The organism is Streptomyces sp. 2323.1 (assembly GCF_900221035.1).
GTDB classification, from domain to species: Bacteria; Actinomycetota; Actinomycetes; order Streptomycetales; family Streptomycetaceae; genus Streptomyces; species Streptomyces sioyaensis.
Genome location: NZ_LT907981.1, coordinates 2,118,663 through 2,349,348, shown reverse-complemented (window position 1 = coordinate 2,349,348; position 230,686 = coordinate 2,118,663). Strand labels below are relative to the sequence as shown.

Here is a 230,686-nt window from a genome sequence, read left to right as displayed (position 1 = left end):
CTGCGGATCTCGTTGAGGGTGTTGAGCTGCCGGCCGATCTCCAGGACGGTCGCCCGGACACCGGCCATCGTGGCGTCCTGGCCCTGGATGTCGCCGGTGGCCTGGTTGAACGACAGCTTGGCGCGGTCGGTCGCCTCGCGCGGCGCGACGACGTTCGCATCGTCCTTGGTGTTGCCGCTGCCGGCCAGCGGACCGGCCGACTTGTCCCGCTCCACCTGGAGGGCGTCGGCGAGCTCGGTCGCCTGCCGGGTCATCTCGGTGAGCATCTGCATCTTGTCGAGCTGGTCGATGTTCTCCAGCGACGTGGCGATGCGCATGCCGCCCAGCGTGGTCGCGGCGACCACGGGCAGCGCGAGCAGGGAGACCAGGCGGGTGCTGATGCGCCAGTTGCGCAGCGCTATTCGCGAACCGGGCCCGCTGGCCCCCTTCGGCTCCTTGGGCTTGCCGCCGTCCGCGGCGTCATTGCCCGGCGCCTGGCCGCCCCCGTCGGTGGGCACGGTGCCCCCGGCGGAAGCATGGTTCTGGGCGCGCTGGGGCGAGGAGCCGCGGTCGGTTCCGCCGCGGAGCTCCGGGTCCGCCGCAGCGCTGCCATCCCTCTTGAAACGTCCCTGCACTAGCGTCGCAACCTCTGGACCAGGCGTCCCACCTCGGCGGGACGGAGTCGAGTCGTATGGGGGACCGCTGAGTCCCCCATGGCGGTCGTGAGTGACCGGCGGGCTGCCCTCTCTGGCCGAGAGAGCGGCACCACCGCGCGGCGCTACGTTGCGCCCTGCGCGCCGGCTGAAACGTGCGGCGGTCCGTGGAATTCCAGCACAGTGCAGGATCTCCAACAAGAGCGGAGTCATGCACTGTGACTTGGGTGACGCAATGTACGGACCGCGTCACGACTTGTAGAAGTTTTCACCGTCGATAACGGACTTTTATCCGCGAGTCGACCGCCCGCATCCGCTGTCCCAGGTGCGGTGATCGGGCGCGGAACGTGCGGTTCAATCCGCCATTGTCCGATTCGCCCAAGGTTGTTGATCATGGGAATTGCGGCATTTGTCGTACAGGTCGTGAGCAAACTCACAGGAAGATCGTTGAGTTCCCGCGCACGTCGTCGGGAATAGCGTGCATAGCCTGACGCTTTACACAGTTGCCCAGAGCGACAAGGCAGCTGTGGTAAGACCCTTTCCGATCTCTTGATGACGCGAGGCATGCAGCAGTGAAGACGACGATGTTCCGCAACATAGCCAACCCGCGGCGCACCACCCTGGCCCACCTCGAAGACGCCGAGGAGCTCGGCACCGAGGCCGCGGAGCACTCCGTCGATCTGCCGGCCCAGACGGCCAACCCCCGCCGGACCGTCCTGATGGTCGCCCCCACGCAGGACGTGTCGGCGTAAATCGGTGACGGAGCGGCAGCGGCCCCGCGATAGCCTGGAGTGTCAACTCCGGCCAGTGATCAATGAGGGGCAGCGGCAACCCGTGCGCATCGCCAGATTCTCCATCGACGGCAACGTCGGATTCGGCGTCGTCGAAGGCGACGAACTCGACGTCATCAAGGGACATCCCTTCGCCGAATTCGAGCGCTCGGGCCAAAAGGTCCCCCTCGACAAGGTCCGGCTGCTGCCGCCCGTCCTGCCCAACAAGGTCGTGGGCATCGGCCGCAACTACGCCGACCACGCCGCCGAGCTGGGCAACGCCGTCCCGGACGTGCCGGTCACCTTCTTCAAGCCGTCCACCTCGGTGATCGGCCCCGGCGACCCCATCGGGTACCCCTCCTTCTCCCAGGAGGTGCACCACGAGGCGGAGCTCGCCGTCGTCATCGGCCGGATGTGCCGTGAGGTGCCCCGCGAGCGCGCCAAGGACGTCATCCTGGGCTACACCTGCGCCAACGACGTCACCGCGCGCGATGTCCAGCAGCGCGAGAAGCAGTGGGCCAGGGCCAAGGGCTTCGACAGCTCCTGCCCGCTCGGCCCCTGGGTCGAGACCGGCCTGGAGCCCGCGGACATCGCCGCCGGCCTCGCCGTCCAGTGCACCGTCAACGGCGAACAGCGCCAGCTCGGCCGCACCAGCGACATGGTCCGCCCGATCGAGGACCTCATCGTCCACATCACCGAGGCGATGACCCTGCTCCCCGGCGACGTCATCCTCACGGGCACCCCGGCCGGGGTCGGCCCCCTCAACGTCGGCGACGAGGTCGCCGTCACCATCGAAGGCATCGGCACTCTCACCAACAAGGTGATCAAGCGTGGCTAACGCGACCCCCGTCCGCGTCCGTTTCTGTCCCTCCCCGACCGGTAACCCCCATGTCGGCCTGATCCGTACCGCCCTGTTCAACTGGGCCTACGCACGGCACCACAAGGGCACCCTGGTCTTCCGGATCGAGGACACCGACGCGGCCCGCGACTCCGAGGAGTCCTACCAGCAGCTGCTGGACTCCTTCCACTGGCTCGGCTTCGACTGGGACGAGGGCCCCGAGGTCGGCGGCCCGCACGCGCCCTACCGCCAGTCGCAGCGTATGGACCTCTACCGGGACGTCGCCGACAAGCTGCTCGCCGCCGGCCACGCCTACCACTGCTACTGCACCACCGAAGAGCTGGACACCCGCCGCGACGCCGCCCGCAAGGCCGGCCGGCCCTCCGGCTACGACGGCACGTGCCGCACGCTGACCGCCGAGCAGAAGGCCGCCTACGAGGCCGAGGGACGCACCGCGATCGTCCGCTTCCGGATGCCCGACGGGCCGATCACCTTCACCGACCTGGTGCGCGGCGAGCTGACCTTCACCCCGGAGAACGTCCCGGACTACGGCATCGTCCGCGCCAACGGCGCCCCGCTGTACACCCTGGTCAACCCCGTCGACGATGCCCTGATGGGGATCACCCACGTGCTGCGCGGCGAGGACCTGCTCTCCTCCACCCCCCGCCAGATCGCCCTCTACCAGGCGCTGATCGAGCTGGGCGTGGCCAAGGAGATCCCGGCCTTCGGCCACCTCCCGTACGTCATGGGCGAGGGCAACAAGAAGCTCTCCAAGCGCGACCCGCAGGCCAACCTCAACCTCTACCGCGAGCGCGGCTTCCTCCCCGAGGGCCTGCTCAACTACCTTGCCCTGCTCGGCTGGTCCTTCTCCGCCGACCAGGACATCTTCTCGGTGTCCCAGCTGATCGAGGCGTTCGACATCGCGGACGTCAACGCCAACCCGGCCCGCTTCGACCTGAAGAAGGCCGAGGCGATCAACGCCGACCACATCCGGCAGCTGGACGTGGCGGACTTCATCACGGCCTGTGAGCCCTGGCTGAAGGCCCCGCACGCCAACTGGGCCCCCGAGGACTTCGACGAGGCCGCCTGGCGGGCCATCGCCCCGCACGCCCAGACCCGCCTCACCGTCCTCTCCGAGATCACCGCCAATGTCGACTTCCTCTTCCTCAAGGAGCCGGTCGAGGACGAGGCGTCCTGGACGAAGGCGATGAAGGGCGACCCCGTCGCGCTGCTCACCACGGCCCGCGCCAAGCTCGACGCCGCCGACTGGACCTCTGGTCCCGACCTCCTCAAGGAGGCCGTCCTGGCCGCCGGCGAGGAGCACGGCCTCAAGCTCGGCAAGGCGCAGGCTCCCGTCCGGGTGGCGGTCACCGGCCGCACGGTCGGTCTGCCCCTCTTCGAGTCCCTGGAGATCCTCGGCAAGGAGCGCACCCTCCAGCGGATCGACGCGGCACTGGCCAAGCTGGCCGGCTGACCCCGTACCGCCCTCAGGGCCCGGAAGCCACCACGGCTTCCGGGCCCGCGGCATGTCCGGGGCCGGGACGGCGGCCCGGCGGTGCGGGCACAATGGCCGCACCGGCATCAGGAGGGCTGACCATGACCGCGCGCACCGAGGGCCCGCGCGCCCCGGCACCGGACCGCACCCCGCCCGGAGGCGAGGCCGACACCCCCTTGCGCGCCGTCCTCTGGGACCTCGACGACACCCTCTTCGACTACACCGGGTCGGACCGGGCCGGTGTGCTGCGGCATCTGCGGACCGAAGGGCTCCTGGACACCTACGGCGGCGAGGAGGCGGCACTCGCGCGCTGGCGCCACGCCATGGAGACCGAGTTCGCCCGCTTCCTCGCCGGTGAGCTCGGGTTTCTGGATCACCGCAGGGCCCGCGCCCGGACGTTTCTGGGCCTGCCGCTGTCCGACGCCGAGGCGGATGCCTGGTTCGGCCGCTACGTCGCCCACTACGAAGCGTGCTGGGCACTCTTCCCGGACGCGCCGCCCGTACTGGAGGCGCTGGCCCCGCTGGTACGGCAGGCGGTGCTGTCCAACTCCACCACCGCCAACCAGGAACGCAAGCTGGCCGCCCTGGGCATCCGGGGGCGCTTCGAGGCGGTGCTCTGCGCCGATGAACTGGGGCACGCCAAGCCCGCCGCCGAGGCGTTCGGCCGTGCCTGTAAGGCGCTCGGCCTAACGCCCGCCGAGGTCGTCTACGTCGGCGACAAGCTCGACATCGACGCGCTCGGCGCCCGGGACGCGGGCCTGGCCGCCGTATGGCTGGACCGTACGGACACCGGGGAGGAGCCGCCGACGGGGGTGCGGCGGATCGCGGGTCTGGCGGAGCTCCCCGAGCTGTTGCGCGGAGTTATCGGTTTTGGTGCGCCGTCCACGATCAGGTAATGTTCTTCCTGCGCCGCCCGAGAGGGCCGAAAGGCCGGGCCGGGAGGCGCAGATCAAATCAAGCCCCCCACGGGGGGTTGCGCTTTGATGGCCTATGGTGTAATTGGCAGCACGACTGATTCTGGTTCAGTTAGTCTAGGTTCGAGTCCTGGTAGGCCAGCTCGCAGAGCTCATCTGCAAAGCCCCCGTTGTGTAGCGGCCTAGCACGCCGCCCTCTCAAGGCGGTAGCGCCGGTTCGAATCCGGTCGGGGGTACAGATCCTTCCCAGGGGGACAGTCCGGGTCGCACCCACTGTCACTCATGCAGGATCGCTAGGGCCCCCGTTGTGTAGCGGCCTAGCACGCCGCCCTCTCAAGGCGGTAGCGCCGGTTCGAATCCGGTCGGGGGTACTGGTCTAAACCACCATGGGCTATGGTGTAATTGGCAGCACGAGTGATTCTGGTTCATTTAGTCTAGGTTCGAGTCCTGGTAGCCCAGCGCAGCGTGTCCTCGTGACAGCTCAACTGCAGGAAAACTTGCCCCCGTTGTGTAGCGGCCTAGCACGCCGCCCTCTCAAGGCGGTAGCGCCGGTTCGAATCCGGTCGGGGGTACCACAGGGAAGAGCCCCTCGCTTCAGGCGAGGGGCTCTTCCGCGTCAACTCCCGCTTCTGTAGCGCTTGTTGGACGCCTCGGCCTCCTCCGGCCGGCGCAGGCTCAGCAGTACCGGCTCCTAGAGCACGGTCAGCGCCACCGCCGCTGCCACCTGTTCCGCCGGGGTGGCGCCTCCTCGACCAGATCCAGGTAGACGACGGCGAGTTGGGCCGCCTGTTGGGCACAGGGCAGCAGAGGGGCGGTGTCGCAGGCGTAGCCGAAGTGGTGCAGTGCGGCGAGGGCCGCGACGAGCATGCCGAAGGCCCGGGAGCTGTCCGCGAGCGCCGAGTTGAGGTGCCAGGCGCACCGCCGGAGCAGCTCGGTGGCGGTGCGCCGGGCGACGGCCGTCGAGGGGGAACTCTCGTCGGGCTCCGGGCCGTGGGGGAGTGCCTCCATGGCGACGCCCAGGCGGGAGCGCCGTTCGCGCAGGTGGTACTTGATCGTGGCGGTGGGTACACCGCTGTGTTCACTCAGTTCCGACAGTCGCACACCCCTTGCACCCTCCATTGGGGAGTGTCACTATCTAATAAGGGGTAGCGACGCTATCCAATGTGACCGAGGAGGCTGCCATGAGCGGTGAGCCGGTGCAGGGGCGGATGACGGCGGACGGTGCCGGGGAGGTGGTGGTCTTCCTCATCGGGATGCGGGTCAACAACTGGCGTGCGGTGCGCAGTTGGCTGCCGGTGTTCCGGGCGATGCCGCGCATGATCAGGGAGCTGGCCCGGGACCCGGAGAGCGGGATGCTGGGCTACCGCCTGCTGCCGGGGCTCCCGAGGGGCATCGCCGTCCTGCAGTACTGGGAGTCGAAGGAGAAGCTGCTGGCCTACGCCACGGACCAGGACGGCGAGCACCGGCCGGCGTGGGCGGCGTTCAACCGGCGGGCGCGTGAGGGCAAGGACAAGGTCGGCTTCTGGCACGAGACCTTCGTCGTCCCGGCGGGCGCGTACGAGAGCATCTACATCAACATGCCGGAATTCGGGTTGGGTGCGGCCCAGGGGACGGTGCCGGTGGGCCGTCGCGGGGAGCGGGCCGCGGACCGGCTGGCGGCCTGAGCGGCCGGGCGGCGCCCGTCCCGCCGGTCGCGGGACGGGGCGCCGGGAGCCGGCTCAGCCGCTGCGGCGCAGGCCCTCGGAGAGCCGGGCCGCCGCGTCGATGACCGCCTGGGCGTGCATCCGCCCGGGATGGCGGGTCAGCCGCTCGATCGGGCCGGAGACCGAGACGGCGGCCACCACGCGGTTGGAGGGGCCGCGTACGGGGGCGGAGACCGAGGCCACGCCCGGCTCCCGCTCGCCGATCGACTGGGCCCAGCCGCGGCGCCGCACGCCGGACAGGGCGGTGGCCGTGAAGCGCGCGCCCTGCAGGCCGCGGTGCAGCCGCTCGGGCTCCTCCCAGGCCATCAGGATCTGGGCGGCCGAGCCCGCCTTCATGGGGAGCGTGGAGCCGACCGGGACGGTGTCCCGCAGTCCGGACAGCCGTTCCGCCGCCGCCACACAGATCCGCATGTCGCCCTGCCGGCGATAGAGCTGCGCGCTCTCGCCGGTCACATCGCGCAGATGCGTGAGCACCGGTCCCGCCGTGGCCAGCAGGCGGTCCTCGCCGGCCGCCGCGGCCAGCTCGGAGAGCCGTGGGCCCAGGATGAACCGGCCCTGCATGTCCCTCGCCACCATCCGGTGGTGTTCCAGAGCCACGGCCAGACGGTGGGCCGTGGGCCGTGCAAGCCCTGTCGCCGCGACCAGCCCGGCGAGGGTGGCCGGACCGGACTCCAGGGCACTCAAAACCAGAGCTGCCTTGTCGAGAACGCCGACGCCGCTAGAGTTGTCCATGCAACGATACTCGCGTCTCACACTGTGAAACGCAAGTTCAATTTTCCGGGGAAGTCGTCAATCTGTAGGTGTGGCCCTCTACCAGGGCCCGGCGTACAGCCCGGCAAGGGGATTTCTGCCGGCATCGCGCACGGACGAGCAAGGCCGGCAATGCGGCCGGCCGGAGGGAAAGCGATGGGACGGACACTCGCGGAGAAGGTCTGGGACGATCATGTCGTCCGGCGCGCGGAAGGCGAGCCCGACCTTCTCTTCATCGATCTGCACCTGCTGCACGAGGTCACCAGCCCGCAGGCCTTCGACGGCCTGCGTAAGGCCGGTCGCCAGGTGCGCCGGACGGATCTGACCATCGCCACCGAGGATCACAACACCCCGACCCTCGACATCGACAAGCCGATCGCCGACCCGGTCTCGCGTACCCAGCTGGAGACACTGCGCAAGAACTGTGCGGAGTTCGGGGTGCGGCTGCATCCGCTGGGCGATGTCGAGCAGGGCGTTGTCCACGTCGTGGGACCGCAGTTGGGACTGACCCAGCCCGGCACCACCGTGGTCTGCGGTGACAGCCACACCTCCACCCACGGCGCCTTCGGCGCGCTGGCGTTCGGCATCGGCACCAGCCAGGTCGAGCACGTCCTGGCCACCCAGACGCTGCCGCTGGCCCCGTTCAAGACCATGGCGATCACCGTGGACGGTGAGCTGCCCGAGGGCGTCACCGCCAAGGACCTGATCCTGGCGATCATCGCGCGGATCGGCACCGGCGGCGGCCAGGGCTACGTCCTGGAATACCGCGGCCCGGCCATCGAGAAACTGTCGATGGAAGCCCGGATGACCATCTGCAACATGTCCATCGAGGCGGGCGCGCGGGCCGGCATGATCGCCCCCGACCAGACCACCTTCGACTACCTGCAGGGCCGCGACCACGCCCCGCAGGGCGAGGAGTGGGACGCCGCGGTCGCCTACTGGAAGACGCTGCGCACCGACGAGGACGCGGTCTTCGACGCCGAGGTGCACATCGACGCCTCCGCGCTGGCGCCGTTCGTCACCTGGGGCACCAACCCCGGCCAGGGCGCACCGCTTTCGTCCAGCGTCCCCGACCCGGCTTCGTACGAGGACGCCTCGGAGCGCTACGCCGCCGAAAAGGCCCTGGAATACATGGGGTTGACGGCAGGCCAGCCGCTGCGCGACATCACGGTGGACACCGTCTTCGTAGGTTCGTGCACCAACGGCCGCATCGAGGACCTGCGCTCCGCGGCCGCGATCCTGGAGGGCCGCCAGGTCGCCGACGGCGTACGGATGCTGATCGTGCCCGGCTCGGTCCGGGTCTCCCTGGAGGCCGTCGCCGAGGGTCTGGACAAGGTCTTCACCGCGGCCGGCGCCGAATGGCGGCACGCGGGTTGCTCGATGTGTCTGGGCATGAACCCCGACCAGCTGGCGCCCGGCGAGCGCTCCGCGTCCACCTCCAACCGCAACTTCGAGGGCCGCCAGGGCAAGGGTGGCCGTACCCACCTGGTCTCGCCGCAGGTCGCCGCCGCAACAGCGGTTCTCGGCCATCTGGCCTCACCGGCCGATCTCTCTGACGTCGCCGTCGCCACGCCCGCGGGAGTCTGAACCATGGAAGCCTTCACCACCCACACCGGCCGGGCCGTCCCGCTGCGCCGCAGCAATGTCGACACCGACCAGATCATCCCTGCTCACTGGCTCAAGAAGGTCACCCGCGACGGTTTCGAGGACGGGCTGTTCGAGGCCTGGCGCAAGGACCCGGAGTTCGTCCTGAACCAGGAGCGGTACCAGGGCGCCACCGTGCTGGTGGCCGGCCCCGACTTCGGTACCGGCTCCTCACGTGAGCACGCCGTCTGGGCGCTGCAGAACTACGGTTTCAAGGCCGTCATCTCCTCGCGGTTCGCCGACATCTTCCGCGGCAACTCCCTCAAGAACGGGTTGCTGACGGTGGTCCTGCCGCAGGAGACCGTCGACCGCCTCCAGCAGCTGCTGGAGGCCGATCCCACCGCCGAGGTGACGGTCGACCTGGTCGGCAGGCAGGTCCGCGCCGAGGGCATCAGCGCCGACTTCGAGCTGGACGAGAATGCGCGTTGGCGCCTCCTGGAGGGGCTGGACGACATCAGCCTCACTCTTCGGGAGGAGTCGTCCATCGTGGAGTACGAGGCGAACAGGCCGCCGTTCAAGCCGCGTACCCTCGAGGTCTGACCTCGGGTTTTTGGCTCAAAGCGTTATTGCGTACGATGCGCCCCCTGTGCAGTTGGCAGGGGGCGCATCGCTGCGTTGGGGCGCCTGTTGAGGCCCCGTGAAGCGACAACTCGCCGCAGATGGCACAATTAGCGCATGGAACGCGACGAGCAACTCAAGCTCTACGGAGTCGTCGCCGACCGACTCAAGGACGCACACGCAAGAGTGCGGACACTGCAAGTCCCGGAGGGCGTACGGATGGCGCTGACCCGGAAGCTGCTCGTCATCACGGCCGCGGCTAAACACGATCTTGCGGACGCGGCAAGGCGTCTGGAGTGGTTCATGGAAGACCTCGACGAAGGTCGTTACCCCGAAGATGTGCACGCCGATGGAAGTCCGTAAAGGTCGACTTCGTTGCGGCACAAGGGTGATTAGCCCGTTTCGTGTTTGATTTGCGGTATATATCTGCCTAACGTGCGAAAAAGCTTGGAACTTTCCTTCCAGCAATGTCTCCGAAGGGGAAGACGTGAACAAGGCGCAGCTCGTAGAAGCCATTGCCGACAAGCTCGGCGGCCGCCAGAACGCCGCGGAAGCGGTCGACGCGGTACTGGATGCAGTCGTCCGTGCGGTGGTCTCCGGTGACCGCGTATCGGTCACCGGATTCGGTTCGTTCGAGAAGGTCGACCGCCCCGCCCGCTACGCCCGCAACCCGCAGACGGGTGAGCGCGTGCGGGTCAAGAAGACCTCGGTGCCGCGTTTCCGGGCCGGCCAGGGCTTCAAGGACCTGGTGAGCGGCTCGAAGAAGCTCCCCAAGGGCGGCGAGGTCTCCGTCAAGAAGGCTCCCAAGGGCAGCCTGACCGGCGGCGCGGCCATCAAGAAGGCCGCGGCGAAGAAGGCCACCGCCAAGAAGGCCGCCGCCAAGAAGACCACGGCCAAGAAGACCACCGCGAAGAAGACCACGGCGGCGAAGAAGGCCACCGCGAAGAAGACGACGGCCAAGAAGACGACGGCCAAGAAGGCCGCCGCCAAGAAGACCACGGCCAAGAAGACCACCGCGAAGAAGGCGACGGCGAAGAAGACCGCCCCCGCCAAGAAGGCAACGGCGAAGAAGGCCCCGGCGAAGAAGGCCACGGCGCGCAAGACCACCGCCAAGAAGACCACTGCCCGCAAGCGGTAATGCAGCATCGGCGAGACGCATGCGTCGGGCCGGTCTCCCTTCGGGGAGCCCGGCCCGCGGTGTATTCCAGGGCCTGTCCGGTGGATCATGGCCGGGGCCTGCCGACCCTGATCCACCGGACAGGCCCTAGGCTCTCTCCCATGCAGGCCACCGCGTACACCTACGACTCCGAGACCCGCTCCGGCAGCGTGCTGCTGGACGACGGCACCCCGTTGCCCTTCGATGCGGCGGCCTTCGACGCCGGCGGCCTGTTGCTGCTGCGCCCCGGTCAGCGGGTCCGTATCGACGTCACCGGCGACGGCGACGACCGGCGCATCGTGCTGATCACGCTCCAGACGCTCTGACCTGCGGCGGCCGCAGCGGTTCGGGCTCCTCGGGCGCGCCGTGCCCCCTCGCCGCCCCACCGGCGAGATGCGGCGCCTGGAGGGCGGTGTGCGGGCCCACGCCCAGCGCCAGCGCGGCCAGCAGATCCTCGGGGGTGTCCACGTCCCGGCGTACCGAGGGCGCCCCGGGTGCGGTGATCTCGCGCGCCCCCGATGCCAGGTGACGGGCCCGCGACGCACCCCCGAATGCCGGTTCCAATTCCGCGCCGGAAGTCGCGGTCAGAAGTGTGGTGCCGATATCCGCCGCATCCGCGAGAAATGCGCGGGGAAATAGCGAAGCGGAATGGAGCACCAGTTCCAGTTCGGCGGGGCGCAGCGCCGGGAGATCGGCGTTCAGGGCGGCGACCGACGCGCCCGGGCGACGCGCCCGGACCGCGCCCGCACCATGGGACAGCGCCGCGTTGAGCCCCCGGCCCGGTGTGTCGGGAACGATCCGCGCCCCCAGCGCCGCCAGCCGCTCACCGGCCAGCCGGTCGTCCGTGACAACCGCCACATCCCGGACGTTCGCGCAGGCCAGAGCCGCTGTGACGGTGTCGAGGGCGAAGGCGAGGGCCAGCCGGGGGCGGAACTCCTCACCGGCGGCCCCGGAGAGCCTGCTTTTGGCTCGCACCAGCGGTTTCAGCGGCACCACCAGGCTCCAGGCCGTCTCTGCTTCGCCCTCTGCTCCGTCTCTTCGCATCGGCGCCATTCTCACCTGCTGCCGCCGCTCGGCGGGAGCGTCGGGGTTACGGTGTTCTCGACATAGCGGGTACCTGGGGCGACACTTGTGCGGCTGCCGGCCCGCAGCAGCTTCGCAGGTCCCCACAAGGAGGGTGTCCCAGTGTCCCGCCGCAGAATCGGCTTCTGGTACCGCTTGGCCGCGGTCATCTGCAAACCGCCGCTCTTGGTTCTGTTCAAGCGGGACTGGCGGGGAATGGAGCACATTCCGGCCGACGGTGGATTTATCACCGCGGTCAACCACAACTCGTATCTCGACCCGCTCTCCTATGCGCACTATCAGTACAACACCGGGCGGGTCCCGCGATTCCTGGCCAAGGCGGGCCTCTTCAAGAGCGGCTTTGTCGGCCTGATGATGCGCGGCACCGGGCAGATCCCCGTCTACCGGGAAACCACCGACGCCGCCACCGCGTTCCGCGCCGCCGTCAGCGCCATCGAGAAGGGCGAATGCGTCGCCTTCTACCCCGAGGGCACCCTCACCCGCGACCCGGAGCTGTGGCCCATGCAGGGCAAGACCGGTGCCGCGCGGGTGGCCTTGCTGACGAAGGCGCCGGTCATCCCCGTCGCGCAGTGGGGCGCCCATGAGGCGATGCCGCCGTACGCCAAGGAGAAGAAGCTGCGCCTCCTCCCGCGCAAGACGCTGCTGGTGCAGGCGGGGCCGCCGGTCGACCTGAGCGCGTTCTACGACCAGGAGCCGACCGCCGAGGTGCTGCGGGCCGTCACCGAGGTCATCATGGCCGCGATCACCGAGCAGCTGGCCGTCCTCCGCGGTGCGCCCGTGCCGGCCGAACCGTACGACTGGCGCAAGGCGATCGCCCGGGAACGCCGCGCCGCCCGGGAAGCCGCCAAGGCGGGCCGCGGCGCCGCAGCACCCGCCGCCCCCGCCGAACCGGCCGCCGCCCCCGAGCCCGCCGTCGGATCGCAGCAGGCCCGAAGCACCCAGCAGGCACAGGAGGATGAAAGCAAGTGACGCGCTGCGCCGTCTACGGCACGGGGTCCTGGGGTACCGCCTTCGCGATGGTGCTCGCCGACGCAGGCTGCGAGGTGACCCTGTGGGGGCGCCGCCCGGCCCTCGTCGACGCCATCAACAACGGCCGTACCAACCCCGACTACCTGCCGGGGGTCGAGCTTCCCGCGTCCGTACGGGCCACCACCGACCCGGCGGAAGCCGCGCGCGGCGCGGAGTTCGCCGTACTGGCCGTCCCCGCCCAGACGCTGCGCAGCAATCTGGCCGAGTGGGCGCCCCTGCTGCCCGACGGGGTGGTTCTGGTGTCCCTGATGAAGGGCGTCGAACTCGGCACGGCCAAGCGCATGAGCGAGGTCATCGAGGAGGTCGCGAAGGTTCCGGCGGAGCAGGTCGCGGTGCTGACCGGCCCCAACCTCGCCAAGGAGGTCGCCGCCCGGCAGCCCGCCACCGCCGTCGTGGCCTGCGCCGACGAGGCGGTCGCCCGGCGCTTCCAGACCGCCTGCCACACCGCGTACTTCCGCCCGTACACCAACACCGATGTGGTGGGCTGCGAACTGGGCGGCGCGGTCAAGAACGTCATCGCGCTGGCCGTCGGCATCGCCACCGGCATGGGCCTGGGCGACAACGCCAAGGCGTCCCTGATCACCCGCGGTCTGGCCGAGACCACCCGGCTCGGCCTGGCCATGGGCGCCGACGCGCGCACCTTCGCCGGCCTGGCCGGCATGGGCGACCTCGTCGCCACCTGCTCCTCACCGCTGTCGCGCAACAACACCTTCGGCACCAACCTCGGCCGGGGGATGACGCTGGAGGAGACCATCGCGGTCACCAAACAGACCGCCGAGGGCGTCAAATCCTGCGAATCCGTGCTGGATCTGGCCCGCCGGCACGGCGTCGAGATGCCGCTCACCGAGACGGTCGTCGAGATCGTCCACGAGGGCAAGCAGCCGATGGCCGCCCTGAAGGACCTGATGGCGCGCAGCGCCAAGTCCGAGCGGCACTGACAAGCGCGAAGTCCGAGTGACACCGGCAGCGGAACCGATTCATCCGGTTCTGCGCGGTCCGTCGGGGGCCCGTGATCCGCGGCAGGGCGGCGCGTGGTCCCCGACGGCCGCAGCAGCACTGACTCCGCGCCGGTCAGCAGGTACCCTCAACGCGATATGAGCAGCCAGACCTCCTCCCACAAGCCCCGCGTCGCCGTCGTGTTCGGCGGACGCAGCTCCGAGCACGCGATCTCCGTACTCACCGCCGGAGCGGTGCTGCGCGCCATCGACCGCGACAAATACGACGTGCTGCCGATCGGCATCACCACCGACGGCCGCTGGGCGCTGACCGCCGACGACCCCGAGCGGATGGCCATTGCGGACCGGCGGCTGCCCAGCGTGGCCGAGCTCGCCGAGTCCCCCGAGGGCGGCGTGGTGCTCCCCGTCGACCCGACCAACCGCGAGGTCGTCTACACCGAGCCGGGCGCGGTGCCCAAGGCGCTGGGCGAGGTCGACGTCGTCTTCCCCGTGCTGCACGGCCCCTACGGCGAGGACGGCACCCTGCAGGGCCTGCTGGAGCTCTCCGGCGTCCCCTACGTCGGCTCGGGCGTGCTCGCCTCCGCCGTGGGCCAGGACAAGGACTACATGAAGCGGGTGTTCACCTCCTTCGGGCTGCCGGTCGGCCCGTACGAGGTCATCCGCCCCCGTGAGTGGGAGCAGGCCGCTCCGAATGGAGAAAAGGGGACCGCGGCCCGCAAGAAGATCGTGGACTTCGCCGCGGAACACGGCTGGCCGCTCTTCGTGAAGCCCGCCCGGGCCGGTTCGTCCATCGGCATCACCAAGGTCGACGACCTCGGCGGCCTGGACGAGGCGATCGAGGAGGCCCGCCGGCACGACCCCAAGATCCTCGTGGAGGCGCTGCTGCGCGGCCGGGAGATCGAGTGCGGGGTGCTGGAGTTCGCCGACGGCCCCCGGGCCAGCGTGCCGGCCGAGATCCCGCCGGTCAGCGCGCACGACTTCTACGACTTCGAGGCCAAGTACATCGACTCGGCCGACGGCATCGTGCCGGCGCCGCTGAGCGCCGAGGAGACCGCCAAGGTCCAGGAGCTGGCCGTCGCGGCCTTCGAGGCGGCGTCCTGCGAGGGCCTGGTGCGCGCGGACTTCTTCCTGCAGGACAACGGCGAGTTCGTGATCAACGAGATCAACACCCTGCCCGGCTTCACGCCCATCTCCATGTACCCGCGGATGTGGCAGGAGAGCGGTGTGAGCTACCCCGAGCTGATCGACCGGCTCCTGCAGGCCGCACTCCAGCGGTCCACGGGACTGCGCTGAGCCCCGGCCGGCCTCCGGGCCGGCCGCCCCGGCCCTAGACCCCGGTGGGAACGGTCTTCTTCACGGCGCCCGCGAGGTCGGTGAGCACATCGACCTCGGGGGCGTACTTCCCCGGGACGGTCACCTCGACGTACGCCTTCCGCAGCACCGTCGTGAAGCGGTAGCCGTCGTCCTGCTTCTCGAAGAGCCATTGGACCCCGTTGACTTCCGCCGCGTCGGCGTTGGGGTTGTAATGTTCACTCCCGTACGTCAGGACATCGGGCTTCGGCACTCCACAGCGGAGTTTCACGGCAGGATCGCCCCACATGGCAGTGAAGTCCGAGACCGGTTCGGCGGTACCCCGTTCCAGCCGGTCCACGGTCCGCGGCAACTCCTTGTGGAGCGCTCGGCAATACCGTGCCGCCTCTCCTTTCGGGGAGGGGACGGCCACGTCATCGGGCGAGGAACAGCTCACTGCGGCGATCAGCACCGCGAGCGGGGGAAGGGCCAGGTACCGGCGGCGCGCAGAGATCACCCGGCAGAGGATACGGGGGAGCTAGAGATGGACGACCGGGCAGGTAAGGGTGCGCGTGATGCCTTCCACTTGCTGGACCTTCGCGACCACCATGCGACCCAGCTCATCGACGGTGTCGGCCTGAGCGCGCACGATGACGTCATAGGGCCCGGTCACGTCCTCGGCCTGCAGCACACCGTGGATCGTGGAGATCACCTCAGCTACCGCCGAGGCCTTGCCGACCTCGGTCTGGATCAGGATGTAGGCCTGTACCACGGAACCTCCAGGGCGGCTACGAGGATCATGTGGGAAGAAGGGACGCCACGGTACCGCGTCACCGCGGGGAGCGGGGAGACCCGCGCGGTGAACACGGCGAGTACGGCACAGTCGTCAGCCACGTACGGACCGTCCGTACACATGGGAAGGGCAACAGCATGAAGGGCACCGTGGGCGAGCTGGGGGAATTCGGGCTGATCAGGGAGCTCACCTCCCGGCTCACCTCCACTCCGGCGGTACGGATCGGGCCGGGTGACGACGCCGCGGTGGTCACCGCACCGGACCGGAGGGTGGTCGCCAGCACCGACATCCTCCTGGAGGGCCGGCACTTCCGCCGCGACTGGTCCACCGCCTACGACGTCGGCCGCAAGGCCGCCGCCCAGAACCTCGCCGACATCGCGGCGATGGGCGCGGTGCCCACCGCGATCCTGCTGGGTCTGGTCGTCCCCGCGGAACTCCCCGCGACCTGGGCCACCGAGCTGATGGACGGGCTGCGCGACGAGTGCCAGGTGGCCGGTGCCGCGGTCGTCGGCGGGGACGTCGTACGCGGCGACACCATCACCGTCGCCATCACCGCACTCGGCGATCTGCGCAACCAGGAGCCGGTCACCCGCGCCGGTGCGCAGCCCGGCGATGTCGTCGCGGTGACCGGCTGGCTGGGCTGGTCCGCCGCCGGGCATGCGGTCCTCACCCGCGGTTTCCGCTCGCCGCGCGCCTTCGTGGAGGCCCACCGCCGGCCCGAGCCGCCGTACCACGCGGGCCCCGCGGCCGCCGGACTCGGCGCCACCGCCATGACGGACGTCAGCGACGGGCTGGTCGCCGACCTCGGGCACATCGCCGAGGCCAGCAAGGTCCGGATCGACCTGCGCTCCGCCGGCATCGACATCCCCTCGCAGATGTCCGACATCGGCACGGCCGTCGGCGTGGACCCGATGCAGTGGGTGCTCAACGGCGGTGAAGATCACGCGATCGTGGCCACTTTCCCGCCCGATGTGAAGCTGCCCGCCCGGTGGAAGGTCATCGGCGAGGTGCTCCACCCCTCCGCGCTGCCCCAGGTGACCGTGGACGGCGCCCCCTGGGTGAAGGCCGGCTGGGACCACTTCGGCGACAACGGGGACGCCGACGCGCACCTGTGAGGACGCATACGGCCGCCGGACGGGCGGCCGCGGGACGGCCGGAGGCCGCCGAGTAGATTCGGCGGTATGCACATCCCTCCACGCGTCCTGACCGTCGCCGGGTCCGACTCCGGTGGCGGCGCGGGCATCCAGGCCGACCTGAAGACGATGCTGGCGCTCGGCACCCACGGCATGAGCGTGCTCACCGCCGTCACCGCCCAGAACTCCCTGGGCGTACAGGGCGCGTGGGACCTGCCCGCCGAGGCCGTACGGGCCCAGTTCCGCAGCGTCGTCGACGACATCGGCGTCCAGGCGGTCAAGACCGGAATGCTCTCCTCGGCCGAACTCGTCGCCACCGTCGCCGAACTGCTCGCCGGCCTGCGGGCCCCGGTCGTCGTCGACCCCGTGGGGGTCTCCAAGCACGGCGACCCGCTGCTCGCCGCCGACGCCCTGGAAGCGGTCCGCACCGCGCTGCTGCCGGCGGCCACCGTCGCCACCCCCAACCTGGACGAGGTCGCCCAGCTGACCGGCGTACGCGTCGAGGACGAGGCCGATATGCGCCGGGCGGCCGCCGCGATCCTGGACTTCGGCCCGCGCTGGGCGCTCATCAAGGGCGGCCATCTCCCGGCCGGCGCCGGCGACGGCGCCGTCGATCTGCTCACCGACGGCTCGGAGGAGCACTGGCTGCGCGCCCCCCGCCACGACAACCGGCACACCCACGGCACCGGCTGCACCCTGGCCGCCGCGCTCGCCGCGCAGCTCGCCAAGGGGGACACCGTCCCGCAGGCCGCCGCGGCGGCGAAGGACTACGTCACCGGCGCGATCGCGGCCGGCTTCCGGCTGGGCGCGGGCATCGGCCCCGTCCACCACGGCTGGCGGCTCGGCGACGGGCACTGACGGCACGGACACCGCGGTGCCCCTGGGAGCGGCAGCCGCGGCGTCCGGCCCCGGGAACGGCAAAAGCCGGCCCACCACGGAGGTGGACCGGCTTCACAAGCAACCGGCTGGGCTGCGCTACGGCTAAGACGTCAGCGCGAGACCTTGCCGGCCTTGATGCACGAGGTGCAGGCGTTCAGCTTCTTCGGCGTGCGCCCGATCACTGCACGCACCGTCTGGATGTTGGGGTTCCAACGACGGTTGGTGCGGCGATGCGAGTGCGAGACACTCTTGCCGAAGCCCGGCCCCTTGCCGCAGACGTCGCAGTTGGCAGCCACGGGTCACTCCAAAGACTTCAGATGCACTTACGGTGAAATCCCGACGAGCCGAGTGCATTGCCCGACCGGCACCGTCAGGAGAGGAATGGCCCGATTCTCATCGGGCAACCGGAGCAGCATACAACGGCCGCTCCCGTAGAACGAAACTACCACGCACCCCCGGCCCCCCGCCCCGGCCGCACTGTCGGAGCGCGGCTACTGTGCGAGGCATCCCGCGACCCAGGAGGACGATGTGCCGCACCCGCTCGACGCCGCCGCGGTCCGCTCATGGTGCGGGCTGGCACTGGAGGCGCTCGGCCGGGAACGCGAGCGGATCGACGCGATCAACGTCTACCCGGTGGCCGACGGCGACACCGGCACCAACCTCTATCTGACGCTCGAATCGGCCGCCCGCGCGGTCGAGGCCGCCTTCGACGGGCACGGCTCCGCCGGCACCGCCCCCCGCCTCACCGACGCCATCGGCGCCATGGCCCACGGCGCCCTCATCGGGGCGCGCGGCAACTCCGGCACCATCCTGGCGCAGCTGCTGCGCGGGATGACGGAGGTACTGGCCGCGGCCGACGGCTCCGGCGACGCCCTGGGGCGGGCGCTGCGCCGGGCCGCCGCCTCGGCGTACGAGGCAGTCGCCCACCCTGTGGAGGGCACCGTCCTGACCGTGGCGACCGCTGCCGCCGACGCCGCCGCCAAGTGCGCCGCCGACCCGGCAGCCGGGCCCGCCGAGGTCGCCCGCGCCGCCCACGAGGGCGCATCCGCTGCCCTACAGGCGACCCCCGGCCAGCTGGCGGTGCTCGGCCGGGCCGGTGTCGTGGACGCCGGCGGCTGCGGACTCGTGGCGGTGCTGGGGGCGCTCGCCGATGCGCTCTGCGGGGAGGTGACGGCGACACCGGTCGCCGTACGGGCCGACGCCCCGCTCCCGCAGGCGGCCGGCTGCGAGCTCGCGGGCCGGGCGGCGGACGGCTGCGGCGACCCGGACGGGCCCGCCTTCGAGGTGATCTATCTGCTGGAGGCCGGTGACGCGGCCGTGGCGCGGCTGCGCGACCGGCTCGACGGGCTCGGCGACTCCCTGGTGGTGGTCGGCGGGGACGGGCTGTGGAACGTCCATGTCCACGTCGACGACGCCGGGGCCGCCGTGGAGGCCGGGATCGAGGCGGGCCGCCCGTACCGGATCCAGATCACGCACTTCGGCGGGGCCGCCCGCAGCAGGGAGCCGGCGATGACCGCGCGGGCCGTGGTGGCGGTGGTGCCGGGCGCCGGGCTCGCCGGGCTGTGTGCGCAGGCCGGGGCGACCCCCGTCGCGGTACGTCCCGGGGAGCCGCCCGCCAGTGGCGAACTGGTGCAGGCGATCCGGCAGGCCCGCGCCCGTGAGGTGATGCTGCTGCCGAACGACCCCGACCTGCGCCACACCGCGGCGGCCGCCGCCGAACAGGCCCGCACCGAAGGCGTCCGGGTCGCCCTCATCCCCACCCGCTCCGCGGTCCAGGGCATCGCGGCGCTGGCCGTGCACGAGCCGGGCCGCAGCTTCGACGAGGACGTGGTTGCGATGACCGCGGCCGCGGGTGCCACCCGCTACGCGGAGCTGGCGGTCGCCGAGCGGCAGTCGTGGACGATGGCCGGCGTCTGCCAGGCCGGGGACATCCTCGGCCTGATCGACGGCGATGTGGCGGTGATCGGCTCCGATCTCGTGCCGACGGCGATGACCGTGCTCGACCGGATGCTGTCGGCGGGCGGGGAGATGGTGACCCTGGTCCTCGGCGCCGGTGTGCCCGACGCCGTCGCCGAGCGGCTGGAGCGGCATGTCCGCGCGCGCCATCTCGCTGTGGACACGGTGGTCTACCACGGCGGCCAGCATGCGGTGCCGCTGCTCATCGGTGTGGAGTGAGGGCGCCGGGGCGCTCGGCGCACCGCGATTGTCACAGGCGTGGTGTGCAATGGAGACGTGGCAGCGCTTGATGAACCCCTGAAGAAAATCCTCGGTGGCACCACCGCGAAGGTGCTGGCCGAGCATCTCGGCCTGCAGACCGTCGGCGATCTGTTGCACCACTATCCGCGGCGCTATGCCGAGCGCGGCGAACTGACCCGCCTCGCCGATCTTCCGCTGGACGAACATGTCACGGTCGTCGCGCAGATCGCGGATTCCCGGGTGCTGAAATTCAACGGCGGCCGGGGACAGCGCCTCGAAGTGACGCTCACCGACGGCAGCGGCCGGCTCCGGCTGGTCTTCTTCGGCAAGGGCATTCACAAGCCCCACAAGGACCTTCTCCCGGGACGCCGCGCGATGTTCGCCGGCAAGGTGTCGGTCTTCAACCACAAACTCCAGCTGGCCCACCCCGAATACGAGCTCCTCGACGGCGACGCCGACAGCGGGGCCGAGGCGGTCGACGCCTTCGCCCGGCAGCTCCTGCCGATCTACCCCGCCTGCCAGCAGATGGCGTCCTGGAAGATCGCCAAGGCGGTCGACGCGGTGCTGCCCAGCGCACAGGACGCCGTCGACCCGCTGCCCGGGGCGCTGCGCGAGGGCCGGGCGCTGGTCCCGCTCACCGAGGCGCTGCTCAAGATCCACCGCCCGGAGAGCAAGGCCGACATCGCCGCCGCACGCGACCGGCTGAAGTGGGACGAGGCCTTCGTCCTGCAGGTCGCGCTCGCCCGGCGCCGGCTCGCCGAGACCCAACTCCCCGCCGTGGCCCGGCGGGTGACCGAAGGCGGCATCCTCGACGCGTTCGACGCCAAGCTGCCCTTCACGCTCACGGACGGCCAGCAGAAGGTCAGCCGGGAGATCTTCGACGACCTGGCGGCCGAACACCCCATGCACCGCCTCCTCCAGGGCGAGGTGGGCTCCGGCAAGGCACAGCCCCTGGACGCCCTGGTGCTGACCCCGCGCGGCTTTTGCCCCATGGGGGAGATGGCCGTCGGCACGGAGGTGGTGGTGCCGAGCGGGGAGCTCGCCGTGGTGGACGGCGTCTTCCCGCAGGGCGAGCGGGAGGTCTGGCGGCTGGTGCTGTCGGACGGCAGCGCCGTCGAGTGCGACGACGAGCATCTGTGGATCGTCGGCTCCCGCGAGACGGGCGAGCGGGTGCTGACCACGCGCGAGCTGCGGGGCGATCTGCTCGGCCCCGACGGCCGGCCCAAGTGGTCGATCGCGGCGGCCACCCCGGTGGATCTCGACGGAGGCGGTCACCGGCCGCTCGATCCGTATCTGTTCGGGCAGCGGCTGGCCGAGGGCGGCGGCCCGGCGGACCGCCTGCCGGAGGCCTATCGCCACGCTCCGCTCAAGGACCGGCTGGCAGTGGTGCAGGGGCTGATGGACACCGGGGGCGGGCCCGCCGGAGCCGCCGCGGTCTACCGCGCGGCCCCCGGCCCGCTCGCCGGCGACCTGGCGTGGCTGGTGCGCTCCCTGGGCGGCTCCGCCCGGCCCGTCCCCGTACGCGACGGTGCGTGCGACGTCTTCGTGACGCTGCCCGCCGAATACCCGCCGTTCCGCGCGCGCAGCGGCGGGAACGGGGCCCACACCGAGGGCGAGCCCGGCGTCCGGCGCGCCGTCGAGGCCATCGAGCACCTCGGCCGCAAGCCCGTCCAGTGCATCAGCGTGGCGCATCCCTCCCACGCCTATGTGACCGACCACTTCACCGTCACCCACAACACCATGGTCGCGCTGCGCGCCATGCTCGGCGTCGTCGACAGCGGTGGCCAGGCCGCGATGCTGGCGCCGACCGAGGTCCTGGCCCAGCAGCACCACCGCTCGATCACCGAGATGATGGGGGAGCTGGCAGACAACTGGGGCCTGCGCGAAGCGCAGTCGGCCGGGGGCGGTGGTGGGCGACGGGAGGGCGGGATGCTCGGCGGTGCGGAGCGGGGCACCAAGGTCGTGCTGCTGACCGGCTCCATGGGGGCCGCCGCCCGCCGTCAGGCGCTGCTCGATCTGGTCACCGGCGAGGCCGGGATCGTGGTGGGCACCCATGCCCTGATCGAGGACAAGGTGCAGTTCCACGACCTGGGCCTGGTCGTCGTCGACGAACAGCACCGCTTCGGCGTCGAGCAGCGCGACGCACTGCGCGGCAAGGGCAACTCCCAGCAGGAAAAGCAGACCCCGCACCTCCTGGTGATGACGGCGACCCCCATTCCGCGCACGGTCGCCATGACCGTCTTCGGCGATCTGGAGACCTCCGTCCTGGACCAGCTCCCCGCCGGACGCTCGCCGATCGCCAGCCATGTGGTGCCCGCCAAGGACAAGCCGCACTTCCTCGCGCGCGCCTGGGAGCGGGTCCGTGAGGAGGTGGCGGCCGGGCATCAGGGCTACGTGGTGTGCCCGCGGATCGGCGACGAGGAGGAGGCGCCCGGGGCGAAGAAGAAGGGCGCCAAGGCCGCGGCGGCCAAGGAGAGTTCACCCGAGGACGCGGCGGAGAAACGGCCGCCGCTCGCCGTGCTCGACATCGCCGAACAGCTCAAAACGGGTCCGCTGGCCGGCCTGCGGGTCGCGGTCCTGCACGGCCGGATGGCGCCGGACGACAAGGACGACGTGATGCGCTCCTTCGCCGCCGGCGAGCTGGACGTACTCGTCGCGACGACGGTCATCGAGGTCGGCGTGAACGTCCCCAACGCCACCGCCATGGTGATCATGGACGCGGACCGCTTCGGCGTCTCCCAGCTGCACCAGCTGCGCGGCCGGGTCGGCCGTGGCACGGCCCCCGGGCTGTGTCTGCTGGTCAGCGAGATGCCTGAGGCCAGCCCCGCGCGCGCCCGGCTCGCCGCCGTGGCGGGCACCCTCGACGGCTTCGAACTCTCCCGTATCGACCTCGAACAGCGGCGGGAGGGCGATGTCCTGGGCCAGGCGCAGTCCGGTGTCCGCTCCTCGCTGCGGATGCTCGCGGTCATCGACGACGAGGACGTGATCGCGGCCGCCCGCGAGGAGGCCACCGCCCTGGTCACCGCCGATCCCGAACTGACCGGGTACCCGGAACTGCGGATCGCCCTCTCGGCCCTGCTGGACGAGGAGCGGGAGCAGTATCTGGACAAGGGATGAGCAGGGCCGCGGCCGGGAGGCGCGCGGGCCCGGAGCCCCCGGCGCCACGTGAGATCGATCACCGCCCGCCGGCCTCCGGGCCCCCGGCCGGGCGTCCGCGGCCGGCTGACGCCATATCGTGGAGGGACGGAGCCTGCCCGGCTCCTCCCTGACCCGCGCAACGTAAGGACGGGCCCATGACCCGCGTGATCGCCGGTACGGCCGGCGGCCGCCGCTTGGCCGTACCCCCGGGAAACGGCACCCGACCGACCTCCGACCGGGCGCGCGAGGGCATGTTCTCCACCTGGGAGTCGCTCGACGGCCCGCTGGCCGGCGCCCGGGTGCTCGATCTGTACGGCGGCTCCGGCGCGGTCGGCCTGGAGGCGCTCTCCCGCGGGGCCGCGCACGTCCTGCTGGTGGAGGCCGATGCCCGCGCGGTGCGCACTATCCGCGACAACGTCCGTACGGTCGGCCTCCCGGGCGTCGAGGTCCGTGCCGGCAAGGCCGAGCAGACCGCCGGAGCACCGCCTCCGGGCGAGCCGTACGACGTCATCTTCCTGGACCCGCCCTACGTGGTCACCGACGCCGAACTCTGCGAGATCCTGCTCACACTCCGTGGTCAGGGCTGGTTTGCGGAGCAGGCACTCGTCACCGTGGAGCGCAGCACCAGAGGCGGCACGTTCCCATGGCCGGACGGATTTGAAGCGATCAAGGCCCGTCGCTACGGCGAGGGGACGCTTTGGTACGGTCGCGCCGCTTCGACGTCCGCCGAATCGACGTCAGCAAGCGTGTCATGACCGGATCGGAGAGCGAGGAACCCGAGTTGCGCCGCGCCGTCTGTCCGGGGTCGTTCGACCCCATCACCAACGGGCACCTGGACATCATCGCCCGTGCCTCCAAGCTGTACGACGTCGTCCATGTCGCCGTGATGATCAACCAGTCCAAGCAGGGGCTGTTCACGGTCGACGAACGGATCGACCTGATCCGCCGGGCCACCGCCGAGTACGGCAACGTGGAGGTCGAGTCCTTCCACGGCCTGCTGGTCGACTTCTGCAAGCAGCGCGACATCCCCGCGATCGTCAAGGGGCTGCGGGCCGTCAGCGACTTCGACTACGAGCTGCAGATGGCCCAGATGAACAACGGCCTGTCGGGAGTGGAGACCCTCTTCGTTCCCACCAACCCGACCTACAGCTTCCTCTCCTCCAGCCTCGTCAAGGAGGTTGCCGCCTGGGGCGGCGATGTCTCCCACCTGGTCCCGGCGTTCGTCCTGGAGGCGCTCACCGAGCGCCTGCGGAACAAGGGCTGAGACCGCACCGGGCGCACCGGCCCGCGATGCCCGCCTGATGGGCCGTCAGGTGGTGTCGGGCCGAGGGCGCGTGGCCGTACAGTCGTCCCGTTCCGTCGTTCCAACCCCTCAGAGAGTGGCGAGTCCAAGGTGGACGTGCAGAAGAAGCTCGACGACATCGTCGCGACCGTCGGCGGTGCCCGGTCCATGCCCATGTCGGCCTCGTGCGTGGTCAACCGCGCCGAGCTGCTCGCCATGCTGGAGGAGGTGCGCGCCGCACTGCCCGGCTCGCTCGCGCAGGCGCAGGAGCTGCTCGGCGGGCGGGAGCAGATGGTCGAGCAGGCGCGGGCCGAGGCGGAGCGGATCATCGAGACCGCACACGCCCAGCGCGGCTCGCTGATCTCCGACACCGAGGTTGCCCGGCAGTCCCAGGACGAGGCGGACCGGATCCTCGCGGAGGCCCGCCGGGAGGCGGAGGAGATCCGCGCCGAGGCCGACGACTACGTCGACAGCAAGCTCGCCAACTTCGAGGTCGTGCTGACCAAGACCATCGGCTCCGTCGACCGCGGCCGCGAGAAGCTGCTCGGCCGGGGTCCGGGGCTCGACGAGCAGGGCTACGAGGACACCGAGGCCCCCGAGCGCAGCGCCGACCCGGAGACCCTCCGGCAGCGCGCCGACGCATATGTGGACGCCAAGTTCGGGGCGTTCCAGGCCGTGCTGACCAAGACGCTGGAAGCGGTCGGCCGGGGCCGGGACAAGCTCCAGGGTGCCCAGGCGATCGACGAGCTGGGCGCCCACCTGGCGGCGCAGGGCGATCCGCAGTCCGGGCACCAGGCCGACGCCGAGTACCTCGCCGGCCTGGCGGGCATCGGCGCCGACCAGGACCCGCAGCCGCCCCAGGCGCCCCCGATGCCGCAGGCGCCGCCGCAGCCCGCGATGCCCCAGGCACAGCCCGTGATGCCCCAGGAGCACCAGCAGCCCCTTCAGCCCCAGCTTCAGCAGCAGGGCTACTACACCGACCCGGCCGCCTACCCGCAGCAGGACGTCTACGGCTACCAGCAGCCCCCGCAGGATCCGTACGCCGTGCACCAGGACCCCTACGGCTACGACTGGCAGCAGCAGGCCCAGCAGCAGGGCTACGACCCGAACGCCTACCTCCAGCAGCAGGTGCCCCAGCAGCCCCAGCACGCCCCGCACGGTCATGCGGCGCAGCCCGGTGCACTGGACGAGACCAGCCTCTTCGACACCAGCATGATCGACTTGGACCAGCTCCGGCAGTACGAGGAGGGGCGCCAGTAGGCGCGCGGCCCGCGGCCCGTGCTGCGGCCGGAAGCGGATTGGGCCTATCGGGGCCCGTCCAGTATCCTGGCTCTTCGGTCGCGCGTATGCCCGCGGTCTCTGCTGCCCGGAATTCCCTCCCTGGGATTCGGGTGGCACGTAATCCCCGTAGAAAGCAGGAAGCCATCAACGCCCGCCTCGACCACCGTTCCCCTCTCGTGTTCGATACGCGCGAGCTGGGCCGGCGTCCCGGTGCGCTGAAGAGGGTCTCCCGCTCCGTCGAGGCCCCCCGGGACCTCGGCAATGAGGTCATCGGTGTGCCCGAGGGCGCATCGATCGAGCTCGACCTCCGCCTGGAGTCGGTCATGGACGGGGTGCTTGTCACAGGCACCGGCCGTGCAACCGTCAAGGGGGAGTGCGTAAGGTGTCTGGAGCCGCTGGAGCGAGAGCTCGATGCGGACTTCCAGGAGATGTTCGCCTACCCCGACGCCGACGCCAGGGTCCATGAGGACGCCGGCGACGACGCCGAGGACGAGGAGGACACCCTCTTCCTCGAGGACGACCTGTTCGACCTCGAACCCGTGCTGCGCGATGCGGTGGTGCTTGCACTGCCGATGCAGCCGGTGTGCCAGGACGACTGCCCGGGCCTGTGCTCCGACTGCGGAGTGCGGCTCGCGGACGACCCGGACCACCACCACGACGCCGTCGACATCCGTTGGGCGGCACTGCAGGGACTCGCCGGGACCGTCAAGGACGGCGAGAAGGACAACATGGGCGGCGCCGAAGCGGGCGTCGACGAGAAGCAGGAGAAGTAGCCGTGGCTGTTCCGAAGCGGAAGATGTCGCGCAGCAACACGCGCCACCGCCGGTCGCAGTGGAAGGCTGCGGTCCCCACCCTGGTGGCGTGCGAGCGCTGCCATGAGCCGAAGCAGCAGCACATCGCGTGCCCGAGCTGCGGCACCTACAACAAGCGCCAGGTCCTCGAGGTCTGAGCGGCTGGTGACAGGCTCCGTGTCTAGCCCCAAGAAGGCGGAAGACGCCACTTCGACTCCCCGCACACGCGGAGAGGAAACGACTCCGGCGGACACGGCCTCGTCCCACACGATTCTGGAAGGGCGGCTCGGGTACAAGCTCGAGACCGCCCTTCTGGTGCGTGCACTGACGCACCGCTCGTTCGCATACGAGAACGGCGGTCTGCCCACCAACGAGCGGCTGGAATTCCTCGGGGATTCCGTGCTCGGCCTGGTGGTCACGGACACGCTGTACCGCATCCACCCCGATCTCCCGGAAGGCCAGCTGGCCAAGCTCCGGGCCGCGGTGGTCAACTCGCGTGCGCTTGCCGAGGTGGGCCGCGGCCTCGACCTCGGCGCCTTCATCCGCCTCGGACGGGGCGAAGAGGGCACGGGCGGCCGGGACAAGGCCTCCATCCTCGCCGACACCCTTGAAGCGGTGATCGGCGCGGTCTATCTCGACCAGGGTCTCGACGCGGCGGGTGAGCTGGTGCACCGGCTCTTCGACCCGCTGATCGAGAAGTCCTCCAGCCTGGGCGCGGGCCTGGACTGGAAGACCAGCCTCCAGGAACTCACCGCGACCGAAGGTCTCGGCGTTCCGGAGTACCTGGTCACCGAGACCGGCCCCGACCACGAGAAGACCTTTACTGCTGCCGCCCGCGTCGGTGGTGTCTCGTACGGCACCGGCACCGGCCGCAGCAAGAAGGAAGCCGAGCAGCAGGCGGCGGAGTCCGCGTGGCGTGCGATCCGCGCCGCGGCGGACGAGGCGGCCAAGGCGGCGGCGTCCGGCGACGAGGCGTCGCCGGCCCCCGGTGCGAGCAGCGACTCCACCGGAACGGCTGCCGCCGCGCAGCCCGACTCGGCTCCGGCCGCCGGCGACAGCCCGTCGTCGGCACACTGAAACCCCGCTTCTGACCCCTTCCGGGCGGCCCCGCGCCGCTCCGGGCGGGGTCAGAAGTCTTTGTCGCCGCGATTGTTCCCAAGGAGCCCTCCGTGCCCGAGCTGCCCGAGGTCGAGGTCGTACGCCGCGGACTGGAGCGCTGGGTCAGCGGCCGCACGATCGACGCCGTCGAGGTGCACCATCCGCGCTCGATCCGCCGGCACACCGCCGGTGCGGCCGACTTCGCGGCCCGGCTGAAGGGGCTGCGGATCGGTGCGGCCCGCCGGCGCGGCAAGTACCTCTGGCTCCCGGTGACCGGCGGTGGCCCGGCCTCCCAGACCGCCGCCGAGGGCATCAGCCCGATCGTCACCCCGTCCGTCACCCACGGGCTGGCGATCCTCGCCCACCTCGGGATGAGCGGTCAGCTGCTGGTCCAGCCGGAAGGCGCCCCCGACGAGAAGCATCTGCGGATCCGTCTGCGCTTCGACGACGCGCTCGGCACCGAACTCCGCTTCGTCGACCAGCGCACCTTCGGCGGCCTCTCGCTGCACGACACCGTCCCCGGCGCCGCCGACCACCTTCCCGACGTGATCGCCCACATCGCCCGGGACCCGCTGGACCCGGCCTTCGACGACGCCGCCTTCCACGACGCGCTGCGCCGCCGCCGGACCACCATCAAGCGGGCGCTGCTCGACCAGACGCTGATCAGCGGCGTCGGCAACATCTACGCCGACGAGGCGCTGTGGCGCAGCAGGCTCCACTACGAGCGGCCGACCGCCACCTTCACCCGTCCGCGCAGCGCCGAGCTCCTCGGCCATGTCCGGGACGTGATGAACGCCGCGCTCGCCGTCGGCGGCACCAGCTTCGACAGCCTCTACGTCAACGTCAACGGTGAATCCGGCTACTTCGAGCGCTCGCTGGACGCCTACGGCCGGGAGGACGAGCCCTGCCGCCGCTGCGGCACGCCCATCCGCCGCCGTCCCTGGATGAACCGCTCCAGCTACTTCTGCCCCCGCTGCCAGCGGCCGCCCCGCGGCTGAGCGCAGCGCTCGCGCGGCCGGCGGGTCATTCCGCGAGGTGCCGGGCGTCGTAGCGTTCCCGGGCCTGGAGCACCTGCGGCATCCGGTCCTCCACCAGGTCGATCAGCAGCCGTAGTTGACGGGCGATCTGGTCCCCCAGGGGGGTCAGCGCGTAGTCCACCCGGGGCGGATTGGACTGCTGGGCCTCGCGGTGCACCAGTCCGTCCCGCTCCAGTGCGTGCAGGGACTGGGCCAGCATCTTCTCGCTGACCCCGTCGACCCGGCGCCGCAGTTCGTTGAAGCGGAAGGTCCCGTCGAGCAGCGCGCCCAGCGTCAGGCTGCCCCATCGGTCGGTGACGTGCTTGAGCGCATCACGGGACGGGCAGTCGCGCGCGAACACGTCATAGGCCAGGTCGTCCGTACAGCCGGGGGCGGCCTCCCCGGCCGTTCCGGCACTGCTCTCGATCGCCATACCGACACCTTACTCCTGCACAGCGCTAACTCTTGGGTTGCGCTTTCTAAAAGTTAGTGCTTCTCTTTCTCTCGTCGCCGCCCAGCGCTCCCGGGCAACGACCGCCCATGGATGCCGTGATCTTGAAGGAGAACCATCGTGACCACCCCTGCCCTGCCCGCACCCGTCGTCTCCGTCGCGTACCACTCCGGCTTCGGCCACACCGCCGTACTGGCCGAGGCCGTCGCTGCCGCGGCCACCGCGGCGGGCGCCGGCGTCCACCTGATCAAGGTCGACGAGATCACCGAAGCGCAGTGGGAGCAGCTCGACGCCTCCGACGCGATCATCTTCGGCTCGCCGACCTACATGGGGACGGCCTCGGGCGCCTTCCACACCTTCGCCGAGGCGACCTCCGCGCGCTGGGCGACCCGCGCCTGGCAGGACAAGCTCGCGGCGGGCTTCACCAACTCCGCCTCCAAGAGCGGCGACAAGCTGCACACCCTGCAGTTCTTCACCGTGCTCGCCGCCCAGCACGGGATGAGCTGGGTCGGCCTCAACCTGATGCCCGGCTGGAACTCCTCCACCGGCTCCGAGAACGACCTCAACCGCCTGGGCTTCTTCCTGGGAGCCGGCGCCCAGTCGCCCAACGACCAGGGGGCCGAGGGGGTCCACAAGGCCGACATCGCCACCGCCGAGCACCTCGGACGCCGCATCGCCGAGCAGGCACGGATCTACGCGGCGGGCCGGGCCGCCCTCGCCGCCTGACCCCCGGCACCGAACCGGCGCCCGCCGGGAGACGCAGACGCCCGCACCGCCCCGTGATCCGTCACGGGGCGGTGCGGGCGTCTCGCACGACAGTCCGCCGTCCGGCTGCTCCTAGAACCCGAAGTCCTGCGTCCACCACGGGCCGCCCGGCCCGAAGTGGGCGCCGACGCCCAGGGTCTTGTACTCGCAGTTGAGGATGTTGGCCCGATGGCCGGGGCTGCTCATCCAGGAGTCCATGACGGACTGGGCGTTGGCCTGGCCGCGGGCGATGTTCTCGCCGCCCAGACCGGAGATGTCCGCGGCGCGGGCACGGTCCCAGGGGGTGTCGCCGTCCGGGTCGGTGTGGCCGAAGAAGCCGCGCCCGGCCATGTCGTCACTGAACTGCTGCGCCAGATGGGCCAGTTCCCCGTCCGCCGTCACGGGCGAGCAGCCGGCCCGGCCGCGCTCCTGATTGACCAGCGACAGCACCTGCGCCTCGGCGGACGACCGGGCATCGGGCGTCTTCGACGGGGCCGCGGAGCGTTCGGGCGTGGCGGCGGACGGCCGGCCGGCGGGCCGGGAGGGCCGGGGTGAAGCGGTCTTCCCGGTCGGGGAGGTGGACGGCTGGTGCGGCGCGGGGGACGTCGAAGGGGTGGTGGGGGAGGAGGGGCGGCCGGTGGTGGGGGCCGTGGGGCGGGAGCTGCCGCGGCTCGCCTCGTTCGTGGCCCGGTCGCTCGGGCTCGGGGAACCGCCGCCCAGCGGCACGGTCGCCTCGGGCAGCGCGTCGGCCCGGACCCGGTCGCCCGGATCGCCGCCGGTGCCCCCGTCGAACTGGCCGTGGCCGGGGATCAGTCCGGACGCGGCAGCCACGGCTCCCATCGCCACCGCGGCGGAGGCGCCGAGCAGTCCGGCGCGGACGGGCGCCGTGCCGCGGCCGCGCGCCGCGCGATGTCCACCGCGGCGTCGCGCGGCGGCCGGTGTACCGGTCCGCACAGCCGTCGGTGCGTCACCATGCGCCGCACCGCGGGCTTCAGGGACCGGGGGAGCAGAGCGTCGATGGCGGCCCATCCGCATTCTTCCTTCCCCGGTGCACGCACCGGCTCCACTGGAGCGGCTACTGCCGCACAGCCTTCCTTGCGTCAAGCTGACTCGCCCAAAAGGGTGATCCTCGTTGTCGGGGGACTGTACGCGATGCCGTACGGGACGGAAGTGACCGCTGAGCAATTGGCCGGTTAACGTGCACACATGAACGAAGCTGTCCGTGTGACCGCGTGGGTACGTGGTCAGGTCCAGGGTGTCGGATTCCGCTGGTTCACCCGGGCCAACGCCCTTCGCATCGGGGAACTTGCCGGGTTTGCCGTCAATCTCGGCGACGGCCGCGTCCAGGTGGTCGCCGAGGGACCGAAGGATCACTGCGATGCGTTGCTGGAGTGGCTCCGCACCGGAGACACGCCCGGGCGGGTCGACGGAGTCACTGAGATATGGGACACGCCCCGCGGGGGTTATGACGGCTTCGAGATCCGCTGACCGGGCCCGCCGAAACCGGCTGTACGACCGTCAGAGGCGATCTCCGGGATGCGTCTTTGTCAGCTGCTTACGGGAGATAAGGCCTGGTGGTTGCCAACTCGGCCGACCCGTGCAAGGCTGCCGCTGTACGGATGATCTCTACGCCCCCGCGGGACCTTTCTGGGGAGTCGGCGCAGCGCCCTCGCGGCCGCGCACTCTCAGGTGCCCGAGGATACGGGGCGTGATCGTGTTGACCGTCAAACCGTTTGGTGAGACTCTGGAATCCCCGCGCACCTTAGCTGTTTGGCATTGAGTACACCAGGAATGACAAGCACCGCGGGTGCGAATCCCTCACGACCCAACCGCTTCGGTCGGTCACTCATTGTGGAGGACCATCCATCATGGCAAAGGCGCTTCTCGGTTACGTCGGCGGCTCCGACCCCCGAGTCCTCTCCGAGATGCGACGGCTTCAGCAGCGCGTCCAAGACCTTGAATCCGAACTGATTCGGATGCAGGCCGAAAACGACATGCTGTCCGCTGCCGCACGTCGCGACGACTCGATGCTCGACATCGACGTACCCCAGGCGGAGCCCGCGCTCACCTGACCCCGCCCCCAGGGCCGGCAGGGCTGCTCGCCAGCCGCTTGAGGCACCGCTCTCTTCAAGATCTGCAAGGGACGCTTCGGCGTCCCTTCGTCGTTTCCCGATACTTCGTTCGACGGCCATTTCGTGCGGACCTGCGGTCCATTCGGCCGTGCCCGCCCCTTCCTTACCGCATGATGTGCCCTGCGCTTTCCGCAATGAAACCGAAAATGAACGGCGCGGTATACGGGGGGGCGTACAGGGCCGGTGACCGGCGCCGGAATGTTGCGGTCGCCCGTTCGGGAGCGGCCGGTAGAGTCCCACGGCGTGCACCTCAAGAGTCTGACCCTGCGAGGCTTCAAGTCCTTCGCCTCCGCCACGACGCTCCGGTTCGAACCGGGCATCACCTGCGTCGTGGGCCCCAACGGATCCGGCAAGTCCAATGTCGTGGACGCGCTGTCCTGGGTGATGGGTGAGCAGGGCGCCAAGTCGTTGCGCGGCGGGAAGATGGAGGACGTCATCTTCGCCGGGACGACCGGACGGCCGCCGCTCGGCCGTGCCGAGGTCGCGCTCACCATCGACAACTCCGACGGTGCACTGCCGATCGAGTACGCCGAAGTCACCCTCACCCGGATCATGTTCCGCAACGGCGGCAGCGAGTACCAGATCAATGGGGACACCTGCCGGCTGCTCGATATCCAGGAATTGCTCTCCGATTCCGGAATCGGCCGGGAGATGCATGTCATCGTCGGGCAGGGGCAGCTGGACTCCGTTCTGCACGCCGATCCGATGGGGCGCCGAGCATTCATCGAGGAGGCGGCCGGCGTCCTGAAGCACCGTAAGCGCAAGGAGAAGGCGCTGCGGAAGCTGGAGGCGATGAAGGCCAACCTCGCCCGGGTCCAGGATCTGACCGACGAGCTGCGGCGCCAGCTCAAGCCGCTGGGGCGGCAGGCCGCGGTCGCCCGGCGCGCCGCCGTCATCCAGGCGGACCTGCGCGACGCCCGGCTGCGGCTGCTCGCCGACGATCTCGTCACCCTGCGCCGGGCGCTGCGCGCCGAGATCGCGGACGAGGCGGCGCTCAAGGAACGCAAAGAGGCCGCCGAGGCCCGGCTGCGCGCCGCCCAGCAGCAGGAGGCGGCGCTGGAGGAAGAGGTACGGACGCTCACCCCGCGGCTGCAGCGCGCGCAGCAGACCTGGCATGAGCTGTCCCAGCTCGCGGAGCGGGTGCGCGGCACGATCTCGCTGGCCGAGGCGCGGGTCAAGAGCGCCTCGGCGGCCCCGCCGGACGAGCGGCAGGGGCGCGATCCGGAGGACATGGAGCGCGAGGCGGCCCGGATCCGCGAGCAGGAGGCGGAGTTGACGGCCGCGCTGGAGGCGGCGAGCCGGGCCCTGGAGGACACCGTCGAACACCGTGCCGGGCTGGAGCGGCAGTTGGCGGACGAGGAGCGGCGGCTGCGGGACGTGGCCCGGGCCATCGCCGACCGCCGGGAGGGCCTGGCCCGGCTGAGCGGACAGGTCACCGCCGCCCGCGGCCGGGCCGCCTCCGCACAGGCGGAGATCGGCCGGCTCGTCGAGGCCAGGGACGCCGCCCGGGACCGGGCGAGCGCTGCCCAGGAGGAGTACGAGCAGCTCAAGGCCGAGGTCGACGGGCTGGACGCGGACGACGACGCGCTCGGGGAGCGGCATGCGGCGGCCCGCCGGGAGCTGACGGAGGCGGAGGCCGCGCTGACCGCCGCGCGTGAGGCGCTGACCGCGGCCGAGCGCAGCCGGGCCGCGACCGCCGCCCGGCATGACGCGCTGGCGCTGGGGCTGCGCCGCAAGGACGGCAGCGGCGCGCTGCTGGCCGCCGCGGACCGCCTGAGCGGTCTGCTCGGGCCGGCGGCGGAGCTGCTGACCGTCACCCCCGGCTTCGAGATCCCGGTGGCCGCCGCCCTCGGCGCCGCCGCGGACGCCCTCGCCGTCACCGGCCCGGACACCGCGGCCGAGGCCATCCGGCTGCTCCGCGCCCAGGACGCGGGGCGGGCGGCGATGGTGGTCGGGGGAAGCGGGAGCGGGACGGGGCGGGTGCCCGGGCCGGCGCGGGCCGTGGAGGCGCGGGAGGCCGTGGACGTCGCCGCGACCGCGGAGGCCGTGGAGACCGAGGGGGCTGCGGGGGCCACCGGGGCTCCTGGTGGGGCCGTCCCGGCCGGGCCGGCCGGGGCACCGGAGTCCCGTGGGCAGGCCGTGCACCGGGTCCCCGGTCCCCGCTCGGCGCCCGTACCGGCCGACGAACTGGTGACGGGTCCCGCGCAGTTGTCGGCCGCCGTGGCCCGCCTGCTGCGGGACGTCGTGGTGGTCGGGACGCTGGAGGACGCCGAGGAGCTGGTGGCCGCGCGGCCGGAGCTGACGGCCGTGACCGGCGAGGGCGATCTGCTCGGGGCGCATTTCGCGCAGGGCGGCTCCGCCGGCGCGCCGAGCCTGCTGGAGGTACAGGCGTCCGTCGACGAGGCGGCGGCCGAGCTGGAGGAGCTGGCCGGGCGCTGCGAGGAGCTGGCACAGGCGCAGCGGGCCGCGGCGGAGCGCCGTACGGAGTGTGCCGCGCTGGTCGAGGAGCTGGCCGAGCGGCGGCGGGCGGCGGACCGGGAGAAGTCGAAGATCGCCGGGGACCTGGGCCGGCTCGGCGGGCAGGCCCGGGCGGCCGCGGGGGAGGCCGAGCGGTCCGGTGCGGCCGCCGCCCGGGCCGAGGAGGCGCTGGCCCGGGCCACCGAGGAGGCCGAGGAGCTGGCCGAGCGGCTCGCGGTGGCCCAGGAGGACCCGGGCGCCGGGGACGAGGAGCCCGATACGTCCGTACGGGACCGGCTGGCCGCGGACGGCGCCAATGCGCGGCAGACCGAGATGGAGGCCCGGCTCCAGGCGCGGACGCACGAGGAGCGGGTCAAGGCGCTCGCCGGGCGGGCGGATTCCCTGGACCGCGGGGCGCGGGCCGAGCGTGAGGCACAGGCGCGGGCCGAGCGGCGGCGGGCCCGGCTGCGGCACGAGGCGGAGGTGGCAGGTGCGGTCGCCTCCGGTGCCCGGCAGCTGCTGGCGCATGTGGAGGTGTCGGCCGTACGGGCCGAGGAGGAGCGTGCCGCCGCCGAGCGGGCCAAGGCCGAGCGGGAAGCGGCGCTGGTGGCCGCGCGCAACCAGGGCCGCGAGCTGAAGTCCGAGCTGGACAAGCTGACCGACTCGATGCACCGCGGGGAGGTGCTCGGCGCGGAGAAGCGGCTGCGGATCGAGCAGCTGGAGACCAGGGCGCTGGAGGAGCTGGGGGTGGAGCCGACCGGGCTGATGTCCGAGTACGGCCCTGAGCAGCTCGTTCCTCCGTCGCCTCCTGCCGATGGCGAGGTGCTCCCGGACGACCCGGAGCACCCGCGCAACCAGCCGGTCCCCTATGTACGGGCCGAGCAGGAGAAGCGGCTCAAGGCGGCCGAGCGGGCGTATCAGCAGCTCGGGAAGGTGAACCCGCTGGCGCTGGAGGAATTCGCGGCGCTGGAGGAGCGGCACCAGTTCCTGAGCGAGCAGCTCGAAGACCTGAAGAAGACCCGGGCCGACCTGATGCAGGTGATCAAGGAGGTCGACGAGCGGGTGGAGCAGGTCTTCACCGAGGCGTACCACGACACCGCCCGCGAGTTCGAGGGCGTCTTCTCGCGGCTCTTCCCGGGTGGCGAGGGGCGGCTGGTGCTGACCGATCCGGGCGACATGCTCGCGACGGGGGTGGACGTGGAGGCGCGTCCGCCGGGCAAGAAGGTCAAGCGGCTCTCGCTGCTCTCGGGCGGGGAGCGGTCGCTGACCGCGGTGGCGCTGCTGGTGTCGATCTTCAAGGCGCGGCCCAGCCCGTTCTACGTGATGGACGAGGTGGAGGCCGCGCTCGACGACACCAATCTGCAGCGGCTGATCCGGATCATGGAGGAGCTCCAGGAGAGCTCGCAGCTGATTGTGATCACGCATCAGAAGCGGACAATGGAGGTCGCCGACGCCCTCTACGGGGTGTCCATGCAGGGCGATGGAGTCTCCAAGGTCATCAGCCAGCGACTGCGGTGATCGCGCGGAGTGTCCGACGACCCATCAGTTCATAACTTGAATGAATGACCACCTGGACGGTGGCGAAACAAATTCATCACGGCCTATTGACTTCGAAACTTGAAGGCATAGTCTCTGCAACGTTGCTTTTACCTTCAAGTGGTGGGTTGCCCCAACCATCAACGCCACTGAAGGGCCAGCCCCCGACGCCCGGCAGCGCAGCCGGGCAACTGGAGTTCACGTTGACCAGCACCGCGCAGCCGACGGTCCCGGAAGGCCGTAAGGCCCACCCCGAGCATCTCGGCCATGTCATCTTCATAACCGCGGCTGCCGCGATGGGCGGCTTCCTCTTCGGCTATGACAGCTCCGTCATCAACGGTGCCGTCGAAGCGATCCGCAGCCGCTACGACGTAGGGTCCGCCGTCCTCGCCCAGGTCATCGCCGTTGCGCTGATCGGCTGCGCCATCGGTGCCGCCACCGCCGGCCGGGTCGCGGACCGCATCGGCCGCATCCGGGTGATGCAGATCGCCGCCGTGCTGTTCACCGTCAGCGCCGTCGGGTCCGCTCTGCCGTTCGCCCTGTGGGACCTCGCCTTCTGGCGGATCATCGGCGGCTTCGCGATCGGTATGGCCTCGGTCATCGGCCCGGCCTACATCGCCGAGGTCTCGCCGTCCGCCTACCGCGGCCGTCTCGGCTCGTTCCAGCAGGCCGCGATCGTCGTCGGCATCGCCGTCTCCCAGCTCGTCAACTGGGGCATCCTCAACCTCGCCGACGGCCAGCAGCGCGGCAAGATCGCCGGCCTGGAGGCCTGGCAGTGGATGCTCGGCGTGATGGTCGTCCCGGCCGTGCTCTACGGTCTGCTGTCCTTCGTGATCCCCGAGTCGCCGCGCTACCTGATCTCCATCGGCAAGGTCCCCCGCGCCAAGGAGGTGCTCGCCGAGGTCGAGGGCCACACGGTGAACCTCGACACCCGGGTCACCGAGATCCAGGACGCGATGCGCCGTGAGCACAAGTCCTCGTTCAAGGACCTGCTCGGCAGCAAGATGGGCTTCCTGCCGATCGTCTGGGTCGGTATCGGTCTGTCGGTCTTCCAGCAGCTGGTCGGCATCAACGTCGCGTTCTACTACTCCTCGGCGCTGTGGCAGTCCGTCGGCATCGACCCGAGTGCCTCGTTCTTCTACAGCTTCACCACGTCGATCATCAACATCATCGGCACCGTGATCGCGATGATCTTCGTCGACAAGATCGGCCGCCGTCCGCTGGCGCTGATCGGCTCGGCGGGTATGGCCGTCGCGCTCGGCCTGGAGGCCTGGGCGTTCTCCGCCAAGGCGGGTGCCACCCTGCCGGCCACCGAAGGCACCGTGGCCCTGATCGCCGCCCACGCCTTCGTGCTCTTCTTCGCGCTCTCCTGGGGCGTGGTGGTCTGGGTCTTCCTCGGCGAGATGTTCCCGAACAAGATCCGTGCCGCCGCGCTGGGCGTCGCCGCCTCCGCGCAGTGGATCGCCAACTGGGCCATCACGGCCAGCTTCCCGAGCCTGTCGGACTGGAACCTCTCGGGTACGTACGTCATCTACATGATCTTCGCTCTGCTCTCGATCCCCTTCGTGCTGCGGTACGTCAAGGAGACCAAGGGCAAGGCGTTGGAGGAGATGGGCTAACCCCCCGCCAGCTCTTCTCCTCAGTACTGGGTACTGCCTCGGGTCATCAGGGACCCCGGGCAGTACCCGTTTTTTGTGGCCTCTTCCGTATACGGCCCGGCGGCGTGGGCTGCCTCCATGGGGCGGGCCGTACGGCGTCCCCTCCCGTACGGCGGACACGGCAGCCCGCCCGTCCGCGGCCGGTGCCGGGGCGGGGCTGCGCCGGCTCCTCAGTCCTGGCCGCCGGCCTTGAGACGGGGCAGCACCCGCTCGGCGAACAGATGCAGCGAGCGCCAGCCCTCGTCGACCGGCATCCCGCCGCACAGCGGATGCAGGATCAGCGAGCCCTCGCCCCCTGCCTGCCGGGCGAGGCGCAGGCACTCCTCGGGGGTGACGATGCGGTAGACGCCCTCCTGGCGCAGCGCGGTGACGTCCCGGGCGGACGAACGCACCGCGGAGCGGATGCCGGCGGACTGCCAGGAGGCGTACGTCCGGGCCTCGTGCAGCAGATGACCGCCGTACTCGGCCCAGGTGCGGTCGGGGTCCTCGGAGACATGGAACAGCGAGGTCCGCTCGGGCGGCTGCCACACCCAGCCTTCGGTGCCGAAGGCCGCCCGCCGCTCGTGGTAGTAGGCCTCCAGGTCGGGGAGGCGGGCGCTGGGGAAGAACGGGAGCCCCAGGCGGGCGGCGCGCCGGGCCGCGGCCCGTGAGCTGCCGCCGATCAGCAGCAGCGGGTGCGGCCGGGTGTACGGGCGCGGGGTGACCTGGACCGTACGGCCCCGGTAGGTGAACGGTTCGCCGGTCCAGGCGGACAGCAGGGCCGTCAGCACCTCGTCCTGGAGGGCGCCGCGGCGCTGCCAGTCCTTGCCGTGGGCCGCGTACTCCTCGGGCCGGTAGCCGAGGCCGGCGACGGTGGTCAGTCGGCCGCCGCTGAGCAGGTCGAGCGTGGCGAGGTCCTCGGCCAGCCGGAGCGGGTCGTGCAGCGGCGTGATCAGGGCGGAGACGGTGACGCCGATGCGGCGGGTGGCGCCGAAGACGGCGCCCGCAAAGGTGAGCGGGGAGGGGATCCAGCCGTTGGTCGTGGCGTGGTGCTCCTCGGTCTGGACCATGGTGAAGCCGCGGTCGTCGGCGAACGCGGCCATCTCGACGGCTGCCCGGTAGCGGGCGGACAGCGTGGCGGGCGTGGGCGCGGGGTCGACGAGGTTGCAGCGCAGGACCGTGACGGGCAGGGCGGACATGGCAGAACGTCCCCTTCGCCGGTGGTGGGCGAAGGGGACGTTAGCTGACGACGCGTCAGGTCGCTAGACGGGGGATCCGGCCGACCGGGGACGGGCGGCCTCAGCCCACCTCGACCGGCTTGCGGTCCGACGCCGACGGCGCGCCCGCGGCCGCCGGGACGGTCTCCCTGGGCGCCGGCAGTACGGCGAAGACCACCGCGGCGATCGCGATCGTGGCCGCCCAGCCCAGGCCGTTCTCGCCGATCCAGGTGGTGGCCAGCGGGCCGGTGAACCACTGGACCTTGGTGAAGGCCAGCCCCGCGACGAGGGCCACGGCCCAGGCGGTCATGGCCTGCCAGCAGAAGCCGCCGGTGTACCAGTAGCGGCTGGTGCGGCCGGTGTTCATCAGGCTGTCGGCGTCGTAGCGCACCGCCAGCTTGCGCCGCCGGGCCATGTCGATGCCGTAGACGCCGATCCAGGCGGAGAAGGAGACCGCCAGCAGCGTCAGGAAGGCGATGAACTGGCCGATGAAGTCCTTGGCCACCAGCATCATGAACAGGCCGCCGACCAGGCTGATGACGGCATTGATGCTGACCGCGAGGGCGCGCGGCAGCTTGACGCCCATGGTCTGGGCGGTGAAGCCCGCGGAGTACATCGACAGGCTGTTGATCAGCACCATGCCGACCAGCGCCGTGATCAGGTACGGCACCGCGAGCCAGGACGGCAGGATGTTGCCGAGGAACGACATCGGGTCGGTGTTCTGACCGGCCAGCTTCGGGTTGGAGACGGCCATCACGCCGCCCATCAGCACCATCGGCAGCAGCACCAGCGCGGCTCCGGAGACCGTGGTTCCGACGATCTTCTTGCCGGACGCGGAGTGCGGGAGGTAGCGCGCGAAGTCGGGGCCAGTGGGCACCCAGCTGATCCCGCCGGCCGCGATGGTGCCGACGCCCGCGATCACCATCGCGGTCGTGCCGGCCTTCTTGGCGAAGACGGCGTCCCAGTCCATCGTGGCGATCAGATAGACCAGCACCATGATGCTGAACAGGCCGAACAGATACGTCGAGTACTTGTTGCAGACGTTCAGCGCCTTGCGGCCCATGCCGCTCACCAGGTAGGTGACGGCCACGAAGGCGAGCAGGGTGACGACGACCAGGACGTTGTTGCTCTCGATGCCGAAGAGCAGATGCAGCACCGTCAGTACCGCGTAGGCACCGGTGACCGCGTTGATCGTCTCCCAGCCGAAGCGCGCGACCCAAAGGATCGCGCCGGGGAAGTAGTTGCCGCGCACGCCGAAGGCGGCACGGGAGAGCATCGCGCCGGGCGCGCCGCCCCACTTACCGGAGACCGACAGCACGCCCACCATGCCGAAGGCGACGGCGGCAGCGATCGCGGCCACCAGCAGGACCTGCCAGAAGTTCAGCCCGTTGGTGACCACGAGCGCGGCGCCCATGGTGAGCAACAGCACACTGATATTGGCAGCGACCCAGGTGGGGAAGAGCTCGCGGACGCGGCCCTTCCGTTCGTTGTCGGGAACGGGTTCGATGCCTCGGGTCTCGACGGCGCCGTCGATGTCGGGCGTGGAAGCAGACGTGGTGCCCATGGTGCAGGTATCTCCGAGCGGGAATCTGGAGGCACCCCCGGGGGAGGAGGTGCAGGCAGCGGCTGTGGTGCCTGGCCGGCATTTGGCTGCCAGGACTCTACGCGCGTTGCGCGGCCGCCGACCATCGTACTTTGATCCAACTTCCGCCTCTTTGCGCCGTTGGACCCCACGACGACACCGAGTGTCACCCAGCTTCGTCGAAGGGTCCAGTCGGGCCGTCCCGACCAGGCGGAACGAGGGGGTGGCGAAGTTGCCCCGTCCGCCCCGGGGGCCACCGGCCGCCACGGACCACTCCGGAGCACCGGCCCGCAGGGAGACCCGCGTCTCGTTCCCCTCGGAATCCCCGCATCCGGATGCTCCGCGCGGCGTCCGGCGGCCCGGCTCCACGGGACAAATCCGGCCACACCGCACCCGCGGAGGAGGTCCGGGACGGGGCCCGTGCGGATTCGGCGCGTGCGGTCCCCGGGGCCGGGGCGTGGCTGATACTGGAGGGGTTATGGAAATCGTCATCCTTGCTGTAGCCATCGCCGTGGTCGTGCTCGGCGCGATCAGCGGGCTCGTCGTCAGCGGCCGCAAGAAGAAGCAGCTGCCGCCGTCCCCGCCGGCTGCCCCCAAGCCCTCCGTCACCGCGCCCCCCGCCGAACCACATGTCGGCGAGGAGGCCGAGACCCCCCGCGACGAAGAGCGTCGCACCATTGAAGAAGTCACGCTGCCCACCGCCGAGGCCCCCGTGGCCGAGGCACCGGCCGCCGAGCCCGAGGCGCCCGTCGCGCCCGCGGTCGAGGTCCCCGAGCCCACCGCGGGCCGGCTGGTCCGGCTGCGCGCCCGGCTCTCCCGCTCCCAGAACACCCTGGGCAAGGGCCTGCTGACCCTGCTCTCCCGCGAACACCTCGACGAGGAGACCTGGGAGGAGATCGAGGACACCCTGCTGACCGCCGACGTCGGCGTCGCCCCCACCCAGGAGCTGGTCGAGCGGCTGCGTGAGCGGGTCAAGGTCCTCGGCACCCGCACCCCCGAGGACCTGCGGGCCCTGCTGCGCGAGGAGCTCCTCACCCTCATCGGCACGGACGCCGACCGCTCCGTGCACACCGCCAACGGCATCGGCAACGGCGGCGACGAGATCCCCGGCGTCGTCCTGGTCGTCGGCGTCAACGGCACCGGCAAGACCACCACCACCGGCAAGCTCGCCCGGGTCCTGGTCGCCGACGGCAAGTCCGTGGTCCTCGGCGCCGCCGACACCTTCCGCGCCGCCGCCGCCGACCAGCTGCAGACGTGGGGCGAGCGGGTCGGTGCCCGTACGGTCCGCGGACCCGAGGGCGGCGACCCCGCCTCGATCGCCTTCGACGCGGTGAAGGAAGGCATCGCCGAATCCGCCGACGTCGTCCTCATCGACACCGCGGGCCGGCTGCACACCAAGACCGGCCTGATGGACGAGCTCGGCAAGGTCAAGCGGGTCGTCGAGAAGCACGGCCCGGTCGGCGAGGTGCTGCTCGTCCTGGACGCCACCACCGGCCAGAACGGCCTCGTCCAGGCCCGGGTGTTCGCCGAGGTCGTGGACATCACCGGTGTGGTGCTCACCAAGCTCGACGGCACCGCCAAGGGCGGCATCATCGTCGCCGTCCAGCGCGAACTGGGCGTGCCGGTGAAGCTGGTCGGCCTGGGCGAGGGGGCGGACGACCTGGCGCCGTTCGAGCCCGAGGCCTTCGTGGACGCCCTGATCGACTGACGCCGTCGCAAGGAGGCCACGCCCCGGCAGCCCCCGGCCCCCGGTACCCGCACACGGCGGGCGCCGGGGGCCGGAGCCGTTCCGCCCGGAGCGCGCCCGGGCAGGCGTCCTCGCCGACGGGTGTCCGGGCCGGGAGGGGCGGGTGGATCGCGCTCCGGCCGGAGCTCAGGCCGCCGACCGGTGGCAGACGTACGCCAGGATGCCCACCATCAGCCGCGCCTGCGGCGGCCGGTCCGCGGTGTCCAGGGTCGGCGGGCGCAGCCAGCGCATCGGGCCGTGGCCGCCGAGGTCGGAGGGCGGTGCGGTGAGGTGGTCGCCCGGGCCCAGGGGGCGCAGATCGAGCGCGGCGTCGTCCCAGCCCATCCGGTAGAGCAGATCGGGGAGTTGCCCGGCCGCACCGGGGGCGACGAAGAACTGCGCGCGGCCAGTCGGCGTCAGCGCGACCGGGCCCAGCGGCAGGCCCATCCGCTCCAGCCGCGCCAGGGCGTTACGGCCCGCGGCCTCCGGCACGTCGAGGATGTCGAACGAGCGGCCCACCGGCAGCAGGATCGCGGCGCCCGGCGTCTCCGCCCAGGCCACGCCGGCCTTCTCCCAGGTGGCCCCGGCCGCCAGCTCCTCACCGAAGGCCAGCGGATGGGCGCCGGGGGAGGGGCAGTCGGCGGCGCCGCACGAGCAGTCCGTACGGCCGCTGCCCGCGCGCACCGCCCGGGCGCCGGGGGCGACGTCCCAGCCCCACAGCCCGGTGTACTCCGCCACCGCCGAGATCTCGGTCGAGCGGGCGCGGCGCCGGGAGCCGGAACGAATCTCTCGGATGCCGCCGATCGTGAAGCCCATACCCCCTCCAACGGGTGGTGCGTGCCAGTGGTTACGAGTCGGTGGGTTGACGTCGTGGCGCCGTTCACGCTCCGTTGACTGTCCGCGGTACCGGTGGTGCGACGTGGCGTGCCGGGTGGTGCGGAGCGGAGTGTGAGCCCTTGCGTGCTCCGTTCCGCCCGGCCGCGTTCGACCTGTGTCAAGTCAATCGCGAGAGCAGGGCGGGGAGTTCATTCGAAGGGGTGGCGAATGGTGGCGTTTCCCCGATCGCCCTCGCGGCGAGCGTGATCGTAGGATTACTTTCGGTGCACGAGCCCCGCGAGGCACTCTTCGCACGGGTATGCCGATGGCAACGCACGGGTCGAGCCCAGGCCAAAAGGTGTGCCCGGAAACCGTGATCGGGTAGAGGTACCCCCGGCACGCCTCGCAACGGGCGGCAGTCTGCGGGTGGTTCGCCGCAGACATCGGGTAAAGGCACCAAGGCAGCTATTCGGGATGGGGGCTCCAGTGGGCGGCAACGGCGGCACGGGCGGCACCGACGCCGTCAAACAACCCAACGCACAGCTGGGTTCGTGGTTCATGCGCAGCGGCTGGTCCAAGGGCGAGCTGGCGCGACAGGTCAACCGCCGGGCGCGTCAGATGGGCGCCCACCACATCAGCACCGACACCTCACGGGTGCGCCGCTGGCTCGACGGCGAACAGCCGCGCGAACCCATTCCGCGGATCCTGTCCGAGCTGTTCTCCGAACGCTTCGGCTGCGTGGTCGGCATCGAGGAGCTCGGGCTGCGCTCCGCGCACCAGTCCCCGTCCGTCTCCGGGGTGGACCTGCCCTGGGCGGGCGCCCAAACGGTCGGCCTCATCAGCGAGTTCTCCCGCAGCGACCTGATGCTGGCGCGCCGCGGCTTCCTCGGCACCTCGCTCTCCCTCGCCGCCGGACCCAGCCTCATCGAGCCGATGCAGCGCTGGCTGGTCCCGGTGCCCGCGAGCCAGGGCGGCGCGGAGGAGCCCGACCGTCACCGCAGGCCCGCACGGCTGTCCAAGCCGGAGCTGGATCTGCTGGAGTCGACGACCGTGATGTTCCGCCAGTGGGACGCGCAGTGCGGCGGCGGGCTGCGGCGCAAGGCCGTGGTCGGTCAGCTGCACGAGGTCACCGACCTCCTCCAGGAGCCGCAGCCGGAGCCGGTGGCCAAGCGGCTGTTCAAGGTTGCCGCCGAGCTCGCCGAGCTCGCCGGCTGGATGAGTTACGACATCGGCCTGCAGCCCACCGCGCAGAAGTACTTCGTGCTGGCGCTGCACGCCTCCAAGGAAGCCGGCGACCGCCCCCTGGGCTCGTACATCCTCTCCAGCATGAGCCGGCAGATGATCCACCTCGGCCGGCCCGATGATGCGCTGGAGCTGATCCACCTCGCCCAGTACGGCAGCCGGGAAACGGCCACCCCGCGCGCCCAGGCGATGTTGTATGCGATGGAGGCCCGCGCCTACGCCGGAATGGGCCAGCCCAGCAAGGTCAAGCGGGCCGTCCGGATGGCCGAGGACACCTTTTCGGACGTCACGCCCGGCGAGCCCGAGCCGGACTGGATCCGCTTCTTCTCCGAGGCCGAGCTGAACGCGGAGAACGCCCACTCCTACCGTGACCTCGCCTATGTCGCCGGCCGCAGCCCCACCTACGCCTCGCTCGCCGAGCCCGTGATGGCGCGCGCGGTGGAGCTGTTCGGCAAGGACCCCGAGCACCAGCGTTCGTATGCGCTCAACCTCATCGGGATGGCCACCGTGCACCTGCTGCAGAAGGAGCCGGAGGCCTGTGCGGAGATGGCGCAGCAGGCGATCCCGTTCGCCCGGCAGGTCCGCTCGGAGCGGGTGAACACCCGGCTCCGCAAGACCGTGGACACCGCGGCGCGGGAATTCGGCGAGGTCGCCGAGGTGATCCGGCTCAGCGACGAGCTCGCCCGCCAGCTGCCGGAATCCGCAGAGGCCGTCTGACGGCGCGCCTCCCCACAAACACCGGCCGCGGCCGCCGCCCCGTACAGCCCGACTCGGCTCCCCCATGCCAGGTCACGCGGGCGGCAGCCGCGGCCGGGCTCGCTTTTTGCGCCTAAGCCGGCGCCGCTTTCGCGGAGGTGGCGGGGCGCCGTGGGGGTTGCTCAATTGAGGGTTGCGGTGGGTTGAACGGGTGAATGTGGGGCTGATCTTGGAGTTCACGGGGGCGTAACACGAAAGCGTTCTTCGTCACGGGGGTGAAACACCCGCAAGGTTTGGCCGAAACCGTGCTGCGACAACCTCATCGCGAAGTCGGCCCACCAGAAACACGCCCGCACGGGCCGCATCGACGACGAGGAGACGCCGATGCCCCCAGGCATCCTGACGCTTGCAGCAGACAAGGTGACACTCAGCCCGGCCAACACCGGATTCATGCTGATCTGCTCCGCACTGGTGATGATCATGACCCCGGGTCTCGCCTTCTTCTACGGAGGTATGGTCCGGGTCAAGAGCGTGCTCAACATGCTGATGATGAGCTTCATCAGCCTGGGCATCGTCACGATCCTGTGGGTCCTCTACGGCTTCGGGCTCGCCTTCGGCACCGACAGCGGGGGCTTCATCGGCTGGGACGGCCACTTCGCCGGCCTCAGCGGCATCGGCCTGACCCAGCTGTGGGGCGCCAGCACCATCCCGATCTATGTCTTCGCCGTCTTCCAGCTGATGTTCGCGGTCATCACCCCCGCGCTGATCAGCGGTGCGCTCGCCGACCGGGTGAAGTTCACCGCCTGGGCGCTGTTCATCGCGCTGTGGGTCACCGTCGTCTACTTCCCGGTCGCCCACTGGGTGTGGGCCGAGGGCGGCTGGCTCTTCGACCTGGGCGTCATCGACTTCGCGGGCGGCACGGCCGTGCACATCAACGCCGGTGCCGCGGCGCTCGGCGTGATCCTCGTCGTCGGCAAGCGCATCGGCTTCAAGAAGGACCCGATGCGGCCGCACAGCCTGCCGCTGGTCATGCTCGGCGCCGGACTGCTGTGGTTCGGCTGGTTCGGCTTCAACGCCGGCTCCTGGCTCGGCAACGACGACGGCATCGGCGCGGTCGCCTTCGTCAACACCCAGGTCGCCACCGCCGCCGCGATGCTCGGCTGGCTGGCCTACGAAAAGCTCCGGCACGGCTCGTTCACCACGCTCGGCGCGGCCTCCGGCGCGGTCGCCGGACTCGTCGCGATCACCCCGGCCTGCGGCGCGGTCAGCCCGCTGGGCGCCATCGCGGTCGGTGTGATCGCCGGTGTGCTGTGTGCCATGGCGGTCAATCTGAAGTACAAGCTCGGCTACGACGACTCGCTGGACGTCATCGGCGTCCACCTCGTCGGCGGTGTCGTCGGCTCGCTGCTGATCGGTTTCTTCGCCACCGGCGGGGTGCAGAGCAAGGCCAAGGGCCTGTTCTACGGCGGCGGCTTCGAACAGCTCGGCAAGCAGGCCGTCGGCGTGGTCTGTGTACTGCTGTACTCGCTGGTCGTCTCGTACGTCCTTGCCAAGGTCATCGACCTGGTGATGGGCTTCCGGGTCGCAGAGGACGAGGAGGTCGCCGGCATCGACCAGGCCTCGCACGCGGAGACCGCGTACGACTTCACCGGCGCGGGCGGTGGCACGGTCGGCCGACTCGGCGAGGCCCTGACAAAGAAGGTGAACGCGTGAAGCTCATCACGGCAGTAATCAAGCCGCACCGGCTGGACGAGGTGAAGGACGCCCTGCAGGCCTTCGGTGTGCACGGACTGACGATCACCGAGGCCAGCGGATACGGCAGGCAGCGCGGGCACACCGAGGTGTACCGCGGCGCCGAGTACACCGTCGACCTGGTACCGAAGATCCGCGTCGAGGTGCTCGTCGAGGACGCCGACGCCGAGGAACTGGTCGACGTCATCGTCAAGGCGGCCCGCACCGGCAAGATCGGCGACGGAAAGGTGTGGAGCATCCCCGTCGACGACGCGGTACGGGTGCGGACCGGCGAGCGGGGGCCGGACGCGCTGTGACGGCGCCGCGGCCTCGGCCCTCCGGAAGGCAGCGGATGCCTCCCGGAGGACCGGGGCCGCGGGCAGCAGTGGCCGCCCGCACCGCAGCGGCAGAGACTGAGTGAGCGTGCGGGGGGGCAGCCGGCCGGTACGGAAACGGCCGCACGGGGGTAGCGGGGACGACGGGGACGACACGAGCGAGGAGCGCGCGTTGACGGAGAGCGTCGAGGAAACGGCGGGACCGGCCGGAACACCTGGGCCGGGCAGCGGGCCCGCGCCCGCCCCGGAAGGCGGCTACCCCGCGGCCCGGCTGCGGCTCCTCCAGGACGACACGGCCGCCGGACCCGACCGCCGCGCCGCCCTCGCCCGGCTGACCGACGACTGGCTGGCCGGCCTGCTGACCCGGCACGCCACCGCCGCCGGCCTCTCCGGCACCGCCCTGGTCGCCGTCGGCGGCTACGGCCGCGGCGAACTCTCCCCGCGCAGCGACCTCGATCTGCTCCTGCTGCACGACGGCCGCGCCGACCCCGGCGCCCTGGCCGCGCTCGCCGACCACCTCTGGTACCCCGTCTGGGACCTCGGCCTCGACCTCGACCACTCCGTACGCACCCCCGCCGAGGCCCGCAAAGCGGCCCGCGAGGACCTGAAGGTGCAGCTGGGCCTGCTCGACGCCCGCCACCTGGCCGGCGATCCGGAACTGACCGCCGCGCTGCGCAGCACCGCGTACGCCGACTGGCGCGAGAGCGCCCCCAAGCGGCTGCCGGAACTCCACGACCTGTGCCAGGAGCGCGCCGAGCGGCAAGGGGAACTGCAATTCCTCCTCGAACCCGACCTCAAGGAGGCCAGGGGCGGGCTGCGGGACGCCACCGCGCTCCGGGCGGTCGCCGCCTCCTGGCTCGCCGACGCCCCGCGCGGCGGCCTGGAAGCCGCCCGCACCCGGCTGCTCGACACCCGTGACGCTCTCCATCTGACCACCGGCCGCGCCACCGACCGGCTCTCCCTCCAGGAGCACCCCCAGGTCGCCGAGGCCCTGGGCATGCTGGACGCGGACGCCCTGCTGCGGCAGACCTACGAATCCGCCCGCACCATCTCCTACGCGGCCGATGTCACCTGGCGCGAGGTCGGCCGGGTGCTGCGCGCCCGCTCCGTCAAGCCCGTCCTGCGCGGGCTGCTGCCCGGCCGCGGCGCGGGCAAGGGGGAGCGCTCACCGCTCGCCGAGGGCGTCGTCGAGCTCGACGGGGAGGCGGTGCTGGCCCGCACCGCACGGCCCGAGCGCGACCCGGTGCTGGTGCTGCGGGCCGCGGCCGCCGCCGCCCAGGCCGGACTGCCGCTGGCCACCCACTCGATCCGCCGCTGCGCCGAGGCGGCCGCCACCCGCCCGCTGCCCGTGCCGTGGCCCGCAGAGGCCCGCGAAGAGCTGGTCACCCTCCTGGGCGCCGGCACCTACACCGTGCCCGTATGGGAGGCCCTGGAGGCCGAGGGCCTCGTCACCCGGCTGCTGCCCGACTGGGAGCGCGTCCGCTGCCGCCCCCAGCGCAACCCCGTCCACACCTGGACCGTGGACCGCCATCTGATCGAGACCGCCGTCCGCGCGTCCGCGCTGACCCGCCGGGTGCACCGCCCCGACCTGCTGCTGGTCGCCGCCCTGCTGCACGACATCGGCAAGGGCTGGCCCGGCGACCACTCGGTGGCCGGCGAGACCATCGCCCGCGATGTGGCGGCCCGGCTCGGCTTCGGCGCCCGCGACACCGCAGTGATCGCCACCCTCGTACGCCACCACCTGCTGCTCATCGAGACCGCCACCCGGCGCGATCTGGACGACCCGGCGACCGTCGGCGCGGTCGCCGAGGCGGTCCGCTCCGCCGGCACCCTGGAGCTGCTGCACGCCCTCACCGAGGCCGACGCCCTGGCCACCGGGCCCGCCGCCTGGAGCGCCTGGCGCGGCGGACTCGTCGCCGACCTGGTCAAACGGGTCGCCGCGCGGCTCGCCGGGGAGCCCGAGGAGGAGGTGCGCCCGGCGGACGAGCCGACCGCGGAGCAGCAGCGGCTGGCCGCCGAGGCCCGGCGCACGAAGGGCCCCGTCCTGGCGCTGCACGCCCGCGCCGAGACCCCCACCGGGCCCGAGGACAGCTCCGGGGCCGACGAGAGCGCCCGGCGGCCGGTCGGCGTGGAGCTGCTCATCGCCGTCCCGGAGCAGTCGGGAGTGCTGCCCGCGGCGGCCGGCGTGCTGGCCCTGCACCGGCTCACCGTCCGCGCCGCCGACCTGCTCGTCCTCGACCCCGGGGGCGCGAGCCCGGTCCTGCTGCTCAGCTGGCGGGTGGCCGCCGAGTACGGCTCGCTGCCGGACGCCGACCGGCTGCGCGTCGACCTGGTCCGCGCCCTGGACGGCTCCCTCGACATCCCCGCCCGCCTCGCCGAGCGCGAACGCGCCTACGCCCGCCGGGCCCGTGCCGTGCTCGCCCCGCCGCCCCGGGTCAGCGCCGTCACCGGCAGTTCCCGTACCGCGACCGTCATCGAGGTCCGCGCCCAGGACGCCCACGGTCTGCTGCACCGCATCGGCCGCGCCTTGGAGACGGCCGGTGTCGCGGTCCGCAGCGCCCACATCAGCACCCTGGGGGCGAACGCGGTGGATGCGTTCTATGTCACCGATCCGGACGGGGAGCCGCTCGCCGATGCGGCGGCCCATGAGCTGGCGGCGGCCGTGGAGAGCGCCCTCGGGTAGCCGTACGGCCACGTCCCGCGGCACGGACCGGGAAACAGGGCAGGAACGCTTCCCTTGCGCAGCCCGATACCCTAGAAGCCGACTGCACCCCGCCCCCGACCCCGAGGATCGACGACCGCCGTGTTCGATACGCTTTCCGACCGCTTGGCGAGTACTTTCAAAAACCTCCGGGGCAAGGGCCGCCTGAGCGAGGCGGACATCGACGCCACGGCGCGCGAGATCCGTATCGCGCTGCTCGAAGCGGATGTCGCCCTCCCCGTCGTCCGGGCCTTCATCAAGCAGGTCAAGGAGCGGGCCACCGGTTCCGAGGTCTCCCAGGCGCTGAACCCCGCCCAGCAGGTCATCAAGATCGTCAACGAGGAGCTCGTCGGCATCCTCGGTGGCGAGACCCGGCGGCTGCGGTTCGCCAAGAACCCGCCGACCGTGATCATGCTGGCGGGTCTGCAGGGTGCCGGTAAGACCACGCTCGCCGGAAAGCTCGGCCGCTGGCTCAAGGGACAGGGCCACGCCCCGCTGCTGGTCGCCTGTGACCTCCAGCGCCCCAACGCCGTCAACCAGCTCCATGTCGTCTCGGAGCGTGCCGAGGTCGCCTTCTACGGCCCCCAGCCGGGCAACGGCGTCGGCGACCCGGTCCAGGTGGCGAAGGACTCCATCGAGTACGCGCGGACCAAGCAGCACGACGTCGTCATCGTCGACACCGCCGGCCGCCTGGGCATCGACCAGGAGCTGATGCAGCAGGCCGCGGACATCCGGGACGCGGTCAGCCCCGACGAGATCCTCTTCATCGTCGACGCGATGATCGGTCAGGACGCGGTCAACACCGCCGAGGCCTTCCGCGACGGCGTCGGCTTCGACGGCGTGGTGCTCTCCAAGCTCGACGGTGACGCCCGTGGTGGTGCGGCGCTGTCCATCGCCCACGTCACCGGCAAGCAGATCATGTTCGCCTCCAACGGCGAGAAGCTGGACGACTTCGACGCGTTCCACCCGGACCGCATGGCGTCCCGCATCCTCGGCATGGGCGACATGCTCAGCCTGATCGAAAAGGCCGAGCAGACCTTCAGCCAGGCCGAGGCCGAGAAGATGGCGGCCAAGCTGGCGAAGGGCCCCAAGGAGTTCACCCTCGACGACTTCCTGGCCCAGATGGAGCAGGTCCGCAAGATGGGCTCCATCTCCAAGCTGCTCGGCATGCTGCCCGGCATGGGGCAGATGAAGGACCAGATCGACAACCTCGACGAGCGCGAGGTCGACCGCACCGCCGCCATCATCAAGTCGATGACCCCGGCCGAGCGCCACGAGCCGACGCTCATCAACGGGTCGCGCCGGGCTCGTATCGCCAAGGGTTCCGGTGTCGACGTCAGCCAGGTCAAGAGCCTCGTCGAGCGGTTCTTCGAGGCCCGCAAGATGATGTCGAAGATGGCCCAGGGCGGCGGCATGCCCGGGATGCCCGGCATGCCGGGGATGCCTGGCATGGGGGGTGGCGCCCGCAAGAAGAAGCAGGTCAAGCAGGCCAAGGGCAAGCGCAAGAGCGGCAACCCGATGAAGCGCAAGGCCGAGGAGCAGGCCGCGGCCGCGCGCCGTGAGGCCGCCCAGTCCGGCAACCCGCTGGGCCTGCCGCAGGGCGGCCAGGACCCGCAGAACTTCGAACTCCCCGACGAGTTCAAGAAGTTCATGGGCTGATCCGCTCAGCTCCGCTTTCGCGAGCCCCCGGCCGGCAGTGTGCGGCCGGGGGCTCGCGCGGTGCCGGGGCGGGGAAACCTCCGCAGCGGCCGCACGCTCATCGCGGGGGACCGGCCGGCTGCGCGGGACCGGCCGCCGGGCGCTCGCCGGCGGACGGCGCCGTCCCGTCCCGGCCGGTGAGGAACCGCAGCGGATTGCGCCGCGTCAGCCCGTCGATCGTCTCCTCGTCCACCCCGGCCGCCCGCAGCCGCGGCAGGAACGACCGGAACAGATGGCCGTAGCCCATGCCGCCCTCGCTGAGCAGGTAGCCGTGCCGGGAGACATCGCAGCTGAGCAGCACCCGGTCGGCGAACCCTGATTCCAGCAGCGCCAGCAGCAGCCGCAGCCGCACCCGGTCGCTCTGATAGCTCTCCTTGCCGACGGTGTCGAACGCGATGTACGCACCGGACGCCGCCAGTTCCCGGTGTACGGCCGGATCGTCGAGCAGGTCCTGATGGCCGATGCTGACGCGGTGCGGCGGCAACCCGGCCGCCGTCAGCAGCTCCAGCTGCGCGAGGCCGCCGCGGCCGAACTGCGCATGGGTGGCCACCGACAGCCCGGTCGCCGTGGCGGCCAGCGCCGCCGCCCGCAGCGTCCGCGCCTCCGGCTCGCTGGGCAGCGCACCGTGGCTGCCGACCTCACCGATCACCCCCGGACGGATCCCGGAGCCACCGCAGCCGCGCTCGATCTCCCCGACCAGCGTCCGGGCCAGCCGCTCGGCGCTGGTGCGGCTCAGCTCCTCGGGGTGGAACGGCTCGTAGTACCAGCCGGTCGCCGCGACGACCGCGACCGAGGCATCCGCGGCGATCCGGGCCATCCCGGCCACATCGCGCCCCATGCCCCGGCAGGTGAGCTCGATGACCAGCGAGAGCCCGAACTCGCGGCGCAGCGACGCCAGTTCCTCGGTGATCGCGGCCCGGTGCCCCGGTGTCAGGGTCGCCGCACGGTCGGCGCCCCGGGTCAGGTCCAGCGCCAGATGCTCATGGGCGAGCACCGGCCCGCGCACCGAGGAGACGGGCAGCGGGCCCGCGACGGTCTGCAGCAGCTCGTTCATCTATGCCTTCCCGGCCACCTGGGCGGCCGCTCCCCGGCCGAACCCGCCGCCGTCCGCCTCGCCAGCACGCCGGAACCCGCCCGTCAGCAGCCCCTGGCCCGCCCGGCAGCCCTACCGAGTCCGCGCGATCAGATATCGGAACACGTTCGGCATCCACACCGTCCCGTCCGACCGCTGATACGGATGCAGCGCCTCCGCGAGCTCCTTCTCCACCTGACGCTCCTCCGTCACCTCCAGCGCCGCATCGAACAGCCCCGTCGACAGCAGCCCGCGCACCGCGCTCGCCGGATCCGCGTATCCGAACGGGCAGGCCACCCGGCCCGAACCGTCGGGCCGCAGCCCTGCCCGGTCCGCCAGCTCCTCCAGATCGTCCCGGCCGCTGGGCCACCCCACAGTGCAGTCGCCCCGCGGGTCGGCCAGCCGCTGCGCGACCCCCAGTACCCCGGCCGTGGCGCAGCGCTCCACCGGGCCCCAGCCGCCCAGCACCACGGCGCTGCCGCGCTCCGCCAGCCCGGCCGCCGCGGTGAGCGAGGCCGTCAGCCCCTCGACCGTGCTCACACAGCCCACCGGGTGGAACGCCGTGACCACGTTGAAGGCGGCATCCCCGGGCGCCGCGGCCTCCAGGCCCCCACTGACCAGCCGGGTGTGCTCCGGCCCGCCCTCCGGCGTGAGCCGCTCACGCGCCAGCTCCAGCCGGGACTCGTCCGCATCCACCCCGCTGACCTGCGCGCCGCGCGCCGCCGCCAGCAGCAGCGCCAGCCCGGTACCGCAGCCGAGCCCCAGCAGGCGGGTGCCGGGGCCGATGCCCAGGCGGTCGTACGCGGCTTCGTACAGCGGTATCAGCATCCGCTCCTGGATCTCGGCCCAGTCACGGGTGCGCCGTGACCGGTCCGGAACGGGCGGGTCGTCGCAGCGTATGGATCCGGAGTGCGGAAGCTGGTGCCGCACGAGCGTGGGTGACATCGATAGCGCCCCTATTCGCCGAGAACCCGAAGCTGTTCCGTACCGATCGCCCCCGTGTTCGTGCGTGGTGCGCCCCCGCGATCCAGACAACTGCGCATTCGTCCGGACGTCCAGGGGATGCGCCGGGGTTGTCTCCCGCGCGCCCCTCGATGCGCCGGGCCCGCTCCCTGGAGCGCCGTTCCAGCGTGCCCCGCCTCGCCCCGCTCCGCCACGGCAACGAGCCGCCGCCGAGCCCCCGGGGCGCCGTCCGGTCACCCCCATCCGCCGGCCCCGTGAGGGAATACGGGCCGGTGTCGGCGGGCACAGGTACTCCCCGTACCATCGCCGCGGTGATCCTCACGCCGTATACGACCGGCTACGCCATGCGGCGTACGCGGTAATACGTACCGGCTTGCGGGCCGCTGGGCGCCTTCTGCGCAGATCGGCGCACCCGCCCTCGGCACGACTCATGACCGGAAACTGACTGGTACGTGCAAATTATTTGAGATGCCCCGGAATCGGAACACTCGACGGCCCCGGCTCGTTGTCACGACGTGAGCACGACACCGCCTGTCCTCGCCGCCGAACTGGCACTCGCCTGGGCCGATATTCAACGGCACCACCCCGAGCTGCCGGACCTGGCCGCGCCCGAGTCCCTGATCGGAGAGTCCTCGTCCGCCTGCGGAGCCGAACTCTCCTTCGAACGGCTGCTCCATGAGGCAGTCCACGGCATCGCCGCCGCCCGCGGCGTCCGTGACACCTCCCGCGCAGGCCGCTACCACAACCGCCGGTTCCTGGCGATCGCCGAGGAACTGGGCCTGGATCATGTCGACGAGCCGCATCCCAGCAGCGGCTTCTCGCTGGTCACGCTCAACCCCGAAGCCAGAAGGCGCTACCGCCCCACCATCGAACGGCTCACCAGAGCGCTCAAGGCGCACACCGCCGCCACCGCCACCGATACCACCCGCAGCTTCCGGGGCCCCGCCGCCCGGCACGGCTCCTCCGGGGGCGGCGTCCGGGTCAAGGCCGTCTGCGACTGCGGGCGCAATGTCCGGGTCGTCCCGTCCGTGCTCGCGCAGGCGCCGATCGTCTGTGGCGGCTGCGGGAAGCCCTTCCGCATCCCCGAGGTCGCCGCGGTCGGCTGACCCGAGTGCGTGTGGCACAATGGCTGGCTGTACTCGACAGTCGCACAGGACCCCTCTCTCCTCCGGCTGACGCGTCCATCGGGGCACCCCGAGTACCGCAACCCCACGTGGCATCCCGTTGTGCCCCACCACGTCAAGACCAGGAGACACCACTCCCGTGGCAGTCAAGATCAAGCTGAAGCGTCTGGGCAAGATCCGCGCGCCTCACTACCGCATCGTCATCGCCGACTCCCGTACCCGCCGTGACGGCCGGGCCATCGAGGAGATCGGCCTGTACCACCCGGTGCAGAACCCCTCGCGCATCGAGGTCGACTCCGAGCGTGTCCAGTACTGGCTGGGTGTCGGCGCGCAGCCGACCGAGCCCGTCATGGCCATCCTCAAGGTCACCGGCGACTGGCAGAAGTTCAAGGGCCTGCCCGCCCCGGCGCCGATGAAGGTTGCCGAGCCGAAGGCCGACAAGCGCGCCCTCTTCGAGGCCGCCGCCAAGGCTTCCGGCGACGAGCCGAAGGGTGAGGCCATCACCCCGAAGGCGAAGAAGGCTGACAAGAAGGCGGACGAGGCTGCGGCCGAGTCCACCTCCGAGTCGACCGAGGCCTGAGCATGCTCGAGGAAGCCCTCGAGCACCTCGTCAAGGGCATCGTCGACAACCCCGAAGACGTGCAGGTAGCTTCGCGCACCCTGCGCCGCGGGCGCGTGCTCGAGGTCCGGGTCCACCCCGACGACCTCGGCAAGGTGATCGGCCGCAACGGCCGTACCGCCCGCGCGCTGCGGACCGTCGTGGGCGCCATCGGCGGACGGGGCATCCGCGTCGACCTCGTCGACGTGGACCAGGTCCGCTGACAAGTTGAACACCGGCTCGGGCCGGGGAGGGCTGCCGGCCCGCCCCGGCCCGTAGTCGTCTACGGACACGGAACAGTGCCGTAGGCACTGGCAAGGGAGAAACAGCGTGCAGTTGGTAGTGGCACGGATCGGCCGCGCCCACGGCATCAAGGGCGAGGTCACGGTAGAGGTGCGGACAGACGAGCCCGAACTGCGGCTCGGCCCGGGCGCCGTCCTCGCCACCGAACCGTCCTCCGTCGGACCGCTGACCATCACGGCCGGCCGGGTGCACAGCGGCCGGCTGCTGCTGCGCTTCGAGGGCGTCGCGGACCGTACGGCCGCCGAGGCGCTGCGCAACACCCTGCTGATCGCGGAGGTCGACCCCGAGGACGTCCCCGAGGACCCCGAGGAGTTCTACGACCACCAGCTGATCGACCTCGATGTCGTCACCCGTGACGGCACCGCCGTCGGCCGGATCTCCGAGGTCTCCCATCTGCCGTACCAGGACCTGCTGATCGTCCGGCGGCCCGACGGCAGCGAGGTCATGATCCCGTTCGTCGCCGAGATCGTCCCGGAGATCGACCTCGACGAGCAGCGCGCGGTCATCGACCCGCCGCCCGGCCTCCTCGACGACAGCCAGGCCGAGATCGCCTCCAGCCGCGAGGACAGCTGATGCGGCTCGACATCGTCACGATCTTCCCCGAGTACCTGGAGCCGCTGAACGTCTCCCTCGTGGGCAAGGCCCGCGCGCGCGGACAGCTCGATGTGCGCATCCACGACCTGCGGGACTGTGCGCACGACAAGCACAACACCGTCGACGACACCCCCTACGGCGGCGGTCCGGGCATGGTCATGAAGCCCGAGCCGTGGGGCGAGGCGCTCGACGGAATCCTGGCGTCCGGTGAGGGCGAACCGGTGATCGTCGTCCCCACCCCGAGCGGCGCCCCCTTCACCCAGCAGCTCGCCGTCGAACTCTCCGCCAAGCCCTGGCTGGTGTTCACCCCGGCCCGCTACGAAGGCATCGACCGCCGGGTCATCGAGGAGTACGGCGACCGCGTCGACGTGCGCGAGGTCTCCATCGGCGACTACGTCCTGGCCGGCGGCGAGGCACCGGTCCTGGTCATGGTCGAGGCGGTGGCCCGGCTGCTGCCCGGCGTCCTCGGCAACGCCGCCTCCCACCAGGACGACTCCTTCGCCCCCGGCGCGATGGCCGACCTCCTGGAGGGTCCCGTCTACACCAAGCCCCCCGAGTGGCGCGGCCGCGGCATCCCCGAGGTGCTGCTCAGCGGCCACCACGGCAAGATCGCCCGCTGGCGTCGGGACGAGGCGTTCCGCCGCACCGACCGCAACCGCCCCGATCTGATCGAGCGCGCCGACCCCGCCGCGTTCGACAAACACGACCGCGCGATACTCGCCGCTCTCGGCTGGTCGGTGGGCGCCGACGGCCGATTTGGGCGGACGACCGAGGCCGTGGAAGAATAGGCCGCTGCCGTGTGCGTACGGCGCGCGCCCCTGCCACAGGGGGAACGACGCCCGCCCGACGGAACGGCATCCGACACATCATTTCCGACATCCCGTTGATGACCTGTGGCATCAACGAAGAAAGCAGTAGGTCATGCACCTTCTCGACTCCGTCGACGCCTCGTCGCTGCGCAGCGACGTCCCGGCCTTCCGTCCGGGCGACACCGTCAACGTCCACGTCCGCGTCATCGAGGGCAACCGCTCCCGTGTGCAGCAGTTCAAGGGCGTTGTCATCCGCCGTCAGGGCGCCGGCGTGCGCGAGACCTTCACGGTCCGCAAGGTCAGCTTCTCCGTCGGCGTCGAGCGCACCTTCCCGGTGCACACCCCGATCGTCGAGAAGATCGAGGTCGTGACCCGCGGTGACGTCCGTCGCGCCAAGCTGTACTTCCTGCGGGAGCTCCGCGGCAAGGCCGCGAAGATCAAGGAGAAGCGCGACAACTGAGCCGGGCCGCCCTGGGGCGCGATTTTTTGCGCCGCGGCAACGCAAACCGACGCTCACGTACGGCGTCCGGATCCGGCCGGATAGGCTCAGGACCCGATGGACACCGACGCACAGCTCACGGAGCGCGACCCCTCTCCCACCCCCGACCAGGGGCCGGAGCAGGGGTCGCGCTCCGCGCGTTTTCCCGGCTGGGCGGCCGGTCTGCGCCACCGGCCGGTCACCCTGCTCGCGCTCTGTCTGGCCTTTGTGCTGCTGCTCAGTGCGTTCATCGCCCAGCCCTTTCTGATCCCGTCCTCCTCCATGGAGAACACCCTGCAGATCGGGGACCGGGTGCTGGTCAACAAGCTGGCGTACCGCTTCGGCAGCGCGCCCGCGCGCGGCGACGTGGTGGTGTTCGACGGCACGGGATCGTTCGTTCACAGGGAGCAGGGGGAGAATCCCGTCACGGGACTCCTGCGCGGCGCCGGTGCGGCGCTGGGACTGGCCCGGCCCGACGAGACCGACTACGTCAAGCGCGTGATCGGCATCGGGGGTGACCACGTGACCTGCTGTGACAAACGGGGGCGGATCGAAGTGAACGGTGAGCCCGTGAACGAGGCGTATCTCCACCCCGGGGACGCGCCGTCCTCGGTGGATTTCGACATCGTGGTGCCGGAGGGCAGGCTGTGGGTCATGGGCGACCACCGCGCCAGATCCAGTGACTCCCGCGACCACCTCGGCGAGCCCGGCGGCGGAACGGTTCCGGTCGACAAGGTCATCGGCCGCGCGGACCTGATCACCTGGCCGGTGAGCCGCTGGCGCACCCTCGGCGCCCCACGCGCCTTCGACCGGATACCCGCCGCGGCAGGCCCACGTGGGTAGCCGCGGACGCCCCCGCCACGGGAGCAAGGACACCGGCCGGCGGGGCCGCGCTGCCGTTCAGCCGCAGCCGGACGCCGGCAGTGCGTACGGCGACTCCGGTGGCCCCGGCGATCCTCAGGAACCCGCCACGAGCCCCGGACCGCGGGCCGGACGGGTCGCGAGCCGCGGTCGGGCGGGACGGCCCGCGACCGGCGGGCGGGCCGAGCGCCGGCGCCAGGCCCGGCGCATCAAGCGCCGCAGACAGCGCTCGTACCTCAAGGAAATCCCCATCCTCATCGGCGTGGCACTGGCCATCGCCCTCGTCCTGAAGACCTTCCTCGTCCAGGCCTTCGTCATCCCGTCCGGCTCCATGGAGCAGACGATCAAGATCGGCGACCGGGTGCTGGTCGACAAGCTCACGCCCTGGTTCGGGTCGAAGCCCGAGCGCGGCGACGTCGTCGTCTTCAAGGACCCCGGAGGCTGGCTCAAGGGCGAGCAGACCAAGCCCACCGACGACGGGGGAGCCTTCAAGCCGGTCAAGGACGCCATGACCTTCATCGGCCTGCTGCCGTCGGCAAATGAACAGGACCTGATCAAGCGGGTCGTGGCGGTCGGCGGCGACACCGTCAAATGCTGCGACAAGCAGGGCAAGGTCACCGTCAACGGCACCCCGCTGACCGAACCGTACGTCCATCCGGGGAACCCGCCCTCCACGCTGAAGTTCTCGGTGACCGTCCCCACCGGCCGGATCTTCGTCATGGGCGACCACCGGTCGAACTCCGCGGATTCGCGCTTTCACCTGGACGAGCCGTACCGTGGCACGGTCTCTGAGGACAAGGTGGTGGGCCGTGCCCAGGTGATCGCCTGGCCGTTCAAGCACTGGCGGCGCCTCGAAGAGCCGGACACCTTTACGACCGTGCACGACGCGCCGGGCGCCAAGGCGTCCGCAGCGGGTGTGCCGCATAGGGTGTCACCCGAGAGTTTGACCGTACTCCCGACCCCTGCGGAACTCCCGCTCGTTATGGGAGTGGTGGGCCTGCGCCGGTTGACGCGCGGGCGAGTGCGTGGAGTGAGGAGCAGATGTGGGGGACTTGGCGGTCGGCGCGCGGTCCGGAACCGAAGAGCCCGAAGAGCCGGCACGGCGCGGTGAGACCCCGCAGCCGGCGGCGAGTTCCGTGCATCAGACACAGTCACCATCAGGAGCGCAGGCCCAGTCGCCGCGTTCAGCCGGGGCGGACGAGTCGGATACGTCGGCGAGTGGCGAGGTGAGCGGCAGCATGAAGAAGGCCAAGAAGCCGCGTGCCTTCTGGAAAGAGCTGCCGATTCTCATCGGTATCGCCCTCCTCCTCGCCCTGCTGATCAAGACCTTCCTGGTGCAGGCGTTCTCGATCCCGTCCGACTCGATGCAGGACACCCTGCAGCGCGGGGACCGGGTCCTGGTCGACAAGCTCACGCCGTGGTTCGGCTCCAAGCCGGAGCGCGGCGAGGTCGTCGTCTTCCACGACCCGGGCGGCTGGCTGAACGAGACGCCGACCCCCGAGCCCAACGCCGTCCAGAACGTCCTCAGCTTCATCGGTCTGATGCCCTCGTCCGAGGAGAAGGACCTGATCAAGCGGGTCATCGCGGTCGGTGGCGACACCGTCGAGTGCCACGGCACCGGCCCGGTCAAGGTGAACGGCAAGGCCCTCAAGGAAGACTCCTACATCTTCCCCGGCGCCACCCCCTGCGGCGACCGTGCATTCGGCCCGATCCGTATCCCCAAGGGCCGGATCTGGGTCATGGGAGACCACCGCGACGACTCCCTCGATTCCCGCTACCACCAGACCCTCAAGGGCAACGGCACGGTTTCGGAGGACAAGGTCGTCGGCCGGGCGTTCACCATCGCCTGGCCCATCAACCGCTGGGCGACCCTGCCCGTACCGGACACCTTCGACCAGCCCGGGATCAACAAGGCAATGGGGGCCGCACCGGCCGCCCTGGGCCTGGTCGGCGCGGTACCGATCGTGATCTGGCGTCGCCGGAGGCTGACCGGAACGCGTAACCCCAGGTAAGGTGCCGTCCCGGATCTTCGACGCGGGCCGGGTCCGCGGGGTGGGAGCGCTGGGATGAGCAGCACGACGGAACACAAGACCGACGGCCGCGGCCGGACCTTGGGCAGCGTGCTGTCCGGTCTGGCCGTGGCCGTCGGCTGTGCGGCGTTCCTGGGGGGCTTCGTATGGGCGGCGCTGACGTACCGCCCCTATACGGTGCCGACCGATTCGATGTCACCGACCATCACCGCCGGGTCGCGGGTCCTGGCCCAGAAGGTGGCGGGCTCCGAGATACGCCGCGGTGACGTCGTCATCTTCAAGGACTCCGTGTGGGGCGACCTGCCGATGGTCAAGCGGGTCGTCGGTGTCGGCGGCGACAAGGTCGCCTGCTGCACCAAGCAGGGCCGGCTGACCGTCAACGGAACCCCCATCGAGGAACCGTATCTGCAGGGCAGCGGCCCCGCCTCGCCCGTCGGCTTCAAGGCCAAGGTCCCCGCCGGTCAGCTCTTCCTGCTCGGCGATCACCGGAGCGACTCCATGGACTCGCGCGTCCACCTCACCGACAGCGACCACGGCTCCGTCCCGCGCAGCGCCGTCAATGCCCGGGTCGACGCCCGCGCCTGGCCGCTCGGCAGCATCGGGATGATGCAGCGCCCGGCCGCCTTCTCCGCTCTCCCCGGCGGCACCTCGCAGCCCGGACCGGTACAGCCCATCACCGTCACCGTGCTCGTCGGCGCGGTCCTGATCCTCGGCGGTGCCGCCTACGGGCCCATCGCCCGGCGCAAGGCGCGTAGGCGTGCCTGAGAAGCGGGACGGCGGGGAGCCGGCCGGCGGCCGTGCGGCGGCGGCCGGCGACCGGTCCGGCGCGGGCCGTGGCGCCGTCGAGCCGCCGGCCGACGGCCGGGCAGCGGCCGGCCGGCGAACGGAGGCCGGGGCGGAGGCCGCGCCCGACGAGTCGGCGGAGGTCACGGTGCGCCAGGTCTCCCGCGTCGTGCTGCTCGACCCCGACGACCGGATCCTGCTGCTGCACGGCTTCGAACCGGCCCGCCCGACCGAGACCTGGTGGTTCACCCCCGGCGGCGGCCTGGAGGGCACGGAGAGCCACGAGGAGGCGGCCCGCCGTGAGCTCGCCGAGGAGACCGGCATCACCGACGCCGTCCTGGGCCCCGTCCTGTGGAAGCGCCGCTGCGCATTCCCGTTCGACGGGCGCCGCTGGGAGCAGGACGAGTGGTACTACCTGGGCCGGACCGACCGGACCGCCACCGACCTCGGCGGGCACACCGAGCTGGAGCGACGCAGTGTCTCGGGGCTGAGGTGGTGGACGTCGGAGGAACTGTCGGCATCGCATGAGACGGTGTACCCGACCAGACTCGCCGAGCTGCTGCGCATGCTGCTCGTCGATGGGCCCCCGAATGCGCCGGTGCTCCTGGAGACCGAGAGGGTCTGACGCACAATAGGGGGACGCACGGCTGAAGGGGATCTGCCATGAGCGCCGAGGACCTCGAGAAGTACGAGACCGAGATGGAGCTGAAGCTCTACCGGGAGTACCGCGACGTCGTCGGGCTGTTCAAATATGTGATCGAGACCGAACGACGTTTCTACCTCACCAACGACTACGAGATGCAGGTGCACTCGGTCCAGGGAGAGGTCTTTTTCGAGGTGTCGATGGCCGACGCCTGGGTCTGGGACATGTACCGCCCCGCTCGCTTCGTCAAGCAGGTGCGGGTACTCACGTTCAAGGACGTGAACATCGAGGAGCTCAACAAGAGCGATCTGGATCTTCCGGGGAGCTGAGTCAGGCCGACGGCGGGAGGGGTGGGGCCCGGCCGTCCTCCTGGCCGTCCTCGGGCGTCGTCGGGTCAGCGCTCACTCGGACGGGTGAGGAGGTTGTCCACAGGCGGCTCGTTGTCCACCAAGATCCAATAGCTCTGCGCGGGGGCGTCACAGTCGGTGCCGGAGGTGGTACCGCATGAACGCCATGCACGCCGGCCGCAGGGCCGGGAAGGACACACAGCTCGGCCACCGGGCGCGGGAGCGGCAGCGGGGGAGGGCTCGGGACGGGCGGCGGGGCCGTTCGGGGCCGGCCGCGGCCGCGGCGGCGGTGCGCGGGGCGGGCGGCGTAGCGTCCGTTGGCGGGATGCCTGGCCGACGCGGGAAGGGCGGAGGGGCGCCTGCTGGACGGGAAGCGTCCGCGGGTGTGCGGGTGGCCGATGGTCCGGGCGCCGATCCGGCCGTCGGCTCGCACAGTGGCCCGGGGCCGGGGCCGGGGCCGGGGCCGGCGGCCACGCCGGTCGGCGAGCCGGGTCGCGTAGCCACATCGGCCGACGACCCCGGTCTGGCAGCCACACCGGCCGACGACCCGAGGGCCGCGGTCGCACCGCCCGGCGCCCATGGCCCAGCGGTCGTACCGACGACTGCCCCGCCACCTCACACCGGCCCCGCGACGGCCGCCTCGACCGGCACCCGGCGACGCGCCCTGGGCCGCTACGGCGAAGACCTGGCCGCCCGGCGGCTCACCGAGGCCGGGATGCGGATCCTGGACCGCAACTGGCGCTGCCGCGACGGAGAGATCGACATCGTCGCGGCCGACGGAGACGCCCTGGTGGTCTGCGAAGTCAAAACCCGCCGCGCCGGCTGGTACGAGCACCCCATGGCGGCCGTGCGCCCCGAGAAGACCGCCCGGCTGCGACTGCTGGCGGAACGCTGGCTGGAGCGGCACGGCGGCCCACCGCCCGGAGGCGTACGGATCGACGTCATCGGCATCCTGCTGCCGGCCCGCGGCGCCCCCGTCGTCCAGCACGCCCGGGGGGTGGCCTGATGGGGTTCGCCCGGACCTGCTCCGTCGCCCTGGTGGGCGTCGAAGGAGTCGTCGTCGAGGTCCAGGCCGACCTGGAACCGGGCGTCGCCGCCTTCACCCTCGTCGGCCTGCCCGACAAGAGCCTCATCGAATCCAGGGAACGCGTCCGCGCCGCCGTCGTGAACTCCGGCGCCGAATGGCCGCAGAAAAAGCTCACCGTCGGCCTCAGCCCGGCCTCCGTACCCAAAGGCGGCAGCGGCTTCGACCTCGCCGTGGCCTGCGCCGTCCTCGGCGCCGCCGAGCGCCTGGACCCCCGCGAACTCACCGACCTCATGATGATCGGCGAACTGGGCCTGGACGGCCGCGTCCGCCCCGTACGCGGAGTCCTGCCCGCCGTCCTGGCCGCCGCCGACGCCGGATACCGCCAGGTCGTCGTCCCCGAGCAGACCGCCGCCGAAGCCTCACTCGTCCCCGGCATGTCGGTCCTCGGCGTCCGCAGCCTGCGCCAGCTCATCGGTGTCCTCGCCGACGAACCGGTGCCCCACGAAGAACCCAGGGACGAAGGCCGCCCCGACCCGCTGCTCGCCGGGCTCGCCGTGTCCGGCACCTGCGCCGGAGCGGGCCTGCCCTCCGGTGACCACACCCCAGACCTTGCGGACGTCGCAGGCCAGCACGGCGCCCGCCGCGCCCTGGAAGCGGCCGCCGCCGGACGCCACCACATCTTCTTCAAAGGCCCGCCCGGCGCCGGCAAAACCATGCTCGCCGAACGCCTCCCGGGACTGCTGCCGCCGCTGTCCCCCAAGGAATCCCTGGAGGTCACCGCCGTCCACTCGGTGGCCGGCACCCTCCCACCGGGACAGCCGCTCGTCCACCGGCCGCCCTACTGCGCACCGCACCACTCCGCGACCATGGCCTCCCTCGTCGGCGGTGGTACCGGCCTGCCCCGCCCCGGAGCCGTCTCCCTCGCCCACCACGGCGTGCTGTTCATGGACGAGGCCGCGGAATGCAGCCCACGCGTCCTGGACGCGCTCCGCCAGCCCCTGGAATCCGGGCACATCGTCGTCGCCCGCGCCGGGGGCATGATGCGCATGCCCGCCCGCATCCTCCTCGCCCTCGCCGCCAACCCCTGCCCCTGCGGACGACACGGCACCGCCGGCGGCGGCTGCGAGTGCCGGCCCTCATCCATCCGGCGCTACCGCTCACGACTCTCCGGCCCCCTGATGGACCGGGTCGACCTGCGAATCGTGGTGGAACCGGTCGCCCGCTCCGAACTGCTCGCGCTGGGCCGCGGCGCCGAATCCACCGCAGCGGTGGCCGAGCGCGTACACGCCGCCCGGGAACGCGCCGCCGCCCGCCTGGCCGACACCCCCTGGCACACCAACAGCGAGGTCCCCGGCCATGAACTGCGCACCCGCTGGCAGGTCCGCCCCGGCGCCCTGGCCCAAGCAGAACGCGACCTCGAATGCGGCCTGCTCACGGCCCGCGGCCTCGACCGGGTCCTGCGCGTCGCCTGGACAGCCGCCGACCTCGCCGGCCGCGACCGCCCCACCAGCGAAGACGTCAACTGGGCCCTGGAACTCCGCACCGGCGTACGCCGCGGCGCGCTGACCGCAGCGGGCGTCAGCGGGAGCGAGACCGCCACCACCCGGCCCCGCACACGCAGGAACAAGCGATGAACGGAATCGACCCATGGGGCTTCGCCACGGACCGGCCGGACACCGCCGACAGGCCGGACACCGCCACGGACGACCGGCCACCCGCGCCCGGACCGGTCGTGGAACCGGGCCACGCCCCGCACACCACGGCCGCATCCCACACCGCCGGGCGCGCGACCGTCCGCCCGTGCTCCGCGCCCGGCGGCACAGCCCGCGAACCGCAGCGCACGGCTCGCGCGGCCCTCACCCGCATCCTCGAACCGGGCGATGAAACCGCCGGCCGCTGGGTGCGCGAGATGGGCCCGGTGGCGCTGTGGCGCGCGCTGTCCGACGAGGACGCGACCCCACCCCGGGGCGCAAGCCCGGCCAAGACCGAGGGCCTGCGCCTACGGGCCGCACGGGCCCGCCCCGCCGCGGACCTCGCCGCCGTCAGCGCGCTCGGCGGCCGGTTCATCTGCCCCGGCGACGACGAATGGCCAGGCCAGCTCGACGATCTCGGCGACGCCCGCCCCCTCGGCCTGTGGGTGCGCGGGACGGCCAACCTCAGACTGTGGGCGCTGCGCTCGGTCGCCGTCGTCGGCGCCCGGGCCTGCACCGACTACGGCGCCCACCTCGCCACCACGCTCAGCGCAGGGCTCGCCGACCGAGGCTGGACCGTCGTCTCCGGAGCGGCCTACGGCGTCGACGGCGCCGCTCACCGTGGCGCGCTGGCCGCAGACGGCGCGACCATCGCCGTCATGGCCTCCGGTGTCGATTACGCCTACCCGCGCGGCCACACCGAACTGCTCGGCCGGATCGCCGAACAGGGCCTGGTGGTCGCCGAGTTACCACCCGGCGACCACCCCACCCGCAGCCGGTGTGTTAACTGCACCATCGTCTCTGATCATGGAGCGAGATGATCTACGCCTGGAAGGAAGAGTGTGTTGCAAGACCTGCATCGTCAGTTAATCGAGGGCCGGGCCGACGTGCCTCGTGTCGGCTCGGTCGTTGAACGGGAGTCCATACCGCTGTATGCCGTCCTGGACGGTGACGGAGCCGTCGTTGCTCCCGTCGTTCCGTACCTTCGAGGTCTCACCCTGGACGACAACCGGCCGTTGACCGTTAAGAGCTACGCGTACGATCTCCAGCGCTGGTTCCGGCTGCTGTGGTTCCTCGGCATTCCCTGGGACCGGGCGACGGAAGCGGAAGCGTCAGCGCTGGTGGGATGGCTCCGGGTGGCTCCGAACCCGCAGCGTCGCCGGTGGAGGGCGAACGCTCCACAGCCCGGCTCGGTGAACCCTCGCACGGGCAAGCTCTACCTCAAGGCCGGCTACGCGCCGCGGACGATCAACCACTGCCTGACCGTGGTTTGCAGCTTCTACGCCTACCACCGGCACTACAACCGGGGCCCGTTGGTCAACCCGGTTCCCGAGTCGGTGGCCCAGCGCCGGGCTCTTGCGCACCGGGCCCCGGACGGAGAGATCCCCCCATTCCGACGAGCCCGGCTGCGGCAGCGTGTCCGGAAGACCGACCCCCGGTCGATTCCCGACGCGATGTGGGACGAGCTCTTCGAGGCCATGACCTGCGACAGGGATCGAGCGGCCGTCCTGCTCTACGTGTCCAGCGGGTCCCGGGCCAGCGAGCTGCTCGGTGTCACCCCTGGTGACATCGACTGGGCCAAGCAGCTGTTCTATGTCGTGACCAAGGGCACGGACGACCGCGAGGCCGTCCCCGCGAGTCCCCAGGCGCTGACTATCCTGGCCGCCTACCTCGACCGGATCGGGCTCCCGCCGGCCCATGAACCGGTCCTCCGCACCCTGCGGGGCCCGGACCGGCCGCTGACCTACTCGGCGATGCGGCGGGTGTTCCAGCGGGTCAACGAGAAGCTCGGCACGAACTGGGCCCTGCACGACCTGCGGCACACCGCCGCGAACCGCATGGCGAACGACCCCAACCTCACCCTGGCCCAAGTCCGTGCGATCCTGCGCCATTCGGATCTGGCGACCACCGGCCGCTACTTGAACGCCCGCGTCGAGGACCTCTTCGACGCTCTCCAAGCCCACTACAACCGGCCGCGCGTCCAGCGGACCTTCGCTGCCGGTTACGCCGCAGACGACATCAAGGCGGTGTTCGGTGGCTAACCGCACGACAGTTGAGACTTACACGGTCCGCCACCGGCACCAGAAATACGACGAGACGCCCAAGCCGAAGCAAACCACGAGGTTCTCCAGTGCCTCGGTGAAAGCGGCTCCGGCACCCCGGCCGGAGAAGCCCCCGGCGCCGTTCGGGGACCTGTCACGGGCCGGGATCACCGAACTGTGCGATCTGGCCAGGGTGATCTGGCCGGGCAAGACCCGGTCCGGATCGGAGAAGCGCCGAGCTGGCGTCCTGCTGCTGTTCCGCCACCTGGCGAAACAGCCCGGCGACACCTGGCAGGAACGCTGGGATGCCAGCGGCTTCAACGATGAGAACGCGCCCCCGGTCAGTGTCCTGGGCCGTCAGGGGGTCGGCTACGACCGAAGCAATCTGAGCTCCGCGCTGAGGATGGCGTTCGCCGCGCGGATCATCCAGCCCTCCCTCTCAGGATTCCGGGCGAACAAGTTCATCGACTACCCAGAGCCGTTCCGCGAGGTCCAGAAGGAACCCCGGCTGGACGAGTTCTTCGAAACGGTCGACGCGCAACAGCACCTCACTGCACCGCACCGGTTCCGGGCGAAGTTCGATTTGGCCTGCGCCCTGACCACGCAGGGAATCGCCCTGGAGCATCTGACCCCCTCGGCACTCCTGCACTACTCACTGGAAAACAGGCGCCTAGGCCTCACCTACGGCAAGAGCAACGATCACACCCGGTTCGCGGCGCTGGCGGCTTGGGAGATCCTGCACAAGATGGGGCACTTTCCTGCCGGGACGGCCCCGACCCTGCGGACATTCATCTACGACGGCCAGCGGACCGTTGAGGAACTCGTCGACCAGTACGGCATCAAGAATGCCGGGATCCGGCAGCTCTTAATCGACTACCTGGTCCGACGTCGATCGGACACGGACTACGTCACTCTCCAAGGGCTCGCCCGCCACCTGGCCAGTCACTTCTGGTCTGTCATCGAGGAACTCAACCCCGACCAGAAGGACCTGAATCTCAACAACGATCTCTACGACCAGTGGCGGGCCGAGATCCAGCACTGGCGCCGCAAAGGCGAGACCGACCGGACGAAGATCCGCAAGGATCCCTCGGCCATCCTGCTGGCCGTCCGAGCCCTCTACGTCGACCTGCACAGCTGGGCCGTGGCCGAGCCCGAACGGTGGGCCCAGTGGGTGGCTCCCTGCCCGATCCTGCCACGGGACCTCAAGGGGTTCGGCAAACGGCGCCGCGAAGTCAACCGTCGCATGGCCGACCGCACGCGTGTCCGCCAGCCCTTGCTACCTGTCCTCGTCCGCCACGTTGAGGACCGCTACGAGCACCTGGCCGGCTTGCTGGAAGCCGCCCGCCCGGTCCCGCTCGGCGAGCCCTTCGAGCACCAGGGACGCCATTACAACCGCACCAACTCCCGCGAGGACCGCCGCCGGGCGAAGATCCTGGCCGAGCCGTCCGTCCGGGTCATCGACAACGCCACCGGCGAGATGATCAACGTGATCATGGCGGAAGAGTCGGCGTTCTGGGAGTGGGTGGCCGTCGAGGTCCTGCGACACAGCGGGATCCGCGTCGAAGAACTCGTCGAGCTCACCCACCTCAGCATCCGCCAATACGAGCGGCCCAACGGCGAGGTCATCGCCCTCCTGGTGGTCGCTCCGTCGAAGAGCGAGCGCGAGCGAGTCATCCCGATGTCCGCCGAGCTGTTCCACGCCGTTGCGCAGATCATCCGCAGGCAGACCCGCAACGGGCAGGCGATCCCGCTCCTGAGCCGCTACGACACGCATGAAAGGACCTGGTCGGAGCCCATGCCGTTCCTCTTTCAGCGACAGCGCGGCACCGTCCGTCAGGTGATCGCCCCATCCACCGTCCTCAACATGATCGGCCGCAGCTGCGAAGAGATCGCCGAGACCAACCCCGCCTTCGCCGGCACCAAGTTCACCCCGCACGACTTCCGCCGGCTCTTCGCCACCGACGTCGTCAACGGCGGATTGCCCATCCACATCGGCGCGGCCCTGCTCGGACACCTGAATCTCCAGACCACACAGGGCTACGTCGCGGTCTTCGCCGAGGACATCGTCCAGCACTACCAGGAGTTCCTGAACCACCGCCGAACCCTCCGGCCCGAGGGCGAGTACGTCGACGTCACCGCCGACGAATGGGCGGAGTTCGAGGAGCATTTCGACAAGCGCAAGGTCGAGCTCGGCAACTGCGCTCGCCCCTACGGATCACCCTGCCAGCACGAGCACGCCTGCATCCGATGCCCAATGCTGCAGGTCAACCCCAAGATGCTGCCCAGGCTTACGGAGATCGAGAAGGACCTGATTCTCCGCCGCAAGCGAGCCGAGGAAGAGCAGTGGCTCGGCGAGATCGAAGGCATCGACATGACCTTGACCTTCGTCCGCACCAAGCAAGCCGATGCCGCTCGACTTGCACAACGGGCACCCGTCTCGCTCGGCATCCCGACCACCCGGCCGCGGCCTGAGTGACGGACACGAACGTCTCCGGCCGGCGGCCCGGGAGGGGAGCGATCTTCACCCGCCCCCTGCCAAGGACCATCTCCGAGGAGCAGCGAGAGTCCAGATTTGACTTAGTGCAGAGAAGGTTCATCCAGCGCAATCGCGTCATCGCCGCGCTCACCCGAGGAACCGTAGTAGTGGAGGCCGAGCTGCGCAGCGGCTCACTGGTCACCGCCCGGCGGGCGCGGTCCCTCGGACGCTTCACGATGGGTATGCCGGGCCCGGTCACCAGCAGCCTGTCGGCCGGCGTGCATCAACTCCTGCGCGACGAGGCCACGGTGGTCACCGACGCCGATGAGGTCATCGAGCTCGTCGGCAGCATCGGTGACCTCGCCCCCGGCCGGCGGGGGCCCACCCTCACCCGTGACCTGCTCGACCCCGTCGCCACCCGCGTACTGGAGGCGCTGCCCGCACAGGGCAGCACGGACGCCGGCCGCCTGGCCGAGGAGGCCGGCACACCCCGTGAGGTGACCCAGGGCAAGCTCTTCGAGCTGCTGTCCCTCGGATTCGTTCAAAGGTGCGGTGGCCACTGGGAGTTGGCGCGACGCGCCGAGGCGGCCGACGGTTCCCGGCGAGGCGGTGCTTGACCTGGGGCGAACGGGTGAAAGGGTGAGGGGAATGACCGCAGAATCCAGGTTTGCCACGCTTCGGTGCACACGACCGCCCTTTGGGGAGCGGGCGAGGCGGCGCCGGGGGCGCACGTCGCGCCGCGCGCCGCATCACCGCCTCCGTCCGCACGGCCCTCCACAGGGCCGCGACCGGCCCCTTGTCCGGGTGTCGCCACGCCGTACGAGGTAACCCCGGGGTGCGGGCAGCGGAACGTATCTGCGCACCCCCGAACCTGCCGTCATCGCACACCGCAACGCTGCGGTCACGCTACGCTCACAGGCAAATTCAACCCTCATGCATCCATCCACCCGCGTCTCGGCAGAACGGCTCAAGGCGACGAATGCCCCAGCACACCTCCGGGTCTGACCGTGCGGCGGTACCACCCGCCGCACGCGGCAGCGTGCGCCCCGCCCCGCCCACCTCGCTCGATGAGTTGTGGCGCTCCTACAAGGCGTCAGGCGACGGGCGGCTGCGGGAACAGCTGATCCTGCACTACTCGCCGCTGGTCAAATACGTCGCCGGCCGTGTCAGCGTCGGCCTGCCCCCCAACGTCGAACAGGCCGACTTCGTCTCCTCCGGAGTCTTCGGACTGATCGACGCCATCGAGAAGTTCGAACCCGAACGCTCCATCAAATTCGAGACCTACGCCATCACCCGCATCCGCGGCGCAATGATCGACGAGCTGCGCGCACTCGACTGGATCCCGCGCTCCGTACGGCAGAAGGCCCGTGCCGTCGAACGCGCCTACGCCACCCTCGAAGCGCAACTGCGCCGCACCCCCTCCGAGGCGGAGGTCGCCGAGGAGATGGACATCGGGCTGGAGGAACTCCACAACGTCTTCAGCCAGCTGTCGCTGGCGAACGTGGTCGCCCTGGAGGAGCTGCTGCATGTCGGCGGCGAGGGGGGCGAACGGCTGAGCCTGATGGACACCCTCGAGGACACGGCCGCCGAGAACCCCGTCGAGATCGCCGAGGACCGCGAGCTGCGGCGACTGCTCGCGCGTGCCATCAACACCCTCCCCGAGCGCGAGAAGACCGTGGTCACGCTCTACTACTACGAAGGCCTCACGCTCGCCGAAATCGGCAATGTCCTCGGCGTCACCGAAAGCAGGGTCAGCCAGATCCACACCAAGTCCGTCCTCCAACTGCGGGCGAAGCTCGCCGACGTCGGACGCTGACCACGTCGCCCGAGCCGGGTCTTCCCACGCCGTGTCGCCATACGGAGTGCCGCGGCGAGCGCGCCATCCGTAGAGTGGTGACGTGCCAAGGATTCGAGCGGCCTCCGTGGCCGAGCACCGGACGATGCAGCGCCGCGCCCTTCTGGACGCTGCCCGCACCCTGCTGTCCGAAGGCGGAACGGAAGCACTGACCTTCCCCGCCCTCGCCGAGCGCACGGGCCTCGCGCGCTCCTCCGTGTACGAGTACTTCCGCTCGCGCGCCGCCGTCGTCGAGGAGCTGTGCGCCGTCGACTTCCCTGTATGGGCCGCCGAGGTCGAAGCGGCGATGGAACGGGCCGACACGCCCGAGGGGAAGATCGAGGCGTATGTGCGCCGACAACTCGCCCTGGTCGGCGACCGGCGCCACCGCGCCGTCGTCGCCATTTCGGCCGGCGAGCTGGATGCCGGTGCCCGCGAGAAGATCCGTGCGGCGCACGGCGGCCTCATCGCCATGATCGTCGAAGCGCTCGCCGCCCTCGGCCACGAGCAGCCCCGACTCGCGGCCATGCTCCTCCAGGGAGTCGTCGATGCCGCGGTCCGCCGTATCGAACTCGGTGCCGCGGAGGACCCGGACGAGATCACGGAGGCGGCGGTGTCGATGGCCCTCCGCGGGGTCCGCGGCTGACCTGGGGGCCTCCCCCTCCCCCCGCCCCCTCCCCACCCCCCTCCACCACCCCCACTCGTGAGCCCGGCAGCTCACAGCCCGCAACGCGATGCGACCGGTCTGTTGCCTCGCCCGTCTGTGACACGGCTGGGTCCGTGGCCCACCGGTCCGTGACCTGGGTGATCTATGGCCCCTCCGGTCGTGTGGCTTCACGGGCCTGCGGCTTCTCGGCTCGGTCGCCTGGATCTGTGGTCCACCGGTCGTGTGGCCTCACGGGCCTGTGGCCCAACGGCTCGGTCGCCTGGATCCGTGGCCCACCGGTCGTGCGCCTCACCCGCCTGTGACCCCACCCCTCGTTCGCCTGGCCGGCTGCGACTCCGCCGCCCGGTGACAACCGGCGCCCGCGCCCTCCATCCGCCGCCCCAGCTACCGCAACCCGCGCACGCCCCTTCCCTCACTCGCCTCTACCCGCCGCTGCTCGCCCCTGCTCGCCGACCGAGTCGAGGGGGAGCCGCCCCAGCGCCCACAGCGCGGCCGCCGCGAGCCCGACGGTACCCAGGAGGGCGGCCGCGGTCGGTGTCGAGTTTTGAGCGTGAGCTGCTGGCTCGGGTGGCTCCGGATGACCGGGGGCCGTGTGGCCGTCCGTCGGTACGGGGATGCCGAAGACCGGCAGCAGTCGTGAGGGGCCGCTGCGGAGCATGCTCCGGGGCAGCAGAGACAACGGGTCCAGGTAGGTCTTGCCGCGCCGTAAGCCCCAGTGGAGGCAGGGGGCCCGGCAGTGGAACGGACCGCGTTGTAGTACGGCGACCTTCTGGCCTGCTGTGACGTGCTGACCCTTCCGGGCGGTGGGGCGTACCGGCTCGTAGGTGGTGCGTAGGGGAGGGCGGCCCGAGCGGGACACCTCAAGGGTCAGGACACCGCGGCCGGCCACCGTTCCCGCGTACGTCACCCGACCCGGGGCCGCGGCCCGTACCTCCGCGCCGGCGGATGAGGCCAGGTCGACGCCGCGGTGGCCGGCCGCCCAGGGTGAGGGAGGAGGATCCCAGCCGCGCAGCACGGTGGGCCGTATCCCCGCCGGTCCTGCCACAGGCCAGGACCGTTCCCCAGCAGACGGATCGGTGCTGGGCTCGGCGCGCGCGGGATTCCCAAGGTGTCCCGCAGCCTCAGCCCGCGCCGGCTCCCCGGGATGTCCCACCCGCTCGTCACGTTCTCCCGCCCCAGGGTGCCCCATGCCGCCGGCCCTCCTGCGCCCCTGGCCCCTTCCGCGCCCGCAGGACCCTCCGCCGACCGGACACCGGTCCGCCCCGCCGCTGCTTGCGCCCCGTGCTCCACCGCCGCGCCCATGGGCGGGACGGCGGCAGCGTTCGCGAGGCCCGACCCCAGAAAAGCGAGCACCGCGGCCGTGGCCGGGGCCAGCAGCACCTCCACGGCGCGGGCCGGGAAGAAGCAGCTCGGGCCGGATGTGCCCGGCTCCCCGGGCGGGGCCGGAGGCCGTAAGGGCGGCGCGGGCTGCCGGAAGCGGGGGCCGACAAGGGGGACCGTGAGTGATCGCGGGCGGCTGAAAACCTCCGGCCGCCGCCCGGCGGCGAGCGGTCGCCGAGAGCCGGAGCCCAGGGCGAAGACGCCGCAGGCGGGAAGGCCTCTGGTCGAGTCGGAGGGCGGTGGGGTGTTCCGTCGGGTGTGTCGTCGCATGGTTCGACGGTGGCGCAGGACGTCGGGGCGTGGGGATCTTGGTCGGGAGCTGTGGACGGCGGGCCGGCTGTGGACAACGGCGTCACCCACTTGGGGTGCGAAAAGGTGCGTGTCGCCCAGTGCATCGCCCGTCCCGTACACTTCTGGTGGCGATCCGGGTCACCGGGTCGACTTCGCACGCCCCGCCGTCAGTGCACCAGTCCCGTTCGGGCAGCACGACGGCCGCGCTCCTCGGTCCTTGGACGGCTCCGCAAGGTGTCATCCCCGGCAGGCGCGTCGGGGCGTCAGGCACCGCGGCCGACCGGCCGCAGTGGAACCGAGAACAACAAGGAGTACGGCCATGGCCGTCGTCACGATGCGGGAGCTGCTGGAGAGCGGCGTCCACTTCGGGCACCAGACCCGCCGCTGGAACCCGAAGATGAAGCGCTTCATCTTCACCGAGCGCAACGGCATCTACATCATCGACCTGCTCCAGTCGCTGTCGTACATCGACCGCGCCTACGAGTTCGTCAAGGAGACCGTCGCCCACGGCGGCTCGGTCATGTTCGTCGGCACGAAGAAGCAGGCCCAGGAGGCCATTGCCGAGCAGGCGACCCGCGTGGGCATGCCCTACGTGAACCAGCGCTGGCTCGGCGGCATGCTGACCAACTTCTCGACCGTCTACAAGCGCCTGCAGCGCCTGAAGGAGCTCGAGCAGATCGACTTCGAGGATGTGGCCGCCTCCGGCCTCACCAAGAAGGAGCTCCTCGTCCTCTCCCGCGAGAAGGCCAAGCTGGAGAAGACCCTCGGCGGTATCCGCGAGATGCAGAAGGTGCCCAGCGCCGTCTGGATCGTGGACACCAAGAAGGAGCACATCGCCGTCGGTGAGGCGCGCAAGCTCAACATCCCGGTCGTCGCGATCCTCGACACCAACTGCGACCCGGACGAGGTCGACTACAAGATCCCGGGCAACGACGACGCGATCCGCTCCGTCACCCTGCTCACCCGCGTGATCGCCGACGCCGTCGCCGAGGGCCTCATCGCCCGCTCCGGTGCCGCCACCGGCGACCAGAAGCCCGGCGAGAAGGCTGCTGCCGCCGAGCCGCTGGCCGAGTGGGAGCGCGACCTGCTCGAGGGCGAGAAGAAGGCTGACGACGAGGCCCCCAAGGCCGAGGAGAAGCCCGCCGAGGCCCCCGCCGCCGAGGCCGAGAAGCCGGCCGACGCCGAGAAGCCGGCCGAGCAGGCCTGACCCGCAGCATCCGGTTGACGACGGCGGGGGAGGGCGCCACAAGCGCCGCCCCCGCCGTCCACCCGTAGATCTTTCGACTTCGAGATTTCGAGAAGAGATTCACAGACCATGGCGAACTACACCGCCGCTGACGTCAAGAAGCTCCGCGAGCTCACCGGCGCCGGCATGATGGACTGCAAGAAGGCCCTGGACGAGGCCGAGGGTAACGTCGACAAGGCCGTCGAGGCGCTGCGTATCAAGGGCCAGAAGGGCGTCGCCAAGCGCGAGGGCCGGTCCGCCGAGAACGGCGCGGTGGTCTCCGTGATCGCCGGCGACAACACCTCCGGTGTCATCGTCGAGCTGAAGTGCGAGACGGACTTCGTCGCCAAGGGTGAGAAGTTCCAGGCCGTCGCCAACGAGATCGCCGCGCACGTCGCGAAGACCTCTCCGGCCGACCTCGCGGCCCTGCTCGCCTCCGAGATCGAGGCCGGCAAGACCGTCCAGGCGTTCGTCGACGAGGCCAACGCCACTCTGGGCGAGAAGATCGTCCTGGACCGCTTCGCGCAGTTCTCCGACGGCTACGTGGCGGCGTACATGCACCGCACCATGCCCGACCTGCCCCCGCAGATCGGTGTCCTCGTCGAGCTCGACAAGGAGAACGCCGAGGTCGCCAAGGGCATTGCGCAGCACATCGCCGCGTTCGCCCCGAAGTACCTCGCCAAGGACGACGTGCCGGCCGAGGTCGTCGAGGCCGAGCGGCGTGTCGCGGAGGAGACCACCCGCGCCGAGGGCAAGCCCGAGGCTGCTCTTCCGAAGATCGTCGAGGGTCGCATCAACGGCTTCTTCAAGGACGCGACGCTGCTCGGTCAGCCGTACGCGCTCGACAACAAGAAGTCCGTCGAGAAGGTCCTCCAGGAGGCCGGTGTCACCCTGAAGCGCTTCTCGCGCATCAAGGTCGGCATCTGAGCCTGTCGCGAAGGCAGCGAATGACCTGCGACCCCGCTAGGGTCGTACGCAGTCGGCCGCTCAACGGCCGGCCGCAGATGTGACGAGGAGGCCATTGCCGCACAGGGATCTGGACCAGACCCACGGCAATGGCCTTCTTCGTATGTGCACGAGGAGAGCTCAATGATTCACGGTGCCGACGGCGCGCACACAGACCATGCCGGTCACGGCGGCAGGCGACGCTTCCTGCTGAAGCTGTCGGGCGAAGCGTTCGCCGGCGGCGGCGGCCTGGGCGTCGACCCCGACGTCGTGCACGCGATGGCCCGCGAGATCGCCGCCGTGGTGCGCGACGGTTACGAGATCGCCGTCGTGATCGGCGGCGGCAACTTCTTCCGCGGCGCGGAACTCCAGCAGCGCGGTATGGACCGGGCACGCTCCGACTACATGGGCATGCTCGGCACGGTCATGAACTGTCTGGCGCTCCAGGACTTCCTGGAGAAGGAGGGCATCGACTCCCGCGTCCAGACGGCCATCACCATGGGCCAGGTCGCCGAGCCGTACATCCCGCTGCGCGCGGTGCGCCACCTGGAGAAGGGCCGGGTCGTCATCTTCGGCGCGGGCATGGGCATGCCGTACTTCTCCACCGACACCACCGCCGCCCAGCGTGCCCTGGAGATCGACGCCGAGGCCATGCTGATGGGCAAGAACGGGGTGGACGGGGTCTACGACTCCGACCCCAAGAAGAACCCGGACGCGGTCAAGTTCGACGCGCTCGAATACGGCGAGGTCATCACCCGCGACCTGAAGATCGCCGACGCCACCGCCATCACCCTGTGCCGGGACAACAAGCTCCCGATCCTCGTGTTCGAACTGCTCGCCGAGGGCAACATCGCGCGCGCGGTGAAGGGTGAGAAGATCGGCACGCTCGTCAGCGATCAGGGCACTCGGGCCTGACGGCCCCAACTGCCGTGGTTCCGTACGGGCATCGGCCTGTACGGGCGGCAACTCCCGGCCGGGGGCAGACCCCGGTACGGGGATGGACAACTGCCTGCCGGTCGGACACCGTGCAGGAGAAGACGTGCGGCAGGGGCGAGGCTCTGCTTCTTACCGAAAAGACCAGGAGCAAGTGGTGATCGAAGAGATCCTCCTCGAGGCCGAGGAGAAGATGGAGAAGGCCGTCGTGGTCGCCAAGGAGGACTTCGCCGCGATTCGCACCGGGCGTGCGCACCCGGCGATGTTCAACAAGATCGTGGCGGACTACTACGGCGCCATGACGCCGATCAACCAGCTGGCGTCGTTCTCGGTGCCCGAGCCGCGGATGGCCGTGGTGACCCCGTTCGACAAGAGCGCGCTGCGCAACATCGAGCAGGCCATCCGCGACTCCGACCTCGGCGTCAACCCGAGCAACGACGGCAACATCATCCGGGTGACCTTCCCGGAGCTGACCGAGGAGCGCCGCAAGGAGTTCATCAAGGTCGCCAAGAACAAGGGCGAGGACGCGAAGATCTCGATCCGCAGCGTCCGCCGCAAGGCCAAGGAGACCCTCGACAAGCTCGTCAAGGACAAGGAGTCCGGCGAGGACGAGGTGCGCCGCGCCGAGAAGGAGCTCGACGACACCACCGCGAAGTACGTCGCGCAGGTGGACGAGCTCCTCAAGCACAAGGAATCCGAGCTCCTCGAGGTCTGATGAACGAGTCTTCCTGGGGGGCCCCGCCCGGCGCCGGTCAATGGGGGCCGACCGACCACGGACCGGCCTCCTCGCTTCGAGGGGTGGCGCCCCCCGTCCCGGCGGGTCCCGTGTACGACCGGGGCGACGCGGCGCAGACTCGGCCCATGCCCCTCGTGCCCGGGCCAGGCGGACACCAGGACGACGACCGGGAACATCGGGATATCCGGGAAAACCGGGATCACCTGGACGACCGGGGGGCTGCTCGCCTGAGCGGCCCCCTGTTCCGCGACGAAAAGCCGCAGGAGCCCATGCCCACCTCTCGTTCCGGGTCCGACAGCTCGCCGGACTCAGAGAAGCCGAAGAAGAAGAGCGCGGGCCGCAACCTCCGTGCCGCGATAGGGGTCGGCATCGGCCTCGGCGTGATCATCGTTGCGTCGCTCTTCGTCTACAAGCCCATCTTCATCGGCGTGATAGCGATCGCTGTCGTCGTGGGCCTGTGGGAGCTGACCTCGCGGCTGGCCGAGCGCAAGGACATCAAGGTGCCGCTGGTGCCGCTCGCGGTCGGTGGCACCGCCATGGTGGTCGCCGGATACGTCCGCGGCGCCGAGGGTGCCTGGGTGGCGATGGCGCTCACCGCGCTCGCCGTCCTCGTCTGGCGGATGACCGAGGCGCCCGAGAACTATCTGCGGGACGTCACCGCCGGTGTCTTCGCGGCGTTCTACGTGCCGTTCCTCGCGACGTTCGTGGCGCTGATGCTCGCGGCCGAGGCCGACGGGGCGCTGCGGGTACTGACCTTCCTGCTGCTGACGGTCGTCAGCGACACCGGGGCGTACGCGGTCGGCTGGCGCTTCGGCAAGCACAAGCTCGCACCGCGCATCAGCCCCGGCAAGACCCGCGAGGGACTCGTCGGCGCGGTGCTCTTCGCGATGGTGGCCGGCGCGCTGTGCATGGAATTCCTCATCGCGCACGGCGCCTGGTGGCAGGGCCTGCTGCTCGGCCTCGCCGTCGCGGCCAGCGCCACCCTCGGTGACCTCGGCGAATCCATGATCAAGCGGGATCTCGGCATCAAGGACATGGGCACTCTGCTGCCCGGCCACGGCGGCATCATGGACCGTCTGGACTCCCTGCTGCCGACCGCGCCGGTCGTGTGGCTGCTGTTTGTGATCTTTGTGGGGGCCGGCTGACGGCACGGAATCCCGTAGCGGGGAGCGAGGCGGGCTCTACGTCTCTGCTCCCCGCTTTTCTTTGTGCAGCATGGACTGTTGTGGAGCACGGGCTTCGTGATGTTCGTGAGGGGCCTCTCGCGCCAAGCGGGGGCCCCTCTTCGTATGTCTGCAGCGGCGGGCGGGCATGTGGCAGGGCTCGGTCACCCGGATCGACGGCCCGGCGGGAAGGGGTGCGGGGGTGGCCGGCCGCCGGCCCTGGCTCAGGGAAAAAGGGATGCCGGACTCGGGGGACCGCGGCATAAAGTGGACATCACCCTCCGAAGCCGTTCCGGCGGCCTTCGGAACACTCCGTGACACGGACAAGGAGGTGGCGTGATCAAGAAACGCTGTGCCGCTGCCGGTGCTGCCTGACAGGGGACGGCGCCGACGTCAGTGAGGCCGGACCGACACCTACCGGCGGCACGTGGGGAGGCCCGCGTGACAGTGACCGGGACAAACCGACAAACCCGGTCGTGGTCCGGATTCAGGGATGCGAGTACGCCCTGATGAAGCTGGAGCCGGAAGTAATCGCCCGCCCGAGAAGCGAGCGGTGAACCGCGTCCCTCGCCGGCCGAGCCTGAGACCCCTGAACAGGGGGAGAGCCAACGGAACCCTGCGCCTCCGAGTTGAAGATCCCTTCGACTCGCCGAGGAGCAGCACCATCAGCAGAACCACCGAGAACACCGGCTTCACCTGTAGCAACTGCGGCGAAGAGGTCGCGCCCCTGGTCAACGGGAGCTACCGCAACCACTGCCCGCGGTGCCTGCACTCACGTCATGTGGACGTCAGGCCCGGAGACCGTGCCAGCGACTGCCGGGCGCTGATGCGCCCGGTGGCCGTCGATCACCACTCCACCAAGGGCTACATGATCGTCCACCGCTGCACCGGTTGCGGCGTCCGCCGTCGCAACCGCATGGCCGACGATCCCCACCAGGGCGACGACCTCGACCAGGTCCTCACCGTGCTGCGTACGGGGCTCAGCCGGCACGAAGCAGGCCGGCGCGCCCGGCCCTGGAGGCTCATCTGACGCCTCGCGGCCCCCGCTTTGGCGGGGGCCGCCCGCCTGCCGAACCCGACGGCCCAACCGCCGCCCCGGAGAACTGAATCCCCGCGGATGACGGGCGGCCGGAGGCCCCCCACCAGCAACTTTTCCCCGCTGGGCCGTGCGTTGCGCTGTGGCCGGTGCAGGTCGTCGGCGCGTACGCTGGCGCATGTGACGCGCCTGATCGTGGCAGCAGGAGGAGGCGGCGACGCCGTTGCCGCAGCGATGCTGGACGCCGCTCTCTACGGTGACGAACCTCCGGCAGTAGTTCTCACCTACGCGTGGGACCGCCTCCTGGTCGATCCCGTTCCCGGCCCCAGAGGACCGGCCAACTTCACCGGCCTCCGTCCCCTCACCCGCAGCGTCCGGACCGTCCCCGCCGACGCGACCCCGATCGCCCCCGCGGGGTCGACACTTCCCCGACTGGCGGCGGAGCTCCCGCAGACCTTCGCGCTCACCGACCCGCACCACGGCGCCGAGGGAATCATCCGCCAACTCGAAGAGCTCGTACAGCACTTGGAGCCGGACACGGTCGACCTCCTGGACGTGGGCGGCGACATTCTCGCCCGGGGCGACGAGCCCACCCTTCGCAGCCCCCTCGCCGACGCCCTCACGCTCGCGGCATGCTGCGAACTCAACTACCCCGTGCGACTCCTGGTCGCCGGCCCCGGCCTCGACGGCGAACTCCCCGCCGACGCCCTCCGCGACCGCCTCGGCCCCGCTGCCCTGACGCTCACCGCCGAGCACATGCACCCGGTCAGCTCGGTCCTGGAGTGGCACCCCTCCGAGGCCACGGCGATGCTGGCCGCCACGGCCCGAGGCGCCCGCGGCCTGTGCGAAGTGCGGGAGGCCGGCCCACCGGTCCCGCTCACCGACGACGGCGCCGTCGTGTACGAGGCCGACCTCGACGAAGCCCTCCACCGCAACCAGCTCGCCCGAGCCATCCTCGCCACGGAGAACCTGCACGAGGTCGAGCAGTACAGCCGGGAGATCTGCGGCTTCTCCGAGATCGACTACGAGCGCAACGAGGCTCGGCCGGGAAGCCAACCCGCCCAGAAGCTCGACCCGGAGGCCGTACTCCGACAGCTCGACGACTTCGAGGCCGACGCCGGGGGCCGCGGAGTAACGCACACGACGTTCCGCCGGCTCACCGAAGCGTTCGGGCTCGGCGCCAACCAGCGCCAGGACCTCAGGGAACTGCTGCTCAGCAGGCGCCCGGGGCAGTACGAGGCGCCGCTGTGGTCCATCGCGTCCGGAGCTTGAGTCACAGGTTTCTCTGCGAGTTCACGGCTCGCTGGGCACCCCGCTTCGGACCTTGCCAGGCAATGGTGAGCCGGAGACCCCTCGCTCGCAGTGTGTGGAGGTCGTCAGCCGGCAGCCTTGGTGATGATGCGATCCATCTCCTCGCGACCGAAGGCCCGCAGAGTCGTGGAACGGACGTTGCCCACCCCGCCGAGCTGCAGGAGTGTCGCGGTGACGGTTTCGTCGTCGGGCGCCTCGACGACGGCCACGAGGTCATAGGGGCCGACAGTCCAGTAGATGTTCAGGAGCTTGGCCCCGAGCTTCTGTGCCGCTGCGCCGAAGGAGTCAGCGCGCTTCGCGGTCTCCTTGTAGTTTCGGATCCCTTGTTCGGTCCAGTTCAGCAACGCGACGTACGTGGGCATGTTCTTCCACCTTCACGAGGAAACACAGCGTGAGGTCAATCCTGGGCATCAGGGCGGAAGCCTGCATGAGGTGCCCGGCCGAACGAGTAATGCGAGTGACCGCAGGCGGCTGATCGCGGTGGCTGGAACCAGCTGACCGAGATCCAGGCTGTTCAGGGCGTGGTCGCGGGTCGAGTCCCCGACGGGCTGTGGGTGAAGGGGTGGGGCGGCGGAGCCGCCACTGGGACCTCCCTGGGCCGTACGAGGCCGGTCAAGGGCGACAGGCGGCGGCCGAGGGTGACGGCCCCCACCCCGCTCTCACCTGGGCGGTGCCGGATGATCTGCCACACTGGACCCACCATGCCTGCACCCGGAGAACTCACGTTTGTCGCGCCCCGTGGCGCCAAGAAGCCCCCTCGGCACCTTGCTGATCTCAGTCCTGATGAGCGGCGCGAAGCGGTCGCCGCGATCGGGGAGAAGCCGTTTCGTGCCAAGCAGTTGTCGCAGCACTATTTTGCCCGTTATGCGCATGATCCGGCGCAGTGGACCGACATCCCGGCGGCGGCCCGGGAGAAGTTGGCGGGTGAGCTGCTGCCGGAGCTGATGAAGGTCGTGCGGCACATCTCGTGCGACGACGACACCACGCGCAAGACGCTGTGGAAGCTGCATGACGGGACGCTCGTCGAGTCGGTGCTGATGCGGTATCCCGACCGGGTCACCATGTGCATCTCCTCGCAGGCCGGCTGCGGAATGAACTGTCCGTTCTGTGCGACGGGGCAGGCGGGGCTGGACCGCAATCTGTCGACCGCCGAGATCGTGCACCAGATCGTCGACGGGATGCGTGCGCTGCGCGACGGCGAGGTGCCGGGCGGCGCGGCGCGGCTGTCCAACATCGTCTTCATGGGGATGGGGGAGCCGCTCGCCAACTACAAGCGGGTGGTCGGCGCGATCCGGCGGCTGACGGATCCCGAGCCGGACGGGCTGGGGCTGTCGCAGCGGGGGATCACCGTGTCCACGGTCGGGCTGGTGCCGGCGATGCTGCGGTTCGCCGACGAGGGCTTCAAGTGCCGGCTGGCCGTGTCGCTGCACGCCCCCGACGACGAGCTGCGGGACACGCTCGTCCCCGTCAACACGCGCTGGAAGGTGCGTGAGGTGCTGGACGCGGCGTGGGAGTACGCGGAGAAGTCCGGGCGGCGGATTTCGATCGAGTACGCGCTGATCCGGGACATCAACGATCAGGCGTGGCGCGGTGACCTGCTGGGACGGCTGCTGAAGGGCAAGCGCGTCCATGTGAACCTCATTCCGCTGAACCCGACCCCCGGGTCGAAGTGGACCGCCTCGCGTCCCGAGGACGAGCTGGCGTTCGTGCGGGCCATCGAGGCGCACGGGGTGCCGGTGACCGTCCGTGACACCCGCGGTCAGGAGATCGACGGCGCGTGCGGGCAGCTCGCCGCCTCGGAACGCTGACCGTTCGCTGGTACTGTGTGATCGAACAAATGCACATTCCGACAGGGGAGCGCCACAGCGCTGAGAGTGCGGAAGCGCCGTAGTCCTACGGTGCCCGCAGACCCTTGAACCTCGCCCGGGTCATGCCGGGTAGGAAGTTCGGTCGTCACTCATGCTGTTGTGCCCTGCCCGAAGTCCGCTCCGTACGTCCTCGCACGTCACGAACCGCGGACATCGGGCAGGGCAGCGTCTCGTCCTGGCCAGCCAGGAGGACATTCAGTGAGCACCACCAGCAGGATCACCGCGGCAGCGCTTGCCGCTGCCATGGGCATGACCGCGTTGGCCGCCTGCGGCACGTCGGGGGGCGACAGCGCGGACGCCAAGACCGTCACGCTGGTCAGCCATGACTCGTTCAACGTGTCCAAGTCCGTGCTGACCGCGTTCGAGAAGCAGAGCGGCTACAAGGTCCGGGTCCTCAAGGGCGGGGACGCCGGCAAGGCCGTCAACCAGGCGATCCTGTCCAAGGACAATCCGCAGGGCGATGTGTTCTTCGGCATCGACAACACCCTGCTCTCGCGCGGTCTGGACGAGGGCCTCTTCAGCCCGTACGAGGCCAAGGGGCTCGGGCACGTCCCGGCCGGGCTGCAGCTGGACAAGGCGCGGCACCGCGTCACCCCGCTCGACTACGGCGACATCTGCGTCAACTACGACCGCGGCTACTTCGCCCGGCACAAGATCGCGCCGCCGAAGACCTTCGACGATCTGATCAAGCCCCGGTACAAGGGGCTGCTCGTCACGGAGAACTCGGCGACCTCCTCGCCGGGGCTCGCCTTCCAGCTCGCCACCGTCGCCGCCTACGGCAATGGGGGCACCTCCCGGACGAAGTCTGGGGGAGGCTGGCAGGACTACTGGAAGAAGCTCAAGGCCAATGGCGTCGAGGTCGTCGACGGCTGGGAGCAGGCCTACAACCAGCGCTTCTCGGGGTCCGCGGCGAGCAAGGGCAAGGGCGACAAGCCGCTGGTGGTCTCCTACGCCTCCAGCCCGCCGGCCGAGGTGCTCGGCAAGAAGCCCGCGCCCAAGGAGGCGCCGACCGGCGTCGCGACCGGCACCTGCTTCCGGCAGATCGAATTCGGCGGTCTGCTGAAGGGCGCGAAGAACGAAAAGGGCGGCAAGGCGCTGCTGGACTTCCTGCTGAGCCGGCAGTTCCAGGAGGACGAGCCGCTGCAGATGTTCGTCAACCCGGCCCGTGCGGACGCCAAGGTGCCGGAGGTGTTCACCAAGTACGGCGCCACGATCGGCAAGCCGGCGACGCTGGCTCCTCAGACGATCACCAAGAACCGCGAACAGTGGATCAAGCAGTGGTCCTCGCTCGTTCTGAAGTAGGGCGCACCCGCGGCCGCGGGCCCGCGAAGGGGACGGCGGTGCGGCTCGGTCTGATGGCCGTGCCGCTCGCCTTCTTCGCGCTGTTCTTCGCCTATCCCGTCGTGGCGATCGTCGGGCGGGGGCTGAAGGACGGCGGACAGTGGCAGTTCGGCCGGTTCGGTGCCGTGCTGAGCGAGCCGGACATCGTGCAGGTGCTGTGGTTCACCGTCTGGCAGGCGGCCGCCTCGACCGTGCTGACCCTGCTGATCGCGCTCCCCGGCGCCTATGTCTTCGCCCGCTTCGACTTCCCCGGCAAGCAGCTGCTGCGGGCGGTGGTGGCGGTGCCGTTCGTGCTGCCGACCGTCGTCGTCGGCACGGCCTTCCTGGCGCTCGTCGGGCGGGGCGGGCTGCTGGACGAGCTGTGGGGGGTGCGCCTGGACACCTCGGTGTGGGCGATCCTGCTGGCGCACGTCTTCTTCAACTACGCCGTGGTCGTGCGCACCGTCGGCGGCCTGTGGGGGCAGCTCGATCCGCGGCAGGAAGAGGCGGCGCGGGTGCTGGGAGCCGGGCGGTTCGCGGCTTGGCGGCGGGTGACGCTGCCCGCGCTGGGGCCGGCCGTCGCGGCCGCCGCGCTGATGGTCTTCCTGTTCACCTTCACCTCCTTCGGCGTGGTGCAGATTCTGGGCGGGCCCACCTTCTCCACGCTGGAGGTGGAGATCTACCGGCAGACCGCGGACTTCCTGGATCTGCCGACGGCCGCGGTGCTCACCCTCGTCCAGTTCGCCGCGGTGCTGGGCGTGCTGGCGCTGCACGCCTGGACCGTGCGCCGCCGGGAGTCCGCGCTGCGGCTGGTGGACGCGTCGCAGACCGCCCACCGGCCGCGCGGTGGTGGCCAGTGGGCGCTGCTGTGGGGCACGCTCGCCGTCATCACCGTGCTGCTGCTGGTGCCGCTGGTGGTGCTGGTGGAGCGGTCGTTCGCCGGGCCGGACGGCTACGGCACGGTCTTCTACACCTCGCTGCGGTCCGCCGCGGCCGCCGACAGCACGTTTGTCGTCGCGCCCCTGGACGCCCTGTGGAATTCGCTCGCCTACGGGGCCGCGGCCACGGTGATCGCTCTGGTGGTGGGCGGGCTGGCGGCCGCTGTACTGACCCTGCCGCGGCTGCGCCGGGGCCCGTCCGGCCGGACGCCCGCGATCAGCCGGTTCGTCCGCGGCTTCGACGCCCTGCTGATGCTGCCGCTCGGGGTCTCCGCGGTGACCGTCGGCTTCGGATTTCTGATCAGCCTCGACAAGCCGCCGCTCGACCTGCGTGCCTCGTGGTGGCTGGTCCCGCTCGCCCAGGCGCTGGTGGGGGTGCCGTTCGTGGTCCGGACGATGCTGCCGGTGCTGCGGGCTGTCGATGCACGTTTGCGGGAGGCCGCCGCCGTGCTCGGCGCCTCGCCCTGGCGGGTGTGGCGCGAGGTCGACCTGCCGCTGGTGCGGCGGGCGCTGCTGATCGCCGCGGGCTTCGCCTTCGCGGTGTCGCTCGGTGAGTTCGGGGCGACCGTCTTCATCGCGCGGCCGGACCGGCCGACGCTGCCGGTCGCCGTGGCCCGTCTGCTGGGGCGGGCGGGGGAGACCAACTACGGGCAGGCGATGGCGTTGTCGACCATCTTGATGGTGGTGTGTGCCGGCGCCCTGCTGGTACTGGAGCGCCTGCGCCCCGTCGACCACTCCGGGGAGTTCTAGATGACGGCAGCGGACACCACCACACGGGCGCCGGAGCTGCTACGGCTGGGCGGGGTGACCGTCCGCTTCACCGCGGCCGGGCGCCCTGCGCTCGACGCGGTGGACCTGGACGTCGCCGCGCAGGAGATCGTCTGCGTCCTGGGGCCGAGCGGCAGCGGCAAGTCCACCCTGCTCAGAGTGGTCGCAGGTCTCCAGCACGCCGACGCCGGGCAGGTGTTGCTGGAGGGGCGGGAGCAGCGGGGGGTGCCCGCGCACCGGCGCGGGGTCGGCCTGATGTTCCAGGACCACCAGCTCTTCCCGCAGCGCGATGTCGAGGGCAATGTCGCCTTCGGACTGCGGATGCGGGGGTCCTCGCGCGCCGACCGGGAGCGTACGGTCACCGAACTCCTGGACCTCGTGGGGCTGCCGGGCGCCCAGCGGCGCGCCGTGGCCTCGCTGTCCGGTGGTGAACAGCAGCGGGTCGCCCTGGCCCGCGCGCTGGCCCCACGCCCCCGTCTGCTGATGCTGGACGAGCCCCTCGGCCAGCTCGACCGCGGGCTGCGCGAACGGCTGGTCGTCGAACTCCGCCGTCTTTTCCGGGAGTTGGGAACGACCGTGCTCGCCGTCACGCACGACCAGGGCGAGGCCTTCGCGCTCGCCGACCGGGTCGTGGTGATGCAGGACGGCCGGATCGCCCAGAGCGGCACCCCGCTGGAGGTCTGGCAGCGGCCCGCCTCGGAATTCGTCGCCCGCTTCCTCGGCTTCGACAACGTGGTCGAGGCGACGGTGCAGGGCGAGGCGGCCGCCACCCCCTGGGGCAAGGTGCCGGTCCCGGACGGCACCGCGGACGGGCCCTGCCGCCTGCTCGTCCGCCCGGCCGGGGTGCGGCTGACGGCGGCCCCGGACGGCGTGCCCGCCACGGTCGCGGCCCGGACGTTCCGTGGCACCCATGTCGCGCTGCTGCTGCAACCCGCCGTCGGACCGCAGATCGAGGCGGCCTGCACGCTGCGGGACGCGCCCGAGGTGGGCGAGCGGGTGGGCCTCGCGTTCGCCGCAGCGGACGTGGTGGTGCTGGACGGCGGGGCGCCGGCGGGCTGACCGTACGGAGGGCGCCGGGGACCGGGCCGCGGTGTCCTCCGACGTCCGACGGGGCCCTCGGCAGCCGGTCGCCCTCAGCGCGCCGCCGCCTCCGCGGGCAGCTCGCCGGCCGGTGCCGGGTCGTCGTGCGCCCCCGGCTCGGGCTCGCCGAACCACGCGACCGCGACGGCCCCGGCCACCGCCACCACGAAGCCCAGGACGGCGACCCAGGCGAAGCCCGGTCGGGAGGAGTCGCCCAGCCACAGCACCCCGAGAATGCCGGGGATCACCGTCTCGCCCACCACCAGCGCCGCCGTGGCGCCGTTCACCGAGCCGAGCTGGAGGGCGACGGTGTGCAGATACATCCCGCCGATTCCGGCGACGCCGATCGCGTACAGCGCGGGGTCGCCGAGCAGGGACGGCAGATCGAAGGGGGCCATCCCGTTCAGCACCCGTACCCCGATGCCGAGCGCGCCGAAGCCCAGGCCGGAGAAGAGCCCCGCGAGGATCGCGGCCCGCGCGCCGAGCAGCCGCACGACCACGGTGCCGCCGCCGATGAGCACGACGGAGGCGGCGAGCAGCCACCAGTGGGCGGCGAGCGGGGTGTGGCCGCTGCCCTCCGGCCCGGCGGCCGTGGCCAGCAGCACCAGCGCCGAACAGACCACGGCGATGGAGGTCCACTCGGCGCGGCTGAGCCGCAGGCCCAGGAGCTTGACGCTCAGTACGGCAGTGATCACGAGGTTGGCGCTGATCACGGTCTGCGAAAGGAACAGCGGCAGCAGCCGGGCCGCCAGCGCGCCGAGCCCGAACCCTATGAAGTCCAGCACCGTGCCCAGCATGAATTCCCAGGTCACGGCCGCCTTTGCGGTGGACGCCAGGCTGGGGCCGCCGTGCTGGGTGACACCGGACGCGGAGGCCTTGGCCGCCTCCCGGCGGGCGGATTTGCGCGAGCCCAGCGCCTGCAGAACCGATCCCGTGCCGTAACCGGCCGACGCCGCCACGGCCGTCAGCAGACCGATGATCACCAAGAACTCCGTTCGCCCGCTGTCTGTACTGCCTGTGCAGTGCACTGCCTCTGCACTGCACTGCTGTTCACTGCCGGACTGGCAGACGTGCATTCGGGGGCCGGAGTTGCCTCGGGCGGGCAAACGCACCCGTACGGCCGTCCGGTGGGGACCGGTGCGGACGCGGAGAGCCCCCGCGGGGGAGCCCCCGCGGCCGGATCAGGCCGGTGCCGCGGCGCGGAGGCGGGCCAGGGTGTCCGGGACCTCGTCCACCGAGTCGACCAGCGCGATCCGGGCCGCCATGGGGTGCTCCGAGGCGAGCGCCTGGAGCAGCGGCCAGGCGGGGAGCTGCTCGGTCCAGTGGGCGCGGTTCACCAGCACCATGGGGGTCGGCTCGCCCCGCGACCCGTAGTAGTTCGGGGTCGCGTTGTCGAAGATCTCCTGTACGGTCCCGGCCGCGCCCGGCAGGAACACCACACCGGCCCGGGAGCGCGCCAGCAGTCCGTCCTCGCGCACCGCGTTGACGAAGTACTTCGCTATCCGGGAGGCGAAGGCGTTCGGCGGCTCGTGGCCGTAGAACCAGGTGGGGATGCCGACCGAGGCGCCGCCGTCCGGCCAGCTGCGCCGTATCTCGAAGGCGGCCCGTGCCCAGTCGGTGACCGAGGGGGCGAAGTGCGGTGCCTTGGCGAGGATTTCCAGCGCCGAGTCGAGCATGCCGTCCTCGAAGGGCGCGGCGTACGCCCCGAGGTTCGCCGCCTCCATCGCGCCCGGTCCGCCGCCGGTCGCCACGGTCAGGCCGGTGCGGGCGAGCCGGCGGCCGAGCCGGGCCGCGCCCGCGTAGGCCGCGGAGCCGCGCTCCAGGGCGTGGCCGCCCATGATGCCCACCACCTGGGCACCGGCGAGGTCTTCGTCCAGGGCGTCGGAGACGGCGTCGTCATGGATGCTGCGCAGCATCGAGGCGAAGATGTCGCCGTCCGCCTTGGTCTCCTGGAACCAGGCGTAGGTGCGGGCGTCCGGGGTGGCGTCGTAGCCGGCGTCGACCAGCTGCGCGAAGAGCTCGTCCGGCCCGTAGAGCCCGCCCCGGTAGGGATCGAACGGCAGGTCCGGTACGGGCGGGAAGACCAGGGCGCCCCCGGCACGTATCTTGGCCGCGGCGTCCTCCTCCATGGCGCAGCCGAGGAACACGGAATCCGAGGCGTCCGTGCTGAGCAGCGCGAACGTACGGTCCGTCAGATCGACCGACTGGACGCGGTGACCGGCGAGGCTGCCGGCGGCGACGACCCGGTCGAACTCCTCCAGGGACTCGATCTCGTGGTCGTGGTTGTCGTCGTGGGCGGGGGGACGGCGGGCGGCGGAGGCATGTGAATTCGACTGCACGTGCGTCATGTTAGGACCGCGGTGACGCGCCCAGGGGGCCAGGTGGCGGTGCGGGCCGCGGTGTGCGGCGGGCCCCGGCTCCTGGCGCCACGAGTCATCCGTGGCCCCGGCGGGCCGGGACCCTCAGTGCACCAGCGGAAGGGTGGCCATCTCCGCCACCGTCCACGTCAGGGGCGCCAGGACGAGGACCAGGGCCAGGCCGCGCAGCGCCGCGGCGCGGTGGAGGACGGACGCGGAGGCGCCCAGCCGGCGGAGGGCGGCCGTGGTGTGGGCGCGGGCGGTGCGGGATTCCAGTGCGGCGGTGAGCGCGCTGGCGGTCACACAGGCGAGGACCACCGCCGCGCCGACGGCGGTGAGCGGTCCGAACGGCCGGGCGGGCGAGGCCTCGTAGACCTTCACGGCGGCGTACGCGGCGGAGCCGACCGCGCACAGCACACCCAGCGGGCGGCCGAGGCGGTGCGACTCCTCCTGGAGCACCCGCCCGGACAGCAGGCGCAGCGCGCCCGGCCGCCCGGCGCAGAGCAGCCGGCCGCACAGATGCACCAGCCCGGGACCGGCCAGGACCAGGCCGAAGGCGGACAGTGCCCAGCCGGCCAGCACGCCGGGCGGGCTGCCGATCAGCCGGCCGGGCAGCGGCAGCAGCCCGCCGGGGGCGTGCGGGCCGGGGCTGGTGTACGCCTCGATCGCCAGGCCGGCCGCGGCCAGGGCGATGCCCCAGGGGAGACCCGAGGGCGGGGCGGTCCGGGAGCGGGCCGCGGTCTCGCGGGAGCCGTTCTCGTTGCGGGGCCGCAGGGCGACGGCGGTGGCGACCGCGGCGGTCACCGGCACGGTCGCCAGCAGCAGGAGCGCGCCGGCCAGCGGCACCGGATGGCCGGCGCCGAGCAGGGCGGAGTCGATGCCGAGCGAGCCGGAGCCGCCCGGGCCGCCCAGATCGCCGCGCAGCCGCAGGAAGGCCAGCAGCGCGAGGAGAACGCCCAGCAGACAGGTCAGTGCGGTGGAGGCCGTCGCGAGCAGGGTCAGGCGCAGCGGGCCCAGGCCGGCCGCGGCCATCCCGCGCTGCAGACGGGCGGCGGGGTCCGTACGGGCGGTGGACACCGCGAACTGGGCGGTGGCCGCCAGCGGCGCCGCGCACCACAGCAGGCGTACCAGGGACTCGTCGGCCGCGGACGGGTGCCCGGCGGCGTGGCCGACGGTGGAGAGCAGCAGGAACCCGGTGCCGGCCGCGGCGGCGGCGACGGACAGGCGGCGCAGCAGGACGAGGGGGTGCGAGCCGCGGGCTAGACGGAGAGCGAGCACGCTGCCCTGCTTTCCTCATCGGAGGAGCCGCTGGTGGCGGAGGCGGCGCTCGCCGGGCGGCCGTCGAGGAGCGCCAGGGTCCGGTCGGCGAGCGTGGCGACGTCCGGATCATGGGTCGCCAGGACCACGGTGATCTGGTGCGAGCGGGCCGCGGTGGTCAGGGTGCGCAGCACCTGGGTGCCGTCGGCGCGGTGCAGCGGGGCGGTCGGTTCGTCGGCGAACAGCACCTGGGGCGTGGTCGCGAGCGCGCGGGCGATGGCGACGCGCTGGCGCTGGGACTGGTCGAGCTTGGCGGGGCGGCGGCCGGCGCACATGCCGACGTCGAGGCGGTCGAGCCATTCGAGGGCGGTGTGCTTGGCCGAGCGGGTGCCGGTGCCGCGGAGCAGCAGGGGCAGGGCGGCGTTCTCCCAGGCGGTGAGCTCGTGGACGAGGTGCGGCTCGGTGTCGATCCAGCCGAACCGGTCCAGGCGCAGCCGCTCACGGCTGGGGGAGGACAGGGTGTGCACGGGAGAGCTGTTGAACCAGACCTCGCCCTCGGTCGGCACGAGCTGGCCGGAGAGACATTTCAGGAGGGTGGTCTTGCCACTGCCGCGCGGGCCGGTGACGGCGAGGATCTCGCCTTCGCGGACGCCGACGGAGACTCCGGCGAGGGCGGAGGTGCCGCCGTGCGTGTGGTGCAGGCCGCGGGCCCAGAGAACGTCGTTGTCAGGCGGGGCCACCATCTGCGCACCTCTTGTTGTAGGCGTCGAATCGTTCCCCCGACCGGGTGAACGACCATGGAGGGTATCGGTCTCTAGCACGGTAAGTACTGGTGACCCCCGGTATTCGTCGCTTGGCAGCACAACGGCCCAGATTCACTCGTATGGCTTGAAGTGAGCGAATCTGGGCCGCTGGATGTTCAGTTGTCCCGGCGCGCGGCGGCTGGTGCCGCGGGGGTCAGAGCTTGGTCCACGCCTCGGTGAGGACCGTGCGCAGAATCTGCTCGATCTCGTCGAACACCGGCTGGTCGGCGATGAGCGGCGGCGCGAGCTGGATGACCGGGTCGCCACGGTCGTCGGCGCGGCAGTAGAGACCGTTGTCGTACAGCGCCTTGGAGAGGAAGCCGTACAGGACGCGCTCGGTCTCCTCGTCGTTGAAGGACTCCTTGGTGGCCTTGTCCTTGACGAGCTCGATGCCGTAGAAGAAGCCGTTGCCGCGGACGTCGCCGACGATCGGCAGGTCGTGCAGCTTCTGCAGGGTGTTGAGGAAGTTGGCCTCGTTGTCGAGGACGTGCTGGTTGAGGCCCTCGCGCTCGAAGATGTCGAGGTTGGCGACGCCGACGGCCGCGGAGACCGGGTGGCCACCGAAGGTGTAGCCGTGCAGGAAGGTGTTGTCGCCCTTGTAGAACGGCTCGGCCAGACGGTCGGAGATGATGCAGGCGCCGATCGGGGAGTAGCCCGAGGTCATGCCCTTGGCGCAGGTGATCATGTCCGGGACGTAGCCGAACTTGTCGCAGGCGAACGTGGTGCCCAGGCGGCCGAAGGCGCAGATGACCTCGTCGGAGACGAGCAGCACGTCGTACTGGTCGCAGATCTCGCGGACCCGCTGGAAGTAGCCGGGCGGCGGCGGGAAGCAGCCGCCGGCGTTCTGCACCGGCTCCAGGAAGACCGCGGCGACGGTCTCGGGGCCCTCGAAGAGGATCTGCTGCTCGATCTGGTCGGCGGCCCAGCGGCCGAAGGCCTCGGGGTCGTCGCCGTGGATCGGGGCGCGGTAGATGTTGGTGTTCGGGACCTTGTGCGCGCCGGGGACCAGCGGCTCGAAGGGGGCCTTCAGGCCGGGCAGGCCGGTGATGGACAGGGCGCCCTGCGGGGTGCCGTGGTAGGCGACCGCGCGGGATATCACCTTGTGCTTCATCGGCTTGCCGACGAGCTTGAAGTACTGCTTGGCCAGCTTCCAGGCGGTCTCGACGGCCTCGCCGCCGCCGGTGGTGAAGAAGACCTTGTTGAGGTCGCCGGGGGCCTCGTTGGCCAGGCGCTCGGCGAGCTCCACGGCCTTGGGGTGGGCGTAGGACCACACGGGGAAGAAGGCCAGCTCCTGCGCCTGCTTGTAGGCGGTCTCGGCGAGCTCGACCCGGCCGTGGCCGGCGTTGACCACGAAGAGGCCGGCGAGGCCGTCGATGTAGCGCTTGCCCTTGTCGTCGTAGATGTTGGTGCCCTCACCGCGCACGATCGTGGGCACGGGGGCATTCTCGTACGACGACATGCGGGTGAAGTGCATCCACAGGTGGTCGTATGCCGTCTTGGAGAGGTCGCCGCTCATCGTTATCTCGTTCCCCAGGTGTAGGTCTGCTTCCGGAGCTTGAGGTACACGAAGCTCTCGGTGGATCGGACGCCGGGAAGCGTGCGGATCCGCTTGTTGATCATTTCCAGCAGGTGGTCGTCGTCCTCGCAGACGATCTCGATGAGGAGATCGAAGGAGCCTGCCGTCATGACGACGTACTCGACCTCTTCCATGGTCGTCAGGGCGTCGGCCACGGGGTCGAGGTCACCTTCGACGTTGATGCCGACCATTGCCTGCCGGCGGAAACCGACCGTGAGGGGGTCGGTGACCGCGACGATCTGCATCACGCCTTGGTCGAGCAGTTTCTGTACGCGCTGGCGTACCGCCGCTTCGGACAGGCCCACGGCCTTGCCGATCGCGGCATACGGACGGCGCCCGTCCTCCTGGAGCTGCTCGATGATCGCCAGGGAGACGGAGTCGATCGACGGGGTGCTGCCGTTTCTGTCACGAGTGGCCACGTCGTTCACTGTGCACGAGCCTCGTCTGTCTTGCAACCCCAAATCGATGAAATTAGTCGTCTCGCGATCGAAATTTCACTGATTCCGTTGTTACTGAGTGGCGGGTGTGTTGAAAACGTGGGTCCCATGGCTAGGGTGGAGCCACATCACCGGACAACTGACTGAAGGGGGCGCACAGTGACCACCGCACTGCGTCGTCTGCGCAACTACATCGACGGGGAGTTCCGGGACGCCGCCGACGGGCGGACCACGGAGGTGGTCAACCCCGCGACGGGCGAGCCCTACGCCACCGCCCCGCTCTCGGGCGCCGCCGACGTGGACGCGGCGATGGCTGCCGCCGAGGCCGCCTTCCCCGCGTGGCGCGACCTGATCCCCGCCGAGCGCCAGAAGGTGCTGCTCAAGGTCGCCGACCGCTTCGAGGAGCGGGCCGAGGAGCTGATCGCCGCCGAGTCCGAGAACTGCGGCAAGCCGATCGCGCTCGTACGCTCCGAGGAAATCCCGCCGATGGTGGACCAGATCCGCTTCTTCGCGGGTGCCGCCCGGATGCTGGAGGGCCGCTCGGCCGGCGAGTACATGGAAGGCTTCACCTCCATCATCCGCCGTGAGCCGGTCGGCGTCTGCGCCCAGGTCGCGCCGTGGAACTACCCGATGATGATGGCCGTGTGGAAGTTCGCCCCCGCGCTGGCGGCGGGCAACACCGTCGTCATCAAGCCGTCCGACACCACCCCCGCCTCGACGGTGCTGATCGCCGACATCATCGGCAGCGTGCTGGACGAACTGGGCCACTCCCGTGGCGTGTTCAACGTCATCTGCGGTGACCGCGAGACCGGCCGGCTGATGGTCGAGCACAAGGTCCCGGCGATGGCCTCGATCACCGGCTCGGTGCGTGCCGGTATGCAGGTCGCCGAGTCCGCTTCGAAGGACCTCAAGCGGGTCCATCTGGAGCTGGGCGGCAAGGCGCCGGTCGTCGTCTTCGAGGACACCGACATCGCCAAGGCCGTCGGGGACATCTCCGTCGCCGGATACTTCAACGCCGGCCAGGACTGTACGGCCGCGACCCGGGTGCTGGTCCACGAGTCCATCCACGACGAGTTCGTCGCCGCGCTGGCCAAGGCCGCCTCGGAGACCAAGACCGGCGCGGTCGACGACGAGGACGTGCTCTACGGCCCGCTGAACAACGCCAACCAGCTCAAGCAGGTCAAGGGCTTCATCGAGCGGCTGCCCGCGCACGCCAAGATCGAGGCGGGCGGCGAACAGGTCGGCGAGAAGGGCTACTTCTTCGCCCCGACCGTCGTCTCGGGCCTCAAGCAGGACGACGAGATCGTCCAGCACGAGGTCTTCGGCCCGGTCATCACCGTCCAGTCCTTCTCCGACGAGAAGCAGGCGGTGCAGTGGGCCAACGGCGTCGAGTACGCGCTGGCGTCCTCGGTGTGGACCAAGGACCACGCCCGCGCCATGCGGATGTCGCGGAGCCTCGACTTCGGCTGTGTGTGGATCAACACCCACATCCCGCTGGTCGCCGAGATGCCGCACGGCGGATTCAAGAAGTCCGGCTACGGCAAGGACCTGTCGTCCTACGGCTTCGACGACTACACCCGCATCAAGCACGTGATGACCTCGCTGGACGGCTGAACCGGCAGGATCCACAGGGGAATTGACCCCGTCGGGCGGCACACAACGCCCGACACACCGTCGCGGGCGGAGGCCCGGCAATGGACGCTCTGTCTCTTGCCGCCTCCGCCCGCGGCGCGTGAGAGTGCTCGCCATGGCTGATCTTTCGCGGCGTGCGCTGCTCCGGGGTGCGGGAGCGACAGGGGTGACCGGGGCGCTGGCCGCCATGACCGGATGCGGGGTGCCGCCCGCGTACGTCTGGGCGGCGGACCGCACCGGCCCGGACCGGTCGGCGCGCGACCCCCGGCTGGTCTTCGCGAACTGGCCGCTCTACATCGACGTCGACGACCACGACAAGCAGCGCCGGCCCACCCTGGCGGCATTCGAGCGGCGCAGCGGGATCTCCGTCACGTACACCGAGGAGATCAACGACAACGACGAGTTCTTCGGCAAGATCGGCCCGGCGCTGATGAACCATCAGAGCACCGGCCGCGATCTGATCGTCATGAGCGACTGGATGTGCGCCCGCCTCGTCCGGCTGGGGTGGGTGCAGGAGATGGACCGGGCCGCTCAGCCGCACGTCGCCCGGTACCTCGATCCGCAGCTGCGCACCCCGCACTTCGACCCGGGCCGCAGGCACTCGGTGCCCTGGCAGTCCGGGATCACCGGTATCGCCTACAACCGCCGCAAGCTCGGCCGGGAGATCAGGCACACCTCGGATCTGTGGAAGGACGACCTGCGCGGCCGGGTCACCCTGCTCTCCGGGCTCGACGAATCGTTCGCGATGCTGATGCAGGGCGACGGCGTCGACATCACCCGCTGGACGGCCGGCGACTTCCACCGGATGACCGACCGGATCCGCCGGCTGGTGAGCCGCGGCCACATCCGGCGCTTCACCGGCAACGACTACATCAAGGACCTCGACTCCGGGGACGTGCTCGCCGCCCAGGCCTACTCGGGCGATGTGATCCAACTGCAGGCCGACAACCCGGACATCGAGTTCGTGGTGCCGCAGGAGGGCGCCGAACTCTGGGCGGAGAGCCTGCTGATCCCCAACCTCGCGGCACACAAGCGCACCGCCGAGCGGCTGATCGACTACTACTACGAGCCGGCGGTGGCCGCGGAGCTGGCCGCCTGGGTCAACTATGTCTGCCCCGTGCCGGCCGCGCGGGAGGTCCTCGCGTCCTCCCATGACAAGGAGCGTGCCGCCCTCGCCGAGGATCCGCTGATCTTCCCCGACGACGCGATGCGCAAGCGGCTGGCCATCGCCCGCGACATCACCTCCGCCGAGCGGACCGAGTTCGCCAAGGAGTGGAACGGGATCGTGGGGTTGTAATCGTGGGGTTGTAGGGGGCCCCGACCGCCCGTCGTCCCGCCGGCCCCGGGTGCGGTCCGGGGGACGACGGGCGGGCGGTCGGGGCGCCGGCCCTCGTGGTCAGGCGCGCCAGGACGCCGTGTACGTGTCGATCTCCGCTGACAGCCGGGCCTTCGCGGGGGCGTCCATGAAGGAGGCCTCGACGGCGTTCTTGGCGAGGGCGGCCACGCCCTTCGTGTCCAGGCCCAACAGGCGGGCGGCGACGCCGTATTCGGTGTTGAGGTCGGTGCCGAACATCGGCGGGTCGTCGCTGTTGATGGTGACCAGCACGCCCGCGTCGACCATCTCCTTGAGCGGGTGCTCGTCCAGGGTGCGCACCGCGCGGGTGGCGATGTTGGAGGTGGGGCAGACCTCCAGCGGGATGCGGTGCTCGGCGAGATGGGCCAGCAGCGCGGGGTCCTGGGTGGCGCTGGTGCCATGGCCGATGCGCTCGGCGCCCAGCTCGCGGAGCGCGTCCCAGATCGTCTCGGGTCCGGTGGTCTCCCCGGCGTGCGGGACGGAGTGCAGACCGGCCGCGCGGGCGCGGTCGAAGTACGGCTTGAACTGCGGGCGCGAGACCCCGATCTCCGGGCCGCCGAGGCCGAACGAGACCAGGCCCTCGGGCTGCAGGTCGCAGGCGATCCTGGCGGTCTCCTCCGCGGACGCCAGGCCCGCCTCGCCGGGGATGTCGAAGCACCAGCGCAGCACCACGCCCAGCTCCGACTCCGCCGCCTTGCGGGCGTCCTCGATCGCCTCGACGAACGCGGCGTCGGGGATGCCGCGGCTGGTCGAGCTGAAGGGGGTGACGGTCAGCTCGGCGTAGCGGATCTGCTGCCGGGCCATGTCCCGGGCGACCTCGTACGTCAGCAGCCGGACGTCCTCGGCATCGCGGATCAGGTCCACGACGGAGAGGTAGACCTCGATGAAGTGCGCGAAGTCGCGGAAGGTGAAGTAGTCGACCAGGGCGTCGGGGTCGGTGGGGACGGCGGAGTCGGGGTGGCGGGCCGCCAGCTCGGAGACGATACGCGGGGACGCCGATCCGACGTGGTGGACGTGCAGTTCCGCCTTGGGCAGGCCCGTGATGAAGGCATCGAGATCGGACAACGGTTCCTCCTGGTCAAAGGGTGCGCCGGAGTGCGCGGAGGGGCCCGGCCATGCTATGTGGGGCGGGGCGGTCATGGCGCGGGGGATGACGCACCGGCCCGCAGGAGCGGCCCCGGGCCTGCCCTACGGCTGCCCGCCCGCCTCTTCCCGCAGCTGCTGCCGGGCCGCCATCAGCGCGAAGCCCAGCAGATTCAGGCCCCGCCAGCGCGCCGGGTCGGCGGCCCGCTCGTCGTCGGCGGCCAGGCCGATGCCCCATATCCGGTCCAGCGGACTGGCCTCGACCAGCACCCGGGACCCCGTGCCCAGCAGGTACTCCCGCAGGGCGGCGTCCTGCCGGAACTTGTGCACGCTGCCCTCGACGACCAGGGCGAAGCGCCGGCGCTGCCAGGTCTCCTCGTCGAAGCCGCGGACCGTCCGCCCGGCGTCCTTGGCCTGGCGGGGGTGGCGCGCCGCGAGCACCCGCCGCTCGGCCTCCGCATCGCCGAACAGCCGGGCCTTGCCGGCCATCATCCAGTGCTCCGCGGTGGCGTAGCGGACGCGGTCGACGGTGAAGGGGGAGGGCCACCACTGGCTGAAACAACTGGCGCCGAGGCTGCCGTCGCGCCGCGGGCTGTGGCCCCAGAAAAAGACGTACTTCGGGTGCTTCCCGGCGGCCGTCGCCCGGCGCAGCTCGTCGACCGAGCGCGGCCCGTCGGCGGCGCGGCCGGCGGCTTCCTCCGTGGTGATCCCCGTGTGGTCGTGCATCATGCCGGGATTCTGTCAGCGGGCACTGACAACGTGTCGGGGCCGTGGCCAGGCAAAGAACAGATTTCGTCGTGTAACCAAAAGGCAACAACGGAATCACTTGTTGAGGTTGCGTTCCTCTGCCAGGATCGGCCATCGATTCCGGAAATAGCTACGCCAGGCAGTGCCGCTGAGCGGCCCCGGCGCCCGGCGGAGGAGTGCACCATGGATCAGCGGTTCGATGCCACCGAGCGGTTCGCCGAGGGCGCGCAATTCATCGCAGGCAGTCTCCGGAGCGGCAGTTCCGGCCGTACCCAGGACGTCGTGGACCCGGCGACCGGCGAGACGGTGTACTCCTACGAACTCGCCGGCGAGGCAGAGGTGGACGCGGCCGTCGAGGCCGCACGGCGGGCGTTCGCGGACTGGGGCGGTGCCACGCCCGGCGAGCGCTCCGACACCCTGCACCGCTTCGCCGCCGCGCTCACCGAGGACGCCGGCGACCTCGCCCGCGCCGAGTCGCTGAACTGCGGAAAGCCGATCAAGCTCAGCGAGGAGTTCGACGTACCGGGCTCGATCGACAACGCCGCGTTCTTCGCGGGCGCCGCCCGGCACCTGGAGGGCAAGGCGGCCGGGGAATACAGCGCCGACCACACCTCCGTGATCCGCCGCGAGCCGATCGGCGTCGTCGGCTCCATCGCACCGTGGAACTACCCGCTCCAGATGGCCGCCTGGAAGGTGCTGCCGGCCCTCGCCGCGGGCAACACGATCGTCCTCAAGCCGGCCGAGATCACCCCCTTCACCTCGCTGCTGTTCGCGCAGGCCGCCCAGCGCGCGGGGCTGCCCGACGGGGCGCTCAACATCGTCTCCGGCGCCGGCCGGGACGCGGGTGAGCGCCTCGTCGGCCACCCCTCCGTCGCCATGACCTCCTTCACCGGCTCGACCGCCGTCGGCAAGCGGGTCGCCGAGATCGCCACCGGCACCGTCAAGCGGCTGCACCTCGAACTCGGCGGCAAGGCCCCCTTCGTCGTCTTCGACGACGCCGACCTGGAGGCCGCCGTGCACGGCGCGGTCGCCGGGGCACTGATCAACACCGGCCAGGACTGCACCGCCGCCACCCGCGCCTATGTCCAGCGCCCCCTCTACGACGCCTTCGTCAGCGGTGTCGCCGATCTGATGGCGACCGTGCGGCTCGGCGACCCCTTCGACCCGTCCACCGACCTGGGACCGCTGATCTCGCACGCCCAGCGCGACCGGGTGGCCGGCTTCGTGGACCGGGCGCGCGCCTACGCCACCGTCGTCACCGGCGGCGAGGCACCCCAGGGCGCGCTGGCCAACGGCGCCTACTACCGGCCCACGCTGATCGCCGGAGCCGCACAGGACAGCGAGATCGTGCAGTCCGAGATCTTCGGCCCGGTCCTGGTCGTGCTGCCCTTCGACAGCGACGACGAGGGCATCGCGCTGGCCAACGACACCCCCTACGGGCTGGCCGCCTCCGCCTGGAGCCGGGACGTCTACCGCACCAGCCGCGCCACCCGCGAGATCAACGCGGGCTGCGTCTGGGTCAACGACCACATCCCGATCATCAGCGAGATGCCGCACGGCGGCGCCAAGGCCTCCGGCTTCGGCAAGGACATGTCGGCCTACTCCTTCGAGGAGTACACCCAGGTCAAGCACGTCATGTACGACAACACCGCGGTGGCACGGAAGGACTGGCACCGCACGATCTTCGGGGACCGTCCGTAACGGACGTCCCACCCGGACGGCGGCGGGCCGGCCCCGCCGCCACCCCTGCGGCCCGCGCCGCGCGGCTTCGTCACCACCGGCCCAGTGCCGGGTTCACCCCTGAAAGGGCACCGCGCATGGAGCACCACGAGCAGCCCGAACCCCTGTCCCCGGTCGAACTCGCCGCCGTGCGCCGCAGCATGACCAACGGCCGGCTCGCCATGACCCGCCGCTCCCTGCTGCGCGCCGGCGGTGCCATGGCGGCCGCGGCCGGCGGGCTGGGCGCCCTGTCGGCGTGCGGGATCCCGCCCGCGGGCCGTAAGGACGCCGGCCGGAGCGAGGACCACTCCGCGGCGGAGAAGCGTCTGAACTTCTCCAACTGGACCGAGTACATGGACGTCAGCAAGGACGGCAAGCACCGTCCGACGCTGGACCGCTTCACCCGGCGCACCGGCATCGCCGTCAAATACACCGAGGACATCAACGACAACGACGAGTTCTTCGGCAAGATCCAGGCGCAGCTCGCGGCCGGCCAGGACACCGGCCGCGACCTGATCGTGCTCACCGACTGGATGTGCGCCCGGATGATCTCCCTGGGCTGGATCCAGCAGCTGGACCCGGCCAACCTGCCGCACGCCTACGCCAACCTCTCGGCGCAGTACCGCGACCCCGCCTGGGACCCGGGCCGCGCGCACTCCTACGTCTGGCAGGGCATCCCGGCCCTCATCGCGTACAACAAGAAGGCCACCGGCGGGAAGAAGGTCGACTCGGTCAGTCAGCTGCTGGAGGACCCGAAGCTCAAGGGGCGGGTCGGCTTCCTCTCCGAGATGCGCGACAGCATCGGGCTGACCCTGCTGGACATGGGCAAGCGGCCCGAGGACGTCACCGCGGACGACTACGACGCGGCCATCGCCCGGCTCCAGAAGGGCGTCGACTCCAAGCAGATCCGCCGCTTCACCGGCAACGACTACACCAACGACCTGGACAAGGGCGACCTCGCCGCCTGTGTGGCCTGGGCCGGTGACGTCGTCCAGCTGCAAAGCGACAACCCGGACATCGCCTACGCCATCCCCAAGTCCGGCTACATGGTCTCCACCGACAACCTCATGGTGCCGAACAAGGCCCGCCACAAGCAGAACGCCGAACGGCTCATCGACTACTTCTACGAGCCGAAGGCGGCGGCCCGGCTCGCGGCGTACATCAACTACGCCTGTCCCGTCGACGGGGTACGCGAGGAGTTGGCCAAGATCGACAAGAGCGCGGCCGACAACCCGCTGATCCTGCCGGACAAGGAGATGGCCGCCCGCTCCCACTCCTTCCGCGCCCTGTCCGCCAAGGAGAACAAGGAGTTCGCCCAGAAGTTCTCCGACCTCACCGGCGCCTGATCCCCCACCGGGCCCGCCCGAGCCGTTTCGCCCACCGACACACGGGACGACCGACATGACGAAGACCGCGACCCCCCAGAGCAGCGGCGGCGATGTCCGCCTCCACGGGATAAGCAAGACCTACGGCTCCTTCACCGCCGTCCATCCGCTCGATCTGACCGTCCCCGCGGGCTCCTTCTTCGCGCTGCTGGGCGCCTCGGGCTGCGGCAAGACGACCACCCTGCGCATGATCGCCGGGCTGGAGGAGCCGACCACCGGGACCGTCGAGCTGTCCGGCCAGGACGTGACCGCCCTGCCGCCCTACAAGCGGCAGGTCAACACCGTCTTCCAGAACTACGCCCTCTTCCCGCACCTGGACATCTACGAGAACGTCGCCTTCGGCCTGCGCCGCCGCGGCATCAAGTCCGTCAAGAAGCAGGTCGAGGAGATGCTCGACCTCGTCCAGCTCGGGCCGATGGCGCGCCGCAAGCCGCAGCAGCTCTCCGGCGGCCAGCAGCAGCGCGTCGCGGTCGCCCGGGCGCTGATCAACCACCCCCAGGTGCTGCTCCTCGACGAACCGCTGGGCGCCCTCGACCTCAAGCTGCGCCGCCAGATGCAGCTGGAGCTCAAGCGCATCCAGACCGAGGTCGGCATCACCTTCGTGCACGTCACCCACGACCAGGAGGAGGCCATGACGATGGCCGACACCGTGGCCGTGATGAACGGCGGCCGGGTCGAACAGCTCGGCGCCCCCGCCGACCTCTACGAGAACCCCGGCACCACCTTCGTCGCCAACTTCCTGGGCACCTCCAACCTGATCGAGGCCGAGGTCGTCGAGGCCGGCGGCGAGGAGCTGCTGCTCAAGGCCGGTGACGCCAAGCTGCGGCTGCCCGCCGCCCGGTGCAGCGCCCCGGCCCGTACGGGCGAGAAGGTGCTGGCCGGCGTGCGGCCCGAGAAGGTCGCGCTGAAGCACGGCGACGACGCCGGGTCGCTCACCGAAGGCCACAACCGGCTGCCCGGCCGCATCAAGGACGCCAGCTTCATCGGCGTCTCCACCCAGTACGTCGTCGAGGTGCCCGGCCTGGGCGAACTCGCCGTCTACGAGCAGAACATCGAGCGCGACGGCCGCCTCGTCCCCGGCGCGGAGATCGTGCTGCACTGGAACCCGGCGCACACCTTCGGTCTGGACGCCGCCCAGGACATCCAGGCCGGCGCGGACCTCGACGAGGAGGCCGCGTGACCACGACCGTCGCACCCGCGCCGCCGGACGGGCCGGCCGAGGCGGAGGCCCCGGTCCTCCGCAAGACCCCCGTCCGCAAGCGCCTGGTCCCCTACTGGCTGCTGCTGCCCGGCATCCTGTGGCTGATCGTCTTCTTCGCCGCACCGCTCGTGTACCAGGCGTCGACCTCGACCCAGACCGGCTCCCTCGAAGAGGGCTTCAAGGTCACCTGGCACTTCGCCACCTACTGGGACGCGCTCGGCGAATACTGGCCGCAGTTCGTCCGCTCGATGGCGTACGCCGGCATCGCCACCGTGCTCTGCCTGGTCCTGGGCTATCCGCTGGCCTACCTCATCGCCTTCAAGGCGGGCCGCTGGCGCAATGTGGTGATGATCCTGGTCATCGCCCCGTTCTTCACCAGCTTCCTGATCCGTACGCTCGCCTGGAAGACGATCCTGGCCGACGGCGGGCCGGTCGTCGGCGTGCTGAACTCGCTGCACGTCCTGGACGTCACCAGCTGGCTGGGCCTCACCGAGGGCCACCGGGTGCTGGCCACCCCGCTCGCGGTGGTCTGCGGACTGACCTACAACTTCCTGCCGTTCATGGTCCTGCCGCTCTACACCTCGCTGGAGCGCATCGACCCGCGCCTGCACGAGGCCGCCGGCGACCTCTACGCCCGCCCCTCGACCACCTTCCGCCGGGTGACCTTCCCGCTGTCGATGCCCGGTGTCGTCGCCGGCACCCTGCTGACCTTCATCCCGGCCGCCGGTGACTACATCAACGCCGAACTGCTGGGCTCCACCGACCAGAAGATGATCGGCAACGTCATCCAGTCCCAGTTCCTGCGGGTCCTGGACTACCCGACCGCGGCCGCGCTCTCCTTCATCCTCATGGCGGCCATCCTCGCCATGGTCACCCTCTACATCCGCAAGTCCGGGACGGAGGACCTGGTCTGATGGCCGTCCACGAGACCACGAAAGACTCCGGGACCCCCGCGGCCCGCACCCCGAACCGGGGCCTGCGCTGGCTGCGCCGCAACATCGTCGTGATGGCGGGCCTCGCCACGCTGGGCTATCTGATCCTGCCCAACCTCGTGGTGATGGTCTTCTCCTTCAACAAGCCCAACGGCCGCTTCAACTATCAGTGGCAGCACTTCTCCACGGACGCCTGGCGCGATCCGTGCGGCGTCGCCGACCTGTGCGGCTCGCTCGGCCTGAGCCTGCAGCTGGCGCTGTGGGCCACCGTCGGCGCCACCGTCCTCGGCACCATGATCGCGTTCGCGCTGGCCCGCTACCGCTTCCGCGCCCGCTCCGGCGTCAACACCCTGATCTTCCTGCCGATGGCGATGCCCGAGGTCGTCATGGCCGCCTCGCTGGCCACCCTCTTCCTCAACATGGGCATCGAGTTCGGCTTCTGGACGATCCTCATCGCCCACATCATGTTCTGTCTGAGCTTCGTGGTCACCGCCGTCAAGGCACGGGTGATGAGCATGGACCCGCGCCTGGAACAGGCCGCCCAGGACCTCTACGCCTCACCCGTCCAGACCTTCCTGCGGGTGACGCTGCCGATCGCCGCCCCCGGCATCGCGGCCGGCGCGCTGCTGTCCTTCGCGCTGTCCTTCGACGACTTCATCATCACCAACTTCAACGCCGGCTCCACCGTGACCTTCCCGATGTTCGTCTGGGGATCGGCTCAGCGGGGCACGCCCGTGCAGATCAACGTCATCGGCACCGCGATGTTCCTGGTCGCAGTGTTGTGCGTACTCGCCGGTCAACTGGCCGGGAACCGCCGCAAGAAGAGGAGCTGAGAACCATGGCACGAGCTGCCATGCCGCACACGCCCGGGGCGTCCCCGGTCCATGCGCTCGCGGACGCCGCCCCCACCCCCTTCTGGCTCGACGACCCCGCCCGCCCCGCCGCCCTGCCCGCCCTCGTCGGCGACGAGACCTGCGACCTGCTGGTCGTCGGCGGCGGCTACTCGGGACTGTGGACCGCGCTGATCGCCAAGGAACGCGACCCCGCGCGCGACGTCGTCCTCATCGAAGGCGCCGAGATCGGCTGGGCCGCCTCCGGGCGCAACGGCGGCTTCTGCGCCGCCTCCCTCACCCACGGCCTCGGCAACGGCCTGGCCCGCTGGCCCGATGAACTCGCCACCCTCGAAAAGCTCGGCATCCGCAACCTCGACGCCATCGGGGACGCCGTCGCCCGCTACGGCATCGACTGCGCCTTCGAGCGCACCGGCGAGATCGACATCGCCACCGAGCCCCACCAGGTCGCCGAACTCCAGGAGTTCGCCGAGGACGCCGCGAAGCTCGGCCTCGACCGGCACACCTTCCTCGACGAGGACGCGCTGCGTGCCGAGGTCGACTCGCCGACCTTCCGCGCCGGACTGTGGGACCGCGACGGCGTCGCCATGCTCAACCCGGCCCGCCTCGCCTGGGGCCTGAAGAAGGCCTGTCTCGGCCTCGGCGTCCGCATCTACGAGCGCACCCGCGCCACCGCGCTCGCCTCCGAAGGTACGGGCATGGCCGTCCGCACCCCCTACGGCCGGGTCTTCGCCCGCCATGTCGCGCTGGGCACCAACGCCTTCCCGTCCCTGGTCAAGCGGGTCCGCCCGTACATCGTCCCGGTCTACGACCACGCCCTGATGACCGAGCCGCTGACCGACGAACAGCTCGCCGCCATCGGCTGGAAGAACCGCCAGGGCCTGTCGGACTCCAACAACCACTTCCACTACTTCCGCATCACCGAGGACCACCGCATCCTGTGGGGCGGCTACGACATCGTCTACCGCTACGGCGGCGGCGTACGCGCCGAATACGACCACCACCCGGCCACCTACGAGAAGCTCGCCCGGCACTTCTTCCGCTGCTTCCCGCAGCTGGAGGGGCTGCGCTTCACCCACAGCTGGGGCGGCGCCATCGACACCTGCTCGCGCTTCTCCGCCTTCTTCGGCACCGCGCACGCCGGCCGGGTCGCCTACGCCACCGGCTACACCGGCCTCGGCGTGGGCGCCACCCGCTTCGGCGCCGAGGTCATGCTCGACCTGCTCGCGGGCGAGCGCACCGAGCGCACGGAGCTGGAGATGGTCCGCAGCAAGCCGCTGCCGTTCCCGCCGGAACCGCTGCGCTGGGCCGGCATCGGGATCACCCAGTGGTCGATGACCCGCGCCGACACCCACGGCGGACGCCGCAATCTGTGGCTGAAGGCCATGGACAAGGCGGGGCTGGGCTTCGACAGCTGACGCCCGGCCAGGGGGCGGCCGGCCGCGCGCCGTCCGCCCCCTCGGGTCTACGGCCGCCCCTGGGCACCCACGACCCGTCGTCCGCCCGACCACCGGTCGCACACCGCACACCACACCGCGAGCAGCACCCCGGCCAGACACCAGCTGCCGAGCACGTCCAGCGGCCAGTGATAGCCCCGGCGCACCAGGCCCATGCCGACAACCGCGTTGAGCAGGACGACCGCGGCGACGACCGCCGGCACGACCGCGCGGCGGGCCGTCGTCCGCCGCCGGCCGCGGAACAGCAGCAGCGCCGCCAGGCCGTAGAGCACCGCCGCCGTGGCGCCGTGGCCCGACGGATAGAAGCCCTCGTGCGCCGCGCCCGCCATCTGCGGCGGGCCCGGCCGGGCGAGCCACAGCTTGAGCGGGACCACCAGCGCGGGCACCGCCACCGCCGTGAGGCCGGCCGCGAGCGGGGGCAGCCACCACCGCGAGGGAGCGCCGCCGTCGGCCGCCCGGCGACGCGCTGCGCGCCGGCCCCGCCACAGGGCCCACACCAGGACCGCCGCCAGCACCGGCAGCGCCACCGCCGTATTGCCGAGATCGGCGAAGAACCCGGCAGGTCCGGCGGGGAGGCCGCCGGAGGCCACGGCGCGGCCGAGCCGCTCGTCGAGCGCGCGCAGCGGGCCGTGCGCGGCCACCTGCCAGGTGAGCACGGCGAAGAGCAGCGCACTGACCCCACAGACCGACAGCGGGGACAGGCGGCGACGGGGGCCGGGGCCGGACGGCTCCGCGGGGCCCGGGAAAAGGGTCGGCCGCCTCGGAACAGGGGGGGTGGTTCCGAGGCGGCCGTGGTGACCGGTGTCCCGCGCGCCCCGGGGGGTCTGGGGCGGGCGGACATCCGATCGGTGAGGATTCCCGGAGTTCCCTGTGCCAGGGGTTCCGGTGTTGTGCGCGAGGGCACGGCCTGGTCGGAGCCGGGGAAGCGCCGACCGGGCGTCGCCCGCAGTCCCCTGCGAGCGGGGTGTTTCTCTCATCTGCAGAAACCGTACGGCACCACGACCGCGCCCGACAGCCGCATCACCCGCCCGCCATCGGCCCCGCACATCTTCTTCACGCCATGCCTCCACCTACGCGTGTTCGCACAGAAATGAGCACAGAAATCCTCAAAGGGAGGGGCAAAGAGCGGGGCCCAACGGGCCGCGGCCCGGGACACGGCATCAGCCGTGCCCCGGGCCGCGCCGCGCCGGGTGTCTGCCCAGGTGCTCAGATCGTGGCGAAGGCGCCTTCGAGGATGTCCAGGCCCTCGCTGAGCAGGTCCTCGCCGATGACCAGCGGCGGCAGGAAGCGCAGCACGTTGCCGTACGTACCGGTCGTCAGCACCAGCAGGCCCTCCTGGTGGCAGGCCTTGGCCAGCGCGGCGGTGGCCTCCGGGTTCGGCTCCTTGGAACCGGACTTGACCAGCTCGATCGCGATCATCGCGCCGCGGCCGCGGACCTCGCCGATGATGTCGTACTTCTCCGCGATCGCGGTCAGCCGCGGCTTCATGATCTCGCCGATCCGGCGGGCCTTGGCGTTCAGGTCCTGCTCGCGCATGGTCTCGATCGAGCCCAGCGCCGCGGCGCAGGCCACCGGGTTGCCGCCGTAGGTGCCGCCCAGGCCGCCGGCGTGCGCGGCGTCCATGATCTCGGCGCGGCCGGTGACCGCGGCCAGCGGCAGACCGCCCGCGATGCCCTTGGCGGTGGTGATCAGGTCCGGGACGATGCCCTCGTCCTCACACGCGAACCACTGGCCGGTACGGCAGAAGCCGGACTGGATCTCGTCCGCGACGAAGACGATGCCGTTCTCCTTCGCGAAGTTCGCGATCGCCGGCAGGAAGCCCTTGGCCGGCTCGATGAAACCGCCCTCACCGAGCACCGGCTCGATGATGATCGCCGCGACGTTCTCCGCCCCGATCTGCTTGGTGATCTGCGAGATGGCCTGGTCCGCGGCCTCCTGCGCACAGTTCTCCGGGCCGGTCAGCCAACGGTAGGGGTAGGCCACCGGGACGCGGTAGACCTCGGGCGCGAACGGGCCGAAGCCCTGCTTGTACGGCATGTTCTTGGAGGTGAGCGCCATCGTCAGGTTCGTACGGCCGTGGTAGCCGTGGTCGAAGACGACGACCGCCTGGCGCTTGGTGTGCACGCGGGCGATCTTGACGGCGTTCTCGACGGCCTCCGCACCGGAGTTGAACAGCGCCGACTTCTTCGCGTGGTCGCCCGGCGTCAGCTCGGCCAGCTGCTCACAGACCTCGATGTACGGCTCGTACGGCGCCACCATCGCACAGGTGTGGGTGAAGGCCGCCAGCTGCGCGGTGGCCCGGCGGACGACCGCCTCCGCGCTGTTGCCGACCGAGGTCACCGCGATGCCGGAGCCGAAGTCGATCAGGGAGTTCCCGTCCACGTCCTCCAGGACACCGCCGCCCGCGCGCTTGACGAAGACGGGCAGCACGGCGCCGACGCCACCGGCCACCGTGGCCTGCTTGCGCGCCCACAGCTCCTGCGACTTCGGGCCGGGGATCGCGGTGACGACGCGACGCTCCTGGGGGAGGGCGGGGCCTCCGGACAGTTCGGTCATGGCAGTCTCCTGGGGTGGAACGGGACGACGTACAAAGGTGTTGTTCTCGCAGGCTAGGGGCGGCCGGGCAGCTCTGGCATGTTCCGTTCGGGAGAAGTGCGCGTGTTGCGTTGTCCGCACCGGACATAGCGGCGGCCCCCGGCCAGTAGATTGAGCGACGGCGCGCCCGGCAGTGGCAGAGGCCAGCGCGGGCATGACAATGGCAGCGCAGGCCCGACGACGCGGCCGCGGCGCAACGACGCAGCAGCCCACGGCTCAAGGGGGACTAGGGCACCGGATGGACACCGAGGGCACGCAGGACGCACAGGAGACCGCTCCCCGGCCGCCCGGCGGAGCGCACCGACCCGCCGCCGCGGTGCCGCGCCCCGCGGCACCGCCCACCCCGCCGCCACCCACCGCCCCGCCCACCGTGCCGGCCGTGCCCGCCGCCCCGCCGGGCCCCGCGCCCGCCGGCTCAGCCGCCGAACCGCCCCTGCTGGGCTGGCTGCGCACCCCGCGCCCGGCCGCCGCGCCCGGTATCTGGACCTTCGGCCACCGGCCCCGGGCCGCGGCGGATCCCGACCGGGTCCCCGCGCGGCAGCTGATCAGCGGCGCGGTGATCTCGTTCCTGTGCGGGTGGCTGTTGTGGTCGCTGCTGTGGAACCAGTACCTCGGCAGTTACTGGCTCTGGCCGCTGGTGCTGCTGACGCCGGACTCCTGGCGGGTGGCCGGCGGCGACAAGATGGTCTACGTGGTGGCCACCTACCTCTACTACGGCCTGGTGCTGGCGCTCCTGGTCGTGGTGTTCGGCCGCCTCGGCCGCTGGCCCGAACTCGCCCGCCGCTTCCTGCGGCCGGCCCTCGGCCGGCTGCGCAAGCGGGCCCCCGCGCCCAAGCCGCAGCCCGCCGCCGACCGGGCCCAGTGGCCCGAACTGCGGGCACACGGCGCCGCGGACGCGGCCGACAGGCTCGCCGCCGAGGCGCGCACCGGTCGGATGAACGATGTGGACGTGGCCAGGATCGAGCGCGCCTGGCACTCGGTGCGGTCCGGCAAGAACTCCCTGGCCTCCTTCACCGACACCGTGCTCCGGCACGGCGCGGCGGCCTGTGCGCACCCCTCGGGCCGGCGCGACCTGGCCCGCCGGACCGCCCACCACGATCTGCTCGCCCACCAGGTCCGCATCGGCACCGCCGTCGACCATCCCCGCAACCCGTATCAGCACCGGCTGGCCGGATGCGCCCTGGAACCGGCGCTGCTGGGGACCTCGCTGCTGGCCGTCGGGCCGGCCGGCAGTGGCAAGACCACCCGGGTCGTCAAGCCCGTCGTCGAGTCGATGTGTCTGCAGGCGCTGGCCGGGCAGTGCGCGGTGGTCGTGGTCGGCCCGGCCGGCTCCGACCTCGGTGCCGACGACGCGTTCGATGTGGTGGTCCGGATCGGCCGCCCCGATCCGGAGTGCGATCTCGATCTGTACGGCGGCACCACGGACCCCGACGAAGCGGCCGGCATCCTCGCCGAGGCGCTGGTCGGTGATCTCGCCGAGCAACTGCCCGGCGGCGACAGCCGGCGCGCCGCCACCGCACTGGCCCAGCTGCTCGGCCCCTTCGCGGCCGCCCACGACCGCTTCCCCACCGTGCCCGAGCTGCGCGAACTGCTGGACGGCGCGCCCCAGGCGATGTCCGCGCTGCGCACCGCCCTGGAGGAGGCCGGCGCCCAGACCCTGCTGCGCGAACTGGACGCACGGGCCCGCCAGTCGGAGCGCCCCGGCGACCTCGGCGTGCTCCTCGCCGACCGCATCGCCCTCCTGGACCGGCCCGCCTTCGCCGCGTTCTTCGACCCCACCGGGGGCACCCGGCAGGTCTCGCTGCGCGCCCTGGACCATCCGCTGCGGGTCCGTATCGAACTGCCCGAGCGCGGCCATGCGGAGGCCTCGCGGATCCTCGCCCGGCTGGTGCTGGCGCAGTTCACCGAGTGCGCGGTGGCCCGCGGCGACCGCTCGGTGTTCGCCTGCCTGGTCCTCGACGAGGCAGCCCACACCATCACCGCCGAGGCGCTGCGCGGGCTGCAGCGGCTGCGCTCGGCGAACGCCGGGGCGGTGCTGACGCTGCGCTCGCTGGACGACGTCCCCGACGCGCTGCGCGGCACGCTGCTGGGCTCGGTGGGCTGCCGGATGGCGTTCGCGGGCGTGACGACCTGGGACGGCGCCCGGTTCGCCGAGGTGTGGGGCAAGGAGTGGGTGGAGACCCGTGATGTGACGGACCGTCAAATCATTGCCGAGGGCGCCGCGATGAAGGCGCTCCACCTCTTCCGCCACCTGGTCACCGGCAAGGCGCCCACCGCCAAGGCCGTCACCGTCCGCACCGTCGAGCGGGAGCGCTGGTCCGCCTCCGACCTCGCCAATTCGCTGCCGCCCGGGCATGCCGTGCTGTCGGTGACCTCGGTGGCGGGGGAGCATGCGCCGCCCGTGCTGGTGGATCTGCGGTCCTGAGGGGCCGGACGGCGGGGGCGCCGTCTCCGGTGGGCCGGAGGCGGCGGGAATGTCCGGCCCGCGGGTCCCCCCGATTCCTCCGCTGAGGCAGAATCGACACTGGCCGTTCATACAGGGCGGCGAAAACAACGGGTCGGCGGCCGGTCCCCCCGGCCCTGCCGGTGACCGGTTGTCGACCATCCGTCCCCCGCAGTCGTCGACGTCACGAAGGTCCCATGCCGCACACGCTCGCTTCCCTGGTCAACCACACCGCGCTCAAGCTGACCGTGCTCGCGGGCGAGGGGCAGCTGGACGTGCCGGTGCGCTGGGCGCACGCGAGTGAGCTGATCGATCCGGTGCCGTACATGGAAGGCGGCGAGCTGCTGCTGATCACCGCGCTCAAGCTGGACGCGGAGGACGCGGCGGCGACCCGCAGCTATGTGCGGCGGATCGCCGAGGCCGGGGTGGTCGGGCTGGGCTTCGCGGTCGGGGTGAACTACGAGGGGGTGCCGGCGGCGCTGGTCGAAGCGGCCAGGGAGCAGGGGCTGCCACTGCTCGGGGTGCCCCGCAGGACACCGTTCATCGCGATCAGCAAGGCGGTCTCGGCGGCCGTCGCCGCCGACCAGTACCGCGCGGTCACCGCCGGGTTCGAGGCGCAGCGGGAGCTGACCCGGGCGGCGCTCGGCGCCGAGGGACCGGCCGAGCTCCTGGCCCGGCTCGCGGCACATCTGGACGGCTGGGCCGCGCTCTACGACGCCTCGGGGGCGGTGGTCGCCGCCGCCCCCGACTGGGCGGCCCGGCGCGCGGCCCGGCTGGCCGAGGACGTCGGGCGGCTGCGCGAGCGGCCCGCCCCCGCCAGCTCCGTGGTCAGTGACACCGAAGGCGACGACCGGGTCGAACTGCAGTCGCTGGGCACCGGGCGGCGGGCCCGCGGGGTGCTCGCGGTCGGTACCGCCGCGCCGCTCGGTACGGCCGAGCGCTACGCCGTGCACTCCGCGGTCGCGCTGCTCACCCTCACCACCGAGCGGTCCAGGGCGCTGCAGGACGCCGAGGCGCGGCTGGGCGCGGCGGTGCTGAAGATGCTGCTCGCCGGGGAGCCGGACCATGCGCGGGCGGTGGCCGGGCGGCTCTACGGCGGACTGCTGGACGCGCCGTTCCGGGTGGTGGTCGCCGAGCCGGTGCCCGCCGAGGAACAGTCGCCGGGGGCGGGCGAGGGCGCCGTCTCCCCGGGGGGCCTCGACGGGCTGGCCGACGCGATGGACTCCGCGGCCGCCCGGACCGGTGAGGCGCTGCTCGCCGTGCCGGACGGCGGCCGGCTGATCGTGCTGGTCGCGGACGGCGGCGCGGCCGCGGACGCCTGTGCCGCGTACGCCGCCGAGGCCGAGGCCCGCGCCGGTGCGCAGCCGCGTGCGCGCGGCCGGTCCGGGCGCGGGGAGAGCGGCCGGGGCGGGACGGTGGCCGTCGGGCTGTCGGCGCCGACCGGACCGATGGCCGCCGCCCACGCCTACCGCCAGGCCGAACAGGCGCTGTCGGTGGCCCGCCGGCGCGGCCGGGCGCTGGTCGAGCACGAGGACGTGGCGGCCGGATCCGTGCTGCCGCTGCTCGCCGACGACGCGGTCCGTGCCTTCGCGGACGGGCTGCTGCGGGCGCTGCGCGAGCACGATGCGACCGGCCGCGGCGATCTGGTGGCCTCGCTGCGGGCCTGGCTCGCCCGGCACGGCCAGTGGGACGCGGCCGCCGCCGACCTCGGCGTCCACCGCCACACCCTGCGCTACCGCATGCGGCGGGTGGAGGAGATCCTGGGGCGCTCGCTGGACGACGCGGATGTCCGGATGGAGCTGTGGCTGGCGCTGAAGGCGACCTCGACGTCCGAGGGCAACGAGGGCGGGGCGGGTTCGTCGCCCTCCTTGTGACGGTCGCCCTCCCTGTGACGGACGGTCCGCCCGCTGCGTGAGCCCCCTCGGCCGCGCACCGCGGAGCCCCGTCCCGTACGCCCACTCGGCCACGCGTCAGGGCCCCCTCCGTACGCGCCCTTGGTCGCAGCCGGAGTTCCGCCCCGTACGCCCTCTCCGCCACGCCCCCGGCCCCACCCCGTCCGCCCCCTCCACCGCGGAGAGACCGGCCTGCCGATTACTCCGCTACGGACAAACGCCACGGCGCCGCCGTCCCCCTACCTTGGGTGCAGAGTCAAAACCGCAGAGGCGCTCGCTGAGCCATGCGCACCACCCACCACGTCTGAAGGGCCGGGTTCCACTGTGCCGATCCCCACTGATGCAGCCCCCACCGCCTTCTGGCTCGCCGGCCGTAAGGCCACCGGCGAGGCCACCTTCGATGTCACCTCCCCCTGGGACGGACGTCTCGTCGGCACGGTGAGCGTCCCCACCGAGGCGCAGGTCGAGGAGGCCATCGCGGCCTCCGTCGCCGTTCAGGACGAGCTGGCCGCGACCCCCGCGCATGTGCGGGCCGCCGCCCTGGACCATGTGCACCGCCGGCTGGTGGAGCGTACGGAGGAGATCGCCCGGCTGATCTCCGCGGAGAACGGCAAGCCCATGAAGTGGGCGCGCGGCGAGGTCGGCCGGGCGGTGTCCGTGTTCCGCTTCGCGGCCGAGGAGGCCCGCCGCTTCAACGGCGGCGAGGCGCAGCGGCTGGACACCGACGCGGGCGGCGCCGGCCGGCTCGCGCTCACCCGCCGCTTCCCGCGCGGCACGGTGCTGGGCATCGCCCCGTTCAACTTCCCGCTGAACCTCTGCGCCCACAAGGTCGCCCCGGCCATCGCCGCCGGCGCCCCGATCATCCTCAAGCCGGCCCCCGCGACCCCGCTCTCCGGTCTGCTCATCGGCGAGCTGCTGGCCGAGACCGACCTGCCGGCCGGCTCCTGGTCGATCCTCCCGGTGCCCAACGAGCGGATGGCGGCGCTGGTTCAGGACGAGCGGCTGCCGGTCGTCTCCTTCACCGGCTCCGAGAAGGTCGGCTACGCGATCCTCGACTCGGTGCCGCGCAAGCACTGCACCCTGGAGCTCGGCGGCAACGGCGCCGCCGTCGTCCTGCCGGACTTCTCCTCCGAGGCGGACCTGGACTGGGCGGCGCAGCGCATCGCCACCTTCTCCAACTACCAGGGCGGCCAGTCCTGCATCTCGGTGCAGCGGGTGATCGCCGACGCGTCCGTCTACGACCGGCTGGTGCCGAAGATCGTGGCGGCCGTCGAGGCGCAGGTCACCGGTGACCCCTCCGACGACGCGACCGAGGTCGGCCCGCTGGTGAGCGAGGACGCCGCCCAGCGCGTCGAGTCCTGGGTGGACGAGGCCGTGGAGCGCGGCGCGAAGCTGCTCGCGGGCGGCAAGCGCGACGGCGCCTCCTACGCGCCGACCGTGCTGGCGGACGTGCCCGCCGGCGCCACCCTCGCCTGCGAGGAGGTCTTCGGTCCGGTGCTCACCCTGACCAAGGTCGAGGGCGTCGACGAGGCGTTCGCGGCCGTCAACGACTCCAAGTTCGGCCTGCAGGCGGGCGTGTTCACGCACGATGTGCAGACCGCGTTCCGCGCCCACCGCGCGCTGGAGGTCGGCGGCGTGATCATCGGCGATGTGCCGTCCTACCGCGCCGACCAGATGCCGTACGGCGGCGTCAAGCAGTCCGGGGTGGGCCGCGAGGGCGTGCGCTTCGCGATGGACGACTACACCTACGAGCGGGTCATGGTCCTCACCGGACTCGCGCTGTAACCCACCGGCCCGGCCCGGCCAGGTGGACAGCGACGGCCGTCCTCGGGCCGTATCACCCTCCGGGCCACGGCCGGCGCTCCGGCGCCGGCCCCGGCGCGGCGCGCTCCGGCACTCTGCTGCGGAGCGCGCCGCGTCCGCCGTTCCGGCCCGCGGCGGGTCACGCCGGCCGGGGGTGCGACACCGCCCCCACTCCACCGGCGCCGTGCCCCACCCCCCGAAGGGCCGAGGCCCGCAAGTCCTCAGGGACCGGTGCCCGGACGCAGGCCTCCCATGGCGCGCGGGCGCCCTTGCGCCGGCTTCTCCTCGTACCTCCAGTGGTGCAACCCGTGCGGATCGGGTAACTCTCACAAGTAGCGCTGTCCAGCGACCGACCGGCCGCCGGCGCTGAACTCCCGAACCCGCGGCGAGGTGAGCTCCTGATGACCGCTCCATCCATCCGCAACGTTTCCGAGCGCGAAGCACGCCAGGTCGCCGAGGCGGCCCGCGAGCAGGACTGGCGCAAGCCCAGCTTCGCCAAGGAACTGTTTCTGGGGCGCTTCCGGCTCGACCTCATCCATCCGCACCCCACCCCCGCGGTCGACGACGTGCGCCGCGGCGAGAAATTCCTCGCCACGCTGCGTGAGTTCTGCGAGACGAAGATCGACAGCGCCCGGATCGAGCGCGAGGGAACGATTCCGGACGAGACCATCAAGGGTCTCAAGGAGCTCGGCGCGCTGGGAATGAAGATCGACCCGAAGTACGGCGGCCTCGGGCTGACCCAGGTCTACTACAACCGGGCACTGGCCCTGGTCGGCACCGCCAGCCCCGCCATCGGCGCGCTGCTCTCCGCGCACCAGTCGATCGGCGTACCGCAGCCCCTGAAGCTGTTCGGCACCAAGGAGCAGAAGGAGACGTTCCTGCCGCGCCTGGCGCGGACGGACATCTCGGCGTTCCTGCTGACCGAGCCCGACGTCGGTTCGGACCCGGCCCGGCTGGCGACCGTGGCCGTCCCTGATGGCGACGACTACGTACTCGACGGCGTGAAGCTGTGGACCACCAACGGTGTGGTCGCCGATCTGCTGGTGGTGATGGCGCGGGTGCCCGCCTCCGACGGCCACAAGGGCGGCATCACGGCGTTCGTCGTCGAGGCCGACGCACCCGGCGTCACCGTCGAGCACCGCAACGCCTTCATGGGCCTGCGCGGCCTGGAGAACGGCGTCACCCGCTTCCACCAGGTACGGGTCCCCGCCGCGAACCGCATCGGCCCCGAGGGCGCCGGCCTGAAGATCGCGCTGACCACCCTCAACACCGGACGGCTGTCGCTGCCCGCGATGTGCGTCGGCTCCGGCAAGTGGTGCCTGAAGATCGCCCGTGAGTGGTCCGGGGCCCGCGAGCAGTGGGGCCGCCCGGTCGCCAAGCACGAGGCCGTCGGCGCCAAGATCTCCTTCATCGCCGCCACCACCTTCGCCCTCGAAGCGGTCGTCGACCTCTCCTCCCAGATGGCCGACGAGAACCGCAACGACATCCGCATCGAGGCAGCCCTCGCCAAGCTCTACGGCTCCGAGATGGGCTGGCTGATCGCCGACGAACTCGTCCAGATCCGCGGCGGCCGCGGCTTCGAGACCGCCGACTCGCTCGCCGCCCGCGGCGAACGCGCGGTCCCCGCCGAGCAGCTGCTGCGCGACATGCGCATCAACCGGATCTTCGAGGGCTCCACGGAGATCATGCATCTGCTGATCGCCCGGGAGGCGGTGGACGCCCATCTGTCGGTCGCCGGCGACCTCATCGACCCCGACAAGACCCTCGCCGACAAGGGCCGGGCGGCGGCCAAGGCCGGCGGGTTCTACGCCCGCTGGCTGCCCAAGCTCGTCGCCGGTCCGGGCCAACTCCCGCGTACGTACCAGGAGTTCGGGATGCTCGCCGGGCATCTGCGGTACGTCGAGCGGACCTCCCGCAAGCTCGCCCGCTCCACGTTCTACGCGATGTCCCGCTGGCAGGGCCGGATGGAGACCAAGCAGGGCTTCCTCGGCCGGATCGTCGACATCGGCGCCGAGCTGTTCGCGATGAGCGCCGCGTGCGTCCGCGCCGAGTACCTGCGGGAGACCGACGACCACGGGCGCGAGGCGCAGCAGCTGGCCGACGTGTTCTGCCGGCAGGCGCGGATCCGGATCGAGGAGCTGTTCGGCCGGCTGTGGACCAACACCGACGAGCTCGACCGCAAGGTCGTCTCCGGGGTGCTCGACGGCAACTACACCTGGCTGGAGGACGGCATCGTCGACCCCAGCGGCGACGGCCCCTGGATCGCCGACGCCACCCCGGGCCCGAGCAGGACGGACAACGTCCGGCGGCCCATCCGCTGAGCCGGACGCGGCCCGCAGTCCGGGGCCGCCCCGGCGGTGATCCGCCGGGGCGGCCCCGGGGCGTGCCGGGCGCCTCCGGGCCCGCATGATCGGCAAGACCCGCCCTTGGTGTCCACCGCACCCCGGCGACCGGCCACAATGGACCCCATGACGGACTCCCTCGCCCACCCGCATCTGCGCTTCGAGCCGGCCGCCGGCGACCCGGACGGCCCGCGCGGGCCCCGTTCCCTGGTGATCCTCGGCTCGACCGGTTCGATCGGCACCCAGGCGATCGACATCGTGCTGCGCAACCCCGACCGCTTCCGCGTCACCGCGCTCTCCGCGGCCGGCGGCCGGGTCGAGCTGCTCGCCGAGCAGGCGCACCAGCTGCGGGTGACCGCCGTCGCGGTGGCCCGCGAGGACGCGGTGCCCGCGCTGCGCACGGCGCTGGCGGACCGCTACGGCGCGGGCGAGCCGCTGCCCGAGATCCTGGCCGGCCCCGACGCGGCCACCGAACTGGCCGCGTCGCCCTGCCACACCGTCCTCAACGGCATCACCGGCTCCATCGGCCTCGCCCCGACGCTGGCCGCCCTGAAGGCGGGCCGGGTGCTGGCCCTCGCCAACAAGGAGTCGCTGATCGTCGGCGGCCCGCTGGTCAAGGCGGTCGCCGCGCCCGGCCAGATCATCCCCGTCGACTCCGAGCACTCCGCCCTCTTCCAGGCGCTGGCCGGCGGCGAGCGCGCCGAGGTGCGCAAGCTCGTCGTCACCGCCTCCGGCGGCCCGTTCCGCGGCCGTACGAAGCGGGAGCTGGCCGGAGTCACCCCCGAGCAGGCGCTGGCCCACCCCACCTGGTCGATGGGCCCGGTCGTCACCATCAACTCCGCGACCCTCGTCAACAAGGGCCTGGAGGTCATCGAGGCGCATCTGCTGTTCGACGTGCCCTTCGACCGCATCGAGGTCGTCGTCCATCCGCAGTCCTACATCCACTCGATGGTGGAGTTCACCGACGGCTCCACGCTCGCCCAGGCCAGCCCGCCCGATATGCGGATGCCGATCGCGCTGGGCATCGGCTGGCCCGAGCGGGTCCCGGACGCCGCACCGGGCGTGGACTGGACGAAGGCCCAGACCTGGGAATTCTTCCCGCTGGACGCCTCCGCCTTCCCTTCCGTCCCGCTGGCCTGCCACGTCGGTGATCTGGGCGGCACCGCCCCGGCCGTCTTCAACGCGGCGAACGAGGAATGCGTGGAGGCATTCCTCAAGGGCGGGCTGCCGTTCACAGGGATTGTGGATACCGTCGCCGATGTGGTCGCCGAACACGGCACGCCCGCCCGGGGAACTTCCCTGACGGTCGCGGACGTCCTGGAGGCGGAGACCTGGGCGCGCGCCCGCGCCCGCGAACTGGCCGCCCGTGCGGCACGGACACCTTCGGAGGCTCGCGCATGACGACCTGGATGACCATTCTCGGCATAGTCGTCTTCGTCGTCGGCCTGCTGTTCTCCATCGCCTGGCACGAGCTCGGCCATCTCTCCACGGCCAAGATGTTCGGTATCCGCGTGCCGCAGTACATGGTGGGCTTCGGGCCGACGCTCTTCTCCCGTAAGAAGGGCGACACCGAGTACGGCATCAAGGCCGTCCCGCTCGGCGGCTACATCCGCATGATCGGGATGTTCCCGCCCGGGGACGACGGAAAGCTCCAGGCCCGCTCCACCTCGCCGTTCCGCGGCATGATCGAGGACGCCCGCTCGGCGGCCTTCGAGGAGCTGCAGCCCGGCGACGACAAGCGGCTCTTCTACACCCGCAAGCCCTGGAAGCGCGTCATCGTGATGTTCGCCGGGCCGTTCATGAATCTGATCCTGGCGGTCGTGATCTTCATGAGCGTGCTGATGGGCTTCGGCATCAACACCCAGACGACCTCGGTCGGCTCCGTCTCGGACTGCGTCATCTCGGCCGCCGCCAAGACCGACAAGTGCCCGGCCGGAGCCAAGGACTCCCCGGCCAAGGCCGCGGGCCTGCGGGCCGGCGACAAGATCGTGTCGTTCAACGGGCGCGCCGTCCCGGACTGGGGCGCCCTCCAGCAGCAGATCCGCGACACCACCGGGCCCGCCACCCTCGTCGTCGAGCGCCACGGCGCCCGCAAGACCCTGCACGCCGACCTGATCGAGAACAAGGTCGCCAAGACCGACGGCCACGGCGGCTATGTGCCCGGCCAGTTCGTCAGGGCCGGATTCCTCGGCTTCACCCCGGCCAGCGGCGTGGTCCAGCAATCCTTCGGCCAGTCCGTCGACCGCATGGGCAACATGGTCGAGCAGGGCGTCTCCTCGCTGGTGAACCTGCCCGGCAAGGTCCCGGGCCTGTGGGACGCGGCCTTCAACGGCGGCGAGCGCAAGCAGGACTCCCCGATGGGCGTGGTCGGCGCGGCCCGGGTCGGCGGCGAGGTCTTCTCCCTGCACATCCCGCCGGAGCAGCGGGTGGCGACCATGCTCTTCCTGGTCGCCGGCTTCAACCTCTCGCTGTTCCTGTTCAACATGCTGCCGCTGCTGCCGCTGGACGGCGGACACATCGCCGGCGCCGTGTGGGAGTCGATCCGGCGGGCCTTCGCCAAGATCGTCCGGCGTCCCGACCCCGGCCCCTTCGACGTCGCCAAGCTGATGCCGGTCGCCTACGTCGTCGCGGGGATCTTCATCTGCTTCACCCTGCTGGTGCTCGTCGCCGACGTGGTGAATCCGGTGAAGCTGACCTGAAAACAGGTTTGGCGGCGGCCGGGCACCTCTGTGGCGTTTGGAGGTGTCCGGCCGTCTCCTTTCGTGGTGCCACGGGGGGACGATGTGCCTCCTGCAACCCCGGTGCCGTAACCTCGAAGGCCGGAGCCCGCCGATGCGGGGCCTAGATCCACACCTTGGGGTTGCTCGCCAGATGACTGCCATTTCACTGGGAATGCCGGACGTACCGACCAAGCTTGCCGACCGCCGGGTCAGCCGCAAGATCCAGGTCGGAACGGTCGCCGTGGGCGGAGACGCACCGGTCTCGGTGCAGTCGATGACGACCACACGCACGTCCGACATCGGCGCGACGCTGCAGCAGATCGCCGAGCTGACGGCCTCCGGCTGCCAGATCGTCCGCGTCGCCTGCCCGACCCAGGACGACGCCGATGCGCTGCCGGTGATCGCTCGGAAGTCCCAGATTCCGGTCATCGCGGACATCCATTTCCAGCCGAAGTACGTCTTCGCCGCGATCGACGCCGGCTGCGCCGCGGTCCGCGTCAATCCCGGCAACATCAAGCAGTTCGACGACAAGGTCAAGGAGATCGCCAAGGCGGCCTCCGCGGCCGGCACGCCCATCCGGATCGGCGTGAACGCCGGCTCGCTGGACGCCCGCCTGCTGGCCAAGTACGGCAAGGCCACCCCCGAGGCGCTCGTCGAGTCCGCGCTGTGGGAGGCGTCCCTCTTCGAGGAGCACGGCTTCCGTGACATCAAGATCTCGGTCAAGCACAACGACCCGGTCGTGATGGTCAACGCCTACCGCCAGCTCGCCGCCCAGTGCGACTACCCCCTCCACCTCGGCGTCACGGAGGCGGGCCCCGCCTTCCAGGGCACCATCAAGTCCGCCGTCGCCTTCGGCGCCCTGCTCAGCGAGGGCATCGGCGACACCATCCGCGTCTCGCTCTCCGCGCCGCCCGCCGAAGAGGTCAAGGTCGGCATCTCCATCCTGGAGTCGCTCAACCTCCGCCAGCGCCGCCTGGAGATCGTCTCCTGCCCGTCCTGCGGCCGCGCCCAGGTCGATGTCTACAAGCTCGCCGACGAGGTCACCGCGGGCCTGGAGGGCATGGAGGTGCCGCTGCGCGTCGCCGTCATGGGCTGCGTCGTCAACGGCCCCGGCGAGGCCCGCGAGGCCGACCTCGGCGTCGCCTCCGGCAACGGCAAGGGCCAGATCTTCGTCAAGGGCGAGGTCATCAAGACCGTCCCCGAGTCGAAGATCGTCGAGACCCTCATCGAAGAGGCGCTGAAGATCGCCGCACAGATGGAGGCCGACGGCATCGCCTCCGGCGAGCCGGTCGTCACCGCCGCCGGCTGAGGCCCCCCGCAGCCGCCGAGCCCCGCCGCCCGCACCGGGCCGCGGGGCTCTCGGCCGCCCGGGACAATCCGTCCCGCCGGGGCCGGGTGCTCCCGCGCGCGTGGAGGTAAAGTGCCAGGACCTGCTATCGCCTGGCCTCCCAGGCCCGTAACGGTGAGGCTGTCCGACACGTGCTGACGACCACTGCCATCAAGGTCCTCGAGCCCGGGGAGCTCGACGACGCCCTCGCGGTCCTGGACCGCGATCCGGTCGCCAATGCCTTTGTCGCCGCCCGCGTCCAGATCGCCGGCCTCGACCCATGGCGGCTGGGCGGCGAGATGTGGGGCTGGTACGTCGGCGGCCGCCTGGAGTCGCTCTGCTACGCCGGCGCCAACCTCGTCCCGGTCTGCGCCACCTCCGAGGCCGTCCGCGGCTTCGCCGAACGCGCCCGCCGCCAGGGCCGCCGCTGCTCGTCCATCGTCGGCCCCGCGGGCCCCACCGCCGAGCTGTGGTCGCTCCTGGAGCCGTACTGGGGACCGGCCCGCGAGATCCGCGCCCACCAGCCGCTGATGGTCACCACCGCACCGTCCGCCGAGATCGCCCCCGACCCGGACGTCCGGCGGATCCGCAAGAACGAGCTGGACCTGATCATGCCCGCCTGCGTGGCGATGTTCACCGAAGAGGTCGGCATCTCCCCGATGGCCGGCGACGGCGGGCTCCTCTACCAGGCCCGGGTCGCCGAACTCGTCGGCGCCGGGCGCTCCTTCGCCCGCATAGAGAACGGCAAGGTCATCTTCAAGGCCGAGATCGGCGCCGCCACCCAGCGGGCCTGCCAGATCCAGGGCGTCTGGGTCGACCCCGCCCACCGCGGCAAGGGCCTGTCCGAGACCGGCATGGCCGCCGTGCTGCGCTACGCCCTCAGCGATGTCGCCCCCGTCGTCAGCCTCTACGTCAACGACTTCAACACCGCGGCCCGCGCCTCCTACCGCCGGGTGGGCTTCGAGGAGGTCGGCGCGTTCATGAGCGTGCTGTTCTGATCTCGGCGTACTGTTCCCGCCCGCCGCCTTGTACGCTCCGGGCATGGATCACGTCGCGGTCGGCCCCCTTGATCTCGCTGCCCGCGTCGATGACGCGCTGGCCGTCCAGGCGCTCGCCTTCGGCCTGAGCGACGAGGAGACCGCCGTCCGCCGGCACATCGTGCTGCGCCACTTCGCCTGCCCCGGCGCCCGCGCCCTCGGCGCCACCACCCCCGACGGCCATCTGGTCGGCTTCATCTACGGCATGCCCAACGACCGCGCCCACTGGTGGTCCACGGTCGTCGAGCCCTACCTCCGCAGCGCGTCCCTCGACCACTGGCTCGACAACTCCTTCACCATCACCGAGCTGCACGTCCACCCCGCCTACCAGCACCGCGGCATCGGCCGGGCCCTGCTCACCCGCCTCACCGACGAGGCCCGCGAACCACGCTCCATCCTCTCCGCCATCGACACCGAGAGCCCCGCCCGCCGCCTCTACCGCTCCCTCGGCTACCACGACCTGGCCCGCCGCGTGCTCTTCCCGAGCGCCCCCACGCCGTACGCGGTGATGGGCGCTCCGCTGCCGCTGATGCGGCCTTGAGCCTTGCGGCGCGTCGCACGTTGTCGGCTGGCCCGCCGCGGGGGCTTCTCGCCGTTGCGCTTTGCGGCGCCCCCGGACGTTGTCGGCCGACCGGCCGCGGTGCTTCTCGCCGTTGCGCCTGCGGCGGGCTGGTTGCCGCTGCGCTGGCTGTTCGGCTGCGGGACCGGCCCTCCGGACTCCGTCCTGCGGTCCGGCCCCTCCTGTTGGGGGTGGGAGAAGACCGGTGGGGGCGGGCCTCATCCGTCGACCGCGCGCAGACGAGGGCCGGGGCCCGCCCCCACCGGCCTGTTCCCACCCACTCACGGGAGGGGCCGCGCCGCAGGACGAAGTCCGGAGGAGCGGCACCGCACCCGACAACCCACGCCCGCCGCCAGGCGCAACGGCGACAAACCACCACGGCGGGAAAGAAGACAACGTGCGGGGCGCCGCAAAGCGCAACGGCGAGACACCACCACGGCGGGAAAGCCGAAAACGTGGGAAGCAAGCCCAAGCGCAGCGGTATCCATTTCCGCGGGAGAGACCCCTACGGCTAACCTCCAGGGAGTCACCTTTCTTACGCAGGAGAATCTCCCATGGCCCACGCCGCACAGGTCCAGCGCATGTCCCGCTTGATGATCAAGACACTGCGCGACGACCCGGCCGACGCCGAGACCGCCAGCCACAAGCTGCTCGTCCGCGCCGGGTACGTCCGCCGCTCCTCCGCCGGCATCTGGACGTGGCTGCCGCTGGGCAAGAAGGTCCTGGAGAACGTCTCCCGCATCGTCCGCGAGGAGATGGACGCCATCGGCGGCCAGGAGGTGCTGCTGCCGGCCCTGCTGCCCAAGGAGCCCTACCAGGCCAGCGGCCGCTGGGAGGAGTACGGCGACCTGCTCTTCCGCCTCAAGGACCGCAAGGGTGCCGACTACCTCCTCGGCCCCACCCACGAAGAGATCTTCACCCTCACGGTCAAGGACCAGTGCACGTCCTACAAGGACCTGCCGGTGATCCTCTACCAGATCCAGACCAAGTACCGCGACGAGGCCCGCCCCCGCTCCGGTGTGCTGCGCGGCCGCGAGTTCCAGATGAAGGACTCGTACAGCTTCGACACCACCGACGAGGGGCTGGAGCAGTCCTACGCCCTGCACCGCGCGGCGTACCAGAAGATCTTCGAGCGCCTGGGCCTGGACTACCGCATCGTCTCCGCCGTCTCCGGCGCGATGGGCGGCTCCGCCTCCGAGGAGTTCCTGGCCCCGGCCTCGGCCGGTGAGGACACCTTCGTGGACTGCCCGGCGTGCGACTACGCCGCCAACACCGAGGCCGTGACGGTCAAGGTCGCGCCGGCCGACGGCTCCGGGCACGGCCCCGTCGAGGAGCTGGACACCCCCGACACCCCGACCATCGAGTCGCTCGCCGAGTTCCTCGACGTGCCGGCCTCCGCGACCCTGAAGAACCTCCTGGTCAAGGTCGACGGCGAGATCGTCGCGGTGGGTGTGCCCGGCGACCGCGAGGTCGACCTCGGCAAGCTCGGCGAGCACCTCGCACCGGCCACCGTCGAGCTGGTCACCGCCGAGGACTTCACCGACCGGCCCGAGCTCGTCCGCGGCTACGTCGGCCCGCAGGGCCTGGCCGGCAAGGCCTTCCGCTACCTCGCCGACCCGCGGATCGCGCCCGGCACGGCCTGGGTCACCGGCGCCAACAAGGAGGGCAAGCACGCCCGCAACGTCGTCGCGGGCCGGGACTTCGAGGTCGACGAGTACCTCGACGTGGTCGTCGTCGAGCCCGGTGACCCCTGCCCGAAGTGCGGCACCGGCCTGCGCATCGACCGCGCCATCGAGATCGGCCACATCTTCCAGCTCGGCCGCAAGTACGCCGACGCCTTCGAGCTCGATGTGCTCGGCCAGAACGGCAAGCCGGCCCGGGTCACCATGGGCTCGTACGGCATCGGCGTCTCCCGTGCGGTGGCCGCGCTCGCCGAGCAGTCGCACGACGAGAAGGGCCTGTGCTGGCCGCGCGAGGTCGCGCCGGCCGATGTGCATGTCGTCGCGGCCGGCAAGGCCAAGCAGACCGAGCTCGCCCTGGAGGTCGGCGAGCGGCTCGGCGCCGCGGGCCTGCGGGTCCTGGTCGACGACCGGGCCGGGGTCTCGCCGGGCGTGAAGTTCACCGACGCCGAACTGCTGGGCGTGCCGGCCATCGTGGTCGCCGGCCGGCGTGCTGCCGAGGGCGTCGTCGAGGTCAAGGACCGCCGTACCGGCGAGCGCGAGGAGCTGACGGTCGAGGAGGCCGTCGCCCGCCTCAGCGCGTAAGGACCGTACGGCAGCGGGCCGGCCGGGGTGCCCACCCCGGCCGGCCCGTTCGTCCGTCCACTACAGCCAGGCCGCGAACTCCAGCAGCAGCTCGCCCCGCTGGCGGGCGCCTGCGGCCACCTCCCGTACGCCGGTGTCCACCGCCCGGTACAGCGTCCAGTCGCGCAGCCGGTCGCGGTCCACCTCCAGGGAGTCGGCCAGCTTGGCCACCCGGCGGCGGGCCGCCGGGGCCGCGCCCGACCCGGCCATCAGATCCTCGAACCGGTCCAGCACCAGCGCCGCCAGGTCGTACGCCCGCTCGCCGACCACCGGCGACGGGCCGACCGCCAGCCAGGGCGCCCGCTCACCGGCCAGCACCTTGCCCTGCCGGAACGCGCCGTGCAGCAGGAACTGCTCGTCGGACCCGGCCGGCAGGGTGCGCCGCAGCTCCAGCGCCTGCTCCACCAGCGGCCCGGCGGCCCGGGTCAGGGATCCGGCCGTACGCAGCGCCACCGCGGCCTCCTCGGTGCGCCCGGCCAGCGTCCCGAAGGGGTGGCCCGCCTTGGCCGGCACCCACAGCCGCCGCACCGTCCCGGCCGCCTCCAGCAGCGCCTTCGCCTCCGGCAGCGCCCGCAGCGACACCGCGCCCTGCAGCCGTTCCAGCAGCAGCGCCCCGCCGGTGTCGTCGGACCGCAGCAGCCGTACCGCGCCCCAGCCGTCCCACGCCTCCAGCGCCGCCGCCTCGTGCGCGGACACCCGCCCCGGCACGGTCAGCTTCAGCGCCGCGGGCGTCCCGTCCTGCTGCCGTACGAGGGCGAGCAGACTGCTGCGGCCACCGGGGGCCTGCACCCGTTCCAGCGTCAGTTTCCAGGCGTCCAGCCGCTGCTGAACCAGGGTCGGGAGTGCCGCGAGCCACTCCCGCACCGCACCGTCCGGATCGCCGCTCAGCGAACTCACCAACCGCTGCGGCGGTTCGATGGGTGCTGTTGCCATGCTTGAGCTGTCCTTTTCCTGGGCGGAGACCGCGCGGCGGCCGTCGTTCAGAGCGCGCCCGCGGCGGCGCTCGCGGAGCCGGACGGAGCGGCGGCCGCGGCCCGCTCCGCAAGCCCAGGGAAGGCTACGCCGCTGCCGCGCCAGCGCACCGCCCGGACCGCCGCCTCCCGCAGCGCGGCCGCCGCCTCCCTGCGCCGGACCGCGCCGCCGGCCCGTACGAGATCGGCGTAGACGGCGGCCAGCCGGTCCTCCAGCTCCGCCGCCAGCCGGACCGCGGCGGACGCGTCCGGGACCGGGAAGGGCAGCTCATAGGCGGCGGCCGAGGCCTGCGGGGTGCCGCCCAGATCGCGCACCACCCGGCGCAGGGCGTCCCGGCGTGCGCGATGTCCGTCGTACGCCTCCTGCGCCTCCTTGCGCCGGTCGCCGGTGATCCGCCCGCCGACCACGCCGTAGCCGTAGACCGCCGCGTGCTCGGCGGCCAGCGCCGCCTGCACCGCCGTCAGCTCACCGTGCTCGTCGTCCTGCTGCCCGTCTTTGCGGTGCACCGCTGCGGCCCTCATGTGTACGCCCCTTCGCTGGTCCGTGCTCCGCCGCGTCGTCCGGTGCCCGTCATCGGGCCGGCTCCGCCAGCAGAAACGCATGTGCCGCCCCGGCCGCCGCGACCGAGGCGAGCAGCCGGGCCAGCTCCGGGGGCGCGGCGGTCAGCGCCTTGGTGCGGGTGTCGGCAAGGGTGCGCTCCGCGTCGGCGAGCGCCGCGCGGGCGGCCCGCTCGTCCTGCGGAACCGGGGGAGCGGTCGGCCGGGCGGCGCGCGGTGACGGCGCGGACGAGGGCGCACCGGCGTCGCGCGCCGGGCCCTCGGAGGCGGTGCGGTCCGCGCCCAACGCCTCGGCGTGCCGGGCGACTTCGGCGCGCAGCGGGCGCAGCCGCGGCTCCAGCGCCGGGTGCGCGCGCAGCGTCGCGTCATAGCGCGCGAGCAGGGTCGTGCTGTCGCGGGCGGAGCGCTCGCGCAGCCGGTCGGCGGCGGAGGAATGTTCCCGCCCGCCGGGGCCGTCGTCCTCGGCGCAGCCGGCGAGCAGCGCCACGCCCCCGAGGGCGGCGCCGGCCAGCAGGGTCCTTCTGCGCGTGAGCGGCACTTTCGGCACGTTGCACTTCCCGGGGTCTTTCGTAGTGATCACCGCAGGCGAGAGTATCCGTGACCACCCACCGAATCGTCAGTACCCCGCCGGAACCGATAGGCTTTGACCCGACACGCGACCCACCCACAACAGCACACGCGGCCGAGGAGTCACCCGGATGAGCACGACCCAGAGCGAGAGGCTGCGCGGACTGCTTGAACCGCTCGTCGCCGCGCGAGACCTGGATCTGGAAGAGATCGAGGTGACACCGGCAGGCAAACGGCGGGTGCTGAGGATCGTGGTCGATTCCGACGAGGGCGTCCAGCTGGACGAGTGTGCCGAGCTCAGCCGCGAGGCCTCCCAGGTCCTGGACGACTCCGATGTGATGGGCGGCGCCCCGTACACCCTTGAGGTGACCTCACCGGGCGCCGACCGGCCGCTGACCGAGCTGCGGCACTACCGCCGCGCCGTCGGCCGCCTCATCAAGGTCCAACTGACCGCGCAGGCAGGCGCCGGCGAGCTGGTGGCCCGGATCATCGCGGTGGACGAGACCGGACTGGATCTTGAGGTGCCGGGCGTCAAGGGCCGCAAGCCGACCGCCCGCCGGGTCTCCTTCGACGAGATCGCCAAGGCGCGCGTCGAGCTGGAATTCAAGAGCAAGTCCGACAAGCGCGACGCGCAGCAGGACGAGAAGATCGACGAGAACAAGGAGGAGGCGTAGCCGTGGACATCGACATGAGTGCCCTGCGGGGGCTGGTGCGGGAGAAGGAGATCTCGTTCGACCTGCTGGTCGAGGCGATCGAGTCGGCCCTCCTCATCGCGTACCACCGCACCGAGGGCAGCCGCCGGCGGGCGCGGGTGGAACTGGACCGCAACACCGGTCATGTGACGGTGTGGGCGAAGGAGAACGCCGAGGACCTCACGGACCTGGCGGAGGGCGAGGAGCCCCGCGAGTTCGACGACACCCCCTCCGGCTTCGGGCGGATCGCGGCGACCACCGCCAAGCAGGTCATCCTGCAGCGGCTGCGGGACGCCGAGGAGGAGATCACCTTCGGCGAGTACGCCGGACGGGAGGGCGATGTCGTCACCGGCGTCGTCCAGCAGGGCAAGGACCCCAAGAACGTCCTGGTCGACATCGGCCGCCTGGAGGCCATCCTGCCGGTGCAGGAACAGGTCCCCGGTGAGGACTACGCCCACGGCACCCGGCTGCGCTCGTACGTCGTACGGGTGGTCAAGGGTGTCCGCGGCCCGTCGGTGACGCTGTCGCGCACCCACCCCAATCTGGTGAAGAAGCTCTTCGCCATGGAGGTCCCGGAGATCGCGGACGGCTCGGTGGAGATCTCCGCCATCGCCCGCGAGGCCGGCCACCGCACCAAGATCGCCGTGCGCTCCACCCGCTCCGGCCTGAACGCCAAGGGCGCCTGCATCGGCCCGATGGGCGGCCGGGTGCGCGCCGTGATGGCCGAGCTGCACGGCGAGAAGATCGACATCGTGGACTGGTCGGACGACCCGGCCGAGCTGGTGGCGAACGCGCTGTCCCCGGCCCGGGTCAGCAAGGTCGAGGTCGTGGACCTGGCGGCGCGCTCCGCCCGGGTCACCGTGCCCGACTACCAGCTGTCGCTGGCCATCGGCAAGGAAGGGCAGAACGCCCGGCTCGCCGCCCGCCTCACGGGCTGGCGGATCGACATCCGCCCGGACACCGAGCACACAGCGCAGGACTGAATGCACGCGGCGTAGCCGGCGGGCGTCGCGGCCCCGGAAAATCGGTGGTGCCGCGACGCCCGGCAGGGAATTCTGAGCAGCCGTTCGGCCTTCACCCCAGCGGGGTCGGGCCGGCACGGGGAGGTAGACTTAAGCAGTGTCTGGCCGGACGCATGCCCGCGCATGCCCTGAGCGCACTTGTCTGGGATGCCGGGAGCGAGCGGCCAAGGGCGATTTGCTGCGCATCGTGGAGATCGAGGGTGAGTGTGTCCCCGATCCTCGCGGTACGCTGCCCGGCCGGGGTGCGTACGTGCACCCGACACCGGTCTGCCTCGACCTGGCGGTTCGCCGCCGGGCGTTCAACCGGGCCTACCGGGCCCGGGGACCGTTCGACACCACGGAGCTCCGTCGGTTCCTCGAGCGGACGCCCGTCGAGCAGCCGCCGTTGCAATAAGGCACAGCAGCAAGAAACGCACAGCGCACGGAAAACCGTGCGGTCAGGTACCTCGCGAGTCGGAAGTAGGTCGAGATTGCGATGAGCACTCGATGAGTACGCGATGAGTACGCCCATGAAGTAGCGACGGTCCGGTGGACAACCCGGACCTAGAAGGAGCGAAGTGGCTAAGGTCCGGGTATACGAACTCGCCAAGGAGTTCGGCGTCGAGAGCAAGGTCGTCATGGCCAAGCTCCAAGAGCTTGGGGAATTCGTCCGTTCGGCGTCCTCGACGATCGAGGCGCCGGTCGTGCGCAAGCTGACCGACGCTTTCCAGGCAGGCAGCGGCAACGGCCGCGCCGCCGGCAAGCCCGCGGCGCCGCGCAAGGCGGCCCCCGCGAAGCCGTCCGCGCCCTCCCCGGCGCAGGCGGCCCGTCCTGCTGCCCCGAAGCCGGGCGGCGCCCCCAAGCCGGGCCCCGCGGCACCGGCTCCGGCCCCGGCGGCCGCCGCCGAGGCGCCGCAGGCCCCCGCAGCACCCAAGAGCACTCCCGCCGCCGGCCCGACGCCGGGTCCGCGCCCCGCGCCGGCCCCGAAGGCTGCGGCACCCAAGCCCGCTCCGGCCGCCCCCGCGCAGCCCGAGTTCCAGGCTCCGCCGTCCGCGCCGGCCGCTCCCGCCGCCGGCCAGTCGGCTCCCCGCCCCGGTGCCACCCCCGGCCCGCGCCCGGCCCGTCCGGCGTCCGGTCAGGGCGGCCAGGGTGGTCAGGGCCGCGGTAACGCTCCGCGTCCCGGTGGCGAGCGTCCGGGCCCGCGTCCCGGTGCCCGTCCGTCCGGCCCCCGTCCGGGCAACAACCCCTTCACCTCCGGTGGCTCGACGGGCATGGCCCGTCCGCAGGCCCCGCGTCCCGGTGGCGCCCCGCGTCCCGGCGGCCAGGGCGGCCCCGGCGGTCCCCGTCCGCAGGCCGGTGGCCAGGGCGGCACCCGTCCGCAGGGTCAGGGCGGCGCCCGTCCGACCCCGGGCGGTATGCCCCGTCCGCAGGGTGCCGCTCCCGGCGGCCCCCGTCCCGGTGGTGGCGGCGGCGGTAACCGCCCGAACCCGGGCATGATGCCGCAGCGTCCCGCAGCCGGCCCGCGTCCGGGTCCCGGTGGCGGCGGCGGTCGCGGCCCCGCGGGTGCCGGTCGTCCCGGTGGCGGCGGTCGTCCCGGTGGCGGCGGCGGTTTCGCCGGTCGTCCCGGTGGTGGCGGCGGCGGTCGTCCGGGTGGCGGCGGCGGTTTCGCCGGTCGTCCCGGTGGCGGTGGCCCCGGTGGTGGCGGCGGCTTCGGCGGTCGTCCCGGCTTCGGTGGTCGTCCCGGCGGTCCCGGTGGCCGTGGTGGCACGCAGGGTGCGTTCGGCCGTCCCGGCGGTCCGGCGCGTCGTGGCCGCAAGTCGAAGCGGCAGAGGCGTCAGGAGTACGAGGCCATGCAGGCCCCGTCGGTCGGCGGCATCATGCTGCCGCGCGGCAACGGTGCGACGGTTCGCCTGTCGCGCGGTGCCTCGCTGACGGACTTCGCGGAGAAGATCAACGCCAACCCGGCGTCGCTGGTCCAGGTCATGCTGAACCTCGGCGAGATGGTCACCGCGACCCAGTCGGTCTCCGACGAGACCCTCCAGCTGCTCGCCGACGAGATGAACTACGTCGTCGAGATCGTCAGCCCGGAGGAGGAGGACCGCGAGCTCCTGGAGTCCTTCGACATCGACTTCGGTGAGAACGAGGGCGGCGAGGAGATGCTCGTCGCGCGTCCGCCGGTGGTGACCGTCATGGGTCACGTCGACCACGGTAAGACCCGGCTGCTCGACGCGATCCGCAAGACGAACGTCATCGCGGGCGAGGCCGGCGGCATCACCCAGCACATCGGTGCCTACCAGGTCGCGACCGAGGTCAACGACGAAGAGCGGCGCATCACCTTCATCGACACCCCCGGTCACGAGGCGTTCACCGCCATGCGTGCCCGTGGTGCCAAGTCGACCGACATCGCGATCCTCGTGGTGGCGGCCAACGACGGTGTCATGCCGCAGACGATCGAGGCGCTGAACCACGCCAAGGCGGCCGAGGTGCCGATCGTGGTCGCGGTCAACAAGATCGACGTCCCGGGCGCCGACCCGACCAAGGTGCGCGGTCAGCTGACCGAGTACGGCCTGGTGGCCGAGGAGTACGGCGGCGACACCATGTTCGTCGACATCTCCGCCAAGCAGGGCGAGAACATCGAGTCCCTGCTGGAGGCCGTGGTCCTCACCGCGGACGCGGCGCTGGACCTGCGGGCCAACGCTGAGCAGGACGCCCAGGGTCTCGCGATCGAGGCGCACCTCGACCGTGGCCGCGGTGCCGTGGCGACCGTCCTGGTCCAGCGCGGTACCCTCCGCGTCGGCGACACGATGGTGGCCGGCGACGCGTACGGCCGGGTCCGTGCGATGTTCGACGACAAGGGCAACAACGTCGAGGAAGCGGGTCCGTCGACCCCCGTCCTGGTCCTGGGTCTGACCAACGTCCCGGGCGCCGGCGACAACTTCCTGGTCGTCGACGAGGACCGGACGGCCCGTCAGATCGCCGAGAAGCGCGCGGCGCGCGAGCGCAACGCCGCCTTCGCCAAGCGCACCCGCCGGGTGTCGCTGGAGGACCTGGACAAGGTGCTCAAGGCCGGCGAGGTCCAGCAGCTCAACCTCATCATCAAGGGTGACGCTTCTGGTTCCGTCGAGGCTCTGGAGTCCTCGCTGCTCCAGCTCGACGTCGGCGAAGAGGTCGACATCCGGGTGCTGCACCGCGGCGTCGGTGCGGTCACGGAGACCGACATCAACCTGGCGTCCGGCTCCGACGCGATCGTCATCGGCTTCAACGTGCGCGCCGAAGGCCGTGCCACGCAGATGGCCGAGCGCGAGGGCGTCGACGTCCGGTACTACTCGGTCATCTACCAGGCGATCGAGGAGATCGAGGCGGCCCTCAAGGGCATGCTCAAGCCGGAGTACGAGGAGGTCGAGCTCGGTACCGCGGAGATCCGCGAGATCTTCCGCTCGTCCAAGCTCGGCAACATCGCGGGTGTGCTCATCCGCTCCGGCGAGGTCAAGCGCAACACCAAGGCGCGCCTCATCCGCGACGGCAAGGTGGTCGCGGAGGACCTCAACATCCAGGGTCTGCGCCGCTTCAAGGACGACGTCACCGAGATCCGCGAAGGCTTCGAGGGCGGTATCAACCTCGGAAACTTCAACGACATCAAGATCGACGACGTCATCGCGACGTACGAGATGCGGGAGAAGCCGCGCGGCTGATCACGCGGGTAACTGCCCGCGCGTAGCGCGGACCACCAGGGGTGGTGGTCGGGCGACGGGCGGGAGGGGCCGGCCGGCGGAGGAGAACTCCGCCGGCCGGCCCCGGCCGTTTGCGGGGTACCACCGTGCGGACGGGGGCGAGGTGCTCACCCACCGCTCCCTCGCTCCTACGCAAAGTAATCCCGTCGATCGGTGTCCGATGTTGCGTGTACCGTTCTTGTGTTCTTGCCAAATATCGGCAGGGCTTACCGAATACGAGGCCTCACGGGTCGGCTTGACCCGCACTGCATGTACGTAGGGACGCTGTCCTTCGACCTGCTTCTCGGCGACGTACGGTCGCTGAAGGAGAAGCGCTCCGTCGTCCGCCCGATCGTCGCCGAGCTGCACCGCAAATACGCGGTGAGCGTCGCCGAGGTCGGGGACCAGGATCTGCACCGCAGGGCCAGGATCGGCCTGGCGGTGGTGTCCGGAGACGCGGGGCATCTCACCGATGTCATGGACCGCTGCGAGCGCCTGGTCGCCGCACGGCCCGAAGTGGAGCTGCTGTCGGTACACCGGCGGCTGCACGGCGACGACGACTGACCTGAGGTACGGGCAGCTCGCCGCCGGTGGAAGCACAATTGTGGAAGAAAGAAGGAGACGGACCAGTGGCCGACAATGCGCGGGCGAAGAAGCTGGCGGACCTCATCCGGGAGGTGGTCGCCCAGAAGCTGCAGCGCGGCATCAAGGACCCGCGGCTCGGTTCGCATGTGACCATCACGGACACCCGGGTCACCGGCGACCTGCGGGAGGCTACGGTCTTCTACACGGTCTACGGCGACGACGAGGACCGCGCCAGTGCCGCCGCCGGGCTGGAGAGCGCCAAGGGCATCCTGCGCTCCGCGGTCGGCGCCGCGGCCGGCACGAAGTTCACGCCGACCCTGGCCTTCGTGGCGGACGCCCTGCCGGAGAACGCCAAGACCATCGAGGACCTGCTGGACAAGGCGCGGGCCTCGGACGCCAAGGTGCGCGAGGTCTCCTCGGGCGCCCAGTACGCCGGTGAGGCCGACCCGTACCGCAAGCCGGGCGAGGACGAGGACGACGAGGGCACCGCGGCAGAATGAAGCGTGAGAGCAACAAGCCCATCGGGAGGGGCGAGCGCGCTGCGCGCTCCGGCAAGGGTGGTGGGCGGCCGGCGGGCCTGGTCATCGTCGACAAGCCCGCCGGCTTCACCTCGCACGACGTGGTGGCGAAGATGCGTGGCATGGCGCGCACCCGCCGGGTCGGGCACGCCGGCACGCTCGATCCGATGGCGACGGGCGTGCTCGTCCTGGGCATCGAGCGGGCCACCAAGCTCCTCGGCCATCTCGCGCTGACGGAGAAGGAGTACGTCGGCACGATCCGGCTCGGCCAGACGACGATCACCGATGACGCCGAGGGCGAGATCACCGCGTCGAAGGCGGCGCACGGCCTCGCCCGCGAGGACATCGACGCCGGGATCGCCCGGCTGTCCGGCGCGATCATGCAGGTCCCGTCGAAGGTCAGCGCCATCAAGATCGACGGCAAGCGGTCGTACTCGCGGGTCCGCGACGGCGAGGACGTGGAGATCCCGGCCCGGCCGGTGACCGTCTCCTCGTTCCTGCTGCACTCCGCGCACGAGACCGAGGCCGAGGACGGCACCCCGGTGACCGATCTGCTGGTCTCCGTCGAGTGCTCGTCGGGTACCTACATCCGCGCGCTCGCCCGCGACCTGGGGGCCGGGCTCGGGGTCGGCGGCCATCTGACCGCGCTGCGCCGTACCCGCGTCGGCCCGTACAAGCTGGACCGGGCGCGCACGCTCGAACAGCTCCAGGCCGCGGTGGACGACACCGAGGGGGAGGGCCTGCCGGTCATGCCGCTCGGTGAGGCGGCCGCCGCGGCGTTCACCCGCTGGGACGTCGCCGAGGCGCAGGCGCGGCTGCTGCTCAACGGCGCGCGGATCGCGATGCCGCGGTTCGAGGGCGACGGCCCGGTCGCGGCGTTCGGGCCGGACGGCCGGTTCCTGGCCCTGGTGGAGAACCAGGGCGGGAAGGCGAAGAGCCTGGCGGTGTTCGAGGTCTGAGGCATGGCCCGAGGGGCCGTGCACCCTGGCCGGGTCCGGAGCGTCTCGCACGCTCCGGACCCGGCTTTCGTGTGTGCGGACGCGGCGGCGGCCGCCCCGGGAAGGGTGGTGGAACGCGGGCCGCCCGGCCGCGTACGGAGGGCCGGCCCGCGCTCCACCATCCCCCTCACCTTGTGTCTCTCCAGCGGAGCCGGGCCATTCACTCATTCGGTGAGGCGCTCGGAGTGAATCAAGGAGTGGACGGGGGCGCGTTGGATCGGCGCCCTGCCATGACGATCACTGCTTGCTTACCGTGCGGGGGACCGAACAGGCGAGAGGATCGGCAATGGCACTGCTGGACGCCGATGTGGACGCGGCCCTGGTACGCATCCGCGATCTGGCAGGTCGCACGCGCGGCACGGGGTTCCTCGCGGACCCCGACGGCACCGTGATCACCAGCCATGAAGCGGTGGACGGGGCGGCACAGCTGGTGCTGCAGCCCATGGCGGACGGGGCGGGCGGCGGTGCGGCGGGCGGCGGCGGATGGACCTGCCTGGTGGCGGCCGACGCCGTGACACCGCTGCCGGAGGACGGGCTCGCCCTCGTACGGACCGACGGCTTCGGCCCGCACCGGCTGCTGCCGCTGCCCATCGCCGCGGGCCGGCCCGCGGCGGGCACCCACGCCCGGCTCTGGGCGGGCGGCTGGCTGGACGGCACGGTCGTCGGGCCGGGCTCCGGGGTGATGTACACGGCCACCGACCGCGTCCATCTCCTCGACGAGACGCTGGAGCTCCACCTCTGTGCGGGCGGCCGGGAGGCGCTGCGGCTGGGCGGCGCCGCGGTCGGCGGGCCGGTGCTGGACGCACGGACGGGCGCGGTGCTCGGCGTGCTCGGCACCGCGCTGCACTCCGGCCGCCGGGCCGGCGGCCATGCGATCCCGCTGCGCGCCGTCGCCGAGGCCGCGCCGGGGGGCGTGCTGGCCGCGCTGCTGGAGCGCAACGCCGCGACCGTCCCCGCCTACGGCAGCGAGCTGAATCCGGCCGGCGCCCGGCGCCTGGCCGAGGTGTCCGCGGGCGCCGCCGAACGGCCGCGACGGTGGGGGGAACCGGTCGAACGACCGGAAGTGGCCGCGGAGTTCGCGCGCTTCGAGGACAGCAGGGCGACCGCGCTGGTGCTGGGCCTGGTGGGGGAGCCGGGGACCGGGCGGAGCGCGGAGCTGGCCGCGCTGGCCGCCCGCCGGGCGCAGGGGCCCCTCCCGGCGCCGACCGTCCGGCTGCGCGGCGCGGAGCTGCGGCCCGGCGACGACGGGGTGCGGACGGCGGTGGAGCGCGCGCTGCGCTCCGCGGGCCGGATCGTCGCCGCGGCGGGCCGTACGGCCGGTGATCCGACGGACACCACCTCCCAGGGCGTGGCCCGGGCGGCGACCGCGGCCGGGCGCGGGCTGCTGGTGCTCCTCGACGGTCCGGAGGAGATGCCGACGGCCCTGGACCGGCGGCTGGCCGAGTGGACCGAGGCGACGGCCGACTGGCTGCGTACGGCCGGTGTGCGGCTGGTGCTCGCCTGCGGCTCCGAGTACTGGGAGCGGGCCGGGGCGCTCTTCCCGCCCGCGCTGCTGCACCGGTCGCGCCATCCGCTGCCCGCGCTGCCCGACTGCGTGGGGCTCGGTGATCTCCCGGAGGACGCGGCGGAGCGCGCCCGTGGCCGCTACCGGCTGCCACCGGGGCTGCCGGCCGCGGCCGACGCCCGCCATCCGCTGGCGCTGCGGCTGCTCGCGGAGGTCCTGGCGGCGCTCCCCAAGGGCGATACGGCCGGTCTCGGCACCCCCGACCGCCATCAGATCTTCGAGGCCTACCTGGACCTGGTGTGTCTGCGTATCGCCGTACGCCTGGCGGCCGCGCACCGGCCCGCGCTGCGCGGCACCGCCGTACGCCGCCTGGCCGCCCAGGTCGCCGGCCAGGTGCACGAGGCGGCCCGCCGCTGCCTTCGCCCCGGGCCGGGCGCGCTGGACCGGATGTCCTTCGAGGAGGTCTTTCCGCCGGAGCCCGGCTGGGCCGCCGCCGTGCTCAGCGAGGGACTGCTGGTCCCGGCCGGCGGCGGATACCGCTTCACCCACGAGGAATTCGCGGACTGGCTGCAGGGCGCCCACGCCGACCCCGGGCTCCGGCCCGCCCCCGGGCGGCGCACCGGACCGGTCGTCCAGGCGCTGCTGCTGCTCGCCCGGCGGGAGGGGACGGTACAACTGACCTTCCGGCTGGCCGAGTTGGTGCCGATGGCGACCGCCGCCGGCCCCGGGGCGCCGGCCGCACCCGCCGTGGACGGCCGCCGGTGGGCCGCCCGGCTGCTGACCGGCGTCCTGCTCCGGGTGCCCGATGCGCGGCCGTACACGGGCGTGCTGCGGCTGCTTGCCGACCGGATCACGGAGCGGTCGCTGCGCGCGGGCGGCTTCGAGCACACCGGCCTGGCGGAGTTCGGCCCCTGGTTCTGGGAACGGCTGGCGCTGACGGACGAGGACCGGATGGATCTGCTGCGCCGACTGCTGCCGGCGGACGGGCCGCCGGGGGCGGCGGGGCGGGTGCCGGCGGGGCTGCCGGGGTGCGTGGGGGCGGGCGCCGCCGCCGGCGCGGCAGGGGCGCACCCGACGGCCACTGTGCCGCAGCCGGGTGGCCCGTTCGCGGAGCCCCCGCGCGTACGGGTCCACCCCGCCGACCACCCTGCTGACCACCCCGCCGACCGCCCCGAGCCCGCCCGGGACGGCGGCGGTCCGATGGGCCCCGCCGACGGTCCGCGTCCGCACCCCGCCGACGACCCGTCCGCGGCGGCCGGCCCCGGCGCACGCTCCGCGCGGTTCCTCGACGCCGCGGCCGCGCTGCTGCGGACGGACCCGGAGGGGATGCAGCCGCTGCTGTGCGCCTGGTTCGACGACACCCGTCCGCTGCAGCGCCCCGGCGCGGACGGCGGCGGCCCGGCCCGGCCCGTGCGCGCCCTGGCCCGTGAGATCACCGTCGCCGCCGCCGCGCAGGCCCTGCTGCACACCCATCGCCGGCCGACGCTCGACGCGCTCCTGGAGGCACTGGTGACCGCCGCGCACCCCAGGGGAGACGAGCTGATGGACGCGCTCGCCGAGGACGAACCGGCAGCCGTGTGCCGGGCCGTGGACCGCTGGGCGCACGACGAGCGCCCCGAGCGCCGCGCCGCTGCCGCGTCGTACGGCCTGCGGGCAGCCCCCCACGCCACCGCCGCGCCCGACCGCGCCCTGCTGCGCTACGCCGCGCTGTGCCTGCTCGCCCGGCGCGCCGACGCCGCCCACCACGGCTCCGCGCTCGCCCTGCTGGTGGGTGATCCGGCCACCCGCTCCCGCTTCCTGGACCGGGCGCTGGCGCGCTTCGTCGCGGGCGATCCCCAGCTGCCGCCCACGGCGTTCACGGCCGCCCTCACCGATCACACCGGGGCGGTGCTGGACGCCTTCCGCGCCCGGCTGGTCGGCGGCGAGGGCCCGCCGGTGGCGGACGCGCTGCTGCGCATGCTCGCCCGTATCGACGCGCCGGACCTCGTCGCCCGCATCGCCGACCTCGTCCGCGACTGCGCGCGGCACTGCCCGGAGCGCGCGGCGCGGCCGGTCGCGGAGTTCCTCGACCGCCGCCTCGAACGCGGACCGGCCGCCCGCGCTGCGCTCCGCCCGCTCGCCGTGGAGCTGCTGACCGGGTACCCCGCACCGGTCCGGTGCGCGCTCGCGGCGGTGGTGGCCGAACCCGGCTCCGGCGACTCGGCCCCGCTGCGCCGCGAACTGCTCGACGCGCTGCTGGCTCAGGAGGCGTCGTACCCGGCGGCGCACGGCGGATACGGCGGGGCGGAGCCGGACACCCGGGTGCTGGAGGCGCTGCTCCGGGCGGCCGCCGAGGGCGCGGAACGGCGGTCGGCGGAACGCACCCGGGAGCTGGTGCACCGCACCGCGATGCTGCTGGTCCGCACGCCGCAGGGCGCCGTCCGCCTGGACCGGCAGCTGGTGGAGCTGGGCCGGCGGGTGCCCGGCTTCGCCCGGCGGGTGCAGGACTGGGTGGCGGACGAGCCGGGGGAGTGGGCGGCGGTGGTGGGCCCCGGGGCCCGTGCCACGCTCACCGGATGTCACAGCTGACCGGGCGGGCCGGTCCGGTCGCCGGTCGCCGGGCGCCCGCGTATCCGCCGGTGACGCCGGTGGCCTGCGAATCCGCCGGTGACGCCGGTGGCCTGCGGCGGATCGGGTCCGCAGGGCCGCCCGGAACCCCCCTTCGCGTGGAGCATCACCCCCGGCATGGCAGTCTTAGACCTGCGCCATGCCGAATTGGCGCAAGGGACGGACAGGGTTCGGGCGAGGAGCGGGCAGAGTGCAGCGCTGGCGTGGCTTGGAGGACATCCCCGAGGGCTGGGGGCGCAGCGTCGTCACCATCGGCTCGTACGACGGAGTGCACCGCGGCCACCAACTGATCATCGGCAAGGCCGTCGCGCGCGCCCGTGAGCTGGGGATTCCCGCGGTGGTCGTGACCTTCGACCCGCACCCCAGCGAGGTCGTGCGCCCCGGCACCCACCCGCCGCTGCTGGCGCCGCACCACCGGCGTGCGGAGCTGATGGCGGGGCTCGGGGTGGACGCCGTGCTGGTCCTCCCGTTCACCAAGGAGTTCTCGACGCTGGAGCCGGCCGACTTCGTGGCCAAGGTGCTGGTCGACAAGCTGCACGCGCAGGTCGTCGTCGAGGGTCCCAACTTCCGCTTCGGGCACAAGGCGGCCGGCACTGTCGCCACCCTCGCCGAACTCGGGACCACCTACGACTACACGGTGGAGGTCATCGACCTCTACGAGCGCGGCGCGGCGGGCGGCGGCGAGGCCTTCTCCTCCACGCTCACCCGCCGGCTGGTCGCCGAGGGCGACGTGGCCGGGGCCAGCGAGGTCCTGGGACGGCCGCACCGCGTCGAGGGCGTCGTTGTACGCGGTGCCCAGCGCGGCCGCGAACTGGGCTTCCCGACGGCCAATGTGGAGACCCTGCCGCACACCGCGATCCCCGCCGACGGCGTCTACGCGGGGCTGCTGCAGGTCGAGGGCGAGGCGATGCCGGCCGCCATCTCGGTCGGCACCAACCCGCAGTTCGACGGGAAGACGCGCACCGTCGAGGCGTACGCCATCGACCGCGTCGGCCTGGACCTGTACGGCCTGCATGTCGGGGTGGACTTCATTGCCTATATCCGGGGGCAGGAGAAGTTCGACACGCTTGATGCGCTGCTGGAGCGGATGGCGGTGGATGTGAAGGTGGCTCGGGGGTTGGTTGCGGGGGTGGAGTAGGCGTTCTTCCCGCCGCTTTTTCCACCGGCATTTTTTCCCCGCCGCCCACCCCCCTTCGGGGGGTGGGCGGGTGTAGTGCTGCGGTAGCCCTTCACGGGGAGCAGGTGTTGTCCCGCGGAGGCCCTTCAGGGCAGGCGCATGCAGCACTGCGGAACCCTCAACTCGGCCGATTTCAGGCACAGTTCGGCCGAGATTCAGTCACTCATCTGAGGGATGACGTGATACGGGCGAGGCCCGGCACCTGACACGTGCCGGGCCCCGCCCTCTTCATGCGCGCTGTCCGCGCCTCACTGCGGAGGCGGCTGCTGCTGCCACCCCGGCCCCAGGCCGCCCTGCTGTTCGGGCTGCGGGGCGTCCGGAGCGGGCTGTTGCTGCTGCCAGTGCGCCGGCGGCTGGGCGGGCTGCTGGGTCCAGCCGCCCTGCTGCGGCGGGTAACCGGCCGGCGGCTGACCCTGCTGCGGCTGACCCTGCTGCGGCTGGCCCTGCTGGGGCTGGGCCTGCTGGGCGTACTGCTGCTGGGCGTACGGATCGCCGCCCATCTGCTGCTGGGCGTACGGGTCGCCCATCTGCTGCTGCGGGTACATCCCCTGCGCCTGCTGTGCCCGCGCGAAGTCCTCGGCCACCAAGGCGGAGAGGTTGAAATACGCCTCGCGGGTCTTGGGCCGCATCATGTCGAGGTCGACCTCGGCACCGGCCGCGAGATGCTCGTCGAAGGGGACGACCACCACGCCGCGGCAACGGGTCTCGAAGTGCGACACGATGTCATCGATCTTGATCATCTTGCCGGTCTCGCGGACCCCGGAGATGACCGTGATGCCGCGCTGCACCAGATCGGCGTAGCCGTGCGCGGACAGCCAGTCCAGGGTGGTGCTCGCGCTGCTCGCACCGTCCACGGACGGGGTGGAGATGATGATCAACTGGTCGGCGAGGTCGAGCACTCCGCGCATCGCGCTGTAGAGCAGACCCGTACCCGAGTCGGTGAGGATGATCGGGTACTGCTGGCCGAGGATGTCGATCGCCCGCCGGTAGTCCTCGTCGTTGAACGTCGTCGAGACCGCGGGGTCCACGTCGTTGGCGAGGATCTCCAGGCCCGAGGGGGCCTGCGAGGTGAACCGGCGGATGTCCATGTAGCTGTGCAGATGCGGGATCGCATGCACCAGGTCACGGATGGTCGCACCGGTCTCGCGGCGCACCCGTCGGCCGAGCGTGCCGGCGTCCGGGTTGGCGTCGATCGCCAGGATCTTGTCCTGCCGCTCGGACGCGAGGGTGGAGCCCAGGGCCGTGGTGGTCGTGGTCTTGCCGACACCGCCCTTGAGGCTGATCACCGCGATCCGGTAACAGGACATCACCGGCGTACGGATCAGCTCCAGCTTGCGCTGCCGCTCCGCCTCTTCCTTCTTCGCGCCCAGCTTGAACTTGGACGGCTGGGCATTGGCACCCGGCTTGCGCTTCTTGGGCTGGTTGCGCAGCAGCCGGTCGGAGGTCAGCTCCACGGCGGCGCTGTAACCGAGCGGCGCGCCGGGGGCGGCCCGCTGCTGCGGCTGCTGCTGACCCGGCTGCGAGTACGAGGCGTAGTTCGCCGCCGCGTTCGGGTCGCCGGCCTGCTGCCCGGGGAGCGGCTGGTACGGGGTCTGCTGTGCCTGAGGCGCTTGCTGGGCCTGCTGTGCCTGGGCCGCCTGCTGGGCTTGCTGTGCCTGCGCTGCCTGCTGTGCCTGGGCGGCCTGTTGGGCCTGCGCTGCATGCTGTGCCTGCTGCGCCTGCGCGGCTTGTTGAGCCTGAGCCTGCGCCTGCTGGGCGGCCTGCTGCTGGGCGTACGCCTGCTGGGCCTGCTGGCCCTGCTGCGGGTAGCCCTGCGCGCCGGTCTGCGGGTAGCCGTACGCGGGCTGCTGCGCGGCCGCCTGGGGCTGCTGGGCGGCCTGCTGCTGACCCTGCTGGGGATAGCCGTACGCCGGCTGCGGATAGCCGTACGCGGGCTGTTGCTGCGGCGCGGGTGCGCCCTGCTGCTGTTGCGGGTAGCCGCCCTGCTGTGCCTGCTGGCCCTGCGGATAGCCGGCCTGCGGATGCTGTGGTGCCTGCTGCTGCGGCTGCTGCACGGGCGCCTGCGGCTGGCCCTGCTGCGCCTGTTGGGCGGCCTGCGCCTGCGCCTGTGCCTGCGGGTCCGCGGGCTGGAACTCCGGCGGCAGCGGCGGCAGCGCGCCCTGGCCGGGTACGCCCTGCGGCCGGCCGTCGGCGGCCGCACCCCACGGTGCGCCCTGCTGGGGACCTCCCTGCTGGGGTACGCCCTGCGGCGGTGTCTGCTGCGGGGCCGCCTGCGGGGGCATGCCGTGCTGCTGTGGCACACCCTGTGCGGGCACGCCCTGCGCGGGCACGCCCTGTTGGGGCATGCCCTGCTGCGAAACCCCCTGCTGCGGCTGCTGGCCCTGCACGGCCTGGGCACCCTGTGCGGCGCCCTCGGGACCGGGCTGGGCGGGCGCGGGCTGCACGGGCGCAGGCTGCGCCACAGCGGTGGCCTCAGGGGCCGGGGCGCCGCCCTCCACGGGGGCGTCGGGCGCAGCCGTGGCCTCGGCCGACGGTGCCGGGTCGGCGGGTGCGGACTCCGGCTCGGACGCGTCGGCCGCCTCCGGCTCCGCGTCGTCCTCGTCGTCGTCCCAGAGCGAGGCCGACGGATCGACACCGGTGCCGGCGCGCCGATTACCGGCAGCGGCACCGGCGTTCGCGTCCGGCGCGGGCGCCTCCGGAGTGACCGGGGGAGCGGCGGCGGCCGGCGCCTCGTTGCCCGCGTCCTGCGGGCGCAGCGTCGGGAATCCGGGCGGTGCGGCGTCCGCGGGCCCGGCCAGCGGCTGGCCCATGGGCGGCCCGACGGGCGGCTGGGCCCCGACGGGCGGAGTGGTGGACGAAGACGCAGGAGGAGCCGCGGGGGAGGCCGCAGCACCCGCGCCGCCACCACTGGTGTCGTTGCTCGCGTACCAGGCCGGCGCGGCGAAGTCGATCTTGAACTCACCGGTCAGGTCGAACTCGGACTGGTCGTCGTCAGGATCGTTTCCGTCCGGACGGAAAGCCTCCTGCTCGTTCACTGTGCCTCCTGGTGTATTGCCACGCACCTGAACGGCAGGACCGGATACAGGCGGATCGATCGGATGTAGCGGAAGTCGGAACACACCACCCGGGGTTGCGCCCACACTAACTGGCGCCATCCCCGTATCGACTGCCGTCGTGCTGTGCTCCTGCGGCTCCCCCACAGCCTAATCAACAGTCGGCACACAGCGGCAGTCGACGTCATGTCGTCTTCGGGCCCTTTCGGCACACTTACGGGCGCACCCGTGGATGCGCCCGTAAGTCGTGCCCGCGGCAGGCTGCCCGCGCCGCGCCGGGCGCGAGGCGGGCAACCGGCCGTGATGCCGGTCAGTCCATCCGGCGCGGCCCGCCGAGCAGGTTGGTCTCCGCCTCCGTGGGCTGGGTCATGACGAACTGGTGGCCGTCGCGCGAGCACCACAGCATGGCGTTGTCGCTGAGCGTCGGCAGCACCGCGCCGACCTGCTCCGGAAGCCGCATGATTCGCGTCACAACGTCCGCCTCCTCGGGCGAAAGCCGCTGCAGACCGACCAGGTCGGCGCGGCTGAGCATCTGCGGCGAGCGCGGCCCGAGGAACGGCAGCACGGTCAGCACCGACTGCCAGGGGCTCGGGGCGAGCTGATTGCGTGGCGGCCGCGCACCCATGTCCCGGACGACCAGCACGGGGCTCGAAACCGACGGTCCCTGGGGGGCGATCTGGCGTACCTCGTGCACCGACACGCACTGCTGTCCGCCGCCCGCAGCCTGTGCCATCTGGCCCCAGACCGGCGGCCGCGCCGTCTCGACCGCGACCCGGGCGCCGGTGGCGACCGTACGCAGCGCCAGCACCTGCGCCATCCACACGCTGCCGACCAGGGCGATCTCCATCGGCGCCGGACGCAGCAGGCTCAGCACGGCAGGCTGGTTCTGCGGGTCGATGCCGATGATCACGCCGTCGTCACCGACCGGCAGGGTCAGCGAGGCGAGCGACTCGGGCGTCAGGACGTGCGGGCGGCGCCGGGGACCGCGCAGACCGAAACCGGGCCGCAGCTTCGGGCCGGCCGGCCCCGCCTGCTCCTCCTCCGGACGCTGCTGGTGCGAGGGCCGGCGGCTGCCGTCGGTGCCCCCGGTCGTATTGCGCCAGCCGTTGCTGCTGGTGTTGACGCGGGGCTGATAGGTGGGAGAGGCCATCAGCGGGTACCTCCGAGGGGAAGCGTGGCCAGCAGGCCGGGCAGCTGTTCCCGGTCGAGCCGGACGAGCCCGACCTTCACGGAACCGGAACGACGCTCCAACTCGCTCTGTGCGGCCGTGAGTTCGTTCTCGCTGCGGGTGGAAAGACGGACGTAACCCGAGATGGCCGGGGCGTGGCCGCCGCCGTGCGTGGCGGTCAGCGCGAAGGTGCTGGCCATCGCCCTGGTGCTGGTCAGCAGCTGGGTGACGGCGGCCAACGGGGCGCCGCCCTGGCCCAGTTGGGGCCACCGGCCGATCCAGTACGTGGAGTGCCAGCGGTCGTCGCAGCGCATGGCCCGGGTCGTTTCCTGGGTACGGCGGGCCGCCCGGCCGTCGCGTCCCATCGCACCGTTGGCCGCGCGCGGGCTGACGCACACGGCGGTACCGATCGCGGCCACGACCTCGCGCTCGTCGAGCACCCGGGCCCGCACCCCGTGCGCGGTCAGCCGGCTGACGAGCTGGTCGGCGGCGCGCAGCAGCGAACGCTTGGCGCCCTCCATCCCGCCGCCGCGGGCCTCGATCGCCTCCGAGCACAGCTCGGGGTCGAGCTTGAGCGCGATCCACGTCAGCTGCAGGGCCGGCGTCTGCGTCTGGGCCTGCAGCGGCGCGTACGAGCGGGCCGCGACGGCCTGTTCGGGCAGATGCGGGGCCGGCGCGGGCTGGGTGTACTGGACGAACTGCACCGATTCGAGGTGGATGTCCTCGATGTCGAGCGCGGTGTGCAGCACATCGAGCGGCAGCATGTGGGTGCCGCGCTGCGGCCGCAGCGGCTCGTCCCGGGCGTCCACCTGGACGAGGGCCGTCAGGAACGTCCCGTCGCCGACGAAGCCGATGGCCCGCTGGTCGGCCTCGGTGGTGAACTCGTAGGTCTGCAGCGCCGGTTCGCACTCCACGACGGGGGCGAAGGCCGGGTCGACGCCCTGGGTGGCCGCGAGTGCGGAGGCGCTGTTCTTGCCGCGGCGCTTCATCGCCCGCACGGTGGTGATCCATTCCGGCAGCGGAATCCGCCGCCGGCGGCCGAGCGCGAAAATGATGAGCACTGCCGCGATCACGATCGCCGCGGTCAGTGCGGCCGGGTGGATCGACCAGCCCACCAACACCAGTGCCACGGCGAGTTCGATGATGGCCAGCTGCTGAACGCGGACACCGCCGATGGTTCCGGCCTGCTGGCGCAGCCGCGGTGCCACCGGACCGGCCGGGCGGGCCGAAGAACTCCGGCCGCCATTTCCTCTGTTGCCCTGAGCTGTACCGTTTTGGTCAGCATTTCCCGCGTATTGCGGTGCAGCAGAAGGCTGTTGCTGCTGTTGCCGCCCATTGCGGCGTCGAGCCCTGGTGGCGCTGGACATCCCCCGGCCTGCTCCTCTACTGGTGGTGTGGCTCTAGGCGTATCGGTCGCCGCTGAGACTGGTGCGTTGGAAGGTGGCACCCGTACCGTACGGGTCGATCGACACACGGCATAGTAGAGGGCGCTGCGGCGAGAGTGCCGGGGGCGGTCGATGTGGATCCAACAGCGGGGAGAGAAAGCAACAATGGCATCACGTCGGGACGAGCTGAATGCGTATTCGTTCGCTCGAAAGCGCACGAATGCGGCATTTCTGAAGCCGCTGCCGAACGGTTCGATCGAGAGTGCCCCCAAGCCGCTGAAGGCGGTGGTGCCGAGCATCGTGATGGGGGTCGTGATGCTCGTAGGATTCGGAGCCTGTGGCATTCTCAAGCCCGTTGCCCCGCAGGGATGGGACACCGTCGGGGCCAATGTCATTGTCGGGTCCGACTCCACCACGCGATATGTTGTCCTCCCCAACACGGACGCCGGCGGGAAAAGCCATAAGCTTCTGCACCCCGTTCTGAACCTCGCCTCGGCCCGACTTCTTCTCGATCCCAATAAGTTCCAGGTCGTCCAGGTCAAGGATTCCGAGCTCGACGGAAAGCTTCCGCACGGTCCGGCCGTCGGTATTCCGTACGCGCCCGACCGCCTTCCCGGCAAGGACGAGGTGGACAAGCCGAAGGTCTGGGCGGTGTGCGACCGTCCCGGCAGCGGCGAGAACAGCAAGCCCCAGCAGACGGTCTTCGTCCTCGGCGGCAAGGACAAGGACCTCGTCGAGGGCAAGGGCAAGCTCGACAACGACCAGGCGCTCTACATCGAGGACCCCAAGGGGCAGCGGTGGCTGGTCGACGAGAAGGGCATGGCCTTCCAGTTCGACGCCACGCTGGGCGGGAAGATCGCGCCGGCGCAGGGTCCGGTGAAGGCCAACAGCGACCTCCAGCGCATCATCTTCGGCGACTCCGCCGAACCGCAGAAGGTCTCCCAGCAGTTCATGGACACCCTCATCAAGAGCCCGGTCCCGATCGCCATGCCCCGTATTTCCGGTGCGCGCCAGCGGACCACCGCCATGGGCGTCCCGGACAGCGTGCGGACCATCGGCACGGTGCTCCAGGCGCGCGACAGCCGGCAGAAGTACGTCGTCCAGGCGGACGGCGTCTACAAGGTGTCCGACTTCGTGGCGAACCTCCTCCTCGAGGGCCAGAACGCCAAGGACGTGCACCCGGACGGCGCCGCGATGAAGCCCGTGGAGGTGTCCACCACGAGCATGACCCTGAAGCAGGACGCCGAGGGTCACGCGGAGACCTACCTGGGCAAGATCCAGGGCACCGATATCGACATGCCGTGGCCGACCGAGACCGTCTCCGCCGCGAACAACTTCAAGCAGGGTTCGCAGACCGGCGGCCTGATCAACCCCACGGACAACGGGGTCTCCTGCAGCGTCTACAAGGGCACCAGCACCAAGTACCCGGGCGAGGCGAACAAGAAGCTGGGATTCCCGAACGGCGTGCCCAACATGCAGACCTGGGTCGGCAAGGACTATCCCGCAAAGATCGCACCGGGTGCGAGCTCGTATGTCACCCCCGGCAACGGGCTGTTGTACCGCCAGGCCTCCACGCCTTCCGCGAAGTTCGGCAGCCTGTTCCTGGTGACCGATACCGGTCTGCGTTACTCCGTTCCCGAGAACAATGACGGGGAGAAGGCCGGCAAGGCCAACCAGGAGGGCGGTCAGTCGCAACTCCGCCTCGGCTACAAGGATGCGCATCCGCCGCTGATCCTGAAGACCTGGTCCGAACTCCTCTCCGCGGGCCCGTCGTTGGACGTTCAAAGCGCCCATAAGCCGCAGGCTTCGTGACGTACGGAGGCCGGGCCGATACCCTTCACGGGAGTATCGCCCCGGCCTCCCGCCAAATCGCGACTTCCGGTTCCTGCGATCTTCTCTTTGTGGTCAGGTCTTTGTGGTCAGGATTTCCCGCTCTGACCGGTAGCACCGCATCTGCCCGAATTCCACGAACACGGTTTCTCTGCGGGCGAGTTGACTATGTAGTGATCCCGCAACAAGAGCCCTCCCCCAGTTGGGAACAGACGTGTGGAGTGGTTAAAGTGGTCGAAGGCGTCAGCAGGAGATGCCCACCACGCAAGCCGGCTCCGTCGGTGCGGCGCGGTACGACGTACAAGTCTCATGGGGGACGTTGACTATGGCTGGTCAGCAGTACACAACCACCGAGGAGGAGATGGTCGCGTTCAGCGGCAAGATCTCCTCGGTCAACCAGTCGATCCAGGGCGAGATCTCGCGCCTGAACACGGTCGTCGACACCATCACGTCCGGGTGGAAGGGTGCTGCGGCCTCCTCGTACAACCAGCTGCAGTCGCAGGTGAACGAGGACGCCAACCGTCTCAACCAGCTTCTGGGTGAGATCAAGGAAGCGATCGACGAGACCACGAAGAACTACTCCGCCTCCGAAGAGGAGCAGGCCCAGTCGATTTCGCACGTCTCCGCTTCGGCTTCCCCGTTCGGATGATGGAGCCGCGCCGCTCCGTGCGGCGCAGCGGCTCAGCGGCCGCAGCACGGGCCAGTCGGGCACTCCCGTCGGCCCGCTGCGGCATGAATCGACCCGGCATCATCAACTCCTGAGGAGACACCATGTCAGGCCAGATCCTCGTAAATTTCGCGACGATCTCGCAGGCCAGTTCCGACGTGCGCGGTACGGCCAACAACATCCGCCAGCAGCTCGACGACCTCGAGGCGGGCGTCAAGAAGATCGCCGCCAGCTGGGAAGGTGCCGCGCAGGAGGGCTACCAGGCCCGCCAGCGCGAGTGGGACCAGCGCGCGGCCTCCCTGCACTCGACGCTCGAGGCCATCGCCAAGGCGCTCGACCAGGCCGCCCAGAACTACCAGGCCACCGAGCACAAGAACTCCGGTATCTGGGCGGGCTGACCTCGCGTCGGCACACGTACGGATAGCGATCGGCTGAGCAGCCCCGACGGCTCGCACAGTGGTCAATGAGGGCGAGCGCGCTGCTTCAGTGCGCTCGCCCTTCTGCCGTCCAAGCCGCCCTCCGCTTCCTCCACGCCTCACTCCCCACCCCCCACTCCTCACTCCTCCTCTCACTCCTCGCCCCTCCCCTTCCGCCCTTCATGGAGAGCAGACAACCCGTGGGATCTCGCGCCATTGGTCATCGAGCCGGGCACCGTCGCCGAACGACGGGCGCCCTGGTTACGGCGGCGTGCATCGTCGGCCTGTCCAGCATCACCGCCGCACCGGCCGTCGCGGACGAGAACGTCCCGCTCAACAGCGGTGAGTGCAAGTTCGGCGCCGACTACATCAAAGAGACCCCGTGGTCGCTGCAGCGCATACTGACCAATCAGATGTGGGCGTACGGAAAGGGGAAGGGAATCCGGGTCGGCGTCGTCGACACCGGTATCGACGCGGGAAACCCCCAGATCAAGGACGCGATCGGCAGCGGCGGCATCTCGCTCGTCAAGGGAAAGCCGAACGACGACAAGGTCGGCCATGGCACCAAAGTGGCAGGCATCATCGCCGCCCGCCCCATGAAGGGTTCCGGCTTCTACGGAATAGCGCCCGAGGCAACCGTCGTCCCCTTCCAGCAGACTTCGCAGGAAAAGCCCGGCACCGCTGACAGCCTCGCGACGGCCATCAAGAAGGCCGTGGACGAGAACGTCGACATCATCAATATCTCGCAGGGAACCGCCGCCGATCCGCGCCTGCTGCCCACCCTTGAGCGAGCGGTCAAGTACGCCGAGATACACGAGGTTCTCATTGTCGTCTCGGCCGGCAACGGCGGCGCCGACGGCGGGGAGAAGGACATGTGGCCCGCGGCCTACTCGGAGAAATACTCCAATGTCCTCGCAGTGGCCGCCTCGGACCGGAACAACGAGCGGGCACCCTTCTCCCAGTCCGGAAAGTTCGTCCAGATCGCCGCGCCGGGCGTCGACATGGTTTCCACCGTCCCCGACGGCGGAAACTGCGTCGACCAGGGCACCAGCTTCGCCGCCCCCTACGTCGCGGGAGCCGCGGCCCTGCTCAAGGCGAAGCACACCAAGTGGACTCCGCAGCAGCTCATCTGGCAGCTGGAAAAGACCGCCGAGCGCGTGCGGCCGAACCGGAACGACTTCATCGGCTGGGGCGTCGTCGATCCGGTGGCGGCCCTCAACGACGACACGGTGCCCACCGGAGAGCCCAAGCCGGACAAGCCCTCCAACGTGGCTGACGGCTCCAACATCCATCCGGTCGCCGTCGCCCTCGGCGAAAGCCCCGAGGACCGACGCGCCCGCTATTCCATCTACATTGTCGGCGGCGGACTTCTCGCCGTCGGCACGGTAGTTGGCTCCGCCATCGCACTCCGCGACTGGCGGCGAAAGACTGGTTTGCGAACACACGGGGAGGCTTAATCATGGCTCATGGGCAGTACGGGGTTGATCTGGATGCCTTGGACCAGGTCATCAAGGAGCTCAACCATGTCCTCAAGGAGATGGGCGACTCGAAGAGCACGGCCACGAACAGCACCTACCTTCCGAAGGGCTCCTTGGGCGAGGGATTCAAGGAGGAGGCGGAACTCTATGGCGCTCACGCGAAGATGAAGGGCGAGATCGAAAAGATGATGCACATGGTCGAGGGTCTCGTCGACACTTTCGGGAAGAAGTCGCACAAGGTCAGGGGCGCTTACCAGGACGCGGAAGCGGATAACTCGATCTCCATGTCCGGTCAGTGACGTCAGCCGACGGAATGTAGTGACAGGCATGTTCGTGACGGAGTGGGGGACAGCAGATGGCATCGAAGGGCAGTGAGTTCAAGCCGGCAAAGGTCAATGTGCCGGAGCCACCTAAGAAGGCGGAAAAGGGATCGGGGGAGGCTCAAGAAGTCGGCCACGACGTCATCGCGAGTCGCCCTCAGTTCACTGAAAAGGGACTCAACGACCTCAAGCAGATGGTGGCGGGGGCCAACCCGACAGAGGTTGGCAATGTCGCCAAGGGCTGGCGGGACGTCCGAGTTGCACTGGTCGGCGAAGGCTGGGACGGAGGCATCAAGAAGCACTTCGATGATGCAGTGCAGAAGGTCCTGCAGACCTGGCACGGTTCTTCTGCCGATCAGTTTGCCGCATCGGCGCAAAAGATCAGCGATAACTTCGCGAATCTCGCACTGTATCCGCACAACACCGGCGAGGTTCTGCGACAGATCGGCGACAACCTCAAGGACGTCCAGAAGTTCGTCGACGAGGTCAAGGAGCCGAGTGGGTGGGAGAGCAAGGAAGACTGGCTCGCTGATAAGGCCAGTTCCGGTGTCGGTAAGGGTGCAGCGATCGGGAACACCCTCATGCCGGGTGGAGGCGGTGCCCTGGTCGGCGGCCTTGTCGGTGGGATGGTCGGCGGCGATGGTCGGGATGACTCGCAGCTGAAGGTTGACCTCCAGAATCCGAAGATGAGCATCTGGGATGCCATGGAGAAGAACCGCACCAGCTTGTCGCTGGGGAAGGAGCGTCAGCTGCAGGCTGCTCACTATATGGAGCAGTTGGGGACGACGTACCGAGCGGGGTCGAAGGCCCTTGCATCCAGTGGTGGGATCGAGGACGAACGCATCAAGCCGCCGAACCACGACGGTGATGGTGGTGGTGGGGCCATTCCAGGCATTGGTGCATTTGGTCCAATGCCGTCCACGCCGAAGACAGGCGCACCGACGGGGAAGATGCCGGGGATGAAGGGCGGCGGGTACACGACGCCGCAGCCGATGGAACCGCCGCGCCCGCATGGCATCGATGGTGGCGTCGGCAGCGTCCCGAAGGCTCCTGCACCTCACATCGGGACCGGTCTTGACGGTCTCCAAGGAGGAACCGGTCCGGGCATTGGCGGCGCCGGTGGTGGCGGTGTCGGCGGCGGCGTGGGTACTGGCGGCTTGGGCGCAGGCTCCGGAAGCATCGGCTCCGGGTCTGGCCCGGGCGTCGGCGGCTCCGGCGCGCCGGGGATGGTCGGAGGTCTCGGTGCTGGTGGCGCTCGTGCCGGTGGCGCGGGTGCTGGAGCGGGCGCACGGGGCGGCCGCGCCGGCATGCCAGGCATGGGTGGAGCCGCTGGCGCCGGCAAGGGTGCTGGCGCAAAGGGTGCTGGCGCTGGCGGTAAGGGCAGTGCGTTGGCACGTCAGAAGGGCGGTGTCGTCGGCGGGAAGGGCGGCAAGCTCGGAGCCGGTGGGCAAGGAGGATCTGGCTTGCACCGCAGTCGTGGCGGCACGCAGCAGGGTGCTTCTGGCGGTCGCCGCCCGGCAGGGATGGCCGGCGCGCATGGTGCTCACGGAGCAAAGGGTAAGGACAAGGGCGGAGAGAACGGCCAGCGCCCGGACTACCTGGTAGAAGAAGAGGAGACTTGGACGCCTGAGCGCAACGTGGCGCCCAAGGTCATCGAGTAGGGACCTGCCAGTCCAGATAAGGTGCTCGGCGGAATCGAGGTGGGGCCCGCAGTCCTCGGGCTGCGGGCCCCACTGTCGCTACGGAGAGGTGTACAGCATGAGCTTCACGCGGACGCTGCGTGCGGTGGGCGGCGCGGTGGTGGCGGGAGCACTGCTCTTCGGCGCCGCGCCGACTGCTTTGGCGGACCAGATCAGAGATGATCAGTGGCCACTCAAGGCTTTCGACGCTGCGAGCATCTGGAAGGAGTCGACGGGCAAGGGCGTCACGGTCGCAGTCGTCGATGATCCTGTCTACGGCAGCCATCCGGATTTGAAGGGAAATGTGCTGCCGGGGAAGAGCTTCATCGACGGTGGGCGCGGTGATCAGGAAGGTAGAAAAGATCACGGCACTGGGATGGCCTCACTCATCGCTGGACACGGACATGGTGCAGGAAATGCCGATGGAGTGATGGGCCTCGCTCCAGACGCGAAGATTCTTCCCGTTGGAAGGCCTGAGGTCGGCGCTGGGGTGGAGAATTCTGGCCTTGGTGAGTGGATCAGGTACGCAGTTGATCACGATGCATCAGTCATCAATCTCTCCATCGCTCCCGCGTTTCTCACCGATTCGGATAAAGAAGCGCTGGCCTACGCCGGCAAGAAGGACGTCCTGGTTGTAGCGGGTGCCGGCAATGATGGGGAGAGCAAGCTGACGCCATTGGCGGCTTCACCGGGAGTCGTGTCCGTAGGGGCAGTGGACAAAACTGGAAAGCCTTGGGTGAAGTCCAACTCAGGTAGCCAGATGATGCTTTCAGCCCCCGGTGTAGAGATCACTTCTGCTTCTGCATCGGGCTCGGACCCCTATCATCTGGCGGACGGTACGTCTGACTCCACGGCCTATGTCTCGGCCGCTGCGGCACTCCTACGTTCGAAGTTCCCTGATCTGTCCGCAGGTCAGATCGCCAACCGGCTTGTAAAGTCTGCTGGCCTGCCGCCAGGAAAGAAGGACCTTGAACTTCCCGACCCGCACTATGGGTATGGCTTCATCCAGCCGTTGAAGGCGCTGACTGCCGATATCCCCGCCGGCTCCAAGAACGGCCCGCTGAAGACGCCGAAGGCTGATTCGTCCGCAGGCGTGGGCGGTGCGAGTGCAGGTGGTGGCAGTCAGCAGGCGAGTGGCGAGAAGGATGGGGGCCTTGGTACGGGTGCCATCGCGGGTATTGCGGTTGGTGTCCTCGTTGTCGTCGCGGTCATCGTCATTGTCGTTGTCCGGCAGAAGAAGAATGGCCGTAACGGCCCGCCCAATGGTGGTCCCGGTGGCTTCGGTGGCCCTGGGTTCGCGCCTCAGCAGCCTGGTCCTTACCAGCAGCCTGGACCGTACCAGCAGCCCGGTCCGTATCAGCAGCAGCCCAGCGCGCCCGGTTCGTACCCGCCGGCGCCGCCCACCCAGCCCCCTGGTCAGTAGGGCTGTGACGCAGAGGAAGCGGAAACCGTAGCGGAAAGGTATTGGGGTCCGTGGCCTTCGGGCTGCGGGCCCCACTGTGCTAGTGAGAGGTGTACGGCATGAGCTTCACGCGAACGCTGCGTGCAGTGGGCGGCGCGGTGGTGGCGGGAGCACTGCTCTTCGGCTCCGCGCCGGCTGCTTTGGCGGATCAGATCAGAGATGACCAGTGGCCGTTGAAGTCGTTTGATGCTGAGAGTGTATGGCAGGTGTCAACGGGTAAAGGCGTCACCGTTGCTGTGCTCGACCATCCCGTCAAAGGCGATCACCCCGACTTGAAAGGCAACGTCCTGCCAGGGAAGGACGTTGAACACGGCGGTCCTGCCAATCAAGAACAAGAGGAGGATCACGGCACAGCGATGGCGGCCATCATCGCTGGTCATGGCCACGGTGCTGGCAATTCAGAAGGTGTGAAGGGCCTGGCCCCAGACGCCAAGATTTTGCCCGTAGGTCTCCCCGTCGAAGTGGGTGACGTGCCGGACCCGAACTCGGACCCCTTGGCCGACGCAGTGAAATACGCTGTCGATCATGGCGCATCCGTCATTAACATGTCATTTGGGTGGCCAGTCCTAAGCGAGGAAGAGAAGCAGGCTCTTTCTTACGCGGGGAAGAAAGATGTCCTCCTCGTTGTTGCGACAGGCAACGACGGCGCAGGCCGCCTTGATCAGTTGACTTCCCACCCGGGAGTAGTCGCTGTTGGTGCAGTCGACAAGGCCGGTAAAGTGTGGGAGAAGTCGAATTATGGCCCGCAGACTATGCTGACCGCGCCTGGGACGTTCATTCGATCTGCGGCGTCAAATACGCCGTATGAGCTGGCGAATGGCACCTCTGACTCTGCAGCGTATGTCTCGGGTGCAGCAGCCCTATTGCGCTCAAAATTCCCTGACTTGACTGCCGGCCAGATCGCCAACCGCCTCGTCAAGACGGCTGCTCTGCCGCCGGGGCAGGAGAGTCTGCAGCTCCCGGACCCGCACTATGGGTATGGCATCATCCGCCCGTACAGTGCGCTGACGAAGGACGTTCCTACTGGTTCCAAGAATGGTCCGCTGAGGATTCCCAAGGACGCATCGTCTGCGGGCCGGTCGAATGCTCCTGGTGCATCGAGTAATGGTGGCGACCAGGCCAGCGACCAGAAGGACAGTGGGCTCGGTACTGGCGCGATTGTGGGTATCGCGGTCGGTATTCTCGTCGTAGTCGCGATCATCGTCATCATCGCGGTCCGGTCGAAGAATCGACGCAATGGCCCGCCGCCCGGCGGCCCTGGTGGCTACGGCGGTCCTGGCGGCCCCGGCTTCGCCCCGCAGCAGCCCGGTCCGTACCAGCAGCAGCCTGGCCCCTACCAGCAGCCTGGTCCGTATCAGCAGCAGTCCGGCGCGCCCGGTTCGTACCTGCCGGTGCCGCCCACACAGCCGCCTGGTCAGTAGGGCTGTGACGCAGAGGAAGCGGAAACCGTAGCGGAAAGGTATTGGGGTCCGTGGCCTTCGGGCTGCGGACCCCACTGTGCTAGTGAGAGGTGTACGGCATGAGCTTCACGCGAACGCTGCGTGCAGTGGGCGGCGCGGTGGTGGCGGGAGCACTGCTCTTCGGCTCCGCGCCGGCTGCTTTGGCGGATCAGATCAGAGATGACCAGTGGCCGTTGAAGTCGTTTGACGCTGAAAGCGTGTGGAAGGCGTCAACGGGCAAGGGCGTCACGGTCGCAGTGATCGATGTCCCTGTTAACGGCGATCATCCGGACTTGAAAGGCAGTGTCCTGCGGGGAAAGGACATTGAAAACGGCGGGCCTGCCAATCATCAAGATCAAGATAATCATGGCACATCGATGGCTTCCGTCATCGCTGGCCACGGGCACGGTGCTGGCGGTTCAGAAGGAGTGAAGGGGATCGCCCCGGGCGCCAAGATTTTGCCAGTAGGGATGCCGTCTGAGGATGAGATCTCGAACTCGGGGGGCCTGGCTGAGGCGTTGAAGTATGCCGTTGACAACGGTGCTTCTGTCGTCAACATGTCGATTGGTCAATCTTACGTTTCGGAAGATGTGAAGCAGGCAATTTCCTATGCCAACAAGAAGGATGTCCTTCTGGTGGCAGCGACAGGAAACTCGGGAAGTGAAATTGATCCCTTGGCTGCCTCTCCGGGGCTTCTGGCAGTCGGTGCGGTTGACAAGACGGGTCAGGTGTGGCAGGACTCAAATTATGGTCCCCAGACCATGCTGACCGCGCCTGGCGTGCATATCCGGTCTGCGGCGGCATCCAAGCCGTATCGTTTGGCGGACGGTACGTCGGATGCGACAGCGTACGTTTCGGGTGCGGCGGCGCTTCTCCGTTCTAAGTTCCCCGACCTAACTGCTGGGCAGATCGCCAATCGCCTTGTGAAGACGGCTGGCCTACCGCCAGGGCAGGAAGGAATAAAGCTCCCGGACCCGCACTACGGGTACGGCTTCATTCGACCTCTGCGTGCGCTGACGAATGACATCCCTGCTGGTTCCAAGAACGGTCCGCTGAGGATTCCCAAGGACGCGTCGTCTGGGGGCAAGGATGGGGCGAATGCTCCTGGCGCATCGAGTAATGGTGGCGATCAGGCCAGCGAGCAGAAGGACAGTGGGCTTGGTGCCGGCGCGATTGTGGGTATCGCGGCCGGTGTTCTCATCGTAGTCGCGATCATCGTCATCGTCGTGGTCCGGCAGAAGAGGAATGGCCGTAACGGCCCGGCCAATGGTGGTCCCGGTGGCTTTGGCGGCCCTGGGTTCATGCCCCAGCAGCCCGGTCCGTTTCAGCAGCCGGCCCCCTACCAACACCCCGGTCCGTATCAGCAGCCGGGGCCCTACCAACAACCCGGCCCGTATCAACATCAGCCGGGCGCTCCGGGAGCGTTCCCGCCGGTGCCACCGCCTGTCCAGCCGCCTGGACAGTGAGGGCAGTAGCCGCGTGAAGGAAGTGACTTGGGGTCCGCAGTGTTCAGGCTGCGGACCCCAAGCCTTGTTGGACGAGAGTGAGGGAACGAGCTTTGACCCGCCTCATCGTGCCCGCGGTGAGAGCAGGTAGCTGTGCCTGACGAGGCTGCGCGCCGGATGGCGCGGCTCCTGCAAGTGCTTGCGGTCTGCGTGGCGTTCGCCCGCGTTCCGGCCTTCGGGATCCGGGCGTTGGAGGTCAGCCGAACACCGAGCGGACCTCGTCCGTGAGGTCCTGGTGGCGGGTGGCGGCGCCGCCGGTGTGGCGGTCGGTGTGGCGCTGAGCGGCGTTCAGGCCTCGGTTGGTGAGGTCTTCCTTGGCGTGGTCGACGTAGGTGCCGGGGTCGGCGAGGCTGGTGACGCCGTCCTTGTACTCCTGGGCGCCTTCCTTGAGGCCGTCGACGTATTCGCCGGCCTTCCCCTTGCCGATGTCGGCAGTTTCGCCCCAGTCGATTCCGTCGCGGGCGCCGAAGTGACTCTCGATGCTCTGCTGGGCGACGTTCTGGGCCATCTCCGTGGCGGCCTCTTTGGCCTTGTTCTTGCCCTCTTCGACGATCTTGTCCTTGGCGATTTCCTTCGCCTGGTCGATGACCTTGTCCTTGACGGTTTCCTTGACCGTCTTCTTGACGTAGTCCGTCGCCAGTTTGCGGGCTTCCTTGGAAACGGCCTTCCCCGCCATCTTCTTGATGGCGTCCATGGTGGCGTGTTCCATGGCCTTGGTGGCCGCCTCCATGACCTCGCGTTTGATCTTGTCGAGGATCTGGCGGACGATCAGGCGGGTCGCCTGGGTGGCGCCTGCGGCGCCGATCTCGGAGAGGCCCAGGGTGAAGGGTGCGGCGGCCTGGGCCGCGATGATCTCGGCGGCCAGCATGACGAGCTGGACGATGACCGCGATCTTTCCGGCGAGTACGGCGATGGCCGCCGCGTCGAAGGCGACGGCGATGACTTCCGCCGCCGCGGCGGCATCGCGGAGATAGTTGTCCCCGCCGTCCCCGCCGCCGGAGAAAGAACCCCATTCCTGCGAAAAGCCCTCGATCGCCTCGCCGGAGTTGGCGGAGAGGACTTCGTTGGCTGCTGAAGAACCCTGGGACGACGCCTGGTTGACGGACTCGGCAAAGTTGCGCCAGACCTGGGCGCACTCATGGAGCTTGTCCTCGTCGGCGTCCGGCCAGTTGTAGCCGAGGAGGTCCAGGACCCAAGCCACCTCGCTTGGCAGCGTCAATGACACAGTGATCGTCCCCCGTGCAGTTTTAACCGATTGCGGAGCAATGGAGAGAGAATGGGAATTAGGAAGGAGAGAGGAGAGCGCAGGCCGCCGCCGGCGCCAGTGGTGTGCGGCGGGCCGGAGTTCAGATGGCCGGGCGGCCGATCGCGCTGATGGTGTGGATGCCCTGCTCGTCGGATTGGGTGTACGAGCCGGCTATGTGCTGCAACTTGTCGCCGATACCTTCGAGGTGCTCGCCCAAGGAGCCCATCGACTCGAACATGCCGTCCCGGATGGGCGTGTAGATCGTTTCGAAGATGTCGCCGAAGTCGCAGTTCTCCCACGGGCTGCCGAGGCTTTCAAGGTCGTCCTGTAGCGTCTTCGACGCCTTGGAGAAATCACTGCCGATGTGGACGAAGGCAGTGCCCTGTGTGCGCAGCACATCCGGATCTACGTCGAATGCCTTGCCTGCCACTCTTGCCCCCGTGCTGCCGTGTATACCGCGCAGAAATCTGTCGCGTCTTTAGTGATTCCACCCTAGGTGATCTCAATCCAGGCACGTCAAGGCAAGGAGTGTGGAGGGAGCGTGGGCATTTTGACATCGAACAGCCTTGTGGCGGTGGGGAATTGGGCCTCCTGCGGGTATTGATGGCACTTGGGTGGGGTGAGCGGTCGCCGGAGTGGTGACGTCCAGAGTCGGTGACGCCCGGAGTCGGTGGCGCAGAGCCGGCGGGCCGTCGAGGGTGGCCGGGGGGTCCGCAGGGGGAGTGGCGGGTGCGGACGATCACCGGTCCCGTAGCATTCCCGCTCATGGACATGCCCGGCAATGAAGAGCCCCTGCCCGACAGCCGCGTGGGGCTGACGCCGCGTCAGGCGAGGGGGATACGCATCGTCCTGGCCTCGGTGCTGATGGTGGCGATGGCGGTGGTGCTCGTGGTGCGCCTGGCGTCGCGTACGTCGGTGCTGGTGGTCGGGGTGTACGGGGCCGCGCTAGTGCTCTGCGGCGTGGTGATCGAGCTCAGCCGGCACGGGCGTACCCGGCTCGGTACCTGGTTGCTGGGTCTCGGTCTGGCGGCGGCACTGGCCGCGGACTGGCTGCTGTTGCCCTGAGGGGAGCGGTCCGATCTAAAGAGGCCCCTTGCGTTGGCCTCGTAGAGCCGCCCCCTCCCCGTACGCTCAGAACAACCCGTGCCACATCTGCTCGATGATCAGCGACCACCAGTTGCCCTCGTCGTCCAGGGCCCAGGAGTCGATGGCCGCGAGCTGCTCCTGGAAGGCGGCGACCGCCGCACCCGCTGCGTACGGGTCCATGCCCGGCATCTGCCGGCGCGTGGTCACCAGCAGGGCGAGGGAGCGGAGATATGCGGACAGGGTGCGGTTGACGAAGCGGCCGCCGCCCGAGGTCGGTTGGACGGCCCAGACGGTACCGAGCAGGCTCTGGTTGTTCTCCGGGGCGACGCATTGGACGGCGAGCGTGTAGAGCCCGTCCGTGCCGATCCGGACGTAGCCGGCGAGGGTCGCCAGCTTCTGTTCCCGGGCCTGGGTGCCGGTGGTGCGCAGGTGGGTCGCCACGTCGGTGAACAGCCCGCCGGCGGGCGGGGTGTCGGGCCGGTCGGCGGTGAAGAAGAACGGCACCGCGGTGGGCAGCCCGGACCAGGTCAGAGTGTTCTTCGTGGGCTGGGGCAACTGGGTCGCGGCGAGGTCGTCGGCGTCCGGGCGGTGGACGCCGTCGGGGCCGAAGACCTCCACGAGGTGCTTGCCGAGGGCCACGTCCCGTACCGCCGGGGCGGCCGCGACGTCCTGTGGCACCGGCAGCCGGTGCGGGCGCGGCGGCGCGGGGCGGCCCGCCATCACGTGCATCAGCTCGACGTGCCGCAGCAGCCCGGCGACGCCCTCGGCGCGCTCCTCGGGGCGCATGCCGTAGCCCTCGGTGCAGGAGAAGGCGGCGTTCGGGAAGGTGCGGAGGACGAAGTCGGCGGGGTAGCCGCCGGGCAGCAGGGCCGAGCGCAGATCGGTGTGGAACGCGCGGACGTCCGCGGGCCGTACGCCCAGCCGCCGCAGCTCGTCATGGAGCTGGAACTCGACGGGCGGCGCGCCGGGCGCCGAGACGCGGGCGAGGGTGGTCTCCTCGCCGGTCGCCGGGTCGGGGTAGGTCGCGACGGCGGTGTTGCCGGGGCCGGTGACCGGCGGCTCGGCGGGCGCCGCCGGGGCGGTGCCCGGACCCGTACCGTGCTCCTGCCGGTACATACCGACCTCCTTCGCCTGGTCGATCACGGGCGGTTTCCTTCGAGGCCGTCGGACGCAGCGGAGTCGGCGGCGCCGGTGCGCTGGGCCGGCACGGTGGGAGCGTGCGGCGGCGCGGCGAGGATCTGCCGGGCGGTGACACCGCGTTCGGTGGCGATGACGAGCACGCCGTCCGGGGAGAGGTCGGCGCCGGTGATCGGGGTGTCCGAGACCAGGGTGGCCACCACCTCCCGGTTCGCGCGCGCCCAGACCTGCAGAGAGTCGGGGCCGGGGGTGAATGCGAAGGGCGCGGCCGCCCGGGCCTCTTCGGAGGGAGGCCGCACGTGTGCCGGATCGGCGTCGACGTACCCGGGGCGCAGCAGGTCGTGGACGAGCAGCGCCCCCGTGGCCCCGCCCTCGGAGGCGTCGCCGCCCGGGCCGGGGACCGTACGGGAGCCGGGGGTTCCCTCGGGAACGACGAAGGTGGCGACGGGGCGGGAGGCGGGTGCGCCGGACGCCGGCCCGGAGTCGACGACGCTGCCGTCGGTCCCCGCGCCGGCTGCCGCAGCGGCCGTCGTACCGTCCGGGGCCGCGGCGTCCGGTGCGCTGCCCGCCGGTACGCCGTCCGCGTCCGCCGGCGTGAGGGCACCGGTCGTCACCGCGCGGACGCCGGCCAGCGGCACGCTCCACAGCGTGCGCCAGGGCAGGGGGAAGCCGAGCCGGTGCAGTGCCTCCGCATACGGAGCCAGCCCGTCCTCGACGAACGCGGACTCCAGGAACGCGGCCCGCAGGCCGGCCGGTGCCTGGGAGCGGGTGAGCAGCGGAGCGGTGCGCAGGTATGTCCGGGCCGGTGCGCCCAGTTGGTCGAGCGGTACGGCCTCGATGGCGGCCCGCATCGCCACCGGGTCGGCGTGCGCGAACAGGCCCGGGTCGGTGAGGAGTTGGGGGAGCAGTCCGGCCTCAAGGGTGTGTGCTGCGAGGTGGTCGCTGATGTAGGGGTCGGCGCGGGACCAGTCCTGCTGGGGCACCGCATCCAGCAGCGCCATGGCGATCCTGGTCTGGGCGCCCGGGACGTCCGGCAGCCCGGCGCGGATCTCCTCGGCGATCCCCGGGTGCAGCAGGCGCAGCAGCGTACGGTCACCGTCGGCGGTGTCCCCGTCCGTCGCCCCGTCGTTCGCCTCGCCCGTCGCCCCGTCCGCCTTCCCGTCGTTCGCCTCGTCCCTCGCCGAGCTCCCGGCCGGCTGGAGGAACGGCGCGGCCAGCGGCATGCCGTCGGCGAGATCGCGGCTCATGTCCCGCCCGGCGACGGCGTCGGCCAGCGGCCCCCACAGCTGGACGGGCAGCCCCGCACCCTCGGCGAACGCGAGTGGCGCCAGCATCAGCCGGAGGGTCTGCGGGTCGGCGCCCAGCCGGCGGGCATGCATGTCCAGTGCCTCGCCGATGCTGCCGGGCAGCGTCGACGGGTCCGCCGGTTCGACGCCCTCGGGCCGCATGACCAGCGACTGCACGGCGAGCTGGAGCGTCAGCCGGTTGCCGTCCGCACGCTCGGCCAGGGCCTCGGCGAGCGCCCGGCGGGCCGACGGATCGGTGCAGAAGGGGAGTTCCGGCGGCCCGAGGGCGAGCGCGGCCTCGGCGTGCCGCACCAGGCCCTCGGGGTCGGCCCACTCGGGGTCGTCGAGATCGATGATCCGCACCTGGCCGGACGGCAGCGCCGCCGCCAGCTCCGCGGCCGGCCCGCGCGGCACATCGGCCAGCAACTGCACCGTGGTGGTGGCGGCGAGCGGCTTGAGGACGTCCCGGACGACGCGGGCCGGCTCGTCCGCGGCGCGCACCGGTCCGGCCCGGTCGACATCCGGCACCACAATCGTCACCGGCTCTTCACGGGCGGCGAGTTCGGTGCAGATGTCTTCGCTGCGGGCCGTGCTCAGCTCGAAGTGGTCGGCGAGGAGTCCCAGCAGCTGTGCCGCGGTGCGCCCCTCGGGGCTCGGCACGGCGGGCGCCGGCAGGTCCGGCGGCACCGTCGCCGGGTCCATGGCGTCCAACGGCAGCTGCTTGCGGAAGCGCGGGTCACACAGCATCAGGAAGCCGGTGAGCAGGCGCGAACGGCCGCTGCCCGGGCTTCCGGTGAGCACGATGACGCGCGGTGCGCCCGGCCACCGCATACGCCACGCCGCGAGCGCACGGAGCACGGAAGTGCGGCCGCCGATGTACGGATGCGGTGCATATCCGCTCGCCCCGGCGATTCCTTCGTCTGAGGCGCTCATGACTCCCTCGTCCCCCATCGATCCCGACTCCGCCTTTGTGGATTCCTGCACGTACCGGCTCGATCTTATGTTCCGGGCCGCATGCTCAAGACCGCACGGGGTCCGCCGTTCCGGAACGGGAACATGTCGGACGGAAGGAGGTGTGAGTGAGCGTGCCGGGCGGCGTCGGAAGCACTGTCATGGAGATCCGGTGTGGAGAAATCGGGATCGCCTTGTGGGGAAAGAAAGCAGATCTGTCCGGTTATTCCGGCTGCCGATCTGCTTTCCGGCGTATCGGCGCCGCGGGTGCCCGGTGCATCGATTCCAGAGAAAGAAAAAGACGGCCGGCCGGGCGTGCTGCCGGGCCGGCCGCTGCGCACCGTCCGCGCGGTGCTCCGGTCAGCCCCGGTGCCCGCCGCCGCGGCCGCCGCGCCGGGGAGCGGTCACGATGTTGCCCGTCGGGCCGTCGCGCTCCGCGCGCTCGGCGTCCTCCTTGGCCTCCTGCTCCTTCTGCCATGCGGCGAACTTCTCGCGCGAGGCCTCGCGTTCGGCCATGGTCTGGTTCTCCGCGGCCCGCCGGATCTCGTTCATCCGGTCGCCCAGCGCGTCCATGTACCCCGGCGTCTCGATGGCGTCCTTCATGCCGATCCGGCCGGAGAGCACTTCCCGGGCCATCTCCTGGAGCTTGCCGCCCACGTTGGGGTTGTCCGCCAGGACCTTCAGTGCCTTGCGCAGCCGGTGCGCCTGCTCCGGATCCTGGGCGACGTCCATCAGGTCCTCGTCCTGGATCTGCCGCTCATTGCTCATCTCTGCCCCCTTGAACGTGATGACACAGCAACCGCGTGTGCGGCACCGGCGTCCTGAGTCTAATGACGGGTGTGAACAGGTCGTCAAGGCGGGTGTTGTCGGTATTGCCGCATATTGCTCCGTATGCATTCCGCTCTTTGCCGGTGCCCGCTTCGGGAAGGCTTCCGGCCTATTGCGGGTGTGCTAGACCTGGGGCCAGGTTGGCAGGCAGCTGTCATTCAATTCGGGGAGAAATGATGTCCGACGAAGTCCGGCTCAGTACGGAGGAGTTGCACACACTGGGTGCAGCCTTCGAGGTACGTGCGGAAGAACTGAGCCGGCAGCTGGCCGCATTCAGACGGCGGGCGGATGCCGAGGCGCTGCGGGACGGTTTCGGCGGCGATGAGGCGGCGCGGCCGTTCCGTGAGCTGTACGAGCAGGCCGAGCACGCCCTCGTCCAGCTGCAGCAGCGGCTCGCCGAGGTCGGCGGAGGGATCAAGGAGACCGTTGCCCAGGTGCAGGCGACCGAGGAAGAGCTGGACGAGATGATCCGGAGCGTCAAGTGAGCGAGCGGCGCAACCCCGAGGCCCTGCACGAAGCGGCGGCCGGCTGGCGGGAGATGGGCAAGCACCTCGACGGCCTCGTCCGCGACCTGGACCGGAAGGTCGGCACCGCAGCCGCGGCCAACTGGCAGGGCCCGGCCGGCGAGGCGTTCGCCGCGGAGTGGCACCGCCTCAAGCGGTCCGTCGACGAGTCGCTGCCGGCCTTCGAACTGGCCGCCGCCGACCTGGAGACCGCTGCCGCCGCGTCCCCCGACGACAAGGACGGCACGGCCGGCGGGGACGGCAAGGGCCACGACGCACCGCCGGTGGACCAGTCCGCCGGCGGCGCGCAGTCCTCGTCCGGCAACGAGACCGCCTACGGCTTCATGGCGCTCGGCCAGCTGGCCAACGGCCTCGGCGGCGCCTTTGGCAAGCGCGGCGGGGGCGGCGGCCGGCGCCAGGGCCCGGCCGCAGGGCACCAGTGGGACACCTCCGCCGCACCGCTCGGGCCCGACCCGTTCGGCCCGGCGCGGGACGGCGAGGCGAAGACGCGCGGCGGCGAGGGCCTGGCCAAGGGCGTACGGAGCCGGCCGGCCGGTGCCGAACCGGCCCCGGCCGGCGAGCCGAAGGCGGGGGTGGACAAGAAGGGGACGTCCGCCGCACCGGCGGCCGCCGCCAAGGGCAGCTCTGCCTCGGCCGCCGAGCCCCCCGGCCCGGCCGGCCCCGACGTCACCCAGCACGGCGCCTTCGGCTGACAACCGGCCATCGGCCACCGGCCACAGCCACCGGCCCGTACACACCGGGCACGCAGACGTAACAGCGCAGACGAAACAGCGGTGACAAAACGGCGGTGGGGCGCCCCTCCCAGGAGGAACGCCCCACCGCCGTCGTTACTGTGCCCGGTCAGCCGCCGCTGGCCGGCAGCCAGCCCGTCTGGACCAGCTGTGCACCGCGCTTGCGCGTCATGAACATGGCCCGGCCGGGCGTCAGGCGCTGGCCCTTGACGTTGCCCATCAGCGGACCCTCGGCCGGGTCGGCCGACAGGATCAGACCCTGCGCACCGAGCTCCTTGGTGCGCTGCATCACCGGCTCGAAGGACGACCGTCCGGCGCCCGAGGAGCTGCGCGCGATGATCAGGCGCAGACCCAGGTCACGGGCGAACGGCAGGTACTCCAGCAGCGGCTGCAGCGGGTTGCCGCTGCTGGTCGCCACCAGGTCGTAGTCGTCCACGATCACGAACGCGTCCGGCAGGTCGTACCAGCTGCGGTTGCGCAGCTGCTCCGGCGTGACGTCCGGCCCGGGCATCCGGCGGCCCAGCGAACCGGCCAGACCGGTGATGACCTCCTGCAACTGCGGTCCCGCGGCGCAGTACTTGTACAGATGGCTCTCGGGGACCTCGCCGAGCAACGCGCGACGGTAGTCGGAGACCACCATCAGCGCCTTGTCGGAGGGGTACCGCTCGGCGATCTGCTTGGTCAGCAGGCGCAGCAGCGACGACTTGCCCGACTCGCTCTCGCCGTAAATGACCAGCAGCGGGTCGGTCTCGAAGTCGATGAACGCCGGCGACAGCGTGGTCTCGTCGACACCGATCGCGATGCCGTGGTCCGGGTAGTCGTTGCCCTTGGGCAGCTCGTTGACGTGCAGCATCGTCGGCAGCATCCGCACCGCGGGGGCGGGCTCGCCCTGCCAGTGCTCGCTGACCGTCGACACCAGGTTCGCGATGCCTTCGCTGAGCGTCTCCGGGTCGCTCATCCCGTCCAGACGCGGCAGCGCCGACAGGAAGTCGAGCTTCTCGGGGGACATACCGCGGCCCGGCTTGCCCATCGGGACGTTCTCCGCGCGCTTGCGGTCGAACTCCGACTCCATCGGGTCGCCAAGGCGCAGCTCGACGCGGTTGAGGAGCTGGTCGCGCAGCGCGGGCCGCACCTCGGTGTAGCGCGCACCGGCGATGATCAGGTGGACACCGAAACCGAGACCCCGGGCGGCGATGTCCAGGATCACCGGGTCCATCTGCTCGTAGTCGGTCTTGAACGTCGCCCAGCCGTCGATGACCAGGAAGACGTCGCCCCACTTCTGGTCGGGGTAGGCGCCCGAGGCCCGCCGCTGGCGGTAGGTCCCGATCGAGTCGATGTTGTTGGCCCGGAAGAACTCCTCGCGCTCGTTGAGGATGCCGACGACCTCGGAGACCGTACGGCGCACCTTCTCCGCGTCCAGCCGCGAGGCGACACCACCGACGTGCGGCAGGCCCTCCATGGTCAGCATGCCGCCGCCACCGAAGTCGAGGCAGTAGAACTGCACCTCGGCCGGGGTGTGGGTGAGCGCGAACGACGCGATCGCGGACCGGATGAGCGTGGACTTACCGGACTGCGGACCACCCACGACCAGACCGTGACCGGCACCGGCGGAGAAGTCCAGGTACATCACGTCACGCCGCTGCTCGAACGGCTTGTCCACCAGCGCGACCGGCACCACGAGCTTGCCGAGCGCGGTGTACTCCGCCGCGTGCACGCCCCGTTCGGGAGTGACCGCGAGCGCCGGCAGCAGCTGATTGACCGTGGGCGCCTCCTCCAGCGGGGGCAGCCACACCTGGTGCGCCGGCGGGCCCTGGCCCTGCATCCGCTGGACCATGACGTCCAGCACGGTGTCGGCCAGCGCGTCGTCGATCTCCGGCTCGGCCGCCTCGACGGCGATCGGCTCCTCGACGATCTGCTCGACGACCGGGGCCGCGGTGAACGGCACCGGCAGCCGGTTCGTCCGGCCCCCGCGCCCGCCGGCACCGCCGGCACCCGGGCCGCGGTAGGTACCGGAGACGTACGCGGCCTTGAACTGGACCATCGTCTCGGTGTCGTACTTCAGGATGCCGGAACCGGGGACGTTCGGCAGGTGGTAGGCGTCCGGCACACCGATCGCGGTCCGCGACTCGGCCGCGGAGAACGTCCGCAGACCCAGCCGGTAGGAGAGGAAGGTGTCCAGACCCCGCAGCTTGCCCTCTTCCAGACGCTGCGAGGCGAGCAGCATGTGCACACCCATCGAACGGCCGATCCGGCCGATCTGGATGAACATCTCGATGAAGTCGGGCTTGGCGGCGAGCAGCTCGGAGAACTCGTCGATGATCATCACCAGCGAGGGCAGCGGGTCCAGCGGGGCACCCGCGGCACGCGCCTTCTCGTAGTCGGTGATGTTGGCGTAGTTGCCGGCGGAGCGCAGCAGCTCCTGACGGCGCTGGAGTTCACCGGTGATCGAGTCGCGCATGCGGTCGATCAGGGTGACGTCCTCACCGAGGTTGGTGATGACCGCCGCGACGTGCGGCATCTCCGACATACCGGTGAAGGTGGCACCACCCTTGAAGTCCGCGAGGATGAAGTTGAGGGTCTCCGAGGAGTGCGTGACCGCCAGGGCGAGCACCAGGGTGCGCAGCACCTCGGACTTACCGGAACCGGTCGCACCGACACACAGTCCGTGCGGGCCCATGCCCTGCTGTGAGGCTTCCTTGATGTCCAGCATGACCGGCTGGCCGTCGCGGTCGACACCGAGCGGGACGCGCAGCCGCTCGGCCAGCGTCCGGGGCCGCCACGTACGCGACACGTCCAGGGCACCGGCGTCGCCGATGTTGAGCAGGTCGGTGAAGTCCATGGAAGACAGCAGCGGATCCTCGCCGTCGGCACCCGAGCCCGCCCGCAGCGGGGCCAGCTGGCGCGCCAGCGCCTCCGACTCGGGGATCGAGAGGGTGTCGCAGACACCGTGGTAGACCGCACCGCCGGCCGACTCCAGCACCAGCTTGCCCGGCCACACCTGGACGGCCAGACCGCCGCGGATCTCGTCCAGATCGCCCGGGACGACCTCCAGGATGGTGACGCCCTGCAGGCCCTCGGCCCCGGCGATCACCGAGTCCATCGGCACCTCGCCGCCGTCCAGCACGATCACCACATGCGGGGTGTCGGTCACCGGAGTGCCCTGCGGGTTGAACCGCCCGCGGCCCTCCAGCTCGTCCGCCAGCAGCTCCTCGATCTCGCCGAGGTCACCGACGACCAGCCGGCGCGACCCCGCGCCGTCGGTGGTCTTGTCCTGCACCTGCGGCAGCCACTTCGTCCACTCCCACTCCGCCTGCGCACCGGGCGCGGCGACGACCGCCACCACCAGGTCCTCGGGCGAGTGCAGGGTGCACAGCTGGGCGATGATGGCGCGCGAGGCGCCGTAGACCGTGTCCGGGTCACCGGAGACTGTCAGGTGGTAGAAGGCACGCAGCGAGACCGCCAGCGGCAGGCTGTCCAACTGTCCGTGCTTGTCGAGGAATTCCTTCATCGCATGCGCGGTCAGCGGCTCCAGCTCGTCGACCGGAGCGGTCTCGGGCGCCCGCAGGGGGGTGGCCAACTGCTGCGGCCCCAGACCCAGTCGTACCTGCCCGAAGTCGGGGTCGGTCGACCGGCGCTCCCATACGCGTTTGCCCTCGGCCACGATGGACCACAGCTGGCTCGGATCGGGGTGGGTGAACAGCTGCGCGTCCCGCTGCTTTCGCGCGGTGCGCCGTACCTCTTTTCGCTTCTGCGTCAGGTACTTGAGGTAATCCTGTCGCTCTTGAAGCATTTGCCCGGAAGGCCCTTGGCGAGCCTTGACGATCTGCACGATCGCCATTGCCAGGGTGGACGCCACCATAAAGCCGCCCATGATTTTCATGAACGGCTGGTTGCCCATGAACAAGAATCCCGCCGAAGACGCCATACCCATCATGGGCATAAGGGTCATCAGCATGTTTTCTGATTCGCCCTCACGGGGAAGCTCCGGAGGTGCCTCGAGTGTCACCTCCTCGGAGGGGACTTCAGGTGGCAGCGCGCGGGGCGGGCGCTTAACGATGACAACGCTCACCGAGGCATCAGTCCTTCATGCATCTCGCAGTCTCGGACCGCCCCCGTTGGATTCGACGGTCCCCCCGAGCCAAGTGCTTGGCCCGAACCAGGCGTTGATCCTACTGTTAACCGTCAAGTCTCGGGGTGGGTGGGGCACTCGCTGAATTGGACGGTACGCTGACGCCTCGCGAGCGTGCCCACAGCCCTGAGTGACGGCTCTCTATATAGGGCGCGCGACGCGACAAAACGCCCAACGGATAGGGGGAACCGCCAGGTGAGCACGAGCACTGGCACCGGTTTTTGCCGGGTCACAGTCGCCGCGCCGGATGCACGGATCGATGTGGCTCTGCCGGAGGATGTCGCACTCGTCGACATCTATCCGGAGATCCTGCGGCTCTCCGGGCAGTCCCAGGCCGAAGGCGCACCGACCGGCTATCACCTCGTACGCCGCGACGGCACGGTGCTCGACGCCGGCCAGTCGCTGGCACAGCAGCAGATCCTCGACGGCGACCTGCTTTTGCTGAAGCCGTTCGCCGAGTCGCTGCCGCTGCCGGTCTTCGATGACGTCTCCGACGCCGTCGCCTCCGCGGTCAAGCGCAACCGCAGCCGCTGGAGCGACGACCTCATGCACGTCGTCGGCCTCTCCGCCGGTGTCCTGCTGCTCGTCATGATGGCGTTCGCCCTGTGGTTCTCGAACCCCCTGAACCGCGACATGCACCGCCTGCCCGGCATCATCGCCGGTGTCGTCGGCATCGTCCTGGTCGCGCTGGCCGGCGTCCGCGCCCGCGTCTACGACGACCACGGCTCCTCCATCGCGCTGGGCCTGGCCTCGCTGCCGCACCTGCTGCTCGCCGGCTCGGGCATCTTCCCCGTCGAGCAGGGCGGCGGACCCGGCCGGCTGCACCTCCTCGTCGGCTGCGTGGTCGTCCTGATCGCGTCCGTTCTGCTGGTGGTCCTGCTGCCGCGCGGTGACGCACCCTTCGTCGCCGCCGCGTTCCTCGCCGCCATCGGCACCCTCGCGGTCTTCGCCGCGATCCTCACCGACGCCGCGCCCCGCGAGGTCGCCGCCGTCACCGCCGTCGTCTCGATCGCCATGGTCGCCTGGCTGCCCGGCCTCTCCGCCCGCTTCGCCCGGCTGCCCATCGGCTACAAGTCGCCCGACCAGATCGCCAAGGGCTCCTATGACAACGGCGGCGAGACCGAGTCCGTCGACTTCGTCAAGATCGCCAACCAGGCCAAGCGCGGCCACGAACTGCTGCTCGGCCTGGTGGCCGGCTGCGCCGCCCTGGTCGTAGGCTCGGCCGGTGTGGTCCTGGGCTTCTCCGACAACATGTGGGCCCAGCTGCTGGCGCTGGCCGCGGGCATCACGATCATGCTCCGCGCCCGGCTCTTCGACTACACCGCGCAGGTCGCCTGCCTGACCATCGCCGGCATCCTGACGATCGTCCTGCTCATCCTGGGCATCGCGCTGAACCCGCCGTCGGACATCTTCGTCGACCTGCTCCGCTTCCAGGACTCCGGTCCGCTGAACATCCGCACCGTCTGGTTCTCCAGCAGCATCGCGGCGGGCGCCGCCCTGCTCGTCGGCGTCGGCCTGATCGTCCCGCGCAAGGGTGTCACCCCCTTCTGGGGCCGGATCTTCGACATCTTCGACGGTCTGTTCCTGCTCTCCCTGGTGCCGCTGTGCCTGGCGGTCCTGGAGGTCTACGGCAAGGTGCGCGGCCTCACCGGCAGCTAGCCACCCGCCCGCCAGAGCCGGATCCGCGGCCCCCCGACCACCCGGTCGGGGGGCCGTTTTCCAGCTGGTACGCTGTGTGACGGTCCGGATGAGTCATCCAAGATTCCCTGTGAAGCAAACCAGGGGCGCTCACGGACCGGAACCCAGAGGAGTACCGCGTGTCGCTCGACGCCGCTACGAAGAAGCAGATCATGGCCGAGTTCGCCACCAAGGAGGGTGACACCGGCTCCCCCGAGGTCCAGGTCGCGATGCTCTCCCGCCGCATCTCGGACCTGACCGAGCACCTCAAGACCCACAAGCACGACCACCACTCCCGCCGTGGTCTGCTGCTGCTCGTCGGCCAGCGCCGCCGCCTGCTGCAGTACCTGGCGAAGAAGGACATCACGCGCTTCCGTGCGCTGGTCGAGCGCCTGGGCATCCGCCGCGGTGCGGCGGGCGCCAAGTAGGACGCCGTAGAGGGAGCGGTTCCCGCCGGGGGCCGCTCCCTTTGCCATAGGCACCGGATGCCCACGCCACCTCATGGTGGACGGAAGCTTTGTAGTCTGGTGCCATATCGCAAAACTGAACGCGGTAGGAGCGCCTCCTGGCCGCCGGTCCTCGGTAGTGGCCCCCGGACGATCCATGGACGCCCTGCGTCCCTCGCTCCGGGTGCTTCGATCGAAGACCGGCCCGTACCGGCGCTCCACCGAAGACGGTCCGCCGCCATACGGGCAGCGGACGCAGACGAGGAGATATTCCTGGTGGAGAACGAGACCCACTACGCCGAAGCCGTGATCGACAACGGTTCGTTCGGCACCCGCACCATCCGCTTCGAGACGGGCCGCCTGGCCAAGCAGGCCGCCGGTTCCGCCGTGGCGTACCTGGACGACGACACCATGGTGCTGTCGGCCACCTCCGCTTCCAAGACGCCGAAGGACCAGCTGGACTTCTTCCCGCTGACCGTCGACGTCGAGGAGCGGATGTACGCAGCCGGGAAGATCCCCGGTTCCTTCTTCCGCCGTGAGGGCCGCCCCTCCGAGGACGCGATCCTCACCTGCCGCCTGATCGACCGCCCGCTGCGCCCCTCCTTCAAGAAGGGCCTGCGCAACGAGATCCAGATCGTCGAGACGATCATGGCGCTCAACCCCGACCACCTCTACGACGTGGTCGCGATCAACGCCGCCTCCTGCTCCACGCAGCTGGCCGGTCTGCCCTTCTCCGGCCCGGTCGGCGGCACCCGTGTCGCGCTGATCAACGGCCAGTGGGTGGCGTTCCCGACCCACACCGAGCTCGAGGACGCCGTCTTCGACATGGTCGTGGCCGGCCGCGTCCTCCCGGACGGCGACGTCGCGATCATGATGGTCGAGGCCGAGGCCACCGAGAAGACCATCCAGCTGGTCAAGGACGGCGCCGAGGCCCCGACCGAAGAGGTCGTCGCCGCGGGTCTGGAAGCCGCCAAGCCCTTCATCAAGGTCCTGTGCAAGGCCCAGTCGGACCTCGCCGCCAAGGCCGCCAAGCCCGTCGGTGAGTTCCCGATCTTCCTGGACTACCAGGACGACGTCCTCGAGGCGCTGACCAAGGCCGTCAAGGACGAGCTCACCCAGGCGCTGACCATCGCCGGCAAGCTGGAGCGCGAGGCCGAGCTGGACCGCGTCAAGGGTCTGGCCGCCGAGAAGCTCCTGCCGGAGTTCGAGGGCCGCGAGAAGGAGATCTCCGCCGCGTACCGCTCGCTGACCAAGACCCTGGTCCGTGAGCGCGTCATCAAGGAGAAGAAGCGCATCGACGGCCGCGGCGTCACGGACATCCGTACGCTCGCCGCCGAGGTCGAGGCGATCCCGCGGGTGCACGGCTCCGCCCTGTTCGAGCGTGGCGAGACCCAGATCCTGGGCGTCACCACCCTCAACATGCTCCGCATGGAGCAGCAGCTGGACACCCTTTCCCCGGTGACCCGCAAGCGCTACATGCACAACTACAACTTCCCGCCGTACTCCGTCGGTGAGACCGGCCGCGTGGGTGCCCCCAAGCGCCGCGAGATCGGCCACGGCGCGCTCGCCGAGCGCGCCATCATGCCGGTCCTGCCGACCCGCGAGGAGTTCCCCTACGCGATCCGCCAGGTCTCCGAGGCCCTGGGCTCCAACGGCTCGACGTCCATGGGCTCGGTCTGCGCCTCGACCATGTCGCTGCTGAACGCCGGTGTGCCCCTCAAGGCCCCGGTCGCCGGTATCGCCATGGGCCTGATCTCCCAGGAGATCGACGGCCAGACCCACTACGTCGCCCTCACCGACATCCTCGGTGCGGAGGACGCCTTCGGCGACATGGACTTCAAGGTCGCCGGCACCAAGCAGTTCGTGACCGCGCTGCAGCTCGACACCAAGCTCGACGGCATCCCCGCCTCGGTCCTGGCCGCCGCGCTGAAGCAGGCCCGCGACGCCCGTCTGCACATCCTGGATGTCATGACGGAGGCCATCGACACCCCGGACGAGATGTCCCCGAACGCCCCGCGGATCATCACCGTCAAGATCCCGGTGGACAAGATCGGTGAGGTCATCGGCCCCAAGGGCAAGATGATCAACCAGATCCAGGAGGACACCGGCGCCGACATCACGATCGAGGACGACGGCACCATCTACATCGGTGCCGCCGACGGCCCGGCCGCCGAGGCCGCCCGCGCCACGATCAACGGCATCGCCAACCCGACCATGCCGGAGGTCGGCGAGCGCTACCTGGGCACGGTCGTCAAGACCACCACCTTCGGTGCGTTCGTCTCCCTGCTCCCGGGCAAGGACGGCCTGCTGCACATCTCGCAGATCCGCAAGCTCGCCGGCGGCAAGCGTGTGGAGAACGTCGAGGACGTGCTCGCGGTGGGCGCCAAGGTCCAGGTCGAGATCGCCGAGATCGACCAGCGCGGCAAGCTCTCCCTGATCCCCGTGATCGAGGAAGAGGACACCGACAAGGGTGCGCAGGACGACACGAAGGACGACACCGACAAGTGACGTCTCGTACGCACACGACGACGGCCCGCACCTCTTCGGAGGGGCGGGCCGTCGCCCGTACCCAAACGCTTCTCAAGGGCACCGCGGGCGCCGGCACGGTCCGCCGGACCACCCTCCCCGGCGGTCTGCGCATCGTCACCGAGACGCTGCCGTCGGTCCGCTCCGTCACCTTCGGCATCTGGGCGCACGTCGGCTCCCGCGACGAGACCCCCGCCCTCAACGGCGCCACGCACTATCTGGAGCACCTGCTCTTCAAGGGCACCGAGCGGCGCAGCGCGCTGGACATCTCCGCCGCCATCGACGCGGTCGGCGGCGAGATGAACGCCTTCACCGCGAAGGAGTACACCTGCTACTACGCGCGGGTGCTGGACACCGATCTGCCGCTCGCCATCGACGTGGTGTGCGACATGCTCACCGGCTCGCTGGTCGAGGCCGAGGACGTGGACGCCGAGCGCGGGGTCATCCTCGAAGAGATCGCGATGACCGAGGACGACCCGGGCGACTGTGTGCACGACCTGTTCGCGCACACCATGCTCGGCGACACCCCGCTCGGCCGCCCCGTCCTGGGCACCGTCGACACCGTCAACGCCCTCACCCCCGAGCGCATCCGCCGCTTCTACAAGAAGCACTACGACCCCACGCACCTCGTCGTCACGGCCGCCGGCAATGTCGACCACGCCAAGGTCGTCCGCCAGGTCCGCCGCGCCTTCGAGCAGGCCGGGGCCCTGGACCGGACGGATGCCGTTCCCGTCGCGCCGCGCTCCGGCTCCCGCGGCATCCGCACCGCCGGCCGCGTCGACCTGCTCAACCGCAAGACCGAGCAGGCCCATGTGATCCTCGGGATGCCCGGCATGGCGCGCACCGACGACCGGCGCTGGGCAATGGGCGTACTGAACACCGCTCTGGGCGGCGGGATGAGCTCCCGCCTCTTCCAGGAGGTCCGCGAGAAGCGCGGCCTGGCCTACAGCGTGTACTCCTACACCTCCGGCTTCGCCGACTGCGGGCTCTTCGGCGTCTACGCCGGCTGCCGCCCCAACCAGGTGCACGACGTCCTCAAGATCTGCCGCGACGAACTCGACCAGGTGGCCTCGCAGGGCCTCACCGACGACGAGATCCGCCGCGCGATCGGCCAGCTGCGGGGATCCACGGTCCTCGGCCTGGAGGACACGGGTGCGCTGATGCACCGCCTCGGCAAGAGTGAGCTGTGCTGGGGAGAGCAGATGTCGGTCGACGAGATGCTCGCCCGGATAGCGGCCGTCACCCCGGACGAGGTGCGCGAGGTGGCCCGCGATGTACTGGGCGCACGGCCTTCGCTGTCCGTCATCGGCGCCCTGAAGGACCGGCAGGCGGCCCGGCTGGACGACGTCGTCGCGTAGGCCCGCTGCGACACCACCAAGAGAGAGACGGGAAACGATGAGCAAGCTGCGCGTGGCCGTACTGGGAGCTCAGGGGCGCATCGGCGCCGAGGCTGTACGGGCCGTCGAGGCCGCCGAGGACATGGAGCTGGTCGCCGGGCTCGGCCGGGGCGACAAGCTGGAGCAGCTGGTCGAGGCCGGCGCCCAGGTCGTGGTCGAGCTGACCAACCCCGGCGCGGTCATGGGCAACCTCGACTTCTGTGTGCGCCATGGCATCCATGCGGTGGTCGGGACCACCGGGTGGACCGACGAGCGCCTCGCGCAGCTGCGCACCTCGCTGGCCGCCGCGCCGTCGGCGGGTGTGCTGATCGCCCCGAACTTCTCCATCGGCGCGGTGCTGACCATGCGGTTCGCCCAGCAGGCGGCCCGCTTCTTCGAGTCCGCCGAGGTCGTCGAGCTGCACCACCCGAAGAAGGCGGACGCCCCGTCCGGCACCGCGGCCCGCACCGCCCAGCTGATCGCCGCGGCCCGGCAGGAGGCCGGCTGCGCCCCGCAGCCGGACGCCACCAGCACCGCGCTGGACGGCGCCCGCGGCGCGGACGTGGACGGCATCCCCGTGCACTCCGTACGGCTGCGCGGTCTGCTGGCGCACCAGGAGGTGCTGTTCGGCGGCGAGGGCGAGACGCTCACCATCCGCCATGACTCCCTGCACCACAGCAGCTTCATGCCGGGCATCCTGCTCGGCGTACGCCGTGTGGTCACCACGCCGGGCCTGACCGTGGGCCTGGAAAACTTCCTCGACCTGGGCTGACCGGCATGGGCGGAAAGATCACGTACTTCTTCCTCGCCACCGTGCTGGTCCTCGTCTTCGGTGTGGTGGCGCTGGAGGGCGTCCTTCTCCTGCTGACCGGCGAGCCGGCGGCCATGGGCATGGGGGCGGTGGCCTTCGCGCTGCCGTGCATCGGTGCCTGGTTCCTCCGGCACAACACCCGCTTCGCACGCGATGCCCACCGGCTGGCACATGCGCTGGAGGCCGAGGGCGGGCTGCCGGCCGACGAACTGAAGCGGACCCCCGGCGGCCGGATCGACCGGGACGCCGCCGACGCGGTGTTCGCCCGGCGGCAGGCCGAGACGGAGGACGCGCCCGGCGACTGGCGTACGTGGTTCCGGCTCGCGGTCGCGTACCACGACGCCCGCGACACCCCGCGCGCCCGCAAGGCGATGCAGCGGGCGATCGCGCTGCACGACGGGAAGGCCGTGCCCACCGCCGGCTGAGACCCGTCCGGCCGGTGATGGCCGGAGCGGCTACGGGCTGGTGGGCCCGGGAGGAACCGGTTGGCGGCCGGGGGCCCCTCGCCGGGGTGGCACCCGGTACCGCCCGGATGCCCCGGGGCTCAGACGCGGTACTCCGCCGCCCACGCCTCCAGCACATCCGCGGCCCGCTCGAAGGCCTCCGGTCGGGACAGGAAATCCCCGTTGTGGTCCGTGATCAGCGCCCGCAGCGGGGCACCCTGGGTGCGCTCGACGATCAGCGCCTGGCCCTGCACCGTCCGGGGCAGCCCCAGCCAGCGCACCGGCTGCTGGCGGGTACGCACCGAGGCGATGGCGCGCCACGGCTCGGTCGCCGTCCGCAGGAGGTTCACCTGCCGCAGACCCTGTGCGCTGACCCAGATGCCGACCCGCAGCAGCCGGAGCGCGAAGGCGATCACCAGCGCCCCCACCAGCACACAGACCACGGCGCCGGGCAGCGAGCCGGCCATCGCGATGATCATCGCGGAGAGCAGTACGAACGACGCGAGCAGCAAAAACACCGCCGCCGTCCCCACCCGCCACGGTCCGGGGCGGTAGGGACGGCGCCAGTGGTCGGGCTCGTCATGCGGCAGCGCGGCGTACTCCGCGGCACGGGTGTCGAGCTCGCGGTCGGCCGTCAGGAAGGGCAGGGGCACGGCTGAACCTCACTCATGGGCACGCTGACGGAAGCTGTGACCGGTGAGGCTATCGGGACCGGCGGAGCGGAACCACTTACGGCACACTCCGCCCGCCCGATCAGCGATGCGCCTCGGACTGATGCACCCGGCCCGAGGTGGAACTGTCCTGCTGCAGTGCGGGAACGCCGAACAGCAGGGCGCCGGCCAGGCCGCCCACGACTGTCAGCGTGATGAGAGACTGGCCGAGCAGCTGCGCACGGGAGGCGCGCTGACGCGGCGGGGGAGTGACATTGCTGCGGAACCGGTCTGCCTCGGCAACAAAGGCGAATGGGACGGGCTCTCGCCGGCGGAACATGAGCGGGCTCTCCTAGGAACCTCGAAGTGGGCACTGTCACAGGGTTAGACGTCTGTGCGGTCCGATTGGTGCCCGTTTTCAGGGACTTCTGTGAAAAATATCAACTGCCGCTCCGAGCGCTGCTATAGAGCGTCCCTTTTGTGGCTAACGCGGCATCATGCGGCATTTTCTGGGCTGTCAGTGGCGGGCCGTACTCTGGTCGCGCACGAGGATCGATTGGAAGGAACCGCCGGTGTCCCAGACCCCCGCCGAGAGCACTGAGAGCCCCGACAGTGCAGCCGTCAGCTTCCGGAGCGAGGTGACGGTCGAGCTGGTCAAGCACAGCGCCGCGGACAGCGACGTGCTGTGGGCGGCCCGCGTCTCCACGGCCGGCGAGCAGTCCCTGGAGGAGCTCCACAAGGACCCCGAGCGCTCCAAGGGCTTGATCAACTACCTCATGCGGGACCGGCACGGCAGCCCGTTCGAGCACAACTCCATGACGTTCTTCATCAGCGCCCCGATCTTCGTCTTCCGCGAGTTCATGCGCCACCGCGTCGGCTGGTCGTACAACGAGGAGTCCGGCCGCTACCGGCAGCTGGAGCCGGTCTTCTACGTCCCCGGTGAGTCCCGCAAGCTCGTCCAGCAGGGCCGCCCCGGCAAGTACGAATTCGTCGAGGGCACCCCGGCGCAGCACGACCTGACCGGCCGCGTCATGGAGGACTCCTACCGCCGGGCGTACGAGGCGTACCAGGAGATGCTGGCCGCCGGCGTCGCCCGCGAGGTCGCCCGCGCGGTCCTCCCCGTCGGCCTCTTCTCCTCCATGTACGCGACCTGCAACGCACGCTCCCTGATGCACTTCCTCGGGCTGCGCACCCAGCACGAGCAGGCGAAGGTGCCCTCCTTCCCGCAGCGGGAGATCGAAATGGTCGGCGAGCAGATGGAGGCCCACTGGGCCACGCTCATGCCGCTCACGTACGGCGCATTCAATGCGAACGGCCGGATCGCGCCGTAAGGCCCAGGCCGGAGGCCGGATGCCGACGCCCGCAGGACAGCGGTGCAAGGTGTCCGGATTGCGGCATTTTATGAAGTTCATCTACGCTGAACAGACGGACCCGGCACTGCTTGAACCCCCGAGCAGGCAGTGCCGGTGTCCACATCCCTGCTCCCCAGAGGCGCAACCTGTGGGGAGCTACGAGTAGCGTGGGACCCATGGCTCCGACTTCCACACCGCAGACCCCCTTCGGGCGGGTGCTGACCGCCATGGTCACGCCTTTCACGGCGGATGGCGCTCTCGATCTCGACGGCGCACAGCGACTGGCTGCCCACCTGGTGGACGCCGGTAACGACGGCCTCGTCGTCAACGGCACCACCGGAGAGTCCCCGACCACCAGCGATGCGGAGAAAGCCCAGCTGGTCCGCGCGGTGGTCGATGCGGTCGGCGATCGCGCCGTTGTCGTCGCCGGAGCCGGCACCAACGACACCCGCCACAGCCTGGAGCTGGCCCGCGCCGCCCAGGACGCCGGGGCCCACGGTCTGCTCGCGGTGACGCCCTACTACAGCAAGCCCCCGCAAGAGGGCCTGCTGAGGCACTTCACCGCCATCGCGGACGCCACCGACCTGCCGGTCATGCTCTACGACATCCCCGGCCGCAGCGGCGTCCCGATCAACACCGAGACCATGGTCCGGCTCGCCGAGCACCCCCGGATCGTCGCCAACAAGGACGCCAAGGGCGACCTCGGCCGCGCCAGCTGGGCCATCGCCCGCTCCGGCCTCGCCTGGTACAGCGGCGACGACATGCTCAACCTCCCGCTGCTCTCGGTCGGCGCCGTCGGCTTCGTCTCCGTGGTCGGCCATGTCGTCACCCCCGAGCTGCGCGCCCTCCTGGACGCCCACCTCAACGGTGACGTCACCAAGGCCACCGAGATCCACCAGAAGCTGCTGCCCGTCTTCACCGGCATGTTCCGCACCCAGGGCGTCATCACGACCAAGGCGGCGCTGGGCCTGCAGGGCCTGCCCGCCGGCCCGCTGCGCCTGCCGCTCGTGGAGCTCTCCGCCGAGGAGACCGAGCAGCTCACGCGCGATCTCGCCGCCGGCGGGGTACAGCTCTGACACAGACTTCACAACTGAATACGGACCAACAACCGCCTTATAGCAAGTGCACGAATGTCATGCGCGCCACGTGCCTCGACGGCAGCGTGGCGCGTGTGGTGAGGAGAGTCTTTTGAGTCATCCGCATCCTGAGCTCGGCGCCCCGCCCAAGCTTCCCAAGGGCGGCCTGCGCGTCACCCCCCTCGGCGGTCTCGGCGAGATCGGCCGCAACATGACGGTCTTCGAATACGGCGGCCGGCTGCTGATCGTCGACTGCGGAGTGCTCTTCCCCGAGGAGGAGCAGCCCGGAATCGACCTGATCCTGCCGGACTTCACGTCCATCAGGGACCGCCTCGACGACATCGACGGCATCGTGCTCACGCACGGCCACGAGGACCACATCGGTGGTGTCCCCTACCTCCTGCGGGAGAAGCCGGACATCCCCCTCATCGGCTCCAAGCTGACCCTCGCCCTGATCGAGGCCAAGCTTCAGGAGCACCGCATCCGCCCCTACACCCTTGAGGTGAAGGAAGGACACACCGAGCGGATCGGCTCCTTCGACTGCGAATTCGTCGCGGTCAACCACTCCATCCCCGACGCCCTGGCCGTCGCGATCCGCACCCCCGCGGGCATGGTCGTGCACACCGGCGACTTCAAGATGGACCAGCTGCCGCTGGACCGCCGCCTGACCGACCTCCCCGCCTTCGCGCGGCTCGGCGAGGAGGGCATCGACCTGCTCCTCTCCGACTCCACGAACGCCGAGGTCCCGGGCTTCGTCCCGCCCGAGCGGGACATCTCCAACGTGCTGCGCACGGTGTTCGCGAACGCCCAGAAGCGCATCATCGTCGCCAGCTTCGCCAGCCATGTGCACCGCATCCAGCAGATCCTCGATGCGGCCCACGAGTACGGCCGCCGGGTCGCCTTCGTCGGCCGCTCGATGGTCCGCAACATGGGCATCGCCCGGGAACTGGGCTATCTGAAGGTCCCCGCCGGCCTGGTCGTCGACGTCAAGACCCTCGACGACCTCCCGGACGACGAGGTCGTGCTGGTCTGCACGGGTTCCCAGGGCGAGCCGATGGCCGCCCTCTCCCGGATGGCCAACCGCGACCACCAGATCCGGATCGTCCCCGGCGACACCGTGATCCTGGCGTCCTCCCTCATCCCGGGCAACGAGAACGCGGTCTACCGCGTGATCAACGGCCTCACCCGGTGGGGTGCGGACGTGGTCCACAAGGGCAACGCCAAGGTCCACGTCTCGGGCCACGCCTCGGCCGGCGAGCTGCTGTACTTCTACAACATCTGCAAGCCGAAGAACCTCATGCCGGTGCACGGCGAATGGCGCCATCTGCGCGCCAACGCCGAGCTGGGCGCCCTGACCGGCGTACCGAAGGACCGGATCGTCATCGCCGAGGACGGCGTTGTGGTCGACCTGGTCAAGGGCGTTGCCAAGATCACCGGCAAGGTCCAGGCGGGCTATGTCTACGTCGACGGCCTCTCGGTCGGCGATGTCACCGAAACCCATCTGAAGGACCGCCGCATCCTCGGCGACGAGGGCATCATCTCGGTCTTCGTGGTCGTCGACAGCAGCACCGGCAAGATCGTCGCTGGCCCGCATCTGCAGGCCCGCGGCTCCGGCATCGACGACGCGACCTTCTCGGCCGTGATCCCCAAGATCGACGAGGCCCTGGCGAAGGCGGCCCAGGACGGCATCGCGGAGCCCCATCAGCTCCAGCAGCTGGTGCGTCGCTCGGTGGGCAAGTGGGTGTCGGACAACTACCGCCGCCGCCCGATGATCCTCCCCGTGGTCGTCGAGGTCTGACACGCAGGTTCGTACAAACGTGCCCAAGTGGGAGCGGGGCGCCTGGATTTGCATCCAGGCGCCCCGCTCCAGTACGTTTACGGCTCCACCTGAACGGGAAGCGCCGGACGCCTGTGCGTACGGAGCCCCGCAACGCCGGGTGGAATTCCGGCCCAGAGCAATCTGATAAAGTCGGATCAGCCGAAAGGCAAACCCCCTCCGACGGGAAATCGGAACGAATTCGAACCGGAAACGGAACGAAATCGAGTCTGGTAGAGTCGGAAACGCGAAGAAGCCGAAAGGCGGAAAACGCACCGGCGAAAATCGGGCCCGCAAGGATCTGATAGAGTCGGAAAAGCAAGACCGAAGGGAAGCGCCCGGAGCGCCTGGTGAAACAGGCACAAAGGAAGCGTCCGTTCCTTGAGAACTCAACAGCGTGCCAAAAGTCAACGCCAGATATGTTGATACCCCGTCTACCGGAAACATCCGGTGACGAGGTTCCTTTGAAAGTCCATCCCGCCCACGTGGTGCGGATGGCACACACAGCGAGGACGCTGTGAACGACCGGACCTATTCCGTCTGGTCGTTCCACTCTTCTCGTGTGTGTTTCACCCGATTACGGGTAAACATTCACGGAGAGTTTGATCCTGGCTCAGGACGAACGCTGGCGGCGTGCTTAACACATGCAAGTCGAACGATGAAGCCCTTCGGGGTGGATTAGTGGCGAACGGGTGAGTAACACGTGGGCAATCTGCCCTTCACTCTGGGACAAGCCCTGGAAACGGGGTCTAATACCGGATACGACACACGACCGCATGGTCTGTGTGTGGAAAGCTCCGGCGGTGAAGGATGAGCCCGCGGCCTATCAGCTTGTTGGTGGGGTGATGGCCTACCAAGGCGACGACGGGTAGCCGGCCTGAGAGGGCGACCGGCCACACTGGGACTGAGACACGGCCCAGACTCCTACGGGAGGCAGCAGTGGGGAATATTGCACAATGGGCGAAAGCCTGATGCAGCGACGCCGCGTGAGGGATGACGGCCTTCGGGTTGTAAACCTCTTTCAGCAGGGAAGAAGCGAAAGTGACGGTACCTGCAGAAGAAGCGCCGGCTAACTACGTGCCAGCAGCCGCGGTAATACGTAGGGCGCAAGCGTTGTCCGGAATTATTGGGCGTAAAGAGCTCGTAGGCGGCTTGTCACGTCGGATGTGAAAGCCCGGGGCTTAACCCCGGGTCTGCATTCGATACGGGCAGGCTAGAGTTCGGTAGGGGAGATCGGAATTCCTGGTGTAGCGGTGAAATGCGCAGATATCAGGAGGAACACCGGTGGCGAAGGCGGATCTCTGGGCCGATACTGACGCTGAGGAGCGAAAGCGTGGGGAGCGAACAGGATTAGATACCCTGGTAGTCCACGCCGTAAACGTTGGGAACTAGGTGTGGGCGACATTCCACGTCGTCCGTGCCGCAGCTAACGCATTAAGTTCCCCGCCTGGGGAGTACGGCCGCAAGGCTAAAACTCAAAGGAATTGACGGGGGCCCGCACAAGCAGCGGAGCATGTGGCTTAATTCGACGCAACGCGAAGAACCTTACCAAGGCTTGACATACACCGGAAAACCCTGGAGACAGGGTCCCCCTTGTGGTCGGTGTACAGGTGGTGCATGGCTGTCGTCAGCTCGTGTCGTGAGATGTTGGGTTAAGTCCCGCAACGAGCGCAACCCTTGTTCTGTGTTGCCAGCATGCCCTTCGGGGTGATGGGGACTCACAGGAGACTGCCGGGGTCAACTCGGAGGAAGGTGGGGACGACGTCAAGTCATCATGCCCCTTATGTCTTGGGCTGCACACGTGCTACAATGGCCGGTACAATGAGCTGCGATACCGCGAGGTGGAGCGAATCTCAAAAAGCCGGTCTCAGTTCGGATTGGGGTCTGCAACTCGACCCCATGAAGTCGGAGTTGCTAGTAATCGCAGATCAGCATTGCTGCGGTGAATACGTTCCCGGGCCTTGTACACACCGCCCGTCACGTCACGAAAGTCGGTAACACCCGAAGCCGGTGGCCCAACCCCTTGTGGGAGGGAATCGTCGAAGGTGGGACTGGCGATTGGGACGAAGTCGTAACAAGGTAGCCGTACCGGAAGGTGCGGCTGGATCACCTCCTTTCTAAGGAGCACTTCTCACCAACCTCGGTTGGTCAGAGGCCAGTACATCAGCGAATGTCTGATGCTGGTTGCTCATGGGTGGAACGTTGACTATTCGGCGCACTTGATTGGTTGTCACTAGTACTGCTTCGGCGTGGAACGTGGTGATGGATCGGGTGGGCCGGGCACGCTGTTGGGTATCTGAGGGTGCGAGCGTTGCTCGCCCTTCGCGATGCCGGCCCCGGTAAAGATCCGCTTCGGTGGGTTGTGACGGGTGGCTGGTCGTTGCTTGAGAACTGCACAGTGGACGCGAGCATCTGTGGCCAAGTTTTTAAGGGCGCACGGTGGATGCCTTGGCACCAGGAACCGATGAAGGACGTGGGAGGCCACGATAGGCCCCGGGGAGCTGTCAACCAAGCTTTGATCCGGGGGTGTCCGAATGGGGAAACCCGGCAGTCGTCATGGGCTGTCACCCGCTGCTGAACACATAGGCAGTGTGGAGGGAACGCGGGGAAGTGAAACATCTCAGTACCCGCAGGAAGAGAAAACAACCGTGATTCCGGGAGTAGTGGCGAGCGAAACCGGATGAGGCCAAACCAGTCACGTGTGATACCCGGCAGGGGTTGCGTGGTTGGGGTTGTGGGATCTCTCTTTCACAGTCTGCCGGCTGTGAGACGAGTCAGAAACCGTTGATGTAGGCGAAGGACATGCGAAAGGTCCGGCGTAGAGGGTAAGACCCCCGTAGCTGAAACATTAGCGGCTCGTTTGAGAGACACCCAAGTAGCACGGGGCCCGAGAAATCCCGTGTGAATCTGGCGGGACCACCCGTTAAGCCTAAATATTCCCTGGTGACCGATAGCGGATAGTACCGTGAGGGAATGGTGAAAAGTACCGCGGGAGCGGAGTGAAATAGTACCTGAAACCGTGTGCCTACAAGCCGTGGGAGCGTCGCACAAGGAACTTGTTCCTTGTGTCGTGACTGCGTGCCTTTTGAAGAATGAGCCTGCGAGTTTGCGGTATGTTGCGAGGTTAACCCGTGTGGGGAAGCCGTAGCGAAAGCGAGTCCGAATAGGGCGTTGAGTAGCGTGCCCAAGACCCGAAGCGGAGTGATCTAGCCATGGGCAGGTTGAAGCGGAGGTAAGACTTCGTGGAGGACCGAACCCACCAGGGTTGAAAACCTGGGGGATGACCTGTGGTTAGGGGTGAAAGGCCAATCAAACTCCGTGATAGCTGGTTCTCCCCGAAATGCATTTAGGTGCAGCGTCGTGTGTTTCTTGCCGGAGGTAGAGCACTGGATAGGCGATGGGCCCTACCGGGTTACTGACCTTAGCCAAACTCCGAATGCCGGTAAGTGAGAGCGCGGCAGTGAGACTGTGGGGGATAAGCTCCATGGTCGAGAGGGAAACAGCCCAGAGCATCGACTAAGGCCCCTAAGCGTGTGCTAAGTGGGAAAGGATGTGGAGTCGCAGAGACAACCAGGAGGTTGGCTTAGAAGCAGCCACCCTTGAAAGAGTGCGTAATAGCTCACTGGTCAAGTGATTCCGCGCCGACAATGTAGCGGGGCTCAAGCACACCGCCGAAGTCGTGTCATTGCAGTAATACTCCCAACGGAGGCTGTGATGGGTAGGGGAGCGTCGTGTGCCGGGTGAAGCAGCCGTGGAAACGAGTTGTGGACGGTTCACGAGTGAGAATGCAGGCATGAGTAGCGATACACACGTGGGAAACGTGTGCGCCGATTGACTAAGGGTTCCTGGGTCAAGCTGATCTGCCCAGGGTAAGTCGGGACCTAAGGCGAGGCCGACAGGCGTAGTCGATGGACAACCGGTTGATATTCCGGTACCCGCTTTGAAACGCCCAGTATCGAATCCATTAATGCTAAGGCCGTGAAGCCGGCCTGGAGTCTTCGGACAAAGGGACGTGGTGGAGCCGCCGATCCAAGGTGGTAGTAGGTAAGCGATGGGGTGACGCAGGAAGGTAGTCCAGCCCGGGCGGTGGTTGTCCCGGGGTAAGGGTGTAGGGCGCTGTCCAGGTAAATCCGGACAGCATGAAGCCTGAGACCTGATGCCGAGCCGATTGTGGTGAAGTGGATGATCCTATGCTGTCGAGAAAAGCCTCTAGCGAGTTTCATGGCGGCCCGTACCCTAAACCGACTCAGGTGGTCAGGTAGAGAATACCGAGGCGTTCGGGTGAACTATGGTTAAGGAACTCGGCAAAATGCCCCCGTAACTTCGGGAGAAGGGGGGCCATTTCCGGTGATGAGACTTGCTCTCTGAGCTGGGGGTGGCCGCAGAGACCAGCGAGAAGCGACTGTTTACTAAAAACACAGGTCCGTGCGAAGCCGTAAGGCGATGTATACGGACTGACGCCTGCCCGGTGCTGGAACGTTAAGGGGACCGGTTAGTCGACCTTCGGGTCGGCGAAGCTGAGAACTTAAGCGCCAGTAAACGGCGGTGGTAACTATAACCATCCTAAGGTAGCGAAATTCCTTGTCGGGTAAGTTCCGACCTGCACGAATGGCGTAACGACTTCTCGACTGTCTCAACCATAGGCCCGGTGAAATTGCATTACGAGTAAAGATGCTCGTTTCGCGCAGCAGGACGGAAAGACCCCGGGACCTTTACTATAGCTTGATATTGGTGTTCGGTTCGGCTTGTGTAGGATAGGTGGGAGACTTTGAAGCGGCCACGCCAGTGGTTGTGGAGTCATTGTTGAAATACCACTCTGGTCGTGCTGGATGTCTAACCTGGGTCCGTGATCCGGATCAGGGACAGTGTCTGGTGGGTAGTTTAACTGGGGCGGTTGCCTCCTAAAGAGTAACGGAGGCGCCCAAAGGTTCCCTCAGCCTGGTTGGCAATCAGGTGTTGAGTGTAAGTGCACAAGGGAGCTTGACTGTGAGACTGACGGGTCGAGCAGGTACGAAAGTAGGGACTAGTGATCCGGCGGTGGCTTGTGGAAGCGCCGTCGCTCAACGGATAAAAGGTACCCCGGGGATAACAGGCTGATCTTCCCCAAGAGTCCATATCGACGGGATGGTTTGGCACCTCGATGTCGGCTCGTCGCATCCTGGGGCTGGAGTCGGTCCCAAGGGTTGGGCTGTTCGCCCATTAAAGCGGTACGCGAGCTGGGTTTAGAACGTCGTGAGACAGTTCGGTCCCTATCCGCTGTGCGCGTAGGAGTCTTGAGAAGGGCTGTCCCTAGTACGAGAGGACCGGGACGGACGAACCTCTGGTGTGCCAGTTGTCCTGCCAAGGGCATGGCTGGTTGGCTACGTTCGGAAAGGATAACCGCTGAAAGCATCTAAGCGGGAAGCCTGCTTCGAGATGAGGGCTCCCTCCCCCTTGAGGGGTTAAGGCTCCCAGTAGACGACTGGGTTGATAGGCCAGATATGGAAGCGCCGTAAGGTGTGGAGTTGACTGGTACTAATAGGCCGAGGGCTTGTCCTCAGTTGCTCGCGTCCACTGTGTAGGTTCTGAAGTAACGACCTGACTGTATTTAATTAGATGCAGTGCGCCGGGTTGTCATCTTCATAGTGTTTCGGTGGTCATAGCGTTAGGGAAACGCCCGGTTACATTCCGAACCCGGAAGCTAAGCCTTTCAGCGCCGATGGTACTGCAGGGGGGACCCTGTGGGAGAGTAGGATGCCGCCGAACAATCATTCAGCTCCGGTCCCTGAACCTTCGTGGTTCAGGGACCGGAGCTTTTTTGTTCTGATGTTCGGGTGATGAGCGTAACTCGACGTTCATCTCAGCTGACCAGGATCCGTTCTATGCGGACAGTGGGAACGCTCAAGTCGGCCGGCGTACGTGCTGGTGACGAGGTCGTGGTGCCGGCCTACGGGAACGCAGAAGTGGCCCGGGCCGTGGTGGAGTTGGGCGCGGTACCGGTCTTCGCCGACGTGGACGGCGACAGCTACTGCCTCGACCCGGCCGCAGTGGCGGACGTGGTGACCGGGCGGACCGTCGCCGTCGTGGCGATCAACCGGTTCGGGCGGCAGGCGGACGCCGGCTGGATCCGTGAAGTGGGGCAGCGTCACGGCCTGTTGGTGCTGGTGGACGATGAGCCCGGGGCCCGTGCGGACGGCGTGGAGCAGCGTCGGGTGCAGGCCTCGTACCTGGACGGCAGGCTGCGTGGGGTCTGGACGCCGACGCCGGCGGCGGGGCACACGTACGAGCAGTATGTGGTGCGGGTGCCGGGCAACGGGCGGCCGGACCGGGATGCCTTCGCGCGGGCGTTGCGGGCCAAGGGTGTGGGCTGCAAGGTGCCCGTACTGGCTCCGGTGTACCGGATGCCGGGGCTGCGGCGGGACGTGTTTCTGCCGCAGACCGAGCGGGCGGTGGACGAGACGCTGGCGCTTCCGGTGCATCCGGGGATGACGCGGCGGGAGCTGCACAAGATGGTGAGCGCCTGCAATGCGCTGGGTGGATTGCTGCAGCCGGCCTTTTAGGCGAGTGGCGGTGGACGGTTCGAATCTGTCGCGGAGTTGGGGTAATATCTTTTCTGTTGCCGCGCCCCAATAGCTCAGTCGGCAGAGCGTCTCCATGGTAAGGAGAAGGTCTACGGTTCGATTCCGTATTGGGGCTCCAGAGGACGAGGCCCCCGCCAAATGGCGGGGGCCTTAGTCGTATTCGGACGCGGTGTGGTGTGGTGCGTGTTGGTGGTGCGGGGATTCGGTGTGTGCCGGATAGGCCGAGCCGTGAGCGCGTGGCGGTCAAGTCGGCCTTGGGCGCTGTTCCTTGGGCGGCCGGCGGGTGGCGGGTGGTGTTGCCGGCCCGCGCGGCCGCTGTCCCGGTGTGGTCAGCCCGCCTGGAGTTGGGGGACGCGCATGGCGAGGATGGCCATGTCGTCGGAGGCGGGCTCGGCGGCGAAGCGTTCCACGGCGCGCAGCACGCGGGCGGCGACGGCGCCGGCCGTCAGGCCCGTACAACTGGTCAGGACGTCGGTGAGGCCGTCGTCGCCGAGCATGCGGGTGCCCTCGCGGCGTTCGGTCACGCCGTCGGTGACGCACAGCAGGACGTCGCCGGGGTCGAGGGTGACGGTCTGTTCGTAGAGTTCGAGGTCGTCCATGACGCCCAGCAGGGGCTGGGGTTCGGCGGCCGGTTCCACCGAGCCGTCCTGGCGCAGCCGGAGCGGCAGGGGATGGCCGGCGCAGACGACCTTGAGCAGGGCGCTGCCGTCGTCCTGCGGCCAGAGTTCGCCGTAAAGGAGCGTCAGAAAGCGGCTGCGGGCGCCCTCGTCGAGGATGGCGGTGTTCAGCCGCTCCAGGACGGCGGGGCCGCCGAACCCCTCGCGGGCGAGGAGCCGGAGGGCGTGGCGGGCGAGGCCCGTGACGGCTGCCGCCTCCGGGCCCGTGCCGCAGACGTCGCCGATGGCGAAGCCGTAGGCACCGTCGCGGATCGGGAAGAGGTCGTAGAAGTCGCCGCCGACCTCGTTGCCCTCGCCGGCCGCGCGGTAGATGACCTCGACCTCCACGCCGGCGATATCGGGCAGCTCCGGGGGCAGCAGGCTGCGCTGGAGGGACTGGCTGATGGCCGTGCGCTCGGAGTAGAGCCGGGCGTTGTCCAGGGCGAGGGCGGCCCGGCGGGAGAGGTCCTCGGCGAGTTCGAGGATCTCCTGGCGGAAGTGCTCCTCGGTGGGCTTGCCGAGGGTGAGCATGCCGATGACGCGGTTGCGGGCGACGAGCGGCAGCACGACGGTCTCCCCGCCGACGGCGGAGGCGGTGGCGAGGGTGGCGCCGGGGCCCGTGGAGGGGCGGGCGGAGTTGCCCAGGCCCAGGCTGCGCATCGAGGTCCGCAGCGCGGCGTCGTGGGCGGCGTCGCTGGGGGCGCTCCAGACGCGGGCCCCGGGGGTGGGGACCGGCTCGGGCGGGTCGACCTTCATCAGCAGGGTCTTGAGGCCGTCGATGCGGTCCTCGTCCTCGTGCAGGACGTAGGACAGCTCGGGCTCGGAGGTCTGGTCGGCGACGGTGTAGACGGCGCACCAGGTGGCGAGGGTGGGGACGGTCATCTGGGCCATCAGGGCCAGCGTCTGGTCGCGGTCGAGGGTGCCGGCCAGCAGGTCGGAGGCCTCGACGAGGAAGGAGAGGGAGCCGCGGCGCAGCTTTTCCAGCTCGGTCAGGCGGGCGCGTTCGACGGCGAGGGCGATGCGGTCGGCGGCGAACTGGAGCCGTAGGGCCTCTTCGTTGGTGTACCGGCCGGCGCCCTCCGCGGCGACGCCCAGGGAGCCGGTGAGCCGCCCCTCGACCTTCAGCGGGACGGTGACGACCGAGCGCATGCCCGTGCCGCTGAGGAGGGGTACGGCGCCGGGGACGGCGGTGAGGTCCTCGTGGACGGCGGGCATCCGGGCGGAGCCGTAGCGTCCGGATCCGGCTTCCACGGGGACGCGGGCGAACCGCTGGCGGGCGGAGGGCAGGCCCGTGGAGGCGCGCACCTCCAGCTCGGTCTCGTCGTCGGTGGCCAGGAGGAGGTAGGCGGCGTCGCCGTCGAGCATGTCGCGGGCGCGCTCGACGGTGCGCTGGAGCAAGCCGTCGAGGTCGTCGGGGGCCGGGGAGCCGATGAAGACCTCGAAGGGGTCGGAGGGGCGTCCCTCCGCCTGGGCGGCCTGGGTGGCGGAGTCCGGCGCGGGGGTGCGCTGGGGGCTCTGCAGGATGGCGCGCTCGTGGTCGCGCACCAGGAGGCAGACCGTGGAGGCCTCGCCGTCGGCGTCGCGGACGCGCAGGTGGGAGGCGTAGACGGGGACGACCCGGCCGTCGGCGCCCCTTATGCCGTAGGAGCCCTCCCAGCGGGAGAGCTGGAGTGCCTCGACGATGCCGGTGCCGGTGCCGGGGGTGTGCGGCCAGGCGGCGAAGTCGGTGAGCGGTTTGCCGATGACCTGCTCGGGGTCGTAGGCGAAGAGGTCCTGGGCGTCCTCGTTCCAGAAGCTGATGCAGCCGCCGCGGTCGATCTGGATCACCGCGACGCGGACGCGGGTCTCGGCGACCGGGAGGGCGTCCACCGGCAGGGCCGGGCCGGCGGAGCGGGTGCCGGCGGGGCGCTCGGGGAGGTCGAGCTGGAACCACACGTGTTTTTGGGCGGCGGTGTACTCGACGCCCCAGCGGGCGGCCAGCGCGCCGCACAGCAGCAGGCCGCGGCCGCCCTCGCGGTCCGGGTGGACGACGATCTGGCCGGCGTTCTGGAGCGGGATCTCGCGCTCGGGGTAGCGGTCGGCGACGGAGACCCGTACCCCTGCGTCATTGCGCAGACACAGCACGTCGGCGGCGGTGCCGGCGTGCACCACGGCATTGGTGACCAGCTCGCTGGTCAGGACGACGGCGTCGTCGACGATGTCGGCGCAGCCCCAGCCCTGGAGGGTGTCGCGGACGAATGCACGGGCAGTGGCGACCGAGCGCCCGACCGGTTCGAATGTGGCGGCGGCCCGCGCGGTGATCACAGCACTCCCCATTGGTCTTCCGTCGCTCCCCAGAGTCCTGTGCCCGCTTCTCGTGGTGTCGATGCGCAAGAGGCAAGGCTAGACGGTCCGGTCGGGAGGTGGGAACGAAGGCGTGCTTTCTGGGAGCAGATGCACTGCGGCGGTCATGCTCATCCCCCCGTGAGGAATGTGCATGACCGCCCAGTCATGGTCGGCAATGAAGGACACCCGGTGCGCGGATGCTGCCGAACTGTTGTGACTCCTCCCCGAATGGGGATTCTCGCCGTGCCGTGCGGCGTGACGAGGGGCAAGCCCTGCCCGTCGGCTTTAACGAGACGTCGGCGGTGTGGTTACGTTTCGACTCCCTATGGCTCCGGTGGGCCATGGTGAAACACTGGGCACGTATCAAGAGAAAGCCCGGGTAGAACGGTCGACCCTGCGGGAGGGACACGGTGGAGTCTGGCGCAGCGGCGCGGGGCGCAAGCACGCGCGCGAAAGGCGGACGATCCCGGAGCAACGGGACGACCGAGGTGGATACGGCTGCGCTGAATCGGCTGTTGGTCGCGCTCGTCGCCATGCGGGACGGGAACTTCCGCAAGCGGCTCACGGTTTCCGGCGACGGTGTCATGTCGGAGATCGCGGCGGTCTTCAACGAGGTTGCGGACCGCAATCTGCACCTCACGGGCGAGCTGGCGCGGGTGCGCCGGGTCGTCGGACGTGAGGGAAAGCTCACGGAACGGCTGGAGGTCGGCGCCGCCGAGGGCTCCTGGGCGGCGGCCATCGACGCCTCGAATGCCCTGGTCGACGACCTCGTACGGCCCGTCTCCGAGGTGGGACGGGTGCTTTCGGCGGTGTCCGAGGGCGACCTGGAACAGCGGATGGATCTGCGCTCGCGCAGTTCGGACAGCTCTTCGGAGCATCCTCTTCGCGGTGAATTCCTGAAGGTCGGCCGCACGGTCAACGGGCTGGTGGACCAGCTCTCCGCGTTCACCGACGAGGTCACGAGAGTGGCCAGTGAGGTCGGTACGGAGGGCAAGCTCGGCGGTCAGGCCCGGGTGCGCGGAATGTCGGGTTCGTGGAAGGACCTCACGGAATCCGTCAACACCATGGCGTCCCGGCTGACGGCGCAGGTACGTGACATTGCTCTCGTCACCACCGCGGTGGCCAAGGGTGATCTGTCGCGCAAGGTGACCGTGCATGTCGCCGGCGAGATGCTGGAGCTGAAGAACACCGTCAACACGATGGTCGACCAGCTCTCCTCCTTCGCCTCCGAGGTGACGCGCGTCGCCCGCGAGGTGGGCACCGAGGGCGAACTCGGTGGTCAGGCGCAGGTCCCCGGGGTCGCCGGGGTGTGGAAGGACCTGACGGATTCGGTCAATCTCATGGCCGGCAACCTCACCGCGCAGGTGCGCGGGATCGCCCAGGTCACCACCGCCGTCGCGAACGGCGATCTGTCGCAGAAGGTCACGGTCAGTGCACGCGGTGAGGTCGCGCAGCTGGCCGACACCATCAACACCATGACCGAGACGCTGCGGACCTTCGCGGACGAAGTGACGCGGGTGGCGAACGAGGTCGGCGCGGAGGGCCAGCTCGGTGGCCAGGCGCAGGTGCCGGGCGCGGCGGGCACGTGGAAGGACCTCACCGACTCCGTCAACACCGCCTTCCGCAACCTCACCGCGCAGGTGCGGGACATCGCCCAGGTGACGACGGCGGTCGCCAACGGTGACCTGTCCCAGACGGTCACCGTCGATGTGGCCGGTGAAATGCTGGAGTTGAAGAACACCGTCAATACGATGGTGGGTCAGCTCTCCTCGTTCGGTGCCGAAGTGACGCGCGTGGCACGGGAGATCGGCGTCGAGGGCGAGCTGGGCGGCCAGGCGGCGGTCCCGGGCGCGGCGGGGACGTGGAAGGACCTGACGGACTCCGTCAACACCGCCTTCCGCAACCTGACCGGGCAGGTGCGCAACATCGCCCAGGTGACGACCGCGGTGGCCAACGGCGACCTGTCGCAGAAGGTCACCGTCGACGTCTCCGGCGAGATGCTCCAGCTGAAGAACACCGTGAACACCATGGTGGACCAGCTGTCCTCGTTCGCCGACCAGGTCACGCGGATGGCCCGGGACGTGGGCACCGAGGGCCGGCTGGGCGGCCAGGCCCGGGTGGACGGCGTCAGCGGCACCTGGAAGGAGTTGACCGACTCCGTCAACTTCATGGCGGGGAACCTGACGTCGCAGGTGCGGCAGATCGCCCAGGTGACGACGGCGGTCGCGCGTGGTGACCTGTCCCAGAAGATCGACGTGGACGCGCGCGGCGAGATCCTGGAGCTGAAGAACACCATCAACACCATGGTCGACCAGCTCTCCGCCTTCGCCGAGCAGGTCACCCGGGTCGCCCGGGAGGTCGGTACGGACGGCAGGCTGGGCGGTCAGGCGCAGGTGCCGGGCGTCGCGGGCGTCTGGCGCGATCTGACCGACTCCGTGAACGGCATGGCCGGCAACCTGACGGCCCAGGTCCGCAATATCGCTCAGGTCGCCACGGCGGTGGCGCGCGGTGACCTGTCGCAGAAGATCGACGTGGATGCCCGGGGCGAGATCCTGGAGCTGAAGAACACCCTGAACACGATGGTCGACCAGCTCTCCTCGTTCGCGGAGCAGGTCACCCGGGTCGCCCGCGAGGTGGGCACCGAGGGCATCCTGGGCGGCCAGGCAGAGGTGCAGGGCGTCAGCGGTACGTGGAAGGACCTCACCCAGTCCGTCAACTTCATGGCGAACAACCTGACTTCGCAGGTGCGCAACATCGCCGAGGTGACCACCGCGGTGGCTCGCGGTGACCTGTCCAAGAAGATCACCGTCGATGCCAAGGGCGAGATCCTCGAACTGGTCACGACCGTCAACACGATGGTCGACCAGCTGTCGTCGTTCGCCGAGCAGGTGACCCGGGTGGCCCGTGAGGTGGGCACCGAGGGCCAGTTGGGCGGTCAGGCGCGGGTGCCGGGCGCGACCGGTATCTGGCTGGACCTCAGCGACAACGTGAACCTGATGGCCAACAACCTGACCATCCAGGTGCGCAACATCTCCCAGGTCTCGGCGGCGGTCGCCAACGGAGACCTGACCAAGAAGGTCACGGTCGAGGCGCGCGGCGAGGTCGCGCAGCTCGCCGACACGGTCAACACGATGGTCACGACGCTGTCGTCGTTCGCCGACGAGGTCACGCGCGTGGCCCGTGAGGTGGGCACCGACGGCATCCTGGGCGGCCAGGCCCGCGTCCCCGGCGTCGCCGGTACGTGGAAGGACCTCACCGAGTCCGTGAACTCGATGGCCAACAACCTGACCGGCCAGGTCCGCAACATCGCCATGGTCACCACCGCCATCGCCAAGGGCGATCTGACCAAGAAGATCGACATCGATGCGCGGGGCGAGATCCTCGCGCTGAAGACCACCATCAACACCATGGTCGACCAGCTGTCGTCCTTTGCGGAGCAGGTCACCAGAGTGGCCCGCGAGGTGGGCACGGAAGGCCAGCTGGGCGGTCAGGCGCAGGTGCGGGGCGTGGCCGGCACCTGGCGGGACCTGACCGAGTCGGTGAACGAGATGGCCGGCAACCTCACCCGTCAGGTGCGTGCCATCGCCGCGGTCGCCGCGGCGGTCACCCTCGGCGATCACAACGTCCGCATCGACGTGGACGCGGCCGGCGAGATCCTGGAACTCCAGGACAACGTCAACACCATGATCTCCACGCTCCGTGAGACCACCCTCGCCAACGAGGAACAGGACTGGCTCAAGGGCAACCTGGCGCGGATCTCCGGTCTGATGCAGGGCCGGCGCGACCTCAAGGACGTCGCCACGCTCATCATGAGCGAGCTCTCGCCCGCGGTCTCCGCGCAGCACGGCGCGTTCTTCCTCGCGGCGCAGCCGGACAGCCAGGAGATCGGCGCGGACGGCGGCGAGGCCGGGGCGTACGAGCTGCGGCTGATGGGCTCGTACGGCTATGCCATGGGCGGGATGCCGACGACCTTCAAGCCCGGCGAGACACTGATCGGCACGGCCGCGGAGGAGGGGCGCACCATCCTGGTGGAGAACGTCCCGTCCGGCTATCTCAAGATCGCCTCCGGGCTGGGCGAGGCGCCGCCGGCCAATGTGATCGTGCTGCCGGTGCTGTTCGAGGACAAGGTGCTCGGCGTGATCGAGCTGGCGTCCTTCCAGCCGTTCACGCAGATCCAGAAGGACTTCCTCAGCCAGATCGCCGAGATGATCGCGACCAGCGTCAACACCATCTCGGTAAACACCAAGACCGAGGTGCTGCTCAAGCAGTCGCAGGAGCTGACCGAGCAGCTCAAGGAGCGGTCGGGTGAGCTGGAGAGCCGGCAGAAGGCGCTGGAGCTGTCCAACTCCGAGCTGGAGGAGAAGGCCGAGCAGCTGCGGGCGCAGAACCGCGACATCGAGGTGAAGAACACCGAGATCGAGGAGGCCCGGCAGGTCCTGGAGGAGCGCGCCGAGCAGCTGGCGGTCTCGATGCGCTACAAGTCGGAGTTCCTGGCGAACATGTCGCACGAGCTGCGGACGCCGCTGAACTCCCTGCTGATTCTGGCCAAGTTGCTGGCCGACAACGCCGAGGGGAATCTCTCCCCCAAGCAGGTCGAATTCGCCGAAACCATCCATGGCGCCGGCAGCGACCTGCTCCAGCTGATCAACGACATCCTGGACCTGTCCAAGGTCGAGGCCGGCAAGATGGACGTCAGCCCGACGCGGATCGCGCTGGTCCAGCTCGTCGACTACGTGGAGGCCACGTTCCGGCCGCTGACCGCCGAGAAGGGGCTCGACTTCTCCGTACGGGTCTCCCCGGAGCTGCCGGCCACGCTGCACACCGACGAGCAGCGGCTGCTGCAGGTGCTGCGCAATCTGCTGTCCAACGCGGTGAAGTTCACCGACAGCGGCGCCGTCGAGCTGGTGATCCGGCCGGCCGGGGCGGACGTCCCGGTGGCCATCAGGGAACAGCTGCTGGAGCACGGTTCGCTGCGCGATCCGGATGCGGACATGATCGCCTTCTCGGTAACCGACACCGGCATCGGTATCGCATCCAGCAAGATGCGGGTCATCTTCGAGGCGTTCAAACAGGCCGACGGAACGACCAGCCGCAAGTACGGCGGTACGGGCCTGGGCCTGTCCATCAGCCGGGAGATCGCCCGGCTGCTGGGCGGCGAGATCCATGCCGCGAGCGAGCCCAACCGCGGTTCCACCTTCACGCTCTACCTGCCGCACAACCCCGGCGGGCTGCCGCCGCAGGGCTACCCGCAGCTGGTGGCCGGCGGGATCGCGATGGACGCGGAGGCGCGCGAGACGGAGGTCGGACGGCAGGAGGCCGAGGAGCAGCAGGAGTTCGAGCAGGGCTCCGGCGGCAGCCTCAACCGGCGCCGCCGCCGGGCCGTTTCGGGCCCCCAGCGCCGCTTCGAGCTGCCGGGCCGCCCGGCGACTCCGGCACCGGCTCCGCCGGCGCCGGTGGCGCCTCCGGCGCCGCCACAGCCCGCCGCACCGCAGCCGGCCGAGGAGCCCTGGCTCGGCAACGGCCAGGACCTGGTGGACCCGGCCTTCCAGGGCGGCTTCCACGGCGAGAAGGTGCTGATCGTCGACGACGACATCCGCAACGTCTTCGCGCTCACCAGCGTCCTGGAGCAGCACGGTCTTTCGGTGCTGTACGCGGAGAACGGGCGCGAGGGCATCGAGGTGCTGGAGCAGCACGACGACATCGTCCTGGTCCTGATGGACATCATGATGCCGGAGATGGATGGTTATGCGACCACGGCGGCGATCCGCCGGATGCCGCAGTTCGCCGGGCTTCCCATCATCGCGCTGACCGCGAAGGCGATGAAGGGCGACCGGGAGAAGAGCATCGACTCCGGGGCCTCCGACTATGTGACCAAGCCGGTGGATACCGATCATCTGTTGTCGGTCATGGAGCAATGGATGCGCGCGGAGTGACGGAGCGTCCAGTATGGAGGCGAAAGAGGATCATCGCGTGCTGACTCAGTGTTGCCGTGGACGTGTGGAAGCCTGGGATTCGGGGAACCTTCTGGTCCCTGTCTGCGTTTCTGCTATGTGCACAGTGACATCGCGGTGACAGGGTGTGGCGACAGACGGGGTGCAGCTACCATGACCGGCACAAGGACGGGCGGCATGACGGAGTCGTCCCCTGGGGCGGCGTCCGGTTCCATGCCGGGGCGAGGAGGACGGGCCATGGTGCAGAAGGCCAAGATCCTCCTGGTCGATGACCGGCCGGAGAATCTGCTGGCGCTGGAGGCGATCCTCTCTGCGCTCGATCAGACACTGGTGCGGGCATCGTCCGGGGAGGAAGCGCTCAAAGCACTGCTCACGGACGATTTCGCGGTGATTCTGCTCGATGTGCAGATGCCGGGGATGGACGGTTTCGAGACCGCCGCACACATCAAGCGGCGGGAGCGCACCCGCGACATCCCGATCATCTTCCTCACGGCCATCAACCACGGCCCGCACCACACCTTCCGCGGCTACGCGGCAGGCGCGGTGGACTACATCTCCAAGCCGTTCGACCCGTGGGTGCTGCGCGCCAAGGTCTCGGTCTTCGTCGAGCTCTACATGAAGAACTGCCAACTGCGGGAGCAGGCCTCCCTGCTGAGGCTGCAGCTGGAGGGCGGCCGGCCGAGCGCCGACGAGGCGAAGGAGTCGGCGGGGCTGCTCGCGGAGCTCTCCGCGCGGCTGGCCGCGGTCGAGGAACAGGCCGAGGCGCTGTCCAAGCAGCTGGACGAGACGGCGGACGCGGCGGCGGTGGCCACCGCGGCGCATCTGGAGCGCAAACTGACCGGTCTGCGCAGGGCGCTGGACGCCCTGGAGCCGGGGGCGGGCAGCGTCGCGGGGTGATTGACGCCCCTTCATGAGACGGGCGCGCGACACGTTCGGGTGAAGCGCCGTGCGCTCGTATCATGCCCGTGTTCGCCTGTAATCTCGTCGCCATGGCCTCACGTACGTCCGGCAAGGGAACCCAGAGCTCGGCGGGCCCCTCGAAGCAGCGCGCCGGACGGACCGCGGGCGCCGCCAAGAAGACCGCTGCGAAGAAGGCGGCCGCGAAGCCGCCGGCGAAGAAGACCGCCGCGAAGAAGGCACCGGCCAAAAGGGCGCCCGCCAAGAAGGCCGCCGCCAAACCGGCGCCGTCACCCACCGGTGGTGTCTACCGTCTCGCCCGTGCCTGCTGGCTGGGCCTCGCGCACGCCATCGGGGCGATGTTCCGCGGGATGGGCCGCGGCGCGAAGAACCTCGACCCGGCGCACCGCAAGGACGGGCTGGCGCTGCTGCTGCTCGGACTGGCGCTGGTCATCGCGGCCGGGACCTGGTCCAACCTCAGCGGTCCGGTCGGCGATCTCGTCGAACTGCTGGTGACCGGTGCGTTCGGCCGGCTCGATCTGGTCGTGCCGATACTGCTCGCCGGCATCGCCCTCCGTCTCATCCGGCACCCCGAGCGGCCGGAGGCCAACGGCCGGATCGTCATCGGGCTGTCCGCGCTGGTCGTCGGCGTCCTCGGGCAGGTCGCGATGGCCTGCGGATCGCCGGGCCGGGACGACGGCCTGGCCGCCATACAGGACGCCGGCGGCTATCTCGGGTGGGTGGCGTCCAAGCCGCTGATCTTCACCGTCGGACAGACCCTGGCCGTGGCGCTGCTGGCGCTGCTGACCCTCTTCGGGCTGCTGGTCGTCACCGCGACGCCGGTGAACGCCATTCCGCAGCGGCTGCGTGCGCTCGGCATCAGGCTGGGCGTGGTGCACCCGGTGGACGCCGAGGCGGACGGCTACGAGGCCGGGGAGTACGACGACTACGCCGACGAGTGGCGCGAGCAGCCCGCGCGCGGGCCGCGCCGCGGCGCCCCCGCGGCGGCCGCATCCGACCCGGACGCCATAGAGGAAGCGGCCCTGGCCAAGCGGCGCCGTCCGCGCCGGGCCTCCGCCCAGCCCGCCGAGGACCGGCCGATGGACGCGGTGGATGTCGCCGCCGCGGCCGCCGCGGCGCTGGACGGTGCGGTGCTGCACGGCGTCCAGCCCTCACCGCTCGTCGCCGGCCTCAGCAGCAGCGTCTCCGGGGAGATCCGCGGCCGGGACGGCGAGGACACCGCGGGGGAGAGCGGGACGGTGCCGCCGGCCCGCGGTGCGACACCGAAGGCCGCCGCGACCGAGGACACGCCCGCGGTCCCGGACTTCACCAAGGCCCCGCCCGAGCCGTCCGGCGCGCTGCCGGCGCGCGCCGAGCAGCTCCAGCTGGCCGGTGACATCACCTACTCGCTGCCCTCGCTGGACCTGCTCGCGCGCGGCGGCCCCGGCAAGACCCGCAGCGCCGCGAACGACGCCATAGTGACCGCGCTGACGACCGTCTTCCAGGAGTTCAAGGTCGACGCCGCGGTCACCGGCTTCACCCGTGGCCCGACGGTCACCCGCTACGAGGTCGAGCTCGGCCCGGCCGTCAAGGTCGAGAAGATCACCGCGCTGGCCAAGAACATCGCCTACGCCGTGGCCAGCCCCGACGTCCGCATCATCAGCCCGATCCCCGGCAAGTCCGCGGTCGGCATCGAGATCCCCAACACCGACCGCGAGATGGTCAACCTCGGCGATGTGCTGCGGCTGGCCGACGCCGCGGGCGATGAGCATCCGATGCTGGTGGCGCTCGGCAAGGACGTCGAGGGCGGCTACGTCATGGCCAACATGACGAAGATGCCGCACGTCCTGGTGGCCGGCGCCACCGGCTCCGGCAAGTCCTCCTGCATCAACTGCCTGATCACTTCGGTGATGGTGCGGGCCACGCCGGAGGACGTCCGGATGGTGCTGGTCGACCCCAAGCGCGTCGAGCTGACCGCGTACGAGGGCATCCCGCATCTGATCACGCCGATCATCACCAACCCGAAGCGTGCCGCCGAGGCGCTGCAGTGGGTGGTGCGCGAGATGGACCTGCGCTACGACGATCTCGCGGCCTACGGCTTCCGGCACATCGACGACTTCAACGAGGCGGTGCGCCGCGGCAAGGTCAGCTCGCCCGAGGGCAGTGAGCGCGAGCTGGCGCCGTACCCGTATCTGCTGGTCATCGTCGACGAGCTGGCGGACCTGATGATGGTCGCGCCGCGCGATGTGGAGGACTCGATCGTCCGCATCACCCAGCTCGCCCGCGCGGCCGGTATCCATCTGGTGCTCGCCACCCAGCGCCCGTCCGTCGACGTCGTGACCGGCCTGATCAAGGCCAATGTGCCCTCCCGGCTCGCGTTCGCCACCTCCTCGCTCGCCGACAGCCGGGTCATCCTCGACCAGCCGGGCGCCGAGAAGCTGATCGGCAAGGGCGACGGGCTGTTCCTGCCGATGGGTGCCAACAAGCCGGTCCGTATGCAGGGCGCGTTCGTGACCGAGGAGGAGGTCGCGGCCGTCGTCCAGCACTGCAAGGACCAGATGGCGCCCGTCTTCCGCGACGACGTCACCGTCGGTACGGCGAAGAAGAAGGAGATCGACGAGGACATCGGCGATGACCTCGATCTGCTGTGTCAGGCCGCTGAGCTGGTGGTTTCCACCCAATTCGGGTCGACGTCGATGCTCCAGCGCAAGCTGCGGGTGGGGTTCGCCAAGGCCGGGCGGCTGATGGACCTGATGGAGTCGCGGAACATCGTCGGGCCCAGCGAGGGGTCCAAGGCGCGCGACGTGCTGGTGAAGCCCGACGAATTGGACGGAGTGCTGGCGGTGATCCGTGGGGAGGCTACCCAGTAGCACAGATATCCGGGTCACGCTTCCGGGAGCAGAAGGCAACCGTTTCTCCTGCCAAGACGTCAAGTTGAGGGAGATGAGGGAACGATGCTTCACCACCGAGCCCCATGGCACCGCCGATGGCGTTCCGATGGCGTACAAACTCCGCTCTCCCGCTTGCCCGACCCTTTCGCTCCACCCCTAGACTGAACTTCCAGCAGGTGGCTACACGCTCGAAAGGCGCCCCCGTGTCCATCGGCAACTCCCCCGAAGCAGACCGGCCTTCCGTCGGTGCTGCCCTCCAGAAGGCCCGTATCGGAGCGGGACTGACCGTCGAAGAGGTCAGTACGACGACACGGGTGCGCATCCCCCTCGTGCAGGCGATCGAGCAGGACGACTTCTCCCGCTGTGGCGGCGACGTCTACGCCCGGGGGCACATCCGGGCGCTCGCCCGCGCCGTGTCCCTCGACCCCCGCCCGCTGATCGACCAGTTCGACGCCGAGCACGGCGGCCGGCCCGCGCCCACCCCCGCCGCGCCGCTCTTCGAGGCCGAGCGGATCCGTTCCGAGCCGCGCCGTCCCAACTGGACCGCGGCGATGGTCGCGGCGATCGTCGCCGTGGTCGGCTTCGCCGGCTTCACGCTCTTCACGGGCGGTGACAAGAGCAACGGCGGCTCGATCGCGGCCGGTGACAATGCCAAGCCGGCGCCCGCACCCACCCGCCATCCGTCGACGATCAAGCCGCCCCTCAAGCCCGACCCCGAGCCGTCCGACAGCGCCGTCGCCGGACTGCCGAAGGACAAGGTCACGATCAAGGTCACCGCCCGCGACGGCCAGAGCTGGATCTCCGCCAAGGACGCCAACGGCAAGCTCCTGGAGGACGGCCTGCTCAAGAAGGGCGAGTCCAAGACCATCACCGACAAGGAACGCATCGACCTGGTCCTCGGCAACGCCGGAGCCGTACAGCTGTACGTCAACGGCAAGGAGGTCAAGGAGATCGGCCACAAGGGCACCGTGGAGCGGCTGAGCTACACGCCGGGCGATCCCCAGGCGGGCTGAGCACCCGTCCCAGCCGACCTCCGCCGCCGCTCCCGGGCACCCGGGAGCGGCGGCGGAGACCTGCGCGCCAAGGGGGCACCCGGGACGAAGTAGGCTGAGCCCCATGCCCGAACGCCGTACCGTCGCCCTTGTCACCCTTGGCTGCGCCCGTAACGAGGTGGACTCGGAGGAGCTCGCAGGCCGCCTGGCAGCGGACGGCTGGGAGCTCGTCGAGGAAGCCGCCGATGCCGATGTCGCCGTCGTCAACACCTGTGGGTTCGTCGAGGCCGCCAAGAAGGACTCCGTCGATGCCCTGCTGGAAGCCAACGATCTGAAGGATCACGGCAGAACCCAGGCCGTGGTGGCGGTCGGCTGCATGGCCGAGCGCTACGGCAAGGAGCTCGCCGAGGCGCTGCCGGAGGCCGACGGCGTGCTCGGCTTCGACGACTACGGCGATATCTCCGGCCGTCTGCAGACCATCCTGAGCGGCGGCATCCACGCCTCGCACACCCCGCGCGACCGCCGCAAGCTGCTGCCGATCAGCCCGGCCGAGCGGCAGGACGCCGCCGACGTCGCGCTGCCCGGCCACGCGCAAGACACTCCGCCCGAGGACCTGCCGGAGGGCGTCGCACCGGCCTCCGGACCGCGGGCGCCGCTGCGCCGCCGGCTCGGCAGCAGCCCGGTGGCCTCGGTGAAGCTGGCGTCCGGCTGCGACCGGCGCTGCTCGTTCTGCGCGATCCCGTCCTTCCGCGGCTCCTTCATCTCCCGCCGGCCCTCCGACGTGCTCGGAGAGACGCGCTGGCTGGCCGGTCAGGGCGTCAAGGAGATCATGCTGGTCTCCGAGAACAACACGTCCTACGGCAAGGACCTCGGCGACATCCGCCTGCTGGAGACGCTGCTGCCGGAGCTGGCGGCCGTCGACGGCATCGAGCGGATCCGGGTCAGCTACCTCCAGCCGGCCGAGATGCGGCCCGGCCTGATCGACGTGCTGACCGGCACCGACAAGGTGGCGCCCTACTTCGATCTGTCCTTCCAGCACTCGGCGCCCGGCGTGCTGCGCGCGATGCGGCGCTTCGGCGGTACCGACAGCTTCCTGGAGCTGCTGGAGACGATCCGTACGAAGGCGCCGCAGGCCGGCGCCCGCTCCAACTTCATCGTCGGCTTCCCCGGGGAGAGCGAGAGCGACCTCGCGGAGCTGGAGCGCTTCATCACCGAGGCCCGGCTCGATGCCATCGGTGTCTTCGGCTACTCCGACGAGGACGGCACCGAGGCCGCCTCGTACGAGGACAAGGTCGCCCCGGACGTGGTCGCCGAGCGGCTGGCGCGGGTGTCGCGGCTGGCCGAGGAGCTGACGGCGCAGCGTGCCGAGGAGCGGGTCGGCGAGACGGTGCGGGTGCTGGTCGACCGGACCGACGACGAGGACGGCATCGTCGGGCGGGCCGCGCACCAGGCGCCGGAGACCGACGGCGTCACCCTGCTGTCGACCGACCAGGAGCTGGAGCCCGGTCGTATGGTCGAAGCAAAGGTGGTGGCGAGCGAGGGGGTCGACCTCGTCGCGGAGGTGCTGTCGGTGGAGGGCGCGGGGTGTACCGAGGAGGCGGCCAGATGAGCGGGATCCCGGCTTCCGCAGCGGGTGGCCCGCGCCCGGCGCCGGTCGTCCGGCAGGCCGGGCTGTGGAACATCGCCAATGTCCTGACGATGCTGCGGCTGGTGCTGGTCCCGGCCTTCGTGGTGCTGCTGATGCACGACAACGGCACCGATCCCGTCTGGCGCGTCTTCGCCTGGGCCGCCTTCGCCGTCGCCATGATCACCGACATCTTCGACGGGCATCTGGCGCGCGCGTACAACCTGGTCACCGACTTCGGCAAGATCGCCGACCCGATCGCGGACAAGGCGATCATGGGTGCCGCGCTGATCTGTCTGTCGGTGCTGGGTGATCTGCCGTGGTGGGTGACCGGGGTGATCCTCTTCCGGGAGCTCGGGATCACGCTGATGCGGTTCTGGGTGATCAAGCATGGGGTCATTCCGGCCAGTCGTGGCGGCAAAATCAAGACATTGGCGCAGGGCACCGCGGTCGGGATGTACGTCCTGGTGCTGACCGGTCCGCTGGCGACCTTCCGCTGGTGGGTGATGGCGGTGGCCGTGCTGCTGACCGTCGCCACCGGGCTCGACTACGTCCGGCAGGCCGTGGTGCTGCGCCGGGCCGGACTGGCCCGCGAGCGGGCCGAGCGGGCCCGCCCGGCCGAGAGGGACACGGCCCGGTGAACGGGCCGGGTTCTGCCGCGGCCGGGGCGCTGGAGCTGCTCGCCGGACGGGGACAGAGCCTGGCGGTGGCCGAATCGCTGACCGGCGGCCTGGTGGCGGGCGCCCTGACCGCCGTCCCCGGGGCCTCCCGGGTCCTGCGGGGCTCGATCACGGCATACGCCACCGATCTCAAGCAGGAGCTGCTGGGCGTGGACGCTGCCCTGCTGGCCGCGCGCGGGGCCGTGGACGGCGAGGTCGCGCGGCAGATGGCGGGCGGTGTGCGGCGGGTGCTGGGCGCCGACTGGGGGATCGCCACCACGGGCGTGGCCGGGCCCGATCCGCAGGACGGACATCCGGTGGGCACGGTTTTCGTGGCGGTCCGGGGACCGGAGGGTGCCGGGGCGGTGCGCCGGCTGGCGCTGGCGGGGGACCGCGACCGGATCCGAGAGGACACCATCCGGGCCGTGCTCGCACTGTTGTTGAGCGAACTTGCAGAAAATAAGCGGGCACAGGATACGGAACAACACGGGGGGAATGGATGTTTGCAGCCCTGAGTGAACACGTACTTGCGCCCGGCACTGGTACCGCCCGAGGCGGTACGGTGGGGCGAGAAGGATCCGGATCCGAGGTCCGAGGAGGGAGCCAGCGATGATTCTGCTTCGTCGCCTGCTGGGTGACGTGCTGCGCCGACAGCGTCAGCGCCAGGGCCGAACCCTGCGCGAGGTCTCTTCCTCCGCCCGGGTATCGCTCGGCTATTTGTCCGAGGTGGAGAGGGGGCAGAAGGAGGCCTCCTCCGAGCTGCTCTCGTCGATCTGTGACGCGCTGGATGTGCGCATGTCCGAGCTCATGCGGGAGGTCAGCGACGAGCTTGCGCTCGCCGAGCTGGCAGCGTCCGCGGCCGCGAGCGACCCGGTGCCCGCACCGGTACGGCCGAAGCTCAATTCGGTGTCCGTCACGTCCCTGGCCGGTGTGCCCGAGGACCGCGTGACCATCAAGTCCCCGGCCGACGTCGTGGATGTCGTCGCGGCCTGACACCCCTGTTCGTACGCATCGAAGCCCCGGCGGGCAGCACCCGGCCGGGGCTTTGTGCTGCCCGCCGGGAGCGCGGGCGGCGGTGCCTGCGGGAATGTCCGGCCGGACCGCGCGGCCGCTCCTCCCGGGCGATTCATTTGTACGATGACAAAACCGGATAAATCGCCCGAACAGGAGTATCTGGATGTCTGTGGTCAAGAGCACGCTGTCCGACGAAGGCCGCGGCATCGTCGGGCACGCCCTCCAGGGCGCGCTGGTCGATCTGGTGGACCTGTCCCTCGTGGCGAAGCAGGTGCACTGGAACGTCGTCGGTCCGCGCTTCCGCTCCGTACACCTCCAGCTCGACGACGTGGTCGCCAGCGCGCGGGCGCATGCCGACACGGTGGCCGAGCGGGCGTCCGCGATCGGGGTGCCCCCCGACGGGCGCGCTGCCACCGTCGCCAAGACCAGCGGCATCCGCGAGATCGGGGACGGCTGGATCAAGGACGGTGACGTGGTGCGGGCGATGGTGGAGGCGCTGTCCGCGGTCATCGGCCGGATGCGGGAGCGGATCGTGGCGACCGCGGACCCGGACCCGGTCAGCCAGGACATCCTCATCGGTCTGACCGGTGACCTGGAGAAGCACCACTGGATGTTCCAGGCCGAGGCCCACTGACGGAGCGCGGCGCCCGCCGAGGGGCCGCCCGGGGCCCTGTCCGTCGAGTTCGCGGCGCCGTTCCCTCCGGGTGTGCGAGACCGTCCACGCGCCGGGAATGCCCCGGTGCGCCCTCCCGCCGGGCGGCGGGTCCCGTCTAGCGTCGGCCGGAGGAGGCAGCCATGGGGTGGCGTGACGTCACGGCCCGCGGGCGGGCCGGCCGGCACCCGCGGGCCGTACCGGGGCGCTGGATATCCGCGGCCGTCCTCGGGGGCGTGTGGTGGTGGGCCGCGGCCCGGCTGGTGCTGTGGCCGCAGTCGGCGGGGGTGGTCGAAGGGGCCGTCGTCGTGGGCGGCTGGGGGCTCAGTCTGCTGCCGGTGCACTGTGTTCCGTGGACGGAGCGGGGGGACGGGATCTGCCGCCGGGTTCTGGGGCGGGTGGTTCGGGGGCTTCGGGGGCGTCGGGGCGGTCGTCGTTGACCAGAGCATGGCGACGCCGGCGTTCGGGCGGAGGGTCTGGCCGGTTGTGAAGGGCGGGGCGGCTGAGGCCGGGTACGGCTTGGCGGGTGCGAGGGCTGCTGGCACTGAAGGCGCGAGGTCTGTGTTCGGGGTCAGCCGGTGGCGTGGTCGCCCGGTGGGTCGGGCTGGCAGGTGGGGCACCAGTAGGTGACGCGTTCCTCGGTGGTGGGGTCCTGGGTGGCGGTGCGGATCGCCGTTCCGCAGCGCAGGCAGGGGCGGCCGGCCCGGCCGTAGACCCACAGCCGGCGATCGGGGCGGGCGCTGGGTGTGGTGGTGCGGGCGGGGCGGCGCTTGTTGGCGTCGAGCAGCTTCTTGGCGAGGGTGGGCACGCGCTCGGGGTGGGGCAGCTGCCCCACCGGCAGCCAGGGGGAGGCGCGCAGCAGAAAGCACAGCTCGGACTTGTAGACATTGCCGATGCCGGCGAGATTGCGCTGGTCGAGCAGGGCCTCGCCGAGCGGCCGTGCCGGGTCACAGGACAGCCGGCGCAGGGCCTCGGCAGGGTCCCAGTCGGGGCCGAGGAGGTCGGGTCCCAGATGGCCGACGACCCGTGGTTCCTCGGCCGTGCGCAGCAGATCGAGGACGGGCAGGCGGTAGCCGACGGCGGTGTGGTCCGCGGTGCCGAGGATCGCCCGGATCTGGTGGGCGGGGCCGCCGCGCCAGCGCTCGGCCGGGGCGTAGATCTTCCATGCGCCGTCCATCCGCAGATGGGAGTGGAGGGTGAGGCCGCCCTCGAAGCGGGTGAGGAGGTGCTTGCCGCGCGGGACCACGTCCAGCACCCGGCGGCCGGTCAGATCCACCGTTGCGAGCCGGGGTACCCGCAGTTCGCAGCGGGTCAGCGGGCAGCCGGCCAGCGCTTCGTGCAGCCGCTGGGCCAGACGCCAGACGGTGTCGCCTTCGGGCATGCCCCCATCATGCCGGGAGGGGCGCGTGGGGGTGGAGGAGCGGACGGTGTCGCGGCGCCGTGCGCATCACCCCCGTAGGCGCAGGCCGCGCGGGGTCGGGTGGAAGCCGGCGGACTCCAGGGTGGCGGCAAAGGGGGAGGTCAGCGCCGCGGTGCCGTTGATGCGTTCGGTGGTGATGGTGCCCAGGGCGCCGGCGCGGGCGGCGTCGGTGAGGGCCTCGACGGCGAGCTGGAGGCGCGGGTCGCCGGCGGCCCGGGCCGGGTCGTGGCCGAGCGGCCAGACCAGCAGGGTCTTGCCGCCGCGCTCCATGTAGAGCGTCAGCTCGCCGTCGACCAGGACGACCAGGGAGCCCGCCTTGCGGCCGGGCTTGTGGGTGGATCCTTCGGGCGGCTCGGGCCAGGGCAGGGCGGCGCCGTAGGCGTTGGCGGGGTCCGCGGCGGCCAGCAGGACGGCGCGCTGCGGGCCGCCGCGCCGGGACGGCGCCGGGCCGCTGTCCGGCAGCGCCTCGTCGGCGGTGCGCTCCCGCTGGGTGCTGACCGCGCGCAGCCGGTCCACCGCGCCGTCCATCGCGAACTGGGCGGCGCCCAGCCCCTCCACCACATAGCCGCGGCGGGCCTGGCCGGACTCCTCGAAGGCGGCCAGTACGCGGTAGGCGGCGGAGAAGCCGCCTTCGACGCCCTCGGCGGCGACCGCACCGCGGGTGACGATGCCATGGCGGTCCAGGAGCGCACGGGCCAGGGCGTGGGCGCGGTGCGTGGGGTCCGGTTCGGCGGCGGGCAGCAGTGACCAGCGGCCGCCCACGGTCGGCGGGCCGGACCGGGAAGCGGTGGGGCGGCCGCTGCGGCCCGCGCCCACGGGGTGTCCCCAGCGGCCCCGGGGGGTGGCGCGGCGGGCGCGATGGGCGGTGGAGCCGGCGGTCCGGCCCGAGCCGAGGAGGGCGCGCAGCGGGGCCAGGGTGTCGTTGGTCAGCCGGCCCGACCAGGCCAGCTCCCACAGCGCGTCGGCCAGTTGTGGGTCGGTGGCATCGGGGTGGGTGGTGGCGCGGACCTGGTCGGCGAGCTGGCGGAAGAACAGGCCGTATCCGGGGGCGAGGGCGGTCAGCAACGACTCGTGCAGCGCGGACAGTTCCAGCGGGAGCGGCGGCGGGAGCAGCAGCGGGGCGGTGTCGGCCAGATGGAGGGAGAGCCAGCCGTCCTTCCCGGGGAGGGCGCCGGCGCCGGCCCACACCACCTCGCCGGTGGCGGTGAGTTCGTCCAGCAGCGCGGGGGTGTAGCCGCCGACGCGGGACGGGAGCACCAGCTTCTCCAGGGCGGACGCGGGCACCGGCGCGCCCTGGAGCTGCTCGATGGCGCGCGCCAGGCCGTCGATGCCGCGCAGACCGTGCGTCGCGCCGCCGGACACCGCCGGCGCGCCGCTCACCGGAGCCGGGCGCGGGGCGCCGACGTGCTGCCACTGGGGGAGGAAGGCGGCGAGCGCGGCGGGCGGCACCGGCTCCAGCTCCTCGCGCAGGGCGGCCAGCGAGCGGCGGCGCAGCCTGCGCAGCACCTGGACGTCGCACCACTCCTGGCCGATGCCCGCGGGATGGAACTCCCCCTGGACGACCCGACCGGCGGCAGCGAGGCGGTGCAGCGCGCCGTCCGTGACGGCCGTGCCCAGGCCGAAGCGGGCGGCTGCCTGCTCGGAGGTGAACGGGCCGTGGGTACGGGCGTACCGGGACAGCAGATCGCCGAGCGGGTCCTTGACCGGTTCGGTGAACGACTCCGGGACGCCGACCGGCAGCGCCGTGCCCAGCGCGTCGCGGAGCCGGCCGGCGTCCTCGACGGCGGCCCAGTGGTCGGCGCCGGCGATCCGCACCCGCAGGGCGCGGCGGGCGGCGGCCAGCTCCCCGGCCCATGCCGGATCCGCGCCGCGCTCGGCCAGCTCGGCGTCGGTCAGCGGGCCCAGCAGCCGCAGCACATCGGCGACCCCCTCGGCGTCCTTGACCCGCCGGTCCTCCGTGCGCCACTGCAGCTCGCGCTCCAGCTCGGCCAGCACCTCGGCATCCAGCAGCTCACGCAGCTCGGCCTGGCCCAGCAGCTCGGCGAGCAGCCGGGAGTCCAGGGAGAGCGCGGCGGCGCGGCGCTCGGCGAGCGGCGAATCGCCCTCGTACAGGAACTGGGCGACATAGCCGAACAGCAGCGAGCGGGCGAACGGGGACGGCTCGGGGGTGGTGACCTCCACCAGGCGGACCCGGCGGGCCTCGAGGTCGCGCATCAGCTCCGTCAGACCCGGTACGTCGAAGACGTCCTGGAGGCATTCCCGAACGGCTTCCAGCACGATCGGGAACGACCCGAACTCGCTGGCCACCTGGAGGAGTTGGGCGGCCCGCTGACGCTGCTGCCACAGCGGGGTGCGCTTGCCGGGGCTGCGCCGCGGCAGCAGCAGGGCCCGGGCGGCGCACTCCCGGAAACGGGAGGCGAACAGCGCGGACCCGCCGACCTGGTCGGTGAGGAGCTGGTCGACCTCGCCGTGGTCGAAGGCGACATCGGCGGCCCCCACCGGGGACTGTTCCGGGTCGTACTCCGTGCCCCGGGCGTGCAGGCCCGGGTCGGCGGCCGGGTCGAAACCGGCGTCGCCGTCGAGGAGATCGAGGCCCATCAGATCGGCATCGGGCAGCCGCAGCACGATGCCGTCGTCGGCGTGCATCACCTGGGCGTCCATGCCGTAGCGCTCGGCGAGACGGGCGCCCAGCGCCAGCGCCCAGGGGGCGTGCACCTGCGCGCCGAACGGGGAGTGGATGACCACCCGCCAGTCGCCCAGCTCGTCGCGGAACCGCTCCACGACGATCGTGCGGTCATCGGGGACATGGCCGCAGGCCTGTTTCTGCTCGGCGAGATAGCTCAGCACATTGGACACCGCCCAGTCGTCCAGCCCGGCGGCGGACAGCCGGGCCCCGGCCTCCTCGGGGCCGAGCGAGCCGATCTCACGGAGGAACGCGCCGAGCGCCCGGCCCAGTTCGAGGGGGCGGCCGAGCTGGTCGCCCTTCCAGAACGGCAGCCGTCCCGGCACCCCGGGGGCGGGGGTGACCAGCACCCGGTCACGGGTGATGTCCTCGATGCGCCAGGACGTCGTGCCGAGCGTGAAGACATCGCCGACGCGGGACTCGTAGACCATCTCCTCGTCGAGCTCTCCGACCCGTCGCCCACCCCCCTTACTGGACTCGCTGCCCGCCAGGAACACCCCGAACAGGCCGCGGTCGGGGATCGTGCCACCGGAGGTGACGGCCAGCCGCTGGGCTCCGGGGCGTCCCGTGACGGTCCGGGCGACGCGGTCCCACACCAGACGCGGCCGCAGTTCGGCGAAGGCGTCCGAGGGATAGCGGCCGGCGAGCATGTCCAGTACGGCCGTGAACGCCGACTCGGGGAGCGCGGCGAACGGGGCCGCCCGCCGGACGACGGCCAGCAGCTCCTCGACGTCCCAGGTCTCCATCGCGGTCATGGCGACGAGCTGCTGGGCGAGCACGTCCAGGGGGTTGGCCGGCACCCGCAGCGCCTCGATGGCACCCGAGCGCATCCGCTCGGTGACCACGGCCGCCTGCACCAGGTCGCCGCGGTACTTCGGGAAGACGATGCCCGTCGAGACCGCGCCGACCTGGTGCCCGGCCCGGCCGACGCGCTGCAGCCCGGACGCCACCGACGGCGGGGACTCCACCTGGACGACCAGATCGACCGCGCCCATGTCGATGCCCAGCTCCAGGCTGGACGTGGCGACCACGGCCGGCAGCCGGCCGGCCTTCAGATCCTCCTCCACCTGGGCGCGTTGCTCCTTGGACACCGAGCCGTGGTGGGCCCGGGCCAGCACGGGGGGCGCACCCTTGGCGGCGCCGGCCTCCGCCATCAGCTCCGCGGGGGAGTGGTGCTCGGGCAGGGCCTCTCCCGTCGCCCGCTCGTAGGCGATCTCGTTGAGGCGGTTGCACAACCGCTCCGCCAGGCGGCGGGAGTTGGCGAAGACGATCGTCGAGCGGTGGGCCTGGACGAGATCGGCGATCTTCTCCTCGACCTGCGGCCAGATGGACGGCTTCTCGCCGGTCTCGCCCTCCTGGACCGGTGAGCCGCCCAGTTCGCCCATGTCCTCCACCGGCACGACCACCGAGAGGTCGAAACGCTTCCCGGACGGCGGCTGCACGATCTCCACCCGGCGCCGCGGCGACAGATAGCGGGCCACCTCCTCCACCGGGCGCACCGTCGCCGACAGCCCGATCCGCCGCGCCGGGCGGTCCAGCTGCTCGTCCAGCCGCTCCAAGGAGAGCGCCAGATGCGCGCCGCGCTTCGTGCCGGCGACGGCATGCACCTCGTCCACGATCACCGTCTCGACGCCCGCCAGCGCCTCCCGGGCCGAGGACGTCAGCATCAGGAACAGCGACTCCGGGGTCGTGATGAGGATGTCCGGCGGGCGGTTGGCGAGCGACCGGCGTTCGGCGGGCGGGGTGTCCCCGGAGCGGATGCCGACCGTGATGTCCGGCTCCGGCAGCCCCAGACGGACCGACTCCTGACGGATGCCCGTCAGCGGACTGCGCAGATTGCGTTCGACATCGACGGCCAGCGCCTTCAGGGGCGAGACGTACAGCACCCGGCAGCGCTTCTTCGGCTCGGCGGGTGGCGGAGTGCTCGCCAGCGCATCCAGGGAGGCGAGGAAGGCGGCGAGCGTCTTGCCGGAGCCAGTCGGCGCCACCACGAGGACGTCACTGCCCGCGCCGATCGCCTGCCAGGCACCTTCCTGCGCGGCGGTGGGCGCGCTGAACGCCCCGGCGAACCAACCGCGGGTCGCGGGCGAGAACGAGTCGAGCGCTGCCTGGGCCATGTCCCCCATCGTGCACCGGACCACTGACAACGCGGTCCGCCCCCGCTGCCACCTGTGCGTTCCCCGGCCGCCGAGGCCGCCCGCCGCCCGGCCGTCCACGCTTCGGACGTGCAGACCGGCGGCCACGGGCCGGACGCAGAATGGCGGCATGGTCATGGTCAGCGGGGACGGTGCGGCCGACGGCGGCCCCGGCGCCGGCGTCACGCCGCGGGCGCGTGGCGAGTGGGCGCGTCACTGGCGCTACGCGGGGCTGCCCGGCCTCGATCTGCTGCGCGCCCGCTACGTCCGGCACTCCTTCCCCCGCCATGCCCACGACGGGTATGTCGTCTGCGCGGTCACCTCCGGTATCGAGGAGGTCGGGTTCCAGCAGGGCACCGTCCGGGCCGGCCACGGCGGCATCATGATGATCAACCCGGAGGTTGCGCACACCGCGCGGGCCGGCGCCCCCGAGGGCTGGAGCTACGCCACGCTCTACCCCTCCTCCGACGTCGTCGCCGAGATCGCCGCGGAGACCACGGGGCTGCGCGGCACCGCGGGATTCGACGAGACGGTCGCCGAGGACCCGCACCTCGGCCACATGATCACCGAGATCCACCGGGCCGCCGAGGCCGGCAATGCGCTCGCCGCCGACAGCCTGCTGCGGATCCTCGTCGCCCGGCTGCTGCGCCGCTACGGAGGCCCGCTCCCGGTGCGCACCCCCCGGAGCGCCGGCGCCCGCACCGCCGCCCGCGCGCGGACCGTTCTGGAGGAGCGGATGGCCGACCCGCCCTCCCTGGAGCGGCTGGCCGAGGAGCTCGGGACCGGCCCGTTCGCGCTGCTGCGGGCCTTCCGGAGCGCCTACGGGATGCCGCCGCACACCTGGCTCACCGATGCCCGGGTGCGCCGGGCCCGCCGGCTCCTGGAAGCGGGCAGCGCCCCCGCCGACGCGGCCGTCGCCGTCGGCTTCACCGATCAGCCTCACCTCAACCGGCACTTCACCCGGATCGTCGGGGTGCCCCCGGGCGCGTACCGCAGGGAGCGCGCGGCAGTGCCGGGCGGGACGGGGGCTGCCGGTGAAGGGCAGCCCACCCGGGGCGCAAGAACGTACAAGACCGCCGAGGGCACCGGCTCCTAACGTCCGGGGCGTGGCAGAACAGACAGACATACGCACCCCGGGGCGGGCCGCAGAGCCGCCGGCCGTCTCCGCGAAACCCGACTCCGCCGTCATCCGGGACGCGCTCGGAGTCGGCGTCGCCGTCGGCCTCTCCGGATTCGCCTTCGGCGTGACCTCGGCCGGCGCCGGGCTCAGCCTCCTGCAGACCTGCGCGCTCAGCCTGCTGGTGTTCACCGGGGCGTCCCAGCTCGCCCTGGTCGGCGCGCTCGCGGCGGGCGGGAATCCGCTCACCGCCGCGGCCGCCGCCCTCTTCCTGGGCGCGCGCAACGCCTTCTACGGGCTGCGGCTGTCGGCCGTCCTCGGCTACCGGGCAACGGTGAAACCCCTCGCCGCCCACTGGGTCATCGACGAGACCTCCGCCGTCACCCTGGCCCAGCCCGACCGGCGCAGCGCCCGGCTGGGCTTCACGGTCACCGGGCTGACGCTGTACGTCCTGTGGAACCTCACCACCCTCTTCGGCGCTCTTGGTGCCGGAGCGCTCGGTGACACCGACGCCTGGGGGCTGGACGCGGCCGGCCCCGCGGTCTTCCTGGCGCTGCTCGCGCCCAAGCTCACGACCACCGTCGAGCGGCTCACGGCGGGCCTGGCCGTGGTGCTGGTCATGGTGACGCTGCCACTGCTGCCCACCGGTGTACCGGTGCTGGTCTCGGCGCTCGCCGCACCCGCCGTCCTCCTGGCGCAGGGGCGAGGGGAGCGCACCAGGGAGGCGGACGGGACGGAGCAGCCCGGCACCGGCCCGGAGGGCACCGGGCCGCCGCCCGCGCCGCAGGATGGCACCGCGCCCCAGGAAGGAGCCGCGCAGATGCGCCACACCACCGGGGAGGACCGGGCATGAACGTCTGGATCGCGATCGCCGTCACCGCCGTCGGCTGCTACCTGATCAAGTATCTCGGTCTGGCGGCGCCCGCCGGCCTGCTGGAGCGTCCGCTCGTCAAACGGCTGGCCGCCCTGCTGCCGGTGGCCCTGCTGGCCGCGCTCACCGCCCAGCAGACCTTCAGCGACGGCCGGTATCCGATGCTCGACGCCAAGGCCGCGGGGGTGGCCGCCGCGGCCCTCGCGCTTGTCCTGCGGGCGCCGTTCCTCCTGGTCGTAGGGGTCGCCGTGATCGTCACCGCGGGGGTGCGGGCCCTGGGAGGCTGAGCGCTCAGCCCAGGGGGCGCCCGTACGCCCGCAGGGTCAGCAGCGCCTTGAGCGTCACCATCGGGCGGCTCTCCAGTGCCGTCCCGGGTGCCCACACCCGCCAGTTGACCGGCCAGCCGCCGTCCTTCTCCTGGAGCGCGGCGAGGTGGTCCAGCGCCCGGTCCATCTCCCCGTCGGTGAACCAGCTGCGGGCCAGCGAGCCGGGGGCGGCGGCGAAGTCGTACGCCAGGTGATGTTCCCCGGGGGCGTACCCCGGCGCCACCGGGACATCAGCGGCCTGCTCCGGGTCCAGCAGAACCAGCTGCTGCTCCCGTACGAGCCGGCCGAGGCGCTGCGCTGCGGCGGCCGCCCGCGGCCGGTCCGGGGCGCCGTCCAGGAAGGCCACCGCCGCTTCGACCTCGTACGGATGGGTCTCCTCCAGCGACTCCACGGCCGCCCAGCAGTAGTCCGTGGCCCGGAACAGCCAGGCGTGCCACACCTCGTTGCGGTGCAGCACCCCCACCACGGGGCCGGTGGCCAGCAGTGCGCTCGGCGGATCGTCGACCACCGGGATCCAGGGCGCGGCCGGATAGCCGCGCAGTGAGGGGTGCAGCGCCGGCAGCGCGCCCTCGGGGGTGGAGATCTTCGTCAGATAGCGGCAGATCCGCTCCACCTGGCGGCCGTCACAGCGGCCGATCAGATCGAGCACCTTCAGGGCGTGCGCGGTGTGCAGCGGCTGGCTGACCGGGCCGCGGAGATCGGGCTCCAGGGCGTGACCGAAGCCGTCGTCGTCGTTGCGGTACGCGGCGAGCGCGGTCTCGACCGGGTCGGGCCCGCCGCCGAGGAAGTGGTACTCGAAGAGCCGCTGCTCGAGCACCCGGGCGGTCAGCCAGATGAAGCGCTCGGCACGCGCCAGAGGGGTCGAAGGTGGGCTTACGTTGTCGGCCATGGCCCGACCGTAAGGCGGAAAGTCCCCGCGGGGACCGGCTCGCGCACCGGTGCCCTCCCAGGACGGATTCGGAAGGCCTGCGGTTGACGGCCTGCAGGCCGCCGGACGGGCGCCCTGACCGGCTGATGGATGCTTGGTGCAGGGAGATGCGGGATTCCCGGAGGGCTCCGTACGGCCGTACGGGCGCGATGCGACGGAAAAGTGCAGATCAGAGTGGGTACGGAGCGGAATTCATGCGGTTGACGATCTTCTGGGAGCGGATGGCGGACCACTTCGGTGCGGCGTACGCCGACTCCTTCGCACGTGATCATGTGATGTCCGGCCTCGGCGGCCGGACCGTGCACGAGGCGCTGGATGCGGGATGGAGCGCCAAAGAGGTGTGGCGGGTGGTCTGCTCGGTGATGGACGTGCCGCCCGAGAAGCGCTGAGCGGGCGGCGGTTCCACCCCCTGACCTGGGCGGAAAGGGTCCGGGCGGCGGCCCGCCGCAGCCGGGCCGCACGGGCCAGGGCCGGGGATGTCACAGCAGTGCGCGACACTTGGCTCCGTGCCTGAGCCAGATGAGATCAGCAACGACGTCCCACGCCCCGAGGAGCGGGCCGATGCGCGGATGCCGCGCTGGCTGCCGCGCGCCATGGTGCTCGCGCTCGCCCTCGTGGCCTGCTTCCAGCTCGCCACCTGGGGATTCCACCAGCTGATCACCCTGCTGCTGAACGTGCTGATCGCGTTCTTCCTCGCGCTGGCCGTCGAACCGGCCGTCGACTGGATGGCGGCCCGGGGCATGCGGCGCGGACTGGCCACCGGCCTGGTCTTCCTGACCATCCTCGTCGCCGCTGCCGGATTCTTCGCCCTCCTGGGCTCCATGCTCGCCGGGCAGATCACCACCATGGTGGAGGAGTTCCCGCAGTATCTGGACTCCCTCATCAGCTGGATCAACAACACCCTGCACACCCATCTGTCCCGGGTCGAGGTGCAGAACAACCTGCTCAAGTCCGACTGGCTGCAGAAGTACGTCCAGGACAGCGCCAACAACGTCCTGGCCGTCTCCGCGACGGTGCTGGGCAGCCTGTTCAACCTGCTGACCGTGGCCCTGTTCTCGTTCTACTTCGCCGCCGACGGCCCCCGGCTGCGCCGTGCGCTGTGCTCCGTACTGCCGCCGCACCGCCAGGCGGAGGTGCTGCGCGCCTGGGAGATCGCGGTCGCCAAGACCGGTGGCTATCTCTACTCCCGCGGGCTGATGGCACTGATCTCCGGCGTCTCGCACTACGTCCTGCTGGAGGTCCTCGGCGTGCCGTACGCCCCGGCGCTGGGCATGTGGGTGGGGCTGGTCTCCCAGTTCATCCCGACCATCGGCACGTATCTCGCGGGCGCGCTGCCCATCCTGCTCGCGTTCACCGTCAACCCCTGGTACGCGCTGTGGGTCTTCGGTTTCGTCGTGACCTACCAGCAGTTCGAGAACTACCTCCTGCAGCCGCGGATCACCGCCAAGACGGTGGACATCCATCCCGCCGTCGCCTTCGGCTCGGTCGTCGCCGGCACGGCCCTGATGGGCGCGGTGGGCGCACTGATCGCGATCCCGGCGACGGCGACGCTGCAGGCGTTCCTCGGTGCGTACGTCAAGCGGTACGAGGTCACCGACGATCTACGGGTCCGCGGCAGGCGCGGCCGTGGCGTCAGCGCCCTGGCCCGGGTCCGGCGGACCCTGCGCGCCGACCAGCCGTCGTCCCCACTGGAGGACCGGGAGGCGGAGGGCGCCCAGGGGGAGGGGCAGGGCGCTCTCTGACGGCTCCGGGGGGCCGTGTCCGCTCCGGGACTGGCGTCTGTGCTGCCATGACCGGACAACTAGGCACCGGCTACCGGGACGCTCGGGCTCTGTACCTGGTGCAGATGCAGAGCACCGGTCGATCAGCGGAACGGGCCGTCGTCGGCGAAGGCGTGCGCGGCGAAGCGAGTGCCCATCCGGTGGTATGCGGCGGCAGTGGGGTGCAGGCCGTCGGCAAGGTCATCCACCTCGTCCGGACCGAGCAGCGTGCGGCCGTCGAGATAGTGGAGGTGGGGATCGCGTGCTCGCCGGGCCGCCACGATTCGGGCCAGTTCGTCACGGACCACCTTCAGCGACAACGCCCCACGGGCCACATCGGCCGGGTCGCCCAGGGCTGTGATCTTCCCGTCCGGGCCGATCGCGGTCGGGCCGGGAGTCGCGTCGAGTGCCGGACAACTCACCGGGGACATCAGCAGCAGCGGGATGTCCGGGTGCCCCTCCCGGATCGTGTCCAGGAATCCGTGCACCGCCGGGCCGAACGTCCGCAGCCGGAAGGCGGCCAGGGCCACGATGTTGATGCCTACCTTCAGGCTGATCAGGTCGGCGGGCATATCGCGGATCGTCCGGGCGACATAGGGGTCCAGCATGTCGTTGCCCGCCTGGCTGAGGTTGATCACCTCCACTCCCCCGAGCGAAGCCGCCACGACCGGCCAGGTGCCGGTCGGGCCGTCGGCTTCGAGGCAGTGGCTGATGGAACTGCCGTGGTGCACCCAGCGGCGCCGGCCGTCCGGCGGCGGTGCCAGCACCTCGCCGTCAGCACGTAGCGCCACCAGTTCCGTGGGGGTCTGCTGCGGCAGCCACAGCTCGACGTTCTTCATGCCAGCCGGCAGCCCGTCGAACCGTACGGTCCCCGGCGTCCCCGGGACCAGTCGCTGCGCGGTCCCGGGGCTCGCCATCCGCATCACATTGCCCAGAGGTGCTTGCCGGCGCCCGGCGTGGGCGCCGTCCACCAGCAGTTCCAGCATCCCGGTCGGGCGAGGGTGGGGGTCGGTGTCGAGCTGCCCTGTGGAGGTGAGTACCTCGAACTCCAGCTCACGCGCATCGGTGCGGAACACCAGCCGCACCCCCGAAGGCATCACCGTCGGGCCGTGGACCGACGGGTCCTGGTACTGCTCCTTGGTCCACGCGGGCAACCGGCGAGGCATCACCCCCGCCTGCGTCTCCTCCAAGTCCAGCGCACCCCGTAACTCCACCGGCCCGCCCACCAGCGGAAATGCCCGCATCGCCACCGTCATCGCTCCCCAACGCTCCGGTCCGGATGCGTGTACGCACCCGCGAGTTCTCCCACCGCCACCCTGACACGCAGCACTCGTTGCCACATCACACTTCGCTGGACCGAACGGGCTGCTGCTCCACCCTCATTGACAGCGATCGACCTTCACCGGCACGGGACACGGTTGTCCCGTGTCAGAGAAGGCTGAGCAGTGTCGTCGAAGCTTGAGTGACTCAGGTCATTTCTTTGGTGCCGGGGAACCGGGGTGGCGGACCGTCGCGGCGAGGAGTCGCAGCGCGGCGTGGGCAGGTGGGCCCCAGGTGCGCTTGCCACCCGGACGGCCGTGGACGCCGGCCTCTCCAATGAGGAGGCAGGCGAGGGCTTTCCACACTGCCCAGCCGCGGGCGCGGCGCAGGGTCGCGGGGTCCGGGGCCGGCTGATATGCGGCGTGGAAGCGCTCGATGGCGCCGTCCGGCAGCAGCATCCACGCGGCGGCGAGGTCGCAGGCCGGATCGCCCGCAAAGAGGTCGCCGAAGTCAATCACGCCGCAGAAGGTGCCGTCCGCGGTGAGCACGTTGGCCGGATGCAGATCGCCGTGCAGCCACAGTGCCGGCCCCGTCCAGTCGGGCGCGGCGACGGCGTCTTCCCAGACCGCGCGGACGGCGTCCGGGTCGGGGATCAGCCCCGTTTCGGTGGCCGAGGCCAGCTGCTGGGCAAAGCCCTCGGCACGGTCGGCCAGCGGGCCCCCACGGTCGCGGCCGGTCGGTGCCCCTTCGGGGGCAGGCCGGTGAAGAGCGGTCAGGAAGGCGGCCAAGGTGTCGGCCGCCTCCGCGGCGCGCGTGGCGGGGGCGAGGTCGGCGGGCGTTCCCGGCACCCAGGTGGTGACGATCCAAGGCCGCGGAAACCGCTCCGAGGGCTCGCTGAGGCGCTGCGGGACGGGGACCGGCAAGGGCAGGTGCGAGGCGAGAGCAGGAAGCCACTCGTGCTCCTTGCGCAGGAGGGCGTCCGCGGACGGTGTCGCCCAGGGCAGCCGGACGGCGAGGTCGTCGCCGAGCCGCCACAGCTGGTTGTCCCAGCCGCGCGCGCCGAGTTTCACAGGGAGACCGGCCAGGTCCGGGTGCTGGTCGTGCAGCAGATCCCGGACCAGCTCTGCGGTGATCTCGATCTCGGAAGGGGTCATGCGGAGCCACGCTAGTCGGACAGTGACCCGCCGTTCGTGACGCCCAGCACTCAGTGCCGCGCAAACGTCGATGGCACGAACTCACCGATCATCGACCTTCAATGGCAAAGATCAAGGGTCGGTGGCCCGGGACATGGTGCCGGCAGCTGGTGCGGGGCGCTGCTTGACACGAAAATCGAACATCCATTCTCATTGGGGATCAGGCCTGTGTCCTCGGGCATTTCCGCGGAGTTATCCACAGGCCGGAGCCGGGTCCGGGCGCATTGTCAGTGGCAGGCGTTAGCGTCATGGACGTGAAGCGATCGACTCAAGCAAATCGGGTGGAACCCATGGCAGGCACCGACCGCGAGAAGGCACTGGACGCCGCGCTCGCACAGATTGAACGGCAATTCGGCAAGGGCGCCGTGATGCGCATGGGGGAGCGGTCGAAGGAGCCCATCGAGGTCATCCCCACCGGCTCCACCGCCCTCGACGTCGCGCTCGGCGTCGGCGGCCTCCCCCGCGGCCGCGTCATCGAGGTCTACGGCCCGGAGTCCTCCGGTAAGACGACCCTGACCCTGCACGCCGTCGCGAACGCCCAGAAGGCCGGCGGCTCCGTCGCGTTCATCGACGCCGAGCACGCCCTCGACCCCGAGTACGCCAAGAAGCTCGGCGTGGACACCGACTCCCTGATCCTGTCGCAGCCGGACAACGGCGAGCAGGCCCTGGAGATCACGGACATGCTGGTCCGCTCCGGCGCGCTCGACCTCATCGTGATCGACTCCGTCGCCGCCCTGGTGCCGCGGGCCGAGATCGAGGGCGAGATGGGCGACTCCCACGTCGGCCTCCAGGCCCGGCTGATGAGCCAGGCGCTGCGCAAGATCACCAGCGCGCTCAACCAGTCCAAGACCACCGCGATCTTCATCAACCAGCTCCGCGAGAAGATCGGCGTGATGTTCGGCTCGCCGGAGACCACGACCGGTGGCCGTGCGCTGAAGTTCTACGCCTCGGTGCGCCTCGACATCCGCCGCATCGAAACCCTCAAGGACGGCACGGACGCGGTCGGCAACCGTACCCGCGTCAAGGTGGTCAAGAACAAGGTCTCCCCGCCGTTCAAGCAGGCCGAGTTCGACATCCTCTACGGCCAGGGCATCAGCCGTGAGGGCGGTCTGATCGACATGGGTGTGGAGCACGGATTCATCCGCAAGTCCGGCGCCTGGTACACCTACGAGGGCGACCAGCTCGGCCAGGGCAAGGAGAACGCCCGCAACTTCCTCAAGGACAACCCGGATCTCGCCAACGAGATCGAAAAGAAGATCAAGGAAAAGCTGGGCATCGGTGTGAAGCCGCAGGACCCGGCGGCGGACCCCGGCGCGGACGCCGCGGTGGCAGCGGGCGAACCGGCTGCCGCAGCTCCGGCACCGGCGGCGAAGGCCGCCAAGGGTTCCAAGGCCGCCGCGGCCAAGAGCTAGCCCGTCATGACACGGCGAACGGAATGGCCGGACAGCGGGGATGCCCCCGGCAGCGCTGCCGGCGACGCCGAGACCCGTAGCGGCCGCAGGGGCCGTCATGGCCATACGGACAGCGGTGGTCCCTCCTCGTCGAGGGCCGAGTCGGGACCGCCGCGTACGCCCGAGGAGCAGGCGCGGGCCATCTGCCTGCGCCTGCTCACCGGGAGCGCGCGGACCCGCAAGCAGCTCGGGGACGCCCTGCGGCAGCGGGGCATCCCCGAGGAGGCCGCGGAAGAGGTGCTGTCGCGGTTCGAGGACGTCGGGCTGATCGACGATGCGGCCTTCGCCGACGCCTGGGTGGACTCCCGCCACCACGGCCGGGGCCTGGCCCGGCGCGCGCTGGCCCGCGAACTCCGCACCAAGGGGGTGGACTCCACCCTCATCGAGGAGGCCGTCGGCCGCCTCGACTCCGCACAGGAGGAGTCCACCGCCCGTGAATTGGTCGACCGCAAGCTACGGGCCACCAGGGGCCTGGACCGCGAAAAGCGGCTGCGCCGCCTGGCCGGAATGCTGGCCCGCAAGGGCTACGGGGAAGGGCTCGCCCTGCGCGTCGTCAAGCAGGCACTGGAAGAGGAGGGGGAGGATCCGGAACTTCTGGACGAGCACTGTCTGCCGGAAGAGGGGTGAGGACTCGCGTACGGAGGGGGAGCGGAGCCCCCCCGGAACATCAGCCCCTCAACGCCACATCCCCCACAGCTCCCCCCACCCCCAACCCTGCCCCACGCCAAGCCTGGAATCCGCCTGCCAGGTCGGTCGCCCGGTGCAGGCCCAAGTGGCGGAGGGAGAGGGCTGCGAGGCTCGAGGCGTAGCCCTCGTTGCAGATGACCACGACCGGCAGAGCGTGATGGGTTGCCTCCGGGGCGCGGTGGTCGCCCGTCGGGTCGAGCCGCCATTCCAGCTCGTTGCGCTCGACGATCAGCGCGCCGGGGATGGTGCCGTCCCGCTCCCGCAGCTCCGCGTAGCGGATGTCCACCAGCAGTCCGCCGGCCTCCTGGACCGCGGCGGCCTCCCGGGGGCCGACCCGGTGCCCCAGTTCCCGCCGGGCCCGCGCCAGCAGCTCGTCGACCGCGCTCATGTCCACTCCTCCGGCTGCTCGACCGCTTCGACCCGCAGGACCGCCCCGGTACGGCTGTAACGGCGCATCAGCGGCAGCGGCGGGTAGTAGGCGTGCACCGACACCGCATGGGTGTCCTGGGAGGTGTTGAGCACCTGGTGCACATGGTGCGGGCCGAACGCCCGGCCGCGGCCGTCGCCGAGCCTGCGCTCCCGGTCCACGCCCTCGGCGAGTTCCAGCGTCGTCCAGCCCTCGGTGGGCAGCGGGGCGGCGAGCGACTGTTCCGTCAGCTCACCGGAGGCGGCCGCGAAGGCGCCGTGCGAGCCGCCGTGGTCGTGCCAGCCGGTGCCGGTGCCGGGCGGCCAGCCGATCAGCCAAGCCTCGCTGCCGCCCGGCCCGGCCAGCCGGATCCAGGTACGGCCTTCGGGGTCGAGCGGGAGCGAGGCGATGAGCGCCGGGTCCGCGGCGCTGCGGCGGACGAAGTCGAGGAGTTCGGCTGCGCTCGGCCCGCCGTCATGGCCGGAGGCATGCGGGTGCGCAGGGGTACGTACGTCGGGCACGGAAACCGTCCTGAATGATCGCGAAGAGGCGCGGCTGCCGTGCAGAGGCGGGCGGCCGCGCGGGGGAGAAGAAGCGGATCAACAGGAGGGACGACACATGCAGCCCGCATAGCGGACCAGGTCGAGATGGACCCTCCGCCAGAATCGCGAGCCGTGTTCAGTCATTCTCGGAGTGAAGCACGGAGGTTCCGACAGGGTCAACAGCGGACCCCTCCCCCTCCTCGGCTCCGTTGCCGTCGGACGCCGCGGAGTTCCCGGTTCCGTCGGACCGCGGGGTCCGCCCTGCCGCGGCCTGACGCCCGTGTGCCCCGCCCCGTACGGCGTCCGCGCAGGCGGCCATGTCGGCCGGGCGGACACCGGACAGGGTGGTGACCAGATGGCCGTCCGGCCGGACCAGCAGCACGGTGTGGGCGGCCGCGCCCGGATAGGCCTCGGTGACCAGGATCTCGGCGTCCATCGGCAGCGCCTCGACCGCTTCGGCCAGCCGGGGCATCAGGCCCGCCGACTGCCAGTGCCGCCGGTCCCAGACGCCGGTGCCGGGCGCCACCAGCACCACCAGCAGGCCGTGCCCGAGCCGGTCGCGCAGCCGGACCACCGAGCCGTCGGACGCGGTCACCGCCACATCCGCGACCGGTGCGCCGGGCAGCGTCTCGACGGGCGGCCCGCCGGTGTGCTCGGCGGGTGGTGCCAGCGGGGTGCGGGCGTAGACCGGGGGTGCGCCAAGGGGGCCGCGGCCCAGGTGGCCGTCGGTCAGCAGGGTGCTGCGGCCGCGCACCGCGCCGGGCAGGACGGTCCGCCAGCGGGCCGCGCCGCCGTCCCGGAGCAGCGGCAGCGCCTGGTCGGCGGCGCGCAGCCGGGCCGCCACGGCGCCCCGGCGCTCGGCCTGGTAGCTGTCGAGCAGCAGCTCGGAGGCGCCGTGGTGCCAGGCCAGGCCCAGCTTCCAGGCGAGGTTCTCGGCGTCCCGCAGGCCTTCGTCCAGGCCCTGGGTGCCGAGCGCGCCCAGCAGATGCGCGGCGTCCCCGGCGAGGAACGCCCGGCCCTCCCGCCAGCACCGGGCCAGCCGGTGGTGGACGGTGTGCACACCGGTGTCGAGGAGTTCGTAGGGCGGGACCTGGCGGCCGTGGCCGCGGCCGCGTGCGAGTGGTCGGCCGCCCCCGTCGCCGGTCTCGTCGGCAGCGTCCGCGGGCGGGTCGGTGGTCCAGCCGGCCAGGGAGTCGCGGATCCGGGCGACCAGGGCGTCCGGGGTGACCAGTTCCCGCCCCGGTGGCAGCAGCCAGTCCAGCCGCCAGACGTGGTCGGTCAGCGGACGGGCCGAGACCTCGCTGCCCGGACCGCCGCCGTGCCGGGTCGGCGAGCGGTGCAGCAGGGCCTCGCCGGGCCAGGGGAGTTCGCAGCGCAGCGCGGCCACCGCATGCCGCTCCACGGCCGTCCGGCCCGGGAAGCGGATGTCGAGCAGCTTGCGGACGGTCGAGCGCGGGCCGTCGCAGCCGATCAGGTAACTCCCGCGCCACCAGGTGCCGTTGGGGCCGCGGGTCTGGGCGCTGATGCCGTGCCCGTCCTGTTCGAGCGCGGCCAGCCGGCTGCCGGTGACGACCTCGGCGAGCGGCTCGTCGGCGAGTGCGGCGCGCAGGGCGCGGGTGAGCGCGTGCTGGGGGAGGTGCAGCGGGGACGCGGTGGCGGGGGCGACGGCCGGGCCGTCCGGGGCGAAGGCGACGCGTTCCAGCAGCCGGCGGCGGCGCATGGTGCGCCAGGCCGTCCAGCGGGTGCCGGCGGTCTCCAGGGCGTCGGCGCAGCCGATCCGTCCGACGAAGGCGGCGGTGTCCTGGCGGAGCACGGCGGTGCGGGCGGGCCGGGTGTCCTCCTGGCCGGTGGTCTCGTCGAGGACGACGGTGGGGACGCCCAGACGGGCGAGGGCGAGCGAGAGGGAGAGGCCGACCGGGCCGGCCCCGACGACGATCACCGGGTCCACGGCGCAGCTCCCCGGGGCCGCTGGTACGTACGGGACAGGCGGGAACTGGCAGTTGGAGCCCGGTGCGCGATCACACAGCGTATGCAACCCACTGCGGCCGCTCGCGTCAAGTGACGGAGGCGGTGGCGCCGGTGCCACCGCCTCCGGAGGGTCTCTTCCCGGCCGTGGCCCGCGGTCGTGCCGTCAGGGCCGGCCGGGGGTCACGGACACACCCTCACTCCTGCTTGGCCGCCGGCCCGCCGGGGACCGCGTCGGCCACCTCCATCGCATCGGCGGCCGCCACCGGCTCACCGGCCGACGCCACCTCGATACCGGTCCTGGTGCGGCGGCCGCGCCGCTCGATCCAGTTGGCGAGGGAGGACAGCGCCAGGCACATGCCGACGTAGATGCTGCCGGTGACGATGATGACCGGGACGTAGGTGTCATTGCCGTTGACGATGATGTTGGTGCTCATCTGCCGGGCGGTGAAGAGCAGTTCCTCGAAGGTGATGATGTAGCCGAGGGAGGTGTCCTTCAGGGTCACCACGAGCTGGCTGATGATCGTCGGCAGCATCGCCCGGACGGCCTGCGGGATCAGCACCGTCGTCATGACCTGCGTCTTGCTCATGCCCAGCGCGTAGGCGGCCTCGCGCTGTCCCGTCGGCACGGAGTTGATGCCGGCCCGCAGCACCTCGGCCTGCACCGCACCGTTGTAGACGGTCAGCCCGATGACCAGCGCCCAGAACTGCGGCTGGCTGCCGGCGAGCCCGAGGCTCTCCCGGTTGGCGAGCAGGGTCACCCACACCGCATAGATCGTGATCAGCAGCGGGACGGCGCGGAAGAGCTCGATGAAGCCGGTCGCCAGCCAGCTGACCGGCTTGTGGTCCGAGAGCCGGGCCACCGCGAGCAGCACGCCCAGCGCCAGCGACAGCACCGCCGCCACCGCGAAGACCTGCAGGGTCGTCAGGACGCCGTCGCGGATGCCGGTGCGCACTCCGGCATTGTTGAAGATGTTCCACACCTCGGGTTCGAGCTGCCCCCGGCTGTTCAGCCGCAGGAAGGCGAACGCGATCAGCCCGAGCACCGCGAGGGAGCCGAGGACGGAGTAGAGGCGGTTGCGCGTCTTCGCCTTCTGTCCGGGTACGTCGTAGAGAACGCTGGCGCCGCTCATGCCTTTACCTCGCTTCGTTCCGCCCCGCCGTTGTGCGGCGCCCAGGTCGTGCTGTTCCCTCTGCCGCGTCCGCCGGTCATCGGGCGACTCCCATCCGGCGCTCCAGCAGCCGGAAGAGACCGCTGATGGAGAAGGTGATGACGAGGTAGCTGAGCGCGGTCCACAGGAAGATCCAGGCGACCGTGTATCCCTTGTCGTTGAGCAGCTTGGAGACGCTGAACAGCTCCGGGAAGCTGAAGGCGCCGGCGATCGCGGAGTTCTTGGTCAGCGCGATCAGGATGCTGCTCAGCGGGGCGAGCACGGTGCGCGTGGCCTGGGGGAGCACGATCAGGCGCAGCGTCTGGGTGAAGGTCATACCGATGCTGCGGGCGGCTTCCGCCTGGCCCAGCGGCACGGTGTTGATGCCGGAGCGCACCGCCTCGCACACGAACGAGGAGGTGTAGAAGCCCAGCGCCAGCGTGGCCAGCACGAACGGGCTGGCGCCCTGGAAGAGGATCTGCGGCACGACGAAGAACGCGACGAGGAACAGCAGCGTCAGCGGGGTGTTGCGCAGGACTGTCACCCAGGCCGTCCCGAAGGCGCGCAGCGGCGGAATCGGGGAGACCCGGAAGCCGGCTATGAGCACGCCGAGCACCAGGGCGAGCAGCCCGCTGGACGCGGTGATCTCCAGGGTTCCGAGGAATCCGTCGCGGAACTCGGGCAGATAATCGAGGAGTACGTTCATGGGGTCTCCGCGGTAGCGGTCATCAGGTCGGCGGCGGGGGACGGCCCAGGGGCCGGGAAGCGGGTGACGACAGCGCGCCCCGTACACCCGCCGCGGCGGGCGTACGGGGCGGCGCCGTCACAGAAGAGAAACCGGAAGCCTCAGTACCGCGGCAGCGGGGTCTCCGGGGCGACGTACTTCGAGCCCGACTTGCCGAGCGTGCCTTCGTACGCCTTCTTGTAGTCGCCGTTCTTGATGTGGTTCTCCAGGGCCTTGGTGATCTCGTCACGCAGGGCCTTGTCGTCCTTGCTCATGCCGACGCCGTAGGGCTCCTTGGTGAACGGCTTGCCGACGACCCGGAGCTTCTCGGGGCGCTGGGCGGCGTAGCCCTTGAGGATCGCGTCGTCGGTGGTGACCGCGTCGGCGCCGCCGTCCAGCAGGACCTTCACGCAGTCCGAGTACTTGCCCAGCTCGGTGGTGTCGGCACCGTACTTCGACTTCTTGATCTCCTGGAGCGGGGTGGACCCGGTGATCGAGCAGACCTTCTTGCCCTTGAGGGAGTCCGGCCCGGTGATGCTCTTGTCGTCCTTGCGCACCAGGAGGTCCGCGCCGGCCGTGTAGTACGGGCCCGCGAAGCCGACCTGCTTCTTGCGCTCGTCGTTGATGGTGTACGTGCCGACGTAGTAATCGACGTCGCCGTTGGAGATGGTGGTCTCGCGGACGTTGGAGTCGATCGTCTTGAACTGGATCTGCTTCGTGGAGAAGCCCAGGTCGGCGGCGACCATCTTGGCGATCTCGATGTCGAAGCCGGAGTACGTGCCGGTGCCGGGGTCCTTGAAACCGAGGAACGGCTGGTCGGCCTTGACGCCGATCACGATCTTCTTGGCCTTCAGGGCCTTCTTCAGCACCGGAGAGTCGATCTTCGGGGCGGCCGCGACCTTGTAGTCCTTGCTGAACACGTCGCCGCCGGCCGGCTTGTCGCCGGCCGTGCCCGACTCGCCGCCGCAGGCGGTCGCCGTCGCCGCCAGCGCGAGCACCATGGCACCGGCCGCAGCAGTTTTACGAATCCTCATGGTGAACATCCTTTGGTTCAACAAGTGGTGGCAATGAGGGTGGCCCAACTGCGGCCTCAGTGATGCAGGATCTTCGACAGGAAGTCCTTGGCGCGTTCGCTGCGCGGGTTGTTGAAGAACTGGTTCGGCTCGGCCTCTTCGACGATGCGGCCGTCCGCCATGAAGACGACCCGGTTCGCCGCGGAGCGCGCGAACCCCATCTCATGGGTGACCACGATCATCGTCATGCCGTCCCGGGCGAGCTGCTGCATGACGTCCAGCACCTCATTGATCATCTCCGGGTCCAGCGCGGAGGTCGGCTCGTCGAACAGCATCACCTTCGGGTCCATCGCCAGCGCGCGGGCTATCGCCACGCGCTGCTGCTGACCGCCGGAGAGCTGTGCGGGGTACTTGTCCGCCTGGGTGCCGACACCGACCCGGTCGAGCAGCGCGCGGGCCTTCTTCGCCGCCGCCGCCTTGTCGGTCCTGCGGACCTTGGTCTGCCCCAGCATCACGTTCTCGAGCACCGTCTTGTGCGCGAAGAGGTTGAACGACTGGAAGACCATGCCGACATCGGCGCGCAGCCGGGCCAGCTCGCGGCCCTCCTGCGGCAGCGGCTTCCCGTCGATCGTGATGCTGCCGGAGTCGATGGTCTCCAGGCGGTTGATCGTGCGGCAGAGCGTCGACTTGCCCGAGCCCGAGGGCCCGATCACGACGACGACCTCACCGCGGTTGATCGTCAGGTCGATGTCCTGGAGCACGTGCAGCGCGCCGAAGTGCTTGTTCACGTTGTCCAGCACGACCAGCCGGTCCGCTGCGGGCGCAGGACCCCCGGCGTTCTTGGTCACCGATACTTCGCTCATCGGCGGGTAGCTCCGTCCTCCTCGATTGGGGAGGACCCTAGTAATGCCCTGCGACCAGCGTCATTAGTTCTGAGCGAAGCTTGAGCATAACGATCCGGCCTCAGGCGGACACGGTGCGTGAAGTCGACGCCGCGTAGGGATGTCGTGACGATATGCCACGGGAGTACCGGCTGGGTAACGGATGGCGGCGCGGAGGTGGCCGCCTCTTGACGCGCACACCCCCCATCGCCGTAGATGCCCTGTGGCCTGTACGCACGCACCCGGGAGGAGGTCCGATGAGACTGCTGCTCGTCGAGGATGACGATCATGTCGCCGCGGCGCTGTCCGCGGTGCTCGCCAAGCACGGCGTGGCCGTCGTGCACGCACGCAACGGCGAGGAGGCGCTCAAGGCCCTGCTGCCCGACCGCGCCGAGCCGTTCGCGGTGGTGCTGCTCGACCTCGGGCTGCCCGACCAGGACGGTTTCGAGGTGTGCGGCCGGATCCGCAAGATCTGCGCCACCCCCGTCATCATGGTCACCGCACGGGCCGATGTGCGCTCCCGTATCCACGGCCTCAACCTCGGCGCGGACGACTATGTCGTCAAGCCGTACGACACCGGTGAGCTGCTGGCCCGTATCCACGCGGTGAGCCGGCGCACCGCGCCCGGCGGCGGTGAGCAGCCGGCCGACGAGGGCGTGGCCGACGAGGCGCTCCGGCTGGGCGCGGTCACCGTCGAACTCCCCACCCGCCAGGTGTCCGTGGACGGCGCCGCGGTTCCGCTCACCCGCAAGGAATTCGATCTGCTGGCCCTGCTGGCGCAGCGCCCCGGTGTGGTCTTCCGCCGGGAGCAGATCATCAGCGAGGTGTGGCGTACGAGCTGGGAGGGCACCGGCCGGACCCTGGAGGTGCACGTCGCCTCGCTGCGCGCCAAGCTGCGGATGCCCGCGCTGATCGAGACGGTGCGCGGCGTCGGCTACCGCCTGGTCGTCCCGGCCGCCGGGTCGCCCGCCGCCCCGGCCTCCTGAAGGCCGCCGCGATCACGTGCGCACCCGCCTCCTCCCGCTGCTGATCGTCCTGATGGCCGCCGTGCTGCTCGCGCTCGGCTTCCCGCTCGGTCTCAGCACCGCCGGTGTGGAGCAGCAGCGGGTGGTCGTCGACCGGATAGACGACGCCGCCCGCTTCGCCTCCCTCGCCCAGTTCGTCACCGCCCGCCCCGCCACGGACGCCCGGGACAAGACCCCCGAGGAGGACGAGCGGCTCGCCACCCTCGGCACCGAACTCGACCGCTACTACAGCCTCTACGGCATCCGCGCCGGTGTCTTCTACCGCGATCACACCACGATGGCCGCAGCCCCCGCCGGGTTGTCGGTACCGCACGACGGCGAGGCCGCCCAGGCCTTCAGTGAGGCGCTGGCCGGCCGCCGCAGCCACGACCCGCACCAGATCTGGCCCTGGGACGACACCGGCCGCATTCCGGTCGCCTCACCGGTGATCCGCGACGGCGATGTCGTCGCCGTCGTCGTCACCGACTCGCCCACCGGGCAGATGCGTTCGCGGATCCTGCGCAGCTGGCTGCTGATCGCGGCCGGTGAGTGCGCGGCCATGCTCGTCGCCGTCGGCGCGGCCTTCCGCCTGACCGGCTGGGTGCTGCGGCCGGTACGGATCCTGGACGTGGCGAGCCACGACATCGCCACCGGGCGGATGAACGCCCGCGTCGCCGCCACCGCCGGACCGCCCGAACTGCGCCGCCTGGCCCGCTCGTTCAACGAAATGGCCGACCATGTCGAGGAGGTCCTGGAACAGCAGCGCGCCTTCGTCGCCGACGCCTCCCACCAGCTGCGCAACCCGCTGTCCGCGCTGCTGCTGCGCATCGAGCTGCTGGCCCTCGAACTCCCCGACGGCAACGCGGAGATCGCCTCGGTCCGTACGGAGGGCAAGCGGCTGGCCCGTGTCCTGGACGGTCTGCTCGGCCTCGCGCTCGCCGAACACTCCGACGCCGATCTCCAGCTCACCGATGTCGCGGCGCTGGCCGCCGAACGCGTGGACTCCTGGCGCCCGTTGGCCGATGCCAAGGGCGTCCGCCTCACCTATGAGGGGCCGAGCGCCGTCACCGGCTGGGCCGACCCGGTCGCCCTGTCCAGCGCCCTGGACGCCGTCGTCGACAACGCCCTGAAGTTCACCCCGGAGGGGCGGCCGGTGACCGTCGGCGTCGCGCCGGACGGCGAGCGCGTCCAGGTCACCGTCGCCGACCGCGGCCCCGGCCTGACCGACGACGAACTGGAGCGGATCGGTGACCGTTTCTGGCGCAGCGGCCGCCACCAGAACGTCTCCGGCTCCGGGCTCGGCCTGTCGATCACCCGCGCCCTGCTCGCCGCGGGCGGCGCCACCATCACCTACGCCCCGCATCCGCCGCACGGGCTGAAGGTCACCGTCACGCTGCCGCGCACCGCCCCGTGACCGGGCACCCGCGTGACGCGGGGCGGCTCCCCGCACGTGTGCTAGCGTGGGCCGCGTTGCAGTTGTGGTACCCATGATGAACTTTGTGCGCGCCCGGAAGCTGATAGCTCCGGGCGTTCCTTGTTTTCCGGACCTGTTCCGGTGTGGGGCGATCATCTCGGCGACAAGGAGGCCGCGCAGTGCGGTCTCCGGTTTGCCCCATGAACGGAGAAAAACATGGCTTCCGGCACCGTCAAGTGGTTCAACTCGGAAAAGGGCTTCGGCTTCATCGAGCAGGACGGCGGCGGCCCCGACGTCTTCGCCCACTACTCGAACATCGCCGCGCAGGGCTTCCGTGAGCTCCTCGAGGGCCAGAAGGTCACCTTCGACGTGACCCAGGGCCCGAAGGGCCCGCAGGCGGAGAACATCGTCGCCGCCTGACGCACCGCGCGTCCCACGATCGGGGCCCGCACCGGACTGACCGGTGCGGGCCCCGGCGTGTGTACGGCGACGAGGCCTGCGGCCTCCCCGCCGCCTCAGGGCTTCTGGGACACGTAATAGCGCCGGGCGCCCTCGTGCAGCTCCAGCGGATCGGTGAAGACCGCCGTCCGCAGATCCACCTTCTGTGCGGCATGCACCTGGCGGCCGATCCAGTCCCGGCTGTCGATGACGGTACGGGTGATCCCCTCGGTCAGCGCGGCGTCCTCGCGGTCCGTGGTCACCAGCAGGTTCGCCACCGCGATCGTCTTCACCGCCTCGCCGCTCTGGGCCATCGGGTAGGCATCGGCGGGCATCACCGCGGCACGGTAGTAGCGGGTGCGCTCGCCCTGCCGGTGCAGCGCCTCGCTCAGATCGCCGAGCTGGACCAGCCGCACCGGGAAGTGCTGTGCCAGATGCTGCACCGCCGTCGTCGGCAGCCCGCCGGACCAGAAGAAGGCATCCAGCTTGCCCTCCTCCAGCAGCTTGGGCATCCGGTCGATGCCGACCCGTACCGGCTCGATGTCCGTGTCGAAGTCCAGCCCGGCCGCCTCCAGCAGCCGCCGGGTGATCAGCTGTACGCCGGAGCTGTCGGCCCCGACCCCCACCCGCAGCCGCCGCAGGTCCTTCGTCGAGCGCACCGCCGACTTCCGCGGCACCACCAGCTGCATGTAGTCGTCGTACAGCCGCGCACAGGCCCGCAGCCGGTCCGCGCCCGGCTCACCCCTGACCTTGTACGCGGCGACCGCGTCCGCCGTCGCGATGGTGAATCCGGCCCGCCCGGCGACCAGCTGCCGCAGATTGTCGATCGAGCCCTCGCTGCGGGTCAGCCGCAGATCCACCTCCGGCAGGTCGTGGGCCAGATCCTGCTTCAGCAGCTCGCCGTAGCGCGCGTACACGCCGGTCGGCACGCCCGTCGCCAGCGTCACCCGCCCCCCGGGGGGAGGATCACCGCCCATCGACAGCAGCCACCACAGCAGCAGCCCGAGGGCGACCGGTGCCGCGAGCGCCGCCTGGAGGGAGCGGCGGCCGAGGCGGGGGAGTGCGGGGACCATGGGCGGGATCCTGCCAGCACTCCGGCGGGAAAGGGAGGGGTGGGGTGCGGTCCACGGAAGCCACCGGTGTGCGGGCCGGGCCTCCTGGCGGCGGGCGCCTCCCGGCAGCCGGGGCCGAATCCTCTCCCCACTTGCGGAAGTCCGCACGCGTAGAAGGATCGGCTGTAGAGCCAGAGAGCTGTGGAGGGGCGGTCCGCTTTCCCCTTCCCACCGTCTGCCGCCTTTCTGCGGTTCTGCGGATCCGCAGCTGCACGCAGCGGGGACCCGGCACGTCCCCCACCGCGCGCCACGCGGCGCGCAGTCCCTGACCATTCCCCACCATGAGCGCACCGGCGCCGGTGTCCGACACCGCGGCCCCATGGCGCGCC

At 70.7% G+C, this 230,686-nt stretch carries 188 protein-coding genes, 6 tRNA genes, 3 rRNA genes and 2 pseudogenes (1 of these 199 running past the window's edge); 144 read left to right on the top strand and 55 right to left on the bottom strand.

Annotation, left to right across the window (positions count from 1 at the left end):
- Window positions 1-614, bottom strand: the start of a protein-coding gene (locus CPH93_RS09460; protein WP_096212523.1) for a nitrate- and nitrite sensing domain-containing protein. It extends 3,067 nt beyond the left edge of the window; 614 of the gene's 3,681 nt are visible here — the first part of the coding sequence; its start codon is at window positions 612-614; the stop codon falls past the left edge of the window.
- 602 nt (window positions 615-1,216) lie between these two features.
- Between CPH93_RS09460 and CPH93_RS36130 the strand changes: the two genes are divergently transcribed.
- The 9 genes from CPH93_RS36130 to CPH93_RS09415 all read left to right on the top strand — a co-directional run bounded on the left by CPH93_RS36130 (window position 1,217) and on the right by CPH93_RS09415 (window position 5,224).
- Window positions 1,217-1,384 carry a hypothetical protein gene (locus CPH93_RS36130; RefSeq protein ID WP_093485350.1) on the top strand — a complete coding sequence of 56 codons (168 nt, stop codon included), beginning with the start codon at window positions 1,217-1,219 and terminating at the stop codon, window positions 1,382-1,384.
- Window positions 1,385-1,466: 82 nt separating this feature from the next.
- Entirely contained in the window at window positions 1,467-2,240 is a 774-nt protein-coding gene (locus CPH93_RS09450) for a fumarylacetoacetate hydrolase family protein (protein WP_093485351.1), read from the top strand.
- A complete protein-coding gene (gltX, locus tag CPH93_RS09445) occupies window positions 2,233-3,714 on the top strand; it encodes a glutamate--tRNA ligase (protein ID WP_093485352.1) in 1,482 nt (493 codons plus the stop codon). The genes CPH93_RS09450 and gltX overlap by 8 nt, the downstream gene beginning before the upstream one ends.
- Before the next feature lie 122 nt (window positions 3,715-3,836).
- A complete protein-coding gene (locus tag CPH93_RS09440) occupies window positions 3,837-4,631 on the top strand; it encodes an HAD family hydrolase (protein ID WP_231977250.1) in 795 nt (264 codons plus the stop codon).
- Window positions 4,632-4,719: 88 nt separating this feature from the next.
- Window positions 4,720-4,791 (top strand) — tRNA-Gln (locus CPH93_RS09435).
- A 21-nt stretch (window positions 4,792-4,812) separates the two neighbouring features.
- Window positions 4,813-4,885, top strand: a tRNA-Glu gene (locus CPH93_RS09430).
- A 62-nt stretch (window positions 4,886-4,947) separates the two neighbouring features.
- Window positions 4,948-5,020: transfer RNA gene (locus CPH93_RS09425), tRNA-Glu, on the top strand.
- Between the two features lie 16 nt (window positions 5,021-5,036).
- Window positions 5,037-5,108 (top strand) — tRNA-Gln (locus CPH93_RS09420).
- Between the two features lie 40 nt (window positions 5,109-5,148).
- Window positions 5,149-5,224: transfer RNA gene (locus CPH93_RS09415), tRNA-Glu, on the top strand.
- A 127-nt stretch (window positions 5,225-5,351) separates the two neighbouring features.
- Here the strand turns inward: CPH93_RS09415 and CPH93_RS09410 are convergent.
- Window positions 5,352-5,750 (bottom strand): hypothetical protein, encoded by a 399-nt coding sequence (locus tag CPH93_RS09410; protein ID WP_331716985.1) that lies wholly within the window; start codon window positions 5,748-5,750, stop codon window positions 5,352-5,354.
- 80 nt (window positions 5,751-5,830) lie between these two features.
- Between CPH93_RS09410 and CPH93_RS09405 the strand changes: the two genes are divergently transcribed.
- Complete coding sequence (locus CPH93_RS09405; protein ID WP_173909755.1) at window positions 5,831-6,313, top strand: DUF4188 domain-containing protein; 483 nt, start codon at window positions 5,831-5,833, stop codon at window positions 6,311-6,313.
- 54 nt (window positions 6,314-6,367) lie between these two features.
- Here CPH93_RS09405 and ndgR read toward each other — a convergent pair whose 3' ends face one another.
- A complete protein-coding gene (gene ndgR / locus CPH93_RS09400; RefSeq protein ID WP_006602884.1) occupies window positions 6,368-7,084 on the bottom strand; it encodes an IclR family transcriptional regulator NdgR in 717 nt (238 codons plus the stop codon).
- A 174-nt stretch (window positions 7,085-7,258) separates the two neighbouring features.
- Here ndgR and leuC point away from each other — a divergent pair, with 174 nt between their 5' ends.
- The 5 genes from leuC (at window position 7,259) to CPH93_RS09375 (ending at window position 10,786) form a co-directional block, all read left to right on the top strand.
- On the top strand, window positions 7,259-8,689 hold the full coding sequence (gene leuC, locus CPH93_RS09395) for a 3-isopropylmalate dehydratase large subunit (protein ID WP_096212522.1): 1,431 nt from the start codon (window positions 7,259-7,261) through the stop codon (window positions 8,687-8,689).
- A 3-nt stretch (window positions 8,690-8,692) separates the two neighbouring features.
- Window positions 8,693-9,286: a 3-isopropylmalate dehydratase small subunit gene (gene leuD, locus CPH93_RS09390; RefSeq protein ID WP_093485354.1), complete on the top strand. Its 594-nt coding sequence runs from the start codon at window positions 8,693-8,695 to the stop codon at window positions 9,284-9,286.
- A gap of 135 nt (window positions 9,287-9,421) precedes the next feature.
- Window positions 9,422-9,667, top strand: coding sequence for a hypothetical protein (locus tag CPH93_RS09385; RefSeq protein WP_006602881.1), 246 nt, complete (start codon window positions 9,422-9,424; stop codon window positions 9,665-9,667).
- Window positions 9,668-9,791: 124 nt separating this feature from the next.
- On the top strand, window positions 9,792-10,442 hold the full coding sequence (locus CPH93_RS09380) for an HU family DNA-binding protein (protein ID WP_093485355.1): 651 nt from the start codon (window positions 9,792-9,794) through the stop codon (window positions 10,440-10,442).
- A gap of 140 nt (window positions 10,443-10,582) precedes the next feature.
- Window positions 10,583-10,786 carry a hypothetical protein gene (locus CPH93_RS09375; protein ID WP_006602879.1) on the top strand — a complete coding sequence of 68 codons (204 nt, stop codon included), beginning with the start codon at window positions 10,583-10,585 and terminating at the stop codon, window positions 10,784-10,786.
- Here the strand turns inward: CPH93_RS09375 and cofC are convergent.
- Window positions 10,767-11,504 (bottom strand): 2-phospho-L-lactate guanylyltransferase, encoded by a 738-nt coding sequence (gene cofC / locus CPH93_RS09370; RefSeq protein WP_231977249.1) that lies wholly within the window; start codon window positions 11,502-11,504, stop codon window positions 10,767-10,769. The genes CPH93_RS09375 and cofC overlap by 20 nt on opposite strands.
- Before the next feature lie 141 nt (window positions 11,505-11,645).
- Here cofC and CPH93_RS09365 point away from each other — a divergent pair, with 141 nt between their 5' ends.
- The 3 genes from CPH93_RS09365 (at window position 11,646) to CPH93_RS09355 (ending at window position 14,821) form a co-directional block, all read left to right on the top strand.
- Entirely contained in the window at window positions 11,646-12,512 is an 867-nt protein-coding gene (locus CPH93_RS09365; protein WP_093485357.1) for a lysophospholipid acyltransferase family protein, read from the top strand.
- Window positions 12,509-13,510, top strand: coding sequence for an NAD(P)H-dependent glycerol-3-phosphate dehydrogenase (locus CPH93_RS09360; protein WP_096212520.1), 1,002 nt, complete (start codon window positions 12,509-12,511; stop codon window positions 13,508-13,510). The genes CPH93_RS09365 and CPH93_RS09360 overlap by 4 nt, the downstream gene beginning before the upstream one ends.
- 156 nt (window positions 13,511-13,666) lie before the next feature.
- Complete coding sequence (locus CPH93_RS09355; protein WP_096212519.1) at window positions 13,667-14,821, top strand: D-alanine--D-alanine ligase family protein; 1,155 nt, start codon at window positions 13,667-13,669, stop codon at window positions 14,819-14,821.
- Between the two features lie 34 nt (window positions 14,822-14,855).
- On the opposite strand, the gene CPH93_RS09350 is transcribed toward CPH93_RS09355, so the two are convergent.
- Together CPH93_RS09350 and CPH93_RS09345 are read right to left on the bottom strand one after the other, a co-directional pair.
- Entirely contained in the window at window positions 14,856-15,335 is a 480-nt protein-coding gene (locus CPH93_RS09350; RefSeq protein ID WP_231977248.1) for a DUF3515 domain-containing protein, read from the bottom strand.
- 21 nt (window positions 15,336-15,356) lie between these two features.
- Window positions 15,357-15,590, bottom strand: coding sequence for an Lrp/AsnC ligand binding domain-containing protein (locus tag CPH93_RS09345; protein WP_006602873.1), 234 nt, complete (start codon window positions 15,588-15,590; stop codon window positions 15,357-15,359).
- Between the two features lie 158 nt (window positions 15,591-15,748).
- Here CPH93_RS09345 and CPH93_RS09340 point away from each other — a divergent pair, with 158 nt between their 5' ends.
- Window positions 15,749-16,726, top strand: a complete 978-nt coding sequence (locus tag CPH93_RS09340; RefSeq protein WP_006602872.1) for a thiamine-phosphate kinase — start codon at window positions 15,749-15,751, stop codon at window positions 16,724-16,726.
- A gap of 66 nt (window positions 16,727-16,792) precedes the next feature.
- Complete coding sequence (gene thiD, locus CPH93_RS09335) at window positions 16,793-17,602, top strand: bifunctional hydroxymethylpyrimidine kinase/phosphomethylpyrimidine kinase (RefSeq protein WP_093485360.1); 810 nt, start codon at window positions 16,793-16,795, stop codon at window positions 17,600-17,602.
- Between the two features lie 131 nt (window positions 17,603-17,733).
- Here the strand turns inward: thiD and rpmB are convergent, their stop codons facing one another.
- Window positions 17,734-17,919: a 50S ribosomal protein L28 gene (gene rpmB, locus CPH93_RS09330; protein WP_006602870.1), complete on the bottom strand. Its 186-nt coding sequence runs from the start codon at window positions 17,917-17,919 to the stop codon at window positions 17,734-17,736.
- Between the two features lie 232 nt (window positions 17,920-18,151).
- Between rpmB and CPH93_RS09325 the strand changes: the two genes are divergently transcribed.
- The 9 genes from CPH93_RS09325 to mutM all read left to right on the top strand — a co-directional run bounded on the left by CPH93_RS09325 (window position 18,152) and on the right by mutM (window position 28,407).
- A complete protein-coding gene (locus CPH93_RS09325) occupies window positions 18,152-19,798 on the top strand; it encodes a DAK2 domain-containing protein (RefSeq protein WP_093649139.1) in 1,647 nt (548 codons plus the stop codon).
- A 57-nt stretch (window positions 19,799-19,855) separates the two neighbouring features.
- Window positions 19,856-22,936: a helicase-related protein gene (locus CPH93_RS09320; RefSeq protein WP_096212518.1), complete on the top strand. Its 3,081-nt coding sequence runs from the start codon at window positions 19,856-19,858 to the stop codon at window positions 22,934-22,936.
- A gap of 176 nt (window positions 22,937-23,112) precedes the next feature.
- Window positions 23,113-23,712, top strand: coding sequence for a 16S rRNA (guanine(966)-N(2))-methyltransferase RsmD (gene rsmD, locus CPH93_RS09315; RefSeq protein ID WP_006602867.1), 600 nt, complete (start codon window positions 23,113-23,115; stop codon window positions 23,710-23,712).
- Window positions 23,709-24,221: a pantetheine-phosphate adenylyltransferase gene (gene coaD, locus CPH93_RS09310; protein ID WP_093485363.1), complete on the top strand. Its 513-nt coding sequence runs from the start codon at window positions 23,709-23,711 to the stop codon at window positions 24,219-24,221. The genes rsmD and coaD overlap by 4 nt, the downstream gene beginning before the upstream one ends.
- Window positions 24,222-24,350: 129 nt before the next feature.
- Window positions 24,351-25,499 (top strand): ATP synthase F0 subunit B, encoded by a 1,149-nt coding sequence (locus CPH93_RS09305; RefSeq protein ID WP_093649141.1) that lies wholly within the window; start codon window positions 24,351-24,353, stop codon window positions 25,497-25,499.
- 197 nt (window positions 25,500-25,696) lie between these two features.
- Entirely contained in the window at window positions 25,697-26,293 is a 597-nt protein-coding gene (locus tag CPH93_RS09300; protein WP_231977247.1) for a YceD family protein, read from the top strand.
- A 2-nt stretch (window positions 26,294-26,295) separates the two neighbouring features.
- Entirely contained in the window at window positions 26,296-26,469 is a 174-nt protein-coding gene (gene rpmF / locus CPH93_RS09295; RefSeq protein WP_003951102.1) for a 50S ribosomal protein L32, read from the top strand.
- Window positions 26,470-26,476: 7 nt separating this feature from the next.
- Window positions 26,477-27,388: a ribonuclease III gene (gene rnc / locus CPH93_RS09290; RefSeq protein WP_173909754.1), complete on the top strand. Its 912-nt coding sequence runs from the start codon at window positions 26,477-26,479 to the stop codon at window positions 27,386-27,388.
- A gap of 92 nt (window positions 27,389-27,480) precedes the next feature.
- A complete protein-coding gene (gene mutM, locus CPH93_RS09285; protein ID WP_093485366.1) occupies window positions 27,481-28,407 on the top strand; it encodes a bifunctional DNA-formamidopyrimidine glycosylase/DNA-(apurinic or apyrimidinic site) lyase in 927 nt (308 codons plus the stop codon).
- A gap of 25 nt (window positions 28,408-28,432) precedes the next feature.
- On the opposite strand, the gene CPH93_RS09280 is transcribed toward mutM, so the two are convergent.
- Window positions 28,433-28,858, bottom strand: a complete 426-nt coding sequence (locus tag CPH93_RS09280) for a winged helix-turn-helix transcriptional regulator (protein ID WP_093485367.1) — start codon at window positions 28,856-28,858, stop codon at window positions 28,433-28,435.
- A 138-nt stretch (window positions 28,859-28,996) separates the two neighbouring features.
- On the opposite strand from CPH93_RS09280, the gene CPH93_RS09275 reads away from it, so the two are divergent.
- Window positions 28,997-29,602 (top strand): flavodoxin family protein, encoded by a 606-nt coding sequence (locus CPH93_RS09275; protein WP_093485368.1) that lies wholly within the window; start codon window positions 28,997-28,999, stop codon window positions 29,600-29,602.
- Window positions 29,603-29,713: 111 nt separating this feature from the next.
- Here the strand turns inward: CPH93_RS09275 and CPH93_RS09270 are convergent, their stop codons facing one another.
- A complete protein-coding gene (locus CPH93_RS09270; protein ID WP_443031435.1) occupies window positions 29,714-30,649 on the bottom strand; it encodes a CAP domain-containing protein in 936 nt (311 codons plus the stop codon).
- Between the two features lie 177 nt (window positions 30,650-30,826).
- Between CPH93_RS09270 and CPH93_RS09265 the strand changes: the two genes are divergently transcribed.
- The 4 genes from CPH93_RS09265 to CPH93_RS09250 all read left to right on the top strand — a co-directional run bounded on the left by CPH93_RS09265 (window position 30,827) and on the right by CPH93_RS09250 (window position 37,364).
- Window positions 30,827-31,108 carry an acylphosphatase gene (locus CPH93_RS09265; protein WP_006602858.1) on the top strand — a complete coding sequence of 94 codons (282 nt, stop codon included), beginning with the start codon at window positions 30,827-30,829 and terminating at the stop codon, window positions 31,106-31,108.
- 380 nt (window positions 31,109-31,488) lie between these two features.
- Window positions 31,489-31,692 (top strand): hypothetical protein, encoded by a 204-nt coding sequence (locus CPH93_RS09260; RefSeq protein ID WP_006602857.1) that lies wholly within the window; start codon window positions 31,489-31,491, stop codon window positions 31,690-31,692.
- Between the two features lie 303 nt (window positions 31,693-31,995).
- Window positions 31,996-35,727 carry a chromosome segregation SMC family protein gene (locus CPH93_RS09255; protein ID WP_096212516.1) on the top strand — a complete coding sequence of 1,244 codons (3,732 nt, stop codon included), beginning with the start codon at window positions 31,996-31,998 and terminating at the stop codon, window positions 35,725-35,727.
- A 221-nt stretch (window positions 35,728-35,948) separates the two neighbouring features.
- Window positions 35,949-37,364 carry a sugar porter family MFS transporter gene (locus tag CPH93_RS09250; RefSeq protein WP_093485370.1) on the top strand — a complete coding sequence of 472 codons (1,416 nt, stop codon included), beginning with the start codon at window positions 35,949-35,951 and terminating at the stop codon, window positions 37,362-37,364.
- Window positions 37,365-37,573: 209 nt separating this feature from the next.
- Here CPH93_RS09250 and CPH93_RS09245 read toward each other — a convergent pair whose 3' ends face one another.
- Together CPH93_RS09245 and CPH93_RS09240 are read right to left on the bottom strand one after the other, a co-directional pair.
- Window positions 37,574-38,581 (bottom strand): LLM class flavin-dependent oxidoreductase, encoded by a 1,008-nt coding sequence (locus tag CPH93_RS09245; RefSeq protein WP_096212515.1) that lies wholly within the window; start codon window positions 38,579-38,581, stop codon window positions 37,574-37,576.
- Between the two features lie 100 nt (window positions 38,582-38,681).
- Window positions 38,682-40,163: a purine-cytosine permease family protein gene (locus tag CPH93_RS09240; protein ID WP_096212514.1), complete on the bottom strand. Its 1,482-nt coding sequence runs from the start codon at window positions 40,161-40,163 to the stop codon at window positions 38,682-38,684.
- Window positions 40,164-40,659: 496 nt separating this feature from the next.
- Between CPH93_RS09240 and ftsY the strand changes: the two genes are divergently transcribed.
- A complete protein-coding gene (gene ftsY, locus CPH93_RS09235) occupies window positions 40,660-41,889 on the top strand; it encodes a signal recognition particle-docking protein FtsY (protein WP_096212513.1) in 1,230 nt (409 codons plus the stop codon).
- A gap of 165 nt (window positions 41,890-42,054) precedes the next feature.
- Here the strand turns inward: ftsY and CPH93_RS09230 are convergent, their stop codons facing one another.
- Window positions 42,055-42,723: a bifunctional DNA primase/polymerase gene (locus CPH93_RS09230; protein WP_093485374.1), complete on the bottom strand. Its 669-nt coding sequence runs from the start codon at window positions 42,721-42,723 to the stop codon at window positions 42,055-42,057.
- A gap of 474 nt (window positions 42,724-43,197) precedes the next feature.
- Here CPH93_RS09230 and nsdA point away from each other — a divergent pair, with 474 nt between their 5' ends.
- From nsdA to ffh, 5 genes are all read left to right on the top strand, one after another.
- A complete protein-coding gene (gene nsdA / locus CPH93_RS09225; protein ID WP_093485375.1) occupies window positions 43,198-44,682 on the top strand; it encodes a transcriptional repressor NsdA in 1,485 nt (494 codons plus the stop codon).
- 363 nt (window positions 44,683-45,045) lie between these two features.
- Window positions 45,046-46,374 carry an ammonium transporter gene (locus tag CPH93_RS09220; protein ID WP_096212512.1) on the top strand — a complete coding sequence of 443 codons (1,329 nt, stop codon included), beginning with the start codon at window positions 45,046-45,048 and terminating at the stop codon, window positions 46,372-46,374.
- Window positions 46,371-46,709 carry a P-II family nitrogen regulator gene (locus CPH93_RS09215; RefSeq protein WP_093485377.1) on the top strand — a complete coding sequence of 113 codons (339 nt, stop codon included), beginning with the start codon at window positions 46,371-46,373 and terminating at the stop codon, window positions 46,707-46,709. Before CPH93_RS09220 ends, CPH93_RS09215 begins: the two co-directional genes overlap by 4 nt.
- A 190-nt stretch (window positions 46,710-46,899) precedes the next feature.
- Window positions 46,900-49,410, top strand: coding sequence for a [protein-PII] uridylyltransferase (locus tag CPH93_RS09210; RefSeq protein ID WP_096212511.1), 2,511 nt, complete (start codon window positions 46,900-46,902; stop codon window positions 49,408-49,410).
- A gap of 120 nt (window positions 49,411-49,530) precedes the next feature.
- A complete protein-coding gene (gene ffh, locus CPH93_RS09205; protein WP_093485379.1) occupies window positions 49,531-51,087 on the top strand; it encodes a signal recognition particle protein in 1,557 nt (518 codons plus the stop codon).
- Between the two features lie 97 nt (window positions 51,088-51,184).
- Here ffh and CPH93_RS09200 read toward each other — a convergent pair whose 3' ends face one another.
- Together CPH93_RS09200 and CPH93_RS09195 are read right to left on the bottom strand one after the other, a co-directional pair.
- Entirely contained in the window at window positions 51,185-52,180 is a 996-nt protein-coding gene (locus CPH93_RS09200) for a phosphotriesterase family protein (protein ID WP_096212510.1), read from the bottom strand.
- Between the two features lie 111 nt (window positions 52,181-52,291).
- Window positions 52,292-53,143 (bottom strand): methyltransferase domain-containing protein, encoded by an 852-nt coding sequence (locus CPH93_RS09195; protein ID WP_096212509.1) that lies wholly within the window; start codon window positions 53,141-53,143, stop codon window positions 52,292-52,294.
- A 533-nt stretch (window positions 53,144-53,676) separates the two neighbouring features.
- Here CPH93_RS09195 and CPH93_RS09190 point away from each other — a divergent pair.
- The 20 genes and pseudogenes from CPH93_RS09190 (at window position 53,677) to CPH93_RS09095 (ending at window position 71,447) form a co-directional block, all read left to right on the top strand.
- Window positions 53,677-54,267: a hypothetical protein gene (locus tag CPH93_RS09190; RefSeq protein ID WP_006602843.1), complete on the top strand. Its 591-nt coding sequence runs from the start codon at window positions 53,677-53,679 to the stop codon at window positions 54,265-54,267.
- 157 nt (window positions 54,268-54,424) lie between these two features.
- Window positions 54,425-54,865 (top strand): 30S ribosomal protein S16, encoded by a 441-nt coding sequence (gene rpsP / locus CPH93_RS09185; protein WP_006602842.1) that lies wholly within the window; start codon window positions 54,425-54,427, stop codon window positions 54,863-54,865.
- A gap of 2 nt (window positions 54,866-54,867) precedes the next feature.
- Entirely contained in the window at window positions 54,868-55,107 is a 240-nt protein-coding gene (locus CPH93_RS09180; RefSeq protein ID WP_024492228.1) for an RNA-binding protein, read from the top strand.
- Window positions 55,108-55,213: 106 nt separating this feature from the next.
- Window positions 55,214-55,759, top strand: coding sequence for a ribosome maturation factor RimM (rimM, locus tag CPH93_RS09175; RefSeq protein WP_093485382.1), 546 nt, complete (start codon window positions 55,214-55,216; stop codon window positions 55,757-55,759).
- Complete coding sequence (gene trmD / locus CPH93_RS09170) at window positions 55,759-56,568, top strand: tRNA (guanosine(37)-N1)-methyltransferase TrmD (protein WP_006602840.1); 810 nt, start codon at window positions 55,759-55,761, stop codon at window positions 56,566-56,568. Before rimM ends, trmD begins: the two co-directional genes overlap by 1 nt.
- Window positions 56,569-56,701: 133 nt before the next feature.
- Entirely contained in the window at window positions 56,702-57,049 is a 348-nt protein-coding gene (gene rplS, locus CPH93_RS09165; protein ID WP_006602839.1) for a 50S ribosomal protein L19, read from the top strand.
- 96 nt (window positions 57,050-57,145) lie between these two features.
- Complete coding sequence (gene lepB / locus CPH93_RS09160; protein WP_093485383.1) at window positions 57,146-57,910, top strand: signal peptidase I; 765 nt, start codon at window positions 57,146-57,148, stop codon at window positions 57,908-57,910.
- The gene (gene lepB / locus CPH93_RS09155; RefSeq protein WP_231977246.1) at window positions 57,903-59,039 is read left to right on the top strand and encodes a signal peptidase I; all 1,137 of its coding nucleotides are present in this window, start codon (window positions 57,903-57,905) and stop codon (window positions 59,037-59,039) included. Before lepB (CPH93_RS09160) ends, lepB (CPH93_RS09155) begins: the two co-directional genes overlap by 8 nt.
- Complete coding sequence (gene lepB / locus CPH93_RS09150; RefSeq protein WP_093489225.1) at window positions 58,981-59,940, top strand: signal peptidase I; 960 nt, start codon at window positions 58,981-58,983, stop codon at window positions 59,938-59,940. The genes lepB (CPH93_RS09155) and lepB (CPH93_RS09150) overlap by 59 nt, the downstream gene beginning before the upstream one ends.
- A gap of 54 nt (window positions 59,941-59,994) precedes the next feature.
- Window positions 59,995-60,723, top strand: a complete 729-nt coding sequence (lepB, locus tag CPH93_RS09145) for a signal peptidase I (protein WP_093485385.1) — start codon at window positions 59,995-59,997, stop codon at window positions 60,721-60,723.
- Between the two features lie 166 nt (window positions 60,724-60,889).
- Window positions 60,890-61,366 carry an NUDIX hydrolase gene (locus tag CPH93_RS09140; RefSeq protein ID WP_093489226.1) on the top strand — a complete coding sequence of 159 codons (477 nt, stop codon included), beginning with the start codon at window positions 60,890-60,892 and terminating at the stop codon, window positions 61,364-61,366.
- 38 nt (window positions 61,367-61,404) lie between these two features.
- Window positions 61,405-61,713, top strand: coding sequence for a DUF2469 domain-containing protein (locus CPH93_RS09135; protein ID WP_003980220.1), 309 nt, complete (start codon window positions 61,405-61,407; stop codon window positions 61,711-61,713).
- A gap of 682 nt (window positions 61,714-62,395) precedes the next feature.
- Window positions 62,396-62,737: a YraN family protein gene (locus tag CPH93_RS37570; protein ID WP_231977403.1), complete on the top strand. Its 342-nt coding sequence runs from the start codon at window positions 62,396-62,398 to the stop codon at window positions 62,735-62,737.
- Window positions 62,737-64,392, top strand: a complete 1,656-nt coding sequence (locus CPH93_RS09125) for a YifB family Mg chelatase-like AAA ATPase (protein ID WP_096212507.1) — start codon at window positions 62,737-62,739, stop codon at window positions 64,390-64,392. The genes CPH93_RS37570 and CPH93_RS09125 overlap by 1 nt, the downstream gene beginning before the upstream one ends.
- Window positions 64,389-65,234 (top strand): annotated as a pseudogene (locus tag CPH93_RS09120) (DNA-processing protein DprA); the annotation flags it as partial. The gene CPH93_RS09125 and the pseudogene CPH93_RS09120, both read left to right, overlap by 4 nt.
- Window positions 65,235-65,336: 102 nt before the next feature.
- The gene (locus tag CPH93_RS09115; RefSeq protein ID WP_231977245.1) at window positions 65,337-66,491 is read left to right on the top strand and encodes a tyrosine-type recombinase/integrase; all 1,155 of its coding nucleotides are present in this window, start codon (window positions 65,337-65,339) and stop codon (window positions 66,489-66,491) included.
- A 97-nt stretch (window positions 66,492-66,588) separates the two neighbouring features.
- On the top strand, window positions 66,589-68,967 hold the full coding sequence (locus CPH93_RS09110) for a tyrosine-type recombinase/integrase (protein ID WP_096212506.1): 2,379 nt from the start codon (window positions 66,589-66,591) through the stop codon (window positions 68,965-68,967).
- A 113-nt stretch (window positions 68,968-69,080) separates the two neighbouring features.
- Window positions 69,081-69,584 (top strand): annotated as a pseudogene (locus CPH93_RS09105) (DNA-processing protein DprA); the annotation flags it as partial.
- Window positions 69,585-69,946: 362 nt separating this feature from the next.
- On the top strand, window positions 69,947-70,783 hold the full coding sequence (whiG, locus tag CPH93_RS09100) for an RNA polymerase sigma factor WhiG (protein ID WP_096212505.1): 837 nt from the start codon (window positions 69,947-69,949) through the stop codon (window positions 70,781-70,783).
- A gap of 124 nt (window positions 70,784-70,907) precedes the next feature.
- On the top strand, window positions 70,908-71,447 hold the full coding sequence (locus CPH93_RS09095; RefSeq protein ID WP_093489228.1) for a TetR/AcrR family transcriptional regulator: 540 nt from the start codon (window positions 70,908-70,910) through the stop codon (window positions 71,445-71,447).
- A gap of 433 nt (window positions 71,448-71,880) precedes the next feature.
- Here CPH93_RS09095 and CPH93_RS09090 read toward each other — a convergent pair whose 3' ends face one another.
- Complete coding sequence (locus tag CPH93_RS09090) at window positions 71,881-72,513, bottom strand: murein hydrolase activator EnvC family protein (protein ID WP_443031434.1); 633 nt, start codon at window positions 72,511-72,513, stop codon at window positions 71,881-71,883.
- Window positions 72,514-73,458: 945 nt separating this feature from the next.
- Here CPH93_RS09090 and rpsB point away from each other — a divergent pair.
- The 7 genes from rpsB (at window position 73,459) to CPH93_RS09055 (ending at window position 80,449) form a co-directional block, all read left to right on the top strand.
- Window positions 73,459-74,346, top strand: a complete 888-nt coding sequence (rpsB, locus tag CPH93_RS09085) for a 30S ribosomal protein S2 (protein WP_093649146.1) — start codon at window positions 73,459-73,461, stop codon at window positions 74,344-74,346.
- 108 nt (window positions 74,347-74,454) lie between these two features.
- Window positions 74,455-75,291 (top strand): translation elongation factor Ts, encoded by an 837-nt coding sequence (tsf, locus tag CPH93_RS09080; RefSeq protein ID WP_093485390.1) that lies wholly within the window; start codon window positions 74,455-74,457, stop codon window positions 75,289-75,291.
- A 162-nt stretch (window positions 75,292-75,453) separates the two neighbouring features.
- Entirely contained in the window at window positions 75,454-76,224 is a 771-nt protein-coding gene (pyrH, locus tag CPH93_RS09075) for a UMP kinase (RefSeq protein ID WP_093485391.1), read from the top strand.
- Window positions 76,225-76,399: 175 nt separating this feature from the next.
- The gene (gene frr, locus CPH93_RS09070) at window positions 76,400-76,957 is read left to right on the top strand and encodes a ribosome recycling factor (protein WP_006602824.1); all 558 of its coding nucleotides are present in this window, start codon (window positions 76,400-76,402) and stop codon (window positions 76,955-76,957) included.
- Window positions 76,957-78,123, top strand: a complete 1,167-nt coding sequence (locus tag CPH93_RS09065; RefSeq protein ID WP_093485392.1) for a phosphatidate cytidylyltransferase — start codon at window positions 76,957-76,959, stop codon at window positions 78,121-78,123. Before frr ends, CPH93_RS09065 begins: the two co-directional genes overlap by 1 nt.
- 511 nt (window positions 78,124-78,634) lie before the next feature.
- Window positions 78,635-79,171, top strand: a complete 537-nt coding sequence (locus tag CPH93_RS09060) for an RNHCP domain-containing protein (protein WP_096212503.1) — start codon at window positions 78,635-78,637, stop codon at window positions 79,169-79,171.
- Window positions 79,172-79,357: 186 nt separating this feature from the next.
- Window positions 79,358-80,449 carry a DUF1152 domain-containing protein gene (locus tag CPH93_RS09055; RefSeq protein WP_256332030.1) on the top strand — a complete coding sequence of 364 codons (1,092 nt, stop codon included), beginning with the start codon at window positions 79,358-79,360 and terminating at the stop codon, window positions 80,447-80,449.
- 104 nt (window positions 80,450-80,553) lie between these two features.
- Here the strand turns inward: CPH93_RS09055 and CPH93_RS09050 are convergent, their stop codons facing one another.
- Window positions 80,554-80,850 carry a GYD domain-containing protein gene (locus tag CPH93_RS09050; RefSeq protein ID WP_093485394.1) on the bottom strand — a complete coding sequence of 99 codons (297 nt, stop codon included), beginning with the start codon at window positions 80,848-80,850 and terminating at the stop codon, window positions 80,554-80,556.
- A gap of 339 nt (window positions 80,851-81,189) precedes the next feature.
- Between CPH93_RS09050 and rlmN the strand changes: the two genes are divergently transcribed.
- The 4 genes from rlmN to CPH93_RS09030 all read left to right on the top strand — a co-directional run bounded on the left by rlmN (window position 81,190) and on the right by CPH93_RS09030 (window position 86,441).
- Window positions 81,190-82,296 carry a 23S rRNA (adenine(2503)-C(2))-methyltransferase RlmN gene (gene rlmN, locus CPH93_RS09045; RefSeq protein ID WP_093485395.1) on the top strand — a complete coding sequence of 369 codons (1,107 nt, stop codon included), beginning with the start codon at window positions 81,190-81,192 and terminating at the stop codon, window positions 82,294-82,296.
- Between the two features lie 258 nt (window positions 82,297-82,554).
- Window positions 82,555-83,658 (top strand): thiamine ABC transporter substrate-binding protein, encoded by a 1,104-nt coding sequence (locus tag CPH93_RS09040; RefSeq protein WP_096212502.1) that lies wholly within the window; start codon window positions 82,555-82,557, stop codon window positions 83,656-83,658.
- 38 nt (window positions 83,659-83,696) lie between these two features.
- Window positions 83,697-85,364 (top strand): ABC transporter permease, encoded by a 1,668-nt coding sequence (locus CPH93_RS09035; protein ID WP_096212501.1) that lies wholly within the window; start codon window positions 83,697-83,699, stop codon window positions 85,362-85,364.
- Window positions 85,365-86,441 carry an ABC transporter ATP-binding protein gene (locus tag CPH93_RS09030; protein WP_096212500.1) on the top strand — a complete coding sequence of 359 codons (1,077 nt, stop codon included), beginning with the start codon at window positions 85,365-85,367 and terminating at the stop codon, window positions 86,439-86,441.
- Window positions 86,442-86,515: 74 nt separating this feature from the next.
- On the opposite strand, the gene CPH93_RS09025 is transcribed toward CPH93_RS09030, so the two are convergent.
- The 6 genes from CPH93_RS09025 to CPH93_RS09000 form a co-directional block, all read right to left on the bottom strand.
- Window positions 86,516-87,445, bottom strand: a complete 930-nt coding sequence (locus tag CPH93_RS09025; protein ID WP_093485399.1) for a hypothetical protein — start codon at window positions 87,443-87,445, stop codon at window positions 86,516-86,518.
- Between the two features lie 198 nt (window positions 87,446-87,643).
- On the bottom strand, window positions 87,644-88,810 hold the full coding sequence (locus tag CPH93_RS09020; RefSeq protein WP_096212499.1) for an LOG family protein: 1,167 nt from the start codon (window positions 88,808-88,810) through the stop codon (window positions 87,644-87,646).
- 114 nt (window positions 88,811-88,924) lie between these two features.
- The gene (locus CPH93_RS09015) at window positions 88,925-90,097 is read right to left on the bottom strand and encodes a hypothetical protein (RefSeq protein WP_093485401.1); all 1,173 of its coding nucleotides are present in this window, start codon (window positions 90,095-90,097) and stop codon (window positions 88,925-88,927) included.
- Complete coding sequence (locus tag CPH93_RS09010) at window positions 90,079-90,819, bottom strand: ABC transporter ATP-binding protein (RefSeq protein WP_093485402.1); 741 nt, start codon at window positions 90,817-90,819, stop codon at window positions 90,079-90,081. Before CPH93_RS09010 ends, CPH93_RS09015 begins: the two co-directional genes overlap by 19 nt.
- 214 nt (window positions 90,820-91,033) lie before the next feature.
- A complete protein-coding gene (locus tag CPH93_RS09005; protein WP_093485403.1) occupies window positions 91,034-92,395 on the bottom strand; it encodes an aspartate aminotransferase family protein in 1,362 nt (453 codons plus the stop codon).
- Between the two features lie 2 nt (window positions 92,396-92,397).
- Complete coding sequence (locus tag CPH93_RS09000) at window positions 92,398-92,874, bottom strand: Lrp/AsnC family transcriptional regulator (RefSeq protein WP_093489234.1); 477 nt, start codon at window positions 92,872-92,874, stop codon at window positions 92,398-92,400.
- 177 nt (window positions 92,875-93,051) lie between these two features.
- On the opposite strand from CPH93_RS09000, the gene CPH93_RS08995 reads away from it, so the two are divergent.
- Both CPH93_RS08995 and CPH93_RS08990 read left to right on the top strand, forming a co-directional pair.
- Window positions 93,052-94,506 (top strand): gamma-aminobutyraldehyde dehydrogenase, encoded by a 1,455-nt coding sequence (locus tag CPH93_RS08995; protein WP_096212498.1) that lies wholly within the window; start codon window positions 93,052-93,054, stop codon window positions 94,504-94,506.
- 133 nt (window positions 94,507-94,639) lie between these two features.
- Complete coding sequence (locus tag CPH93_RS08990; protein ID WP_096212497.1) at window positions 94,640-95,821, top strand: polyamine ABC transporter substrate-binding protein; 1,182 nt, start codon at window positions 94,640-94,642, stop codon at window positions 95,819-95,821.
- Window positions 95,822-95,920: 99 nt separating this feature from the next.
- On the opposite strand, the gene CPH93_RS08985 is transcribed toward CPH93_RS08990, so the two are convergent.
- Entirely contained in the window at window positions 95,921-97,018 is a 1,098-nt protein-coding gene (locus tag CPH93_RS08985) for an adenosine deaminase (RefSeq protein WP_443031433.1), read from the bottom strand.
- 48 nt (window positions 97,019-97,066) lie between these two features.
- Complete coding sequence (locus CPH93_RS08980; RefSeq protein WP_096212496.1) at window positions 97,067-97,690, bottom strand: NADAR family protein; 624 nt, start codon at window positions 97,688-97,690, stop codon at window positions 97,067-97,069.
- Between the two features lie 201 nt (window positions 97,691-97,891).
- Between CPH93_RS08980 and CPH93_RS08975 the strand changes: the two genes are divergently transcribed.
- The 6 genes from CPH93_RS08975 (at window position 97,892) to CPH93_RS08950 (ending at window position 105,214) form a co-directional block, all read left to right on the top strand.
- On the top strand, window positions 97,892-99,409 hold the full coding sequence (locus tag CPH93_RS08975) for a gamma-aminobutyraldehyde dehydrogenase (RefSeq protein WP_096212495.1): 1,518 nt from the start codon (window positions 97,892-97,894) through the stop codon (window positions 99,407-99,409).
- 116 nt (window positions 99,410-99,525) lie between these two features.
- Window positions 99,526-100,773, top strand: coding sequence for a polyamine ABC transporter substrate-binding protein (locus tag CPH93_RS08970; protein WP_093485409.1), 1,248 nt, complete (start codon window positions 99,526-99,528; stop codon window positions 100,771-100,773).
- A 55-nt stretch (window positions 100,774-100,828) separates the two neighbouring features.
- Window positions 100,829-101,992 (top strand): ABC transporter ATP-binding protein, encoded by a 1,164-nt coding sequence (locus tag CPH93_RS08965; RefSeq protein ID WP_093485410.1) that lies wholly within the window; start codon window positions 100,829-100,831, stop codon window positions 101,990-101,992.
- Window positions 101,989-102,927, top strand: a complete 939-nt coding sequence (locus CPH93_RS08960) for an ABC transporter permease (RefSeq protein ID WP_096212494.1) — start codon at window positions 101,989-101,991, stop codon at window positions 102,925-102,927. Before CPH93_RS08965 ends, CPH93_RS08960 begins: the two co-directional genes overlap by 4 nt.
- Window positions 102,927-103,778: an ABC transporter permease gene (locus tag CPH93_RS08955; protein WP_093485412.1), complete on the top strand. Its 852-nt coding sequence runs from the start codon at window positions 102,927-102,929 to the stop codon at window positions 103,776-103,778. The genes CPH93_RS08960 and CPH93_RS08955 overlap by 1 nt, the downstream gene beginning before the upstream one ends.
- Window positions 103,779-103,798: 20 nt before the next feature.
- Entirely contained in the window at window positions 103,799-105,214 is a 1,416-nt protein-coding gene (locus tag CPH93_RS08950; protein WP_093485413.1) for an NAD(P)/FAD-dependent oxidoreductase, read from the top strand.
- 47 nt (window positions 105,215-105,261) lie between these two features.
- Here the strand turns inward: CPH93_RS08950 and CPH93_RS08945 are convergent, their stop codons facing one another.
- Together CPH93_RS08945 and gabT are read right to left on the bottom strand one after the other, a co-directional pair.
- Window positions 105,262-105,909, bottom strand: coding sequence for a phosphatase PAP2 family protein (locus CPH93_RS08945; protein WP_331716983.1), 648 nt, complete (start codon window positions 105,907-105,909; stop codon window positions 105,262-105,264).
- A gap of 550 nt (window positions 105,910-106,459) precedes the next feature.
- Complete coding sequence (gene gabT / locus CPH93_RS08940) at window positions 106,460-107,809, bottom strand: 4-aminobutyrate--2-oxoglutarate transaminase (RefSeq protein WP_006602792.1); 1,350 nt, start codon at window positions 107,807-107,809, stop codon at window positions 106,460-106,462.
- A 277-nt stretch (window positions 107,810-108,086) separates the two neighbouring features.
- Here gabT and CPH93_RS08935 point away from each other — a divergent pair, with 277 nt between their 5' ends.
- The 10 genes from CPH93_RS08935 (at window position 108,087) to CPH93_RS08890 (ending at window position 124,235) form a co-directional block, all read left to right on the top strand.
- A complete protein-coding gene (locus CPH93_RS08935; protein WP_096212493.1) occupies window positions 108,087-110,273 on the top strand; it encodes an ATP-binding protein in 2,187 nt (728 codons plus the stop codon).
- A 215-nt stretch (window positions 110,274-110,488) separates the two neighbouring features.
- Window positions 110,489-112,165 carry a PucR family transcriptional regulator gene (locus tag CPH93_RS08930; protein WP_096212492.1) on the top strand — a complete coding sequence of 559 codons (1,677 nt, stop codon included), beginning with the start codon at window positions 110,489-110,491 and terminating at the stop codon, window positions 112,163-112,165.
- A gap of 342 nt (window positions 112,166-112,507) precedes the next feature.
- Window positions 112,508-113,968 carry an aldehyde dehydrogenase family protein gene (locus CPH93_RS08925; RefSeq protein ID WP_096212491.1) on the top strand — a complete coding sequence of 487 codons (1,461 nt, stop codon included), beginning with the start codon at window positions 112,508-112,510 and terminating at the stop codon, window positions 113,966-113,968.
- Between the two features lie 419 nt (window positions 113,969-114,387).
- Window positions 114,388-116,307 (top strand): acyl-CoA dehydrogenase family protein, encoded by a 1,920-nt coding sequence (locus tag CPH93_RS08920; protein ID WP_093485416.1) that lies wholly within the window; start codon window positions 114,388-114,390, stop codon window positions 116,305-116,307.
- Between the two features lie 147 nt (window positions 116,308-116,454).
- Window positions 116,455-117,729: a 1-deoxy-D-xylulose-5-phosphate reductoisomerase gene (gene dxr / locus CPH93_RS08915; protein WP_093485417.1), complete on the top strand. Its 1,275-nt coding sequence runs from the start codon at window positions 116,455-116,457 to the stop codon at window positions 117,727-117,729.
- The gene (locus CPH93_RS08910; protein WP_093485418.1) at window positions 117,726-119,027 is read left to right on the top strand and encodes a M50 family metallopeptidase; all 1,302 of its coding nucleotides are present in this window, start codon (window positions 117,726-117,728) and stop codon (window positions 119,025-119,027) included. The genes dxr and CPH93_RS08910 overlap by 4 nt, the downstream gene beginning before the upstream one ends.
- A gap of 172 nt (window positions 119,028-119,199) precedes the next feature.
- Window positions 119,200-120,357 carry a flavodoxin-dependent (E)-4-hydroxy-3-methylbut-2-enyl-diphosphate synthase gene (ispG, locus tag CPH93_RS08905; RefSeq protein ID WP_093485419.1) on the top strand — a complete coding sequence of 386 codons (1,158 nt, stop codon included), beginning with the start codon at window positions 119,200-119,202 and terminating at the stop codon, window positions 120,355-120,357.
- Between the two features lie 170 nt (window positions 120,358-120,527).
- Entirely contained in the window at window positions 120,528-121,373 is an 846-nt protein-coding gene (locus tag CPH93_RS08900; protein ID WP_093485420.1) for a GNAT family N-acetyltransferase, read from the top strand.
- Between the two features lie 43 nt (window positions 121,374-121,416).
- On the top strand, window positions 121,417-121,953 hold the full coding sequence (locus CPH93_RS08895) for a GNAT family N-acetyltransferase (RefSeq protein ID WP_093485421.1): 537 nt from the start codon (window positions 121,417-121,419) through the stop codon (window positions 121,951-121,953).
- 572 nt (window positions 121,954-122,525) lie between these two features.
- Window positions 122,526-124,235: a proline--tRNA ligase gene (locus CPH93_RS08890; RefSeq protein WP_093485422.1), complete on the top strand. Its 1,710-nt coding sequence runs from the start codon at window positions 122,526-122,528 to the stop codon at window positions 124,233-124,235.
- Window positions 124,236-124,295: 60 nt separating this feature from the next.
- On the opposite strand, the gene CPH93_RS08885 is transcribed toward CPH93_RS08890, so the two are convergent.
- The 3 genes from CPH93_RS08885 to CPH93_RS08875 are packed head-to-tail and all read right to left on the bottom strand — an operon-like array spanning window position 124,296 to window position 126,341.
- The gene (locus tag CPH93_RS08885) at window positions 124,296-125,207 is read right to left on the bottom strand and encodes an aminoglycoside phosphotransferase family protein (RefSeq protein WP_096212490.1); all 912 of its coding nucleotides are present in this window, start codon (window positions 125,205-125,207) and stop codon (window positions 124,296-124,298) included.
- 47 nt (window positions 125,208-125,254) lie between these two features.
- Window positions 125,255-125,767, bottom strand: a complete 513-nt coding sequence (locus tag CPH93_RS08880) for a ferritin-like domain-containing protein (RefSeq protein ID WP_096212489.1) — start codon at window positions 125,765-125,767, stop codon at window positions 125,255-125,257.
- Window positions 125,768-125,816: 49 nt separating this feature from the next.
- Complete coding sequence (locus tag CPH93_RS08875) at window positions 125,817-126,341, bottom strand: hypothetical protein (RefSeq protein WP_173909753.1); 525 nt, start codon at window positions 126,339-126,341, stop codon at window positions 125,817-125,819.
- Window positions 126,342-126,501: 160 nt separating this feature from the next.
- Here CPH93_RS08875 and rimP point away from each other — a divergent pair, with 160 nt between their 5' ends.
- From rimP to CPH93_RS08830, 9 genes are all read left to right on the top strand, one after another.
- Window positions 126,502-127,044 carry a ribosome maturation factor RimP gene (rimP, locus tag CPH93_RS08870; protein ID WP_096212487.1) on the top strand — a complete coding sequence of 181 codons (543 nt, stop codon included), beginning with the start codon at window positions 126,502-126,504 and terminating at the stop codon, window positions 127,042-127,044.
- 2 nt (window positions 127,045-127,046) lie between these two features.
- The gene (gene nusA / locus CPH93_RS08865) at window positions 127,047-128,045 is read left to right on the top strand and encodes a transcription termination factor NusA (protein ID WP_093485427.1); all 999 of its coding nucleotides are present in this window, start codon (window positions 127,047-127,049) and stop codon (window positions 128,043-128,045) included.
- Between the two features lie 136 nt (window positions 128,046-128,181).
- Window positions 128,182-128,478, top strand: coding sequence for a YlxR family protein (locus CPH93_RS08860; protein ID WP_093485428.1), 297 nt, complete (start codon window positions 128,182-128,184; stop codon window positions 128,476-128,478).
- A 163-nt stretch (window positions 128,479-128,641) separates the two neighbouring features.
- Window positions 128,642-131,755 carry a translation initiation factor IF-2 gene (gene infB / locus CPH93_RS08855; protein WP_096212486.1) on the top strand — a complete coding sequence of 1,038 codons (3,114 nt, stop codon included), beginning with the start codon at window positions 128,642-128,644 and terminating at the stop codon, window positions 131,753-131,755.
- A 288-nt stretch (window positions 131,756-132,043) separates the two neighbouring features.
- Window positions 132,044-132,337 (top strand): DUF503 domain-containing protein, encoded by a 294-nt coding sequence (locus CPH93_RS08850; protein ID WP_093485430.1) that lies wholly within the window; start codon window positions 132,044-132,046, stop codon window positions 132,335-132,337.
- A 65-nt stretch (window positions 132,338-132,402) separates the two neighbouring features.
- Complete coding sequence (gene rbfA, locus CPH93_RS08845; protein WP_042149527.1) at window positions 132,403-132,858, top strand: 30S ribosome-binding factor RbfA; 456 nt, start codon at window positions 132,403-132,405, stop codon at window positions 132,856-132,858.
- On the top strand, window positions 132,855-133,835 hold the full coding sequence (gene truB, locus CPH93_RS08840; RefSeq protein ID WP_093485431.1) for a tRNA pseudouridine(55) synthase TruB: 981 nt from the start codon (window positions 132,855-132,857) through the stop codon (window positions 133,833-133,835). The genes rbfA and truB overlap by 4 nt, the downstream gene beginning before the upstream one ends.
- Window positions 133,836-134,160: 325 nt before the next feature.
- Complete coding sequence (locus tag CPH93_RS08835) at window positions 134,161-137,946, top strand: hypothetical protein (protein ID WP_096212485.1); 3,786 nt, start codon at window positions 134,161-134,163, stop codon at window positions 137,944-137,946.
- A 229-nt stretch (window positions 137,947-138,175) separates the two neighbouring features.
- On the top strand, window positions 138,176-139,123 hold the full coding sequence (locus CPH93_RS08830; protein WP_096212484.1) for a bifunctional riboflavin kinase/FAD synthetase: 948 nt from the start codon (window positions 138,176-138,178) through the stop codon (window positions 139,121-139,123).
- 287 nt (window positions 139,124-139,410) lie between these two features.
- On the opposite strand, the gene CPH93_RS08825 is transcribed toward CPH93_RS08830, so the two are convergent.
- The 3 genes from CPH93_RS08825 to eccE all read right to left on the bottom strand — a co-directional run bounded on the left by CPH93_RS08825 (window position 139,411) and on the right by eccE (window position 144,591).
- A complete protein-coding gene (locus CPH93_RS08825) occupies window positions 139,411-142,197 on the bottom strand; it encodes an SCO5717 family growth-regulating ATPase (RefSeq protein ID WP_096212483.1) in 2,787 nt (928 codons plus the stop codon).
- A 328-nt stretch (window positions 142,198-142,525) separates the two neighbouring features.
- Window positions 142,526-143,365, bottom strand: coding sequence for a hypothetical protein (locus CPH93_RS08820; protein ID WP_096212482.1), 840 nt, complete (start codon window positions 143,363-143,365; stop codon window positions 142,526-142,528).
- Entirely contained in the window at window positions 143,365-144,591 is a 1,227-nt protein-coding gene (gene eccE / locus CPH93_RS08815) for a type VII secretion protein EccE (RefSeq protein ID WP_093485436.1), read from the bottom strand. Before eccE ends, CPH93_RS08820 begins: the two co-directional genes overlap by 1 nt.
- 342 nt (window positions 144,592-144,933) lie before the next feature.
- On the opposite strand from eccE, the gene eccB reads away from it, so the two are divergent.
- From eccB to CPH93_RS08770, 9 genes are all read left to right on the top strand, one after another.
- Window positions 144,934-146,580: a type VII secretion protein EccB gene (eccB, locus tag CPH93_RS08810; RefSeq protein ID WP_096212481.1), complete on the top strand. Its 1,647-nt coding sequence runs from the start codon at window positions 144,934-144,936 to the stop codon at window positions 146,578-146,580.
- A 343-nt stretch (window positions 146,581-146,923) separates the two neighbouring features.
- Window positions 146,924-147,247: a WXG100 family type VII secretion target gene (locus tag CPH93_RS08805; protein WP_006602761.1), complete on the top strand. Its 324-nt coding sequence runs from the start codon at window positions 146,924-146,926 to the stop codon at window positions 147,245-147,247.
- A gap of 122 nt (window positions 147,248-147,369) precedes the next feature.
- A complete protein-coding gene (locus CPH93_RS08800; protein WP_006602760.1) occupies window positions 147,370-147,663 on the top strand; it encodes a WXG100 family type VII secretion target in 294 nt (97 codons plus the stop codon).
- 218 nt (window positions 147,664-147,881) lie between these two features.
- Complete coding sequence (mycP, locus tag CPH93_RS08795; protein WP_093485438.1) at window positions 147,882-149,138, top strand: type VII secretion-associated serine protease mycosin; 1,257 nt, start codon at window positions 147,882-147,884, stop codon at window positions 149,136-149,138.
- A gap of 2 nt (window positions 149,139-149,140) precedes the next feature.
- Window positions 149,141-149,458 (top strand): hypothetical protein, encoded by a 318-nt coding sequence (locus tag CPH93_RS08790; RefSeq protein WP_096212480.1) that lies wholly within the window; start codon window positions 149,141-149,143, stop codon window positions 149,456-149,458.
- A 56-nt stretch (window positions 149,459-149,514) separates the two neighbouring features.
- On the top strand, window positions 149,515-151,140 hold the full coding sequence (locus tag CPH93_RS37235) for a hypothetical protein (RefSeq protein WP_159394984.1): 1,626 nt from the start codon (window positions 149,515-149,517) through the stop codon (window positions 151,138-151,140).
- A 97-nt stretch (window positions 151,141-151,237) separates the two neighbouring features.
- Window positions 151,238-152,581, top strand: a complete 1,344-nt coding sequence (locus tag CPH93_RS08780; protein WP_173909752.1) for a S8 family serine peptidase — start codon at window positions 151,238-151,240, stop codon at window positions 152,579-152,581.
- A gap of 98 nt (window positions 152,582-152,679) precedes the next feature.
- Entirely contained in the window at window positions 152,680-154,041 is a 1,362-nt protein-coding gene (locus tag CPH93_RS08775; RefSeq protein ID WP_173909751.1) for a S8 family serine peptidase, read from the top strand.
- 98 nt (window positions 154,042-154,139) lie between these two features.
- Entirely contained in the window at window positions 154,140-155,525 is a 1,386-nt protein-coding gene (locus CPH93_RS08770; protein ID WP_173909750.1) for a S8 family serine peptidase, read from the top strand.
- Window positions 155,526-155,760: 235 nt separating this feature from the next.
- Here the strand turns inward: CPH93_RS08770 and CPH93_RS08765 are convergent, their stop codons facing one another.
- A complete protein-coding gene (locus tag CPH93_RS08765; RefSeq protein WP_231977243.1) occupies window positions 155,761-156,765 on the bottom strand; it encodes a WXG100-like domain-containing protein in 1,005 nt (334 codons plus the stop codon).
- 145 nt (window positions 156,766-156,910) lie between these two features.
- Window positions 156,911-157,240 (bottom strand): WXG100 family type VII secretion target, encoded by a 330-nt coding sequence (locus CPH93_RS08760; RefSeq protein WP_231977242.1) that lies wholly within the window; start codon window positions 157,238-157,240, stop codon window positions 156,911-156,913.
- 335 nt (window positions 157,241-157,575) lie between these two features.
- Between CPH93_RS08760 and CPH93_RS08755 the strand changes: the two genes are divergently transcribed.
- Complete coding sequence (locus CPH93_RS08755) at window positions 157,576-157,875, top strand: hypothetical protein (RefSeq protein WP_096215364.1); 300 nt, start codon at window positions 157,576-157,578, stop codon at window positions 157,873-157,875.
- Between the two features lie 66 nt (window positions 157,876-157,941).
- Here CPH93_RS08755 and CPH93_RS08750 read toward each other — a convergent pair whose 3' ends face one another.
- The 3 genes from CPH93_RS08750 to CPH93_RS08740 all read right to left on the bottom strand — a co-directional run bounded on the left by CPH93_RS08750 (window position 157,942) and on the right by CPH93_RS08740 (window position 162,038).
- Window positions 157,942-159,039, bottom strand: a complete 1,098-nt coding sequence (locus CPH93_RS08750) for an SUKH-4 family immunity protein (RefSeq protein WP_231977241.1) — start codon at window positions 159,037-159,039, stop codon at window positions 157,942-157,944.
- Window positions 159,036-161,252 (bottom strand): ATP-binding protein, encoded by a 2,217-nt coding sequence (locus CPH93_RS08745; protein ID WP_096215362.1) that lies wholly within the window; start codon window positions 161,250-161,252, stop codon window positions 159,036-159,038. Before CPH93_RS08745 ends, CPH93_RS08750 begins: the two co-directional genes overlap by 4 nt.
- Before the next feature lie 378 nt (window positions 161,253-161,630).
- Entirely contained in the window at window positions 161,631-162,038 is a 408-nt protein-coding gene (locus tag CPH93_RS08740; RefSeq protein ID WP_006602749.1) for a hypothetical protein, read from the bottom strand.
- A gap of 236 nt (window positions 162,039-162,274) precedes the next feature.
- Between CPH93_RS08740 and CPH93_RS08735 the strand changes: the two genes are divergently transcribed.
- Window positions 162,275-162,583, top strand: a complete 309-nt coding sequence (locus CPH93_RS08735; RefSeq protein ID WP_093489248.1) for a WXG100 family type VII secretion target — start codon at window positions 162,275-162,277, stop codon at window positions 162,581-162,583.
- Window positions 162,580-163,314, top strand: coding sequence for a WXG100 family type VII secretion target (locus tag CPH93_RS08730; RefSeq protein ID WP_093485443.1), 735 nt, complete (start codon window positions 162,580-162,582; stop codon window positions 163,312-163,314). Before CPH93_RS08735 ends, CPH93_RS08730 begins: the two co-directional genes overlap by 4 nt.
- A gap of 148 nt (window positions 163,315-163,462) precedes the next feature.
- Here CPH93_RS08730 and eccCa read toward each other — a convergent pair whose 3' ends face one another.
- On the bottom strand, window positions 163,463-167,422 hold the full coding sequence (gene eccCa / locus CPH93_RS08725) for a type VII secretion protein EccCa (RefSeq protein ID WP_093649154.1): 3,960 nt from the start codon (window positions 167,420-167,422) through the stop codon (window positions 163,463-163,465).
- 255 nt (window positions 167,423-167,677) lie between these two features.
- On the opposite strand from eccCa, the gene eccD reads away from it, so the two are divergent.
- The 6 genes from eccD to CPH93_RS08695 all read left to right on the top strand — a co-directional run bounded on the left by eccD (window position 167,678) and on the right by CPH93_RS08695 (window position 174,743).
- Window positions 167,678-169,141 (top strand): type VII secretion integral membrane protein EccD, encoded by a 1,464-nt coding sequence (gene eccD / locus CPH93_RS08720; protein WP_040898202.1) that lies wholly within the window; start codon window positions 167,678-167,680, stop codon window positions 169,139-169,141.
- Between the two features lie 158 nt (window positions 169,142-169,299).
- The gene (gene rpsO / locus CPH93_RS08715; RefSeq protein ID WP_006602744.1) at window positions 169,300-169,587 is read left to right on the top strand and encodes a 30S ribosomal protein S15; all 288 of its coding nucleotides are present in this window, start codon (window positions 169,300-169,302) and stop codon (window positions 169,585-169,587) included.
- A gap of 294 nt (window positions 169,588-169,881) precedes the next feature.
- The gene (locus tag CPH93_RS08710; protein WP_006602743.1) at window positions 169,882-172,113 is read left to right on the top strand and encodes a polyribonucleotide nucleotidyltransferase; all 2,232 of its coding nucleotides are present in this window, start codon (window positions 169,882-169,884) and stop codon (window positions 172,111-172,113) included.
- Complete coding sequence (locus tag CPH93_RS08705) at window positions 172,110-173,489, top strand: M16 family metallopeptidase (protein ID WP_093485445.1); 1,380 nt, start codon at window positions 172,110-172,112, stop codon at window positions 173,487-173,489. Before CPH93_RS08710 ends, CPH93_RS08705 begins: the two co-directional genes overlap by 4 nt.
- Before the next feature lie 37 nt (window positions 173,490-173,526).
- Window positions 173,527-174,279 (top strand): 4-hydroxy-tetrahydrodipicolinate reductase, encoded by a 753-nt coding sequence (dapB, locus tag CPH93_RS08700; protein ID WP_093485446.1) that lies wholly within the window; start codon window positions 173,527-173,529, stop codon window positions 174,277-174,279.
- A gap of 5 nt (window positions 174,280-174,284) precedes the next feature.
- Window positions 174,285-174,743, top strand: a complete 459-nt coding sequence (locus CPH93_RS08695; protein ID WP_093485447.1) for a hypothetical protein — start codon at window positions 174,285-174,287, stop codon at window positions 174,741-174,743.
- Window positions 174,744-174,862: 119 nt separating this feature from the next.
- On the opposite strand, the gene CPH93_RS08690 is transcribed toward CPH93_RS08695, so the two are convergent.
- A complete protein-coding gene (locus CPH93_RS08690; protein ID WP_093485448.1) occupies window positions 174,863-175,414 on the bottom strand; it encodes a PH domain-containing protein in 552 nt (183 codons plus the stop codon).
- Window positions 175,415-175,514: 100 nt separating this feature from the next.
- On the bottom strand, window positions 175,515-175,751 hold the full coding sequence (locus CPH93_RS08685) for a hypothetical protein (protein WP_006602738.1): 237 nt from the start codon (window positions 175,749-175,751) through the stop codon (window positions 175,515-175,517).
- Between the two features lie 232 nt (window positions 175,752-175,983).
- Between CPH93_RS08685 and thyX the strand changes: the two genes are divergently transcribed.
- The 8 genes from thyX to CPH93_RS08640 all read left to right on the top strand — a co-directional run bounded on the left by thyX (window position 175,984) and on the right by CPH93_RS08640 (window position 186,333).
- Window positions 175,984-176,742 (top strand): FAD-dependent thymidylate synthase, encoded by a 759-nt coding sequence (gene thyX, locus CPH93_RS08680; RefSeq protein ID WP_093649155.1) that lies wholly within the window; start codon window positions 175,984-175,986, stop codon window positions 176,740-176,742.
- 197 nt (window positions 176,743-176,939) lie between these two features.
- Window positions 176,940-177,839, top strand: a complete 900-nt coding sequence (dapA, locus tag CPH93_RS08675) for a 4-hydroxy-tetrahydrodipicolinate synthase (protein WP_096212476.1) — start codon at window positions 176,940-176,942, stop codon at window positions 177,837-177,839.
- A 112-nt stretch (window positions 177,840-177,951) separates the two neighbouring features.
- Window positions 177,952-179,637, top strand: coding sequence for a ribonuclease J (locus CPH93_RS08670; RefSeq protein ID WP_093485451.1), 1,686 nt, complete (start codon window positions 177,952-177,954; stop codon window positions 179,635-179,637).
- A gap of 608 nt (window positions 179,638-180,245) precedes the next feature.
- Window positions 180,246-181,772 (top strand): 16S ribosomal RNA (locus CPH93_RS08660).
- A gap of 299 nt (window positions 181,773-182,071) precedes the next feature.
- Window positions 182,072-185,193: ribosomal RNA gene (locus CPH93_RS08655) — 23S ribosomal RNA — on the top strand.
- Window positions 185,194-185,283: 90 nt separating this feature from the next.
- Window positions 185,284-185,400: ribosomal RNA gene (gene rrf / locus CPH93_RS08650) — 5S ribosomal RNA — on the top strand.
- Together the 16S, 23S and 5S rRNA genes form the textbook arrangement of a ribosomal RNA operon.
- Before the next feature lie 116 nt (window positions 185,401-185,516).
- Window positions 185,517-186,194 carry a DegT/DnrJ/EryC1/StrS family aminotransferase gene (locus CPH93_RS08645; protein ID WP_093485452.1) on the top strand — a complete coding sequence of 226 codons (678 nt, stop codon included), beginning with the start codon at window positions 185,517-185,519 and terminating at the stop codon, window positions 186,192-186,194.
- 63 nt (window positions 186,195-186,257) lie between these two features.
- Window positions 186,258-186,333, top strand: a tRNA-Thr gene (locus tag CPH93_RS08640).
- A 211-nt stretch (window positions 186,334-186,544) separates the two neighbouring features.
- Here the strand turns inward: CPH93_RS08640 and CPH93_RS08635 are convergent.
- Window positions 186,545-189,175, bottom strand: coding sequence for a SpoIIE family protein phosphatase (locus tag CPH93_RS08635; RefSeq protein ID WP_093485453.1), 2,631 nt, complete (start codon window positions 189,173-189,175; stop codon window positions 186,545-186,547).
- A 431-nt stretch (window positions 189,176-189,606) separates the two neighbouring features.
- On the opposite strand from CPH93_RS08635, the gene CPH93_RS08630 reads away from it, so the two are divergent.
- The 10 genes from CPH93_RS08630 (at window position 189,607) to CPH93_RS08585 (ending at window position 204,316) form a co-directional block, all read left to right on the top strand.
- Entirely contained in the window at window positions 189,607-195,129 is a 5,523-nt protein-coding gene (locus tag CPH93_RS08630; protein ID WP_096212475.1) for a HAMP domain-containing protein, read from the top strand.
- A gap of 255 nt (window positions 195,130-195,384) precedes the next feature.
- Window positions 195,385-196,044: a response regulator gene (locus CPH93_RS08625; protein ID WP_006602731.1), complete on the top strand. Its 660-nt coding sequence runs from the start codon at window positions 195,385-195,387 to the stop codon at window positions 196,042-196,044.
- Window positions 196,045-196,136: 92 nt separating this feature from the next.
- Entirely contained in the window at window positions 196,137-198,914 is a 2,778-nt protein-coding gene (locus CPH93_RS08620; protein ID WP_231977240.1) for a DNA translocase FtsK, read from the top strand.
- A 224-nt stretch (window positions 198,915-199,138) separates the two neighbouring features.
- A complete protein-coding gene (locus CPH93_RS08615; RefSeq protein ID WP_093485456.1) occupies window positions 199,139-199,948 on the top strand; it encodes a helix-turn-helix domain-containing protein in 810 nt (269 codons plus the stop codon).
- Window positions 199,949-200,051: 103 nt separating this feature from the next.
- Window positions 200,052-201,536, top strand: a complete 1,485-nt coding sequence (rimO, locus tag CPH93_RS08610; RefSeq protein ID WP_096212473.1) for a 30S ribosomal protein S12 methylthiotransferase RimO — start codon at window positions 200,052-200,054, stop codon at window positions 201,534-201,536.
- Entirely contained in the window at window positions 201,533-202,192 is a 660-nt protein-coding gene (gene pgsA / locus CPH93_RS08605; protein WP_093485458.1) for a CDP-diacylglycerol--glycerol-3-phosphate 3-phosphatidyltransferase, read from the top strand. Before rimO ends, pgsA begins: the two co-directional genes overlap by 4 nt.
- Complete coding sequence (locus CPH93_RS08600; protein WP_093485459.1) at window positions 202,189-202,725, top strand: CinA family protein; 537 nt, start codon at window positions 202,189-202,191, stop codon at window positions 202,723-202,725. Before pgsA ends, CPH93_RS08600 begins: the two co-directional genes overlap by 4 nt.
- Window positions 202,726-202,819: 94 nt before the next feature.
- Complete coding sequence (locus CPH93_RS08595; RefSeq protein WP_018092941.1) at window positions 202,820-203,203, top strand: helix-turn-helix domain-containing protein; 384 nt, start codon at window positions 202,820-202,822, stop codon at window positions 203,201-203,203.
- A 184-nt stretch (window positions 203,204-203,387) separates the two neighbouring features.
- On the top strand, window positions 203,388-203,858 hold the full coding sequence (locus tag CPH93_RS08590; RefSeq protein WP_096212472.1) for a Dps family protein: 471 nt from the start codon (window positions 203,388-203,390) through the stop codon (window positions 203,856-203,858).
- 161 nt (window positions 203,859-204,019) lie between these two features.
- On the top strand, window positions 204,020-204,316 hold the full coding sequence (locus tag CPH93_RS08585; protein ID WP_231977239.1) for a hypothetical protein: 297 nt from the start codon (window positions 204,020-204,022) through the stop codon (window positions 204,314-204,316).
- A 131-nt stretch (window positions 204,317-204,447) separates the two neighbouring features.
- Here the strand turns inward: CPH93_RS08585 and CPH93_RS08580 are convergent, their stop codons facing one another.
- Window positions 204,448-205,257 (bottom strand): Fpg/Nei family DNA glycosylase, encoded by an 810-nt coding sequence (locus CPH93_RS08580; protein ID WP_096212471.1) that lies wholly within the window; start codon window positions 205,255-205,257, stop codon window positions 204,448-204,450.
- Between the two features lie 66 nt (window positions 205,258-205,323).
- The gene (locus tag CPH93_RS08575; RefSeq protein WP_096212470.1) at window positions 205,324-210,096 is read right to left on the bottom strand and encodes an Lhr family helicase; all 4,773 of its coding nucleotides are present in this window, start codon (window positions 210,094-210,096) and stop codon (window positions 205,324-205,326) included.
- Between the two features lie 148 nt (window positions 210,097-210,244).
- Here CPH93_RS08575 and CPH93_RS08570 point away from each other — a divergent pair, with 148 nt between their 5' ends.
- From CPH93_RS08570 to CPH93_RS08560, 3 genes are read left to right on the top strand one after another with little or no spacing between them, the layout of a single operon-like run.
- The gene (locus CPH93_RS08570) at window positions 210,245-211,210 is read left to right on the top strand and encodes an AraC family transcriptional regulator (RefSeq protein ID WP_096212469.1); all 966 of its coding nucleotides are present in this window, start codon (window positions 210,245-210,247) and stop codon (window positions 211,208-211,210) included.
- A gap of 10 nt (window positions 211,211-211,220) precedes the next feature.
- Window positions 211,221-212,084 carry an AzlC family ABC transporter permease gene (locus CPH93_RS08565; protein ID WP_096212468.1) on the top strand — a complete coding sequence of 288 codons (864 nt, stop codon included), beginning with the start codon at window positions 211,221-211,223 and terminating at the stop codon, window positions 212,082-212,084.
- Window positions 212,081-212,389 carry an AzlD domain-containing protein gene (locus CPH93_RS08560; protein WP_093485469.1) on the top strand — a complete coding sequence of 103 codons (309 nt, stop codon included), beginning with the start codon at window positions 212,081-212,083 and terminating at the stop codon, window positions 212,387-212,389. The genes CPH93_RS08565 and CPH93_RS08560 overlap by 4 nt, the downstream gene beginning before the upstream one ends.
- A gap of 4 nt (window positions 212,390-212,393) precedes the next feature.
- Here CPH93_RS08560 and CPH93_RS08555 read toward each other — a convergent pair whose 3' ends face one another.
- A complete protein-coding gene (locus tag CPH93_RS08555; protein WP_093485471.1) occupies window positions 212,394-213,317 on the bottom strand; it encodes a hypothetical protein in 924 nt (307 codons plus the stop codon).
- 233 nt (window positions 213,318-213,550) lie between these two features.
- On the opposite strand from CPH93_RS08555, the gene CPH93_RS08550 reads away from it, so the two are divergent.
- Both CPH93_RS08550 and CPH93_RS08545 read left to right on the top strand, forming a co-directional pair.
- Window positions 213,551-213,745, top strand: coding sequence for a DUF3046 domain-containing protein (locus CPH93_RS08550; RefSeq protein ID WP_093649162.1), 195 nt, complete (start codon window positions 213,551-213,553; stop codon window positions 213,743-213,745).
- 117 nt (window positions 213,746-213,862) lie between these two features.
- Window positions 213,863-215,098 carry an AI-2E family transporter gene (locus CPH93_RS08545; RefSeq protein WP_096212467.1) on the top strand — a complete coding sequence of 412 codons (1,236 nt, stop codon included), beginning with the start codon at window positions 213,863-213,865 and terminating at the stop codon, window positions 215,096-215,098.
- Between the two features lie 122 nt (window positions 215,099-215,220).
- On the opposite strand, the gene CPH93_RS08540 is transcribed toward CPH93_RS08545, so the two are convergent.
- Window positions 215,221-216,372, bottom strand: a complete 1,152-nt coding sequence (locus tag CPH93_RS08540; protein WP_096212466.1) for a GDSL-type esterase/lipase family protein — start codon at window positions 216,370-216,372, stop codon at window positions 215,221-215,223.
- 216 nt (window positions 216,373-216,588) lie between these two features.
- A complete protein-coding gene (locus CPH93_RS08535) occupies window positions 216,589-217,530 on the bottom strand; it encodes an aminoglycoside phosphotransferase family protein (RefSeq protein ID WP_096212465.1) in 942 nt (313 codons plus the stop codon).
- Window positions 217,531-217,859: 329 nt separating this feature from the next.
- Here CPH93_RS08535 and recA point away from each other — a divergent pair, with 329 nt between their 5' ends.
- Window positions 217,860-218,981: a recombinase RecA gene (recA, locus tag CPH93_RS08530; RefSeq protein WP_093485481.1), complete on the top strand. Its 1,122-nt coding sequence runs from the start codon at window positions 217,860-217,862 to the stop codon at window positions 218,979-218,981.
- Between the two features lie 6 nt (window positions 218,982-218,987).
- Window positions 218,988-219,647 carry a recombination regulator RecX gene (recX, locus tag CPH93_RS08525; protein ID WP_096212464.1) on the top strand — a complete coding sequence of 220 codons (660 nt, stop codon included), beginning with the start codon at window positions 218,988-218,990 and terminating at the stop codon, window positions 219,645-219,647.
- Window positions 219,648-219,687: 40 nt separating this feature from the next.
- On the opposite strand, the gene CPH93_RS08520 is transcribed toward recX, so the two are convergent.
- The 8 genes from CPH93_RS08520 to CPH93_RS08490 all read right to left on the bottom strand — a co-directional run bounded on the left by CPH93_RS08520 (window position 219,688) and on the right by CPH93_RS08490 (window position 226,371).
- Complete coding sequence (locus tag CPH93_RS08520) at window positions 219,688-220,095, bottom strand: rhodanese-like domain-containing protein (protein WP_093485485.1); 408 nt, start codon at window positions 220,093-220,095, stop codon at window positions 219,688-219,690.
- Window positions 220,092-220,634, bottom strand: a complete 543-nt coding sequence (locus CPH93_RS08515) for a cysteine dioxygenase (protein ID WP_093649167.1) — start codon at window positions 220,632-220,634, stop codon at window positions 220,092-220,094. The genes CPH93_RS08520 and CPH93_RS08515 overlap by 4 nt, the downstream gene beginning before the upstream one ends.
- Before the next feature lie 78 nt (window positions 220,635-220,712).
- On the bottom strand, window positions 220,713-220,799 hold the full coding sequence (locus CPH93_RS37410; protein WP_324846440.1) for a putative leader peptide: 87 nt from the start codon (window positions 220,797-220,799) through the stop codon (window positions 220,713-220,715).
- Complete coding sequence (locus CPH93_RS08510) at window positions 220,792-222,603, bottom strand: FAD-dependent monooxygenase (RefSeq protein WP_093649168.1); 1,812 nt, start codon at window positions 222,601-222,603, stop codon at window positions 220,792-220,794. Before CPH93_RS08510 ends, CPH93_RS37410 begins: the two co-directional genes overlap by 8 nt.
- 214 nt (window positions 222,604-222,817) lie before the next feature.
- Entirely contained in the window at window positions 222,818-223,753 is a 936-nt protein-coding gene (locus CPH93_RS08505) for an amino acid ABC transporter permease (RefSeq protein WP_093485491.1), read from the bottom strand.
- A gap of 76 nt (window positions 223,754-223,829) precedes the next feature.
- Window positions 223,830-224,477, bottom strand: a complete 648-nt coding sequence (locus tag CPH93_RS08500) for an amino acid ABC transporter permease (protein ID WP_006602708.1) — start codon at window positions 224,475-224,477, stop codon at window positions 223,830-223,832.
- A 140-nt stretch (window positions 224,478-224,617) separates the two neighbouring features.
- Window positions 224,618-225,529 (bottom strand): glutamate ABC transporter substrate-binding protein, encoded by a 912-nt coding sequence (locus tag CPH93_RS08495; protein ID WP_231977237.1) that lies wholly within the window; start codon window positions 225,527-225,529, stop codon window positions 224,618-224,620.
- 56 nt (window positions 225,530-225,585) lie between these two features.
- Complete coding sequence (locus CPH93_RS08490; RefSeq protein WP_093485495.1) at window positions 225,586-226,371, bottom strand: amino acid ABC transporter ATP-binding protein; 786 nt, start codon at window positions 226,369-226,371, stop codon at window positions 225,586-225,588.
- 275 nt (window positions 226,372-226,646) lie between these two features.
- On the opposite strand from CPH93_RS08490, the gene CPH93_RS08485 reads away from it, so the two are divergent.
- From CPH93_RS08485 to CPH93_RS08475, 3 genes are all read left to right on the top strand, one after another.
- Complete coding sequence (locus CPH93_RS08485; RefSeq protein ID WP_093649170.1) at window positions 226,647-227,375, top strand: response regulator transcription factor; 729 nt, start codon at window positions 226,647-226,649, stop codon at window positions 227,373-227,375.
- Window positions 227,376-227,391: 16 nt separating this feature from the next.
- Window positions 227,392-228,807: a sensor histidine kinase gene (locus tag CPH93_RS08480; RefSeq protein WP_093485499.1), complete on the top strand. Its 1,416-nt coding sequence runs from the start codon at window positions 227,392-227,394 to the stop codon at window positions 228,805-228,807.
- Window positions 228,808-229,023: 216 nt separating this feature from the next.
- Complete coding sequence (locus CPH93_RS08475; RefSeq protein ID WP_006602702.1) at window positions 229,024-229,227, top strand: cold-shock protein; 204 nt, start codon at window positions 229,024-229,026, stop codon at window positions 229,225-229,227.
- A gap of 95 nt (window positions 229,228-229,322) precedes the next feature.
- Here the strand turns inward: CPH93_RS08475 and CPH93_RS08470 are convergent, their stop codons facing one another.
- Window positions 229,323-230,318: a TAXI family TRAP transporter solute-binding subunit gene (locus CPH93_RS08470; protein WP_093649172.1), complete on the bottom strand. Its 996-nt coding sequence runs from the start codon at window positions 230,316-230,318 to the stop codon at window positions 229,323-229,325.
- Between the last annotated feature and the right edge of the window lie 368 nt (window positions 230,319-230,686).

What these genes read in the sequence shown, in the direction of transcription:
- CPH93_RS36130 (WP_093485350.1), top strand. Translation starts at nt 1,217, where the DNA reads ATGTTCCGCAACATAGCCAACCCGCGGCGCACCACCCTGGCCCACCTC.
- CPH93_RS09440 (WP_231977250.1), top strand. Translation starts at nt 3,837, where the DNA reads ATGACCGCGCGCACCGAGGGCCCGCGCGCCCCGGCACCGGACCGCACC.
- CPH93_RS09405 (WP_173909755.1), top strand. Translation starts at nt 5,831, where the DNA reads ATGAGCGGTGAGCCGGTGCAGGGGCGGATGACGGCGGACGGTGCCGGG.
- ndgR (WP_006602884.1), bottom strand. Translation starts at nt 7,084, where the DNA reads ATGGACAACTCTAGCGGCGTCGGCGTTCTCGACAAGGCAGCTCTGGTT.
- leuC (WP_096212522.1), top strand. Translation starts at nt 7,259, where the DNA reads ATGGGACGGACACTCGCGGAGAAGGTCTGGGACGATCATGTCGTCCGG.
- leuD (WP_093485354.1), top strand. Translation starts at nt 8,693, where the DNA reads ATGGAAGCCTTCACCACCCACACCGGCCGGGCCGTCCCGCTGCGCCGC.
- CPH93_RS09385 (WP_006602881.1), top strand. Translation starts at nt 9,422, where the DNA reads ATGGAACGCGACGAGCAACTCAAGCTCTACGGAGTCGTCGCCGACCGA.
- CPH93_RS09375 (WP_006602879.1), top strand. Translation starts at nt 10,583, where the DNA reads ATGCAGGCCACCGCGTACACCTACGACTCCGAGACCCGCTCCGGCAGC.
- cofC (WP_231977249.1), bottom strand. Translation starts at nt 11,504, where the DNA reads ATGCGAAGAGACGGAGCAGAGGGCGAAGCAGAGACGGCCTGGAGCCTG.
- CPH93_RS09355 (WP_096212519.1), top strand. Translation starts at nt 13,667, where the DNA reads ATGAGCAGCCAGACCTCCTCCCACAAGCCCCGCGTCGCCGTCGTGTTC.
- CPH93_RS09340 (WP_006602872.1), top strand. Translation starts at nt 15,749, where the DNA reads ATGAAGGGCACCGTGGGCGAGCTGGGGGAATTCGGGCTGATCAGGGAG.
- thiD (WP_093485360.1), top strand. Translation starts at nt 16,793, where the DNA reads ATGCACATCCCTCCACGCGTCCTGACCGTCGCCGGGTCCGACTCCGGT.
- rsmD (WP_006602867.1), top strand. Translation starts at nt 23,113, where the DNA reads ATGACCCGCGTGATCGCCGGTACGGCCGGCGGCCGCCGCTTGGCCGTA.
- coaD (WP_093485363.1), top strand. Translation starts at nt 23,709, where the DNA reads ATGACCGGATCGGAGAGCGAGGAACCCGAGTTGCGCCGCGCCGTCTGT.
- CPH93_RS09280 (WP_093485367.1), bottom strand. Translation starts at nt 28,858, where the DNA reads ATGGCGATCGAGAGCAGTGCCGGAACGGCCGGGGAGGCCGCCCCCGGC.
- CPH93_RS09270 (WP_443031435.1), bottom strand. Translation starts at nt 30,649, where the DNA reads ATGGGCCGCCATCGACGCTCTGCTCCCCCGGTCCCTGAAGCCCGCGGT.
- CPH93_RS09265 (WP_006602858.1), top strand. Translation starts at nt 30,827, where the DNA reads ATGAACGAAGCTGTCCGTGTGACCGCGTGGGTACGTGGTCAGGTCCAG.
- CPH93_RS09260 (WP_006602857.1), top strand. Translation starts at nt 31,489, where the DNA reads ATGGCAAAGGCGCTTCTCGGTTACGTCGGCGGCTCCGACCCCCGAGTC.
- CPH93_RS09245 (WP_096212515.1), bottom strand. Translation starts at nt 38,581, where the DNA reads ATGTCCGCCCTGCCCGTCACGGTCCTGCGCTGCAACCTCGTCGACCCC.
- CPH93_RS09240 (WP_096212514.1), bottom strand. Translation starts at nt 40,163, where the DNA reads ATGGGCACCACGTCTGCTTCCACGCCCGACATCGACGGCGCCGTCGAG.
- ftsY (WP_096212513.1), top strand. Translation starts at nt 40,660, where the DNA reads ATGGAAATCGTCATCCTTGCTGTAGCCATCGCCGTGGTCGTGCTCGGC.
- CPH93_RS09230 (WP_093485374.1), bottom strand. Translation starts at nt 42,723, where the DNA reads ATGGGCTTCACGATCGGCGGCATCCGAGAGATTCGTTCCGGCTCCCGG.
- nsdA (WP_093485375.1), top strand. Translation starts at nt 43,198, where the DNA reads ATGGGGGCTCCAGTGGGCGGCAACGGCGGCACGGGCGGCACCGACGCC.
- CPH93_RS09220 (WP_096212512.1), top strand. Translation starts at nt 45,046, where the DNA reads ATGCCCCCAGGCATCCTGACGCTTGCAGCAGACAAGGTGACACTCAGC.
- CPH93_RS09200 (WP_096212510.1), bottom strand. Translation starts at nt 52,180, where the DNA reads ATGAACGAGCTGCTGCAGACCGTCGCGGGCCCGCTGCCCGTCTCCTCG.
- CPH93_RS09195 (WP_096212509.1), bottom strand. Translation starts at nt 53,143, where the DNA reads ATGTCACCCACGCTCGTGCGGCACCAGCTTCCGCACTCCGGATCCATA.
- CPH93_RS09180 (WP_024492228.1), top strand. Translation starts at nt 54,868, where the DNA reads ATGCTCGAGGAAGCCCTCGAGCACCTCGTCAAGGGCATCGTCGACAAC.
- trmD (WP_006602840.1), top strand. Translation starts at nt 55,759, where the DNA reads ATGCGGCTCGACATCGTCACGATCTTCCCCGAGTACCTGGAGCCGCTG.
- rplS (WP_006602839.1), top strand. Translation starts at nt 56,702, where the DNA reads ATGCACCTTCTCGACTCCGTCGACGCCTCGTCGCTGCGCAGCGACGTC.
- lepB (WP_093485383.1), top strand. Translation starts at nt 57,146, where the DNA reads ATGGACACCGACGCACAGCTCACGGAGCGCGACCCCTCTCCCACCCCC.
- lepB (WP_093485385.1), top strand. Translation starts at nt 59,995, where the DNA reads ATGAGCAGCACGACGGAACACAAGACCGACGGCCGCGGCCGGACCTTG.
- CPH93_RS09135 (WP_003980220.1), top strand. Translation starts at nt 61,405, where the DNA reads ATGAGCGCCGAGGACCTCGAGAAGTACGAGACCGAGATGGAGCTGAAG.
- CPH93_RS09125 (WP_096212507.1), top strand. Translation starts at nt 62,737, where the DNA reads ATGGGGTTCGCCCGGACCTGCTCCGTCGCCCTGGTGGGCGTCGAAGGA.
- whiG (WP_096212505.1), top strand. Translation starts at nt 69,947, where the DNA reads ATGCCCCAGCACACCTCCGGGTCTGACCGTGCGGCGGTACCACCCGCC.
- CPH93_RS09095 (WP_093489228.1), top strand. Translation starts at nt 70,908, where the DNA reads ATGCAGCGCCGCGCCCTTCTGGACGCTGCCCGCACCCTGCTGTCCGAA.
- rpsB (WP_093649146.1), top strand. Translation starts at nt 73,459, where the DNA reads ATGGCCGTCGTCACGATGCGGGAGCTGCTGGAGAGCGGCGTCCACTTC.
- tsf (WP_093485390.1), top strand. Translation starts at nt 74,455, where the DNA reads ATGGCGAACTACACCGCCGCTGACGTCAAGAAGCTCCGCGAGCTCACC.
- pyrH (WP_093485391.1), top strand. Translation starts at nt 75,454, where the DNA reads ATGATTCACGGTGCCGACGGCGCGCACACAGACCATGCCGGTCACGGC.
- CPH93_RS09065 (WP_093485392.1), top strand. Translation starts at nt 76,957, where the DNA reads ATGAACGAGTCTTCCTGGGGGGCCCCGCCCGGCGCCGGTCAATGGGGG.
- CPH93_RS09060 (WP_096212503.1), top strand. Translation starts at nt 78,635, where the DNA reads ATGCGAGTACGCCCTGATGAAGCTGGAGCCGGAAGTAATCGCCCGCCC.
- CPH93_RS09050 (WP_093485394.1), bottom strand. Translation starts at nt 80,850, where the DNA reads ATGCCCACGTACGTCGCGTTGCTGAACTGGACCGAACAAGGGATCCGA.
- rlmN (WP_093485395.1), top strand. Translation starts at nt 81,190, where the DNA reads ATGCCTGCACCCGGAGAACTCACGTTTGTCGCGCCCCGTGGCGCCAAG.
- CPH93_RS09030 (WP_096212500.1), top strand. Translation starts at nt 85,365, where the DNA reads ATGACGGCAGCGGACACCACCACACGGGCGCCGGAGCTGCTACGGCTG.
- CPH93_RS09020 (WP_096212499.1), bottom strand. Translation starts at nt 88,810, where the DNA reads ATGACGCACGTGCAGTCGAATTCACATGCCTCCGCCGCCCGCCGTCCC.
- CPH93_RS09010 (WP_093485402.1), bottom strand. Translation starts at nt 90,819, where the DNA reads ATGGTGGCCCCGCCTGACAACGACGTTCTCTGGGCCCGCGGCCTGCAC.
- CPH93_RS09005 (WP_093485403.1), bottom strand. Translation starts at nt 92,395, where the DNA reads ATGAGCGGCGACCTCTCCAAGACGGCATACGACCACCTGTGGATGCAC.
- CPH93_RS08990 (WP_096212497.1), top strand. Translation starts at nt 94,640, where the DNA reads ATGGCTGATCTTTCGCGGCGTGCGCTGCTCCGGGGTGCGGGAGCGACA.
- CPH93_RS08985 (WP_443031433.1), bottom strand. Translation starts at nt 97,018, where the DNA reads ATGACCGCCCCGCCCCACATAGCATGGCCGGGCCCCTCCGCGCACTCC.
- CPH93_RS08980 (WP_096212496.1), bottom strand. Translation starts at nt 97,690, where the DNA reads ATGATGCACGACCACACGGGGATCACCACGGAGGAAGCCGCCGGCCGC.
- CPH93_RS08975 (WP_096212495.1), top strand. Translation starts at nt 97,892, where the DNA reads ATGGATCAGCGGTTCGATGCCACCGAGCGGTTCGCCGAGGGCGCGCAA.
- CPH93_RS08970 (WP_093485409.1), top strand. Translation starts at nt 99,526, where the DNA reads ATGGAGCACCACGAGCAGCCCGAACCCCTGTCCCCGGTCGAACTCGCC.
- CPH93_RS08965 (WP_093485410.1), top strand. Translation starts at nt 100,829, where the DNA reads ATGACGAAGACCGCGACCCCCCAGAGCAGCGGCGGCGATGTCCGCCTC.
- CPH93_RS08955 (WP_093485412.1), top strand. Translation starts at nt 102,927, where the DNA reads ATGGCCGTCCACGAGACCACGAAAGACTCCGGGACCCCCGCGGCCCGC.
- CPH93_RS08950 (WP_093485413.1), top strand. Translation starts at nt 103,799, where the DNA reads ATGCCGCACACGCCCGGGGCGTCCCCGGTCCATGCGCTCGCGGACGCC.
- gabT (WP_006602792.1), bottom strand. Translation starts at nt 107,809, where the DNA reads ATGACCGAACTGTCCGGAGGCCCCGCCCTCCCCCAGGAGCGTCGCGTC.
- CPH93_RS08935 (WP_096212493.1), top strand. Translation starts at nt 108,087, where the DNA reads ATGGACACCGAGGGCACGCAGGACGCACAGGAGACCGCTCCCCGGCCG.
- CPH93_RS08930 (WP_096212492.1), top strand. Translation starts at nt 110,489, where the DNA reads ATGCCGCACACGCTCGCTTCCCTGGTCAACCACACCGCGCTCAAGCTG.
- CPH93_RS08920 (WP_093485416.1), top strand. Translation starts at nt 114,388, where the DNA reads ATGACCGCTCCATCCATCCGCAACGTTTCCGAGCGCGAAGCACGCCAG.
- dxr (WP_093485417.1), top strand. Translation starts at nt 116,455, where the DNA reads ATGACGGACTCCCTCGCCCACCCGCATCTGCGCTTCGAGCCGGCCGCC.
- CPH93_RS08910 (WP_093485418.1), top strand. Translation starts at nt 117,726, where the DNA reads ATGACGACCTGGATGACCATTCTCGGCATAGTCGTCTTCGTCGTCGGC.
- ispG (WP_093485419.1), top strand. Translation starts at nt 119,200, where the DNA reads ATGACTGCCATTTCACTGGGAATGCCGGACGTACCGACCAAGCTTGCC.
- CPH93_RS08895 (WP_093485421.1), top strand. Translation starts at nt 121,417, where the DNA reads ATGGATCACGTCGCGGTCGGCCCCCTTGATCTCGCTGCCCGCGTCGAT.
- CPH93_RS08890 (WP_093485422.1), top strand. Translation starts at nt 122,526, where the DNA reads ATGGCCCACGCCGCACAGGTCCAGCGCATGTCCCGCTTGATGATCAAG.
- CPH93_RS08885 (WP_096212490.1), bottom strand. Translation starts at nt 125,207, where the DNA reads ATGGCAACAGCACCCATCGAACCGCCGCAGCGGTTGGTGAGTTCGCTG.
- CPH93_RS08880 (WP_096212489.1), bottom strand. Translation starts at nt 125,767, where the DNA reads ATGAGGGCCGCAGCGGTGCACCGCAAAGACGGGCAGCAGGACGACGAG.
- rimP (WP_096212487.1), top strand. Translation starts at nt 126,502, where the DNA reads ATGAGCACGACCCAGAGCGAGAGGCTGCGCGGACTGCTTGAACCGCTC.
- CPH93_RS08850 (WP_093485430.1), top strand. Translation starts at nt 132,044, where the DNA reads ATGTACGTAGGGACGCTGTCCTTCGACCTGCTTCTCGGCGACGTACGG.
- truB (WP_093485431.1), top strand. Translation starts at nt 132,855, where the DNA reads ATGAAGCGTGAGAGCAACAAGCCCATCGGGAGGGGCGAGCGCGCTGCG.
- CPH93_RS08835 (WP_096212485.1), top strand. Translation starts at nt 134,161, where the DNA reads ATGGCACTGCTGGACGCCGATGTGGACGCGGCCCTGGTACGCATCCGC.
- CPH93_RS08820 (WP_096212482.1), bottom strand. Translation starts at nt 143,365, where the DNA reads ATGGCCTCTCCCACCTATCAGCCCCGCGTCAACACCAGCAGCAACGGC.
- eccB (WP_096212481.1), top strand. Translation starts at nt 144,934, where the DNA reads ATGGCATCACGTCGGGACGAGCTGAATGCGTATTCGTTCGCTCGAAAG.
- CPH93_RS08805 (WP_006602761.1), top strand. Translation starts at nt 146,924, where the DNA reads ATGGCTGGTCAGCAGTACACAACCACCGAGGAGGAGATGGTCGCGTTC.
- CPH93_RS08800 (WP_006602760.1), top strand. Translation starts at nt 147,370, where the DNA reads ATGTCAGGCCAGATCCTCGTAAATTTCGCGACGATCTCGCAGGCCAGT.
- CPH93_RS08790 (WP_096212480.1), top strand. Translation starts at nt 149,141, where the DNA reads ATGGCTCATGGGCAGTACGGGGTTGATCTGGATGCCTTGGACCAGGTC.
- CPH93_RS37235 (WP_159394984.1), top strand. Translation starts at nt 149,515, where the DNA reads ATGGCATCGAAGGGCAGTGAGTTCAAGCCGGCAAAGGTCAATGTGCCG.
- CPH93_RS08780 (WP_173909752.1), top strand. Translation starts at nt 151,238, where the DNA reads ATGAGCTTCACGCGGACGCTGCGTGCGGTGGGCGGCGCGGTGGTGGCG.
- CPH93_RS08775 (WP_173909751.1), top strand. Translation starts at nt 152,680, where the DNA reads ATGAGCTTCACGCGAACGCTGCGTGCAGTGGGCGGCGCGGTGGTGGCG.
- CPH93_RS08770 (WP_173909750.1), top strand. Translation starts at nt 154,140, where the DNA reads ATGAGCTTCACGCGAACGCTGCGTGCAGTGGGCGGCGCGGTGGTGGCG.
- CPH93_RS08755 (WP_096215364.1), top strand. Translation starts at nt 157,576, where the DNA reads ATGGACATGCCCGGCAATGAAGAGCCCCTGCCCGACAGCCGCGTGGGG.
- CPH93_RS08745 (WP_096215362.1), bottom strand. Translation starts at nt 161,252, where the DNA reads ATGAGCGCCTCAGACGAAGGAATCGCCGGGGCGAGCGGATATGCACCG.
- CPH93_RS08740 (WP_006602749.1), bottom strand. Translation starts at nt 162,038, where the DNA reads ATGAGCAATGAGCGGCAGATCCAGGACGAGGACCTGATGGACGTCGCC.
- CPH93_RS08735 (WP_093489248.1), top strand. Translation starts at nt 162,275, where the DNA reads ATGTCCGACGAAGTCCGGCTCAGTACGGAGGAGTTGCACACACTGGGT.
- dapB (WP_093485446.1), top strand. Translation starts at nt 173,527, where the DNA reads ATGAGCAAGCTGCGCGTGGCCGTACTGGGAGCTCAGGGGCGCATCGGC.
- CPH93_RS08695 (WP_093485447.1), top strand. Translation starts at nt 174,285, where the DNA reads ATGGGCGGAAAGATCACGTACTTCTTCCTCGCCACCGTGCTGGTCCTC.
- CPH93_RS08685 (WP_006602738.1), bottom strand. Translation starts at nt 175,751, where the DNA reads ATGTTCCGCCGGCGAGAGCCCGTCCCATTCGCCTTTGTTGCCGAGGCA.
- dapA (WP_096212476.1), top strand. Translation starts at nt 176,940, where the DNA reads ATGGCTCCGACTTCCACACCGCAGACCCCCTTCGGGCGGGTGCTGACC.
- CPH93_RS08645 (WP_093485452.1), top strand. Translation starts at nt 185,517, where the DNA reads ATGCGGACAGTGGGAACGCTCAAGTCGGCCGGCGTACGTGCTGGTGAC.
- CPH93_RS08625 (WP_006602731.1), top strand. Translation starts at nt 195,385, where the DNA reads ATGGTGCAGAAGGCCAAGATCCTCCTGGTCGATGACCGGCCGGAGAAT.
- CPH93_RS08620 (WP_231977240.1), top strand. Translation starts at nt 196,137, where the DNA reads ATGGCCTCACGTACGTCCGGCAAGGGAACCCAGAGCTCGGCGGGCCCC.
- rimO (WP_096212473.1), top strand. Translation starts at nt 200,052, where the DNA reads ATGCCCGAACGCCGTACCGTCGCCCTTGTCACCCTTGGCTGCGCCCGT.
- pgsA (WP_093485458.1), top strand. Translation starts at nt 201,533, where the DNA reads ATGAGCGGGATCCCGGCTTCCGCAGCGGGTGGCCCGCGCCCGGCGCCG.
- CPH93_RS08595 (WP_018092941.1), top strand. Translation starts at nt 202,820, where the DNA reads ATGATTCTGCTTCGTCGCCTGCTGGGTGACGTGCTGCGCCGACAGCGT.
- CPH93_RS08590 (WP_096212472.1), top strand. Translation starts at nt 203,388, where the DNA reads ATGTCTGTGGTCAAGAGCACGCTGTCCGACGAAGGCCGCGGCATCGTC.
- CPH93_RS08585 (WP_231977239.1), top strand. Translation starts at nt 204,020, where the DNA reads ATGGGGTGGCGTGACGTCACGGCCCGCGGGCGGGCCGGCCGGCACCCG.
- CPH93_RS08580 (WP_096212471.1), bottom strand. Translation starts at nt 205,257, where the DNA reads ATGCCCGAAGGCGACACCGTCTGGCGTCTGGCCCAGCGGCTGCACGAA.
- CPH93_RS08575 (WP_096212470.1), bottom strand. Translation starts at nt 210,096, where the DNA reads ATGGCCCAGGCAGCGCTCGACTCGTTCTCGCCCGCGACCCGCGGTTGG.
- CPH93_RS08570 (WP_096212469.1), top strand. Translation starts at nt 210,245, where the DNA reads ATGGTCATGGTCAGCGGGGACGGTGCGGCCGACGGCGGCCCCGGCGCC.
- CPH93_RS08560 (WP_093485469.1), top strand. Translation starts at nt 212,081, where the DNA reads ATGAACGTCTGGATCGCGATCGCCGTCACCGCCGTCGGCTGCTACCTG.
- CPH93_RS08555 (WP_093485471.1), bottom strand. Translation starts at nt 213,317, where the DNA reads ATGGCCGACAACGTAAGCCCACCTTCGACCCCTCTGGCGCGTGCCGAG.
- CPH93_RS08550 (WP_093649162.1), top strand. Translation starts at nt 213,551, where the DNA reads ATGCGGTTGACGATCTTCTGGGAGCGGATGGCGGACCACTTCGGTGCG.
- CPH93_RS08540 (WP_096212466.1), bottom strand. Translation starts at nt 216,372, where the DNA reads ATGACGGTGGCGATGCGGGCATTTCCGCTGGTGGGCGGGCCGGTGGAG.
- CPH93_RS08535 (WP_096212465.1), bottom strand. Translation starts at nt 217,530, where the DNA reads ATGACCCCTTCCGAGATCGAGATCACCGCAGAGCTGGTCCGGGATCTG.
- recA (WP_093485481.1), top strand. Translation starts at nt 217,860, where the DNA reads ATGGCAGGCACCGACCGCGAGAAGGCACTGGACGCCGCGCTCGCACAG.
- recX (WP_096212464.1), top strand. Translation starts at nt 218,988, where the DNA reads ATGACACGGCGAACGGAATGGCCGGACAGCGGGGATGCCCCCGGCAGC.
- CPH93_RS08520 (WP_093485485.1), bottom strand. Translation starts at nt 220,095, where the DNA reads ATGAGCGCGGTCGACGAGCTGCTGGCGCGGGCCCGGCGGGAACTGGGG.
- CPH93_RS37410 (WP_324846440.1), bottom strand. Translation starts at nt 220,799, where the DNA reads ATGACTGAACACGGCTCGCGATTCTGGCGGAGGGTCCATCTCGACCTG.
- CPH93_RS08505 (WP_093485491.1), bottom strand. Translation starts at nt 223,753, where the DNA reads ATGAGCGGCGCCAGCGTTCTCTACGACGTACCCGGACAGAAGGCGAAG.
- CPH93_RS08500 (WP_006602708.1), bottom strand. Translation starts at nt 224,477, where the DNA reads ATGAACGTACTCCTCGATTATCTGCCCGAGTTCCGCGACGGATTCCTC.
- CPH93_RS08495 (WP_231977237.1), bottom strand. Translation starts at nt 225,529, where the DNA reads ATGAGGATTCGTAAAACTGCTGCGGCCGGTGCCATGGTGCTCGCGCTG.
- CPH93_RS08490 (WP_093485495.1), bottom strand. Translation starts at nt 226,371, where the DNA reads ATGAGCGAAGTATCGGTGACCAAGAACGCCGGGGGTCCTGCGCCCGCA.
- CPH93_RS08485 (WP_093649170.1), top strand. Translation starts at nt 226,647, where the DNA reads ATGAGACTGCTGCTCGTCGAGGATGACGATCATGTCGCCGCGGCGCTG.
- CPH93_RS08475 (WP_006602702.1), top strand. Translation starts at nt 229,024, where the DNA reads ATGGCTTCCGGCACCGTCAAGTGGTTCAACTCGGAAAAGGGCTTCGGC.
- CPH93_RS08470 (WP_093649172.1), bottom strand. Translation starts at nt 230,318, where the DNA reads ATGGTCCCCGCACTCCCCCGCCTCGGCCGCCGCTCCCTCCAGGCGGCG.